Below are 227973 nucleotides of genomic sequence, written 5' to 3' on the forward strand. Positions count from 1 at the left end.
TTCGGCAAAGCTTTCCTCGAGCAGGGTTACCAGAACCGATTCCCGTAGCAAACCTTCGGCCCGGATCTCCTCGTCCGTCAGGGCTTCCGGATCGTGCTCCTGATCAAGATATTCGATAAAGGCCAGCGCGCCGTAATCATCGGCCATCGCCCGCACGAGACCGGTAATCGCCGCGCCCCAGCCCAGAACCGGACTGTGCACACGCAGCCGGTAGACACCGGATTGCTCGAGAGAGCAGGTGATCTCGGGCATCTCCAGATCGGGGAGCGCCATCTGGGCGCGCCCCTGCAACTCGCTGAGAGAGGACAGGAATTCCCGGTAGTTCGGGCCACTGAACCGCAGAAGTCTGCGCACAGGCTCGATCATGGCGACATAAGCACCGAGATCCTCGAGAAAAACGAGGGGCGGCTTGTTCAGCCGTGCGGAGGCTGCGGCCAGAAGCGCATCGGTATGCGCATTGTCATAGGTCAACATCGCCTCGTAACCCTCGGGGGAAATCCCCAGATCGGAGGCAACATCAAGCCAGACCGACGGACCATAATTTCCCGTCAGAAACGTCTGGATAGAGGTGTTTATAAGACCATGCATGATAATCGGACCCGTATTGAACGTAATCTCCGTCCAGCATTAGGCTCCGACTGTTAAAATACCCTCAACCCGTCACAGGACACAGATCACAATCCTGCCGTGCAAGCCATTGCGGCAGCTCGCCAATGTCACCGAGCACCGCGCGGGCATGGGGCGCAAGATCCTCCGCACTTGCAGGGCCTGTCAGGACCCCGACCGGCACCATCCCCGCCGCCTTCGCCGCCTGCAGGTCATGCAGGCTGTCACCCAGCATCACGCAATGCGCAGGCGCCACCCCGAGCCTGTGCGCTAGCGCCAGAAGCGGAGCCGGATCGGGCTTGGCCCCGTGCCCGCTATCCGCCCCGAAGACACAGTCAAAATAGTCGAGCGCCGCCTCGCGGGTCAGGTGCACCTTGGCCGAGGCCTCGGAATCATTGGTCATGACCCCCAGCTTCAGCCCCATCCCGCGCAATTGCGGCAAGAGCACATCCAGCGGGGCTGCGGCCACCTGCGGCGCCTCCTGCGCCATCAGATGCATCTCCCGCGCCAGATCGGAGGCCGTGCGTTTCGGCAGATGGGCCAGCATCGCCTCTACGATCTCGTCCATCGTTCCGGCAATGGCCACGGAGGTAGGGCGGAAGCGCGATGCCGCCAGATCATAATCGATCGCCCCTGCCAGATCGGCCCTGAGGACCGTATCCCCCGCCGAAAGATGGTCCAGAAGCCGCGCGGCCCAGACCCCCCATGTGGCGTGGAAGTCGAACAGCGTGCCGTCCTTGTCAAATAGCAGGGCCTTGATATCCATACTGTCTCCCTCAGGTCCAGTGCATCTGGTCGCCGCCGCCCAATACGGCCCGCGCCATCACCAGCTCCTCCGGACGGTGCCCCATATCCTGCGCGCAGCCAAGAACCCATTCATCCTGCGTCAGGATAAAATCGAGGATCGCGGTCTGGAAACCTGCATCCTGCGCGATGGTGCGGATCTGGCTGGCATCAGCGCCGCTGACATTGAGAAAGGCCTCAAGCAGACTTTCCTGCCCCGCAAGCCACCCCAAAGCGCCGAGCGCGATTTCTTCGGCATATTCTTGCCGCATTCCGGCCCCCTTTCCGACAAGTCGAAACATTTTATTAACCTAATCCCAAGCAATATGCACAAGAGAATTAACGCCGAGGGAGAACAAGGCGTCATGGCAGGCAAGATCCTCATTGCAGACCAGATCGCGACCCATCGCATCATGCTCAAGGCAAAGCTTTCGGGTGCACGCTACGATGTCGCACTGGCCAGTGACGGGCGGGGCGCGCTGGAATGCGCGATCCGTGAGCGGCCCGAACTGATCCTCATCGATCAGGCGCTGCCCGATATGACCGGCGTCGATCTGTGTCGCCGGATAAAGACCGACCCTCTTCTGAGCGAAATACCGGTGATCTTCCTGCATCAGGCGCAGGACATCGCCCAACGTCTGGCGGCGCTGCGGGCGGGCGCGGATGTGTGCCTGTCCAAACCCTATGACGAGATCCTGCTTCTGGCGCGGCTGCGCAGCCTGCTGCGGGCGCGCTCGACCGATGCCGAGATGCGCCTGCGCGAGAGCACCTTCCGCGATTTGGGCTTTGCCGAGGGGCCGACCACCTTTGCCGCCCCCTCGCGGATCGGGCTGATCGCGCCCACCCGTGCACAGGCATCGGTGTGGAAACAGGCGCTGGGACGGCATCTTCCGGCGAATTACCTCACAGTGCTGGACCGCTCGGAGGCATTGAGCCTTGCGACCGAGGCGCAATCGCCTTTCGATGCGCTGATCATCTCGGCCGACCTGTCGCGCCGCGACGAGGGGCTGCGGCTGATGGCGGAGCTGCGCGCCCGGGCGGGCTCGAAAGCGGCCGTGATCTGCATCGCCGCCGAGGATGCCGCGCGCGAGACGGCCGTAATGGCGCTGGATCTGGGGGCGGATGACGTGCTGCCTGCAGACATGAGTGCACGCGAGACCACCGAGGACATCACCCTGCGCCTGCGCCGCCATCTGGCGCGCAAACGCCGCCTCGACCAGAGCCGCAAGAACCTGACCGAGGGGCTCCGTCTGGCGACGATCGATCCGCTGACCGGCCTCTATAACCGTCGCTATGCCATGCCCCAGCTCGAACGCATCGCCGAGCATGCCCGCCGCAGCTCCAAGGAATTTGCGGTGATGTTGCTGGATCTCGACCGGTTCAAGAAGATCAACGACACCTATGGCCATGCGGTGGGCGATATGGTGCTGACCGAGGTCGCACGCCGCCTGAGCACCGTGCTGGGCGGCAATGACCTCCTGGCGCGTATCGGCGGCGAGGAGTTTCTGATAGCCCTCCCCGACTGTCCTGCCCGCGAGGCGCGTCTGGCCGCGGATCTGCTGTGCCGCGTCATCAACGAACGCCCGTTCCAGCGCGCCGATGGCAGCGCGTTGCATGTGACCATTTCCATCGGTCTGGTGCTGGGGGACAACCGTCTGCACTCGATCGACCATCTGGTCGAGGCGGCCGATCAGGCGATGATGATGTCCAAACATAACGGCCGCAATCAGGTCCAGGTCTATCACTGCCCCTCGGCCGCCTGATCCTCGCGAAAGGATATCGACAGAAAAACCGCCTGCCGTGACACACGGACAGGCGGTTTATCGTTCTGACGTCGTATGATGACACGCGTCCCGCGGTTATTGCGGCGGCGGGGGCGGCGGGCCGTCATTCTCGCGCACACGTTTGACAAAGGCATCGCGTGCCTCGGGCGTCAGCGTGCCCAGCCATTCCACCATCAGATCCTCACCCAGCTGAATCCGCGAGACGATCTGCATACGATGCGCGCTCAGCGCCGCCCGCACCGCATTCTCATCGAACGGTTCCGCGGCCACTTGGGTCAGGATCTCGTCGAGCCAGCGCTCCATATCCTGCGGCATGGCGGCCAGACCTACGCCCTCTTTCTCGGCCATGGAGGTCAGCGTCTTGCGATCCGCCTCCGTCAGACCACGGTCGAAGGGACCGAGCCCCACCTGCGGCGGCGGGGGCGGCGGCATGTGGCGCGGCGCGAAGAACCCTCCGATAAAGACCCCTGCCACCAATAGATTGAGCGTCAGCGAGGCAACAAGCCCCCAACGGGTCTTGCGACCGCTTCCGCTACGCGCCTGCGTCATTCAGTTCACTCCCGAAAGGCTTATGCCATAGCCGGAGACCGAGAACAGATCCCCCGTCGGCAGGAGTTCGATGGTAGTGGCCTGCGCGCTCGACACGGCGCCATTGCCCCAAAACGCGAGCGGGTTGCCGCTACTGAAGCCGATTGCCACACCGGTGCAGGCCGCAGCCACCATGCCGCCCATGGGTAGCCAGTTGCGTGCGAGATCCTGCATGAACCCGCCCAGACGCGTCATCACGCCCGCCTTGCGCGGGACGCCGAAGCCCTGCTGGACCTCCAGCGCATCGCCCATGATCCGCGCCAGAAAATCGGGCGAGGCCTCGGGCGCATGATCGCGCGCTGCCTGCCAGAACGGCTCGAGTTTTTGTTCGTCCACCATGGTCACACCCTCCATAACGGCCCGCTTCCTGCCCTGCACCCTACACCAGAACAGACGGGTTTGCTAATCCTTGCCATAGCCGAGGCTGTCCTTGCGCTGGCCCAGCAAAGTGGCCAGAGCGCGTTTGCCGCGTGCTGTCAGGCTTTCTACGGCCTCCACGCCGGTTTCCATCGCTTCCGCGATCTCCGGATTCGACAATCCTTCGATATGGCGCAAAATAACAGCCTGTTTCTGGCGTTCGGGCAGCTGGTCGAGCGCCCATTCGAGCGCCTGCGCCCGCTGCGCCTCAAGCATCTGCTCGTCGACGGAAGGCCGGCCATCCTCGGGTTCGCCCGCCTCGTCGAGCGACGCCGTGCGTCGTTTGCGCAGACGGTCGGTCGCTAGATTGGAGGTCACGCGATAAAGCCATGTCGAAACTTTGGCCTCGCCTTCGCGCCATTCGGGTGCCACTTTCCACAGCCGGAGCATGGCTTCCTGTGCCACATCCTCGGCTTCGGTCTCGTCGCGCAACATCCGGCAGGCAAGGCGGAAGCTCAATGGCGCAAGGCGCACTGTCAGCGCTTGCGCTGCAGCACGGTCACCCCGGCCATAAGCCAGAAGCAAAGCCTCGTCGGACTTGTCTGCTTCCATATCGAATGCCATTCCTTTCACCCTTCCCCTAGCAGATACGGCATCTTACGCAAGGCGGGTCGGCAAAAGACCGGCCCGCATGAGCGCGCCGGTCAATCCTGTCTCGCAGGGCCTTAGTTGGCCTCGGTCTCGGGTGCATCGCCTGCGGGCGGCATCGGCGGACGGCCATCCATATCGCCTTTCGGGCCACGGTCACCTTTGGGCCCGTGATCTTTAAACCCCTGATCGCCGCCTTTGCCCATACGCGGGCCATGATCGCCACCCGGACCGCGCTTGCCGTCATGCTGTCCGCGCATCTCGGCGCGACGCTCCTGCATCATCTTCTGTGCTGCTTCCAGCTCGGAAGCCTCGAGCTTGCCGTCACCATTGGTATCGGCCTTCTCGAAGAAGCGCAGACCCGGCTCGGGCTTCTGGGCCAGTTCTGCCGCGCTCAGCTTGCCGTCGCCATCGGCATCCATCATCTCGAAGCGCTCTTTCACATGCTTCTCGATGCGGGCCTGCGCATCAGCCATCTCGGCGGCGACCATCTCTTCCTCGGAGATGAAGCCATCGCCATTGGCGTCAAGCTTCTTGGCCTTATCGACGCGGGGGGCCTGCATCTCTTCCAGCGTGATGACGCCATCCTTATTGGTGTCAAAGCGCGAGAAATCCATTACCGGACCGCCTTTGGGACCTTTGCCCATCGGACCTTCCGCACGGACCTGCTGGCTCTGGGCGGGTTTGGTCTGCGCGGATTGGGTCTGGGCGTCCTGCGCGATGGCGGCACCCGCCACGGCAAGACCGCTGGTTGCCAGAAGAACTGCACCGATGGATTTCTTGAACGTCGTTTTCATCTCGAACTCCTCACCGATCCTGTTACGGACCTATCTCGTTCTACGGGCGCAAGCTGCCTTTCCGTTGCAGATCCGGCGCCGTATGATTGCGTTTCCAACTCTTCCGAAGGTCCTTCATGTCCTTCGACAAGACCTGTTCTGACGCCCGATCCTGAAGTGAGCCTGAAGCCAGCTTAAGCTTCGATCACATTGCCATCACGAGAAGCGGAGATCCGCATGCAGACGCCCCCCATCCATGATGCCTGTTCGATTATCCTGTGGAAGAAAACCGCGCGCGGGAGTGCCGTGCTGATGGGCCAGCGAGGCGCGGGGGCGAGCTTCATGCCCCATAAATTCGTCTTTCCCGGCGGGAGGTTGGATGACACGGATCATGACGCCCCCTTCCAGTCACTCGATGCGCAATGCCAGCGCAGGCTCGGGCCGCAGGCAGGGGCGCTGATCCGCTGCGGGCTGCGCGAGCTGACCGAGGAAACGGGGCTGGAGCTGGATCGCGCGCAGGATCTGCGATTCGTCTTCCGTGCGATCACCCCGCCCCGACGCTCCAGACGCTTCGATGCGCGGTTCCTGATGGGACCGGCCTCGGCGTTGAGGCAGACAGCTCAGCCCCTGCCGCCCGATGGGGAGCTGTCGCATCTGACATGGGTGCCGCTGGCCGAGGCGCGCCGCCTTGACCTGCCGTTTGTCACCGAGTTGGTTCTGGCCGAGGTCGCAGCCCTTCTCACAGGCACGCCGCAGGACGGCGTGCCGTTTTTCGAGACGCGCGGGCCGCGGGCGCGGTTCGAGCGGATCCTCTAGGCGGCCATCACCACCGCCAGCACCGAGACCAGCACAAGGGCGATGCCCACCATCTCGCGCCGGTGCAGGCGTTCGTGGAAGATCAGGATCGAGGCGCCCAGCGTGAAGACCATCTCCACCTGCCCCAGCGCCCGCACATAGGCGGCATTCTGGAGGGCAAAGGCCATGAACCAGCCCGCAGAGCCCGCAGCCCCGAGAATACCGACCCAGATCGTGCGCGACCATGCGCCCATCACACGGGTCAGCTCGCCCTTCTCGCGCAGGCGCAGGTAAAGCCCCATGCCAAGCGTCTGCGCCGTGGTCACACAGGCCAGCGTCGCCAAGGCGCGGTCAAAGAAGGCGAAGGGCATGAGTTCCAGCGTGGCGCCGCGATAGGCGATGGCCGACAGGCCGAAGAGCCCGCCCGCGATGATGCCGTAGAATGCGGGCTTTCCTGCCGCGCCCCCTTGCGGCGGGCGAGAGAGGCACAGCACCCCTACAAGCCCCAGCACGATCCCCGCCCAGCCCAGCGGCGCCACATGATCGCCCAGAAACACCAGCGACATCAGCGCGACCTGCACCACCTCGGTCTTGGTGAAGGCCACCCCCACCGCGAAATTGCGCAGCTGGAACAGCCGCACCAGCAGCAGCGTGGCGGATGCCTGCGCCGCCCCGCCGATGATGACATAGGCCCAGAACACCCCGCCCATCTTGGAAAACAGATCCAGCGGGGCCGCCATCTGCGGCACAAGCGCCAGCGTGCCCGCGATCGCCAGAGGCGCGCCGAAGACAAAGCGGGAAAATGTGGCGCCACCTGCCGATAGCCCCGAACCCGCCAGCTTTTTCTGGAGCACGAACCGGCCCGTTTGCAGGGCTGCGGCCAGAAGGGTCAGGAGGATCCACATATGCGTAACTTTCCGATTTGCATAAAGAAAAATAGCCCGCGCAGGGACCCCGCGCAGGCTGGTGGTTACGATCCCGCGAAAACGGGATCAGTTGGTGATAAGGTTGAGGTGGTAGCCGTTGAACGCCATGACTTCACGCGCCGCCGTCATCAGGTCCGAACGCGGCCCGACCGAGGGGCGCACCATGATCTGGCCCCAGCGCCCCGAGGGCGTGCCCAGCGCGACGATCCGGTAATCCTGATCGACCCACAGCACCCAGACCGGCTCGCGGCCATAGCTGTCGGTGGTGGTGATCCGCCCGCCCGGACCGGTGACAAAGGCATTGCCGTGCAGAACGCGCGGCGCTTTGCCATCGGTGCAATCGGTGCCCGACAGACGGTAGCTATCCTTGCCGAACGGGGCCCAGACCTGTTTCGCACCCGCGCAATTGGGCGTGTTCGAGGCCATGACCAGCCATTCCCCGCCAAAACGTTTGGGGTCAAACAGCGAGGCCGAGGAGATGCCCGATTTCGGGTCGCGCACCAGAGGCTCGGGCGCGTGACCGCATCCGGCCAGCGCCAGAGCGGCGAGACCGCCCGCAAGAACCAGTTTCCGGCCTATCCCAGACATTGAGTGACACTCATCCCGTTTTCGGTGCGGATGTCGTTGCAGCCCATCAGGGGCTTCAACGGCGCACAGGTGTTCGACCGGGCGAGACATTCGCCCTCGCAATCGGACGCCTTGGAACAGGACTTACCCGCATCTTTCGGCGTCGTCACGCAAATTGCGCCATCGGAACGCTGTTTCCACACACCGCCACGCTTTGTGCAGGCTTCCTGCAACAGGGTGGCGCGGGCCTTGCCAACGGCGGGGAGCGGCTCTGCCGCAGACCTGCCCGGTTTCGGCAGGTCGAACTGGCAGGAGGCGGCACCCAGGAGCGCCACCCCCAGAAGGAGCACCTTAATAGGGCATCGGGTAATCATGATGCACCTTGGCAATCGCCGCCTTCACCTCATCCGAAAGCACCATTCCCGCCGCGTCGATCGATTTTTCGATTTGCGCAACCGAGCGTCCACCGATGATCGGCAGGCAGGGGAAGGGACGGTCGAGCGTGAAAGCAATCGCCATGGTGATCGGGTCAAGCCCGTGATCGCGGGCGATCTTCACATACATGTCGGCGATATCGAAAGCGCGCGGATTGGCACGCCCGCCCAGATCGCCATTGACCGACATGCGCGAGCCCGCAGGCACAGCGCCTTTGGAATACTGGCCGGAAAGAGCCCCTGCCGCGAGCGGCGAATAGGCCAGAAGGGTCACATCCTCATGCACGCCCAGTTCGGCCAGATCGAGGTCGTAATAGCGGCACATGAGCGAATATTCGTTCTGGATCGAGGCGACACGCGGACCGTGACCCGCCTCGGCCAGCTCGAGGAACTGCGCGGTGCCCCATGCGCTCTCGTTGGACAGGCCGAAGGCGCGCAGCTTGCCTTCCTTCACCAGCGCATCAAGGGTCTCGAGGCATTCGACCATATTGGCGCGGATCGCGTCTTTGGAAGGCTGCTTGTCGGGAGCGAAACTCCATGTCTTGCGGAAGTGGTAGCTGCCGCGATTGGGCCAGTGGAACTGGTAGAGGTCGATATAGTCGGTCTGCAGGCGGCGCAGGCTGTCCTCGACGCAGCCACGGATGGACTTGGCGTTGATCTCCTCGCCATCACGCACCGCACCGCCCTCGCCCGCGATCTTGGTGGCCAGCACCAGATCATCGCGCTTGCCACGTTTGGCCAGCCAGTTCCCGATGATCTCCTCGGTGCGGCCTGCGGTTTCCTTTTTCACGGGATTGACCGGATACATCTCGGCGGTGTCGATGAAATCCACGCCGCGATCGAGGGCGTAATCCAGCTGGGCGTGGCCATTCTCCTCGCTGTCTTGCGAGCCCCAAGTCATGGAGCCGAGGCAGATTTCGGTGACCTCGATATCGGTCCGGCCGAGTTTCACTTTCCGCATGGTGGTTTGTCCTTGTTCTTGGCTGTTTTACACAGCTTCGGGGAGGTTCGGGCGCGACCCTGCCATAGGGTCCGGCCAGACAAAAGGCCCCGTAACAGGGCCTTTTGTGCAGTCATTCACAGGCTTGCCTGCATGTCACTCGACACGGTCGATCAGATCGCCATAGCCTTCGGCTTCCATCTCCTCCACCGGCACAAAGCGGAGCGAGGCGGAGTTGATGCAATAGCGCAGCCCCCCCTGATCGCGCGGACCGTCAGGGAAGACATGGCCCAGATGGCTGTCGCCATGGGTCGAGCGCACCTCGGTGCGGACCATCCCGTGGGAGGTGTCGTTGATCTCGACGATATGCTCGTCCAGAAGCGGTCGGGTGAAGCTCGGCCAGCCGCAGCCGCTTTCATATTTGGCCGAAGAGGCAAAGAGCGGCTCGCCCGAGACGATGTCCACATAGATCCCCTTGCGCTTTTCATTGAGATATTCGCCCGTCCCAGGACGCTCGGTCCCCGATTGCTGGGTCACGCGGAACTGCTCGGGGCTCAGACGCTCGATGGCTTCGGCGGTCTTGGCATAGGTCTTTTCGATGCTCATGGATATCTCCTTTGCTTGCCCTCAAACATATGTAGCCCGCGCGAAAAGCAAAGGGGCAAACGGCAGCAGGCTGCGGGAATTGGGGCACGGGGCCTGTCCCGCGGCGGTGTCCCGCCATGCCAAATCGGGCGCTGACCCTTGAATTACCGCCCGTTCATGGCAACATATCACTGTGGCGCCGCGCTCTTACGCGCCCGGTTTGCAAGACCTGTTCCCCCATATGCCTATCCCCCAGCCCTGCCCCTATGATGGAGCCGCCCTTGGCCGATACGCCTCTCTCCCCCGCCCCACATTCCGATAGCGAGGCCCATCGCTATGCGCATGAGCTGTCGCGCCATCTGCGCTGGCTCGACAGTTTCACCGGTGCCGCGCTGGGGGTGCTGGCGGCGGCCTCGGGGATCTATACCTATCTCGGTGTGCGCTCGCTGCTCGATGATAGCGGCGCATGGACCACCTTCGCGGCGCTGAGCTATTCGCTGGCCGTCTCGGTCGGGATCTTTGTCTTCTGGTCCTACATGATGCGGCTGCTGCCCGCGATGCGCACGGCGGCCTCGCGTCTGGGCCTGCTTATGAGCATGGCGCTCGGGTCGCTTGCCATCATCGCGATGTCGAGCTGGCTCAATGCGGCAGCCCTTGCAGGCGCGGCCGCCGTCGAGCAGCATCTGGCCCATACCGTGCAGGAATACCAGACAGCCCTCGAACGCACCCATGCCAATACCATCGCCGGTCAGGCGCTCCAGCGTGATGTGGCGCGTGTGCGTGACACATTCGACGGGCTCTCCGAGCAGGAGGCCACGGGCGATCTGTCGGGCCTTGCGGGGCGTGGCGCGGTGTTCCGTGTCCTCACCCAGAAATCCAACGAGTTGCAGGGGCTCGAGGCGCAGATTGCCGCCCAAGACAAAGCGGTGGAGGAAGCCTTTGCCAATGGCAATGCCATCCTGTCGCGGATGCGGGCGCTCTCGGTCGAGCCCGGAGCGGTCGAGGGCCGTTCGGTGCGTTTTTCCGAAGAGGCCGTGCGGCTTTCGGCCATTATCGCGGGACTGCGCCAGCTGAACGTGGCGCCGCTGGTGATGCGGGCCGCCGCCGATCTGCGGGATTCGGTGGTGCTGCCCGATCTTGATGCCAGCACCGATGCAGGGCGTAATTCGCAGCAGAGCACGATTGCCTCGGTGCTGACGCTTCTGGGGGATCGTGCCAGCACACTGGAGAGCGCGGCCCAAGAGGTGCAGGCTTTGCCCGAACCCGCCGAGATCGAATATACCGCGCTCTCGGCTGCGGATGCCGTCATCCGCTATGCGGGCAATTTCGTGCCCTCATGGGCAGGGGCGATTGCCATCGACCTGCTGCCTGCGGTACTGGTCTTCATCCTGATGGTGGTGCAATCGGCCATCCGTCAGGCGCAGGGTGCGCATGCGCCAGAGGAGCATATGACGGTGGCCGAGCTGCGCGCCGCGCTGGCGGCGGCCCGCGACCTGAATATCGGACCGGATCCGGTGCCGAGCAGGCCCGCGATGCCCGTCTCGGCCACCGATCCCCCCGCGCCTGTCCATGCCGCGTCCATTCGGCCCGTGGAGCGCGCGCATGAGTGAGGTGGCCCACCCGAGCAACCCGTCGCCAGAGCCCCCCCGCAACCGCATCCGCAGCGTGATCGTGGCACTGGTGGGGGCGCAGGTGGCGATAGGCGCGGCATTGATGGCCATTGATCTGAGCCAGAACTGGGGCGCGCGCGATCCGCTGACATCGCCGCTGCCCGCAGGCCCTGCAACCCGCCCCTATTCGCCCGACCGCCGTCCGGGCACCGCCCCCGGCGTGCCTGCGCCGCAAGGCCCGATGCCCGAGCGGCTCGAACTGGGGGGCGAAGGGGCCGATCTGACCCTGACCGGGCAGATTGCCGTGGGCGATGCCGCGCGCATTACCGAAGAATTGCGCCGCCGCGCCGCAACCGGCCAGAGCATCGAGACGGTCGCGCTCGATTCCACCGGCGGCTCGGTCTCGGATGCGCTGGAGATCGGGCAGGTGCTGCGCGATAGCGGCATCGCCACCCGCGTGGGTGACGGGGCCATCTGCCTTTCGGCCTGTCCCTATCTCTTTGCGGGCGGCACCGCGCGCGAGGTGAGTGCCAATGGCAAATTGGGGGTGCACCAGCACAGTTTCGGCACGAGCGCCATTCTGCCCGCCTTCATGGCAGTCGAAAGCGTGCAGCGCGGACAGGCGCAGGTGATGGCCTATCTGATCGCGATGGGCATCGATCCGGCGGTGATGGAACCTGCCATGCGCACCCCGCCGGACCAGATCTATCTACTGTCGCAAGACGAGCTGAAGAGCTTCGGGTTCGTCCAGGAATAAGTCGGGCCGATCCGGCGGATACCGGTCAGGCCGGAACCGGTGCCCCCTGACGGATGAGCTGGCGCACCCAGTCGAGTTTCTCCGAGACTTTCGGGGTGAGCACGAACGGGTAGAAACTCGGATGGCCCAGACTGTCATTGAGCGCATTGAGCGCCAAGGACAGTGCAACCCATGTCGAGACCAGATCCGCCATCGGGATCTCCAGAAGCCATGGCAGGACCTGACGCTGATCGGACGGGGCATCAAGCCGGTGATCCTCGGGCATCAGACCATGGCCCAGGGCCGTTTCCAGCCCGTCGAGAATATGCAGCAGATTGGCCCAGCTTTCGGCAAAGTCCTCATAGGCATGCGCTGTGGCATATTCGGAGACGAACTCCTGCTCCCAGCCCTCTGGTGCGGGATTGGCGTAATGGCGCTCGAGGGCTGCGCCATAATCCTCGCGATCATCGCCGAACAGCGCACGGCACGAAGCCAGCCGGTCCTCGTATGGGCGCACCATCACCTCCCAGAAGGCATGGCCGCTCTCGTGGCGCAGATGGCCGATCAGGGTGCGGTAGGGCTCGCCCATCTCCGCGCGGGTGGCCGCGCGCAGATCGTCATCGGCTTCCGAGAGGTTGAGGGTGATATCGCCATCGGCATGGCCCATGATCACCTTCTCGCCCGCATCGGGCGACTTGAACAGGAAGCGCGGGCGTGGTGTCTGGCCGTCGGTATCGGTCAGCGGCAGGCCCAGCAGCACCGCCATCCGCATCAGGTTGCGCTTGGCGGCCTCGAACTCGGCCCAACGGGTGACATCCTCCTCGGTCGACAGATCGGGGATCACCGTCGTATGGCGGCACGAGAGACACAGCCCTCCCTCTTCCTCGGCCGCCCAGTTGCACCCGATAATCGCGCGGTTGGCACAGGCAGGCAAGGCCGCCGATCCCATCGCCCCGAACCCCTGACCGGGCACGAATTCGAGCGCCGTATTACAGGACAGACAGGTCTGGTTGTTGAAATACACTTCCGCCCCGCAGGACGGACACCGGTAGCGCATCATGATCAGGGCTCCTCTGGCCTGCAGTGCGCAGGCGGTCCAATGATGCCACACAGATGGCGCGGCGGAGACTGCGGACAATATCGGCTGCACAATAAGTTTATTTGCCAAGCGACGGAACTTTTCGCGCGGCGGCCCGTTCATGACCATGGCCGATCAGGACCAAGCAGCAACGCTGGGGAAAAATGCGAGATGAGGGAGAAAAAGAGGTGCCAGATATGTCTTTTGACATAGCATAAAGCCAGCCCCCATGCCATCTGTTGATGAAACTTCCCAGAGGCCAAGCCGACAGCCGGCCGTCACCTCTTCGGCCCGTGCCATGCCATTCCCTATTTCTTGTCAAATAAAGGCCAGACCAGACTTGCTACACTCTCCCGCCGCGCCACGCGAGGCATCCAATCTGCGAGATGCCCTGCGCCTGCGGCTTGCTCCGGCGCATGCCTCCATCGACACCGCCTTCTCAACCCTCGATCTGACAGAGGACGGGGATTACCGGATTTTCCTGCGCGCCCATCATGACGCCCTGATGCAAATGGCACGGGCCATGCAGGGTCAGCCGCCCAGCGCAGGCACAGCGCTGCTTGCAGATCTTCTGGCCGCGATCGGAACCGATCTGCGGGAACTGGACGGCCCGCCGGCTTCGCCGACTGCGCCTCCACCAACCGCTCCCCTGCATCCTTTGGCCTTCGATTACATCCTCTTCGGCTCACGGCTCGGCAATCAGGTGCTGGCCAAACGCCGCGTCAAGGCATTGGCTGCCAAGGGCCGCACCGAGAGCGCCAATCGCTATCTGTGCCATCCGTTCGATCCTCGGCTCTGGCAGAGTTTTCTTCACCAAGCCACCAATATTCCAGTAGAAAATCGCCAGACTGATTGTATTATCGCGGATGCCGAGCGGTGCTTTGGATGGTTTTCCATGGCGCTTTCGCAACATGTTACGCCCCCCACTGACCCGCAGCACCACCTGCGGGCACAGAAAGCGCCGTTATGACACAGAACCAGAGCATGACCGTCGAGACGGATCTGACCAATTGTGATCGCGAGCCGATCCACCAGCTGGGCCGCGTGCAAAGCTGGGCCTGCCTGATCGCGCTCAGCCATGACTGGATCGTGCAGCACCATTCGGAAAATACCAGCCGGATGCTGGGGCTCAAACAGGACGACCTGCTGGGGCTGCCGATCTCGGACCTGCTGCCGGTGCAGACCCAGCAGTTGATCCGCGCCCATATCACGCGGCTGAGCCTCGACCAGACGAGTGTACGTCTCTTCGGGCTCGAGATCGGACGTCGCGGGGTGCATTTCGATGTGGCGGCCCATGCCTACAAGCACGGGTTCATTCTCGAATTCGAGGTGAAAAGATCCGTCAACCATATCAGCGATCTGGCCGTAGTGCAGCCACTGGTGCAGAAACTTGCCACGATGCGCGACATTACCCGCATGTCGGCCTCGGCTGCCGAGAGCGTGCGCCGGCTGACGGGGTTTGCACGGGTGATGGTCTATCAGTTCGGCGCGGATGGCTCGGGCAAGGTGATCGCCGAGGCGCTGGCCCCCGGAATGGAGGGCTATCTGGGCCTGCGCTTTCCGGGATCGGACATCCCCAAACAGGCGCGCGCGCTCTATATGCGCTCGCTCCTGCGGTTGATCGGTGATGTGGATGATGCGGGCTCTGCTATCGTCCCCGCCCAGAACCCGTTGGGCGAGCCGCTGGACCTGTCGCTTTCAGTGGCCCGTTCGGTCTCGCCGATCCATCTGGAATATCTGCGCAATATGGGTGTGCAGGCCTCAATGTCGGTATCGATCCTCAATCGCGGCGAGCTTTGGGGGCTGATCGCCTGCCACCATCCCGAACCGCTGATCATGGATTACGAGAAGCGCACGGCCATCGAGCTGTTCGGCCAGCTGTTCTCCTACGAGCTGGCCCGCGCCGAAACGCAGGCGGAAAACGAATCCGCCCTACGCGCGCAGGATACCCACAACCGGATCATGGCGCTGGTGTCCAACACCAGCGAATGGGCCGAGAATTTCAACGACATTACCCGCCAGATCGAGGATCTTATCCAGTTTGACGGTGTCGCACTCTATAGTGACGGCAAGCTGATAACCCGTGGCACGGTGCCGAGCGAAGACCAGTTCTACCGGCTCGCGCGCTATCTCAATACGGCCTCGGGGGCGCATGTCTTCTCCACCGACAACCTGTCGAAGAACTTCCCTGCCGCCTCCGAGTATCAGAGCAGCTGCGCGGGTCTCTTGGCCCTGCCGATATCGCGCCGCCCGCGGGACTATCTGGTGCTCTTCCGCCGCGAGATCGCGCAATCGGTCACATGGGCGGGCAATCCCGAGAAGCCTGTGGAGCACGGGCCCTATGGCGACCGCCTGACACCCCGCAAAAGCTTCGAGGCATGGCGCGAGGTGGTGCATGGTCACTCCGCCCCTTGGGCCACGAGCGAGTTGCGCGCCGCCGAGGCGCTGCGTGGCACGCTTCTGGAGGTGGTGCTCAAACTCACCGATCAGGCCGAAAAAGAGCGCAAGCAGGCGCAGGAGCGGCAGGCGCTCCTGATTTCCGAGCTGAACCACCGCGTGCGCAATATTCTCAATCTGATCCGCTCGATCATGAAACAATCGAGCAACGGGGCCGAGACGCTGGGGCAGTTCACCGAGGCTCTGGACGGGCGGATCAGTGCGCTCTCGCGCGCCCATGACCAGCTGACCCGCGACCAGTTCTCGCCGATCCCGCTGGCCGAGCTGATCGAGGTGGAGGCCAATGCCTTCGGCTCGGGCAATACCAGCCGTCTGGAGTTCAAGGGTCAGGATATCATCATCAGCCCCGATGCCTTCACCCCGATGGCGCTGGTTTTCCATGAACTGGTGACCAATTCGGTCAAATACGGCGCGCTGCACGCCCCCAATGGCCGCGTTCAGATCACCATGAGCGAGGAGCGTGATGGCACATGGACCATCGCCTGGGTCGAGCGCGGCGGGCCCGTGGTGCGCGCGCCCACGCGGCGCGGCTTCGGTTCGACCGTGATCGAGAAAACCATTCCGCATGAGCTGAAAGGCGCCGCCGAGGTGCGTTACAACTCCGCGGGTGTCGAAGCCACCTTCTCATTGCCCGCCACTACCGTTATCGATCATCGCCCGTTTGAAGGTAATCCGGATATCACAATGCAAGATCAAAATTCCCCTGCAAGTGGCGAGCCCTGGGTCGGTGGACCGGCGCTGGTGTTGGAAGATACGATGATCGTGGCGCTGGATCTGGCAGGCATGCTGGAAGATATGGGCGCAGATACGGTGCGCACTTCCGCCTCCGTGGCCGAAGCGCTGGCGATCCTGAATGAGGGGTTCCGTCCGAAGATTGCCGTGCTCGATGTCAATTTGGGCGAGGAAACCTCGCTGCCAGTGGCCGAGCATCTGGCGCGGATGGGCATCCCGATCGTGCTGGCCTCGGGCTATGACGCCAATGAGGCGGGGATCGAGGATTACCCGGCAGCCGAGCTGATGCGCAAACCCTATACCACCGGCGATCTGTCGGAAGTGCTGGGGCGTATGGGCTTCGTGCGCAACTGATCAAATCACGTCGAAACGCCTGCGCTGGATCCCTTGCGCAGGCGTTTTTCTGTCCTATCTCGGGGGCATGATGCCCTCGCTCCCCCCCGCTTTGCAAAACTGGTTCTTGGCCCAAGGCTGGACCCCGCATCCGCATCAGCTGGAGGTGCTCTGCCATCAGGGCGATGCGCTCCTGATCGCGCCGACGGGCGGGGGCAAGACACTGGCGGGGTTCCTGCCGAGCCTCGCCGATCTGCTGCATGGGCCGCAAGGCGGGATGCACACGCTCTATGTCTCGCCGCTCAAGGCGCTGAGTGCGGATATCGCGCGGTCCCTGAACGCCCCGATTGACGGGCTGGGCCTCGATATCCGCGTGGAGGATCGCACGGGCGACACAAGCGCCACGACCCGTAGGCGCCAGCGGGTGGACCCGCCCGATATCCTGCTGACGACGCCCGAATCGCTGGCGCTGCTGCTGTCCTATCCCGAAGCGCCGAAGATCTTTGCGGGGCTGAAACGGGTGGTGCTCGACGAGATCCACGCGCTGGCCGAAAGCCGCCGCGGAGACCAGCTGATGCTGGGCCTTGCGCGGTTGCGCAGCCTTGCGCCCGATCTTACCGTCACCGGCCTTTCGGCGACCGTCGAGGACCCGCAGGGGCTTGCAGCGTTCATGGGCGGCGCACGCATTATTCAGGCCGACCCCGGCCCCGCCCCCGATATCGCGATGCTGGCCACCACTGACCCGCCGCCATGGTCGGGCGGTGGCGGGCGCTATGCCGTGCGCGATGTGATGGCAGCGATCCGCGAGGCGAAATTGACACTGGTATTCCTGAATACCCGTGCGCAGGCCGAGCTGTTCTTCCAGGCGCTCTGGGAAGTCAATGACACGAACGAACCTATCGGCCTCCATCACGGCTCGCTTGCCCGCGAGGCCCGACAGAAGGTCGAGGCGGCGATGGTGGCGGGCAGCCTGCGGGCGGTGGTCTGCACCGGCTCGCTGGATCTGGGGCTCGACTGGGGCGATGTCGATCTGGTCATTCAGGTGGGCGCGCCGAAAAACGTCAAGCGCCTCGTGCAGCGGATCGGGCGGGCCAACCACCGCTATGACACGCCCTCGAAGGCGCGGATCGTGGCGGCCAACCGGTTCGAGGAGATCGAATGTGCCGCCGCCCTGCAAGCCGTGCGGGAGAATGACCTGGATGGCGATCCGCGCGGGGACGGACCTCTGGATGTGCTCTGCCAGCATATCCTGCTGACGGCCTGCGCAGCCCCCTTCAATGCCGATACGCTCTACACCGAGGTGTGCCGCGCGGGCCCCTATGCCGCGCTCACGCGGGCCGTGTTTGACGATTGTCTGGAGTATTGCGCGACGGGTGGCTACGCGCTCAGGGCCTATGACCGCTGGCAGCGGCTGATGCAGCGCCATGGGCTCTGGCAGCTGCGCGATCCGCGGAGTGCACGCGATCTGCGGATGAATATCGGCACGATCGTGGATAGCGAGACACTGAAGGTCCGCCTGAAATCGCGGCGCGGCGGGGGGCCTCTGGGCGAAATCGAGGAAGCCTTTGCCGCCACTCTGGCGCCGGGGGATACGTTCCTGATCGGCGGTCAGGTGGTGCGCTACGAGGGATTGCGGGATCTGGTGGTCGAGGTGACCCCCGCCCGCGGCCGCGAGCCCAAGATCGCCGTCTATTCCGGCACCAAACTTGCCACCTCGACCCAGCTCTCGCGGCGGGTGGAGGCGCTGATTGCCGACCGGAGCGCATGGCGCGCCCTGCCGCCCCATTGCCGCGACTGGCTGGAGCTGCAGGCAGAGGTATCGGCCCTGCCCCAACCCGATCACCTGCTGGTGGAAAGCTTCCCGCGCAAAGACCGCCACTATACCTGCCTCTACGGCTTTGCGGGGCGCAACGCCCATCAGACGCTGGGACTTCTGGTGACAAAGCGGATGGAGGATCTGGGCCTCGGGCCTCTGGGCTTTACCGCCACCGATTATGCGCTCCTCATATGGTCGGTCGATCCGGTCACCGACCCGCAGCCGCTTCTGGAGGCGCAGGACCTGCGCGAGGGGTTCGCGCACTGGCTGGGCCGGAATACGGTGATGAAGCGCGCCTTCCGCACCGTGGCCACCATCGCGGGGCTGATCCAGCGCAATCTGCCGGGCGGGCGGCGCTCTGGCAAACAGGCGACGTTTTCCTCGGACATCCTCTATGACACGCTGCGCCGCTATGACCCCGACCACCTGATGCTGCGCATGACGCAGGCCGAGGCGCAGCGCGGGCTGGTGGATTTCGGGCGTATCGAAGAGATGTTGCGCAGACACCGGTCCGTCACGCATACTACCGCCACTCGCGTGACACCGCTTGCCGCCCCACTCCTTCTTGAAGCGGGACGGGTTGCGATCCGTGGTGGAACGGGCGAAATGCGTCTGATGGAACAAGAAGCGGAACGGCTGATGGCCGAGGCAGGACTGACATGACAGATGGGGTATCGAGCATTCTGCCCGATTTCGACGAGAAGCTGGTCACTGCCCCCGTGCGCTTTGCGGGTCATAGTTTCATGGTGCTATCCACCGGCGCGCTCTACTGGCCCGAGCGGCGCACGCTGATTTTGGGCGATCTGCATTTCGGCAAGGCCGAGCGGGTGGCGCGGCGCGGCGGCGCCCTTCTGCCACCTTTTGGCGATCTCGATACTCTGGCCCGCCTTGATGCGACGCTGTTTTTCACCAAGCCTGCCTGTGTCATCTCGCTGGGTGACGCCTTTGATGACGACGAGGCGGGGCGGTCACTGGCGCGCTCGGTCAAAGCGCGGCTGGCGGCGATCGCCAAGGTGACCGACTGGATCTGGATCACCGGAAACCATGACCCGGGCAAGCACGACCTGCCTGGCGATATCATGCCCGAACTCCGCTTCGGCAATCTGGCCTTCCGCCATCAGGCGGGCGGCCCATCGGGACGTGGCCCCGATATCTCGGCCCATTTCCACCCCAAGACCCGTATCGCGGGGCGCACGGCGCGGGCGCTGCTGGTGGGCGAGGAGCACATGATCCTGCCCGCATTCGGCACCTTTACCGGCGGGCTCGAGATGGACCATCCCGAGCTTGCGCGGCTGACGGGCGGCGGTATCGCCTATGCGATGGGCCGCAAGATCCTGCGGGTGCCGATCCCGGCCCTGCCCGAAGCTGTGGCCGACTCCGAGACCGAACCGGACACCGAAGCCACCACGGAAGATGTAGCGGACGCGCCAATGGCGGCGCCCGAGAGCAAGGCCCAACCGTAACGCCCGCGTCTTACTCCTCCATCATCGCCAGATCGGTGATACCGGAATTGACGCCCGCCATCGACAGCATCGCATGGATCTGTCCACGATGGTGGGTCTGGTGGTTGAAGATATGGCCGATCACCTGCGCGCGGGGCTTGACCATATCGCGCCCGACCGCGCCCGAATACCATGCCAGCTCGCCCGCGAACCAACCCTCGTCCAGCCCCTCGACCCAATCGTAAAGCTGCTGGTCCAGCGCCTTGCGATCGGTCTGGAAGCGGTCCCAATCGGTGATCAGCCCCGTGCTTTCGGGGATCCCCAGCTTGATCGGCTCCACCACGCCAAAGCGCGAGAGCCAGATCTGGTCGGCCCAGAAGATATGCGAGAAGGTTGCCTCGATGGATTTGAAGAACGTGCCGAAATCGCGCTGACGTTCGGGCGCGGGCAGCTGGTTGGCCGCCCCGATCATCGCGTTATTCTGCCAGCTGTTATAGCGCGCCATGCGCAGGGCGTTGGATTTCTCGGACATAGTCGCCTCCCTTGGTTGGCCAGAACGCTACCCTTCGGGCGGCAATTGATCCAGCAAAGAGTTCAGCTGGTCGGCCTCCTCGGCGGGCTTGTCCCAGCGGATACGGCTGATGCGCGGAAAGCGCATCGCCACGCCCGATTTGTGACGCGAGGACCGGTTGAGCCCCTCGAAGGCCACCTCCACGACCAGCTTCGGCTGGAGCGAGCGCACCGGCCCGAAGCGTTCGCGCGTATGGCTGCGCACAAAGCGGTCGAGGCGGCGCAGTTCCTCATCGGTGAAGCCCGAATAGGCCTTGCCCACCGGCACCAGAGGCGCCTCGGGCGCCGCACCATCCCACAGGGCAAAGGTGAAATCAGAATAAAAGCCGGAGCGTTTGCCATGACCGCGCTGCGCATAGAGAAGCACCGCATCCACCAGCCGCGCCTCGCGCTTCCATTTGAACCACGGGCCACGCGGACGCCCTGCCTGATAGGCACTGTCATGGCGTTTGAGCATGACGCCCTCGATCACCACCTCGGGCGGATCCGCACGCAGGGCGGCCAGCGCCTCCCAATCGGCAAAGGGCAACAGCGGCGAGGCATCGATCCGCGGATCAAGCCCCGCCACCGCCCTCTCGAGCCGCGCGCGGCGCGCATCGAAGGCAAGACCGCGCAGATCCTCCCCCTCCCATGTGAGGATATCATAGGCCCGCAGCGCGGCGGGCGCCTCGGCCATCAACTTTGCGCCCGGCTTCTTGCGGCCAAGGCGCTTTTGCAGATCGGCAAAAGGCGCCACCTGATCGCCGCGTCTGATCAGCAACTCGCCATCGAGCGCGCCCTCGAATTCCATCGCCTCCACCAGATCTGGGAAACTGCCCGAGATGTCATCGCCCGTGCGCGAATAGATCCTGCGCGTGCCGCTCTCGGAGACGGCCTGTACGCGGATCCCGTCCCATTTCCATTCCGCCACATAATCGGCGGGGGTGAGTTTCGGCAGATCAGCATCAGTCACCGGCGTCGAGAGCATCACGGGGCGGAAGGGCGCAAAGGCTGCTTGGGCGGGACGCGCGCCGCCCTCGATCCATGCGAAAAGTTCGGTATAGGGCGGGGCCAACCCGTGCCAGAGCTCTTCGATCTCCTCGACCGTAGGCCCACCCATCTGGGCCCCCATCTGGGCGAGCGCAACCCGTGCCAGCCGCGCCGAGACACCCACCCGCAGCCCACCCGTGGCGAGTTTCAGGAGCGCCAGCCGCTCCGGCGCGGACAACTGGTCGAGCCAATGGGCGATCTGGCGGGCGGCTTGGGGCTTTGACATCGGCAGGAGCGTCTCGACCACCCGCCCGAGTGGCAGATCGATCGTTGCGGCAGGTTCGGGCCAGATCAGCGCGATCGTCTCGGCCAGATCGCCCACGAAATCATAGGACAGCGTGAAAAGCTCGGCATCCACCCTCTGGGCCACCATGGCCCGCAAGAGCGCGGGCTGCACACGGCCCAAGGACAGATCGCCGGTGAGGGCCGCCAGCGCATAACCGCGATCGGGGTCCGGGCTGGCGGCAAAATACTCGGCCAGATAGGCGAGTTTCGCATTGCGCCCGCCAGTATAGGCCAGATGTTCCAGAAGTCCTGCAAAGGCGCGCATCATTCGGGCTCCTCTTCATAGCCCATCAGATGCAAGGGCTGCGCACGGCGCTGGGTGAGCGCCGCCCAACGCATCAGCGCCTCCTCGCGGCCATGGGTGATCCAGAATTCCTCTGGATCGATTTCCTCGATGGTGCGGGTAACATCGGGCCAGTCTACATGATCGGAGATCACGAGCGGCAGTTCGACCCCGCGCCTGCGGGCATGGGCGCGGATCTGCATCCAGCCGCTGGCAAAGGAGATCACCGGATCGGCAAAGCGCTGCACCCATGCCGCGCCAAAGGCCGAGGGCGGCGCGATCAGCACCGCCTCGCGCAACTCCCTCGCCTGCGCCTTGTCCATCGTGGCGGGCCGCAGATCCCCCAAGGGGATACCCTGCGCGATGTGGTAGTCGCACAACGCCTGCAGCGCACCGTGTATGTAGATCGGTGCATCATATCCTGCCTGCCGCAGGAGCATGATCACCCGCTGCGCCTTACCAAGCGCATAGGCGCCGATGATGTGCGGGCGCTCGGGAAAACGGCGCACCGAGGCCAGAAAACGGTTAATCTCGTTAACCGGATCAGGGTGGCGAAACACCGGCAAAGCAAAGGTCGCCTCGGTCACGAAGAGGTCACAGGGCACCGGCTCGAAGGGCGCACAGGCCGGATTGGCCACCCGCGAGTAATCGCCCGAAATTACATCACGCCGCCCGCCCTTCTCGATAACCACCTGCGCGGAGCCCAGCACATGACCCGCTGGCCGCAGGCTGACATTGACATCACCGACCCGAATCGCGCCCTTGATAGCCTGGGTCGCGCCAGCAAAATTCTCACCATAGCGAATCTTCATGATATCAAGGGTTTCCCGCGTAGCGAGAACAGCACCATGCCCCGCTCGCGCATGATCTGCATGGCCATGGGTGACCACTGCACGGGCAACGGGGCGATGGGGGTCGATATAGAAATCCCCTGCCTCGCAGTATATTCCCAAATCTGCCTTATAAATGAGCGGTTTAGTCATTTCCCCAAGGTAAACCTGCAAGATTCTTGCATGTTACGATCACATATCCTGTCTATATTTTCCATGTATATCAATCACATGCTCATGGTTGTTGCGTAGTTCATTAATCAATTCACCTTAGTTTAAGTTCCGTAACGATTACGGAGCATCTCCCTGTGTTTACTCTGAAGAAAAAACGGCTTGGGCCGAACGATACCGTGTTGCCCGTCGCATGGGCGGTCGATCAATCACAGGCCGTGATCTGTTTCGACCCTGACGGAACGATCCGTCAGGTCAATGCGAATTTCTGCACCCTGACCGGCTATGCGGCGGAAGAGCTGGTGGGCAAACCCCATAGCCTGTTCATGCCCGACGGACAGGCAGAGCAGACCGAATATCGTCTCTTCTGGGAGGCACTGCGCAATGGCAAAGCCCAGACCGCGATTTTCGAACGCCGCACCCGCAGCGGCGCGAGCCTTTATCTCAGCGCCAGCTACACGCCGTGGAAAACCGCGGAAGGCCGCATCGGCGGCATCATCAAAACCGCGAGCGATGTGACCAAGCAGGAAACGGCGCGACGGGCGATGATGGCCAAGCTGGAGGCGCTCGACCGCTCGAACGCGGTGATCGACTTCGATCCGCAGGGAAACATCCTCTTCGCCAACCCCGTCTTCTGCAAGGCGATGGGCTATACGCTGGCCGATCTGCAAGGCACCCATCATGCTCGGTTCATGCCCGAAGGCGAGGCGCATACGCCTGCCTATTCGCAGTTCTGGGCCGAGCTGCGTGCAGGCAAGTTCCAGTCGGGCGAGTTCAAGCGCCGGACCAAAGCGGGCCGCGACATCTGGCTGAATGCAAGCTATAACCCGGTCACCGACAGCCGCGGCACGGTGATCGGCGTGACCAATATCGCCAATGACATCACGGAGGACAAGCAGAAGACGATGGATGCCGAAGGGCAGATCGCCGCGCTTGGCCGCTCGCAGGCGGTGATCGAATTCACCCCCGAGGGCAAGATCCTGACCGCCAACGCCCTCTTCCTCGAGGCGCTCGGCTATTCCCTGCCCGAGATCAAGGGCCAGCATCACCGTATTTTTGTGGCCGAGGCCGAACGCGCCAGCAGCGCCTACACGCTCTTTTGGCAGAAGCTGGCCGAGGGCACCTTCCAGCAGGCCGAATACCGGCGCATCCGCAAGGATGGCCGCGATATCTGGATCCAGGCCAGCTATAACCCGATCCTCGACGAGGCGGGCCATGTGGTGAAAGTGGTGAAATTCGCCACCGACATCACCCTGCGCAAAGCCGCCATCGCGGATTTCCAGCAGGTGGTGACGGCGTTGAACCAGGGGGATCTGACCCGGCGTATCACGGTGGAGGTGCCGCGCGACCTCGAAGGGCTGCGCGACGATATGAACAGCTCGCTCGACCAGATCGCGACGCTGATCGGCGGCATCGTGGACAGCGCGAACTCCCTGCGCGCCGAGACCGGAAATCTGGCGGAGGCAGGCACCAAGCTGGGCCAGCGCACCGAGGCACAGGCGGCCTCGCTCGAGGAATCGGCGGCTGCCATCAACCAGCTGGCAGCCTCGGTCAAAAGCTCGGCCGACGGGGCGAAAGCGGCCGAACAATCGGTCGGCGGGGCGCGGGTGCGTGCCGAGAACGGGCGCCAGATCGTGGAAGACACAATCGTTGCGATGAATGCCATCGCCCAGAGCTCGCAGGCGATCTCGCGCATCACCTCGGTGATCGAGGATATCGCTTTCCAGACCAATCTTCTGGCGCTCAATGCCGGTGTGGAGGCCGCGCGGGCGGGCGAGACAGGACGCGGATTTGCCGTGGTGGCCTCGGAAGTGCGGGCATTGGCGCAGCGCTCCTCGGATGCGGCACAGGAAATCGCCGATCTGATCTCGACCTCCGAGCGCCATGTGAATTCCGGTGTGTCACTGGTCAACCAGTCGGGGCAGTCGCTGCAGGAGATCCAGGATGTCGTGATCTCCCTCGATCAGGTGGTGCGCGACATCGCAAACTCTGCCGTCGAGCAATCGACCGGCCTGCACGAGATCCAGACGGCGGTGAACCAGCTCGATCAGGTGACCCAGCAGAACGCGGCCATGTTCGAGGAAGCTTCGGCCACCACGGCCGCGCTGCAGACGCTGGCCGAGACGCTCGCAAGCGAGAGCGCCAAATTCACGCTCGAGGCAGAGCACGCCGCCTGCGCGATGCCGCAGCGTCTGGCGGGCTGACCCCCGCCTCCGTCGTCCGAATACAGACAGGGGAAAATGCCCGAAAACGGGGGCGCGGACCATAGCGGGTCCGCGCCCTCACGTTTTTCTGAGGCATCGCCAGCAATCTGCCGCCAATCGCATGTGCCGAGGTGCTTTCCTTGAACGGAATTGACCGTTACACTCACGTCAAACGATCCGTCCGAAAGAGACGGGCAACCGAGGCATAATAATCACGACCCCGCAGGGCGTGCATGTTTGGGCAGACGGGATCTCCTTGTCTTGCCTTGCGAATGGGAAGGGCAGAATGCACAGACGACTATCTCCGGTGATCCTCATGTTCGGCGCGGGTCTCTCGCTTGCGGCCTGCCAGACCACGGGTCTGCCCTTCGGCAAGAAGGACCCCGATGAGGGCGCGGTCACCGAGCAGACCTCGGCCCGTCTGGTCGAGCGCGATGTCGAAGCGCCCCAGGTCTTTTCCGTTACCGAAGACGGCCTCTGGGATGGCCGCCCCTCGCTGGGCGGTGTCTGGGTCGCGCATCCGAGCGTGAAAGATCCCGAGCGGGTCATCATCCGTAACACCGCCAACGGAAAATTCGTGATCGGCGCGCTCTTCCGCCGCGAACGCGAGAATCCGGGCCCCAAGCTTCAGGTCTCCTCGGATGCGGCCGATGCGCTGGGAATGCTGGCAGGCGCCCCTGCCAAACTCTCGGTCGTGGCCCTGCGCCGTCAGGAAGCGGCACCCGAGGGCGCCGAACCCGCCCCCGAGGCCGAGGTCGTGGCCGCCTCCGACGCGATGGCGCCCGAGAAGATCGCCACCGGTGCCCTGCCTGCAGCGGCGCCCGCGGCAAAGGCACCCGCGCAGGCATCTGCGGCCGCAACAGCGGAACCCAAGAAACCCGCAGCGAAACCCGCTCCCAAGGCTCCGGCCCCTGCCCTGCAGCCCTCTGCGGCCAAACCCACCGGCCTGTTGGTCCAGATCGGGATCTTCTCGGTAAAAGCCAATGCCGAGCAGGTCACCCAGACCCTGTCCAAATCCGGTGTGGTTGCGCAGACCATCGAGGAAAACTGGCAAGGCAAGAAATTCTGGCGAGTGGTGGCGGGCCCTGCTGCCTCGCAATCCGACCGCAACACGTTGCTGACGAAAATCAAGGGGCTGGGCTTCAAAGACGCCTTTGCCGTCTCGAAATAAGGAAGAAAGATGAAACGTCTCGCCCACCGGATCGCGGCCCTGTGCCTGACCATCGCTGCGGCTGTGCCGTTTGCGGCCCACAAGGCCCATGCGTTTGACACCTCAGCCTCGGCGGCTTGGGTCTATGATGTCACCACCAAGACGGTGCTGATGTCGAAAAATGCGGATATCCCTCTGCCGCCCGCCTCCATGTCGAAGCTGATGACGCTGGATCTGCTGTTCGAGGCGCTGCGCGACGGGCGGGTGACGATGGATACCACCTTCAGCGTCTCGGCCCATGCGCAATCGATGGGCGGCTCGACGATGTTCCTCAACACGATGGACCGCCCGACCGTGGGCGAGCTGATCCACGGGATTATCATCAACTCGGGCAATGATGCCTGCGTGGTGGTGGCCGAGGGGCTCGCCGGATCCGAACGCGCCTTTGCCGAGCAGATGACCGAGCGTGCCCATCAGCTGGGTATGAAGAACTCGATGTTTGCCAATGCCTCGGGCTGGCCCGATCCGGGACAGCGCATGTCCACCCATGATCTGGGCATTCTGGCGACGCGCATCATCACCGAATTCCCCGAATATTATAAGTTCTTCGGCATGACGAACTTCAACTACAAGGACCGCGCTCCGGCCAATGCCGAGAACCGCAACCCGCTTCTGGATATCAAGGCCGCCGACTGGACGGCGGATGGCATGAAGACCGGCCATACGCAGGAAGCGGGCTACGGGCTGGTGGGCTCGGCCCATATGGGCGACCGCCGGATCGTCTTCGTGCTGGCGGGCATGGATTCCGAAGCCGCCCGCCGTCAGGAGGCGGAGGCGGTTGCCAACTGGGCCTTTCGCCAATTCGTTATGAAAAAGGTCGTCACCAGCGGCACGCAGATTGCATCGGCCCCCGTCTGGCTGGGCTCGAAATCGCAGGTGTCCATGGTGCCCGCCGAGGATCTCGATCTGCTGGTCCCCGCCACCTCGCAAGACACCATTACCGCCGTGGCCAATTACACCGGTCCGCTCGAGGCACCGATTGCCAAGGGTGACAAGCTGGGTGATCTGGTCATCACCATCCCCGGTATCGACAAGCCCAAGACCGTCGATCTGGTCGCGGGCGAAGATATTGCCGAGGGGGGTTTCATGATCCGCGTAAAAACGGCATTGTCGCGGCTGACCGCAAAGGCCCTAGAGGCCGCAAACAGCTAAGGGATTCTGATGTTCATCAGTTTCGAGGGTATCGACGGGTCGGGCAAATCGACCCAGGCCCGACTTCTGGCAGAGGCTCTTCGCAAGGAGGGCCTCGATGTCGTTCTGACGCGCGAGCCGGGCGGCTCGACGGGGGCAGAAGAGATCCGCGCCCTCGTGCTGCAGGGCGAGCCTGACCGCTGGTCGGCCCACACCGAGTTGCTGCTGTTTACGGCGGCGCGCCGCGACCATATGGAGCGCGTCATCACCCCGGCCCTCGAGGCGGGGAAAGTGGTGATCTGCGACCGGTTCGCCGATAGCACGCGCATGTATCAGGGTCTCTCGCGCGGCGATATCCGTGGCCTCGTGGACCGTCTGCATGACATGATGATCGGGCGCGAACCCGACCTGACCTTCCTCATCGATATCGACCCCGCCGTCGGGCTGGCGCGCGCCAAGGGACGGCAGGGCATCGAGGAACGCTTCGAGGATTTCGGGCTCGATCTGCAAAAGAAAATGCGCGCGGGGTTCATCGACCTCTCGCATGACTATCCCGACCGGTTCCGCACGATCAATGGCGGGCGCGACCCCGAGCTGGTGGCCGCCGACGTGCTACGTTACACCCGCGAGATGGCCGCCGAGCTGCAGAAAGGCGCCTGATGGCTCCGCGTTCCGCCAAGACCGAACCGGGCCTGCCCGATCCCTCCTGCATCGACGGGGCGCCCCATCCACGCGTGGCCGAGAGCGTGTTCGGGCAATCCCGCGCCGAGGCCGAGTTTCTGGAAGCCTTCCGCGCAGGGCGTCTGCATCACGGCTGGCTGCTGACCGGCCCCCGCGGCATCGGCAAGGCGTCTTTCGCATGGCGGATCGCCAAATTCCTGATGTCGCAGCCCGCGCCCGGCGGTATGTTCGCCCCCGAGCCGCCGCAAACGCTGGACACCGATCCCGACCATCCCGTGGTGCGGCGGATCATGGCGGGCTCGGAACCCGGTGTATTCGAGCTAAAGCGTGGCCCCAATGCCACCGGCTCGGCGCTCAGCCAGGATATCCGCGTGGACCGTGTGCGCGAGATGCGCAGTTTCCTGCATCTGTCTGCCAGCGATGGCGGACCGCGCGTGGTGATCGTCGATTGCGCCGACGAGATGAACACGCAGGCCGCCAATGCGCTTCTGAAACTTCTGGAAGAGCCGCCCGAGCGGGTGACCTTCCTCATGGTCTCCCACCAGCCTGCGGGGCTTTTGCCCACTATCCGCTCGCGCTGCCGCGAGCTGCGGCTCCATGCGCTGGACCCCGAGGCCATGGCGCAGGCGCTGGGTCAGGCAGAGGCGATGGATCCCGATGTGGATATGATGGCACTGTCGGCGCTATCGGCAGGCTCCGTGGGTGAGGCGATCCGGTTGATAAACCTGGGCGGCCTCGAGACCTATGCCCAGATCGTGGATCTCATGGCCACCCTGCCCCGCCTCGACCGGCCCAAGGCGCTGGCACTGGCCGAGAGCTTTGCGGGCAAACAGAATGCCGAGCGGTTCGAGCTGGCGCTGGGGCTTGTGGATCTGTTCATGGCACGGCTGGCCCGCGCCGGTGTTATGGGGCCCCCTCATCCCGAAGGGGCGGCGGGCGAGGCCAAGCTGATGGCGCGACTATCGCCCGATCCGCTGGCAGCGATGAAATGGGCAGCACTGCACCAAGAACTTGGCACCCGTGCACGCCATGGGCGGGCGGTGAACCTTGACCCTGCCGCGCTGGTGGTCGATATGGTTCTTAAATTGACAGCGGCGGCCGCCTAAGCCGTCCGGAAAGAGAGGCAAAGTGGCCCGCGAGACCGATATTCCGCAAATTACCGACAGCCACTGCCATCTGGATTTCGACAGTTTCGACGAGGATCGCGATCAGGTCATTGCCCGCGCGATCGAGGCAGGCGTCAGCCGGATGGTCACCATCTGCACAAGGCTGAAAAACGAACCCCAAGTCCGCGCGATTGCCGAGACCTATGATCAGGTGTTCTACGCCGCAGGCACCCATCCGATGAGCGCCGCCGAAGAGCCGATGGCCTCGGTCGAGGAGCTGGTGGCACTGGCCCGGCACCCGAAATTCGTCGGGCTTGGCGAGAGCGGGCTCGATTACCATTATTCGGCCGATAGCGCCGAGGTGCAGAAGACCAGCCTGCGGATCCATATCGAGGCCGCACAGGAGACCCAGCTGCCGCTCATCATCCATGCCCGCAATGCCGATGAGGATATGGCGAAGATCCTTGGCGAGGGCATGGCGCAGAAAACCTATCCTTGCGTGCTGCATTGTTTCTCCTCGGGATCGGATCTGGCCAAGGCCGCGCTGGAGATGGGGATCTATCTGTCGATGTCGGGGATCGCGACCTTCCCCAAATCGCAAGAGATCCGCGATATTTTCGCCTCGGCCCCCGTGGACCGCATTCTGGTGGAAACCGACAGCCCCTATCTTGCGCCCAAGCCCCATCGCGGCAAGCGCAACGAACCCGCCTATACCGCCCATACCGCGCGTGTGGGCGCCGAGGTCTTCGGCATGGATTATGCCGATTTCGCGGCCCAGACACAGACAAACTTCGACACGCTCTTTGCCAAGGCCGCGGCTTGGGGGCAGAAATGACCCTGCGCTTCACCATCCTTGGCTGTGGATCTTCAGGCGGCGTGCCGCGGCTGGGCGGACATTGGGGCGAGTGCGACCCCGCAAACCCCAAGAACACCCGTCGCCGCTGTTCCATGCTGGTCGAGCGCGTGGGCGAAAACGGCACGACCCGTGTGCTGATCGATACCGGCCCCGATATGCGCGCACAGCTTCTGGATGCGGGCGTGGGCGAGCTGGATGCGGTGATATATACCCATTCGCATGCCGATCATATCCACGGGCTCGATGACCTGCGCCAGATCGTGTTCAATATGGGCCAGCGCCTGCCGGTCTGGGCCGATGCCGAGACCGCGGGGCGGCTGGTGAAGGCATTCGATTATGCTTTTGTCCAGCCCGAAGACAGCAATTACAAACCGATCTGCGAGCTGAACGAGATCACCGGCCCCTTCATTATCGAGGGTGCGGGCGGGCAGATCCCGCTGACGCCCTTCGAGGTAGATCACGGCAATATCAAGGCCTTGGGCTTCCGCATTGGCGGGCCGCAAGGCGGGCTTGCCTATCTCCCCGATGTCTCGGAGATTCCGCCTGTGGCATGGCCCTTCCTGCAGGATCTCGATATCTGGGTGCTGGACGGGCTGCGCCGCAAACCGCATCCGACCCATGCGCATCTGGCGCTGGCGCTTGAATGGATGGAACGTGCAGGCAACCGTCACGGGGTGATCACCAATATGCATATCGACCTCGATTACGACGCGGTCATGGCCGAAACCCCTGACCATGTCGTGCCTGCCTATGACGGCATGGTTCTGGAGATCCCTAGCTGATGAGCGCATTGATCGATGTCATCCTGCCCGTCTTCCTGATCGTGGGCCTTGGCTATCTGGCCGCCTGGAAAAAGCTGTTCTCGGACAGCGCCGTCGACGGGCTGATGCGGTTCGCGCAGAATTTCGCGGTGCCGGTGCTTCTGGCGCGGTCCATCGCCAAGCTGGATCTGGGCGCAAGCTTCGACTGGCGGCTGATGGTCAGTTTCTATGTGGGCGCGCTTCTCTCCTTCGGGCTGGGCATCCTCGGTTCGCGGATGATGGGACGCCGTCCCGACGAAGCGATTGCCATCGGCTTCTGCTGCCTTTTTTCCAACTCGCTGCTGCTCGGCATCCCGATCACCGAACGCGCCTATGGCGCCGATGCGCTGGCGGGCAATTTCGCGATCATCTCGATCCATTCCCCCTTCCTCTATACGGTGGGCATTCTGGCGATGGAGGCCACGCGCTCGGCGGGCACCGGCACCAGCCTTGCCCGGGTGGGGATCAATGCCCTCAAAGGTGTGATCCGCACGCCTCTGGTCATCGGCATCCTGTGCGGCCTGCTGATCAAGCTCGGCCAGTATGTCACCGGTCATGCACTGCCGCATCCGATCTGGGAAGCCATGAATATGATGGCGGGCGCGGCTATTCCGGCGGCACTGTTCGGGCTGGGCGGCGTTCTGGTGCGCTACAAGCCCGAAGGAGACAGCCGCGCCATCGCGATGGTCTGTATTCTGTCGCTGATCGTGCATCCCGGCATCGCCTATCTGCTGGCGCGTTTCGGCTTCGGCCTGAATGTGGACCAGCTACGCTCGGTCGCGATGACGGCGGCCATGGCGCCGGGGGTCAATGCCTATCTCTTCGCCAATATCTATGGCGTGGGCAAACGGGTCTCGGCCTCGGCGGTGCTGGTGGGCACGGCACTCTCGACGCTGACCATCTGGTCATGGATCTCCTTCCTGCCATGATCTGCGGGCCCGTCGGCCAGACAGTCAGGCGGGCCGGCCACTGGACCCGTCGGGCACCGTGACGATGATCACGCCCTTCTCGGTCGCCACCACGGTATGCTCGTATTGCACGGTGGGGGCCGAGGGCTCGGCATAGAGCGTCCAGCCATCCTCGCCCGCATCGGCCCATTCTCCCCCCATCGACAGGAAGGGCTCGACCGTCAGCACCAGCCCTTTCTCGATAATCCGCTTCTCGCGTTTTTCGGTCCAGGTCGGGATTTCCTCGGGATATTCATGCAGCGAGGCGCCGACCCCGTGGCTTGCCAGATTGCGGATCAGCGTATAGCCGCGCGGTTTGGCAAAGCGCTCGATCGCCATGCCGATCCCGCCCAAAGGCTTACCGGCGGCCACCTCCCTCACCCCGATCTGCATCGCCTTCTTCCCGTCGCGGCAGAGCTGCTCGAGCATGGGGCGCATCTGCCCCACGCCAAAACTCGCGCCGTTATCGGCAAAGAATCCGTCTTTCGAGGCCGAGACATCGATATTGAGCAGATCGCCTTCGCGGATGATCCGATTACCCGGAATACCATGGGCCACTTCCTCGTTGACCGAAATACAGGTGGCACCCGGAAACTGGTAGACCGTCTCGGGGGCGGATTGCGCCCCCGCCGCCTCCAGCATCGCGCGCCCGATCTCGTCAAGCTCCAGCGTGGTCATCCCCGGCTCGACGGCGCGTGCCATGCCCTGCAGCACATTGGCACAGATCCGGCCGATCTCTTTCAGCCCCTGCAGATCGGACTCGCTGGTAACAATCATCTCGGGCTCCGTTTTGTCGCGCCCTGCCTTAACAAAAGAGACCGCCGCAAACAATGCGACGGCCCTTGATTGTGCAAGACGGGTTTGCCGCGCTCAGCGCGGGGTGACGCCCCGCAGCCGCTCGTTGCGGCGGCGCAGAAGCTCGACCGCCGTCAGAAGCGCGATGGAAAAGACCACGAGGATCGTGGCCACCGCCAGAATGGTGGGCGAGATCTGCTCGCGCAGCCCGATGAACATCTGCCATGGCAGCGTCTTCTGCGAGGCCGAGCCCACGAAAAGCACCACAACCACCTCGTCGAAGGAGGTGATGAAGGCAAAGAGCGCCCCCGAGATCACACCCGGCAGGATGAGCGGCATCTGCACCTTGAAGAAGGTCCGCACCGGACCTGCTCCCATATTTGCCGCCGCGCGGGTCAGCGAGCGGTCGAAGCCCACCAGCGTTGCCGTAACGGTGATGATGACGAAGGGAATGCCGAGGGCCGCATGTGCCAGAACCACCCCGATATAGGTGCCCTGAAGCCCGACACGCGAATAGAAGAAATACATCCCCGCCGCCGAGATGATCAGCGGCACGATCATCGGCGAGATCAGGATCGCCATGATCGCGCGTTTGAACGGCACATGGGACTGGCTGAGGCCGATAGCCGCAAGCGTGCCCAGCGAGACCGAGATGATGGTCGCCACCGGCGCGATGGTGACCGAGTTCTTCAGGGCCTGCTGCCAGTCGGGATTGGTGAAGAAATCCACATAATGCTTGAGCGAATAGGCATCAGGGTCCAGCTCCAGCATGCCCGGCGTGAAGGTGAAGAAATTCTCGGCGTTGAACGAGAGCGGGATGATCGTGATGATCGGCGCGATCAGGAAGAAGAAGATCAGCCCGCACAGCGTCCGGTAGCTATAATGCCAGATCTTCTGACCCGTCGAGGCATAGGGGGGAAGTGCGCTCATATCTCTTATCCCAGTTTCACGTTATCGATGCCGACGATCTTGTCATAAGCCCAGTAGAGCAACATGACGGCGGCCAGAAGGATGGTGCCAAGTGCCGCACCCAGACCCCAGTTCAGCGAGCTGGAGATGTGATAGGCGATGCGGTTGGAGATAAAGGTCCCCGTCGTGCCGCCCACTAGTTCCGGCGTGATGTAATAGCCGATGGCGAGGATGAACACGAGGATCGAGCCTGCCCCGATCCCGGGCACTGATTGCGGGAAATAGACCCGCCAGAAGGCCGTCCAGTCGGTCGCGCCCAGGCTTTTGGCCGCACGCATATAGGCCGGAGGAATGGTCTGCATGACCGAATACATGGGCAGGATCATGAAGGGCAGCAGGATATGCGTCATCGCGATGATCGTGCCGGTCTGGTTATTGATCAGCGCCAGACGGCCATCTTCACTGATGATATGCGCCCAGACGAGGATATCGTTGATCACACCCTGATTTTGCAAAAGCACCTTCCAGGCCGAGGTCCGCACCAGAAGCGAGGTCCAGAACGGCAGCAGCACGAGGATCATCAGCAGGTTCGAGGTGCGCATCGGCAGATTGGCTAGCAGATAGGCCACCGGATAGCCCAGAAGGATACAGCTCACCGTGATCGTCAGCGACATCACCAGCGTGCGCCAGAACAGCTTGAGATAGATCGCCTGATCATCGGGCTGGGGCACGATACCTGCGGGGCTGAGTTTGTAATCGACCGCCGTCAGGAAGTAGCCCGGCGTGACGGTGGGAGCATAGGCCTTGATCGTGCCCCAGACTTCCGGATCGAGCCAGCCCTTGTCGATATCCGTGAACTGGTCGCGGATGGAGACGCTCTTGAAGCTGCCCACGGCGGATTTGGCTTGTGCGAACATCGGCGCCAGATCGCCCTCGGGACCATTGGCACCAGCCGCCAGATCGCGATAGAGCGCGGTAAAGAGAATATCGGCGGGTTTGGTCTCGGCCAGCGTGTCGCCATCGGCCTCGACCATACGTTCGAACCCGGCCAGCGCACCTGCGGTCTCGGGCAGTGCCTCGGGGTCGTCATCCAGCGCCTCGGAGAGCGCGACCCAGGTCGCGGGCTTGACCCAGGCCGGATCGAGCGCCTTGAACTGGTCGGCATAAATATCGGTATCGAACCGCTCCACACGGCGGCCCGATTTGCGGAAGAGCGAGGAGATACCCGTTGTCTCGTAATTCAGGCGCGAGCCCAGACGGGTATGTTCCTTCAGCTCGGAGGCCACGAACATATCGTAATAGAAGGCGGCAAAGACGGTCTCGGAGGGGGCCTCGCCGCTCGCATAGCTCCAGTCATCCAGCGCATCCACCGTCAGCGGCAATGTTTCGGAGACGATCTCGTTCTCGACCGAGCGGAACAGCATATCCGCGATCGGGGCGATGAAAGTCACGAGAATGAAAAGAAGGAGCGGCGCAATCATGGCCAGAGCCCGCATCTTCTGGGCCCGCAGAGCCCGCGCGAGGCTGCGCTTGAGTTCGCGGCTGCCTTCGGCGGAAACCTGTTCGGCGCTTTCGACGGTATCGCTCATGGTAATGGTCCCTGTCGGTTCAACCGCCTGCCTCTTGGTCCGGGCCGGTCGGTTTGGGAGTGCGGGGGCCTCAAACGGCCCCCGCGATGATCAGATCGTCAGACGATTACTGGGCAAGCCATGCCTGGAATTTCGCATCCAGATCGTCGCGGTAATCCGCCCACCATTCGTAGTTATACAGAAGGGTGTTTTTCGAGTTGGCCGGATCGGTCGGCATATGCGGTGCCATCTCGATGCCCAGTTCGGCATGTTTGCCGACCATCGGTGCCGAGGAGGCGCGCGCCGGACCGTAGGAGATGTATTTCGCCTGCTCGGCCAGAGCCTTAGTCGTGGTTTCCTTCATGATGAAGTCTTTCACACGCGCCAGATGGTCGGGGGCAAGACCGGTCGGGATGATCCAGCCGTCGATATCGAAGACCTGCATATCCCAGAGCATGGCCACCGGCTGGTGCTGCTCCTCGATCACCGAGAACAGACGGCCGTTATAGGTCGAGCCCATGAAGACCTCGCCATCGGCGAGAAGCTGCGGCGTATCGGCACCGGCCGACCACCAGACGACATCCTTTTTGATGGTGTCGAGCTTCTTGAAGGCGCGGTCCTGACCTTCTTCGGTCTCGAGGACGTCGTAGATATCGTCCTTCGCAACGCCGTCACAATAGAGCGCCCATTCCATATTGTTGATCGGACGCTTCTCGAGCGCGCGCTTGCCCGGATAGGTTTCCAGATCGAACAGCGAGCAGATATCGGTCGGCGGCTCGGTGCCTTCGGGAACCATATCGGTGCGGTAGCCGACGGTGGTCGAGTAGACGATCTGCGGGATGAAGCAATCCGATACCATCAGATCGCCGAAATCGTCCGAGGCGCTCGAGCCGTCATCGCCCTTGGCCAGATCGGTCTCGGGGTCGATCTCCATCGCGAGACCCTCATCGCACAGACGGATGGCATCGGAGGCCACGACATCGACCAGATCCCAGGTCACGTTGCCGGCTTCGTTCATCGCACGCAGCTTGGCGACGGCTTCGTTGGAGGATTCATCCCAGGTGGCGGTCACACCAGGATTGGCTGCGACATAGGGTTCAACATAGGCTTTGTTCTGGCTGTTCTGATAGGCCCCGCCCCAAGACACGATGGTCATGGAATTGGCCATTTCCTCAGCCGAGAGCGGCGCGGCGAACAGGGCCACGGCAGAACTCGCCAGAAGGGCTTTCTTGAAAGTCATGTAGTCTCTCCCGTTGAAAAAGGTCGTTTTTCTTTGCCGTCTTCCCAGAACGGCACCCGCGCAGAGTGGGCTGCGCGAGGTTAAGGTTCGATCACAGAGGATCGAGTGCCCTTGCGTCATCTGGATGCCAGCCGATCTTGATCTTCTGGCCTTTCGGAAGCATCGAGGCGCCCAGTGTGTTGCGGGTCTTCATCACGAAATCTTCCGTCCCGGCGACGCGCAGGACAGTGCGGTAGATATCGCCCATATAGACGACATCGATGACTTCGGCCTCGATCAGGTGCCAGTCCGGCGCCATACGAGCGGGGTCGAATTCAACACGTTCGGGACGGATCGACACCAGCGTGTCCTGCCCCTCATGACGGATATTGACCGCGGTGGCCGCGATCCTCTCGCCATTCTGCAAACGGATGGTGCAATGGCCTGCCTCCTTGTCGAGGGCCTCGACCTTGCCCGGCAAGCGGTTGTTCTCGCCGATGAACTGCGCCACGAAACTGTTCTTGGGGCGTTCGTAGAGGTCATCGGGCGGCGCCAACTGCTGGATGCGACCATCGTTGAACACGGCCACACGGTCGGACATGGTCAGCGCCTCGCCCTGATCGTGGGTCACATAAACCACTGTGATGCCCAGACGTTCGTGCAAAGCCTTGATCTCGAATTGCATATGCTCGCGCAGCTGTTTGTCGAGCGCGCCGAGAGGCTCGTCCATCAGCACCAGCTCGGGATCGAAGACCAGCGCGCGGGCCAGCGCGATCCGCTGCTGCTGGCCACCCGACATCTGGCCCGGGCGACGGTTGGCGAAGGCCCCCATCTGCACCATGTCCAGAGCCCGTTTGATCTTTGCCTCGCGCTCGGATTTGCCCATCTTGCGCACCTCGAGCGGGAAAGCCAGATTCTCGCCCACGGTCATATGCGGAAAGAGAGCGTAATTCTGGAAAACCATGCCGATTCCGCGCTTGTGCGGCGGCACGTTATTGATATTAGTTCCGTCGAGACGAATCTCGCCATTGGTTGCGGTTTCAAACCCCGCCAGCATCATGAGGCAGGTCGTCTTGCCGGAGCCGGACGGCCCGAGCATGGTCAGAAACTCGCCTTTTCCGATGGACAGGTTGAGGTCTTTTACGACCAGATTCTCGCCGTCGTAGCTTTTTTGCACGCGGTCGAAAACGACGAATCCGTCGTTATCACTGTTTTTAGCCAAATCGGGCCCCCGTCGGATTTCTCTCGGTTTATTGTTCTTACATTCCCGTGAGCACAGCTAAACAAGCCTCTGCCTCTAATTCAACCCTCTGCCACGAAATAAGGCAAAATAGCTGATTTCCCTGACCATATCGAAAACCGGCTGGCCAGAATGCGGCAACTTTAGCGAAGCAAACGACCAATTCGGTGATTTTACCCCGCCCATTCAAAAAGCAGTTTTAAAAGTTCCAATATATTGAGCATGAAAAACGGGGCAGTTTCCTGCCCCGTTTGCGCCCGATCCGCGCGGATCGATCCGGTTTTCAGGCGGGCTTCCCCATAGATTCGGCACCCGTCCTGCACACTCCGGGCGATCAGCTCTCCACGACGAACTGTCCCGACACGATCAGCCAGCCATTTCCGGCCCGCGCCATGACCGAGATGAAGACCGCACCCACGCGCCCCGCATCGGAGCCATCGGCATTGACGATGCCCGACAGCACGAAGCGCTGCTGCACGATCACCACATCGCGCCCGACGGCACGGAACCGCACCTTTCCGGTGACCAGACGCGCGCGGGCAAAGGCCCCCGCCATCTCGCCTGCCAGAAGCTCGGCAATCTGCTGGCGGCCGTCGACGGCCTCCCCCGTCAACCCCAGAAAATCGGCATCCTCGGTGAAGAAGGAGGCCAGCAAGCGGGCATCCTTCGAGCTCCACGCGCGGGTGAAGGCACGCGGCAGATCTTCGGGGCTCGAAAACGGAACCTCGATGGTCGATATCATTCAGCGGCCTCCCTGACGGCATTCGACTGATCCGGCACAATCTTGCCGGGATTGAGAATATTCAACGGATCGAGCGCCTTTTTGATTGCGCCCATCACGCCCCATGCGGCCCCGTGCTCGGCTTCCATATAGCCCAGCTTGCCGATACCGATACCATGTTCGCCCGTCACCGTGCCGCCCATCGCCAGCGCCCGTTCGGACATCCTGGCGGCAACCGCCTTGGCGCGTTTGAACTCGTCCTTGTCATTTCGATCCAGAAGAAGGACGGAATGGAAGTTGCCATCGCCCACATGCCCCAGAATAGGCCCGACAAGGCCCGCTGCGTCAATATCCTTGCGGGTATCTTCCACCGCCTCGGCCAGACGGGAGATCGGCACCACGATATCGGTGACCAGCCCCATACAGCCCGGACGATAGGCGATACAGGCCGGATAGGCCCCATGGCGCATGCGCCACAGACGTGTGCGGTCCTCGGTGGTGGTGGCCCAGTCGAAATTGGCCCCGCCCATCTCGCTCACGACCTCACCGAAGCGTTCGGACTGCTCGGCCACCATCGCCTCGGAGCCGTGGAACTCGATCATCAGATGTGGCTTCTCGGGGAGGTCGGTGCCGTTCATTTTGTTGAAGATCTGCGCCGTCATCGCATCGACGAACTCGATCCGTGCCATGCGGATGCCCATCTGGATCACCATCTGCACGGTTTCCACCGCCGCATGCAGGCTATCAAAGGCACAGACCGCCGAAGACACCGCCTCGGGCTGGCCATGCAGCTTCAGGGTCAACTCGGTGATGATCCCGAGCGTCCCTTCCGAGCCCAGCATCAGCGCCGTCAGATCGTAACCGGCCGAGGATTTGCGCGCCCGCGAGCCGGTGCGGATAACGGTGCCATCGGCCAGAACGACCTCGAGCGCCATCACATTATCCTTCATCGTGCCATAGCCCACGGTCGTGGTGCCCGAGGCCCGCGTCGAGGCCATGCCCCCAAGAGAGGCATTCGCACCCGGATCAACGGGGAAAAACAGCCCCGTGGCGCGCAACTCGGTATTGAGCACCTCGCGCGTCATGCCCGGCTGGACACGCACCTGCATATCGTCCTGATAGAGTTCCACCAGCTTGTCCATCCGGCTCATGTCGAGGCACAGCCCGCCATGGATCGCCAGCGCATGCCCCTCAAGCGATGTGCCCGTGCCCCATGCCACGACCGGCATCTTATGGGCGGTGCAGATCTTCATGATTTGGGACACCTCGGCGGTATTGGCCGGGTATGCCACCGCATCGGGAGGTGTCGGCGCGAACCATGTCTCGCTCTGGCCATGCAGATCGCGATCCGCCTGCGTGAGGTTAAGCCTGTCCCCCAGAAGGGTTTTCAATGCCTCAAGGGCTGCGTCATGTGCCATTATAGAACTCCGGTCTTTAGCCGTAGTTCTAGGCTTCTGCACGAGCGGAGAAAAGCCCTACGGGCCATATTCTGCGCGCGCCGAGGGTGTGCGGATGCGCGCTTAGGCGGGGATCAGCCGCCCAGAAGCTCGGCAGCGGCCGCGCGGGCAGCCTCGGTCACCTCGGCCCCCGCAATCATCCGCGCGATCTCGTCACGGCGCTCTGTCTCGTCGAGGGGCACCACCTCCGAAAGGGTCATGCCGTTTTCCACACGTTTCTGCACGCGGAAATGCTGCGCCCCACGCGCGGCCACCTGCGGCGAGTGCGTGACCACCAGAACCTGTGCCTCTTCGGCGACCCGTGCCAGACGGCGCCCCACCGCATCGGCTGTCGCCCCACCCACACCACGGTCGATCTCGTCGAAGATCAGCACCAGCGCATCCGCCCCTTTCGAGAGCACCACCTTCAGCGCCAGAAGGAACCGCGACAGCTCGCCCCCCGAGGCGATCTTGTTCAGCGGGCCCGCAGGTGCGCCCGGATTGGTGGCAACCGTAAAGGCCACATTATCCGACCCTTCGGCAGAGGGATCACCGGCGGAGACGCGGGTCTCGAACACCGCGCGCTCCATCTTCAGCGGCGCCAGTTCGGCGGCCATCGCCTGATCGAGCCGCGTCGCGGCCTTGCGCCGCGCAAGTCCCAAACGGTCGGCCACCTCGCGATAGGCCAGATCGGCCTTGGTCACCGCCGATTCCAGATCGCGGATCCGGCCTTCGCCGGCATCCAGCGCCTCGAGACGGGCGCGCAGGGACACCGCGAAATCGCCCAGATCATCGGGCTGCACGCCATGTTTGCGCGCCAAAGCACGGATCGCGAAGAGCCGCTCCTCGGTGGCCTCCAGCGCGTAAGGGTCGAAGCTCAGCGCATCGAGCGCCTCTTCCACGCCCTGCGTCGCCTCCCCCAGCTCGATCAGCGCGCGCTCGAGCACCGACATCGGCTGGTCGAGCCGACCCTCGGCGCGGTCGGCGGCGCCCTGCAGCCAGCGGTCCGCCTCGCGCATCAGCCCCTCGGCCCCCTCGGGGCCAAGCGCCTGCAAGGCACGCGCCACATCCGAGCGGATCTTCTCGGCCTGCTGCATCACGCGGCGCTCGGTATCGAGGGTGGCTTCCTCGCCCTGTTCGGGGTTCAGCTTGTCGAGTTCGGCCACCGAATGGCGCAGGAATTCCTCCTCAGCCTGCACCTCGGCCAGTGCCGCCTGTGCCGCCGCCAGCGCCTTGCGTGCCGACGCACGGGATTTCCACGCCGCATTCACCTCGGCCAGAAGCGCGCCGTTCTCGGCAAAGGCATCGAGCATCGCACGATGGCCCTTCTCATTGAGAAGGCCGCCATCATCCTGCTGGCCGTGGAGTTCCACCAGCGAGGCCGACAGGCGCCGCAGCACATCGCCGGTCACGCGGCGGTCATTGACATAGGCGGTCTTGCGGCCATCGGCGCGGTTCACGCGGCGCAGGATCAGGCTCTCATCCACCGGCAGATCCGCCTCGCGCAGGATATCGCGCACCGGATGGCCCTCGGGCAGCCCGAATTCGGCGGTCACCTCGCCCTGCTCGGCGCCTTTGCGCACCAGCTCGGCCCGGCCCCGCCAGCCGAGCACGAAACCCAGACAGTCGAGCAGGATGGATTTCCCCGCCCCCGTCTCGCCGGTCAAAACATTGAGCCCCGCACTGAAGTCAAGCTCGGTGCGTTCCACGATCAGAATGTCGCGAATCTCAAGGCTGCGCAGCATGGGCGGTCCTGCAATAGGGCCAGGGTCGGGAAGCGGTTACATCCACTTCCCTTGGATCACCTGGCGATAGATTGTCGATAGCCAGTTATCACCCTTGCTCTCCGGTTCAAGCCCCTTGGCACGCAGGAGCTTGTAGGCATCGTCATAGAAGGGCGACGACTGGAAGTTATGGCCGAGAATCGCGGCTGCGGTCTGTGCCTCGTCAGTCAGGCCGAGCGCCAGATAGGCTTCGACCAGACGCTCCAGCGCCTCGGGCGTATGGGTCGTGGTCTGGAACTGCTCGACCACCACACGGAAGCGGTTGATCGCGGCGGTATAATTGCCGTGCTTCAGATAATAGCGCCCGATCTCCATCTCCTTGGCGGCGAGGTGATCAAAGGCGAGGTCGAATTTCAGCATGGCCGAGCGCGCGTAATCGCTGTCGGGATATTGCTCGATGACCTCGCGCAGCGCCTGCAGCGCCTGATAGGTCAGGCCCTGATCGCGACCGACCTCGTCGATCTGGTCGTAATAGCTGAGGGCCAGAAGATATTTGGCATAGGGCGCATCCTCGGAACCCGGATAAGTATCGAGGTAACGCTGCGCGGTGGAGCGCGCCTCCTCATAATTCTTCGCACGGTGCTGGGCATAGGCCTGCATGATCACCGAACGCTGCGCCCATTCGGAATAGGGATAGAGGCGTTCGACCTCCTGGAAATAATGGAGCGCATCGGTGGGGCGGCGCGGATTGCCAACCTCCAGCTGGTATTCGCCGCGCTCATAGATCTGTTGCGCGGTGAAATTGTCGAGAGGCATGTCCTTGGGATCATCGGATTTACCCGAACAGGCGGCGAGCGTCGCCACCAGCAAAAGACATCCGACCCGTGTAGCCGCTGATTTGCCGTGCATCATGCCCTGCCCTTTGTTCTTGCCCGCGCCCCGATGGGCGGGATCTCTTACAGTCCTGCCCGAGGCAGTTACGTCCAACACCGCTTAACACAGATAAATCGGCTGCGCAAAACGCCTTTCGTCTCCTCTTCCTATCGTCAACATCTTGAGAAGCCAAGTATCCCTGTGACAAATGGGAAAGCCCCCGCGCGGGGGACCGCGCAGGGGCTTCACAATCTCTGGAGCAGTTCGCCTGGCGCTTATTGCGCCGCGAAAAGTTGAGGCACACAGACACCCGCCCCGGGGGTCGTATGGGCCGCATCGGAATCAAGCACGACCCACTCATAGGCGGCAGGATTGGCAAAGACCGCGCGCAGCAGACTGTTGGTCATTGCATGGCCGGAGCGGTTGCCAACATAGCGGCCAAGGATCGGACCACCCGCCAGAAGCAGATCGCCGAGCGCGTCCAGCATCTTGTGCCGCACGGCCTCGTCCTTATGGCGCAGACCGCCGGGGCTGAGCACTTTGTCGCCATCGATCACAACGGCGTTTTCATAGGTGCCGCCAAGGGCCAGACCGTTCTTCTGCATCATCTCCACATCGGCGCGGCGGCAGAAGGTGCGGCTGTCCATCAGTTCGCGTACGAAAGCGCCATTGGACATGCCGAGGCGCTTGCGCTGCTGACCAATCGCACGGTCGGTGAAATCGATCGAGAAATCGATCTCGAGCGCGGGATTGGGCTCGAGGCGCGCCCATGCCGCACCGTCGCGCACCTCGACGGGGCGCAGGATACGGAGCGCGCGCAGCTGACCACCGACCTCGACAAGACCCGCGGCGAGGATCTTTTCGACAAAAGGTGCCGAGGAGCCATCGAGGATCGGGACTTCCGGCCCGTCGATCTCGATAAGCGCGTTATGCACACCACAACCGGCAAGAGCGGCCATGATATGTTCGATCGTCGAGACGGTGATCCCGTCTTCATTTTCGATCAGGGTGCAGAGACGGGCATTGGTCACCTTATTCCATAGCGCGGGGATCAGGCCATTGCCCGCCACATCCACACGGTTGAACACGAGGCCATGATCGGCAGGCGCAGGCAGAAGACGCATGCGCACAGGCTGGCCTTTGTGAAGGCCGACACCGTCGAAGCTCACGGGTTTTGCAAGGCTTGTCTGCACGATCAATTCCTTTCTCTTCTTGGCGACGAACGGTTGAAAGCTGTCCCTCGTTCCGCCGCATCTTCAGTTAAGAAAAACCCGTGACTTTCTCAACTCACTCTTTGCAACAGAATGAAACATTAACCACACGCTGCGGCGGAACCCTGCCAGCGACAGAGCAAGCTGATGATTACAAAAGAAAAAAGGGTCAGGCGAACCTGACCCTTTTTAGATATTTTGTGATCGGAATTTTTCAGTATTTCAGGCGCAACAGGCCATTCTTACCGAAATCTTTCAAACCGATCAGTTTGCCTGACGGCGAAGGAAGGCGGGAATCTCGATGCGGTCCTGTTCGTTGGACTGCTCGTCATCATAGTCTTCGGTGCGGGCCTGCGGCTGTTGCTGGGGTGCCGGAGCGGCAGCGCGGGGCTGCTGCTGGCGGACCGGCTGCTGTGCGGGCTGTTGCTGGGGCGCCTCATGGCCGTGACCGGTCATGCGGTTTATCAGCGAGTTGATCCCGAAACGCGGCTTCTCGGCCTGCGGCTGGGGCGCGCGCTCTGCGGCCATGTTCGGGCGACCCTGCGGTGCGGCTCCCTGACCCGGCTGGCGATTGACCGCGGCCTGCAGGCGGGCAAGGGCCTCGGGCGAGGGCTGACCGGCCTGACGCGGACGCGGTGCAACATATTCAGCAGCCTCTTCGGCGGCTTCGTTGAACTGCGGCTGCGCCTGACGGGGCTGCTGGTAATGCGGCTGCTGCGCTTGCGGCTGGTCCTCGGCATATTGCACGCGGGGCTGCTGGGCGCGGTATTGCGGCTGCTGGGGCGCCTCGTATTGCGGCTGTGCGGGAGCCGCCTGACGGGGCTGCTCGTAGCGCGGCTGCTCATGGCGCGGCGCCTCATACTGGCGCTCGGGCTGCTGCGGAGCCGACTGGCGCATCTCGGCCTGTGCCGGGCGGTGATCGGCGGCGCGATGCTGCGGTGCCTGATAGCCACGCGACTGGTGGACCGGCTGGGCCGAGGTCACCGAAACCTGCGGCTGGCGCGGGGCCGGCGCGGGATCCTGCATATGCGGCGCAGCGGCGCGCGCCTCCTCTGCCGCTTCCTGCGGGTTGCGCAGCGGCTCTGCCAGAGTGCGGCGCGGCACCGGAACTTCTGCCGGAGCGGCCAGCGCGTCGATACCGGTTGCGACGACCGACACACGCATCATGCCATCCATATCGGGATCGAGGGTCGAACCGACGATGATATTCGCATCCGGATCGACTTCCTCGCGGATACGGTTTGCCGCTTCGTCGAGTTCGAACAGCGTCAGGTCGTAGCCGCCGGTGATGTTGATCAGCACACCCTTCGCGCCCTTGAGCGAGATCTCGTCGAGGAGCGGGTTGGCGATGGCCTTCTCGGCGGCCTGGATCGCACGATCCTCGCCCGAGGCTTCGCCGGTGCCCATCATTGCCTTGCCCATCTCGTCCATCACGGCGCGAACATCGGCGAAGTCGAGGTTGATCAGGCCCGGACGGACCATAAGATCGGTCACACCCTTCACGCCCTGATAGAGCACATCATCGGCCATTTCGAAGGCTTCGGTGAAGGTGGTCTTCTCGTTGGCCAGGCGGAACAGATTCTGGTTGGGGATGATAATCAGCGTATCGACCACCTTCTGCAACGCTTCCAGACCTTCCTCGGCCTGACGCATGCGCTTCGTGCCCTCGAACTGGAAGGGCTTGGTCACCACACCCACGGTCAGCACACCCAGCTCGCGCGCGGCTTGCGCGATGATCGGCGCCGCGCCGGTGCCGGTGCCGCCGCCCATACCAGCGGTGATGAAGCACATATGCGCACCTGCAAGATGGTCGACAATCTCCTCGATCGTCTCCTCTGCTGCAGCCGCACCGACAGACGGACGCGCACCCGCACCCAGACCCTCGGTCGCCTTGATCCCCATCTGGATCCGCGCCTGGCTCTTGGACTGCTGGAGCGCCTGCGCGTCGGTGTTCGCGACCACGAACTCAACACCCTCGAGCTGCTGCTCGATCATGTTGTTGACGGCATTGCCCCCAGCGCCACCAACGCCGAAGACGGTAATCCGCGGCTTCAGATCCTGTTGATCGGTCATCATGAGGTTCAAGGTCATAGAGGTCCGCCTGTTTTTGTGATGAATGGCCCTGTCCCGGCCGTTTGAATAATTACCACTAATTTACCAGAAATCGGCGCGCCGTCACGCGAAAAACATAGTTAAAACACAAAATATAGCTAGGTTAATGCCAGACTCAGCGGTATTTCGCGCAGTTCTCAGCATATTGTGAGCGCGGCAAAATCACCCCCGAAAAGCGTGATTTCCGGCGCATTGACCGTTACGTTAACTTTAACTTCGCATCCCAAGTCGCTGGCGCTTACCAGTTATCCTTGAACCAGCGGAACGCGCGGCGCAGGCTGCGCCCGCCCATCCGGTCGACGGGGATCTCGAAATCCCACCACTCGTCCTGCGGATTGGTCGCATGCAGCGCGAGGCCGACAATTGCGCTGAAACCCGCCGACGTGGCCTGCTGTGGCAGGCCCTGCACACGCAGGGGCCGCCCCAGACGCACGCTATGACCGAGGATTCGCGAGGCCATGCCATCGATGCCGGGCAGCTGGCTGGTGCCGCCTGTCAGCACGATCTGCTGGCTGGGCATATGCGAGAAGCCCGCCACATCCAGCCGCGCCTTGATCTCCTCGAAGATCTCCTCGACACGCGGCCGGATGATCCCGATCAGCTCCGCACGCGTCGCGGTGCGGCTGTCCTTCTCCCAGTCGCCCGAATTGGCCGCCAGCTCGATCATCTCGCGGTCATCCATCGAGGTCGCGTGGACCCCGCCATGCACCGTCTTGAGGCGCTCTGCCAGCTGCCCCGAGACCTGCAGCCCCGCCGCGATATCGGAGGTGATGTGGTCGCCCCCCATACGCACCGCATCGGCATAGATCATATGTTTCTTCATGAAGATCGACAGGCCCGACGCGCCGCCGCCGAGATCGATACAGGCCGCTCCCAGCTCCTGCTCGTCCTCCACCAGCGAGGCAACGCCCGACACATAGGCCGAGCTGGCCACCCCCGCCAGCTCCAGATCGCAGCGCCGGATCGCATTCACGAGGTTCTGGAGCACGAAACCGTCCACCGTCAGCAGATGCATGTCGGTCGCGAGCTTGCGCCCCGCATGGCCGCGCGGATCCGACAGGCCGGAGCGGTGGTCGAGCGCGAAATTCACCGGCTGCGCATGCAGCACCTCGCGTCCCGCCCCGAAATCGGGCACATCGCAGGCGGCCAGCACACGGCCCACATCCTGCCCCGTCACCTGATCGCCGGCTATCTCGACCTGCCCCGTGAGCCCGTAGCTGCGCGGCTCCCCGCCCGCGAAACAGGCGATCACATGATCCACGCGGATCGCGGCCTTTTTCTGCGCTGCCTGCACCACGGTGCGGATCGCACGCTCGGTCTGGGCCATTGTGTCGATCTCGCCAAAGCGCACCCCGCGCGAGCGGGTCGTGGCCGCGCCGATCACCTTGAAGGAGGACTGCCCCGCCAGCGGCGCCGCCCCCTCGACCTGCTCCAGCCCGTTCGTTCCCTCGACCTTCAGCACCAGACAGACGATCTTCGACGTGCCGATATCCAATAGCGCCACGACACCGCGCTGCATCGCGGCCTTGCGCATACTGCGCATCGCTCTCTGGGCTTGGTAGAATTCGGGCATACGTCGGGTCTCGGTCTTAGGGGCTCAGTAGTTATGAGCGATAGCGCGATAGCTTTCCATCGCATGGGGCGTCAGTCGGATCGTCGGACGACCCTTGTCACGGAGGTCGATCACCGTAAAGTCACGCGCAAGCACATCTTCGGCGGTATTCATCGCCAGAAGGCGCTCGACGGCGGCCACGGGCTGCTCCTGCGGCAGCATCACGCGCCGGTCATTCTCGAGCGCGATGTCCCAGCGACGCTGCCCCACACGGATCAGCCCGCGCGCCTTGGGCAACAGCGGGCCCATCGCCTTCAGGATTGAAAGCGCCTCGGGGACCGCCTTGTTGGCCCCGCGGCCGGCGATCAGCGGCAGATCGGAGCGCGCGGAACGGTCCAGAAGCGTCGCCACCCGATGGCCGGTCGCATCGAGCATCTCCAGCCCGCTCGCCGTCCGCCACAGCATGACCGGATTGCGCTCGGTCACGACCACATCCAGCACACCGCCGGATTTGATGCTGATCGAGGCATCAGCCACCGCGTCGAGCCGCATGATCGTGTCGCGATACTGGCCCAGATCGATCTTGAAGGACGAGACCGGAAGCCCCGTGGGCAGCATCGTATAAACCGCTTGCTCGACCTCGGGGCTCGCGCCCTCGACCTTCAGCGAATTGACCATGAATTGCGGACGGTTCTGGATCGAGGTCTTGATGTCATCGAAGGCCTGCAGCATATCCGCCCGCCGCCCCGCATCGCCGAAATAGATCCCGAGCCCCAGCACCACGATAAAGGTGGGCACCCCGATCCGCGTCAGCGACCGCACGATGGGCGTCAGCCACAGCCGGTGCAGCCGGAAAGCGAGCCGCGAGGGCGCGGGGTCCTTGCGGCGCGAGGACCGGCGGACATAGAGCTGGCCCTGCTGGGCGCGCGCCACACCTCCAACAGCATGGGTGCCAGCCCATTTCCCCTCCTCGGGAAGGCGCGATGCCTTCATCTTCCGCATGAGGCATCCTCCACGATCCAGCGGCAGAGCGCAGGGAAATCGATCCCCGCCTCCAGCGCCTGCTCGGGCACGAGCGAGGTCGGCGTCATACCGGGCTGGTTATTGGTCTCCAGCAGGAACAGTCCCGCAAGCCCACGGCTGTCATCCCAGCGGAAATCGGTGCGCGAGATGCCCCGGCAGCCAAGCGCCACATGCGCACGCAGCGCATAGTCTTGACAGGCTCTCGCGATCTCCTCGGGGATCTCGGCGGGGCAGATATGGCGCGATCCGCCGGTCGAATATTTCGCGTGATAGTCATACCAGCCGGTGGTGACGATCTCGGTCACGCAGAAGGCGCGATCCTCCATCACGGCACAGGTCAGCTCGCGCCCGGGCACATAGGTCTCGACCATCACGCTCTCGGGCATATCATCCGACAGCTGCGGCGGGCTGTTGGCCGCCTCGTTGACGATATAGACGCCGACCGAGGAGCCCTCGTTATTGGGTTTGACCACATAGGGGGGCGGCAGGAAATGGCGGCTGCGCACCTCGTCGCGCGGCGCGATCACGCTCTCGACTACCGGCAGACCTGCCTGACGGTAGGCAGTCTTGGACCGGTCCTTGTCCATCGACATGGCCGAAGCCAGCACGCCCGAATGGGTATAGGGGATACGCAGCCATTCCAGCATGCCCTGCACACAGCCATCCTCGCCCCAACGGCCATGCAGCGCGTTGAAGACGACATCCGGCTTGATTTCGGTGAGACGCTGCGCCAGATCGGGGCCCGCATCGACCTCGATCACCTCATATCCCGCAGCCCGCAAGGCGATAGCGCATTCACGCCCGGACGAAAGCGACACATCGCGTTCCGCCGATGCCCCTCCCATCAATACCGCCACAAGCTGGGTCGTCCTGCTCGACTTACCCGCCATCATTTGCCTCGTCGGGGTTTTCCCCGTTTATGTATTTTGGTTAAGCCCGCCGGTCACTGCCAGAAGACGGTCCTTTGGCGGACCTTATCTCTCTCCGACGCGCATGATTTCCCATTGTAGCTCAATTCCGCTATTGAGCAAAACTTTTTTGCGGACTTCCTCTCCCAGCCCCTCCAGATCGGAGGCCGTTGCCCCTCCCGCATTGATCAGGAAGTTGGAATGCATCTCCGACATCTGCGCCCCGCCCAGACGCGCGCCGCGCATTCCGGCATCGTCGATCACCTTCCATGCCTTAAGGTCATGCACGTCATCGGCGCGCCCGGTCGAGCTGAAACCGGCCGGATTGCGGAAGGTCGAGCCCGCGCTACGCTCTTTTGTTGGCTGGGAGGCATCGCGTTTGGCCAGCTGGTCCGCCATCCGCGCCTCCAGTTCCACCGGATCGCCCGACGCGGCCTCGAACACGGCATGGGTGATGACCCAGCCTTCGGGCAGATCGCTCTGGCGATATGCCAGACCGAGATCTGTCGCCTTGATCGTGCGGACCGCGCCCGTCCGCGTCACCACGCCGATTTCCACGAGGTGATCGGCCACATAGGTGCCATAGCAGCCCGCATTCATCCGCACGGCACCACCAACCGAACCCGGGATCGTGCGCAGGAAGGTCAGATCCAGCCCCTCGGCTGCCGCCTTGCGCGCCACATGCGCATCGAGCGCCGCAGCCCCTGCCGTCACCCTGTTGCCCTCGAATGTAATGGCGTTGAAACCCCGCCCCAGCCGGATGACCACCGCGCGCAAGCCGCCATCACGCACGATGAGGTTGGAGCCCACCCCCATCGGGAAAACGGCGATATTCTCGGGAAGCCCCGCGAGAAACGCCGCCAGATCCTGTGCATCGGCGGGCTGGAAGAACCAGTCCGCGGGGCCGCCCACACGCAGCCATGTCAGATCGGACAAAGCACGCCCTGCGCCAAGTGCGCCGCGCGGCTGATAGGTGGAAGGAGAAAGCATATCGGTCATAGAGGCTTCCTAGCGAAGCCACCCGAGCACAGCAAGGGCCAAGACAGGTTGCAGCAGGCGCACAAGGGCGATCAGGCGTCCTGACGCTCGTCGCGCAGGCGTCCATCGGCATGAAGACGCTGGATCAGCCGCCGCAACGGCCAGCGCAGCACCGACATCCCCGCCGCCAGCACAACCAGCCCCCAGATCGGCCCCTGCTGATAGGTAACCCCGCCCAGAATGGGAACGCCGGTCGCAATCAGCGCCCATGCCGCCATCCAGTGCCAGCGCTGCGGCCCCATCGCCGCGACAGAGGCCAGGACCACCCAAAGGCAGGCAAGACTAAGGGAAAGCGACATGCGCATGGCTCCTCTGCCCATCACACGGGCGGTTCGAAAGAAATGGCCGGCCCGCGAGGGGACCGGCCCAGTCCGATGCCGCTCCGGCGGACAGACCGGCATCGTCCGGAGACAGAGAACGTCTCTGCCATCCAACGGACAAGCCACACAAATCCGGCGGCTTGCCCTCTACTCGTTACCAGCCCACCCCCTTCACGAGGTTGGCATGACATGCGGGCGCACCGTCTGAACGAGCGCCCCGATCTTCTCAGGCGCCCAGCTTGGCGGGGAGCCCGTTGGCCCATGTCGAGATCGTGCCCGCGCCCAGACAGACCACGATATCGCCCGGACGGGCCTGTTCACGCACGAGCCGCGCCAGATCGTCCTCCGACAGGATGGCGCGGGCATGGCGGTGGCCGTGCTGGATCAGACCGGCCACCAGATCCTCGCGGGTCGCGCCCTCGATCGGGTCCTCACCTGCCGAATAGACCTCGGCGATGGCGACCACGTCGGCCTCGTTGAAACAGGTGCAGAAATCATCGAAGAGCGAATGCAGGCGCGAATAGCGGTGCGGCTGGTGCACGGCGATCACCCGCGCCCCGGGCGAACCCGAGACCGCCTGACGCGCGGCCTTCAGAACGGCTGCGATTTCAACAGGATGGTGACCGTAATCGTCGATGATCGCGACCCCGCCAAGGACCTCGCCCACTTTGGTGAAGCGGCGGTTCACACCCTTGAAATTCGCCAATGCGTCACGGATCTCGTCACGCTTCATCCCCAGATGGCGGGCGACTGCCACAGCGGCCAGCGCGTTCGAGACGTTATGGTCACCGGGCATCGGGAGGGTGCAGCCCTCGATCAGCTTCGGGCGGCCATCCTCGTCATGCTCTTCACCCTGAAGGGCGATGTCGAACTGCGCGATCCCCCGCTCGTAGCGCAGGTTCAGCGCGCGAACATCGGCCTGCGCGTTGAAGCCGAAGGTCGTCACGCGACGGTCGGTCAGCTTGCCGACCAGCGTCTGCACCTCGGGATGGTCGGTGCAGCACACGGCCAGACCGTAGAAGGGGATGTTCGACACGAAATCATAGAAGCCCTTGCGCAGCGCATCAAAGCTGCCCCAATGCTCCATATGCTCGGGATCGATATTGGTGACGATGGCAATCGTTGCCGGCAGGCGGTTGAACGAGCCGTCGGATTCGTCGGCCTCGACCACCATCCACTCGCCCTCGCCCGCCCGCGCATTGGAGCCATAGGCATGGATCACGCCGCCATTGATAACGGTCGGGTCGAAATTCCCCCGATCCAGCAGGGTCGCCACCATGGTCGTGGTGGTCGTCTTCCCATGTGTGCCCCCGATGGCGATATTGGAACGCAGGCGCATCAGTTCGGCCAGCATCTCGGCGCGGCGCACCACCGGTAGGCCGCGCTTGCGCGCCTCTTCCAGCTCGGGATTGCCCGGCTTGATGGCCGAGGACATCACCACAACACCCGCATTCCCGATATTCTCGGCGCGCTGGCCCTCGAAGAAGGTCGCCCCCAGCTCTTCCAGACGGTCGGTGATCTTGGAGGCTTTCGCATCCGAGCCCTGCACCGTGAACCCTTGGGTCAAGAGCACCTCGGCAATGCCGGACATCCCGATCCCGCCCATGCCGATAAAATGGATCGGCCCGAGTTCGCCGGGCAGCTTCGTCGCGTTCATCGCGCGCCTCCTGTTAGTTGTTCGACCATCTCCACAAGCCGGTCGGTGGCATCGGTAATGCCGTAGCTCTGGCTTGCGCGCGCCATCTGCAGGGCACCGTCGGGATTTGCAAGCACCAGACCCACCTGCTCGGCCAGCGCCTCGGGGGTCAGGCGGCTCTCGGGGATCACGATCGCGCCACCGGTCGCGGCGAGGCCCTTGGCATTGGCGCTCTGGTGGTCCCCGGCTGCGGCCGCAAAGGGCACCAGAATCGCCGGACGCCCGACCACCGCGATATCGGCGACCGAGGAGGCCCCCGAGCGCGAGATCACCAGCTGCGCCTCGGTCAAGCGGCGCGGCACATCGTTGAAGAAGGATTGCACCTCGGCCACGATCCCCGCCTCGCTATAGGCCGCAACCACACGGTCGAGATCCTCGGGACGGGCCTGATGGGCCACACGCAGATTGCGCCGCATCTCGGGCGACAGAAGCGCCAGCGCCGCAGGCACCACATCCGACAGGATGCGCGCGCCTTGGCTGCCGCCCATCACCAGGAGCGACATCGGGTAATCGCCCGGCACGATATAGGGTGCCCCCGCACGTTCCAGAACGGCCCCGCGCACCGGATTGCCGGTATGGACGCCGCGCACCCCTGCGGGCAGGTCGGTTGGCCATGTGCCACAGGCCACCGCCCCGACCTTGGGCGCGAATTTGCGGTTCACCTTGCCCATGACGCCATTCTGCTCGTGGATCGCGCGCGGCAGGCCCAGAAGATAGGCCGAGGCCAGCGCGGGCACCGTCGGATAGCCGCCAAAGCCCACAACGGCTGCGGGCTTGTCACGCATGTTCCGCCCGACAGCGGAGGCAATGCCGCTCAGGATACGCAACGGCACCATCAGCCGCGCAAGCAGGCCGCCGCGGGCGAAGGTCGCCGAATTCACCTGTTCGATCTGCACCACATGCGGAAAGCCCCCCGCATAGCGCGCACCCCGCGCATCGGTGGACAGTTTCACCCGCCAGCCTTTGCGCACCATTTCCTCGGCAAGCGCTTGGGCGGGAAACATATGCCCGCCCGTCCCGCCTGCCGCGATCAGAAGAAGAGGGGCTGCCTCTTGTGTCATGCCATCCCCTCTCAGCCGCGATTATGGCGCGCCAGAATATCCGAAATCTGCCCCTGCGGGCGCGAACGGGTCAGCGCGAGCAACATGCCCACCGCAATCCCCGAGGCGATCATCGACGAACCACCATAGCTCACGAAAGGCAGCGTCATCCCCTTGGAGGGCAGAAGCCGCACGGCCACCGCCATGTTGATGAAGGCCTGCACGCCGAAGGCAGCCGCCAAACCGCAGCCGGCAAGCCGCGTGAAAGGATCACGCTCGCGCATCAGGCGCAGCATCGAGCGCATGACCACGGTCGCATAGAGCGCGATGATGATCAGCACGAGGATCAGCCCGTATTCCTCTGCCGCGACCGCGATGATGAAATCGGTATGCGCATCGGGGAGCGACCATTTCACCGTGCCCTCGCCCACGCCCACACCGAAGAAGCCGCCCTCCTGGATGGCGTTGGTGGCATAGCCGATCTGCGTGCGCGGATCGATCTCGGGCGACAGGAAGCCGTTGATCCGGCGGGCGAAGTGATCCGAGAAGTTATAGGCCGTGACACCGCCGACAGCCGTCAGACCGCCCACCACAGCCAGAAGCGTGATCGGCGCACCAGCCACGAAATACATCACCATCCACGAGAAGAGCACGAGCGAGGCCTGACCGAAATCGGGCTGCAGTGCCAGAAGCACAACAATGATCGCCATCAGGATGAAGGAATAGAGCCGTCCCGGAGGGCCTGCGACCTCATGGGCCGCCGCCATGAACCAGCCGGCAATGATGATGAAAGCGGGTTTGAGGAATTCCGAGGGCTGGACCGAGGCAAAGCCGAAAGAAAACCAGCGGATCGCGCCTTTGCCGAAATCGGTGCCGACAAACGGAAGCGCCAGAATGGCCGCAAAACAGACAAAGAACGCCAGAACGCCCATACGGCGCACCTGACGCGGGCTCATCATCGAGCAGAGCAGCATCGTGATGATGCCCGACCCGCCGAAGAACGCCTGCCGTTTCACATAGTAAAACGGCTCGAGCCCGTTCTTTTCAGCCAGCGGCACGGATGCCGCGAGCCCCAAAAGCATTCCGATCCCGAACAGGATCAGCACGCAGGACAACGCCCATTTGTCAATGGTGCGCCACCAGCGTGGAAGTACAGGTTCACCGACGCGCGAAGGCGCGGTGCCGAAAACCATATCTGTCATGGGCTGTTACTGCCGTACTGCCTCGAAAAAATGCCCGTTTTCCGGGTCTGTCTCCGATGCTAACGCAATTCATACTGTATGGCTAGTTAAACTATGGCCGATTTACGGCGCATTTCGCGGGATTTCGCGGCGTCGCCAGGCGGTTCTGTGCTCTGGTGTGGCGCGCATACGCCACAACCCGCAGGTGAAGGGACAATTCTGCACCTATCGCAAAACCTTCACCTTTCGCGATAGGTGAAGGCGAATCCTATTCGGGCAACTGCCCCACCAGCGCGACGAAATGCTCGCCACGTTTCTCGAAGCTGCCATACTGGTCGAAGCTCGCCGCCGCCGGCGCCAGAAGCACTGTATCTCCAGCCTCGGCATCGCGGGCACAAGCCGCCACGGCCGCCTCCATCGTCTCGCAGATCTCGTGCTCGAGACCGGTCAGTTGCAGTGCGAAGTCCCGCGCCGAATGGCCGATGAAATAGGCTTTCCTTACATGGTCCAGATCACCGGCTAGCGAGGACACGCCGCCCTCCTTGCCAAGCCCGCCCGCAATCCAGCGGATATTCTTGAACGCCTGCAGGGCCTTCGAGGCACTATCGACATTGGTCGCCTTGGAATCATTGACCCATGCCACGCCCTTCTTCTCGGCCACGCGCTGGCTGCGATGGGGCAGCCCCGCAAATGTATGGAAGGCCGCCTCGATCTCGCGCGGCGCCAGTCCGATGGCGCGCAGCGCCGCAAAGGCTGCACAGGCATTCTGGTGGTTATGCGCCCCCGGCAACCCCTTGATCTCGCGCAGATCGATGGACGCCACCTGCCGCCCCTTGCGCCATTCGCTCAGAAAGCCCTTACGCGCAAAGACCGACCAGCCCCAATCGCCCAGCTTGCGCGAGACGGCAATGCGGATCAGCCGGTCATCCTCGCGATTGGTAGCGATCTGGTTGGCCAGATAGACCCCTTCCGGCTCATCGACGCCAATCACCGCACGATCCGGCCCGCCCTCGGCGAAGAGGCGGCGCTTGGCGGCAAAATACCCCCCCATCCCCGCATGGCGGTCGAGGTGGTCGGGCGAGAGATTGGTGAACACCGCCACATCGGGGGTCAGCGCACGCGCCAGATCGGTCTGGTAGCTTGACAACTCCAGCACCACCACATCGCCATCCTCGGCAGGCTCCAGATCCAGTACGCCACGTCCGATATTGCCGCCCATCTGCGCCCGCCGCCCGCAATGGGTCAGCACATGATGGATCAGCGCGGTGGTGGTGGACTTCCCGTTCGAGCCAGTAACGCAGATCGTTTTCGGCATGGTATCGAAACTGTCCCACTCCTCGCTCGCCCAGGAGCGGTAGAACAGACCGATATCGTTATCCACCGGCACACCCGCTTCCATCGCCGCGGCAATCACCGGATTGGGATGCGGATAAAGATGCGGAATGCCCGGTGAGACGACCAGAAGCGCCACATCCTCGAACGCGCCCGCCTTTGTCAGGTCACGGCAGGCATATCCCGCCTCCTCGGCCCGCGCACGTCCCTCGGGGCTGTCATCCCATGCCAGCACCTCCGCACCGCCCGCCTTCAGCGCCACGGCTGTGGCCAGCCCCGACCGCCCGAGCCCCAGAACCGCGATTTTCTGCCCTTCGACACCACGCACTGCAATCATGACAAAGCCCCTTCCGAAAAGCCGATCCCCGGCTCAGGTCTAGCGAATGCAAAAAAGGGCGACAACGCCCTTTTCCATTGTCGTCAAATATCCTCGGGGGTGAATTGGGCCGCCAGGCCCAAGAGGGGGCAGACAGCCCCCTTCCCCTCAGCGCAGCTTGAGCGTCGCCAGACCGATCAGCGCGAGGATCAGCGAGATGATCCAGAACCGGATCACGATCTGGCTCTCGGCCCAGCCCTTCTTCTCGAAATGGTGGTGAATCGGCGCCATCAGGAACACCCGCTTGCCGGTGCGCTTGAAATAGAGCACCTGAATGATCACCGACATGGCTTCCACCACGAAGAGCCCGCCCACGATCGCCAGAACGATCTCGTGCTTGGTGCAGACCGCGATCGCCCCGATCGCGCCGCCAAGCGCCAGCGAACCGGTATCGCCCATAAACACCGCCGCAGGCGGGGCGTTATACCACAGGAACCCGAGCCCCGCCCCGATCAGTGCCGCGGTGAACACAAGGATCTCGCCCGTGCCCGGCACATAATGCACATCCAGATAGGAGGTGAAATCCGCGCGCCCGACGATATAGGCAATGACACCGAGCGTGCCCGCCGCAATCATCGCAGGCATGATCGCCAGCCCGTCCAGACCGTCGGTCAGGTTCACCGCATTGGCTGCCCCCACGATCACCAGCATCGCGAAAGGCACGAATAGCACGCCCAGATTGATCAGCACATTCTTGAAGACCGGCACGGCCAGCTGCCCCGACAGATCCGCCGGATGCAACCAGGCCGCCCAGATACCGGCAATCGCCGCCAGCAACAGGCCCAACCCCATGCGCACCCGCCCGCTGACACCCGCGGTGGTCTGTTTGGAGACCTTGGCATAGTCATCGGCAAAGCCGATCAGCGCATAGCCGAAAGTCACCATCAGCACGAGCCAGACATAACCGTTATCCAGCCGCGCCCAGAGAAGCGTGGAAAACAGGATCGAGGCAAGGATCAAGAGACCGCCCATCGTGGGCGTGCCCGCCTTGGCCAGATGGCCTTCGGGGCCGTCGGAGCGGATCGGCTGGCCCTTGCCCTGCGTGCGGCGCAGGAAATCGATCAGCGTCGGCCCGAAGAGGAAGCCGAACACCAGCGCCGTAAAGAACGCAGCCCCCGCGCGGAACGTCAGGTAGCGGAAGAGGTTGAAGAAGTCGCCCCCGTCCGAAAGATGTGTCAACCAATAGAGCATTCCGTCTTTTCCTTTATACCTCGGTCGAAACCGGCTGACCAAGTTTGCGCAGCGCCTCGACGACACGACTGACTTTCGAGCCCTTGGAGCCTTTCACAAGCACGACATCGCCCGCATCGACCAGATGGCGCGCCCGCGCCACCATTTCATCCGCGCTTTCATACCATTCGCCACGCTTGGCGCGCGGCAGCGCATCGCGCAGCGCCGCCATACGGTTGCCCACCATATGTACGACATCCACATCCGCCATCGCGGGCAGGCGCGCAAGCCCCGCATGCATCGACAGCTCGTCCGCGCCCAGCTCCAGCATCTCGCCCAGAATCGCCACGCGACGGCCATGTTTCACACGGCCCACACCGTCCTGCGGCTCTTGGGCGGCCAGCATCTCGAGGGCCACGCCCATCGAGGTTGGATTGGCGTTGAACGCGTCATCGAACAGATCGATCCCCATCTCGGGGTTGAAGGCATCAAACAGCACCCGTTCACGCGCACCGCGCCCCGCAGGCGGCAACCAGCGGCCCAGATCCATCGCGATCAGCGCCTGCTCGCAACCAAGCGCGCCACAGGCCGCGATCACTCCAAGCGCGTTGGACGCAAAATGCCGTCCCGGGCTCTGGACCTTGAACAGAAGGCTCTCGCCCCGCGCCCGCGCCTCGACCACGGTGGTGTCCCCAAGGATGGACACTTTGTCCAGATGATAATCGGCCTGCGCATCCGCGCCGAAAGTAATCACCTCACCGGCCACCCTGGCCGCCTCCAGCAGGATATCCGAGACCTCGAGCCCGAGCGGCACGATACACGCCCCCCCTGTCTCCAGCCCCTCGAAGATCGTTGCTTTCTCGCGGGCGATGCCGGAGATATCGTCAAAGGCCTCCAGATGCGCCGCGGCCACCGTGGTGATCATCGCCACATGCGGGCGCGCCATCTTTGCAAGCGGCGCGATCTCGCCGGGATGGTTCATCCCGATCTCGATCACCGCGAAATCGGCATCGGCCGGCAAGCGGGCCAGCGTGATCGGCACCCCCCAATGGTTGTTGAAGGATGCCTCGGCGGCATGGGTCTTGCCCTGCCCCTTGAGCACCTCGCGCAACATCTCCTTGGTGGAGGTCTTGCCCACCGATCCGGTGACGGCGATGACCTTGGCCTTGGCACGCGCCCGCCCCGCACGACCCAGATTCTGCAGGCCTTCCAGCACATCGTCCACGATCACCAGCGGATCGGCTTCGCTACACCCGTCGGGAATGCGCGAGACAAGAGCCGCACCTGCGCCTTGATCGAGGGCCTGACGCACGAAATCATGCCCGTCACGCGCGGCCGTCAACGCCACAAACAGATCGCCCTTGGCGATCGAGCGGGTGTCGATGGAGATGCCGTCAACTTGGGCCTCGCATGTGGCACGGCCACCCGTCGCGCGGGCAATCTCGGAAGCGGTCCAGAGTGTCATCAGATTTTCCCATCCAGTGCGGCAACGGCCACAGAGGCCTGTTCGGCATCGTCAAAGGGGTAGATATCGGTGCCGATCACCTGCCCCGTCTCGTGGCCCTTGCCCGCGATCAGCAGCGCATCGCCCGGCTCGAGCCTGTTCACCGCCAAAAGGATCGCCTCGGCGCGGTCGCCCACCTCGATGGCGGTGGGGCCTGCGCCCTCCATCACGGCGGCGCGGATTTCGGCAGGGTCCTCGGTGCGCGGGTTGTCATCGGTGACAAAGACCAGATCGGCATGCTCGGTCGCGGCCTTGCCCATCAGCGGGCGCTTGGTGCGGTCGCGGTCGCCGCCTGCGCCCACGATGACCACGATCTTGCCCAGCACATGCGGGCGCAGCGCCTTGAGCGCCGTGGCCACCGCATCGGGAGTATGGGCGTAATCCACAAACACGGTCGCGCCATTATCGCGCACCGCCACCTGCTGCATCCGGCCCCGCACCGTGCTCAGATGCGGCAACGCCTGCACCACCGACAGGGGATCAGCCCCGCAGCCGATGACCATCGCCGCCGCCGTCAGCACATTCATCGCCTGGAACTCCCCGATCAGCGGCAGGCGCGCCATCTGCGGCTTGCCCTCCCACGAGAAGCGGATGTCCTGACCCGACGCATCAGGGCGCTTGCCCAGAAGCCGCATCTCGCAGTCCTCGCCATGGCCCAGACGGATCACCCGCTGGCCACGACCGTTGGCGATCGCGGCCATATCGGCCCCGCGCGGGTCATCCATATTGATCACCGCCACGCCGTCATCGGGCAGCACACGCGCAAAGAGCCCCGCCTTGGCCGCGAAATATTCCTCGAATGTCGCGTGGTAATCGAGATGGTCCTGCGTGAAATTGGTGAAGGCCGCAGCTTTCAGCACCACCCCGTCGAGCCGTTTCTGCGCCAGCCCGTGCGAGGAGGCCTCCATCGCGGCATGGGTGATCCCCGCGTGCGCCATATCGCCCAGAAGCCGATGCAGGGTGATGGGTTCGGGCGTGGTGTGGTTGGAGGGCGCGCTATAGGCCCCCTCGACGCCGGTTGTGCCGATATTGGCCGCCTCATAGCCCAGAACCTGCCAAATCTGGCGGGTGAAGGTGGCCACACTCGTTTTGCCATTGGTGCCGGTGACCGCGATCATCGTTGCGGGCTGTGCCCCGAAGAACAGCGCCGCCGCATAGGCCAGCGCCTGTCGGGGGTCTTCGGCCACAACCAGCGCGGCCCCGGCCTGTGCCACGGCATCGTGGATCTGCGTGGCGCCTGCACGGTCGGTCAGGATGGCCACAGCGCCCTTGGCAAGCGCCGTGGGCACAAATTCGGCCCCATGCACCTTGGTGCCCGGAAGCGCTGCAAAAAGATGGCCCGCCTTCACCTGACGGCTATCCACCGAAAGCCCCGTGATCTGGCGGTCCGCACCGGAACTGGGGGTCAGACCCAATGCATTCAGGCTCGATTGCGGCAGATCTGTCGGCATGATTATGGCTTTCTTTTTTAAATCCGGCCGTCTGCAAAACGGCCATGATACAGCATCAGAGACGCAGCCCCGAACCTCCCCCCCATTTATCGCGGGCAGGCCGAAAAGGTCAACGCATCAACCCCGCCGCAAAGGGCCAGATCGGCAAAATCCGACCACTTGTCTCACAGCAGAGCGATTGCGGGATTATTCGTCCGCGACCGTCTTGTTATTGGGATCTTTCGCGACATTGATGCCCGCAATCTCGTCGGCTGCGGCATGCGGGCGCAGGCCCAGAAGCGGCGCCACACGGCGGATCACTTCGGCAGCGACAGGCACGGCGGTCCAACCGGCGGTGCGGCGCGGGATCGAGCCGGAATTGTCCGAAGGTTCGTCCAGCGTCAGCACCAGCACATATTGCGGATCGGAAATCGGGAAGACACCGGCGAAGGTCGCGATGACCTTGTCATCATAATAGCCGCCCGTGGGTTTCACCTTATCGGCGGTGCCGGTCTTGCCGCCCACCTCATAGCCTTTGACATTGCCGTAAGAGGCCGTGCCGCGCGTCACCACGATGCGCATCAAGGCAAGCGCTTCCTTGGCGACCTGATCGCTCATCACGCGCTCGCCATGGCCCTTGTTCACCCCTGCCAGAAGCGTGGGCTCGACGCGGATACCGTGATTGGCGATGGTGGCATAGGCCGCCGCCAGATGCAGCGGGCTTGCCGCCAGACCGTGGCCATAGCCGATGGTCATGGCCGAGACATCGGTCCATTTCGGCGGCAGCTGCGGCTGGCCGGTCTCGGCCTCGATCAGCTCGACCGAGGTGGGCTTGAGGAAGCCCAGCTTGCCAAGGAACTCTTTCTGCTTTTCGGGGCCGAACATCTCGACGATATGGGCGGTGCCCACGTTCGAGCTGTGCTTGATGACGTCGATCACCGACAGATGCGCGCCGTAATTGTGGAAATCACGGATCTTGAAGCGGCCGATGCGCATGGGCGACTGGCTGTCGACGATGGTGTTGGGCGTGACCAGCCCCATCTGCAGCGCCTGCGCCACGGCAAAGATCTTGAAGGTCGAGCCAAGCTCGTAAAGCCCCTGCACCGCGCGGTTGAAGAGCGGGCTGTCGGAAGCATCGCCCGTGGTCAGCGGACGCGGGCGTTTGTTCGGGTCGAAATCGGGCAGGCTCGCCATGGCGACGATCTGGCCGGTATGGGCCTGCATCAGGATCGCGGTCGCACCCTTGGCATTCATCAGCTTCATGCCGCCATCGAGGATCTCCTCGAGCGCCGACTGGATCGTGAGATCGATCGACAGTTTCAGCGGCGCGCCATTATTGGCCGGATCACGCAGCCAGCCGTCGAATTCCTTCTCGACGCCGGCGGTGCCCACGATCTCGGCCGAATTCACGCCCTCGGCGCCAAAGCGCGAGCCGCCAAGGATATGGGCTGCCACAGCCCCGTTGGGATAAAGACGCATCTCGCGCGGACCGAACAGCAGACCCGGCTCGCCGATATCATGCACGGCCTGCATCTGCTCGGGCGAGATCTTCTTTTTGATCCAGACGAATTTACGGCTGCCGGTGAAATCCTTCATCAACCGGTCATGGTCGAGATCGGGGAAGATCTTCACCAGCTTGTCGACCGTGCCCACCGGATCCACCATCATCGGCGGCTGGGCGTAAAGTGCATGGGTCACAAGATTGGTGGCCAAGACACGGCCCTCGCGGTCCACGATATCGGCGCGCTGTGCGTGGATACCGTTATTGATCGCGGCGCGCGGCTCCTTGGGCTCGGAGGCAGCCAGCGTGCCCATCCGAACGCCTACAACGGTAAATACGGCCACAAAGGCCAGCCCCATGACCAGAAGGCGGCCCTCGGCCCGTTTGCGCGCGCGGTCACGGGTGGCCTCGGAGCGGATGCGGGTATTCTCGCGTTCGATCGCGTCGGGGTTCTCGCCACGGGTACGGGCCGGAAGGATCTTTGCCAGAGGACGAAGCGGAATACGGATCATCTTAGAGCCCTTCTTTTTGTGCCTGCCCGTTCAAAGCAAAGATATCCGGCTGTTTCTGTGCGTCCGGATCGGCCATCTCGACCGGATTGGGATAGGGAATTTCCGACACGCTCGCAAACTGGTCGGCCTGTAGCGGCAGCAGCTGGAGATCGGTGAAGTTCAGGTTCACCAGCTCGCGTAGGCGGTCAGGACGGTTGAGATAGGCCCATTCGGCCTTCAGCACGCCCAGACCCTCGTTGAGCGAGGCGATCTCGCGGTCGAGCGCACGCAACTCGTCGCGCTTGTCCTGCGTGTCGTAATTCACCCGATACGCCCAGAAAGCCAGCCCCATGACACAAAGCGCGGTTACGAGATAGATCAGCGATCTCATCGGGCTCTCCGTTTATGCGAGGCGGGCTTGGCCGCGGGGTCCAGAACGGGGGCCGGAAGGCCCAATATGGTGCGGTCAGCCGGGGTTGCGGGCGTGTCAAGACGGCGCGCGACGCGCAGTTTGGCAGACCGTGCCCGCGGGTTCTCTACCAGCTCTTCGTCATCGGGGGGAATAGCTTTCGAGGGTTTGTCGAAGCCCGGTGTCGCGGATTTGACCACCGGTGCATGGCGCGAGCCCTGCCCGCCGCCGCCCGAACGCGCCTGCAGGAAGCGCTTGATCACGCGGTCCTCGAGCGAGTGGAAACTGACCACTGCCAGTAGCCCGCCGGGTTTCAGCGCGCGCTCGGCCGCCTCCAGCCCTTCGATCAGCTGGCCGAATTCGTCATTCACCGCGATGCGCAGCGCTTGGAAGCTGCGGGTCGCGGGATGGGACTGGTTGGGCTTGGGGCGCGGCAGGGAGCGCTCGATCACCGCGACCAGCTGCTTGGTCGTCGTGAACGGCTCGATCTCGCGGGCCTTGAGGATATTGCGGGCGATCCGGCGCGAGGCGCGCTCCTCGCCATAATGATAGAGGATATCGGCCAGCTCTTCCTCACCCAGCGTATTCACCAGATCGGCCGCCGACGGGCCGTCCTGCGACATGCGCATATCGAGAGGGCCGTCCTGCATGAAGGAAAAGCCCCGCTCGGCCTGATCGATCTGCATTGAGCTGATCCCGAGATCGAGCACCACGCCATCGACCTTCCCCTCGGGGGCGATCTCGGCGGCATAGTCATCCATCTCAGAGAAAGTGCCATGCACGAGCGAGAGACGCTCGCCATACTCGCCGCGCCAGCTTTCGGCCATCTCGAACACCAGCGGGTCACGGTCCACGCCGATCACCTGCGCCGCACCTTCCGCCAGAAGCCCGCGCGAATAGCCACCCGCGCCAAAGGTGCCGTCAATCCAGATGCCCTCGACAGGGGCCACGACCTTCAGCAAAGGACGCAGGAGAACCGGAATATGCGGACGGCCCGGCGCGCTCATGGCTTAGCCTCCCAGAAGCGAGAGCGGGTCGAAATCATCGCCCATCTCGTCGATCCATTGATCCACATTCGCCTGATCGGCAGCCTCGAAGGTTTCGGGTTTCCAGATCTCGAAGGTCTCGCCCACACCGGCGAAATAGGCCTCGGTGCCGAGGTCGATCTTCTCGCGCAGAAAAGCCGGAAGGACCATGCGGCCATCCGGATCGATTTCCAGCGGTTGCGATTTGGAAAGCACCATGCGCTGCAGGATGGTGCGCTGCTTGGAGCCACGCGGGAGCGCCGCGATATCGGCAGCAAGCGCCTCGAAGGCGCTTTGCGTGTAGACCTGAAGCATTTTCTGATTGTCGGCCCCATAGACGATGACCATCCGGGGGCGATCCTGATTGGGTCGGTTAGGGTCGCCATCGGCCAGCTCTTGGCGATATGCAGCCGGGATCGACATGCGACCCTTGCTGTCCACCTTGAAGGTGTATTCGCCGATGAACATGCCCGCCAATTGCGAACCCTCTCCTGCCACGCTGGTCCGCCCTGTTCACATCGAGCCGACCGGTTTCTTGCCTGCGGTCCCTGCCTCAGGACCTTTGAATGAAAACGGCGGATTGAGCTGCTGCCACTGCCCAATCCGCCGCCCTCGTTCCCATTTGACTGGGCTGTCCGACTGCACGCGCCACCTGGGGGATGTCTGCTCGCTCGCGCGCCGGATCTCTTGCTTTCGCGTCAGGGGGTGCCTGTATGAAACTGCTCTTTTCGCCGTGAGGTCTTTTTGCCTCTATGTTCCCGCCTTTGCGATGAGTTAGGGATGCCATGGGAATTCACGGGAGGCAACCGGTTTTTAGCTAACAGTTGGTTAACGAGCATGGGTAACTCTGTGGATAAGTTAACACTCTAGGAACATTGAGAGAACGCTATAGTAAGAAATCGCGGTTTCTATAAAATCACCCACTAAATGTAGTAGGTAAAAAAATTCGACGGAATCCCATGCTCTCCCAGGATGACCTTACGGATGTCACCGGAAAGCCACGAGTCTAGCGCAAATTAACCATTAATTAACCAAGCTCACAGGAACGCGAGTCGCCGTGAACCTGCTTCTTTTCGGCAGCTTTCAAGACGCGAAAAATCAGCAAAGCATAGGCAAAATACGTCAATTTTTACGATGCTATGCCGATTCCTTAAAGATTGAGGCGGTTCTTACCCGATCCATTCCAAAGCTTAAAGACCACCCAATACTCGAATCAAAAACAGGCCTCTTATGACCCTGCCTAGAATCAGAATCGGCCGAGCAGTTACCTGCCCGGCCTCTCCCGTCTTTTCCCGTCCCGTGAATTCCCATAGGACGATCCCGTGATTTCCCGTAGTCCGCCGGAACCGGCCATTTGCGACGGGATCCGGTGCGCTCAGCCTTTCAGTCGCGCCACCTCCACAAGCTGCGCCGCAAGCTCCGCATAAGGCGCCGCCACCGCGCTCTCGCCCACGGCGACCGGAATGCCGCCATCTGCGGCCAGACGCACCTCCAGATTCAGGGGCAGGCTACCCAGAAGCGGCACCCCCATCCGCGTGGCCTCGTCCTTGACGCCACCGTGACCGAAGAGATGCTCCTCATGGCCACATTGGGGGCAGATATAGGTGGACATGTTCTCGACCATCCCGAGAACCGGCGTCTCCAGACGTTTGAACATATCGAGCGCCTTGCGCGCATCGATAAGCGCGATGTCCTGCGGTGTGGACACAATCACCGCCCCGTCGAGCTTCGTCTTCTGGCATAGCGACAACTGAATATCGCCCGTGCCCGGCGGCAGATCGATGATCAGCACATCGAGCGGGCCGTAATGGTCCCATTTCACCTGACCCAGCATCTGTTGCAGCGCGCCCATCAGCATCGGTCCGCGCCAGATCACCGCCTCATCCTCCTTCAGCATGAATCCGATCGACATCAGCGTAACCCCATGCGCCTCGAGCGGCAGGATGGTCTGGCCGTCAGGCGAGGCGGGGCGTTTGTTGACGCCCATCATGCGGGGCTGCGAGGGGCCATAGATATCGGCATCCAGCAGACCGACCTTTACCCCCTGTTTGGCCAGCGCCACGGCCAGATTGGCGGAAACAGTCGACTTGCCCACGCCGCCCTTGCCCGAGCCCACCGCAATCACATGGCGCACCCCCTCGACGGGAAGCGGGCCGGATTGCTTTTTGGGATGACCGCCGATCTGCGGTCCCTTCCCGCCAGACGGAATCACGATCGACAGACTTTCGACCCCCTCGAGCGCCTTCAACCGCGCCTCGAGCACGCCGCGGATCTGTTCGAGCGCGGGCTCGGGCGCGCCTTCCAGCACGAAGCGGACCACACCGCCCTCGACCGCCAGCGCGTGAATCAGTTTACGGTCGATAACACTGTCACCCTGAGGCAGTTTCACCTCCTCCAGCGCAGCAAGGACCGTTTCTTTGGTAAGTGACATAGGGAGCTCCCGAACTCGAATTTGGGCGACTGTGGCCATTTGGCCGCGTGGTTCAAGCCCTACACCCGTCATGATGACAGATTTTCGCCCCCCATCCCGCCCATGCGCAATGAAATATCCGCAAGAGGGCCGAAAAAGGTCAGAATGTGTTATGCACTTTTCGCATGACGGGCTTGTGAACCCTGCCATTGTGCATGAGCAGCATTTTCTCCATGTTAGCGACAACAAGAGGCGTAATCGCCACAAAGCACGAACTCATAAAGGAAGACGCACATGGCAATCGCACATGACATCCAAACCCGCCGCGGCCTAGGTCTGATCGAAGCACTCAAAGACGCTCTCGCCCGCCGCAAAGTCTATAACGAGACGCTCGCAGAACTGCGCTCGCTCTCGGTCCGCGAGCTCGACGATCTGGGCATGAGCCGCGCCACCCTGACCCGCGTCGCAGCCGAAGCTGCTTACGGTCGCTAAGACATTCGAACGTCCATAGGCTCACTCCTCCTCCCTTGAGCCTTAGGAATGGGCGGCTCTCTCTCCTCCTCCCTGAGAGCCGCCACCACTAAAGGCCCTGTCTGCCGGTTGCCGTATCCCTTTCCTCCTCCCGAGGGATACGGAACATCCAAAGCGGACGGGGCACTTGAAACACGGGAAGCCTCTTCCCAACTAGACACGGACAGCCCACTCCTCCTCCCTAGGGCTGATCGTTAGCGGTGACCTCTCTCCTCCTCCCTGAGGGCACCGCATCCCATACCGCGTCTCACTCCTCCTCCCGAGGCGCGTGTTAGGATTGGCTCTCCTCCTCCTCCCTGAGGGCCGATCCGTTTCCAAGGGTGCCCACTCCTCCTCCCGGGTGCCCTGGTCAACATGAACGGCGATGCCCATCTCCTCCCGGGCATCGCCGTTTTTGTTTTTTCACCCCTCCCCTTGCGCGTATCGCCCGATCGCGGCATCACCGACTCCAACCCGAAGCTCTCAGGGAGCCAGCCATGCTGTCCTATCAACACGCCTTCCATGCCGGAAATCTGGCCGATCTGCACAAACATGCGCTGCTTTCGGTGATGCTGGATTATCTGACCCGCAAGGACAAACCGCTGAGCTATCTGGAAACCCATGGCGGGCGCGGGCTCTATGACCTGTCGGATGCGCAGGCCCTGAAGACGGGCGAGGCCGCGCAGGGCATCCAGCGCCCCGAAGTGGCAGGCTGGTTCAAACCCGACCATCCTTATGCCCGCGCGATTGCCAAAACCCGCGAACTGCACGGGCCCGACGCCTATCCCGGATCGCCGATGATCGCCGCGACCCTCCTGCGCGAGATCGACAGCCTGCAGGTCTGCGAGCTGCATCCGCAGGAATATCAGGCGCTGTTTCCGGTGATGAAGCGCCATGCACGGCTGCACAACAAGGACGGGCTGGAGATGGCCGTGGCCATGACCCCGCCCACCCCGCGCCGCGGGATGATCATGATCGACCCGTCATGGGAGGTGAAGACCGACTATACCGCGATCCCCAAGCTGATCGACAAGCTGGTAACGCGCTGGAATGTCGGCATTATCGCGCTGTGGTATCCGGTGCTGGAAAACCGCGCGCAGGCCGGAATGGTGGCACGCCTTGTGGGACAATATCCGGAGGCGCTTTCGCACGAGGTCCGGTTTCCGCCCGCCCGTGAGGGGCATGGCATGATCGGGTCGGGGATGTTCATCCTCAACCCGCCCTTCGGGCTGGATGGCGAGGCCAAACGCCTCACCACCCTGTTCAAATCGCTCTAGAACGGCACATCATCCGCAGTATCGGCCGGCACAACGAAAGAGGCGATCAGCTTCTTGGTGCCGGCCTTGTCGAATTCGACAACCAGCTTGTCGGCCTCGGTGCCCATGACCTCGCCATAGCCGAATTTCTTGTGGAAGACACGGTCGCCCACATCGAACTCGTTCTCCACCGTTACGGCGCGCGGGCGCGAGGGCGTCTGGCTCTGCACGCCGCGGGTCTGCAACCGCTTCCAGCCCGGCGAATTATAGACATCGGCGCTTGCGGCGCGGGCATCGATCTGGCTACCCAGCGTCGATTGCCCGTAGCCGCTCCCGTAGCCACCCCCATTCAGGCCCGGCGGCGTCATCACATCCACATGTTCGGGGGGCAATTCGTCGATGAAACGCGAGGGCATCTGTGACTGCCACTGGCCGTAGACGCGACGGTTCCCCGCAAACGAAACATAGCAGACCTCCTCGGCCCGCGTGATCCCCACATAGCCAAGGCGGCGCTCTTCCTCGAGCCCCTTCATCCCCGATTCGTCCATGCTGCGCTGGCTCGGGAAGAGCCCGTCCTCCCAGCCCGGCAGGAAGACCACCGGAAACTCCAGACCCTTCGCCCCATGCAGCGTCATCAGCGTGACCTTGGCCTCGCTGTCCTTCGATTCGTTATCCATGATCAGCGCGACATGTTCGAGGAACCCCTGCAGGTTCTCGAACTGCTCCAGCGCCTTGATCAGTTCCTTGAGGTTCTCGAGCCGCCCCGGCGCCTCGGGCGTCTTGTCGTTCTGCCACATGGCGACATAGCCCGACTCCTCCAAGATCTCCTCGGCCAGACGCAGATGCGAATGGTCATTTGCGGGCGGTACCGCATCGTCGAGCACCTCGAAGAGCTCGTCATCATCCTCCGCAGGGCTGCGCGCAGTGGCAGGCGAGGCCGCCCGCACGACCGCGTTCCAGCGGTCGACATTGGCCACAAAGGCCCGCAGCTGCCCTGCCCCCTTGCCGCTGATCCCACCCTGCGCCAGCAACAATCGCGCCCCTTCCACGAGGCTCACGCCATTCTCGCGGGCCTCGATCTGGATCTTCTGCTGCGCCTTGTCCCCCAGCCCGCGCTTGGGCGTATTGATCACCCGCTCGAAAGCGAGATCATCCTCGGGGCTGATCGCGAGGCGGAAATAGGCCATCGCATCGCGAATCTCCATGCGCTCGTAAAACCGCGGCCCGCCGATCACGCGATAAGGCATGCCGATGGTCAGGAAACGGTCCTCGAAGGCGCGCATCTGATGCGAGGCCCGCACCAGAATCGCTTGGCTCTCCAGCCCGTAGGGCGCCATTCCCCGCGTGCCCCGCGACAGAGCCTCGACCTCCTCGCCAATCCAGCGCGCCTCTTCCTCACCATCCCAATGGCCGATGAGGCGCAGCTTCTCGCCCCCCTGTGCCTCGGTCCAGAGCGTCTTGCCCAGTCGCCCCTCATTGCCCGAGATCAGTTTCGACGCCGCTGCAAGGATATGCTCGGTCGAGCGGTAATTCTGTTCGAGCCGGATCACCTTGGCCCCCGCGAAATCGCGCTCGAACCGCAGGATATTGCCCACTTCGGCCCCGCGCCAGCCATAGATCGACTGGTCGTCATCGCCCACACAACAGATATTCTTGTGCCCCTGCGCCAGAAGCCGCAGCCAGAGATATTGCGCGACGTTGGTATCCTGATACTCGTCGACGAGGATATATTTGAACCAGCGTTGATAACGCTCGAGCACATCGGGATATTTCTGGAAGATTGTGACCATATGCAGAAGAAGGTCGCCAAAATCCACGGCATTGAGCGTGCGCAGCCGCTCCTGATACTGGGCATAAAGCTCGGAGCCACGGTGATCAAATGCCGCCGTCTCGCCACCCGTTACGCGATCAGGCGTCAGGGCCTTATTCTTCCAGCCGTCAATCAGCCCCGCAAGCATCCTCGCAGGCCAGCGCTTCTCGTCCATATTGGCGGCCAGGATCAATTGCTTGAGAAGCCGGATCTGGTCATCGGTATCGAGAATCGTGAAACTGGTCTTGAGCCCGACCAGTTCGGCATGACGGCGCAAGAGCTTGACACAAACCGAGTGAAACGTGCCGAGCCACGGCATCCCCTCGATCGAACCACCCAAGAGCGCGCCGATCCGGTCCTTCATCTCGCGTGCGGCCTTATTGGTAAAGGTCACGGCCAGAACTTCGTTGGGCTGGGCGCGTCCCGTGGTCATCAGATGCGCGATCCGGCAGGTGAGCGCCTTGGTCTTGCCCGTGCCCGCGCCCGCCAGCATCAGGACAGGCCCGTCCATCGTTTCAACCGCTTCGCGCTGTGCAGGGTTCAACCCGTCAAGATAGGGCTCTGGGCGCATGCCCGCCCCCGTCCGTGCCATTGCACGGGCCGAGAGGCTGACCGCGCCTTCGAATGCGTCATCTTCGTCAAATCGCGCCATATTCCGGCCCCAACCGTTCTACCATTGTTCCTGTCATAGCAAAGATGCCGGTCAACAAAAAGGGGGCTCTGCCCCCGTCGCTCGTTCCGAGCGCCTCCCCCGGGATATTTCAGGGACGCTGGAAAAGCCGTTCCCTTTCCAGCGTCTCTAAATATCCCGGAGTGAATTGAGCCGCAGGCTCAAGAGAGGCAGAGCCTCTCATCCACCGTGGATAAGTGTCGAGAACAGCTTCGGATCAAGGCTCTCGGACGCAAAGACCGGACCTTCTGTAAGGACTGCAACCGCATCATGACTATGCAGGCTTTCCTGATGGCTGGCCACAACGCGGAAATCACCGATGCGCGGATCTGCCTTGAGGCCCTCTGCCAGCACCCGCACCGCATCTTCCACGAAAATCGGATGGGCGGCGTTAAGCTCGGCGAAAGCCTGTTCGTCCTCGCGCTTGACCATTACCTGCGTTTCGGTGGGGATCTGGGCACGGGCAATATCAATCAGGTCCTCGAACCATAGCCGGTCTCCCGGGAGGGTTTCTACGGAGATCCGAGCGACCGAGCGTTGAGAATGCGGCGTGGCCAGCTGGCCGCGTTGCGAGCGGGCATGTTCGGACAGTTCCAGCGAGCAGGGGCAGGTCGAGCTATAGACGTAATCGAGATGCAGGATCTTGCGGCGCTGTCCGCTATGCTCGATAAGTTCCAAAGCAATATCGTAATATTGCCAGCCCGAGAGCCCAGAGCGCAGACTGTCGCGGCGCATCGGATAGGAGAACGCCATGGCCAGCCGCGCGTCGAAGCTCTCGAGATCGGCTTTGTAGTCATCGAGCACGCCCGCCATCACATCGAGCGAGAAATCGGTTTCGGCATGGGCATAGAAAGAGCGCATGATACGGCTCATATTGATGCCCTTTTTCTCGGCCTCGAGGCTCACCGTGCCGGTGACCGAGGTCTCGAGTTCGCGCTCGCCGCCGTCGCGGCGGCGGTAGCGGATAGGCAGGCGGAAGTTGGAAATTCCGACATGGCCGATCCGAGCCCTGGCCCCCACGATCAGCGAGGACGGGCCATTCTGCAGATCGGGCATCGTGGATTTGTAATCCTCGTCGACCGTGAAATCCTCGGGATAGCTCCGCGACAGATCGGGATAGTTCGACACTTCCCGCCCCGGCAGCAGACGTGCAATGGCCGGATCGAGTGCCGCCACCTCTTCGGGGGTCACGGAGCCTGCCCAGTCCCGTAGCTCGTTCAGGGCTGCGCGGGCGCGCTCAAGTCTGGCATCGATGCGGCGATCAACGTTCATCGGGGTGATCCTTTCCGTAGACCGCACAGATAGGGCGGCATGAACCTTCATGCCACCCTCCTAGCGACAAATGCTTATCAAACTGCGTCAAGTGCCCTGACGATATCCTTCACGAGATCGTTTCCATCCTCGATCCCGATCGAGATCCGCACCATGCCGGGGGTGATCTTGATCTCGGCGCGTTCTTCCTCGGTCAGATTCTTGTGCGTGGTGGTCGCCGGATGCGTCGCAATGGATTTCGCATCGCCCAGATTATTGGAGATCTTGACCACTTCCAGCGCGTTGAGGAACCGGAACGCGGCCTCCTTGCCGCCTTTCAGATCCAGCGCCACCATCGTGCCGCCCGATCCCATCTGCGCCATCGCCAGATCATGCTGCGGGTGGCTCGGCAGGCCCGGATAGATCGCGCGGATCAGGGCCGGATGGCCCTCGGTTGCCGCCGCGATCTTGGCTGCGCTCTCGGCCTGGGCGCGCACACGCAGATCCAGCGTCTGCATACCCGAAAGATGCAGCCATGCGTGATAGGGGCTCATCGCGGCGCCGGTATGTTTGGCATAGGTCTCGAGCGGGCCACGGATGAATTCGCGGTCGCCACAGACCACGCCGCCAAGCGCACGCCCGCCACCATCGATATGTTTGGTTGTGGAATAGACGATGTAATCAGCCCCCAGCTCGACCGCTTTCGAGAAGACGGGCGAGGCGAAGACGTTATCGACGACCAGCTTCGCACCATGGGCATGGGCGATATCCGCCACGCCCTTCACATCGATCACTTCCAGACCGGGGTTCGAGACCGACTCGAAGAAACAGATCTTGGTGTTGGGCTGCATCGCGGCCTCCCATTGGGCCAGCTGGACACCATCCACCAGCGTTACCTCCACCCCGAACCCCTGTAGGAGTTTGAGAACATAGAGGCACGACCCGAACATCTGGCGGGCGGCCACGATATGATCGCCCGATTTCACCTGACAGGAGAGCGCCGCATTCACTGCCGCCATACCGGAGGCACAGGCAAAGGCGTCCTCGGTGCCCTCGATCGCCGCGATGCGGTCCTCGAACATGCGGGTGGTCGGGTTGCCGTAGCGGGCATAGATGAACTCGTCGGGGCCCGAATGCAGGAAGCGTTCCTCGGCCACTTCCGCCGACGGATAGACAAAGCCTTGGGTCAGGAACAGAGCCTCGGCCATCTCGCCATACTGGCTGCGACGAATACCCTCGTGAACCAGTTTCGTGCGGGTGTTCCAATCCTTGGTCATCTTGTCCTCATCCTTGACGAAAAGCCGCCCTACGGCCCGATTGGCCGATGCGATACGCCTATCGCCTCACTCGGTCAAGGATTGGCTGGGATGCAGCCGGTGCAGGCGGACAAAGCAGGCGGGGCTCAGCCCTCGTCTGTCTCGTCTTCCTCGAGCGCATAGCGTTTGAGAAGCCCGCCCTGCGCCATCAGGAAGGCGAACATCAGGATCATCAGCCCGAAGGTCTTGAAATTGACCCATAGCTCCTCGGATTGCGTGCGCCAGATCACCTCGTTGAGCACGGCAAGGCCAAGGAAGAACAGCGCCAGCCGCTTGGTCAGGATTGTCCAGCCCTCGGGCTTCATCGGCAGATTGTCCGACAGCACCAGCTGCAGCCACGGCTTGCCAAGCATCAGCCCCAGCCCCAGAATACCCGCAAACAGCAGATAGATCAGCGTCACCTTCATCTTGAAAAAGCGCGGATCATTGAGCCAGACCGACAGCCCGCCAAACACGATCACCAGCACCAGCGTGGCAATCTGCATCGGGGCCAGGCGGCCCGTGAGTTTCCACAGGATCAGCGTGCAAACCGTCAGGAGCGGGATGAACAGCGCGGTCGCCAGAATGAAGCCGTGATATTCGGTGCCATGGAACATCACCGTGGCATCCTTGAACTTCATATAGACCACGAAGAACACGAGCACGGGGCCCCATTCCAAAACGGCTTTCACCACGGGGCTGATCTTGCGTTCCGACATTGTCCGTCCTGTTTCGTCTGAGGGGGCCGTGTAAGGGTATGGCGCGAATGGCGCGGGGGCGCCACTCACACTCGTGTCAGTTACTTGGGCTCGATGCCCACCAGCGCCTGCGCGAAGTCCTGCGGGTCGAAGGGGGCCAGATCATCGATCTGCTCGCCCACGCCGATTGCATGGATCGGCAGGCCGAACCGGTCGGCCAGCGCGACCAGCACACCACCTTTGGCCGTGCCGTCGAGCTTGGTCATCACCAGCCCCGACACATCGGCCAGCTTGCGGAAGGTTTCCACCTGATTGAGCGCGTTCTGCCCCGTTGTCGCATCCAGCACCAGAAGCGTGTTATGCGGCGCCGAGGGGTCCTTCTTGCGGATCACGCGGACGATCTTGGCCAGCTCCTCCATCAGATCGGCGCGGTTTTGCAAACGCCCCGCCGTATCGATCATCAGAAGATCGGCACCCTCGGCCTCGGCGCGGGTCATCGCGTCAAAGGCAAGGCTTGCGGGATCCGAGCCCTCGGGCGCGGTCAGCACCGGCACATCGGCGCGCTCGCCCCAGACCTTCAGCTGCTCGACGGCTGCGGCACGGAACGTATCGCCCGCCGCGATCACCACCGATTTGCCTGCCGCCTTGAACTGGCTCGCGAGCTTACCGATGGTCGTGGTCTTGCCCGAGCCGTTCACACCCACCACCAGCACAACCTGCGGGCGCTTGGGGAAGATCGGCATGGGCTTGGCCACGGGCTCCATGATGCGGGAGACCTCCTCGGCCAGCAGTTCCTTGATCTGGTTGACCGACAGCTTGCGCCCCATCCGCCCCTCGGCGAGATTTGCAGTCACCCGCAACGAGGTCTCGACGCCCATATCGGAGGCGATCAACAGCTCCTCGAGGCTCTCGAGGAACTCGTCATCGAGCACCCGGCGCGGGCTGTCGTCGCGAGCCCCGCCCAGCAGACGTCCGAAGAAGCCCGATTTACCCGCCTGTTGCGGGGCAGCTTGCGCCGGATCGACGGCTGCAGGCATCTGGTCGGCCAGAGGTGCGGCGGCGGATTTCGGCGTCTCGTCGGGCAGTTCCTGCGGCGCGGGAGCCGGCGCCTCCGGGGGCTGTGGGGGCAGCTCGTCAGGGACCTGCCCGAGCGGGATCTCGGAAGGCGGGAGCCCGGCGGGAGGTTTCCCGGCGGGAGGCGCGGCAACAGGGGCAGCGGAGGGGCTTTCGGAAGACGGCATCCCGGAAGCCGAGCGACCGGCCACCGCCTCGTCGATCCCGTCTTCCGGTCCCGGCAGCGCGGGCTTTTCGGCCACCAGATCCTCGATCCCTTCCTCCAGACGGGAGGAAGAACGCGTCAGACGGGATTTCAGCTTTTTGAAAAACGACATGGCTCGCCCCTATTGGCCCATACTGGCCCCTGTTAGATTACGTTCCACCTAATCAATCCCGCCCACCGATGGAAGGGCTTGGGCAGGCCAAACCGCCCCCGCCGCCCTAAAACACCGCGATTTCCGTCGATTTTGCCGCTCGGGCGGCGTATGAAGATGCCACCCTGACGAGAGACGCCGCTGATGCGCCAGACCCTGCCCTTCGTTTTCGCCACGCTTGTGCCCATGGGGCTGGTGATCGTGGCGGCCTGTCTGGGCGGCTGGTGGTGCCTGCTGGCGCTCCTAGCAACCTCGACCTTTCTCCAGCTCCTCGATCTCGCGCATCCCGCACCCCGCTCCGATGCGCCCGAGGGCACGGAATTCCCCGCAGGCAACGGGCTTCTCGTGATGATTTCCCTCGGGTATCTGGCGGCGGTCGGGCTCGCCATCGACGCGTTGCTAACCGGCTGGGGAATGCGCGCATTTCCACAGGCACTTGCCAAACTCGCGCTATTTACCGCCTGCGGTTTCACGCTGGGCCAGCTCTGTGTGCCCGCCGCCCACGAGCTGATCCACCGCCCCCGCAAAGGGCTCGTGCGGCTCGGGCAGATGATCTACATCACCCTCCTCTTCGGCCACCACGCCTCAGCCCACAGGCTCGTGCACCATATCCATGTCGCCACCCCGCTCGACCCCAATTCCGCCCCGCGCGGCTTGGGCTTCTGGCGGTTCCTGCCGCGCGCATGGATTGGCTCCTGGCAAGCGGGCTGGCAGGCCGAGAACCGCCTGCGCCAGCGCCGCGCCCTCCCCCTCTGGCGCACGCCCTATACCGCCTATCTGGCGGGGGCAGCCCTGTCGCTCGGCCTTGTGGGGGTGCTGTTCGGCCCGTGGGGGATCGCGATCTATCTGGCGCTCTGCGCCCATGCCCAGATCCAGCTTCTTCTGGCCGATTACATCCAGCATTACGGGCTGCGCCGTGTCAAGAGAGAGGGACGCTACGAGCCCGTAGGCCCGCACCATAGCTGGGATGCCTGCCCGCCGGCCTCGGCCTTCTGGATGCTCAATGCGCCACGCCACAGCGACCATCATGCCCATCCCTCCCGCCCCTATGCAGGACTTCGCATGGGAACGCTCACCGCCCAGCGCCCGATCCTGCCCCGCTCGCTGCCCAGCATGGCGGTAATCGCCCTCTTCCCAACGCTCTGGCGCAAAATCATGGACCCGCGCCTCGATGCGCTGGACAGTCGGCGGCGGGCACAGGGATAGCTTCCTCACGGCTCTGTGGGTTTCCCTTGCGCCATTGCTTTGCAAAGATAGCCCTGATTGCCCAAGCCGGAGCCAGACCAATGCGCCCCCATGCCACGCTCACCCTCGCCCTGATGGTGGCCCTCACCGGCCATATGACCCTCGCGCAGGATGCCGAGACACCACTTGATGCCGCAGGGTTCGAAGCGCGCACCACCGGCAAGACGATCACCTATTCCGCAGGTGGTCTGCCTTACGGGATCGAACAATATCTGCCAGGCCGTAAAGTGCTCTGGGCGTTCACACAAAGCGAATGCAAGACGGGCACATGGGCGCAGGAAGGCGACGAGATCTGCTTCGATTACCAGGACGAGAATGGCAAGCAATGCTGGCATTTCTTCGACACGAAGGACGGGCTGAAAGCCCAGTTCATGGGCGATGGCGGCGCGTCGGAGCCGCTGATCTCGCTACAGGAAAGTGAGACGCCACTCAATTGCCCGGGCCCCGATATCGGCGTGTGAGCCCCTCCGGCACGGGCGCCCCGATGCGGAACGCATCGCGCGGACCGGAGGGGTTCGATGCCCCGACGGGACGCGCCCCCCCCGAGAGGGGTCGCCCTAGAACAGGCTGCCCTGCTCGGGCGGATCGTCTTTCTTCACGCTTTTCTTCGGGGCCTTCCTCTCTGCGGGCTTCTCGATGGGCGTGGGTGCATCAACACCCTCCACAGCCACCGGCAGAACCCCGTCGGCAAACTCGATCTGCAACATTGCCTGATCCGCCGCCGCGGCCGCCGTTGTCACAACGCGCTCGCCCGCCCGCACAACGGCATAGCCGCGCTTGAGCGTCTCGGTATAGCCCAGCGTCTGGCGCATCCGGTCGAGCCGCTCAAGCCGCTCGCCCAGCTGCTGGGTCCGGCGCAGCTGTGCCTGTGTCATCCGCAGGCTCAGGCTGTCGAGCCGCTCGCGCGATTGCGCATTGCGCATCCGCGCCAGATCCAGATTGCGCGCCCGCGCCGCCAGCAGCCGTGCCGACAGCCCCTCCAGACGGCGCCCCTGCTCGGCCAGCCCGCGCGTCAGAAGGCCGGGCGAGAGCCGCGCCTCGATCCGGCCGAACTCGGAGCGTTTGCGCAAGGTCACCCCGCGCAGCGCCGGATCGAGCCTGTCCGCCCACCAGTCATACCGCTGGCGCACAGGGTCAAGCACTGCCTCTGGCCGCCCGAGTGAACGGGACAGGTCGCTATGGCGCTGGCGCTGGATCTCCACCCGCGCCCGCACCGCGCGGCCCATCCGCGCACCGGCATCTTGCAGCCACACGGCCAGCTCGCCGCGTACCGGCACCGCCATTTCGGCAGCGGCGGTCGGTGTCGGTGCCCGCTTGTCGGAGGCATGATCGATCAGCGTGGTATCGGTCTCGTGGCCCACTGCCGAGATCAGCGGGATACGGCTCTCATAAGCCGCGCGCACCACGATCTCCTCGTTGAACCCCCATAGATCCTCGATCGAGCCACCACCGCGCGCCACGATCAGCAGATCGGGCTGCGGGATCGGGCCATCGGGCGCCATCGCATTGAAGCCGCGGATCGCCCGCGCCACCTCGGACGCACAATTCTGCCCCTGCACGGCCACCGGCCAGATCAGCACATGGCGCGGGAAACGGTCGCGCAGCCGATGCAGGATATCGCGGATCACCGCGCCCGAGGGCGAGGTCACGACCCCGATCACCTTGGGGAGCCATGGCAGCGGCTGTTTGTGCCGCGCGTCAAACAGACCCTCGGCCGCCAGCGCCTTCTTGCGCGCCTCGAGCATCGCCATCAGCGCGCCCGCGCCGGCAGGCTCGACGGTATCGACAATCAACTGGTATTTCGACTGGCCCGGGAAGGTGGTCAGCTTACCGGTGGCAATCACCTCCATCCCCTCCTCGGGGACGACCGGCATCCGGTCCACCTGCCCCTTCCAGCTGACGGCGGCAATCACCGAGCGGTCATCCTTCAGGTCGAAATACATATGCCCCGAGCGCGGACGCGACACGCGCCCGACCTCGCCGCGCACCCGCACGCGACCGAACTCGCCCTCGATCACACGTTTGACCGCCCCCGAAATCTCGGACACGGTGTAATCATGGGCATTGCCGCCATTGGGTCCGCCGCCGGGACCCGATTCATCTTCAAAAAGATCCATACCCCTGTTTCGCCCATCCTCCCTGCCGCTTCAAGGCGTCAATGACACTTGCCCGACGCCGCCCGACCCCGTAAACGGAGCGCGATCACGAGATTGCGGCAAAGGGACGACATATGAACATTCTGGTTCTGGGAAGCGGCGGGCGCGAACATGCGCTGGCATGGGCCATCAAGCAAAACCCCAAATGCGACCGTCTGATCGTCGCACCGGGCAATGCGGGCATTGCCGCGATTGCCGAATGCGCCGCGATCGATCCGTGCAGCTCGCAGGCCGTGCTGGAGCTGTGTCAGGAACAGGCGATCGATTTCGTCGTCATCGGCCCCGAGGCCCCTCTGGCCGCCGGTGTGGCCGACGCGCTGCGCGCGGCGGGCTATCTGACCTTCGGCCCCTCGGCCGAGGCCGCCAAACTCGAGGCCTCCAAAGCCTTCACGAAGGCCGTCTGCGATGCCTGTAATGCCCCCACCGCCGCCTATGCGCGCTTTGACAATGCCGATGCCGCTCGCGCCTATGTCACCGAACAGGGCGCGCCCATCGTCATCAAGGCCGATGGTCTGGCCGCAGGCAAAGGCGTGATCGTGGCGATGACGCTCGACGAGGCGCTCGACGGCATCACCGAGATCTTCGGCGGCGCCTTTGGCGAGGCCGGCGCAGAGGTCGTGATCGAGGAATTCATGGAAGGCGAGGAAGCCTCGCTCTTCATCCTGTCGGATGGCGAGAATATCGCCGTGGTCGGCGGCGCACAGGACCACAAGCGCGTGGGCGATGGCGATACCGGCCCCAATACCGGCGGCATGGGCGCCTATTCCCCTGCCCCCGTCCTCTCGAAGGCCATCGAGGATCTGGCCATCGCACAGATCGTGAAGCCCACCGTGGCCGAGATGGCGCGCCGCGGCACCCCGTTCCAGGGCGTGCTCTATGCGGGCCTCATGATCAAGGACGGCCAGCCGCGCCTCGTGGAATATAACGTCCGCTTCGGCGATCCCGAATGTCAGGTGCTGATGATGCGTCTGGGCGCACAGGCGCTCGATCTCCTTCTGGCCTGCGCCGAAGGCCGCCTCGATCAGGTCCAGCCGCAATGGGCCGATGACCACGCGCTGACCGTGGTGCTGGCGGCAAACGGCTATCCGGGCAGCTATGTCAAAGGCACCGAAATCCGAGGCCTCGACGCTCTGCCCTCCACCTCGAGCGAGACCGTCTTCCACGCGGGCACCACCGCCAAGGATGGCGCGATTCTCGCCAGTGGCGGGCGCGTCCTCAATGTGACCGCCCGTGGCGCGACCCTGCAGGAAGCCCGCGACCGCGCCTATGCCCTGGTAGACCAGATCGACTGGCCCGAAGGCTTCTGCCGCAAGGATATCGGCTGGCGCGCCCTCTGATCCGCGCGCCCGGGGGCGCTTTGCGGCCCCGGGGCCACGCCTGAGCGGGAGGGGTCACCCTCCCCGAAGGCGGGGCCATCCCGCCTCAGCAGTTAGGCACGTTCACCGCCAAGCCGCCAAGGCTCGTCTCCTTGTAATGCTCGTGCATATCGCGCCCCGTCTGGCGCATGGTCTCGATCGCCGCATCGAGCGGCACGAAATGCGTCCCGTCCCCGCGCAACGATAGGGACGCCGCCGAGACCGCCTTGATCGCACCCAACCCGTTACGCTCGATACAAGGCACCTGCACGAGCCCGCGCACCGGATCGCAGGTCATGCCCAGATGGTGCTCGAGCGCGATCTCGGCCGCATTCTCGATCTGTTCGGGCGTGCCCCCCATTACCGCGCAAAGCCCTGCCGCCGCCATCGCCGCAGCCGAGCCGACCTCTGCCTGACAGCCGCATTCCGCCCCCGAGATCGAGGCATTGGTCTTGATCAGCCCGCCGATTGCCGCCGCCGTCAGCAAGAACTCCCCCACCCGTGTGCGGCTTGCCCCCGGCACATGATCGAGCCAGTAGCGGATCACCGCAGGCAGAACCCCCGCCGCCCCATTGGTGGGCGAGGTCACAACCTGCCCTCCGGCCGCATTCTCCTCGTTGACGGCCATCGCATAGGTCGAGATCCAGTCATTGACCACATGCGGCGCCTGCATGTTCTGGCCGCGTTCGGCCTGTAGCGCATCATGGATCGCCTTGGCGCGGCGCTTGACCTTCAGCCCCCCGGGCAGGATGCCATCGGTCTCGAGCCCGCGCTGCAGACAACCGTTCATAACCTCCCAGATCCGCGCAAGCCCTGCCTCGATCTCGGGTTTCGTGCGGAACCGCGCCTCGTTCTGCATCTTCATCTGCGCGATCCCGAGCCCCGAAGCATGGGCCATCGCCAGCATATCGCTTGCGCTGCGGAAAGCGAAAGGCACCGGAGACGGCGCATCGAGCGCGGCCTCGTCCACGGCGTCCATCGCGCGCGCGCTCATCACGAAACCGCCACCGATCGAGTAATAGGTCTCCTGCGCCAGCACATCGCCCTGACGGTCGAGCGCCTCGATCACCATCCCGTTGGCATGGCCCTTCAACGCCGGGCCGTAATCGAAGACCAGATCGGTCTCGGGATCGAAGACCAGCGGCTCCAGCCCTTCGGGGCGCAGCAAATGATCGGCGCGGTTTTGCGCCAGAACAGCCTCGGCCTGTTCGTGGTCATAGCTTTCGGGCAGGAACCCCGCGAGCCCCAGAATGGTCGCGCGGTCCGTGGCATGGCCCTTGCCGGTAAAGGCCAGCGACCCATGCAGCCTTGCGCGCAGCCCATGCGCCCTGAAATGCGAGCCCTTCAGCATGTCAAGGAACATGCCCCCCGCCACCATCGGCCCCATTGTATGCGACGAGGACGGCCCGACGCCGATCTTGAAGATATCGAACACACTCAAAAACATTCCGCGCTCCTCGAAGGTGGTGGCAGACCGGCTGCACCTGCTTGCCCCGACCATGTCACAAGCCCTCCGGCAGGTCTGTGCGAAAGCGACATTCGACGCCTCAAACGCGCGGCACCACACCGCATAAACAAGAACATTAGTCGAACATTTACCGTTATCCGGTCAAATAATCAGATAGTTCGTTTCTTGACATGATGGTGACATGCCGACTTTTGGCGCCTGGCAACTTTCCGACCTCGCGATTACGGGGCCAGATCCGTTTGCATCCAATGCAACTGCGGAAAGCGACGCCGTGGGAGCCACAAGCTTTACCATCTCGCCCTCGGCAGCAGTGCAACAGGTCCAACTCAACGATAATGACGCCAGTTTCGAAGATGCCGACAGCGGCCAGCAACTGGCCAGTGGCGCGGTCTTCGACGGGGTTTCATGGGCTGCGGGCGACAGCGTAGAGACCGAATACAGCTATATCATCCGGCCCTCCGGCTCGACCGATCCCGCCGATAACATCACCATCTATGTGCTCGAATATGAAGGCCAGGTGCATGGTATCGCCTCCTCCGAGCGGCTCTTTGCAGGCCAGAGCTACGACATCGTCGCCATCGACAGCAATGATCCGGTGGTGGCCTATTCGTCGATGGCGATCTGCTTTGCTGCCGGAAGCCTGATCGCCACCAAACAGGGGCCCATGCCGGTGGACCGGCTGCGCGAAGGCATGCGGGTGCAGACCATGGATAACGGCTACCAGCCGCTGCGCTGGTCCGGGCGCTGGCTGGTCAACGGGCGCGGCGCCAATGCGCCGGTGCGCTTTGCCACCGGTGTTCTGGGCAATAGCCGCCCGCTCCTCCTCTCGGGTCAGCATCGCGTGCTGGTCCGCCCCGAGCGCGGGCCGCTGAAGGGCGAGGAGATCCCGGTGGCCGCCCGCGCTCTTGTGGGCCAGCCCGGCATTAGCCGCGCGCCCTGTGACCGTATCCACTGGGTGCATCTTCTCTTCGAAAGCCACGAAGTGCTGTTTGCCGAGGATGCCCGCGCCGAGAGCCTGCTGCCCGGCCCTTCGGCGCTCGGCGCGGTCGGCCCCGACACCGCACGCTTCCTGCGCGAAATCCGGGACGCCGACCCCATGTCCACGCTGCCCGCCCGCCCGATCGTCCCGACAGGCAAGGCCGCGCGGATCCTGCGGCTAAAACAGACGGTCTGACCGGCGCGATCCGCGCCGATTTTATCCAAAACGCGGATGAATTGGACGTGCACGGGCGCGCAGGTCTGCTATAAGCCGCGCGAACGGATCTTTGAGGAGCAAAACCATGCCCGCCGAGCTTTCCCCTATGGATAAGGCCAAATTCGCCTCCGCCCGCCGCGCGGTGGATTTCATCGAGGACGGGATGCGTGTCGGTCTCGGCACCGGCTCGACCGCCGCATGGATGGTGCGGTGCCTGGGCGAGCGCGTGCGTGAGGAAGGGCTGAACATTATCGGCGTGCCCACCTCGACCCGCACCGCGGAACTGGCGCGTGAAGTGGGCATCAAGGTCGTCTCGCTCGAAGAGGCGAAATGGCTCGACCTCACCATCGACGGCGCCGATGAATTCGACCCCGAGCTGAACCTCATCAAGGGCGGCGGTGCGGCGCTTTTGCAGGAAAAGATCGTGGCGACCGCCTCCGACCGTATGATCGTGATCTCGGACGCCTCCAAGGAAGTCGCGCATCTGGGGGCCTTCCCGCTGCCCGTCGAGGTGACCCCCTTCGGCTGGCCGGTGACCCGCACCCTGATCGAGGAAGTGCTGAGCTCGATGGATGTGCTGGGCCGCGAGACGACCGTGCGTATGGATGGCGACACGCCGCTGATCACCGATGAAGGCAACCACATCATCGACTGCCATCTGAACAAGATCGGCAATCCGCGCCAGCTGGCGCTTGCGCTGAACCAGATTGCGGGCGTCGTGGAAAGCGGGCTCTTCATCGATATCTGCGACATGGTCATCATTGGCGATACCGAGGGCCGCGTCGAAGTGCGCGACATCAATGCGGGCACAGTGGCCCATGAGAAGATCGATTTTGCAGATGCCGAGAACATCTTCGGCGATCTGAAATAACCTGCCAGACCGCGTGAGACTTGAAGGGGGCGACAGCCCCCTTTTTCATTCCATCCCCCCTGCGCGGCCCTGCACTGGCCAAAGCGGCCAAGCTATGGTCTATATCTGCTCCAACAGACAGGACATGCGGCCGTCACGGCGGCCCAAAAGCCGCGCCGGCGCGGCCAAGTAAAGGATATCCCATGAGCGATTTCGATTTTGATCTCTTTGTCATCGGTGGCGGCTCGGGCGGCGTGCGTGCGGCGCGCATCGCGGCAGGCTATGGTGCCAAGGTCGGGCTAGCCGAGGAATACCGCATGGGCGGCACTTGCGTGATCCGCGGCTGTGTGCCGAAAAAACTGATGGTCTATGCGTCGGGCTATCCGGAGGCGGTGAAAGAGGCGCAGGCCTATGGCTGGGACGCCAAGATCGGCGCGTTTGACTGGGGCATCTTCCACGGCAAGCTAGAGGCTGAGCTGGACCGGCTCGAAGGGCTCTACCGCAAAGGGCAGGAGGGCGCGGGCGTGAGCATCCATGATTGCCGCGCAACCGTTGCCGGCCCGCATGAGGTGGCGCTGGCCGATGGGCGCTCCATCACCGCCAAGCACATCCTGATCGCCGTGGGCGGCAAGCCCTTCGTGCCCGAATTCGAGGGCCGCGAACATGTGCTGACCTCGAACGATATGTTCAAATTCAAGACCCTACCCAAGAAAATGCTGATCGTGGGCGGCGGTTATATCGCCTGCGAATTCGCGGGCATCATGAACGGGCTGGGCACCGAGGTCAGCGTGCTCAACCGCTCGCCCTTCCTGCGCGGGTTCGACGCGGAATCGCGCGATGTGATCATCGGCCAGATGGAGCGCGCGGGCATTACCATGCGCACCGGCCATGTGATCGACCGCGTGACCAAAACCGGCGAGAGCGTCACCGTGCATATCGCGGGCGAAGCCGAGGAAACCTATGATGCGGTGCTATATGCGACAGGCCGTGTGCCGCTGACCGAAGGGCTGGGCCTTGAGGCGGCTGGCGTAAAACTGGGCCAGCGTGGCGAGGTGCTGGTGGACGAGTGGTCGCAGACCAATGTGCCCTCGATCTTTGCCGTGGGCGATGTGACCGATCGCATCCAGCTGACCCCTGTGGCGATCCGCGAGGGCCATGCCTTCGCCGATACCGTTTTTGGCGCCACCCCGCGCAAGATGGACCATGATCTGGTGGCCTCGGCAGTATTTACCCAGCCCGAGTTCGGCACCTGTGGCGTGACCGAGGAAGAGGCCAAGGGCACCGGTGCCGATATCTACACCTCCAGCTTCCGGCCGATGAAGAGCCTCTTTGCCGGCAATGACGAGAAGGTCTTCCTGAAACTGATCGTCGACCAGAAGACCCAGGTCGTCACCGGTTGCCATATCGTCGGCCCCGATGCGGGCGAAATGATCCAGATGGTAGCGATCGCCATGAAAATGGGCGCGACCAAGGCGCAATTCGACGCGACCTGCGCCGTGCATCCGACTATGGCCGAAGAGCTGGTGACCATGCGCAACCCGACCCGCAGCGTTTGAGCGGCGGGTTCCGCGAAAAAACGCATGCGGGCGCCAAACTCGCATGCAGTTTTGCTGGGCTAAGGGTTGAAACAATTGGGTTCCCTTCCCAAGTCACAGCAGAGATCAAGAAAAGGTGAGGAGTCTCATGAGCAATTCAGGTCCCTGGGGAACGGGCGGCGGAGACAATGGCGACAAGCCGAACGGGTCCGACAAACGCCCCGGACAGCGCGGTCCGAACAAGGATCAAAATGTCCCCGAGATCGAGGAGTTCATGAAGAAGGGCTCTGAACATCTGCGCGTGCTGATGGGCGGACGCGGCGGCAATGGCCGTGGCACTGGCGGCCCGCGCGGCCCGAACCCCGGCCCCAGTTTCAAGGCTATCGGCGGCATCGTCGTCGCAGGAGCGGTTCTGCTGTGGGGCTGGTCCTCGCTCTATACCGTCCAGCAGGGCGAGGAAGCGGTCGAGATGACGCTGGGCAAATACTCGGCCACCAAGACCGCCGGTCTGAATTTCGCACCATGGCCGATCGTCACCCACGAAATCCTGCCCGTCGATCTGGAACAGACCGTCGATATCGGGATGGGGCGTGCAGGCTCCAACGATACCGGCCTGATGCTGACCGGCGACCAGAATATCGTCGACATCCAGTTTCAGGTCGTCTGGAACATCAATGATCCGGCGAAATACCTGTTCAACCTTGCCGATGCGCAGGAATCGATCCGCGCGGTCGCCGAATCGGCCATGCGCGACATCATCGCGCGCTCGGAACTGGCGCCCGTGCTCAACCGTGACCGTGGCGCGATCCGCTCGACGTTGGAAGGCGCGATCCAAGGCACACTCGACAGCTATAACTCGGGTATCCACATCATCCGTGTGAACTTCAACAAGGCCGACCCGCCGCAGGAGGTCATCGACAGCTTCCGGCAGGTTCAAGCCGCGCAACAGGAGCGTGACCGTCTGACCAACGAGGCCGATGCCTACGCCAACCGCGTGACCGCACAGGCGCGTGGTCAGGCCGCCCAGCTGAAGGAAGAGGCCGAGGCCTACCGTGCGCGCACGGTGAACGAGGCTGAAGGTCAGGCCGCACGCTTTACCTCGGTCTATAACGAATATGTCAATTCGCCCGACGTGACCAAACGCCGGATGTTCCTGCAGACGATGGAAGGTGTGCTGGGCGGCGTCGACAAGGTCATCATCGACGAGCCGGATGGCGGTCAGGGCGTTGTGCCCTATCTGCCCCTGCCCGACATGAAACGCGCAGCCACTTCCGATACCAGCTCCACTACGTCCAACGGGGGGTCGAACTGATGCAGAAACTCGCTCTCGCAATCCCCGCCGTCGTGATCGTCGGCGCGCTCGGGCTCAGCTCGCTCTTCGTCGTGGACGAACGCGAACAGGCACTGGTGCTGCAATTCGGTCAGGTAAAAGAGATCAAGACGACGCCGGGCCTCGGCTTCAAGATCCCCTTCGTGCAGACCGTGCGCACCTATGAGGACCGTATCCTGTCACTGACCACCCGCCCGCTGGAGGTCACACCGCTCGATGACCGCCGCCTCGTGGTGGATGCTTTTGCCCGCTGGCGCATTACCGATGTAGTGAAATTCCACACCGCTACCCGTGGCCGTGGCGAGCCTTGGGCACAGCAGCAGCTCGATAACATCATCACCGCGCAGATCCGCGAAGTGCTGGGCGGCGTGCCCTCCACCGCCGTTCTGTCCGATGACCGGATCGGGCTGATGGTGAAGATCCGCGATCAGGCCCGCGAGGAAGCCAAGGATCTCGGTGTCGAGGTGATCGACGTGCGTCTGACCCGCACCGACCTGCCCGACCAGAACCTCGAGGCGACCTATGCCCGTATGCGCGCCGAGCGTGAGCGGGAAGCGGCGGACGAGATCGCGCGTGGTAACGAGGCCGCTCAGCGGATCCGTGCCAGCGCCGACCGGACCCGCACCGAGCTGACCTCGGATGCGCAGCGTCAGGCCGAGATCGTGCGCGGTGAGGCACAGGCACAGGCCAACAAGATCTATGCCGATGCCTATTCCAAGGACCCGTCCTTCTTCGCCTTCACGCGCCAGCTTGATTTCTATGCCAAGGCGCTGAAATCCGACAGCTCGCGGATCGTGGTCAAGCCGGATAGTCTCTATTTCGACTATGACCGCTTCCTGAAATCGCTCGGGACAAGCGCGGCAACCGACGCTGGCACGACAGCCTCTGCGGGGAGCCCCCCTGCGACGGGCAGCACGCAGGCCCCGTAACACGCAGTCCCATTAGCGTTTTGGCCCAATCGCATTTTGGCCAAGTGAAAACCGGAAAGGCAGGCGATCCGCCTGCCTTTTTCCTTATCCTCTCCGAGGTCGCACCGGCCCGAGCGCGGACAGATCTGCCACATGTCGGTGGGCATGTGATGGTAGCCTGCCCCGTTCGCAGACCGATCCGCGCGCCGACGAAACTATCCGCCAGCGGTTTGGTCCTGCGGACGTGATCGGCTCTGGCAAGAAGGACAAGCCTGACCGTCGGCTGATGTTGCCCGCTCCTGACCTGCAAGCGCAACCGGCGTATTATCGACCCGTTGCAGCGCGGCCGTGTCGCGGCAGCCTCTTGGGGTCCCCGTGCCTCCGGGCAATTCGGGGACGCATGAGATATGTCTACCGTTCCTTGACATCTCGCGATATAGACCAATGACCATGAACGGGAGACCACCCGGAATAGGTTAAGCTTGGGTAACAAACGCCTCACGAACCCCCTTGTGCCAAATCACATCTCTGGCAGATTAGTGGTCACCGGCGTTTCACAGCCAATTGTCCCGTCGCGACGGGGCTTTCATTTGTGATTTCCGTTGTGGCGTTCTTAAATCGTGTCACCGAGGTCGGAAGCCGAAAGGTGCCGGCCACCCGCATCTTCGGAGCAAGAGAGAGCATGACAATCCAGACACCCGCCTTCCTGTCCGCCAAACGCAGCAGCCGTAGCCTTCGTGGCGCCGTCGGTGCCGCAGCCATCGCCGCAGCGCTCGCAATGGGCCCGATCCACGCGACCCCCGTCTTTGCGGAAGCCGCCCCCGCAAGCTTTGCCGATCTGGCTCAGAAAGTCTCGCCTTCGGTCGTGATGATCACCACCTCGATGACCGTCTCGACCCCTACCCAGAACAACCCGATGTTCCCCGAAGGCAGCCCCTTCGATGATCTGTTCCGCGATTTCGGCTTCCCCGATCAGGGCCAGCAAAGCCCGTCGAAGCCACATCACTCCAAGGCCCTCGGCTCGGGCTTCGTGATCTCGGAAGACGGCTATATCGTCACCAATAACCACGTCATCGAGAATGCCGACGATATCTCGGTTGCCTTCTTCGATGGCACGACCAAGACCGCCAAACTGGTCGGCACCGACCCGAAGACCGATATTGCACTCCTCAAGGTCGAGACCGACAAGCCCCTGCCCCATGTGCCCTTCGGCGATAGCGACAAGATGCGGGTCGGCGATTGGGTGATGGCGATGGGCAACCCGCTCGGCCAGAACTTCTCGGCCTCGGCAGGGATCGTCTCGGCGCGCAACCGCGAGCTGTCGGGCACCTATGACGATTACATCCAGACCGACGCCGCTATCAACCGCGGCAACTCCGGCGGCCCGCTCTTCGACATGAACGGCGAGGTGATCGGCGTCAATACCGCGATCCTGTCGCCCAATGGCGGCTCGATCGGGATCGGCTTCTCGATGGCCTCGAATGTCGTCCAGAATGTCGTCTCCCAGCTAAAGGAATATGGCGAGACCCGCCGCGGCTGGCTCGGCGTCCAGATCCAGGATGTCTCCTCGGATATGAGCGAGGCGCTCAACCTGTCCTCGACCAAGGGCGCGCTGGTCTCGGATGTGCCAGATGGTCCGGCCAAGGATGCCGGCATGAAATCGGGTGACGTGATCGTCAAATTCGATGGTGGCGAAGTGGCCGATACCCGCGATCTGGTCCGCCGCGTGGCGCGGGCGCCGATCGGCCAGAAGGTGCAGGTTGTCGTGCTGCGCGATGGCAAGGAACAGACCCTGATGGTGACGCTGGGCCGCCGCGAGACGTCAGAGGCGCAGCCGATCCCCGCAGCCGCGCAGGCACCTGACGAAACCTCGGACACCGTGCTCGGGATGACCATCCAGCCGCTCGATGACGATCTGCGCGGCCAGCTGGACCTGTCCTCGGATGCCAAAGGTCTGGTGATCGGCGATATCGATGAGGAATCGGACGCCTTCGACAAGGGGCTGCGTCCGGGCGATGTGATCGCGCAGGCGGGTCAGGAGGATGTGACCACGGTTGCCGAGCTTCAGGACCGTATCAAGAAAGCCACCGACGAGGGGCGCAAGTCGATCCTTCTACTGATCCGTCGTGAGGGGGCGCCGCGCTTCGTGGCTCTTCCGGTGAAGTAACACCGCCTCTGCCAAGAACCGGAGGGCGCCCCACGGGGCGCCCTTTCTCGTTGGGCTCAGGTCAATTCGGTCCCATCTGCCCCGGATAGGGCGATGCCACGCCTGGCGTGGCCGAGGATGTCGGCGCTGTCTGGTCGGACCAGATGGTCAGGCCAAGCTCCTGTGCTGCCCGTGTGGAAAGCGTTGCGCTGTAGAGCCCACGCGCCTTCTGATAGGCATGGATCGCCTGCCCCGTGGGCGTATCGAGCACCCCCGACAACCCGCCATGATAATAGCCCCGCGCCGCCAGCGCGCGCTGCAGCATCACTACGAAATCCTGCGTGAAGACCGGCGGACAGGGCGCGGCAAACCAGCGTGTGCCACGGGCGGTGACGATCTCGTGGCGGGTTTCGGTATGATATGTGGCGGCCTGCGTGATCTGGCCGGTCTTCGGGTCGCGGATCTCGGGGCTCACCAGCCGCTGCTCGGTGACGGTTTCCACCACCGCAGGGCTTGTCTGACGGGCATAGCAGCCCGCAGCCTTCGGGTCGGGCGGCGTCTCGCGCCACTCATTGGCAAGCGTCAGTGGAATCTCTGCATCGTCGCGCGGGGCAATCTGGCGCTCGCCATCCATGCAGCCCCCCAAGAGCGCAAGCGTGCACAGCCCCGCCAGAAATCTTCCCATCAACGCCATCCGGTATCCATCCGATCTTGTGCACCAAAGCGCGCCCGCATGCACTGGTCAAGCCCGCCCTCTTGCCCTACACCAGAAGCACCAGACACACCAAAGCAAACTTCGGGGCGCGCGCGGAAACAGCCATGGCAAAAATTACCTATATCGAACATAACGGCACGAAACACGAAATCGATGTCAAACCCGGCCTGACCGTGATGGAAGGCGCACGCGACAATGGCGTGCCCGGCATCGATGCCGATTGCGGCGGCGCCTGCGCCTGCTCGACCTGCCATGTCTATGTGGCCAAGGAATGGGTCGAGAAGCTGACGCCCAAGGACAGCATGGAAGAGGACATGCTCGATTTCGCTTATCAGCCCGACCCCGAAACCTCGCGCCTGACCTGCCAGATCACGGTCACCGAGGCGCTTGATGGCCTCGTGGTCCAACTGCCGGAAAAGCAGATCTGACCGGAAAACAGACCTGACAGATCCCGCCCGAAGCCCGCGCTTCGGGCGTTTCTTTTGGAGAATGTCTCCAGCCTGCGTCGCCTTTTCCCGTCAGCCTGTCGCAAACCACCGCGAAGGGAATGGCGGTTCGGATGAAGGTCATGGCAACAGCCATGCGAGAGGATCTCCGATGACCGCCCCCGAAAAAACCGCCGAACCGAGCGCCGAACAGACCTATGTGCTGACCGTCCAATGCCCGACAGCCCGCGGCATTGTCGCCGCAGTCACCACCTATCTGGCTGAAAAATCGTGTAATATCATCGACGCTCAGCAATATGACGATGCGCTCACCGGGCAGTTCTTCATGCGCGTAACCTTCCGCAGCGAGGGTGGGATGGCGCTTGAGGATATCTCGGCGAGCTTCGATCCGGTGGCCGCTCCCTTCGCCATGGCCTGGAAATTCCACGACCCCTCCGAGCGTGTGAAGGTGATGCTGATGGTGTCGCGTTTCGGCCATTGCCTCAATGACATCCTCTACCGCTGGCGCATCGGCGCGCTGCCCGTGGATATCGTCGGAGTGGTCTCGAACCATTTCGATTACCAGAAGGTCGTGGTCAATTACGACATCCCCTTCCACCACATCAAGGTCACCAAGGAGAACAAGCCACAAGCCGAGGCCCGCTTGCTGGCGCTGGTCGAGGAGACCGGCACCGACCTCATCGTGCTCGCGCGCTACATGCAGGTCCTCTCGGATGATCTCTGCCAGAAGATGTCAGGCCGGATCATCAATATCCACCACTCCTTCCTGCCGTCGTTCAAGGGCGCGAACCCCTATAAACAGGCCTATGAGCGGGGCGTGAAACTGATCGGGGCAACGGCCCATTATGTGACGGCCGATCTCGATGAAGGCCCGATCATCGAGCAGGATACGGTGCGCATCACCCATGCGCAATCGGCGGCGGATTATGTGTCGCTGGGACGCGATGTCGAAGCGCAGGTGCTCTCGCGCGCGATCCATGCCCATATCCACCACCGCGCCTTCATCAATGGCAATAAAACCGTGGTCTTCCCCGCTTCTCCGGGCTCTTATGCCTCGGAACGGATGGGCTAAGACAAAAGGGGCGCACCGCGCCCCTTTTCGATTTGTGGCGGGGCTCGATGCCCCGATGCAAATCGGCCCCCGCCCTAGCCGCAAACGAGCGCCGCAAACGAGCGCCGCAGCGGCCTAGCGCATTTCCTCGACGATCAGGCGCAGCCCGAGAAGCGCCAGCACGGTTCCCGCCGCCCTGTCGAACCAGCGCTTGCTCCGCAGATAGGTCTGCTGCGGTCCCGGCGCCGAAAAGACAAGCGCGACCAGCCCATACCATCCCGCCTCAACAAAAAACACCGCGACCGGAAGCGCGAAAATGAGCATCCGTTCAGGGTTCTCCGGCAACATCGCCGCAAAGATACTGGCATAGACGATAGCAGTCTTGGGATTGGCCATTTGCGTCACAAAGCCCAGACCGAAACTCCCAAAATCCTGTCTGTTTGCCTTAGCGGCTCCCGGCATCTGCAAGCTATCCGTTCCCGCCATATCCATAACGCCTCGCGAATGCCTCCAGATTTTCAGGCCAAGGAAGACCAGATAGGTTCCGCCACAGACTTTCAGTCCCCAGTAAAGCCATTCAACCTGCTGCAGAAGTGCGATCAACCCGACCAGAGCGAGAACGGAAAACACGGCCCCTCCCGCCCCCATACCGATCGCAGCGGCCATACCGCTTCGTCGGGAATTCGCGAGGGACAGGCGGGAAATCAGGACAAAACTCGGCCCCGGGCTCATTGCGCCCAGAAGGACCGCACCAAGAATAGCCAGAAAAACCGTAATGGTCGTCATGTCAGCCTCCGGTTCGGGTGTCAGATAGCATGCCCGATCACTCATATGCCCGATCCGGGCACCCGACCAGAAATCCGCCCAGAAATCCGTTACGCTAGATCATGGTTTCGCCTGATGCACCCGAAAGACGCGGAAGAAATATGCAAATGGCCGCACAGAAGCGTTTGTAGACCGCCAAATGAAAAGGGGCCCGAGGGCCCCTTTTCTTATACCAACCGGCTTTGCTCTTTCGCGGCTTTCACAAAGCCAGAGAAGAGCGGGTGCGGCGCGAAGGGTTTCGACTTCAGCTCGGGATGGAACTGGACACCGATGAACCACGGGTGGTCCTTATGCTCGACGATCTCGGGCAGGCGGTTGTCGGGCGACATGCCCGAGAACACCAGACCGCATTCCTCAAGCTTCTCGCGGTAGCGGCCATCGACCTCATAGCGGTGACGGTGACGCTCTTCGATTTCGGTGGTGCCATAGACAGCGGCCACATTCGAATCGGCCTTCAGCACAGCGGAATAGGCGCCCAGACGCATGGTGCCGCCCTTGTCATCGCTGACCTTGCGCTCGACGCGGTGGTTGCCCTGGATCCATTCCTTGAGGTGATAGACCACCGGCTCGAACCGGCGCTTGCCCGCCTCGTGATCGAACTCTTCCGAGCCCGCATCCTCGATCCCCGCAAGGTTACGCGCAGCCTCGATCACCGCCATCTGCATACCAAGGCAGATCCCCAGATAGGGGATCTTCTTCTCGCGGGCGAATTGCGCCGCACGGATCTTACCCTCGGTGCCACGCTCGCCAAAGCCACCCGGCACGAGGATCGCGTTATACTCGCCAAGGAAGGTCGCGGGATCTTCCTTCTCGAACTGCTCGGCATCGATCCACTCGGCCTTGACCTTCACGCGATTGGCCATGCCGCCATGGGTCAGCGCCTCGGCGATGGACTTGTAGGCATCTTCCAGCTGGACATATTTACCGACGATGGCCACCTTGACCTCGCCTTCGGCATTATCCATCCGGTCCATCACGTCTTCCCAACGCGACAGATCGGGCTTGGGCGCGGGCGAGATGCCGAACGCGTCCAGAACCGCCTGATCCAGACCCACGCGGTGATAGGCCAGCGGCGCCTCGTAGATCGTCTTCAGGTCATAGGCCGGAATGACCGCATCGGGGCGGACATTACAGAACAGCGCGATCTTCGCGCGCTCTTTCTCGGGGATTGGCTGCTCGGAGCGGCAGACGAGCACATCCGGCTGCAGCCCGATGGAGCGCAGCTCCTTGACCGAGTGCTGGGTAGGCTTGGTTTTCAGCTCGCCCGATGCTGCCAGATAGGGCAGCAGGGTCAGGTGCATGAAGATACACTGCCCGCGCGGACGTTCCTGCGCGAACTGACGGATCGCTTCGAAGAAGGGCAGCCCCTCGATATCGCCGACCGTGCCGCCGATCTCGCAGAGCATGAAATCGACCTCGTCATCGCCGACGGCGAGGAAATCCTTGATACCGTTGGTCACATGCGGGACGACCTGAATGGTCTTGCCCAGATATTCACCACGGCGTTCCTTCTCGAGCACGTCCGAATAGATACGGCCCGAAGAGACCGAATCCGTCTTGCGCGCCGGAACACCGGTGAAACGCTCGTAGTGACCGAGGTCCAGATCGGTTTCCGCACCATCATCGGTGACAAAAACCTCGCCATGTTCGAACGGGCTCATCGTGCCCGGATCGACATTCAGATAGGGGTCGAGTTTGCGCAGTCGCACCGAAAAGCCGCGAGCTTGCAGCAAAGCCCCCAGCGCCGCCGATGCCAGCCCCTTCCCCAGAGAAGACACCACACCGCCGGTGATGAAGACATAACGTGCCATGAAAGCCCCCGTGAGTTTGCTTGGGTCTGCCGGTCCAGCAACGGACCTGACAAAAATTATAAACATTCCCGAGGCCAATGGCTTCGGGATCACGGGATTTGATGCTTACATGATTCGCGGTCAGCCCGCAATCGGACCGCAAGCAGTTGACTAATTTATCCGTAGATACGCAAGAACTAGTGCGCCCGAGGGGGCGCACTGAAGGTCACGTTTACTGGGCCGCAGGCGGCGTTACCGGCGAGTCCGTGGCCGGCGGCGGGGTCAGATCCACATCGGGGATCGCGCTGCCGGTCGTGTTGGTGTCATCCGCGGCCGGTGCGGTCGCATTGCCCACACCGATCCGGTCAAGAACCGAGGATTCGCCCGCCTCGTTTGCGGCCAGAACGGTCAGCGCCACCGAGGTGATGAGGAAGCCCGCTGCCAGAACCCAGGTCGCCTTCGACAGCGCGTTGGCCGCCTGACGACCGGTCATCACACCACCGCCCGCGCCACCACCGGAACTGCCCATGCCCAGACCACCGCCCTCGGAGCGCTGCAACAGAACGACGCCGATCATCAACAGCGCGAGGATCAGGTGAACGGTAAGGATGATGTTCTGCATATGGAGAGGGACCTTCTTGCAAAGCTTGCGCCTACTTATTCATATGCCGCCCTTCGTGCAACCCCTTATCCCGCGCATCTTCACGCCGCGAAACAGGGTGCAGATACCCTATATATAGGGGCCTGTGGGAGCGCGGGTGATTTTTCATCGTATTCCCGCCGGTTTTGCCAAGAAATCGGTTCCCCCCGAGGCATCGCTTCTGTATACCGCCCAAGGTTTTTCGAAGCGCCAAGGAGAGTCTCATGGCCAATGTCGTCGTCGTCGGTGCCCAGTGGGGTGACGAGGGGAAAGGCAAGATTGTAGATTGGCTGTCGGAACGGGCCGACGTCATCGCACGTTTTCAGGGCGGGCATAATGCCGGCCACACGCTTGTCATCGACGGCAAGGTTTACAAGCTGAACGCGCTGCCTTCGGGCGTCGTGCGCGGCGGTAAGCTGTCGATCATCGGCAATGGTGTCGTGCTTGATCCGTGGCATCTTCTGGGCGAGATCGAGAAGATCCGCGAACAGGGTGTGGATATCTCGCCCGAGACCCTGATGATCGCCGAGAACACGCCGCTCATCCTGCCGTTCCATGGCGAGCTGGACCGTGCCCGCGAGGCGCAAACATCGGTTGCCAAGATCGGCACCACCGGTCGCGGCATCGGTCCCGCCTATGAGGACAAGGTTGGCCGTCGCGTGATCCGCGTGGCGGATCTCGCAGATCCCGCAACGCTGGAACTGCGCGTGGACCGTGCCCTCGTGCACCATAACGCGCTGCGCGCCGGTCTGGGCCTCGAGGCCATCGACAAGGATGCGCTGATCGCGAAGCTCAATGAAGTCGCCCCCGAGATCCTGAAATATGCAGCCCCCGTCTGGAAGGTGCTGGCCGAGAAGCGCAAGGCCGGCAAGCGTATCCTCTTCGAGGGCGCGCAGGGTTCACTCTTGGATATCGATTTCGGCACCTATCCCTTCGTCACCTCGTCCAACGTGATCGCAGGTCAGGCGGCAACCGGCGTCGGCATCGGTCCGGGCTCGATCGATTTCGTGCTGGGGATCGTGAAAGCCTATACCACCCGCGTCGGCGAAGGCCCCTTCCCGACCGAGCTGAAAGACGATGATGGCGAGCGTCTCGGGACCCGCGGTCATGAGTTCGGCGTCGTCACCGGCCGCAAGCGCCGCTGTGGCTGGTTCGATGCGACCCTCGTGCGCCAGACCTGCTCGGTCTCTGGCGTGAACGGTATCGCACTGACCAAGCTCGACGTGCTCGACGGGTTCGAGACGATCAAGATCTGCACGGGCTACGAGCTTGATGGCGAGCGTCTGGACTATCTGCCGACCGCCTCCGACAAGCAGGCGCGCTGCACGCCCATCTATGAAGAGATCGAAGGCTGGAGCGAGTCGACCGAAGGTGCGCGTAGCTGGGCCGAACTTCCTGCTGCGGCGATCAAATATGTCCGCCGCATCGAAGAGCTGATCGACTGCCCGGTGGCACTCCTGTCGACTTCGCCCGAGCGCGACGACACGATCCTCGTCACCGACCCCTTCGCGGATTGATGGTAATGGCAGGGCGTGGCCTCAGCTGGAAGACGCGGCGCAGGCTGGCGATTCTGGTGCTGGTTCTCGGCCTGCCGGTCTATATCGTGGTCGCGGTGACCTTGGCCAACTGGCTCGAAGCCCGCGTCGGGCGCCTGCCCCTCTCGGCCGAACTCGCGCTCTATATCGCGCTCGGTGTGGCATGGATCTGGCCTTGCAGGCCGGTCTTCATGGGGGTTGGCCGGAGCGATCCCGACCAAAGCAAGTAAAAACAGCCGCCAGAGATCTGGCGGCTGTTTTCATTTCGGCTAGAGACATTTGCGCTCCGCTCAGGCACTTTTCTCTTCGAAGAAGCGCGATTGCTCGGACACCACATATTGCCCGCGATTGATCTTGTTGATCTTGCCCTGACGCAGCAGCTTGCCAAAGCTGCGCATCCGGTCCTCGCGCGAATAGCCCGCCCCCTCTTCCAGCGCCGTCACCTTGCGCATGATCTGCGGCGCGGTGAAATGCGGCTGCTGTTCGATCTGCGCGGTATAGGCGGCGGCGGCCTCCAGAAGATCGGCCAGCCCACGCGTGCCCGCCTGCTCGGCGAATTCGGCAAAGCTGGTCGCGGCCGCGGTATGCATCTCCTCGATCTCCTCGGCGGCCTCGTCGATCTGCTGCGCAATCTCCGAGGTGGTGACCCTGCGCGGACGCACAGCCTCCTCGATGATCGCCGCCGAAATGTCCTTATCCACCCGTTGCTCGGACACCAGCACCAGCGGCGCGTCGCGGCTTGCATCCTCTTTGGGTTGCGCGGGGCTGGTCAGTTCGGGACGGCTGTCCCGCTCTTCCCCCGCCACCGGACGGCGCGGACGCACGGCACGATCCAGATCCTCGCGATAGGCCTTGGTCTCGTCGGGCTCGGCTTTCTCGCCTTTCAGACGGCGCTCGGCCACGGTCGCGGCAACCGCAGCCTTCAGATGCGCAATAGCCGAGAGCCGGCGGCGATTATCCCGTCCTGCCAGCTGGTTATCCGCCTCTTTCATCAGACGCGAGACATCGGCTTCGCTGGTGGCCTTCTTCGCGGGCTCTGGCGGTGTGACCTCCGCTTGCGCGGGCTCCGCAGCGGACGCGGCGTCTTTTGCAGGTGCATCGGTCCGCACGGGCTCTTCGGTGCGGCGACGGCGCAGGATGTCGGTCAGGCTCGGACCCCGGCGCGGCGCGACCGGCGCGGCGGGGTCCGCCGCAGACGGCTTCATCGTCCCGACTTCGGGTGCCGGCTCCGCCTTGGGCGATTCGACCGCCTCCTCTGCATCGGGTTCCGCCGCCTCACGAGCAGGTTCCTCGGCGATGGGCTCTTGCGTCTCGGGCTCGTCCGCCGCCAGAAGATCGGCGATCGCCGCATCACTCTCATCGGCGTCTCTCTCGGGGGCGATCTCTACTTGCGCCTCCGCTTGCCCAACAGACGCGGGCTCGTCGATATCCAGCTCCGCCAGCGCCTTCAGCAGATCCTCTTCATCCTCGGGCGACAGGTCAGCGCCGGGCAGATCGTTGGTCGGCACAACAGGACGCTCTGCCACCGGAGCCTCAACCGTTGGCTGGACACGCCGGACCTTGATCACACGGGCCCGCAGCGCCGGACGCACCGGACGCGGGACCGCCTCGGACGCTTCCTCGGGGCTCTCGGCTTGCGCGATCTCGGAGGAGTGCTCCGCATCTTCCGCAGTCTCCTCCAGCGCCGCCAGCTCGGCAGAAAGCGCCTCGTTCTCGGCCGCCTGCTCCGCCTCTTGCTTGGCCTTACGCTCAGCCTCTTCCTCGGCGGCACGCTCTGCCTGACGTGCAGCGTCCTCTGCGGCGGCTTTGGCCTCTGCCTCGGCGCGCTCCGCCTCTTGCTTGGCCTTATGCTCGGCCTCTTCCTCGGCGGCACGCTCTGCCTGACGCGCGGCTTCCTCGGCTGCGGCCTTGGCTTCCGCTTGAGCGCGTTCAGCCTCCTTCTTGGCCTTGCGCTCGGCTTCTTCCTTAGCTGCAAGCTCTGCCTGACGCGCAGCGTCCTCTGCGGCGGCTTTGGCCTCTGCCTCGGCGCGCTCCGCCTCTTCCTTGGCCTTACGCTCGGCCTCTTCCTCGGCGGCAAGTTCTGCCTGACGCGCAGCGTCCTCAGCGGCGGCTTTGACTTCTGCCTCGGCCGCGAGCACGTCAGGCGAGACCTCGTCGCTTTCAGCCATAGCCTTCAGCTCGTCATCCGAGACAGGACCGGAAATATCCAGCGCCTCGCCAAACCCGCCATTCCCGCCGAAATTCTGGGCTTCGGGTGCACCGGACAGATCCTCCAGGAATTCCGGCGTCGGCGCGGGCTTGGTCGCTTCGGCTTTGGAACGCGCCACAACCTCGCGGATGCGCGCCAGTTTGGCCGCGACACTGTCATCCGTCGGTGCAGGTGCCGCAGACTGCGGACGCGCATCCTTGGCAGGCTCGGAGACCGGCTCCGCGACAGAAGCCGCGACAGGGGCCGCGATCTTGGAGGTCAGATCGAGCTTGGGCGTCTCATCTGAGGCGCGCAGGATCACGCCGTTTTTCTGGATTTTTGCTTCCACACGGCGTTGGATTTCGCGCTCGGCAATCCGGTGCAGCATCTCCGCATCAGGCTGGGGAGGTTCGGCGCCGAAATAGCGGTCCTCGGCCGCGAGATCGCGGAAATATTCCGCAATCGCCTGCATCGTCTGGAACGGTTCGTCGAAGCCCTCCAGCGTGCAGGAGAACGTTCCGTAAGATACCGTCAGAATCTTATTTGCACCGACCATTATGCTCGCCTCTTTGGACTTCCGTTCGGCTAACCATGTTTCGAAATTGGTGCCATTCAGTGAACGAATAATGGCAATTACAAGGAATTTTACCTATTCAGGGCCCAATCGGGACCATCACACAGGGCTATTTGATGACAGAAACATCGGTATTATCAAGAAAAACCGGTATTACGCTCATGGGTGGCGGCGAAATCGACACTCAAGACGTTTACCAAGCTCTGGAATTTGCGCCACATTTGGTGGCCGCGGATGGTGGCGCAAATAAGGCGATGGCGCTGGATCTGATGCCCGAAGCGGTAATCGGCGATCTCGATAGCCTGTCCGCGCAGGCCCGCAACAGAATCGCTCCCGACAGCATCCACCATGTCGCCGAACAAGATAGCGTCGATTTTGAGAAAGCGCTGCGGTTGACCTGTGCGCCCTTCTATCTGGGGCTTGGCTTCACCGGCCGGCGGGTCGATCACACGCTTGCGGCTCTTTCGGTTCTGGTCCGGTTTCCCGAACGGCCCATCCTGCTGCTCGATGCGAGCGACATCATTTTCAGTGCCCCGCCCGAGATGCGGCTTGATCTGCCCGTTGGTATGCGGCTCTCGCTCTATCCTCTGGGGCCCTGCGACGGCTCTTCGACCGGATTGCAATACCCTCTCGATGGGGTGCGGCTCGATCCAGTGGGGATGATCGGCACTTCGAATAAGGTAACAGGGCCCGTCACCTTAAAGATGACGGGCCCCTGTCTGGTGATCCTGCCCAAGGCCGCGCTGCGCATCGTGCTGCACGGATTGGGGCTGCGATGATCAGAGCTTGGAGAGCTTCGATTGCAGCTCTGCAAGCTGTTTCTTGATCTTCTCCAGCTCCTCGCGATCCTCGGAGGCGGCAGGCGCCTCGCGCTCGGGACCCGATGACGCTTTGGGCCAACCGCCCATCATCGTCTGCAAGAAGGCCTGCTGCTGTTTCTGGAGCGCGTCGAACCCGGGCACGGAGGCAATCGGCATCCGGCCCATATTCTCCATCATCTGGGACTGGCCCTGACGCAGCATATCGAAACTTGCAGCCAGAAACTGTGGCACAACGCTCTGCGCCGAAGTGGCATAGGAGCGCACAAGATCGGTCAGCACATCCACCGGCAGAACATTCTCGCCACGGCTTTCATGCTCGGCGATGATCTGCAGCAGATATTGGCGGGTCAGATCGTCGCCCGATTTCAGATCCACGATCTGCACTTCGCGGCCATCGCGAATGAAGCGGGCGATATCTTCAAGCGTCACATAATCGCTCGTCTCGGTATTGTAGAGACGCCGACTTGCGTAGCGTTTGATTAAAAGAGGCTTTTCCGCATCGGCCATGATGATCCTCCCCAGGATATCGAGTGAGTGGCCATCATGAGGCGCAAATGTCACGAAATCAATAAGAAAGGGGCGAGCCGAAGCCCGCCCCAGATCCGTTCCCTGACTGGGAGGATGCTGTCAGAGATCCGGGAGGAAGAGATTACTTCGTCGCGGCTGCGGTGGTTTTCTTCGCGGCAGCTGCGGTCGAGGAGGTTGCCGACTTCATGGCGGCGGTCGCATCCTCCGAGAAATCCTTGCCTGCGGCCAGCATCAGCTCGACGGTTTCCATCTGAACTTTCTTTGCAACTTCTGCGAAAGCCGAGATATTTTCCGAAGCGATCTCGGCCGAAGCGGAAGCGAAATCGCTCATCGCTTTTGCGTAATCAGCCGGCTCGGATTTGGTGGCCGTCATGTCGCCCATCTTGGCAAGCGTCTCTTTGGTCCATTTGGCAGAGATCTCGGTCGATTTCTCTGCGGCGTCGAGAGCAACTTTGGACATTTTCTCGGAGAAGGCCGCCTGCGCTTTGAAGCCCTCTTGGAACTTCGACATGTCCATCGGCATCGAGGACATCATATCTTGCATGATCTTGGTGAAGTCTTGGGTAGTTGCGGCCATCGTAGATGCTCCATTCTTGATAGAAGGGCCAGTGGTTCGGTCTGCGCGGCCCTATTCGCTATAATCAACGATATATGCTGCACTGCAGCAAATCAAGTGTTTTGTGCCGCGTTGCAGAAAATTTACATTGCGTAAGGCACAAACGGAACCGGCCCCGCATCGGGGGCCGGATCACTCATAGCACGATGGTTTCGCGCACATAGCTGCCGGGCGCCTCGCCCAGAATCTGATGCCCGCCCTCGCCCGGAATGCGTGCGGCAACCTCACGACCCGATTGCGCGGCCAGCCATTCGGCCCATCGCGGCCACCATGTGCCCTCGTGGAACTCTGCCGCCGCCAGCCACTCATCGGCATCCTCGATCGGCGCGGACGAGGTATAATGGCCGTATTTCTGCTTGCTGGGCGGATTCACGATCCCCGCGATATGGCCCGATTGCGCCATGATGAACTCTTTATCCTTCGAGCCCATTTGCGAAATTCCTTTGAAGGACGCCTTCCACGGCGCGATGTGATCGGTCTCGCAGGCAATCGCCATCAGCGGCACCGTCACATCCGACAGTTTCAGCTCCTCGCCCATCAGGGTGAAGCAGTCCTCGGCAAAGAGGTTCTGCTGGCACAGGCCGCGCAGATATTCCATCGCCATCTTGCCCGGAAGATTGGTGGCGTCCCCGTTCCAGTAAAGCAGATCGAAGGCAGGCGGCGCCTCGCCCATCATGTAGCTGCGGATCGCGGGACGCCAGATCAGGTCGTTCGAGCGCAGGAAGGAGAAGGTGCGCGACATGAAGTAGCTCGAAAGCACCCCGTCCACGCGGCATTGCACCTCCAGCCCGTCCACGAAATCATCCTGCAGGAAGGACACGAACTCGCCCTGATCCGAGAAATCGGTGAGCGTGGTGAAGAAGGTCGCACAATTGATGGAATGGTCGCGCCGCTTTTTCATCAGCGCCAGTGTCAGGCTGAGCGTGGTGCCCGCGATGCAATAACCGATGGCATTGATCTTGGCCACGCCGGTCTCGGATTTCACCTGTTCGATGGCATCCAGATAGCTCTCGATATAGGTTTCGAAGCCCACATCGGCATAGCTCGCATCGGGGTTTTTCCAGCTGACCACAAAAACCGTGAAGCCCTGCTCGACTGCAAACCGGATAAAGCTGTTCTGCTCCTTCATATCGAGGATGTAGAACTTGTTGATCCAAGGCGGGAAGATCAGCAGCGGCGTGCGATAGACCTTTTCGGTTTTGGGCGTGTACTGGATCAGCTCGAACATCCGGCAGCGATAGACCACTTTGCCCTCGGTCGTGGCCAGATTGCGCCCGACCTCGAAGGCCGTGCGGTCGGCCAGTGTCACCAGAAGATCGCCCTGATTCTGTTCGACATCGCGCACGAGGTTTTCGAGCCCCTGCACGAGGCTCTCGCCCTCGGTCTCGATCGCGCGTTCGAGCGCATCGGGATTGGTGGCGAAGAAATTCGTGGGCGCCATCATGTCCACCAGTTGCTTGGTGAAATATTTCAGTCGCTTACGGTCCTTTTCGGCCAGTCCGGGGAGCGCATCCGTAGCCTCGTCTATGGCGCGCGAGGCGATCATATATTGCTGTTTGACGAAGTTGAAATAGGGATGGGTGGCCCAGAGCGGGTTGGAGAAACGCTTGTCCTCGGGGCCGGTATCCTCGGGCGGGCGGAACCCCTGAGTCGCCAGCGCATGGGTCGCCTGAATATAGTGGCTCATTGCATCGCCCCAGTATTTCACTTGGGCTTCAAGGATTTGCGCCGGTTTATCGGATAGCTCCTTCATGACGGCGGCAGTGGTCGACATATAAAGATCGACGCCCGGCCCCTCCAAAGAAGGGTTCGGCATACGTCTGCGGCCCAAAGCTTCGACCAGACGTTGCGAAAGCTGTTCTATTCTTGCCAGATTCTCCTGCATTTTCTGCGATGCAGCAGAAACCTGTGTCTCCCCTGTTGTCATGACCTCGCGCTCCTCCTATCTTTTTCTCAACCATAGACTTCTCTTCTCTACGGTAAAGCGGGCATTCAGCAGATTTTCACCTCAAGCGTGTGAAATGTCCGGACTGGTCGGCCAAAGGAGCGACGCGATGAAAGGCATCTATAGCTACGATCTGATGGAGAGCATCAGGAACACCAATGAATGGATCGGCGCCTCTGCGCGCGCGATGGCGTCCTACCCTGTCTTCGGCCTGTCCCCGAACCCCGCTTACCGCATGCTCGAATCATGGGGGGCGGTGACCGAGCGCAGCTTCTCGCGCATGGTGATGAAACCAGATTGGGGCATCCGCGCCATCGCCGCCGCCGACGGGCGGGACCATATGGTCGAAGTCGATACTATCATGGACAAGGCCTTCGGCTCGCTGATCCATTTCAACGTGCAGGGCCGTGACAAGATGCCCCGCCGTATCCTGCTCGTGGCCCCGATGTCGGGCCATTATGCGACGCTGATGCGCTCGACAGTGATCTCGCTTCTCCCCGATGCCGAGGTCTATGTGACCGACTGGAAGAATGCCCGCGACATTCCGGTGAGCGAGGGCAAGTTCGACGTCGAGGACTATACGCTCTATCTCGTCGATTTTATGCGCGAACTGGGCCCCGATATCAACGTGATCGCGGTCTGTCAGCCGGCACCGCTGGCGCTGGCCGCCACCGCCTATCTGGCGGAAGAGGACCCCAAGGCCCAGCCGCGCACGCTGACCCTGATCGGCGGCCCGATTGACCCCGATGCCGCCGCCACCGAAGTGACCGATTTCGGGCGCCGCATCACGATGGGCCAGCTTGAGCAGATGGTGATCCAGCGTGTGGGCTACCGCTACAAGGGTGTGGGCCGCATGGTCTATCCGGGCCTGATGCAGCTGGCCTCTTTCATCTCGATGAATGCCGAGACCCATGCCAAAGCCTTCCTCGACAAGATCATGAACGATGCCAAGGACGGCCCCGCCGAGCGCGACCGCCACAACCGCTTCTATGACGAGTATCTCTCGGTCATGGACATGACCGCCGAATTCTATCTCTCGACGGTGGAGCGTATCTTCAAGGGTCTGGAGATCGCGCAGAACAATTTCACCATCAAGGGCAAGAAGATCGATATCGGCAAGATCACCACGGTCGCGGTGAAAACCGTCGAAGGTGAGAAGGACGATATCTCCGCCCCCGGCCAGTGTGTGGCAGCCCTCGATCTGTGCACTGGTCTGCCCGACAGCATGAAGCAGCAGCATCTGGAACCCAAAGCGGGCCATTACGGCATCTTTGCCGGTGGGGCATGGCGCAACAATATCCGCCCGCTGGTGCTGGAATTCATTGACGATCACGCCTCCGACGAGGAGCTTTCGCGCGAGGTGAAGGTCAATAGCGGCGTGACACCGATGGGCGCGCGCAAGGCCCGCGCCCGCAAACCGGCGGCAGCCGCCGCAACTGCGGCCGTGACCAAATCGGAAGAGCCGAAAAAGGCCGCGGCCCCTGCCCGCAAACCGCGCGCAACCAAGCCCAAATCGGCCACCAAAGCCGCATCGGCCCCTATAGCAACGTCTGCCGCCCCCGCCCCGTCGCCCGCAGCACCTAAAGCCGTGGAAAGCAAACCGGCAGAGCCCAAGCCCGACCTCGCGAAGACGGGGCCCGCAAAGGCCGAGCCCGCAAAGGCCGAGGCTCCCAAGCCGGCAGCGGCTTCCCCGCAGACCGAAACGGCAGCAAAACCTGCCGCGCAAGCCGAGGCCGCAAAGGACGACGCCAAGAACTAGGGACGGGCCTCGGCCTCTCCGCAATGAAAAAGGGCGCGACCTCGTCGCGCCCTTTTTCATTGGTGTTGCCCCGACAGGCAAAGGCCTGCTAACTTCAGCCCCCGATCTCGCGCGCCTTTTGCGCTGCCGCATCGAGCCCGACAAAGATGCCCTCGCGGATCCCGCTCTCGCGCATGACCCGCAATCCGGCGGCTGTCGTGCCATCATAATCGATCATGCCCTGCACATGCTGCGCGGCCCGCGGTGCCTCGGAAGACAGCAGTTGCCCCGCCCCCAGAAACAGCTGGCGCGTGGCCCGATCTGCGGTCTCCGGCGCAATACCGTGCTCTTCCAGATAGTCCTGCATATATTCCGCAAACAGCGCCACAAAACCCGGCACGGGGCCTGTCATCGCCGTGAAAAGCGCAAGATCCTCCTCGCGCTCCAACCTGTCGCACTGGCCGAGCGCGCCGAACATCGTTTCGATCTGCACGACCATATCGGAGGTAGGCTCCTCTTGCGCGACCCATGGCGAATAGGCCAGCCCACCGGAGGCGGCGGGGCTCGACATGGCCCGCGCCAGCTGCGCGCCCGGTGCGATGCGGCCAAGCCGGGAAAAATCCACCCCCGCCATCACCGAAACCACCAGCCGCCCCTCGAACCGGATCCGCAGCGCTCCTGCCTCGGCCGGGGGCAGCACCAGCACGGCTATATCGCATAGATCGCTGATCTCCCCGAGTTCCTGCGACAGCCCGACCCCCTCGAATACCGCAGGGAGCGGCCTGTCGCTGCGGCTGAAGATTGTCAGATTTGCGGCGGGCATGCCTGCCTTCAGGAGCCCCAATACCATAGCATGGCCAAGCATTCCGCGCCCGCCGACAAATCCGATCCTCATCCGTTCCAGCATATCTCTCTCCTCGCGATCCTGTTCTCCCCCACTAGGCCCGATCGCACGGCGCGGAACAAGAGCGGATCAGACCATGGCTCCGGCGCAACGGGTCGGGACGCGGCGGCAGCCGATCCCGATCAACGGATAGCCCGCCCGCCCCGGCAGCGGAGGGGACGATATGGAAACGGCGGCCCGAGGGCCGCCGTTTCCTTGACTGTGTCGCTCAGTTCAGTCCGCCAAGCCCTGCGGGTGCGGGAATGCCCAGACTGGCATCTCCGCCCTGCGGCGGCTGGGCCGGTTGGCCGGTGGGCGCACCGGGCATGCCCAATGGCGGCAGACCCAGCGGGTTCGACCCCGCGCCACCCGAGGGGGCGCCGCCCAGCGGTGCAAGACCCCCGCCGATCCCGCCCAGACCCGGCATATCGGGCAGCTTCATCTCGATGCTCGCCGGATCGATGGTCGGGCCCTTGTAGTGCATGACCATCTGCGGGAAGGCGATCACCAGCCCGATCATCGCGATCTGGATGAAGAGGAAAGGCACTGCCCCCCAATAGATCTGCGAGGTCTTCACGGGCGCGATCGTCTTGCCGGTGATACGGTCCAGATAGGGCACTTTGGGTGCCACCGAGCGCAGGAAGAACAGCGCGAAACCGAAGGGCGGGTGCATGAAGGAGGTCTGCATGTTGACGCCCAGGATCACCCCGAACCAGATCAGGTCGATCCCCATGGCTTCCGCCGCCGGTGCCAGGAGCGGCACGATGATGAAGGCCAGCTCGAAGAAATCGAGGAAGAAGGCGAGGAAGAAGACCAGAACCGAGACCACCAGCAGGAAGCCGATCTGTCCCCCCGGCAGCGAGGTCAGCAGATGTTCGACCCACAGATGCCCGTTCACCCCGTAGAAGGTCAGCGAAAAAACTCGCGCGCCCAGCAGGATGAACATAACGAAGGCCGAGAGACGTGTGGTGGCGGTCAGCGCGTCGCGCACCACATCGAATTTCAGCCGCCCCTTCATCGCCGCAAGGATCAGCGCGCCAACCGCGCCCATCGCCCCGCCCTCGGTGGGCGTCGCCACCCCGAGGAAGATCGTGCCGAGCACGAGGAAGATCAGCGCCAGCGGCGGGATCAACACGATCACCACCTGTTGGGCCAGACGGCTCATCAGATTGGTCTTCAACCCGCGATCGGCCAGCGCGATGACATAGGCCACGATTACGGCAGCGAAGACCGCGAGAATACCTGCGTCATTGGCCGGATGGTTCGCCGCCAGATAGAGGTCGGCGCCATAGAAAACCGCGACCGCAATCGCCAGCACCACGATCAGCGAAGTCACGCCCGAGCCCAATGTGCGCGCCTCTTTCGGCAGTGCGGGCATGGCGTTCGGGCGGATGATCGATACGACGAAGACATAGCCCAGATAGAGCCCCATCAGGATCATACCGGGGATCAGTGCGCCCTTATACATATCGCCCACGGACCGGCCCAGCTGGTCGGCGAGGATGATCAGCACCAGCGAGGGCGGGATGATCTGCGCCAGAGTGCCGGAAGCCGTGATCACGCCAGAGGCGATCTTGCGGTCATAGCCATAGCGCAGCATGATTGGCAGCGAGATCAGCCCCATCGCGATCACCGAGGCCGCAACCACGCCGGTGGTCGCCGCCAGCAGCGCGCCCACGATGACCACGGCATAGGCCAGACCACCGCGCACGGGGCCGAAGAGCTGGCCGATCGTATCCAGAAGATCCTCGGCCATACCGGATTTCTCCAGCATCAGCCCCATGAAAGTGAAGAAAGGAATGGCGAGCAGGGTCTCGTTTGACAGGACCCCCCACATCCGCTCCGGCATCGCGTTGAGCAAGGGCCAGCTGAGATGGATCGAGCCACCCGACATCGGTGCCAGAAACACCCCGATGACAAAGAACAAAAGACCATTGGCCGCCAGCGAGAAGGCCACCGGATAGCCCAAAAGCAGGAAGATCACCAGCGAGGCGAACATGATGGGCGCAAGGTTCTGCGCGATCAGCTCCATCAACATCACAGAGCCTCCTCTTTCACGACGGGTTCATCGGACATATCGCCATGCGCCGGCTGGCCCGCATGCGGATCCTCGATCAGCCCGCGCAGGATGGCGATCTTCTTGATGATCTCGGAGATGTTCTGCGCGAAAAGCAGGATGAACCCCACCAGCAGCAGCATCTTCGCAGGCCACAGGATCAGGCCGCCCGCATTGGTCGAGACCTCGCCCGAGCGCAGCGAGAGCATGACATAGGGATAGAGGAAATAGAGCATGAGCAAGGTGAAGGGCAGCAGGAAGACCACATGCCCGAACAGATCGATCCAGTTCTGCGTGCGCCGTTTCAGCGCGCCGTAGAGGATGTCGATACGAATATGCTCGTTCTTCTGCAGCGTATAGGCTGCGGCCAGCAGGAAGGCCGCCCCGAAGAGATACCATTGCAGCTCGAGCCACGCGTTGGACGAGATGCTGAAGACCTTGCGCACCACGGCATTGACCGCGCTGACGAGGATCGCCAGCAGGATAAGCCATGAGACGGATTTTCCGATGAACTCATTCACGCGGTCAATGACCCGCGCAAACGCCAGTAAGGCGCCCATAATTTCCCTCCCTCACATCAGGTCCCGATGGGCAGGACCACATGATGACATATTTCTTCGTCCAAACGGCGCCGCTTGGTCAAGACAATTGCCTCAATCTGGTGAGATTAATTGACCACTTTGCAGATTTACCGCAGTCTGGAACTCAAAAACCATGAAGATTTACCGATCCGGCCTCGCTTACCATGTCTCGCGCGGATGTGAACCCATTTAAGCCTGCCCCGCCGGTAAATTTCCGAATCCGGCGGATGAACACTGCAAAACCTCTCACGGTTTTGCGATTATTCCAGCTTTATAGGATTTCAGCGCAATAAAAAGTTATAATTTGGCCGATTGAAATCATATTATTTCGGATTTTGCGATTGACGGGCCGGACGGTGCGACATAATGTGCCGCCAACCACAGTGAAAGGATTAGCGATGAACTCGCTCCTCGTCGTCATTAGAAGGAAGCGCATGGGCCGGTGACGGTTAGACCATGATGGTTCCCATGCGCCCCCGCCACAGGTCGGGGGCTTTTTCATATCGACACACTGGGTTGGATTGGAACGGGCCCGATCACGGGCAATGGATGGAGTATGCGATGTCACGGCAGATGACTGGCGCGAAAATGGTGGTTCAGGCGCTTAAGGATCAGGGTGTCGAAGTAATCTTCGGCTATCCGGGTGGCGCTGTCCTGCCGATCTATGACGAGATTTTCCAGCAAAACGACATTCGCCATATCCTTGTCCGCCATGAGCAGGCCGCTGTTCATATGGCCGAAGGCTATGCGCGCTCGACCGGCAAACCGGGCGTTGTACTGGTCACCTCAGGCCCCGGGGCCACGAATGCGGTCACCGGCCTGACCGATGCGCTGCTCGATTCCATTCCGCTGGTCGTGCTGTCGGGTCAGGTGCCGACCTTCCTGATCGGCACCGACGGGTTCCAGGAAGCCGACACCGTGGGCATTACCCGTCCCTGCACCAAACATAACTGGCTGGTGAAAGAGACCGAGGAGCTGGCCGCCACCCTGCACGAGGCCTTCCACGTGGCGACCTCGGGCCGTCCGGGGCCGGTGCTGGTGGATCTGCCGAAAGACGTGCAGTTCGCTCTCGGCACCTATTCCGAGCCGAAACAGGTGGATGTGAGCCATTATACACCCAAGGTGAAAGGCGATATCGAGGCGATCACCAAGCTCGTCGAGCTGATCGAAAACGCCAAGAAGCCCGTCTTCTATACCGGCGGCGGTGTAATCAATTCGGGCTCGGCCGCGTCGCAATTGCTGCGCGAGCTGGTCGATGGCACCGATTTCCCGATCACCTCCACGCTGATGGGCCTCGGTGCCTATCCCGCCTCGGGCAAGAACTGGCTCGGGATGCTGGGGATGCATGGCCTCTACGAGGCCAATCTGGCGATGCATGATTGCGACCTGATGATCAATGTGGGCGCGCGCTTCGATGACCGGATCACTGGTCGCGTGGCCGATTTCTCGCCGGGGTCGACCAAGGTCCATATCGATATCGACCCCTCCTCGATCAACAAGATCATCCCCGTGCATCTGCCGATCGTGGGCGATGTGGGCCATATTCTGGAAGACGTCCTCAAGGTCTGGAAAGCGCGTGGCCGCAAGACCAACAAAGAGGCCATTGCCGAATGGCACAAACAGGTCAACGAGTGGCGCGCCGTGCGCTGCCTCGCCTATACGAACTCGGAAAAGACCATCAAGCCGCAATACGCGCTCGAGCGTCTGCAGGCCCTGACCGCCGGTCGTGACCGCTACATCACCACCGAGGTGGGCCAGCACCAGATGTGGGCCGCGCAATATCTGCATTTCGACGAACCCCATCGCTGGATGACCTCCGGTGGTCTGGGGACGATGGGCTACGGCTTCCCCGCCTCGATCGGCGTGCAGATCGCGCACCCCGAGGCACTGGTGATCAACGTGGCGGGCGAAGCCTCGTGGCTGATGAATATGCAGGAGATGGGCACCGCGACCCAGTTCCGCGCACCGGTGAAGCAGTTCATCCTCAACAATGAACGGCTCGGCATGGTCCGCCAGTGGCAGGAATTGCTGCATGGCGAGCGCTATTCCTCGAGCTGGTCCGAAAGCCTGCCCGATTTCGTGAAGCTGGCCGAGGCCTTTGGCTGGAAGGGCATCCAGTGCCATGATCCGGCCGATCTCGATGACGCGATCATGGAAATGCTGAACCATGACGGTCCGGTCCTGTTCGACTGCCTTGTCGAGAAGCACGAGAACTGCTTCCCGATGATTCCCTCGGGCAAGCCGCATAACGAGATGCTTCTGGCCGCCGATGCGCAGGCCTTCAAAGAGGGCGCCGCTCTCGTGTAAGCCTGATCGGGCGGGTGCGCCCCGCCCGAGCGCTGAAACGCATGGATTGAAAGGAGACCGGCCATGGCCGCTCTGAACATCAAACAAGGCTCCACGAGCCATTCGGCCTATGACCTGCGGGATTTCCATTCCGATGTGGTCCAGAGCCATACGCTGGCGCTGATCGTGGAGAACGAGGCGGGCGTTCTGGCCCGTGTGATCGGGCTTTTCGCGGGGCGCGGTTATAACATCGACAGCCTCACCGTGGCCGAGACCGACCACAAGGGCCACCGCTCGCGCATCACCATCGTGACCCGCGGCACCGTTGCCGTGATCGAGCAGATCAAGGCACAACTTGGCCGGATCGTGCCGGTCCATGAGGTGATCGACCTGACGCTCGAGGGTCAGGCGGTCGAGCGCGAGCTGGCACTGATCAAGGTGGTAGGCTCTGGCGACAAGCGGATCGAGGCACTGCGGCTTGCAGAGATCTTCCGCGCCAATGTGGTCGATTCCACGCTCGAGAGCTTTGTCTTCGAGATGACCGGCGCGCCGGAAAAGATCGACGCCTTTGCAGAGCTGATGCGCCCCTTGGGCCTGAGTGATGTGGCCCGCACAGGTGTCGCGGCGCTCTCGCGCGGCGTCTGAAACAGCAAAAACAAAAACGCGGCCCCAGAGGCCGCGTTTTTTGTTCGCAGGGTTACGTTCAGGGATGGTCCTGCCGTGGTAGCCCGCCATTCAGCGCGCCTTCGATCATCCGCATCAGCTCGTCCACGCGCCGGGCCTCTGCCATATGCCGGTCGAGCACGGCATCCGCCCCGTTCGTACCAGCGGCCGCCCGCGATGACGGTTTCGAGAAAGCGGGACAGCAGAGCACATCATTTGCAGGCTGGCTCCCCTTCTCGCGTCCAACCCCGAAAAATCTGCATTTGACCAAATCACGCCCGCTATCGGTCGCCGTGACGCGGATTGCGCCACCCGACATCTGGCGATGATCATAGACGAGACCGCTCGTTCTGAAAGTGCAGCTCACGATATGGATCATCTGGCCCTCCTCGCCATTGATCGCCTTCGTGTAAGGCAATGAAAAAACAGAACACACTATTCACCGTAAATAAGAGAATAGAGGCGCAAAAGTTCTTTCTGCCTCTCCTCGACAACACTGTCGGAGAAACATTAACAAATAACAAATTTTAAATCGATTATTTGAATGATACAGGGGCGTTGAGCCATTCACGCAGCGCGGATGTCACCGCTTCGGGCTGTTCGAGAGGGGTAAGATGCCCTGCCTGCGCGATCTCGGTATAGGTTCCATGCGGGATCAGCTCGGCCAGGAACTGGTGTCTGCGCGGCGGGCAGATCGTGTCATGCACGCCGCAAAGAAGTAGCGCCCGCACAGGCGAGTTGCGCAGAAGCCGCTGCTGGTCAGGACGGCGCATCAGCGCGCGGGACTGCGCGGCAAAACGGTCGGGACCGAGCGTCTGTGCCATATCCAGCATCATCGCTTGCACATTGATCCGGCTCTCGCCCTCGGCCAGAGCACTCGCGGGCACCTCCTCGAGCATCGCATCATCAAGACGCCCCGTCTTGGCTTTCAGAATGCGCTGTTCGCGCAGCCCGGCCATCGTGGGGGTTTCGGGTAGCGGCGAGACATTGATCATCGCGATCCGCGTCACACGCTCGGGCGCCTGCCGCAGAACCTCCATGGCCACCAGCGCCCCCAGCCAGTGCCCCGCCAGCGCAAAACGCGGCGGTGCCTCGGCCAGAACGCTGCGCGCCATATCCTCGATGCTGTCGCCGCGCAAAGGACAGACCATCACGGCGCGCTCGGCCGAAAGCTCGGCCAACTGATGCCAATAGAGCCGCGCGTCACTCATGAAGCCCGGCAGCAGAACCAGCGGTTCAGCGGTCATTGCTCGAATTCCCTTCTCCACCCTCGGCGGCTTGCCCGCTCTTACGCGTAATGTGACCGATGGAGCCAGAGGATTGAAGCGCAAACGTCATGTCCCCGTCATGTTTTCGCCGCGCCTGCGGCACCGGGGAGGACTGCCGGTCGTGCCGTCAGGGAATACGCGCCAGCACATCCGCCACGGCGCGTTCGATCATCTTCAGGCAATCCTCGTCCGAGAAACGGTGATCGGCCCCCCTGACCAGTGTCAGGGTCAGATCGGGGCAATCCGCGTGGTTCAGCAGCCGGATCGCCCAGTCATAGGGCACGGCCTCGTCATCGGTGCCCTGCAACAGCCGCGTCGGGAAGGGGAGCGACAGCGGATCGCGCAGCACCAGCCGGTTGCGGCCATCCTCGATCAGGCGGCGGGTGATGATCATCGGCGCCCCGTATTCTGACGGTATGGCGATATGGCCCTCGCGTTCGAGTTTCTCGCGCGTGGCCTCGTTAAAGCTTGCCCAGTATCCGTCCTCGGTAAAATCGGGAGCAGCCGCGATCGTCACAAGCCCCGCCACACGGTCGGGGATGGTGCGCGCCACCAGAAGCGAAACCCAGCCCCCCATCGACGAGCCGACCAACACCTGCGGGCCGGAGGTCAACGTGGTGATTGCGGCCATCGCATCCTCGAACCAATCACCGATCGCGCCCTCCTCGAATGTGCCCGATGACACGCCATGACCGGAATAATCGAAGCGCAAAAAGGCCTTGCCCTGCGCCTTGGCCCATTGCTCGAGTGCCAGCGCCTTGGTCCCCTCCATATCCGAGCGCAAGCCACCCAGAAACACGATCCCCGGCTCGCTACCCTCGATACGGTTATAGCCGATCTTGCGGCCTTCGGCTGTGGTCAGGAAATCGGTCATGTCTGAACCTCGGTCAGTTTCGTTGCAATCCAAGCGCCCGCCACAGACATCACAAGAAAGACCCCGATGACAAGGGGCACCGAGACACTTCCCAATGCGGCGGCCCCTGCCCCCGCGATCAGCAGGAAGAGCCCTACTACTGTATTGGAGACGGCGGTGTAATCGGCCCGCTCCCCGGGGCCTGACATATCCACAAGATGCGTCGAGCGCCCCTGACGCACCCCATGATAGGCCAGCATCAGGCAGAAGAGCACCAAGGGCATCGCCCAGACGGTCTGTGCGAGGCCCGAGGCGTTGAGCCCCAGCGCCAGCGCCAACGCCACGGCGGCTGCAAGCCCCGCATAGATCAGCACACGGCGCGAGGAGCGGTCCGAGAGCCGCCCCCAGATATAGGCCGACAGGACCGCCGCCACAGATGATGCCAGCACAAGCCCGCCAAGCTCGGCGAAATCCTGGCTTCCCTTGGCCGCCAGCAACACCAGATAGGGCGGCGCCAGAGCCGTTCCCACCAATAACGAACGCGCGATGACAAAGAGCCGCAGCTGGCGGTCCTCGCGCATCAGGGTCCATGGGTTGGGCAACCCGCTCTCGCCGGTGCCGCCGTCATCCTCCTCGACCATCAGCGCCATCATCACCGCCCCGAGAATCCAGCCGATGGCCGCCAAACCAATCGCCACCTCGACCAGCGCGTAGCGATCCACGGGGATGAAGAGCAGCACCAGCGCAAAGATGACCACTGCCGCCGAGCCAATGGTCGAGGCCGTGCCCGTGACCGTGCCGCGGCGACTCTGGCCGATGGTCTTGCCCAGAACGTCCTTATAGGCCACCGAACAGGCCGAGCGCGCCACCGCCAGCACTGCCAGCAGCGCCACGATGACCATCCCCGCGACCGCACCCTCGAGCCGTAACCCCGCCAGCGCGATCCCGCCCGCTGCCAGCCCCTGCACCGCCGCGCCCAGAGCCCAGACCCATTTGCGCCGACCGCGCCCGTGGATCAGCGCGGCCGTGAAGATCTGTGGCAAAAGCGCCCCTGCCTCGCGCACGGGCACCAGAAGGCCGGCATAGAAGGCCCCGGCGCCCAGATGGTTCAGGAGCCAGCTGAGCACCAGTTTGGGGTCGATCAGCCCGTCTGCCGATTTCGTGGCTCCCAAGCCCACGATGTGGCGCAGGAAATTGGCCGGTTCGGCCTTCAATGGTGCAGCCTCCAACCCGCCATCGCGGTCAGGATCATCGACAAGACGGTTGAACAGGGACCGGCTGAACTGGCTGGGCATGAGGACCTCGCTTTGGCTTCCACGGATAACGGCGCCGTGAGCACGCGGTTCCGTCTAATCCCCCGATTCTGCGGGGCAATCCATTTCTGAGACTTGACACCACAGGCCGCCGGTCGCACAAGGCCCGCACGAACATAACTTGCAACCGGGCGTTCCGTGGGCGCCAAACCGACGAGGAGGACGACAGATGTCCCAGATTACCCTCACCTTCCCCGATGGAAACCAGAAGCAGGTCGATGCCGGCATTACGGCTCTGGAAGTCGCCGAAGGCATTTCCAAATCCCTGTCGAAAAAAGCGATTTCCGCGCAGGTGAATGGCCAGCATTGGGATCTGCAATGGCCGATCCGCCAGGATGCGCAGATCGCCATCAACACCATGTCCGATGACGCGCCCGCGCTGGAACTGATCCGCCACGATCTGGCCCATATCATGGCCCGCGCCGTGCAGGAGATCTGGCCGGATGTGAAAGTGACCATTGGTCCGGTCCGCGACAATGGCTGGTTCTACGATTTCGACCGCGCCGAGCCCTTCACCCCCGAAGACCTCGCGGTGATCGAGAAGAAGATGCGTGACATCATCAATGCCCGCGAGCCGGTGAAGACCGAGCTGTGGTCGCGTGAGGATGCGATCAAATATTACGAGGACAGGGGCGAGCCCTTCAAGGTCGAGCTGGTCAACCGCATCCCCGAGGGCGAGGATCTGCGGATGTACTGGCATGGCGACTGGCAGGATCTCTGCCGTGGTCCGCACCTTGTCCATACCGGCCAGGTGCCTGCCGATGCGTTCAAACTGACCCATGTGGCGGGCGCCTACTGGCTGGGCGATTCGACCCGCCCGATGCTGCAGCGCATCTATGGCGTGGCCTTCAAGTCCAAGAAAGACCTGAGCGCCTGGACCACGATGATGGAAGAGGCCGCCAAGCGCGACCACCGCCGTCTGGGCCGCGAGATGGATCTCTACCACATGCAGGAAGAGGCCCCCGGTCAGGTCTTCTGGCACCCCAATGGCTGGACCATCTACACGACGCTTCAGGACTATATGCGCCGCAAGCAGCGCGCTGACGGCTATGTCGAGGTGAATACGCCGCAGGTAGTGAACCGCAAGCTGTGGGAAGCCTCGGGCCACTGGGAAAACTATCAGGAGAACATGTTTATCGTCGAAGTGGACGAGGATCATGCCCGCGAGAAAACCGTTAATGCGCTTAAACCCATGAACTGCCCCTGCCACGTTCAGGTGTTCAATGTGGGGCTGAAATCCTATCGCGACCTGCCCCTGCGCATGGCCGAGTTCGGCTCGTGCAACCGCTATGAACCCTCGGGCGCGCTGCACGGGATCATGCGTGTGCGCGGCTTCACGCAGGATGACGCGCATATCTTCTGCACGGAAGACCAGATCGAGACGGAAACCGCGAAATTCATCAGCTTCCTCGCCGGTATCTATTCGGATCTGGGCTTCGACAACTGGACGATCAAGCTCTCGACCCGTCCCGAGAAGCGCATCGGCTCCGAAGAAAGCTGGGACCGCGTCGAGGCCGCCCTCGGCAATGCGTGCAACCACGCGGGCTATGAATACGAGATCCAGGAAGGCGAAGGTGCCTTCTATGGCCCCAAACTCGAATTCACCCTGACCGATGCGATCGGGCGTGAATGGCAATGCGGCACGCTGCAGGTGGACCCTAACCTCCCCGAGCGTCTGGATGCGAGCTATATCGGTCAGGATGGCGAGCGTCACCGCCCTGTCATGCTGCACCGCGCGGTTCTGGGCTCGTTCGAGCGGTTCATCGGCATGCTGATCGAGAACTTCGCAGGCAAGCTGCCCCTGTGGCTCGCGCCGCGTCAGGTTGTTGTGGCCTCGATCGTCTCGGATGCCGATGACTATGTGCGCGAAGTGACCGAAGCCCTGAAAGCCCGCGGCATCCGTGCGGAGGCCGATACCCGCAACGAGAAGATCAACTACAAGGTGCGCGAGCATAGTCTCGGGAAAGTGCCCTATATCTTCGCGATCGGGATGAAAGAAGTCGAGGACCGCACCGTTTCGGTGCGCAAGCTGGGCGAGAACCGGACCGAGATCGTTGCGCTCGATGACGTTCTCGCAACGCTCGCATCGGAAGCTATGGCCCCTGATCTGCGCTGATTTTTAGGGCAAATCCGGCCATGCCGCAGTGCAACATCACAGAAAGGTGAGGGAGTTCGCTTCCTCGCCATTTCGTCATTGCATTTTCATGCACATGCTTCATCTTCGTAGATGCGTGTAACGCTGACTTTCTACCCCGTGCCCTTAGGCTGCCGGGCGACTTGGAAGACCAGGCAGCGCGGCCCGGTTGCAATATCGCCGCCGGGAAGACCTGAAGGAGATACGGGAATGGCCACTGGCACCGTAAAATGGTTCAACACCACCAAAGGCTACGGCTTCATCGCGCCCGATGAAGGCGGCAAGGATGTGTTCGTGCATATTTCTGCAGTCGAGCGCGCAGGGCTGACCGGCCTCGCCGACAACCAGAAAATCGAGTACGAACTGATCAGCGGCCGTGACGGTCGTGCCTCTGCTGGTGACCTCAAAGTTCTCTGAGCTTTGACTATAGACGCATCTGAACGGCCCGAATTTCGGGCCGTTTTTTCGTGTCCGGCCACGAGATACGCATGGGGCTGCGCGGTTTTGCCGGTGCGGTGCCGCAAAAGAAAAACGCGCCACACGGGCGCGTTGTCTATCATGCCTGTTCAGGCGTTCATTCGCTGAGATCTGTCTCGGGCACCCCGAGCACCTCCGAGGCCCGGCGGCGGATATCGGCCCCGAGTGTCTCCTGACGGCCCTCGATCCGGGCAAGACGCGCGGGGGATATCCCGATTGCCTCTGCCAGACTTGCGGTCGGCAGATTGGCCGCATGACGCCATGCACAAAGCGGCGTCGCTCCTGCCGTGATCCACGCGAGATGTGTCCAGTAATCAGGGCGCACTGAGGCAACCGGGCGGACTGGCGCAGACATAATCTGGGCAGGGCTGCTAAGCTGAACCATACGGAATCCTTCCGTTACTTCCTAATCTTCACCACTATGAACGACGACGGTTAAAAATTCCGACGCATCCGGCGGCATATTTGGCTAGAAAACGTGAGCTGGCAGAGAAAGTTCCCGCCAGCCCCTTAAAACCAGTGGTTTTGAGCGTCTTTGGTCCAGCCGAGTGTCATCGCGCCATTGGCCACGATGACAGGCCGCTTCATCAGGGTCGGGTGCTTCGCCAGCAGGTCCAGAACGGGTCCGGACCGCGCATCCTCGTCGAGCCCGCGCCATGTGGTCGAGGATTTGTTGAGAAGCTTGTCGCCGAAGGCCGCATAAAAAGCCTCCAGTTGATCCTGCGACAGCGGCGTCTCGCGGATATCGTGAAACGCCACCTCTTTGCCCGCCTGTTCCAGCGCCTTGCGGGCCTTGCGGCAGGTATCACAGGTCTTGATACCGTATAGGTCCATCTTATTCCCTCAGAACTCCCTCCTCGAGCCGGAGAACCCGATCCATCCGCTTCGCAAGATCCAGATTATGGGTCGCGATCAGAGCGGAGAGATTCGTCTCCCGCACAAGGTCCATAAGGGCAGCAAATACCGTGTCCGAGGTCTGGGGATCAAGATTGCCCGTGGGCTCATCGGCAAGAAGAAGCCGAGGCTTGTTGGCCAGTGCACGGCAGAAGGCCACGCGTTGCTGCTCGCCCCCCGATAGCGCCGAGGGACGGTGGCTGGCGCGATCCTTGAGCCCCACCCGTTCCAGAAGCGAGCGCGCATGGGCCGTGGCCTCGCTACGCGCAATCCCGTTGGCGAGCTGTGGCAGGATGATGTTCTCCTCGGCGGTGAATTCGGGCAGCAGGTGGTGGAACTGATAGACAAAGCCCAGCGAGTTGCGCCGTGCCTGTGTGCGCTGCTTGTCGGAAGCGCGGCCCAGATCCTCGCCATCGATCATCACTCCGCCGGTGTCGGGCGTGTCCAGAAGGCCCGCGATATGCAGGAGCGTCGATTTGCCGGTGCCCGAGGGCGCAACCAGCGCCACGACCTGCCCCGGTGCGATGGACAGATCGAGACCGCGCAGCACGGCGATCTCTTTCGGCGTGCCGCGGTTATAGATCTTCTCGATCCCCGAGAGTTGCAGGACATCATTCATAGCGCAGGGCCTCCACAGGGTTCAGGCGCGCCGCGCGGCGGGCAGGGAAAATGGTCACGATGAAGCTCAGGCCCAGCGAGAGCCCCACGGATTTGACGATATCCATCACCTGCAGCTTGGCGGGCAATTCGTAGATGCCGCGCACCGAGGCATCCCAGACATCGCCGCCATTGAGCGCGTTCAGCCCGTCGATGATATGCTGGACATTAAGCGAGAAGACGACCCCGAGGATCAGCCCTGCGAAGGTGCCGATGATACCCGTAAACGCCCCGCACAGGAAGAACACGCGCAGGATGGAGCCTTCGGTCAGCCCCATCGTCCGCAGGATCCCGATATCGCGGCCCTTGTTCTTGACCAGCATGATGAGACCGGAGGTGATATTCATCGAGGCGATCAGCACCAGCACCGAGAGGATAATGAACATCACGTTGTCTTCCATAGTCAGCGCCTTGAGGAAGCTCCCCGAGCTGTCGCGCCACGACCAGAGCATGGTGCCCTCGCCGCCCGCCTCCATCAGCTGGGGCGTCCAGTCATCCACATTCTCGGGATCGGTCACGCTGACATCGATCTCGTCGGCCCCGCCCTCGCGGTTGAAATAGCTCTGCGCTTCCTTGAAGGGCATATAGATGCGGGTCTGGTCGATATCGTAGCGCCCCGCCGAGAAGATATAGGTGACCGTATAGGCCGAGACCCGCGGGCTGGTGCCAAAGGCGGTCTTGGCCCCTTCGGGCGACAGAAGCCGCAGCTTGTCGCCCAGACCGATCCCCAGATCCCGCGCCATACCCGCGCCGATGGCGATACCCTGATCGAAATTCTCCAGCGACCCGATCGCCTCGTCGGAATGCGCCACGCCGGGGATCTTTTCCAGATCCTGAAGGCGGATACCGAAGACCTGCCCCACATTGTTGCGGTCATCGAAGGTGGCCATGACCTGCCCCTTCACGATGGGAGCGGCATCGGTCACACCCGGAATGGCGGCGATGCGTTTGGCGCGCTCGTCATAGTCGCGGATGATCCGGCTATAGACGCCCGAGCCCTCGACCACCTCGGTCGGGGCCGAATAAACGGTCACATGCGGATTGGCGCCCAGAATGGTATCGACGAACTCCGCACGGAAGCCCGCACGCACGGCCAGCGTGATGATGAGGGCCGCGACCCCGAGCGTGATGCCGATCAGGCTGATCCAGGTCATCACCGAGACCCCGCCCTCGACCCGACGTGCCCGCAAATAGCGCCAGGCAATCATAAACTCAAACGCCGAGAAGGGCCTGCTTTGGCCAGCCATATGGTCTCTCCGATAAACGTAACCGCGCGGCACAGTTGCGGCGTGCGGAGCAAAGGTCAAGCGCTGGCGAGGGCCACCCGCATCAAACTGCCGACATCATTCTTCCAGAAAATGCTCGTAACGCGCATCGGTCAGGGTCCTGAGGAAGGCCACCAGCGCATCGATCCGCTGATCATCGAGCGCAGGCCCCATCTCCAGTTTGTCGAGCGAGATATTCTGCGCGATCTCGGGCGGCGCAAAGGGCGCGCCGGTCTCGGGGTTGATATGCCGCTCGGGGCGCTTGGTATTATAGATATTGTAGAACAGAATCACCGTGCGCAGGTCCGAGAACACCCCGTTATGCATATAAGGGCCGGTCACGGCCACGTTGCGCAGGGTCGGCACCTTGAACTTTCCGGCCTGCGCCGGATCGGTAATCGCGGGATTGTCCAGAAGCCCCCGATCGAAAAAGGCCTCTCCCTTGCCGTTGAGCCCGCGCACCGCCGCATTCACCGGCACACCGATATTGTGGTATTCGTAATTCGAGAAGGTCTCGCCCGCCTCGCCGGGTGTGGCGCGCAGCTGGTGGCACTGGTTACAATTGGTGAATTGCTGCGAGAAGAACAGGATGCGCCCCAGTTCTTCCTCGTCGGTCAGTTCGATCTCGCCGCGCAGGAACCGGTCATAGCGGCTATCAAAAGGCGCGAAATCCTCGGTGCTTTGAAATTCGGCCAATGCCTTGGTCGCGGCGGCAAGCGTGGCCTCGGGATCGGTCTCGAGGTCCGCGATCCCCGCCACCTCGCGCGCCATCCGCGCCTGATCGGGGTTCTGCGCCAGACGCTGCGCGAAGATCTCGGGGGATGGCAGCGCCATCTCGACGGGGTTGAACAGCGGCCCGCGCGCCTGCTCGGCCAGATCCCTGGCGCGTCCGTCATGAAACTGACCGCCGCGATAGATCCCCGAAGCGTCCATCGCGAAATCGGGCGAGAAGGAGGTATAGCCCAGCGTCGGCGCGTTCCGGTCGCCAAGGCTCTCGAAATCATCGCCCAGCGAGACCGCCTTTCCCGCCTCTGATTCACGTGGATCGGTGAAGGCGAAGGACGGATCATGGCAGGTCGCGCAGGATTGCGAGCCGTTCTGTGAAAGCTCCGTATCATGGAACAGCGTCTCGCCCCAATCAGCCCAGAGGTTTACCGGCCCTTCCTGGGCGGATGCCTGCAGAGGCCAGAGCGCGATAACCGCAAGAACGAGAGAACGGGACATCATGGGCACATTCCTTGAGACGGCCCGTTCATGCCCTATTTTCCTGATCTTTTCAATCAGGAACGTCAGGCACGCAAAGCAAAACGCCCCGGACAAGCCGGGGCGTTCCAGAAACGCTAGAGGCGCGGATCAGCGGTGCTTGGCGTAGATCTCGATGATCTTGGCCACGGCGGCCTCGGCCGACATTTCCTCGCTCTCGCCGGTGCGGCGCGAGGTCAGTTCGACCTTGTTGGCGGCAACGCCACGCGGGCCGATGGTCACGCGCCACGGCAGACCGATCAGGTCCATCGTCGCGAATTTGGCACCCGCGCGCTCGTTACGGTCGTCATAGAGCGGGTCCAGACCGGCTTTGGTCAGCGCGGCATAGAGCGCGTCGCAGGCACTGTCACAGGCCGCATCGCCCTGTTTGAGGTTCACGATGCCCACATGGAAGGGTGTCACGCCCTCGGGCCAGATGATGCCCTTCTCGTCGTGGTTCGCCTCGATCAGCGCGCCGACCAGACGCGAGACGCCGATCCCGTGCGAGCCCATCTCGACCGGAACCTTGGAGCCATCGGGCATCTGCACATTGGCGCCCATCGATTCCGAGTATTTGGTGCCGAAATAGAAGATCTGGCCAACCTCGATCCCGCGGGCCGATTTGCGACGCTCTTCGGGGACCTCGTTGAAGATTGCCTCGTCATGGGTCTCGTCGGTACGGGCGTAAAGGGTGGTGAACTCCTTGCAGATCGCTTCGACCTCGTCGCGATTGTCGTAATCCACCTCGCGATCGCCCAGTGTCAGGTCGGTCACGTTGGAATCGTAGAACACCTCCGACTCGCCCGTAGGTGCCAGCACGAGGAACTCGTGGGTATTGTCGCCACCGATCGGGCCGGAATCGGCACGCATCGGGATCGCGGTCAGGCCCATGCGCTCATAGGTGCGCAGGTAGGAGACCATATGGCGGTTATAGGCATGAAGCGCATCTTCCTTGGTCAGATCGAAGCTGTAGCCGTCTTTCATGAAGAACTCGCGGCCACGCATCACGCCGAACCGCGGGCGGACCTCGTCGCGGAATTTCCACTGGATCTGGTAGAGCGTCATCGGCAGCGATTTGTAGCTCTCGACATGGGCGCGGAAGATGTCGGTGATCATCTCCTCGTTGGTGGGCCCGTAAAGCATGTCACGGCCGTGGCGGTCCTTGATGCGCAGCATCTCGGGGCCATAGGCATCATAGCGGCCCGATTCCTGCCAGAGTTCGGCCGATTGCATCGTGGGCATCAGCACCGGAATATGGCCCGCGCGGACCTGTTCCTCATGCACGATCTGTTCCAGACGGCGCAGGACCTTATAGCCCATCGGCAACCACGAATAGATCCCTGCCTGCTGCTGCTTGATCATACCAGCACGCAGCATCAGCCGGTGCGAGGCAATCTGCGCCTCGGACGGGTTTTCCTTCAGAACGGGAAGAAAGTAGCGGGAAAGGCGCATGACGGACGGTCCCTGTCGGTTATGTTAAACTGCGCTCGGGGCTAGCCGATATAGCGCCCTTGGGCAAGAGCAACCGCGCCGTGCCGCGTTCAGAGATCCGTGGAGGCGCTATCCGGCCCGTCGGAAACCGGCTCGAACATCGCACAGGCCAGCTGCACACCGTCCTGCCGCAGGCTGATCGCGCGGGTCTTGCGCGCAAGAAAGGCGCTGCGCACATCGGTATCGGCCAGAATGAACTCGGCCTTCTGGCGCCCGAGCGCGGGCATGGGAAGCGCGGGGTGTTCCCCTTGTGCCACAAGATCGGCCTGCGGGATCAGGAGCGTGCCCTGCGCGGATCCGCAACTGCTGGTGGAGGCCAGCTCCACCCCAGCTCCGAATTGGTCGCCCCTGCTCAGCTCGATCGTGGCCAGCATCAGCCGCACCGAGCCATCCTCGGGGGCAAGATCGGCCACCGTCACCGAGGCCAGCGCCTGACCTTGGGCATCCACCAGATCGGCGCGCGCGGTCTCTGCCTGTGCCGTGACGGCCACGGAAAGGGACGCGATCACCATAGCGATAAGGGTCTTCATCTGCTGCTCCTGCTTAGGCGCCTTGCATGACATGCCGACCATAGGCAAAGGATGCAAGCCCTGCATCCCGCGCCTCCGATCACCTTTTCTCAAGCGCCACGTTAGACTGTCGTCCTTGTTGCCGGACGTGTCGGTTCTTGCCGTGTTCTCGATCCGCCCTAAAATGGCATCATCGAGCGGTTGCGTTTGCCTCATATAATGCCATTCTGCCCGAGTATATTTTCTGGAGCAATCATGTCTTTCACAATGCGCAACCAAGCGCTCATCTGGTCCATTGCCATCGTGGTCTTCCTTCTGGCGCTGTGGCTGATGGGAGATGTGATTCTGCCCTTCATCGTGGGCGGCGCCATCGCCTATTTCCTCGACCCGCTGGCCGACCGGCTCGAGAAATACATGTCGCGGGCGCTGGCCACCACGGTGATCGCGGTCACCGCCACATTGATCTTCGTGGTGCTGGGCATCGCGATCATCCCGCTCCTTGTCGACCAGCTGACACAGCTGATCGCCACCGCGCCGCAGATCTTTACCCGTCTCAAGGATTTCCTGACCACCAATTTCCCGCAGCTTGTGGAGAACGGCTCGCCGGTCAATGATGCGCTCGTCTCTATCGGCCAGACCATCCAGAGCCGTGGTGGCGAGCTGGCCACAACGGTGCTCAGTTCGGCTATGGGTGTGGTGAATTTCGTGGTCTTCATCGTAGTGGTGCCGGTCGTGGCCTTCTACATGCTGCTCGACTGGGATCCGATCGTGGCCAAGGTCGACCGCATGCTGCCGCGTCAGAGCGCCGAGACCATCCGCGGCATTGCCCGCGATATCGACCGTGTTCTATCGGGGTTCGTGCGCGGGCAGGTCACGGTCTGCCTGATCCTGGGCACGTTCTACGCTGTTGGACTGATGCTGGCGGGGCTGAATTTCGGGCTGATCGCAGGCGCGATCGCGGGCTCGCTGACCTTCATTCCCTATGTCGGCGCGATCATCGGCGGCGGGTTGGCCATCGGGCTGGCGCTGTTCCAGTTCTGGGGCGAATGGTGGCATATCGCGATCGTCGCGGGGATCTTCGCCATCGGCCAGTTCCTCGAGGGTAATATCATCACGCCCAAACTCGTGGGCAATTCCATCGGCTTGCATCCTTTGTGGCTGATCTTCGCGCTCTCGGCCTTCGGCACGCTCTTCGGATTTGTGGGGATGCTGGTGGCGGTTCCGGTTGCGGCGATGCTCGGCGTGCTTGCACGTTTCGGCATCCAGCAGTACATGCAGGGACCGCTTTACAAAGGGGTCGGCGCCAAGGATCTTCCGCCGGAAGATTTCACCAAATAGGCGGGCGGCCCGGCCAGACCGGGGGAGGCAGGATAATGGGCAGACAGCTGATATTCGACCTGCCGCTGCGCCAGTCGCAGGGGCGCGAGGATTACTATGTCGCACAGGCCAATGCGCTGGCGCTGGCGATGCTGGACACACCCGAAAGCTGGACCTCGGGACGGATGATCCTCACGGGCGATGCGGGCGCGGGCAAGACCCATCTCGCGCAGATCTGGGCCGATGCCAACCGTGCCCCCCTGATCCCTGCCCGCGAGCTGGCCGATTACGACGCGCCATGGCTGGCGACCGCCGGTGCCATCGTTGTGGATGACGCCAACCAGATTGCGGGCACGCGCGAGCGCGAATCGCTGCTGTTCCATCTGTGCAATCTCTGTCAGGCCGAAAACGTGAAGCTCCTGCTGACCGCGCGCACGCCGCCGCGCGACTGGGGCCTCGTGGTGCCCGATCTGCGCTCACGGATGGAGGCGACCACTTCCGCCAAGATCATGCCGCCCGATGACGCGCTTCTGGCCGCCGTGCTGGTGAAGATGTTCGCCGATCGCCAGATCCATGTGCCGGTCACGCTGATCCCGTGGCTCGTCAGCCGGATGGACCGGTCGCTGGCCACGGCACGGGCGCTGGTGGGCGCGCTTGACGCAAGGTCACTTACGGAAAAACGGGCGATTACCCGCTCGCTGGCCTCCGATGTTCTGGACAGTCTCGGGCTTCACGAAGAAGATTAATCAAACCGTCATCTTTCCGTTACAACTCAGGGCAATAACCGCGGCATGACACAGGCTGATTTTCTCAAAACCCCGTTTCCTGCGCCCGTCGAGCTTCCCGAAGAGGTTATCTCCGGCCCCGGACGTTTCTTCAACCGCGAGCTGTCATGGCTCGCGTTCAACTGGCGGGTTCTGGAAGAGGCGACCAATCCGCGCGTGCCGCTGCTGGAGCGGCTGCGCTTCGTCTCGATTTCGGCCACGAACCTTGATGAATTCTACACGGTCCGCGTGGCGGGGCTGCGCGAGCTGGTGCGCGAGGGCAACAACCTGCCCTCCCATGACGGCCTGACCCCGCGCGAGCAGCTCCAGCTGATCAATGAGGACGCCCGCCAGTTGATGGATATGCAGCAATCGAGCTGGAACAAGATCCGCGCCGAGCTGGATGAGGCGGGCATCCATGTGGTGACCCGCGCGACCCTGACCGAGGATGACCTCGTCTTCCTGCGCAACCACTTCCTGCAGAAGGTGTTTCCGGTGCTCTCGCCCTTGGCGATCGATCCCGCACATCCCTTCCCCTTCATCCCCAATCTGGGCTTCTGTCTGGCGCTCGAGCTGGAACGCCCGGGCGACAAACGCCGGATGCAGGCGCTTTTGCCGATCCCGCAGCAGATCGACCGCTTTGTGCGCCTGCCCGGCGAGGCGCGGTTCCTGCCGCTCGAGGATGTGCTCCTCCTGCATCTCAACTCGCTCTTCCCCGGCTTCCGCGAGCGCGGCCATTGCGCCTTCCGCGTGCTGCGGGACAGCGACCTCGAGGTCGAGGACGAGGCCGAGGATCTGGTGCGCGAGTTCGAGACGGCCCTCAAACGCCGCCGCCGTGGTCAGGTGATCCGCCTGAAGATCACCGCAGGCGCGCCCGAAAGCCTGCATCAGGTCATCATGGACGAGCTGCATGTGACGCAAGACGAGGTGGTCGAGGTGCGCGGCCTTCTCGGCGTGGCCGATCTGAAAGAGCTGATCATCGACGACCGGCCCGATCTCCTGTGGCCCTCCTTCACGCCGCGCGTCCCCGAGCGCGTGCAGGACCACGAAGGCGATATGTTCGCGGCGATCCGCCAGAAGGATATGCTGCTCCATCACCCTTACGAGACCTTCGACATGGTGGTGCGCTTTCTGACGCAGGCGGCCAATGACCCCAATGTGCTGGCCATCAAGCAGACGCTTTACCGGACCTCCAAGAACTCGCCCATCGTCTCGGCGCTCTGCGAGGCCGCCGAGAACGGCAAATCGGTCACCGCACTGGTAGAGCTGAAGGCGCGCTTCGACGAGGCCGCCAATATCCGCCAGTCGCGCATGCTCGAGCGTGCGGGAGCGCATGTGGTCTACGGGTTCACCAATTACAAGACCCATGCAAAGATCAGCACCGTGGTGCGCCGCGAGGGCGACAGCCTCGTGACCTATACCCATTACGGCACCGGCAACTATCACCCGATCACGGCCAAGATCTATACCGACCTGAGCTTCTTCACCTGTGATGATGCGCTGGGACGCGATGCGACCAAGGTTTTCAACTATCTCTCGGGCTATGTGCAGCCCGAAAATCTCGAGAACCTCGCGATCTCGCCCCATACGTTGAAGCCGCGCCTTCTGGAGATGATCGCCCGCGAGGCGGAATTTGCCAAGGCCGGCAAACCTGCCGAGATCTGGGGCAAGATGAACTCCATCATCGACCCCGAGGTGATCGACGCGCTCTATGCCGCCAGTCAGGCGGGCGTGAAGATCAGCCTCGTGATCCGCGGTATTTGCGGCATCCGCCCCGGCATCAAGGGGCTGTCCGAGAATATCCGCGTGAAATCCATCGTAGGCCGCTATCTGGAACATTCGCGCATCGTCTGTTTCGGCAATGGCCATGGGTTGCCCTCCAAGAAGGCGCGGGTCTTCTTCAGCTCTGCCGACTGGATGGGCCGCAACCTCAACCGCCGTGTCGAGACGCTGGTCGAGGCCACCAACCCCACCGTGAAAGCGCAGATCACCGAGCAGATCATGGCGGCCAACATGGCCGACGAGGCCCAGAGCTGGATCCTGCAACCCGATGGCAAGTTCATCCGCCATCTTCCGGAAGATAACCAGACGCTTTTCAACTGCCACCGCTTCTTCATGGAGAACCCCTCGCTTTCCGGTCGGGGCTCTGCGGGCGCAAGTGACGTTCCAAAGCTTGCCCATAGCTTCGACTAAGCCTAATGTTTGGGCGAAGTTTGTTTAGTCCGGAAGGCTCAGATGGCAGATATAGTGGCCGTCGGTAACAGCACTGACAACGACGAGTGGGATCCCTTTGGCAAACCGCTCTTCGACGACCCCTCGATTCGCGCACTCAGCCGTGTGGGGGTCGTCGATATCGGCTCCAACTCCATCCGGATGGTGGTGTTTGACGGCGCGGCCCGCTCGCCCGCCTATTTCTTCAACGAGAAAGTCATGGCGGGTCTGGGACAGGGGCTCGCCGAAACCGGTCGGTTGAACCCCGAAGGCCGTACACGGGCGCTCACCGCGATGCGCCGTTTTGCTGCGCTCGCCAAGGGCATGAAGGTCAATTCGCTGACCTGCGTGGCCACCGCAGCCATGCGCGATGCCGAGGACGGGCCGGAATTCCACCGCCTGATCGAGAACGAGACCGGCCTGACCATCCATGTGGTCGACGGCCCCGAGGAAGCGCGGCTCTCGGCGCAGGGCGTCCTGTTGGGCTGGCCCGATGCCAATGGTCTCATCTGCGATATCGGCGGCAACTCGATGGAGCTGGCCGAGGTGCGCGACGGCAAGGTCTGGCGGCGGGTCTCCTCGCAGCTGGGCCCCTTCCGTCTGCAGCTGGTGGGTGACCGCGAGGCGCAGATCGCCCATATCAAGGACACCATGCAGCGGCTCGCCGCAGAGGTCGGCACCGGCTACGAACGCATCTATCTGGTGGGCGGCTCGTGGCGCGCAATTGCCCGCATCGATATGGAGCGCGAGAAATACCCCCTCCTGGTGCTTCATGAATACCGTATGACGCCGGAGGCGGTCGGCAAGACCATCGATATGATCGAAAGCGCGGCTCTGTCGGATCTGCGGGCAAGCACGGGGATCGGCTCGGCGCGGATGGATCTGGTGCCCTATGCAGCGCTGGTGCTGCGCGAGCTGGTGGCGGTCTTCCAGCCTGCCGAGATCGATGTCTCGTCCTACGGAATCCGCGAGGGGCTTCTTTACGAACAGATGCCCGACAGGCTACGCAAGCGCGATCCCCTGATCGAGGCCTGTCGCCATGCCGAGCGCCGCGCCGCCCGCATGCCCGGTTTCGGCAAGAAGATGCACAGCTTCATCCAGCCGATCTGGGGCGAGGTGCCGCCCGAAACCTATCGGGTGATCCGCGCCGCCTGCCTTCTGCATGACACGACGTGGCGCACCCATCCCGATTACCGCGCCGATGCCTGTTTCGAGAATGTGACCCGTGCCAATATGGCCGCGCTTTCGCATCCCGAACGGGTGCTGATCGGCCTTGCCCTGCTGCACCGCTACAAGAACAACCGCTCGAACTCGGCCCATCAGGACCTGTTCAAGCTGCTGTCCAAGGACCAGATCCGCGAGGCCGAGATCCTCGGAAAGGCGATGCGCTTCGCGGCGATGTTCTCGATCGATGATCCCGGCGATGCCGGACGTCTGGTCCGCCATCGTGAGGACAAGATCCTCGAGCTGAAACTGACCTCGAAAGGCGCGGAACTCTTTGGCGAGGTAACCGAATCGCGGTTTTCATCGCTGTGCAGCTCGCTCGGTGTCAAAGCGGTGATTACCCAGCCCTGACCCTATGCCCCGCTTTCGGGCGGGGCATGCACCACCAGATCCAGCGAAACCGGATAATGGTCCGATGCCGCCAGCAGCGCGTCGCGCAGTTCCGGATCCCTATAGCAGGCCGGATCATCGAACGGATGCCAGATCCGCCATGCCGGACGGTTGGCGCACAGATCGCCCGACACCATGATGTAATCCACGATCGCCCCGAAATACTGCTGCTCGGCCACCGACCAGAACCGCGCCGAGGCCGGCTGCGCAAGTGTCGGCGCGGTCCCGATCCGCGCATGTGGATCATGCAGAAGATAGTGCCCGGGGCCCAGCTGCCCGGCAATCACCTCGAGCGCCGACTGGCCCAGGATCTCCTCGTATTCATCCAGCCCCGGCCCGTCATTCAGATCTCCCAGCAGGATCACCGATTTACGTTCCTCTAAAAGCTGCTCGACCCGCTCGCGCAGCCAGAGCGATTGCGCCAGCTGCTTGCGACGGTTGCGCAACGCCAGACGGTGCATATTGCTCGCTGTCTCGCCATGGGTGATCTTCGATTTGATATGCACCCCGATCAGATGGAAATCCTGTGCCCCCGCCTGCACCACCGCCTCGAGCGGGGGCTTGTCGAACACATGATCGCCCGAACTCAGTCCGTGGACTTTCGGGACAGGATGCCGTCCGGGCTCGGGCGCGAGCCCCACCCGGACCCGGTCGGGATCATAGAGCAGCGCGATCTCCTGCGCCGTGGTGCTTGCCATGCCATGCAGACAGGCGCGGGTGCGCAGGCCAAAGGCTGCGGCAAACATCTCGAGGCTTACCCGCGTATATCGCCCCACCGCGTCATCGGGCGCCTCGACCACCAGAATGAGATCGGCATCCACCGTCGCCATCACCCGTGCGATGGCCTCCGCCTGCTCCCGTGCGCTCACCTGCCCGTGCCGCATGGGTCGGTCGTCAAAAGCGGGCCTGCCATCCCGATCGAACAGATTGGTGAACCATTCCACATTGTAGGTGGCAATCCGCAGGTTCATATCGCGGGTCATGATGCCCTCAGGCCAGCTCCGGTCGCGCGCGGATCTCTTCCCATGCGCGGTTCAGCGCCACGACACGGTCCTCGGCCAGACGCACAGCCTCCTCGGGCATACCACGTGCAATCGCCCGGTCGGGATGGGCCTCGCGGATCGCCGCCTTCCACGCCCGGCGCACCTCCTCGAGGCTCGCTCCGGGCTCCACCTCCAGCACGGTCCACGGATCAGGATCGGACCCCGCCACATAACTCGCCCGCAGCGCCCGGTAGCAGCACTCCTTCAACCCGAAGATCCGTGCCACTTCCTGCAGGAAAACTTCTTCGTTCTCGTGGAAATCCCCATCGGCCACCGCAATCGCGAACAGCCCCTCGAGCACGTCTTTCAGGACCTGATTGCCCTCACCGAACATCGCCGCGATCTTGCGCGCATAGGCGTCGAACCCCGCCACATCGGTGCGCGCCATGTTGAACACCCGCGCGGCATTGATCTCTTCGTCCTCTGGAATGGAAAAAATCCGCCGGAACGCTTCCACCTCGTTACGGGTCACTTGCCCGTCCGCCTTGGCCATCTTCGCTCCGAGCGCGATGACAGCAATGGTGAAAGCCACCGACCGTTCGGGCGGCGCGCGCAACTGGTCGAACACATCCGACAGCGCCTCCCCCCGTGCGAGGGAAGCGATCGCCGCCGCGATCCGAGACCAGAGTGAAAGAGGCTTGTCCATAAACCCTAGTGTAGCCCGAATTCCGAAAGTTTCACACCGGCAAATTCACACAGCCGGTCACATATCCCTGCGCAAAACAGGCCCTTCCAGCGTCCCTAAATATCCCGGGGTGAATTGGCGGCCCTGCCGCCAAGAGGGGCAGCGCCCCTCCGCCACGGCCTCAACGGCGATCAGGCCTGTTTTGCCAGACGGCTCTCGAGCACATCGAAGGGCACACCCGGCTCGTCCTTTGCGCAACGGATCACCAGCGAGGTCTTTACACTCGCCACGTTTTCTGCCGCGGTCAGATGGCTCATCAGGAAGCTCTGGAACGTCGAGAGATCGGGCGCCACGCATTTCAGGATGAAATCGATCTCGCCATTGAGCATGTGGCACTCGCGCACCAGCGGCCAAGCATTGCAGAGCGCCTCGAACTGGGCCAGATCGGCCTCCGATTGCGAATGCAACCGCACAGAGGCAAAGACCTGCACCTCGAAATTCAGCTCGCGCGGGTTCACATCCGCGTGGTAGCCGCGGATATAACCGGCCTCCTCGAGCGTGCGCACACGGCGCAGGCAAGGCGGTGCCGAGATCCCGACGCGTTTCGCCAGTTCGACATTCGTCATACGACCGTCGGCCTGTAACTCGGCCAGAATCTTCCGGTCGATTTCGTCAAGCTTTGAACTGGCCATGAATACACCTCCGCCTTGCGCCGAAAACTATCGAATATTTCACAGTCGCGCAATAATATTTCACACATTTGACTGCAAGCGCAATCGCGCGACATGCCGCAATGTTTTTCATCACGAAGACGGGTGACAGATCCGCTTCATTCTGCCGCTCTGCCCCGCTCGGGGGTTTTCGTTGCAGGTGGAGGTGTCTATATCCGCAACAAACCCGCTGCAAGACAGGAATCTCAGGAGATCCGCATGTCCGAGACGACCAAGAAAACCAAACTTCTCATCATCGGCTCCGGCCCTGCTGGCTATACCGCAGGCGTCTATGCCTCGCGGGCAATGCTCCAGCCGGTTCTGGTGCAGGGCCTGCAACCGGGCGGCCAGCTGACCATCACGACCGAAGTCGAGAACTGGCCCGGCCACACGGAGGTCCAAGGCCCCGATCTGATGGTTCAGATGGAAGAGCATGCCCGCGCGATGGGCACCGAGATCATCGGTGACTATATCACCTCGCTCGATCTGGGGCAGCGCCCGTTCAAGGCGCATGGCGACTCGGGCACCACCTACGAGGCCGATGCCGTGGTTCTGGCCACCGGCGCACAGGCCAAATGGCTGGGTCTGCCCTCGGAAGACAAGTTCCAGGGCTTCGGCGTCTCGGCCTGCGCCACCTGCGACGGGTTCTTCTATCGCGGCAAGGAAGTTGTGGTCATCGGCGGCGGCAATACCGCGGTGGAAGAGGCGCTGTTCCTCACCAATTTCGCCTCCAAGGTTACGGTGATCCACCGCCGCGACTTCTTCCGTGCCGAGAAGATCCTGCAGGAACGCCTGTTCAAGAACCCCAAGATCGAGGTTGTCTGGAACCACACCGTTGAGGAGGTCCTCGGCACCGAGGCCCCGCTGGGCGTGACCGGCGTGCGCGTCAAATCCACCGCAGACGGTGCCGAGCGCGAGATCCCCTGTGACGGCTTCTTCGTGGCCATCGGCCATGCGCCCGCATCGGAACTGGTGAAAGACCAGCTGAAACTGCAAGATGGCGGCTATGTCTGGGTTGAACCGGGCTCCACCCGCACATCGATCGAAGGCGTGTTCGCGGCAGGCGATCTGACCGATCACACCTATCGTCAGGCCGTTACCTCCGCCGGCATGGGCTGCATGGCGGCGCTTGATGCAGAGCGCTGGCTGGCCGAGCAGGGTCTGGCCGAGTAACACGACTTTGTAAGCGGACAGCGAAAGCCCCCGACCCCAGCGTCGGGGGCTTTTTCGCGCCCAACAATTCAGCATGTTGAAAACACTAGAATTTTACAAAATATACATCTGATATTTAGGTTAGTATGATCACATAAATTAAAGAATTGGCAGGGGCGTAACAGGTAAGCAATCGTGTCCTTTATTACAGTAACGATTTGCTATGTCCGATATAAATTCCTGGGGCTGGTATGCCTCGAGCTTATGGCCCGGTGCCTCCCTCACCGAGCAGAATAACCTCGACACATCCGGTAACGGTCTGTCGGTCGATCCCGACAGCTATGTCGAAGTTACCCTGCATGACGCCGATAACGACGGTTATATCTGGGATGACGACAGCGATGATGTCCACCGGGCCGATGACAACGACACAATCGTCATCGAGGAATTGACGCTCTTTGCGCATGAAATCGCACGCTATTCGAATTCATCCATCACAGTAAACGGAGTCACCTATACCGGCCTTGATATGGAGGTCACGCTTTATACCAACGGCACATGGAGCGCGCGCTTGCTGGATAGCTCGCTACCCAACGGGGTGAACTACCAGAATGTCGACTCGGTCACCCTCGGAACATGGGATGGCGTTGAATATGACGGGGTCACGATCTCGCATATCGATGATCCTTTCGTCTGTTTTGCCGAAAACAGCATGGTGATGACCACCGAAGGGCCGCGACCGGTCGAGACGATCACGACAGATGACAGGCTGATAACGCATGGCGGGCAAGCCGCCGCTGTCGTCTGGGTCGGCTGCCGCACGGTCGTGGCAACCGGCAAGGCCGCACCGATCCGTTTCGGCAAGGGCAGCATCGGCAATCATCGTCCGCTCTACCTCTCCCCCCATCACCGCGTGCTGGTCGGACATCCGGCGCTCGAGGAACTGACAGGCTACTGCCACGGTTTCGTGGCCGCGCGGCATCTATGCGGATTGCACCCCGATATCCGCCCTGCACCGCGCGCGCATATTAACTACTGGCACATCCTGACCGAGTATCACGAGGCGATCATGGCCGAAGGCGCCTGGCTCGAAACTCTCTATCCCGGATCCCAGGCGTGGAACATGCTGGGACCCGCCTGCCATCGCCATATCCATGAGGCGCTACCGCATCCGCAGGATCTGCCGGGAAGCTATGGCCCGCTGGCCTATCCCGACCTACCGGGAAAGATCCGCCGCCAGCTCGGCGCGGATCTGTTATCCGCCGGCAAACGGCAAAGGGCGGCCTGAGGCCGCCCTGTCAACTCAGTGCACCGTAACGGGCGCAAGATCGTTCTGGCGCGCCAGAATGAAAGCCATCTCACGGTCCTTCACCAGCGCCAGCCGCTCGCCATCGGAGGCGTGAAGCGCGTAAAGCTGCTTCACCTCCCCCAGCTGCGCTTTGATATCCTCGGGCAGCTCGCCCGCATCCACGGCACGGATATAGGCGAGACGCTCTGTCTGGTCTTCGGGGGCGAAGTTGAATTTGGTATTCATCACAAGTCCTCCTGCCTGCTTATTTTTTCGAAATCGGAATGGTCTGCACGACCGGATCGGGGATCACGCGGCGCAGATCCACATGCAAGAGCCCGTTCTCCATCGACGCGCCCGCCACCTCGACACCATCGGCCAGCACAAAGCTGCGCTGGAAGGCGCGCGCAGCGATCCCGCGATAGAGATAGATCCGCTCGGAGAGATCATCGCCCTGACGGCCACGGATCACAAGCGCACGGTCTTCCATGGTGATCGACAGGTCATCCTCTCCAAACCCCGCCACCGCCAGCGAGATCCGGTAGCTATCGGGTCCGGACTGTTCGATATTATAGGGCGGATAGGCATCCGATCCGGATTTGGCGGTGCGTTCCACCAGCTGTTCCAGCTGATCAAAGCCCAGCAGATAGGGATGAGATCCAAAGCTCAGTTTCGTCATCAGGCAAGCCCTTTTCAAAGCGACATGCGGTTATCGGGCCCCGCGATCCGGCAACCCCTTCATCTCAATATGGTCAGGCAAAGCGGACACTGCAAGACCCTGCCATGAAAGGATTAACGTCGATTTCCTTCCTGAAATCCGAAAAATCGTGTATTAATAAACGTGAACACCCGCCGAGTCACCCGCATCCGCGGCGCCCCGAGCGGGGTTATAGATATGTTTAGGACGCCATCATGAATGCGCATGTCGAAATGGAACATGAGGAAGTGCTACGGGTAAAGCTCGCGGTGCTGCGTCAGGAACACCGCGATCTGGACGAGGCGATTGCCGCACTTCAGGCGGTGGCGCATTGCGACCAGCTGCGCCTGTCGCGGATGAAACGCCAGAAGCTCCAGCTGAAGGATGAAATCGCGCGGATCGAGGACAAGCTGATCCCCGACATTCTCGCATAATCCAGCCCACATTGCGAAAACACGGGGCTTTCGCCGCCCAAGCCCTTGCCCAGAACGGTGGCGCGCTTATAGTGCGCGCTCAAAGTTTCAGGAGGTACCATTGGGCGTACAAGTCGGAATCATCATGGGGAGCCAGTCGGATTGGCCGACCATGAAGGGCGCAGCACAGATCCTTGATGATCTCGGGGTCAGCTACGAGACGAAAATCGTCTCGGCACATAGAACCCCCGATCGCCTTTGGACCTATGGCAAGACAGCCGTCGAGCGCGGTCTGCAGGTCATCATTGCAGGTGCGGGCGGCGCGGCCCACCTGCCCGGCATGATGGCTTCCAAAACCCGCGTGCCGGTGATCGGCGTGCCGGTGCAGACCAAGGCGCTTTCGGGCGTGGACAGTCTCTATTCCATCCTGCAGATGCCCAAGGGCTACCCCGTGGCAACCATGCCGATCGGTTCGGCCGGGGCGCCCAATGCGGCCCTGATGGCAGCAGGTATTCTGGCGCTTCAGGACCCCGAATTGGCGCAGCGTCTGGACGCTTGGCGCGAGGCGCTTTCGGCCTCAATTCCCGACGAGCCGCAGGACGAACATCTATGACCACCTCGCTTCAACCCGGCGCCACGATCGGTATCCTGGGCGGTGGCCAACTGGGCCGGATGCTCTCGGTCGCGGCCTCGCGTCTGGGCTTCAAGACCCACATCTTCGAACCGGGCAGCAACCCGCCCGCAGGCCATGTGGCCGAGACGGTCACCACCGCTTCCTACGAGGATGTCGATGCGCTGCGCGCCTTCGCGCAATCTGTCGATGTGATCACCTACGAGTTCGAGAATATCCCGACCTCGGCGCTGGATATCCTCGAAGCGATCCGTCCGCTGCATCCCAACCGCCGCGCATTGGCCACCTCGCAGGACCGGATCATCGAGAAGAGCTTCCTGAACGAGATCGGCCTGAAGACCGCGCCTTGGGCAAAGGTCACCGATGCCGCAAGTCTTGAGGTCGCGATCGCGGACGTGGGCACGCCCTCGATCCTGAAGACCACCCGTCTGGGCTATGACGGCAAGGGTCAGGCACGGATCATGGCGCCCGAGGAGGCCTCCGAGGCGCTTGCCGCGATGGCAGGGGCCGAGGCTGTGCTCGAAGGGTTCATCGATTTCTCGATGGAAATCTCGGTGATTGCCGCGCGTGGCACCACCGGCGAGGTCGCCTGTTTCGATCCCGGCCAGAACGTGCACAAAAACGGCATCCTGCACACGACCACGGTGCCGGCGCAGATCCCCGAAAGCCTGCGGATGGATGCCGTGCTGATGGCCGCCAAGATCCTCAATACGCTCGATTATGTCGGCGTCATGGGGGTCGAGCTGTTTGTCACCAAGGGCGGGCTGATCGTGAACGAGATCGCGCCGCGCGTGCATAACTCGGGCCACTGGACGCAGGCGGGCTGCACCGTCGACCAGTTCGAGCAGCATATCCGCGCCGTAGCCGGTTGGCCGCTGGGCGATGGCACGCGTTACGCCGATGTCGAGATGCTCAACCTGATCGGCGATGATGTGCTGCGCGTGCCGGAATTCGCCAAAACGCCGCGTGTGCAGGTGCATCTCTACGGCAAGGCCGAAGCCAAACCGGGCCGCAAGATGGGCCATATCAACAAGGTTCTCTAACCGGAAACGCCGCGCATCAGCGCGGCGTTAGTCTTAGGAGCGGTCGAGATTGACCCCGATCAGATCGGCCAGGCTCTCGGGATGGGTCAGCGGCAGCATATGCCCCGCGCCGGGCACGGTCGCCGTGCCCACATCCTGCATCCGCACCGCCAGCTCGGCACAGACGAGCGGCACCGAGGGATGTGTCTCCTGCCCATGGACCAGAAGCACCGGCGCATCGATTTCCTCGATCCCGTCCGGGCGAAGGATATTGCCCGGATCGGAGAAATTGGCAGCCGCGGCGTTCCCCAGAATGGGCATCTGCGCGACAAACCGGATGCGCTGGTGCTCGGGGAGCGCCTCCCACGGCACACCTGCCCCCCATTGCGCCATGAAGGCTTTCGCCGCCGCCTCATGCTGGCCCGCCGCCAGAAGTGCGCTCAGCGCCGCCTGATCCGCGGCCACCGCATCATATTCGGGTGCGCCCTCGATGGCAGCAAAGAGGATCGGCTCGATCAGCGTCAGGCTGCGGATCGCATGCGGGGCGGCCACTGCCAGCCGCAGGGCTACCGAAGAGCCGAAACTATGCCCGATCAGATCGACGGGCCGGTCGATGAAGCTGGCGGTGATCTGCGTAGCCAGCCGCTCGAACGCCCCCGGCGTTTCGTCATAGGCCCAGTCGCCCGACCGCCCGTGTCCCGGCAGATCGAAGACACGCGCCGAGAGGCGGTCTTCCAAGAGCGCGAAGGACGGCTCCCAAGCGCGGGCATTGCCCAGCATGCAATGGACCGCCAGAGCGGGACGGTCGCCCTGCCCCAGCTGTTCGGAAGAGATGACGACGCCCTGACGTTCGTCGATCATGAAAGCGTCCCCAGATGCGCGTCCAGAAACTCAAGCCGGTCCTGCCCGAAGAAGCGCGCATCCGTATCGGTCACGATATAGAAGGGCGAGCCGAACACACCGGCGGCGACCGCATCCTCGAGATTCTTCTCGTAGGCGATGGCGCCGTCGAACAGCCCTGTCGTCACCAGATTGCCGTCAAAGCCGTTTTCCACCAGCGCCGCGCGGATCAGATCTTCCTCGCCGATATCGCGCCCCTCGGCCCAGCGGGCGCGCGCAATGGCATGGACAAGCCCGCCCAGATCACCACCACCGGCTTTCTGGGCCGCGATGATCGCATAGGAGGCGGGTGCCGCATTGGGCAACGGCACCGAGATATCGGGCATCGGCATGCCAAGCTTCTCGGCCCAGCGGGTGACCTCCTGATTACGGTATTCCATCCGCGAGGGGTGGCGCGCCGCAGGACGGGTGCCTCCGGTGCGGTCGAAAAGCGCCATCAGATCGAGGGGACGATATGTCACACCGGCCCCGTGGCGGCGGGCGATTTCCTCCAGACGCAGCCCCGCGAGATAGGTATAAGGCGAAAAGATCGAGAAGTAGTAATCAATATGTGACATTCGCATGTCTCCCTTGCACCCTTGGATTTGCCCCGAGGCTACCTCGGTGCTAAGGCAGGCGCAATGTAAGCGAATCTCTGCCGTGACCCTTCCCTCGCGGCGCTGCCCGGAGCCAAAGCCCATGTCCGCCATGACTGAACCCAAACTGATCGCCGGTAATGCCAACCGACCGCTGGCCGAAGCCATTGCCCGCCGCATGTCGATGCATCGCGGAATGTCCGTAGGCCTCGTCGATGCCCGCGTCGAGCGTTTCAACGATCAGGAGATCTTCGTGGAGGTCTACGAGAACGTCCGCGGCGAGGACATGTATGTCATCCAGCCAACCTCCAATCCGGCCAATGACAACCTGATGGAACTGCTGATCATGGCCGATGCGCTCAAGCGCTCCTCGGCAGACCGCATCACCGCCGTCATCCCCTATTTCGGCTATGCCCGTCAGGACCGCCGCACCAAGGCCCGCACGCCGATCTCGGCCAAGCTGATCGCCAACCTGCTGACCGAAGCCGGGGTCAACCGCATCCTGACGCTCGATCTGCACGCGACCCAGATCCAGGGCTTCTTCGATATCCCGGTGGACAACCTCTATGCCTCGCCGGTCTTCGCGCTCGATATCATGCACCACTTCAAGGGCAATATGGATGATGTCATGGTCATCTCCCCCGATGTCGGCGGCGTGGCCCGTGCCCGCGAGATCGCCAAGCGCATCGGCGCACCGCTGGCCATCGTCGACAAGCGCCGCGAAAAAGCGGGTGAAGTCGCAGGCATGACCGTAATCGGCGACGTGACCGGCAAGAAATGTATCATCGTGGATGACATCTGCGACACCGCAGGTACCCTGTGCAAGGCCGCGGAAGTGCTGATGGAAGCGGGCGCGACCGAGGTGCATTCCTACATCACCCACGGCGTGCTTTCCGGCCCCGCCGTCGAGCGCGTGTCGAAATCGGTCATGAAATCTCTGGTGATCACCGACTCGATCCAGGCGACCGACGCGGTGAAGAACTGCCCCAATATCCGCATCGTGCCGACCGCACCGATGTTCGCGCAAGCGATCCTGAACACCTGGTCCGGCACCTCGGTTTCCTCGCTCTTCGAAACCGAAACGATCAAGCCGATCTACGAGGGCATGTATAGCCAGTCGTAAGACCGGCCCCTGCCCCCCCTATCGGAAAAGCCCGAAGCGGATGCTTCGGGCTTTTTGCGTTTCAGGCTTCAGAAAATGCCGCCTGGCTGGCGCTCTGGCCGCCCAGATGATCGAGGAAGGCGCCCACCTCCTGCGCGGTCGTGGACCATGAACAGACAAGCCGCGCCGAAATCAGCTCCTCGGGGTCACCGGTTTCCAGATCCTGATCGAAGGGCCAGAGATAGTAATAGGCGCCCTCTCCCATCAGCTTGCGGTGCAGATGGCGCGGCAGCGCCACAAAGACACCGTTTGATTGCACCGGATGCAAAAGGCGGACCGACGGCAATGCCGCAAGCCCCTGCGAGAGCTTATCGGCCATCGCATTGGCATGACGCGCCAGCTCCAGCCAGTAACCCTCTTCGAGATAGGCCAGCATCTGGGCCGCCAGATAGCGGTGCTTGGACATCAGCTGCCCCGCGCGTTTGCGACGGAGTTCGAATTCCTGCGCGCGGGCGGGATCGAAGATCACCACCGCCTCGACCCCCATACACCCGTTCTTGGTGCCGCCGAAGGAGAGCACATCGACGCCTGCCTTCCATGTCATCTCCGCAGGGCTCCCACCCAGCCGCACCAGCGCATTGGCAAAGCGCGCTCCATCCATATGCACAGGCAGATCATGGGCCTTGGCCACATCGCAAAGCGCACGGACCTCTTGCGCGTTATAGACCGTGCCGAATTCGGTGGAATTGGTGATCGAGACCATACCGCGCTGGATATTATGGATCGCCGCCCCCGTATGGCCGATCTTTTGCGCCAGCGTCTCGGGCGTCATCTTGGCATCCTCGCCCTCGACCAGCACGAGCTTGGCCCCATCCGAGAAGAACTCCGGCGCGCCGCATTCGTCTTCCTCGATATGGGCATTGCGATGGCAGAAGATCGCCTCCCACGGATTGGTCAGCAGCGCACAGGAGAGCGCATTGGCCGCAGTGCCGGAGGTCACCAGAAAGACCCGCGCCTCAGGCGCCTCGAACACCTCGCGGATACGGGCCTCGACGGCTTTGGTCAGATCATCGGCGCCATAGGAGCGTGCATGGCCCGCATTGGCAGCCACAAGACCTTCCATGATGCGCGGCGCCACGCCCGATGTATTGTCCGACCCGAAATTCATGACAGATCCTCGATGACGTAATCTTCCCAGTCTTCTTCCGGGACTTCATATTCCGGCACGGTCCAGCCGCGCACGGATTGACCGGCCTCATGCACGGTCTCCTTCGATCCAGATAGAAGGTAGTGCCAGCTTTCCAAGGGCTTGTCCTCGAAGCGCAGCCGATAGGCGCAGGTGCGCGGCATCCAGTAGGCGATCTCGGAGATCGACTCGGGCGTCAGGCGCACACATTCGGGCACGAAATGGTGCCGGATCTCGTATTGCGAGCAGCGGCAGGTCTGGCCATCCAGCAGGCGGCAGGCGACGCGGGTGAACTCCACCTCGTTCGTATCCACAAATTCCAGCTTGTTGAGGCAGCATTTGCCACAACCGTCACAGAGCGCCTCCCATTCGGTCGGGTTCAGATCGCCCAGCGGCAGTTCCCAGAATTTCTTGCGTTTCTTATCAGCCATGGGGCGAGACTCATCCTTTAGGGTAGGAATTGCAATGCGTCGCTTGGCTCAGGCGGTCAAGATCTCGCGTGTTCGGATCACATCCTGATCCATCTGTCTGATCAGATCGGGAATACCGGTGAAGGCCACTTCGGGGCGCAGATATTCGACCAATGCGATCGACAGATGCTGGCCGTAGAGATCGCCTTTGAAATCCAGCAGATTGGTTTCGAGGTTCGGTGTATTGACCCCGAACATCGGCCGCACACCAAGGCTCGCGGCGCCCATATAGCTGCCCTTCTGCGGGCCGGTCATCACATCGACCTTCACCGCATAAACCCCGAGTTTCGGAAGATGCAGCCCGTCAACCGACATATTGGCGGTGGGATAGCCCAGCTCGCGCCCGCGTTTCTCGCCATGGATCACCGCGCCCTCGATCCGGTGTAAATGGCCCAGCATCGCGGCGGCGAGTTCGGGCTGGCCCTCGCTCAGCGCATTGCGGATCGCGGTCGAGGAGACATGCACGCCCTCCACCTCGAGCAGCGGCGCGACGGTCACATCGAAGCCGAATGTCTGCCCGCAGGCTTTCAGCTCCTCGATACCGCCCGCCCGCTTGCGGCCAAAGCGGAAATCGCGTCCCACTGTGACATTGGTCACCCCGAGCGCCTCGGAGAGCACCTCGCGCGCGAAGGTTTCCGGCTCCATCGAGGCCAGCGCCGCATCGAAGGGCAGCGCATAGAGGAAATCGACCCCCAGCTTCTCCAGCCGGTTCCGCCGTGCCTCGGCATTCATCAGGCGGAAGGGCGGATCATCGGGCCGGAAAAATTCGCGCGGATGCGGCTCGAAGGTCAGCACACCCAGCGGCGCACCATCGCGGCGCGCCAGATCGATCACCGACTGGTGCCCCAGATGGACGCCGTCAAAATTGCCCATGGCGATGGAGGCCCCGCGTGCCTCTTCAGGGATCTGCCAGTGGTCGTAAACTCGCATAAGCCGTCCGTTCCCGCATTCCGGCGAGAACCAGAGCCTCAGCCGCGCAGGGTTTCCCGCGACGGCGCCAGCACAAGGGCCTCACCCTTCAGAACAACCGTATCGCCCACCGTGCACTGGGTTGCAAGTGTGACCCGCCGCTTATCCCGATCAATCGCCGCCACGCGGACAGTTGCACAAACTTCATCCCCCGGCCGCACCGGTGCCATGAAAGTCAGCGACTGTTTGAGATAGATCGCCCCATGTCCGGGCAGCTGCTCGCCGATCACCGCCGAAATCAGCCCCGCCGAGAGAATCCCGTGCGCGATCCGGCCCTTGAACAGGGTGGTGCGGGCATAGTCCTCATCCATATGCACCGGATTTCGGTCAGTCGAGACTTCGGCAAACAACTCGATATCGCGGTCGGTGACAGTTTTCACCAACTGGCGGGACATCCCCATCTGCAGATCCTCGATGAAGATCGTAGACCCTTCGATTTCCTTCATCATCGTCATCACGACTCCCTTTCCCCTACCCCGCTACGCGGCCATGTTGCACCGCAGCATAGCGCGGAATGGCTCAAGAAACAATTACACTCGAAACAATATATCGCAGTATACTAGCTTGGCATCATATTATTGCGAGCAAGATTGTTTCGATTCCGAGACAGTATGGCAAAACGCCCCCGGAACAGCATGCTCCAAGGGGCGCCAGATCATCGGAATACGGGAGGACTGGTTAGCGCAGGCGACCGATCGCATAGAGCGGCGATTGCCCCTGCCCGTCGAGCCAGTCTTCGAGCTTCCCGGCATCGGGATTCTCGACATCAGGACCAAAAGCTTCCGCAGCCAGCCCACCGGTCACGAACAGGCAGTCAAGCCCCTCACCCGCAGCACCCGCCACATCGGTCAGGATACCGTCGCCCACGGTCAGGATGCGGCTGTCATCGGGCAGGCCGAAGGCCGCCGAGAGCTTGCGCCGCGCCAGATCGTAGATCGGCGGGTGCGGCTTGCCGCAATAGATCGCGTCGGCCCCCATTTCCTCATACAGTTCGGCCAGCGCACCGGCGCAATAGATCCGCTTGTCGCCCATATCCACGACCAGATCGGGATTGGCGCAAAGCATCTTCAGCCCGCGCGTCTTGGCGGCCAGAAACTGCGCGCGATAGTCCTCGGGGGTCTCGGTGTCCTCATGGAACGGACCGGTGCAGACAATGCCCTCGGCCTCCTCGAACGACACACGCTCGATATTGGCGCGACCTTCCCATTCGGCGGGAATATGGGTGAAGAAGCCATCATCCTTTTCCGGCCCCAGATGCCAGACCTTACGGCCCACGGCACCGGCAAACATCGCATCCTGCGCCGCATCGCCGGAGCTGACGATCATATCCCACGCATCATCGGGGATATTCATCTTGGCAAAGCGCTCCTTGACGAAATCCGCCGGTCGCGGCGCATTGGTCAGCAGGACCACACGCCCCCCCTTGGCACGGAACGTCTGAAGCGCGGCCACCGCCGCCGGATAGGCGGTCACGCCATTATGCAGGCAGCCCCAAAGATCGCAGAACAGCGCATCATAGGGTTCGGAGATTTCAGCAAGCGATTGAACGATGCGGGTCATGGCAACCTTTCGGGCAGTAAGTCTGTGGCGCGTCACGCGCAGGGCTCTCTTAGGGATGCTCTATGACATGTCTGTAACAGTTGGGAAAGCAAGCCCTAAGCGCCAATCAGCGCCATCCCGCCCTTGATGAGCAGAATAACGGACAGGATAAACAGCATCCCCTGGATGACACGGACGTAATGGGTATCCGAGAGTTTGACCGTCAGCCAGCGCCCGATAAAGGTGCCGATGATGCCGGTGGCCGCGAGCGCCACGATCAGCCCCCAGTTCAACCCGTCGAGCTGACCGATGGCGAAATAGGCGGGCAGTTTGGCCAGATTGCCGATGGCAAAGGAGATGGCGATGGTGCCCGCGAATTTCAGCTTGGGCAGGCGCTGGGGCAGCAGATAGGCCTGAGCGGGCGGTGCGCCCGAATGGGTAATGAAGCTCGCCACACCCGTCAGTGTGCCCCAGAACAGGGCAGGCACCAGCGCGGGTTTGGTCACATGGTCCGATCCCCGTCCGAACCATGCGCGGAGACAGAACCACAGACCGATCGCACCGGTGAAGACCAGCAGCACCGGCTCGGGCGTATAGGGGGTGATCACCGTGGCCAGCACCACGCCGAACAGAAGCGCAGGCGTGAACATCAACAGGTTCTTGGCCGAGAAATCCTTGCGGAAAAGCCAGACCCCGATCCAGTCGGTCACCACATAGACCGGCAGGAGCGTCGCCGCCGCCGTCACGGGGTTCATGAACAGCGCCAGCATCGGCACAGCGATGGCGGCCGCCGAAGCCAGTCCGCCTTTCGACATACCCACGATCAGGGCGGCGATGAGATAGAGAATGGTCTGGTCCATAGGCCCTCCGAAGGCAGGTCCGGTCTCTTCCCATGATCCGCGGCCCAAGACCAGTGCAGGGGCGCACGGACGGCCCGCGCGCCCCGATATGTCACAGGCTGTTGATCACCCCGCCCTCGACGCGCAGCGAGGCCCCTGTCGTGCCAGAGGACAGGGGCGAGCAGGCATAGACGATCATATTGGCTACCTCTTCGGTGGAGGTGGCGCGCTGCAGGATCGAAGCGGGGCGATTGGCGGCCACGAAATCGGCTGCCGCGTCCTCATAGCTCTTGCCGGTGCTCTCGACCGTGTCTTTCAAGCCCGCTTTCATCCCGTCAGACAGCGTCGGCCCCGGCAGAACGGAATTCACTGTCACCCCCGTGCCCGCCATCCGTTTGGCAAGCCCGCGCGCCAATGCCACATCGGCGGCTTTGGTGACGCCGTAATGCACCATGTCCTCGGGAATGTTGAACGAGGATTCCGAACCCAGAAAAACCACACGCCCCCAGCCCTTCTTCTCCATCGCAGGCAGATAGGCTCGGGCCAGCCGCATCCCCGACATCACATTGACCTGCCAATATTTGTCCCAGACAGCATCCTCGGTCTCGAAGAAATCCACCGGCCCGAAGATCCCCGCATTATTGACGAGAATATCGCAGTCGGGCAGCGCCTTCACCACAGTCTCGCAGCCCTCGGCAGTGCCCAGATCGGCCGCGACGCCGGACAGTTCGGCGTCGGGCAGGCTCTTGCGGATCTCGGCAATGGCGGCGTCCACATCTTCCGTCTTGCGCCCCGTCAGGGTCACGCGCGCGCCACAGGCTGCCAGACCTTTGGCACTGGCAAAGCCGATCCCCTTGGTCGAGCCAGTGACAAGGGCAGATTTTCCGCTCAGATCGATTTTCATATTATGCTCCGTTTCAAAACTTCTTGGCTCCCAACGCATTACCCCTTTGCATGGGTCCGGGCGTTTGACCGTACGGCAGCGCCATTGGCGCGTTGTCATTGCTGCTGGCTACGCTATTATTCGCCCCTACCCCGACAAGGGCCGTGTTTTGAAAGAGTGCATTACGCAAAGGCGGCATAATGGATCGCATCGACCTCCTAGAGATCTTCACCGCCATTGCCGATCTGGGTTCGATGGCGGCGGTGGCGCGGGCGCGCGGGCAGACGCCCTCGCGAATCACCGCAAGCCTCAAACGGCTCGAGGATATCGCGGGTGTCCAGCTGGTGCAGCGCTCCACCCGCAAGTTGAGCCTCACCCCCGAGGGCGATCTGTTTCTGGCCGATTGCCGCCGCATCCTGCAACAGATCGACAGCGCTTTTGACCGTGCTGCCCCCCATGGCTCATTGCGCGGACGCATCCGTATCACCACCACCAATGATCTGGGACGCACCCGTCTGCCGCCGATCATCGACAGTTTTCTGGCAAGCAATCCCGATATCCGCATTGATCTGATGCTGAATGACGGGGTGACCGATATCGTGGGCTCAGGGATCGATCTGGCGATCCGCACGGGACCACTGAAGGATTCGAGCCTGAAATCGCGGCTGTTGCTGCGCGGCACGCGGCAGGTCTGCGCGGCACCCGGCTACTGGGACAGGCACGGGCGCCCGTCCCATCCGCGCGATCTGGCCAAACATAACTGCCTGATCATCAACCGCGACGGGGCGCCACAATCCACTTGGCATTTCAACGACGGCGACGAGCATATCTCGGTGCCGGTCTCGGGGGACCGCAGCGCAAATGACGGGGGCGCGGTGCGCGAATGGGCGATTGCCGGCGGCGGTGTGGCGCTCAAATCCTCCAACGACATCCAGCCCGACATCCAGGCGGGCCGGCTGGAAGCCGTGCTGGAGGAATATTCGCGCGGCGAGGTGAATATCTATGCCGTCACCCCGGGTGACGCGCGCCCTGCCCGTCGTGTCGAGGCCTTCATAGAGCATCTGGCCGCGGCCCTCACCCACTGACCCCACCGCATGAAAAAACCCGCAGCTGTGGCGGCTGCGGGTTCTGTCATGCGGTGGGATGCCAGCTCAGAGCTGGGCGGCCACGTCCTCGGGCACGTCGAAATTGGCGGTGACGGTCTGGACGTCATCGTCGTCTTCCAGCGTGTCGATCAGGCGCATCAGCTTCTGCGCGGTTTCGAGATCGACCTCGGTGCGGTTCTGCGGCTTCCAGATCAGCTTGGCCTCTTTCGCCTCGCCGAGTTCCTTCTCGAGCGCATCGGTCACAGCCGAAAGATCTTCCATCGGGCAGTAGATCCAGTGACCTTCCTCATCCGATTCCACGTCCTCGGCACCTGCCTCGATTGCCGCCATCATGACGGTATCGGCATCGCCCACAGACGCATCATAGATGATCTCGCCAAGACGGTCGAACATGAAGCTCACCGAGCCGCTGGTGCCCAGATTACCGCCGCATTTGGTGAAGGTAGAACGGACATTCGAGGCGGTGCGGTTGAGGTTGTCGGTCAGCGCCTCGACGATCACCGCGATCCCCTCGGGCCCATAACCCTCGTAACGGATTTCCGTATATTCGTCGCCATCGCCCACCTGCGATTTCTTGATCGCGCGGTCGATCACGTCTTTCGGCATGGATTGCGACTTGGCCGCTTTTACCGCCAGACGCAGACGCGGGTTCTTCTCGGGGTCGGCGTCGCCCATCTTGGCGGCAACAGTGATCTCTTTCGAGAGCTTCGAGAACATTTTCGAGCGGATGGCATCCTGCTTGCCTTTACGGTGCTGGATGTTTGCCCATTTTGAGTGGCCTGCCATGAGCCGTCTTCTCCGTCAGATTGTCATATAATTTGGGGACGATATAGGGCATTCGGGGCCCCTGCCGCAAGGTGCTGCGCAAAAAGCCTTAGTGGAGCGCCACCGGCGGCTCGATCTTATTGCCTGCCGCGTCGCGGAGTTCCGGCGTATGGAAGGTCCATGTCCGGCCCTGACCGTTGGACAGCACCACCGTGGATTTGGTTTCCAGCACGGCAGAGGCACCGGGCAGGATCGGATCGCTTTCGACATCCACCTTGTAATGCAGCGGATTGGAACAGCCGGGCAACTGACCTGAATGCGCGCCGCCCATATTCACCCGACAGACCTCGCCGTCGAAGAAGGTAACAGCCAGCTGTTCGCCATGCAGCGTCACGCCCTGCGGGTTTGCCTTCCAGCCGGTTGTCGCGGCGCAGGCCCCAAGGCCAAGCAGAAGGCCAAGACCGATCAGGTATTTCATGGGAACTCTCCCGAAATCAGTTAAAGCGGCCAGACCAAGGGAATGATCAGGCAGGCGGTCAGGCCCGTAACGATATCGAGCGGTATCCCGAAACGCAGGAAGTCGTTGAAGCGGTATCCGCCCGGACCATAGACCATCATATGGGTCTGATAGCCGATCGGGGTCGCGAATGCCACCGATGCCGAAAACATTACCGCGATCGCGAAGGGGCGCGGGTCGAGCCCCAGCGATTGCGCAAGGCTGATCGCGATCGGCGCATAGATCACCGCGACCGCGTTATTGGACAGGAATTCTGTCAAGATGAGCCCGATGAAATAGACCGCCATCAATGTGGCGAAAGGCGGCAGATGCGTCAGCCATGGCGAGATATAGCTGACCAGAAGCGCGACAGAGCCCGACGCCTCGAGCGCATCCCCCACGATCAGCATCGAGAAGATCATGGCCAGAAGACGCCCGTCGATAAAGGTGAAAGCTTCCTCGGCATCGATACATTTGCTGACCAGAATGATCGCAACCGCTACGCCCGCAAGAACCAGAATGGGCGCCACATCGAAGGCTGCAAAGCCCACCACACCCAGAAGCGCGCCGATGGCCAGCGGCATATGGCTCCGGCGATAGGCTTTGGCGGTCGGTTTGGACACGTCAACGAGATCCATATCCGAGGCCAGACGCGCGATATCCTCGGGCGCGCCCTCCAGCAGGAGCGTATCACCCACGACCACCACCAGATCGTCGAGCTGGCGCCCGATATTCTGGTTCCGGCGGTGGGCGGCCAGCGTGTAGACCCCATAGCGGCGGCGCAGGCGCAGCTCGCCCAAGGATCGGCCGATCATCCGGCAACCGGGCGAGATCAGCACCTCGACCGTCTCCGTCTGCACCGAACTGAGCTTGTCGATCATCCGCAGATCGGGGTTCTTCTGCATGCCCAGCAACTCGGTCATCTCGGTGCGCAGAACGATCCGGTCACCCTGTTCGAGGATGGCATTGGGCAGATCGCGGCGCAGCGAGGCATCACCGCGCAGCACATCGACCACCCGCACGCCCTCGCGTTTGAACGCATCGACCTCGAGCACCGGAGTGCCCAGCAGCGAGCTATCCTCGGGGATCGCCACTTCGGTGAAATATTTCATCTTCGGACGCTGGCCGAGAAGCGAGGCCATGGACTGGCGTTCGGGCAGCAGGAATTTGGACGTCAGTGCCATGAACAGCGAGCCCGCGAGCAGCACCGCCACGCCCACCGGCAGGATCTCGAGCACACCGAAGGGCTCGAGCCCGCTGCGCCGAGCCACACCATCGACCAAGATATTGGTCGAGGTGCCCAGAAGCGTCAGCATGCCTCCCATCACCGTAAAATAGCTCAACGGCATCAGGAACTTCGAGGGCGACTTACCCAGTTTTCGTGCAACCTGTATAAACACGGGGATCATCACCGCCACGACGGGTGTGTTGTTCATCACCCCCGAGGCGACCGCCGTGATGGCAAACATCAACGCCACCGTAAAGACGGGGTGTTTCGAGATATGGGTCTCGGCATAACGCGTCATCGCATCCAGCGCGCCCGTGCGCACCAGCGCCCCCATGATCAGGAACATGAAGGCGATCGTCCATGGTGCGGAATTCGAGAGGCTCTCCGTGGCCTGTTTGACCGGCTCGAAGCCGAAGACCACCATAAGCGCAGCCCCCGCAATCGCGATCACTTCGGGAGGACGCGTTTCGCGGATGAACATGACGAACATCCAGACCACGATCAAAAGCGGCAAAACGGCGCGCCACGTGTCGGATATCGGTAGATCGATCATCATGACCCCAAGATTTTTTCAAGCGTCTTCGGGCGGATACTAATCAGCGCGGCAAAAGGCACAAGCAGAGTTTGAAATTCGGGAGCCTTTCCGCCGCAACGGGTAGGCGGGCGGACCGTTTATGCCGAAATCGGCGTCTGTTCGGGAAGACGTCCGCCGACCCGCACCGCCATGCAGCGTTTGGCAAGCCCCGTGCGGTCATCGGTTTCCACATAGAACCCCGCGAGCGAGGCCTCGCCTTTGGCCGGCGTGAAGCGGTCCTTGGGCATACCGGTGATGAAACGGCGCAGGGGCTCGGCCTTCTCCATCCCGATGACCGAATTGTAATCGCCACACATCCCCGCATCGGTCAGATAGGCGGTGCCACCGGGCAGCACCATCGCATCGGCGGTGGGCACATGGGTATGGGTCCCCACGACCATCGAGGCTTTCCCATCGCAGAAATGGCCCATCGCCATTTTCTCCGAGGTCGCCTCGCAATGCACATCCAGCAAGATCGCCTGCGCCTGCCCGCCCAGCGGATAGGCCTTGAGCGTCTTTTCTACGGCGGCGAAGGGATCATCGAAGGGACGCTTCATGAAGACCTGCCCCAGCACCTGCGCGACCAGAATCTTGCGGCCACGGCGATCCTCGAACAGCCGCGCTCCTGCACCCGGCGCGTCCTTGGCGAAATTCAACGGGCGGATCACCCGTTTCTCCTGCGCGATGAACTGCATCATGTCCTTCTGGTCGAAGGCATGATCGCCCAGCGTCACCACATCCGCGCCCGCATCCAGCAAAAGCTTCGCATGCTCGGCCGAAAGCCCCATCCCGTTGGAGGAGTTCTCGCCATTGACCACCACGAAATCAAGCTTCCACGCCTCGCGCAGACCCGCGAGACGTTCGCTGATTGCCGTGCGGCCTGCGCGGCCCATTACATCGCCAAGAAACAATATTTTCATGGGCATCTGCCTTAGGGGCTCCGGCGCGAAAGGGCAACTGGTTTTGCGGGCTGCGCCTCAGGCAAACGGGCCGAGCACGCCCTGCTCTGTCACCATCAGATCCAGCAACTCATCTGTGGACTCGATCGGCACCTGCGGCAACTCCTGTGCCGCAAAGGCAAAACCGATCGCGGTTACGGGACCTTGCGCGCGCAGAAGTTCGAGCGTGCGGTCATAGAAACCGCCGCCATAGCCCAGCCGGTAACCGCGGGCATCAAAGGCCACCAGCGGCAGGATCACCACCTGCGGGATCACCGCAGTGGTCTCGGCGGGAATCGCCGCGCCAAAAGCGCCGGGGATCATTTCGGCGGCAGCCGACCACGGGCGGAAGCCCAAAGGCCGCGCCTCGCCCTCCACCACCGGCAGGCACAAAGGCCCGTCATGGCGCAGCATGGCCGGACGTGGGTCAACCTCGGTGCGGATCGGCATATAGCCCGCAACCGTCAGCCCCCTGAACCCCTGCAACACCTCCGCCAGCCGGTCGGCGGCCCTGTCTGCCAGACCCTCGACGCCGAACGCCGTTTTGCGTGCCGCAAAAGCGGCCTTTCGGGCGGCCTGTTTGTCCTCTGACAGGCTCACAGCAACATCGCTCCGGCCAGACCGAGGAAGACGAAGAAGCCCACGACATCGGTCACCGTGGTCACGAATGTGCCCGAAGCCAGCGCAGGATCCGCACCCAGTTTCTCGAGCGTCAAGGGCACCAGTATCCCCGCCAGTGCCGCGACCACCAGGTTGATGACCATCGCAATCGCAATGACCGCGCCCAGCGTCGCGCCGTCGAACCAGAACCATGCCACGGCCCCCATCACCACGGCAAAAGCGAAGCCGTTGAGAAGCCCCACCACGGTTTCCCGCCGCACGACCCGCCAGACGTTGCTTTCGGTCAGGCTTTTGGTGGCCAATGCCCGCACCGCCACGGTCAGGGTCTGGGTGCCCGCATTGCCCCCCATCGACGCCACGATCGGCATCAGAACCGCCAGCGCCACCAGCTGCTGGATCGTGCCCTCGAACATCGAGATCACCAAGGAGGCCAGGATCGCCGTCAACAGGTTGACCATCAACCAAGGCAGGCGCTGGCGCACGGTTTCCAGAACGGTATCGGACAGCGAGGACTCATCGCCCACACCGGCCAGACGCAGGATGTCTTCCTCATGCTCTTCATCAAGCACCGACATGGCGTCATCAATAGTGATCGCGCCAACAAGACGGTCATTCTCGTCGACCACCGGACAGGAGATCAGGTGATACTGGTTGAAGGCATAGGCCACATCGCCTTCTTCCTGATAGACAGAGATCGTACGGAACTCTTCCTCCGCGATATCCTTCAGGCCCGAACCCCGCGGCGCCGACAGGATGCGCCCGAGTGTGACATTGGCCAAGGGCCGATGCGCGGGATCGACCAGAATGACATGGTAGAACTGGTCCGGCAGCCATTCGGACGAGCGCAGATAGTCGATGGTCTCGCCCACGGTCCAGTGCTCGGGCGCGGTCACCACCTCGCGCTGCATCATCCGGCCTGCCGAATATTCGGGATAGGTTAGCGATTTCTCGACCGCAATCCGGTCGCGATCATCGAGGATTTCCAGAATGGCTTCCTGCTGCGGCTCCTCGAGCGCCTCGATGAGGTCGACCACGTCATCGGAATCAAGCTCGCGCACGGCCTCGGCCAGAACATCGGGCGCAAGGCTCGCGATCACTTCCTCGCGGATCGATTCGTCGATCTCGGTGAGGATCTCACCATCGATCTCGCGACCCCAGAGCCGCAGGATCTCGCGCCGTTCCGGACCGGAAATCTGTTCGAGAAGGTCAGCGATATCAGCCGCGTGCAACGGTTCGAGCAGCGTTTTCAGCTGATCGGCATCCTCCGCCTCGACCGCGTGCAGAATCTTCTCCACGCGCTCGCCATCAAGACCGTATTCCTGCTCTTCGCGCTCTTGTTCGTCGATCAGATAGTCCGCCATCCGGCCCCCTCGTTTTTATTGGCCCGCAACTTGGTCTTCAAACTAGCCTATCTGCTGGGCGGGCAGAAGAGGCTGGTATCCGCTTTTGCCTCGTGCGTAAGATGGAGTGATTTGCGCGAGAGAAAAGGAATGGTGATGGTCGATCTTCTGCTGGGACAGGTGATCCGTTTTCGTGACATGCCCATGACAGACAGCGCCAACGGGATGGAGCATCTGACCCATGGCGCGATTGTTGTAAAGGACGGGCATATCGCAGCCGTCGGCCCTGCCGAAGATGTGAAGCGCGACTGGCCGCAAGCGGTGGTCCATGACTATGGCAACAAACTGATCTCGGCGGGGTTTGTCGATGCGCATGTGCATTTCCCGCAGACCGCCATTATTGCCAGCTGGGGAAAGCGGCTGATCGACTGGCTCAACAGCTACACCTTCCCCGAAGAGATCCGTCTGGCCGACCCCGCCTATGCCGAGGCCATTGCCGAGAGCTATATGGATCTGGCGCTGGCGCATGGCACGACCACGATGTGCAGCTTCTGCACCATCCATCCGGCCAGCGTGGATGCCTTCTTTACGGCGGCGCAAAAGCGCGGGCTACGCGCGATGGGGGGCAAGACCTGTATGGACCGCAACGCGCCCGACGGGCTGCGCGACACGGTGCAATCGGCCTATGATGACAGCCGCGCGCTCCTGCGGAAATGGCACGGGCAGGACCGGCTGTCCTATGTGATCACTCCACGTTTCTCGCCCACCTCGACGCCCGAGCAGCTGCGTGTGCTGGGGGATCTGTGGTCCGAGCATCCCGATTGCCTGATGCAGACGCATCTGTCCGAACAGACCGACGAAATCGACTGGGTGAAATCGCTGTTTCCGCAGGCCCGCGATTATCTGGACACCTACGAGGCCTTCGGGCTTCTGGGCGAGAACGGCATCTATGGCCATGCCATCCATCTCGAGCCGCGCGAGATCGACCGCCTGTCGGAGCTGAATGCGGGCATCGCCCATTGTCCGACCTCGAATACCTTCATCGGCTCGGGTCTGTTCGACATGGCGGGTATGGCCGGGCGCACCCGCGTGGGGCTCGCCACCGATACGGGCGGCGGATCGAGCTTCTCGATGCTGCGCACGATGGCCGCCGCCTATGAGGTAGGCCAGCTGCGCGGCACCCCCCTGCATCCGGCCTTCCTGTGGTGGCTCGCGACCCAGGGCTCGGCCCGCACCCTGAAGATCGACGACCGCGTGGGCAATATCAGCCCTGGTATGGAAGCGGATCTGGTGGTCATCGACCTCCACTCCACCCCCGCGATCCGCCAGCGTATGGCGCGTGCCGAAAGTTTCGACGAGGCGCTTTTTGCCACCATCATGATGGGCGATGACCGCGCCATCAGTGATCTATGGATCAGCGGCAAACAGCGCCGCTAGGGCGCTCAGGCCGCCTCTCTTGTGTCGAGCTCGAGCTGCATCGTCGCCATGCCATTGCGGCGTGAAAGCTCCTCATAGCCTGCCGAACGATAGGCCCGCACTGCCGGCACATTGTCGAGCTCGACCTTCAGCGTCAGGACCGCAGCCCCCAGATCGCGCGCGGCCTCCTCGACGCGGCCCGTCACATCGGAAGCGGCTCCGCCCCGTGCGTCCTCGACCAGATAGACATAGGTCAGATGGCGCACCTCCGGACCGACCCCCACGCGCAGGGCGAAAAACCCTACATCCTGTTCCGCCTCATCACGCAGATAGAAGGAGACATCATCCCGATCTCCCAGCCATTTGCGGTGCCATTCGCGCTCGTCAAAAGGCACTTTGGCATTGGGATTGATCAGGGGAACGTCCTCGTCGGGGAGCATTTCGGCCAGCGGGGCGAGATCATGATCGTGGTTCCGGCGCAGGGTAAGAGCCATAGGTCCTTCCTTCGGTTGGGCAGCTGTGGAAATTTTCGGGGCTGCGGCTCCCATATCCGGCCGGCCCCGTCAACCGGGTCACAGCCCCGCATCACGCCCAGCCCATAGCCGCCATGTTCCCTGCGGGTAGCGGCACATCCAAAGCGAAACGGACCTGACAGAAAAAAGGCGGCCCCGAGGGCCGCCTGCTATCATCCTGCCGCGACAGTCACGGCATCGACCACCGCATCCACACATTCGGCCAGCAAACCGTCATCCTCGCATTCCGCCATCACACGGATCAGGGGTTCGGTGCCGGATTTACGGATCAGGAGCCGCCCCTGGCCCTGTAGCCGCGCCTCGGTCTGGGCGATCACCTTCTGGACCTGCGCATTGTTCAGGGGCTCCTGACCTGCCTGATAGCGCACATTCTTGAGAAGCTGCGGCACGGTCTCGAACTGGCTTACCAGTTCCGACGCACGCTGCCCCGTCTCGGCCATGGCCAGAAGGAATTGCAGCCCCGCCATCAGACCGTCTCCGGTGGTGGCGTAATCGGTCATCACGATATGGCCCGACTGCTCACCGCCCAGATTGAAGCCACCCGCGCGCATCCGCTCGACCACATAGCGGTCGCCGACCTTGGTGCGCTCGAGCCCGATCCCGTGGCCCTGCAGGAAGCGCTCGAGCCCCAGATTGGACATTACGGTGGCGACCAGCGATCCGCCCTGCAGGATACCCTTCCCGGCCCAGCGGCGGGCAAAGAGCGCCATGATCTGGTCGCCATCGGCCACACGGCCCGTCTCGTCGATGATCATCACGCGGTCCGCATCACCATCGAGCGAGATGCCCAGATCCGCGCCATGCGTCCGGACCGCCTCGGCGCAGGCCTCGGGGTGGGTCGATCCGACGCCTTTGTTGATATTGTAGCCATTGGGCGCAACCCCCACGGGGATCACCTCGCAGCCCAGTTCCCACAGCACCTGTGGTGCGGCCTTATAGGCAGCCCCGTTGGCGCAATCGACGACCACCTTCAGCCCCGACATCCGGTCGCGGGCGGGGAAGGTCGTCTTGGCATATTCGACATAGCGCCCCAGCCCGTCATCGATGCGCTTGGCACGGCCGATATTGTCGGGGATCGCCAGACGGATCTCACCCTCCAGCATCGCCTCGATCTCCATCTCGGCCTCGTCGGACAGCTTGAACCCGTCCGGTCCGAAGAACTTGATGCCGTTATCCTTGGCCGGATTGTGGCTCGCCGAGATCATGATCCCCAGATCGGCGCGCATCGAGCGCGTGAGATAGCCCACCGCAGGCGTCGGCACCGGCCCCAGAAGGAGCACATTCATCCCCGTCGAGGTCAGACCGGCGGTCAGCGCGTTCTCGAACATATAGCCCGAAAGGCGCGTATCCTTGCCGATCACCACGCGGTGGCCATTGGTGCCCGCACGGCGGAAATAGCGCCCAGCCGCCGCCCCCAGACGCAGCGCCATCTCGGCGGTCATATGGCCCTGATTGGCCTCGCCACGCACCCCATCGGTGCCGAAAAGTTTCCTGCTCATTTCTCTTCCTCCCAGCCCAACGTCAGGGCCGCCCAGAGGTTCACCCCCTGTTTGATTTCCGCCACATCATGCACACGGTGGATCTGCACGCCCTGCGCGATCCCTGCGATGGTCACCGCCAGCGTGCCGGGCATCCGGTCCTTTGCGGTCTCGACCCCCGCAATGGTGCCGATGAAGCGTTTGCGCGAAACACCCAGCAGGATCGGGCAGCCAAGGCTGTGGAACAGCGAGAGCCCGCGCAGCAGGGTGAGATTATGCTCGACCGTCTTGCCAAAGCCGATCCCCACATCCGAGATGATCGCCGCGCGGTCGATCCCCTCGGCCTCGGCCAGCGCGATGCGCTCCTCGAGATGGTCATAAACATCCAGAAGCACGTCATCATATTCGGGCTTGTCCTGCATGTTCTCGGGGTCGCCCTGCGCATGCATCAGACAGATCGGCAGGCCCGAAACCATCGCCAGCTCCGCCATCCCCGGATCATATTCCATCGCCGAGACGTCATTGATCATATCGGCGCCCGCCTCGACCGCGGCATCGGCCACCAGCGCCTTGCGGGTGTCGATCGAGATCGGCAGATCGAACATGTCGCGCAGCTCTTGAATGAGCGGCACGGTGCGTTCGATTTCTTCGTCCTCGGGCACGGTCTCGGCACCCGGACGGGTGCTCTCGCCACCGATGTCAAAAATATCGACGCCTTCCTCGACCATCGCCTCGGCACGTTCCATCGCCGCATGCATATCGAAATAATCGCCGCCATCGGAGAAGCTGTCGGGCGTGGCATTCAGGATGCCCATCACCCGCGGCACCTCAAGGTGCATCGACCCGATCATCCGGCGCTTGGCGGTGAGCCGTTCCAGCACCTCTTCGGGGCAATGCTGCGCAGGGATCACCTCGGGCGGCAATCCGCGGCGCAGAACCTCGACTTCATCAAACCAGCACCAGCCTCCGGCCAAGCGGAAGGCGGTGTCGGGGCGGGCAAGATCCGTGCGCGGGATCGGGCGATAATAGAGCTTTTCCATGGCCTCCATTCACCGCATGTGCCGTGATTTGGCAAGCCATCTTTGGCCGCGCTCAGCGCTGCGCGAGCACCTTCACGCGGGAACCTGCCGGAGCTGCAATATTTCCGTGAAGTTCCAGCCGGTCGGCGGCCAGCTGCTCGGCCAGCCATACCGCCAGCGCCACCGCATCGCGCGGGCTGCCTTTGGGGCCATCCACCGCATCAAGCACAATCTTCGAAGGCGCCCAGACAACCGTCTTGCCGTGTTTCATCGCCCAGTCGAGCTCGGTGCGCGAGGATACCACCACACAGCGCGGATCACGCCCCGCCAGAACCCAGGCGTTCTGCTCGATCGCCAGCAGATCGATCCGGCGCTGGGTCGGCCCCTGGGCCGATTGCGGGGGCGTGCCCTCGGGCATGCCCACCACCAGAACCACCGCCGCAGCCCCCGCTTCGAGCGCATCGAGGCGCGCCGACAGATCGGGGGCGGCAATGGTCTCGTTCGAGAGATAGGCCAGCACCGGATGCACCGCCTCGCCTGCCGCCTGAACCGGCACCGAGGCCCGCGAGCGCACGATCTCGACGCCAAGCGCCCCCGGACCGCGGTCGAGCTTCTCGATCCGCACGAAGACACGCATCGCCTGAGGCGCCGCCAGAATGCGCTCGGCCACCCGCTCGGCCAGCGTCTCCAGAAGGTTCAGGCGCTCGGCCGCAAGTTCTGCCGCCACAGCTTCGGTGATCCGGTCATAGGACAGGATGCGGTCCACATCATCCTCGAGCGGTGCGGCCACCGGGCGCACCTCGACCACTATGTTGAATTGCAGCCGCTGGCCATGCCCGCGCTCCTGCTGGAACGCGCCGATATCGGCGGTGACGATATGATCGCGCAGGCTGATGCGGTCACGCGGATCCGCCGGAGCCGAGGCAATCGAACGCTCTTCGGGATGCGCAAAGGCTTGAACGATATCGCTGGACATGGGGATCTCTCTGGCTTGGCCGGCAGGGCTTTTCTTTGGGCGGAAAATAGAAAAAGGGCGGGCAAATGCCCACCCCGAAACGTCGGATAGCAGCGAGAAACGACACGAGCGTGTTAGTTGGAAGCGGTCCGCACCGGTTTGCGGTAGAAAATATGCGAGCCCACGCGGGTGGTTTTCACGAAACGCTTCGACCATGCGGGGCGCACGGCGGGCGTATGGAAGAAGGTCGCGCCATCGGTCAGGCTGCGCGGGGCACCATCCATCATGGCACGGGCGACCTTGGCCACACGGGCATAGCTGGCACGGTTGGCAATGGCATCGGATTTGCCATCACAGGTCCAGCTGAACTGGCAAGCGCGTTTGGTGCCCTGATGGACCACACCGCAAACGGTATTGGGGAAGGCCGGATCATCAACGCGGTTGAGCACCACCTCGGCCACGGCCTGCTGGCCCTTGAGGCTCTCGCCGCGCGCTTCGTGATAGATCACCTGCGCCAGACAGTCGAACTGGGCACCGCCCTGTGCGGCAGGCTGGGCTGCCAGCCACGAGGCCGTCAGCGAGGGCGGTGTGGAACCTTCCGGCGGGGTCATGAGTTTGGATACCTGAGCGGCGGAGAACTTGCCCAGCGTGTCACGCTCCCCCGAGAGCATGGATACCAGAGGCGTATCGATATCGATTGTAGGGTCGTTGGACCCGCTTACTGTCACTTCGGCTTGGGCTGCACCTAGCTGCGCACAGAGCGCAAAGGCGAAAATCGCTACAATCTTACCGATAAACTTCGTCATGTGTCCGTCTCGCAGTGGTTTCGCGCCCTGCCGACCGCTGGCCAACAAGACTTGGGGGACCTACCGCGGAAATCGTTAAAAATCTACAAGCAGATGTTTTTGCCACAGTTTCTTCGGCGAAAGGCGGCGAGAATCCGCCTACCCTAACGTCACCTTAACGTTATTTTTTAGCGCCATATCCAGAAAACCAACTGAATTATCTAAACTTTTAGGATCACGGATTTGCGAGCGGCCCTCACTGCTGCTTCGGAGCCAGAAGGGCAAAATGGGCCGCAGCAAGGCGCGCAACCGGAACACGAAATGGTGAGCAGGACACATAATCGAAGCCCGCAGCGCGGCAGAATGCAATCGATTCGGGGTTGCCACCATGCTCGCCGCAGACCGAGATCGTGATATCGCGCCGTGTCGCGCGGCCGCGCCCTGCCCCGATCAGCAACAACTCGCCCACCCCTTCGATATCCAGAATATGGAACGGATCTTCGGAGAAGACGCGCTGGTTTACATAGGTCGACATGAACCGCCCCGCATCGTCGCGCGACAGACCATAGGTCATCTGGGTCAGGTCGTTCGTTCCAAAGGACATGAACTCTGCATGTTCGGCGATCTCGCCCGCGCGCAGCGCCGCGCGCGGCGTTTCCATCATCACACCCAGTTTATAGGAAAACTGCGCCTTCTGCTGGTTACGCACGGCGGCTGCGACCGCATCGATGCGGGTCTTCACCAGCTCCACCTCGCGCGAGGCGGAAACCAGCGGGATCATGATCTCGGGCACGATGACCGAGCCCCGACGCCCCGCCTCGACCACCGCCTCGAAGATGGCGCGGGCCTGCATATCGTAGATCTCGGGCAAGGTTACGCCAAGACGCACGCCACGCATCCCCAGCATCGGGTTGAACTCCGTCATCGCCTCGCAGCGCCGCGTCACTTCCGACAAAGGCCGCCCCAAAGCCTCGGCGAGTTCGCGCATCCCCTCCCGGCTATGCGGCAAAAACTCGTGCAGCGGCGGATCGAACAGCCGGATACAGACCGGCGCCCCTGCCATAATATCGAAAAGCGCGATAAAATCGTTGCGCTGCATCGGCAACAGACGTTCGAGCACGGCGGCACGGTCCTCGGGGCTGTCCACGAAGATCATCTCGCGCATCACCGTAAGCCTGTCCTCGTCGAAGAACATATGCTCGGTCCGGCACAGCCCGATCCCGTCCGCCTCGAAATTGCGCGCGGTGCGGGCATCATCGGGGGTGTCCGCATTGGCACGGATGCCGATATCGCGCACATTATCGGCCCAATGCAGCAATGTGCGGAACCCGTCATCGAGCGAGGGCTCCAGCATCTCGGCCTCGCCCAGAAGCACCTCGCCACTTGTGCCATCGACGGTAATGATATCGCCCTCGCGGAACACTCTCCCTTTGGGTCCGGTAAAGCTGTGATCACGCGCATTGAGCGTAATATTGGTGCAACCCACGATGCAAGGCAGCCCCAGACCACGGGCAATCACCGCTGCATGGCTGGTCATGCCACCGCGTTCGGTCAGCACGGCATTGGCCGCGTGCATGCCACGGATATCCTCGGGCTGGGTCTCGCGGCGCACCAGAATACAGGGCTCGTCGCGCGAGGCCGCAGCCTGCGCCGCCGCGGCCGAGAACACGATCTTGCCGGTCGCCGCACCGGGTGAGGCCCCGATCCCGCGGGCGATCACATCGCGCGGGGCGCGCGGGTCCACCTGATAGTGCAGGAGTTCGGTCAGGGCCCGCGGTTCGATCCGCAACAGCGCCTCGTCGCGCGGGATCACCCCGTCCTCGGCCAGAGCCACCGCGATCCGCACAGCCGCCCGTGCCGAGCGTTGCACCCGCACCGCATCGATCACGGCAATGCGGCCACTCTCGATGGTGAACTCGATCTGCATCTCCTCGCGCAGCCGCTTGCGGCAGACGGGGCTGAAGGCAACCAGCTGGGCAAAGACCTCGGGCGCCATCTCCTCGAGCGAGGCACCGCGTTCGTCGCGCGTCAGATAATGGGTCTCGACCGAATTCGCCCGTCCTTGGGACTGGCCACGGAAACGCCCCGTGATCTGCGGTTGGCCGGTCACGCTTTCCACGAACTGGATCGTGCCCGACCCCGAAAGCCCCGGCCCGATCCCCAGCGCCATCTCCTGCAGCACCAGCCCCAGCGTCGCCTCGGCAGGCGCGCCCTTGGCCTGACGCAGAAGACGCGCGGTGGTGCCTTCCCATGCCCGCGCCATCGACCTGAGCACCTCGCGCAGCTGGGTCAGCGGATCCTGCGGGAAATCCTCTTCCATTTCCTCGGCAAATGCGTCCAATGCCTCCTGCAGCGCCCCCTCACCCGCCTCGGCCGAAAACATATCGGGGTCGAGGCGGGCGACATGGATCGCATAGCCCTGCACGAAATTCAGATAGAGTGCATCCGCCGCCTCCCGCCCGTGGGTTTCGGACAGGCGCTGATGCATCGCATTGTTCATTCCGACATTCAGGACCGTCCCCGGACCGCCCCATTCGGGGTTCTCGGGGCTCGAGCGCACGGAAATCAGGAAATCCTGCCCGAAGACATTGGTCAGCGGCGCAAGATCGGGCATCTGGCCCGTCGCAATGGATTTTACCGTCTCGACGGGCAGGGCCACGGTCGGCGGCACCGGCAGATCCAGCCGAATCAACCGTTGTAGACATTTCGCGCGCCAACCGTGCCGAGATTTTTCAACCTTGGCGGTGGGGGTTAGCTCGACGAACTCGGGAAAATCATAAAATTTCTGCATTGCAGCGAGCCCCATTGTGCAGGTGCAGCATACATGAAAACCGGTGGCACGCAAAGCGCGTCCCGCCGGTTTCGCATGATGAACGTGTTATCTTGCTTGCGCGCCTCACTCGTGGCGCGAAAACAAGGCGTTAGCCCTCGATCCGGTTCAGATCGGCGACCGACAGGCAGATCTGGCGGATACGGGAGAGCAGGTTCAGGCGGTTCCGGCGCACGATCTGATTATCGGAATTGATCTGCACGGCGGTGAAGAACGCATCAATCGGCGCGCGCAGCTGGGCCATAGCCCCCATCGCGCTGGCGAATTCCTGCGACTTCATGGCCGGTGTGATTTCCGCCTCGGCCTTATCGAGCGCGGCAAACAGCGCCTTCTCCTCGGGGCCTTCGGCGAATTTCGCATCGGCACCGAAGCTGTATTCCACGCCATCTTTCTCCTCTGCCTGCGTGAGGATGTTATTGGCGCGCTTATAGCCCTGAATGAGGTTCTCGCCGTCATCGGTTTTCAGGAAGCCCGAAAGCGCCTCGGCACGGTTGACCAGCAGTGTCAGATCATCATTTCCGGGCATCGCCAGAACTGCGTCGATCACATCATGGCGGATGCCCTGATCCTTCAGATAGACCTTCAGACGATCATGGAAGAAGGACAAGAGATCGGCGGCATCCGCACCCTCATAGCCCTTGGCGAAGACCTCGGTGAGGTTCAGGCGCAGGTCATTGGTCAGGATCAGACGGATCACCCCCAGCGCTGCACGGCGCAGCGCGAAGGGGTCTTTGGAGCCGGTGGGCTTTTCATCGATCGCCCAGAAGCCGGTCAGCGTGTCGATCTTGTCAGCCAGCGCCACGGCGACCGTCACCGGTGCGGTAGGCACATCATCGGACGGGCCGAGCGGCGAGTAATGGTCGCGGCAGGCATCGGCCACGGCCTCGGGCAGGCCCGCGCGTTGGGCATAATAGCGCCCCATGATCCCCTGCAATTCGGGGAACTCATAGACCATTTCCGAGCGCAGATCGGCCTTGGCGACCTCGGCGGCCTCGCGGGCCAGATCGGGCGAAGCGCCGACCTTTTGCGCGATCTCCGTGGCAAGTGTCGCGATCCGCGCGATACGGTCGGCCTGTGAGCCGAGCGCATTGTGGAAGGTCACATCCGCAAGCCCCGCGCCCATGCCCGAGAGCCCCTCGGCCTTGACCAGACGGTTATCGTTTTCCCAGAAGAATTTGGCATCCGACAGACGCGCCGACAGCACCTTCTGGTTGCCCTTGAGGATCGTCGCGCCGTTGTCGGCGGTCTCGCGGTTGGCCACGGTGACAAAGCCCTCGATCCGGCCGGTTTTGGGGTTTTTCACCGAGAAGAATTTCTGGTGCTCTTTCATCGAGGTCTGCAGCACTTCGGGCGGCAGCTCGAGGAACTCGTCATCAATCTGGCCCATCAGCGCCACAGGGCATTCGACGAGCCCTGCCACCTCGGTCAGCAGGCCGCGGTCAGCCACCAGTTCGAGCCCGCGGGCAAAAGCCATCTGCTCGGCATCGTGCCAGATGGTCTGCTCGCGCTCGGCGCTGTCCAGCACGACTTTGGCCGCCGCCAGTTTGGCGCAGTAATCCTCGAAACCGGTGACAGAAAAACGGCCCGGCGCCATGAAGCGGTGGCCTTCGGTGGTATTGCCGGATGTGATCCCGTCGATATCCAGATCGACCACCTCGGCCCCGCCCTCATCGGACAGCAGGCACAGGATCGAATGCAGCGGGCGCACCCAGCGCAAACTCCCCGCGCCCCAGCGCATCGATTTGGGCCAGGGGAAATTGCGGATGGTCTTTTCCAGCACCTCGGCGATGATCGCAGGCGCCTCGCGGCCCTCTTTCTCGACAACCGCAAAATAGACCTGACCCTTTTTCTCGTCGCGGATCTCCAGCTGGTCCATCGTCAGACCGGTCGAGCGCAGGAACCCCTCGATCGCTTTCTCTGGCGCGCCGAACTTGGGGCCTTTGCGCTCCTCACGCAGCGTCGGGCTCTCTTTCGACAGTCCCTCCAGCGTCAGCACAAGGCGGCGCGGGGTCGAGAAGGCGCCGGCAGAGGCGTAGGTCAGGCCCGCCTCGACCAGCCCGTCGGTCACGAGCTTCTTGAGGTCCTCGCGCGCGCGGCCCTGCATCCGCGCGGGGATTTCCTCGGAAAAGAGTTCGATTAGAAGATCGGGCATGTCAATTCTCCGCGGCGTGTCGCTGATGCCAGGCATAGGCCCGGCCATCGGAATAAATGGCCACCACCCGGTCGATGCCGGGGGTGATGTCGGGTTCGGACAGGAAGGCAATCGCCTCGCCTGTGCGCAGATCCTCGGTCAGGCGCGCCGGATCATAGCAGGAAAACCCCTGCTGTTCCGGCTCGGGCGCGGCCTTGGGATCTACGGTGAAGGTTTCGGTCAGCATACCGAGGCTCAGCGGCGTGTGGAAACAGCCCCGGAACTCGGTATTCTGCGTCGTTTTCAGATCTTCGGTCAGAATAGGCTCGGGCTGCCCCGAAGAGATCGACACAAGACGGATCTCGCCCGCAGGCGGTGTGGCCGCCGAGGCAAGCGGCGCAAGCGCCCCTATGGCCAGCGCGGCCAGTATCCTGTACCGATATGCCATCTCAGACGGCGCCGCCTGCAGGCGTGCGCACGAAGGCATCGGCGCATTTCTTGGCCAGCGCCCGCACCCGCCCGATATAGGCCTGACGTTCGGTGACCGAGATCACGCCGCGCGCATCCAGCAGGTTGAAGAGATGGCTGGCCTTGATACACTGGTCATAGGCCGGATGGGCCATAATGATCCGGCGCTCGGCCCCATCCTCATCGGCCTGGGCCAGAATACGCTCGCATTCCGCCTCGGCATCCTTGAAATGCTGCAAGAGCATATCGGTGTCGGCCACATCGAAGTTCCAGCGGGAATATTCCTGCTCGGTCTGCTTGAAGACATCGCCATATTTCAGCGCGATCGGCGCGTCGGGGTCGTTATAGGGCATGTCCATCACATGATCGATGCCCAGCACATACATCGCCAGACGCTCCAGACCATAGGTCAGCTCTCCCGAAACGGGGTGGCAATCATGGCCGCCGACCTGCTGGAAATAGGTGAACTGCGACACTTCCATACCGTCGCACCAGACTTCCCAGCCAAGGCCCCAGGCGCCCAGCGTCGGGCTTTCCCAGTCGTCTTCCACAAAACGGATGTCATGCAGGTCGATATCGATCCCGATCGCGCGCAGCGAGCCCAGATAGAGCTCCTGCAGATCCGGCGGGCTCGGTTTGATCAGCACCTGATACTGGTAGTAATGCTGCAGGCGGTTGGGGTTCTCGCCATAGCGGCCATCGGTCGGACGGCGCGAGGGCTGCACATAGGCGGCGGCCCAAGGTTTGGACCCCAGCGAGCGCAGCGTGGTCGCGGGGTGGAAGGTGCCCGCCCCTACTTCCATGTCATAGGGCTGCATGATCGCGCAGCCCTTACCCGCCCAATAGGCTTGCAGTCGCAGGATAATCTCCTGGAACGACCGCGGCGCGGCGGGTTTGGTGGCGGTGGCATCTGACATGCGAACTCTCCCAGACGGATCTGTCATCGAAACTTGCCTATGCCTGATAGGCAAGGCCGCAAGCGGGGTCAACGTGCAACAACGTCACGACGTCATACTGTGACATGGGCTTTGGGGGATGACGCGGGACAAAAGCCTGCTAATTTGCGACAACTTTGCAATTTTGAACAGGGCAGGTTTTATAATGAGGGTTATGCGCAAAGCTGTGTCAGCGCTGGTGGGCGCGGGTCTCACGGGCATGGTCTGGGCCGGTGCCGGATGGGCCGCTCCCGTCTGGCTGCAGATCGAAGCGCAACCCTCTCTGGCACAGGCCGAACAATCGGCGCGCGGCTGGTCCAGCCTACCCGATCTGTCCGGTTTCTCGATGTCGACCGGCTGGTATGCGATCTCGATCGGCCCGTTCGAAACCCGTGACGCGGCCAATGACCGCCGCCGCGCGCTCCAGCGCGAGGGGCTGATCCCTTCGGATGCTTATGTGACGGAAGGCACGAATTATGGCGCGCAGTTCTGGCCCGTGGGCGCACGTTTCCTGCAGGCCCCCGCGGCCCAGCCGTCTCCCGCCCAGCCTTCTGCCGGCGAACCCTCTCCGGATGCGCCCATCACCTCCGGCGTGACCACTGGCACCGTCGACACGACCGCCCTGCCCGATGACACCGTGCCGGAGACCGGAATCGATACCGTCACCGGCCCGAGCGAAGCTGCAGCCGCACCAGCGCCCACGCCCGAACAAGCCCTCGAAACGGCGGCACCTCCCGCGCCGCAAGGGGAAACACTGGCCGAATCGCGGCGCCTCGAACAGCTCCTGTCGCGCGCGGATAAGATGGCCATTCAGGATGCGCTGACATGGCAGGGCTATTACAAGGGCGCGCTCGATGCCTCGTTCGGGCCGGGCACGCGGAGCTCCATCGCCGAATGGCAGCGCGCGCAGGGCGATGAACCAACGGGGGTACTATCCTCGACCCAGCAGGCCGCCCTTCTGGACGAGGTCGAGACCGAACGTGCGGCCCTCGGGCTGGCGGTAGTGGAAAACAGCGATGCCGGCATCCGTATCGCCCTGCCCGAGGCGCTTGTCGCGTTCAAAGGATATGACGCGCCCTTCGTGCAATATGGTCCGAAAGACGGCTCCGGTGTCACGGCGCTGCTGATCTCGCGCAAGGGCGATGCCGATGCGCTGGCCGCCCTTTACAAGGTGATGCAGACGCTCGATGCCGTGCCCGCCGATGGGCCTCGCGCCCTCGAAGCCACGGGATTCCATATCGAGGGACGCAACGACAAAGTCATCTCCTACACGCAAGCCACGCTTTCGGACGGCCTGATCAAGGGCTTCACCCTGATCTGGCCAGCGGATGGCGATATGGCACAGCGCAGGCGCGTTCTGGCCGCAATGGAACAGAATTTTGCTCCCATCGGCAATCAGGCACTGGACCCGACCTTGGGCAAACCGATGACCGTCAGCCATGAAGACCTGACACGCGGGACCGACATCCGCAAACCCGTCTTCTCACGTTCGGGCTTCTATGTGGATGATCGCGGCACCGTGGCCACCGCTGCTGCCGGTATCGACAGCTGCAAGAGGATCACCATCCAGGATGGCACGGCCACGCTGAAGGCGCAGGACAAGGCGCTGGGGCTGGCGCTGCTGAGCCCCGACAAGCCACTCGCGCCGAAAACGGTCGCGCGCTTCCAGACGGGGGGCGCGGCTGTGGGCTCCGATATCGCGGCGGCGGGCTTCTCCTATCCGGAGGCGATGTCAGCGCCGGTGCTGAGCTTCGGCACGCTGGCGGCCCTCAAGGGGCTGGAAAATACCAATCCGTCGCTCGCCCGCCTGACCCTGCGCACCTTGCCCGGCGATGTGGGCGGACCTGTGCTGGACAGTTCCGGCGCGGTGATCGGGATAGTGCTGCCCAAAGCTACAGGCGACAAGGTGCTGCCCAAGGATCTCTCGCTGGCCCTACAGGCGCAACCGATGGCCGATGCGATGGCAAGCATGGGCACCCCGCCCGAAGCCGCGGAGCCCCATGGCGCGCTTGCCACCGAAGACCTGACACGCGAGGTGCAGGGCATGGTGGTGCATGTAAGCTGCTGGAAATAAAGATATCCCCCCTGCATGTCGGACATGCAGGGGGGATTGGCTCAGCCGTTCAGCACAGCCAGAGCTGCGGCATGGATCTCGGGATTGGCGGCGGCAATCACCTGCCCCCCCAGATGCGCCGCCCCCCCCTGCCAGTTGGTGACGATCCCGCCTGCGGCCTCGACCACAGCCATCGGGCCTTGGATGTCATAAGGGTGCAGCTGTGCCTCGACCACCAGATCGATCTGCCCCGCCGCAAGAAGCGCATAGGCATAGCAATCCATTCCATAACGCGTCAGCTTGGCCTGCGCGGACAGGCGCTTGAAGGCCGCGCCCTCCTCGGGGGTGCCGACCTCTGGGAATGTCGTAAAGAGCACGGCGTCGGCGAGCGCATCGGTGGCCGCGCTACGCGTTTTGAGATCCTGTTCGCCATGCGGTCCGATCAGCCTGGCGATCCCCGGACCGCCGATGAACCGCTCGCCGATATAGGGCTGGTCCACGATCCCGAGAAACGGCGCGCCGAGCGCGCCATCAACCACCCGCGCGAGCCCGATCAGCACTCCCCAGGTGGGCGTGCCGGACATGAAGCCCCGTGTGCCGTCGATCGGATCGAGTACCCAGACATAGCCGCTCGTGCCTAGCGACTGCCCCTGTTCCTCGCCATAGATCCCGTCTTCGGGACGTTCACGGCCAAGGATCTCGCGCATCGCCGCTTCGGCTGCGCGATCGGCCTCGGTCACCGGATCGAAGCCCGCAGCCTCTTTGTTGGCGGCGGCTATACCGCCTGCGGGCCGGAAACGGGCCAGCGTCTCGCGTCGGGCCGCATCTGCCAACCGCCCTGCGAGCTCCGTCAGCGCGGTGATGTCATTGGAGGAAAGATCGTGTGACGCGCTCATGCTATTCTCCCGCTGTTTTGCAAGCGGTAGCCAGCACGTTTCACAAGGTCAAGGCAGGAGCCGCGAATTGCCGTCCGGCCGTGGAAGGCCGGACAGCCGATATGGGTGAATCAGGCTGCAGAAGAAGCCGAGAGCACTTTTGCCAGATCGAAAAGGCGACGGCGCTGTTCTTCGGGAATTGCGTAGTAGGAGCGGACGAGCGCCAGAGCTTCCTTGTCGGCAAGGATGTCGCCTTCCACTTCCTTCTTGTCGACCTGACCGTCCAGACCTTCGAAGAAAAAGGAGATCGGAACATCGAGAGCTTCGGAGATGTCCCAAAGACGCGATGCCGAAACGCGGTTCATGCCGGTTTCGTATTTCTGAATCTGTTGAAACTTGATTCCAACCTTGTCCGCGAGCTGCTGCTGCGTGACGCCGATCATCCAGCGACGATGGCGAATACGTTTACCTACATGGGCATCAACTGGGTGTTTCATTCAATCGTCCTTACAACACTACAAATAGGAACCTATCACGTCGACACACGCATAGGGCGGCATTTCCTCACAAAAGGTCGTCAAAATTAGTATAAAAAGACTAAACGAAGTTAATCTTCAGGCCAATTTCTTAAAATTTTTTGTTCCAATGCTTAAAGCGAGCCTTGCGAAACTGTATCATCCTCAGGATGTTTCGCAATTTGCATCGCAAAATGCGAAATTGAAAAGGTTCTTGTTATGGAAATATTCTTTCGCGAATCACCTGACGACTTGTCGTAACGCGCGGAGCCGCTAGTCTGGCCCCCGTTACAGGAGAGATCCGATGCCCCAGATGACCGCCTTCCAAGTCGTCGATTTCGCGCGCCCGCCCGAGCACCGCCCCTGCGCAAGGCCCGAGCCCGAAGCGGGAGAGCTGCTGATCCGTATCCATGCCTGCGGGCTGAATTTCGCCGATCTGCTGATGATGCAGGGCCGGTATCAGGACACCCCTGCCCCGCCCTTCACCTTGGGGCTGGAATGTGCGGGCGAGGTCGTGGGGCGCGGGGTCGGCTGCACCATTCCGCTCGGCACAAGGGTCGCCGTCTATGCAGGACAGGGCGGGCTGGCCGAATATGGCAGCTTTCCGGAAGCCGCCTGCATCCCGCTCCCGCCAGACACCCCCTATGACGAGGCTGCCGGGCTCCTCATCACCTACGGCACATCCCATCTCGCACTGACCCACACGGCGGGCCTGCGCGCCGGAGAAACGCTTGCGGTAATCGGTGCGGCAGGTGGCGTCGGGCTGACCGCCGTGGAGATCGGGGCGCAACTGGGGGCACGGGTGATCGCCGTGGCGCGCGGTGCGGAGAAATGCGCCATCGCCCGAACGGCAGGTGCGGCCGAGACCATCGACAGCGATACGGCCGGAGAACAAGGCGGGCTCAAGGCAGGGTTGAAGGCTCTGGGCGGGGTTGATGTGGTTTATGATGCCGTGGGCGGCACACTTGGCGAGGCGGCCTTCCGCGCGCTGAACCGTGGCGGCCGCTTTCTGCTGATCGGCTTTGCGGGGGGCACCCCACCGGCGCTCCCGCTCAATCACGCGCTAGTCAAGAATATCTCGATCCACGGGCTGTATTGGGGCGGATACCGCGAAATCGCCCCCCAAGCCTTCCGTCGCTCGCTCGATGAGGTGCTGCGCGATCACGCGGCGGGCCGTCTGCGCCCGCATGTCTCCCACCGGCTCCCCTTCACCCGTTTGGGCGAGGCGCTGGAGCTGCTACGCAACCGACAGTCGACCGGCAAGATCGTGATCGCCATCGATGGCAGCAGTTTTTAAACCGTCATCAAAAATTACCACGTTTATTTGGTCGTTTTCCGCATAAAGCCGCCAAGCGCTATCTTGAAATGGAAGCATGGTCTGCCAATATCGGCAGGGATAAGAGCGCCATTGAGGGCGCATGCCACTTCATGGAGGGATTTGATGGCTGGTTTTAACACGATGCGCACCGCGACCGGCGCGCGTCAGGCGCAGATTGACGCAGGTCTGCGCGCACACATGAACAAGGTCTACGGGCTGATGTCGGCAGCGATGCTCATCACCGGGGCAGTGGCATGGGCGCTTGCCGGCCTTGCAATGACCAATGATCCGGCCGCCGCGGTCGGCACCATGCGCAATGGCACCATGCTGACGCAGTTCGGCGCATTGCTCTATACCTCGCCGCTGAAATGGGTGGTGATGCTGGCGCCTCTGGCCGTCGTTTTCCTGTTCTCGGCCACGATCAACCGCATGTCGGTCGGTGCGGCACAGCTGGTCTTCTGGGTCTATGCGGCGCTTGTGGGCGCATCGATCTCCTCGATCTTCCTCGTCTTCACCGGCGTATCGATTGCCCAGACCTTCCTCGTGACCGCGATCGCCTTCGCTTCGCTCTCGCTTTATGGCTACACCACCAAACGCGACCTGTCGCCGATGGGCTCGTTCCTGATGATGGGTCTGATCGGCCTGATCGTGGCGTCGATCGTCAATATCTTCATCGCGAGCTCGGCTCTGGCCTTCGCCGTGTCCGTTCTTGGTGTGCTGATCTTCGCGGGTCTGACCGCCTATGACACGCAGAAGATCAAGACTACCTATCTCGAGATGGCACATTCGGGCGAGGACTTCCTTGGCAAGGCTGCCATCATGGGCGCGCTGAGCCTCTATCTGGACTTCCTCAACCTGTTCATGCTGCTCCTGAACTTTATGGGGAACCGCGAGTAATCGCCTCTCTCCGATACTACGCAAACAGCCGCCGGTTTCCGGCGGCTGTTTCATGTCAGCCCCTTCCCTTTCCTCTCCGAGCCGCTAGTTTCCGATCATGGATATCGTCATTATTGTCGCGATTATCGCGTCACTCTTTTTCGTGATCGGCGTGGCCGAGCCTCTCGCCGCCCGCCTGCGGCTACCCTATTCGGTGATCATCGCCGCGTTGGGCATGTTGATCGGCTCGGCGGCGATCTTCTTTTTACAGACCACGCTGACCGATGCGCTCAATCCCGTGGCCGAGGCGATCCTCGGCCTGCCGATCCGTGCCAATGTCTTCCTCTATATCTTCCTGCCACTCCTGCTGTTCCAGGTAACATTGGGCATGAACCTGCGCCGGATGATGGATGATTGGGTGCCGATCCTCGTGATGGCGGTTGTGGCCGTCGTGGTGGCCACTCTTTCGGTGGGATACGCGCTTTCCTATATCTCCTCGCTGCCGCTCGCTGCCTGTCTACTGGTCGGCGCGATTGTCTCCACGACCGATCCTTCGGCCGTGGTCAGCATCTTCCGCTCGCTCTCGGCCCCGCAGCGGCTGGCGCGGATCATCGAGGGCGAGAGCCTTCTGAACGACGCCGCCGCCATCGCGCTCTTCGGCCTCTTCATCGGTTATGTGATGCTGGGCGTGCCGGACCCCAAATTGGGCGAGGCCTTGGGCCGCTTCCCGATGCTGATCGCGGGCGGCGCCGCCACCGGCTGGGTGCTGTCGCAGATCGGCCTGCGCATCATGGGGCTCTTTCCCCGTTACGAGCTGGCGCAGATGTCGGTTTCGGTCGCCCTCCCCTATCTGTCCTATATTATCGCCGAACAGCTGATCGGGGCCTCCGGTGTGATCGCCGTGGTGGCCGCAGGTCTGACGCTCAACCTCGCGGGGCCCGGCCGGATCGAGCCGCAGACATGGACCAACATGCGCGAGACCTGGGATCTGGTGGCCCATTGGGCTGGCGCATTGATCTTTATTCTGGCCGCGCTCCTGATCCCGCGGCTTCTCGAAGGCACTACTGTCACCGACTTCCTGTTGATCGGTGTGGTCGTCATGGCGGCCATCGCCGCGCGCGCGGTGATCCTCTGGGGACTGCTGCCGGTGCTAACGCTTCTGCGCCTCTCGCCGCCGGTCGAGCGGCCCTATCGCGTGGCCATTCTCTGGGGCGGGTTGCGCGGCGCGGTAACGCTGGCGCTCGCACTGGCCGTGACCGAGAACGCTCTGGTGCCCGTCGAGATCAAGCGCGTTGTCGGCATCCTTGCCACGGGCTTCACCCTGTTCACCCTGATCGTCCAAGGGACGACCCTGCGCAGCGTGATCGGCAAGCTGGGGCTCGACAAGCTCTCGCCGCTCGATCAGGCGCTGGCCAATCAGGTCATCGCCGTCTCGCTACAGACCGTGCGCGAGGATGTCGCCAAATCCAGCGAGAACTACAACCTCAACCACGAGATCATCCGCGCCGAGGCGAAGCGCTTCGGCGAGAGGCTGGATTCTGTCGTGCGGGCCGCCGAAGCCGGTGCCAATATTCTGGATCGCGACCGGATCACATTGGGTCTGATCGCGCTGGCAGGGTTCGAGCGCGAACAGGTGCTAAGCCGCCTGCGCGACCGCTCGATCTCGTCGCGTATCGGCGAGGCCGCACTCAGCCAGACCGACCATCTGATCGAAGGCGCACGCGCTCAAGGCCGGACCGGTTACCAGCGCGCGGCCCGCAGCGCCATTGATTACGGGCGCGCCTTCCGGATCGCCAATTTCCTGCACAACCGCTTGCGCTTCTCGATGCCGCTTGCCCTGCTGACCGCCGACCGGTTCGAAAGGCTCCTGTCACAGCGCATGATCCTGCGCGATCTGGATGCGTTCATCGATGCCCGCATCCGCCGCATCCATGGCCGCCGCGTGGCCGACCTGCTCCACGAGCTGCTCGCGCGCCGTGTGGAGGCGCTGGAAACCGCGCTCTACGGTCTGCGCCTGCAATATCCGGGCTATGCCGAAGAGCTCGAGCGCCGCCTGATCCGCCGCACTGCCCTGCGGATGGAAGAGCGCGAATACAACACGATGCACGAGGACGGACTGATCTCCGAGGAGGTCTTCACCTCGCTCATGCAGGATATCTCTGCACGCCGCCTGAAGGCCGAGGAACGCCCGATGCTGGACCTGCAGGTGCAGCGGGCCGACATCCTGCGCCGGATGCGGCTGTTCGAAGATTTGGACGAACGTATCCGCAAACCTCTGGGCCGCAGCCTGCGCACGCGCTATTTCGATCCGGGTGACAAGATCATGCGCAAGGAAAGCCATGCCCGCTCGGTCTTTTTCATCGCCTCGGGAGCGGTCGAGCTGGAAACGGCGGGGCAGATCTCGCGCCTCGGACGGGGCGATATGTTCGGCGAACTGGCCTTGCTGACCGGCAAGCCGCGGCGCACCGATGTGCGTGCCATCGCGCCCTCGACGATTCTGGAGCTGGATGACAAACGGTTCCGCAAGCTCTTGCGCCGTAGCCCCGCCATCCGCGAGGCCGCCCGCGAGGCCGCCGAAAAGCGTGGTATCTCGATCGACGATCTGCTGGAGGAGACCGCGCCGGAGACTGCGAAATAATGGAAGTGGCGGCCCCTGAAGGATTCGAACCCTCGGCCGTCCGCTTAGAAGGCGGATGCTCTATCCAGCTGAGCTAAGGGGCCATTGACGCCTTGATAGCGTGACAATCGCGAAGCTGCAATCCGCTCCGTGCATCTTGCCCCGCCAATTTCGAGGTGCGGCAAGCGGTTAGGTTTTCACCGCGACCGGCAGGCTCAGCGCCATATAGACGCTCATCGGATCAAGGGTATAGTCGGCGAAAGGTGCACATCGCGTGAAGCCTTCCGTCTCGTAGAGGCTGCGCGCAACCTGGAAGCTGGCCTGCGCACCGGTTTCCAGCCGCACCTCGCGGATCCCTGCCTCCGCCACATCGGCCAGAAGGTGGCGCAGCATCATCCGCGCCAGCCCGCGGCCGCGCTCCTCATAAAGCACATGCATGGATTTCAGCTCGGCCAGATCGGGTCCATGGCGGTTCCACGCCCCCATGCCGATGGCACGGCCTTCCTCGCGCATCACGAAAAACCGGATCTGCGGCGCGGCCAGCGCATCGGGCGGCAGCATATGGATGGAGCCGGGCGGCGTGTCGGCATGCATCGCATCGAAATGGCGCTTGTGCAGAAGCGCCAGATTTTCCTGAACAGGATGTTCGCGCAGAATGGTAATCATGAAAGACCTCCCCTGATGCCGACAGCTTAGCCCAAAGCCCAAAACGCGAAAAGGCGCACCCTCGGGCACGCCTCTTGATTTGAAAACCGGTGAACTTAACGGCGCAGTTGGCGCTGGAGCTTCGTCGGTGCATCGGCACGGACGCGCACCGGTTGCAACTGCAGATCCTGCGCGCGCATCCCGTGACCGGACCGGCCATCATGCCGGAATAACCCAGTCAGGCCCGAAACGAGCTCTGTTGCAGAAGAAACGAGGGTGTTGAGCAGAACAAGCATGGGCGCGTCCTCTAGTTGTTACATTCAATGTAACGCATCGTTTCCAAAAACCAAGAGGCGATTCTCAAATTGCTTATTATTCGGACAACACTTCCCGCATGCAGGCATGAAAAAAGGGGCCGCAGCCCCTTCTTGCAGCCCGTCCTGCAACGGCTCAGGCCATATCGTCGCGCAGCTGGCGGGCCATATTGTCGATGACGGCATTCACGAATTTCGGTTCGCGGCCATCGGGGAAGAAGGCGCGAGCCACTTCCACGAATTCGTTGATCACTACTTTCGGCGGAGTCGCCGGATTGACCAGCTCGGCCCCTGCCGCACGGAAGAGCGCACGCAAAACCGAATCAATCCGGTTCAGCGGCCAGCTCTCCAGCAGCGCCTTATCGGTGGCCTTGTCGATCTTGCCCTGCCACATTACCGCGTCATCCAAGATCCGGCGGAACAGATCCACATTTCCTTCCGACATCTCGACATCGTCGATCACCGCCCCAAAGCGGAAATTCTCGAACTCTGCCCGCACCTTATCCGCAGACTGACCGCCTGCTTCCATCTGGAACAGGGCCTGCACGGCATAGAGCCGTGCTGCGGATTTCATCCGGCGCTTTTCCTCGAGCGAGGGTTTGCGCGGTTTTTCGGCGGGCATATCTTCGGTCATGCGGTCTTGGTTCCTTCGGCTTCACCGGCAATGCGGACCGACTCGCCCTGCGGGCGGAAGCCAATCCCTTTTGTCCGGTTCGCCCATTTGCGCGATAGAGCGAGCAAATGCAAGGCCGCAGCAGCAGCTCCGCCACCTTTGTTCGCCTTGGCGGTATTGGCGCGCACCTCGGCCTGATCGTAATTCTCGACCGTCAGGATGCCGTTGCCGATCAAGATACCCTCGAGCCCCATCAGCTGGATCGCGCGCGAGCTGTCATTGCAGACCGTGTCATAATGCGTGGTCTCGCCGCGGATCACGCAACCCAGAGCGGTGAAACAGTCGTAATCGGCCATACGCGCGGCCAGTTTGATCGCGGTCGGGATCTCCAGCGCACCGGGCACCTCGACGATATCGACCACCGCGCCACAGCTTTCCGCCATCTCGCGCGCACCCTTCACCATGTGATCCGCGATCTCCTTGTAATAGGGCGCCACCACGATCAGCATCCGCACGGGCTTGTCGAAGCTCGGCGCCGGAAGGGTGTAATGGGTCTCAGATTCGGCCATCGTCTTGTCCTATCAGTATTTACGCGTCGCGCAGATTTCGAGCCCGTAGCCATCGATCCCGACGACTTTGGGAAGGGGGGAATTGGTCAGCAGCTCGACCTTCGACAGGCCCAGTGCCGCGAGGATCTGCGCGCCCAGGCCGTATTGGCGCAGCGTGTTGGGGCTGCCCTCATCAACCAGCGGCAGCTTCATGCCCGGATCGCGCAGCGCCACGAACACGCCACGGCCCTCAGCGGCAATCGCATCGAGCGCACGCCCGATATCGCCCTCGCGGCCCGGAACGAGACCCAGCGCATCGCCCAGCGGATCGAGCGCATGCATACGCACGAGAACCGGCGCCTCACCCGTCAGATCGCCCTTCGACAGCACGATATGTTCGGCGCCTTCCAGATCGTCGGTGAAGACACGCATTGCCCAATCGCCGCCATGGACCGAGGTCACGGGCTTCTGGGCGGTTTCGGTCACGAGGTTGTCGTAGCGGCGGCGATAGGCGATCAGATCGGAGATCGTGCCGATCTTGATACCGTATTTCTGGCCGAAGGCGATAAGGTCGGGGAGACGCGCCATGGTGCCGTCTTCCTTCATGACCTCGCAGATCACACCGGCAGGGTTCATGCCCGCCAGACGCGAGACATCGACGACGGCTTCGGTATGGCCGGCCCGCACCAGCACACCGCCATCGCGGGCACGCAGCGGGAACACATGGCCCGGCGAGGCGAGATCCTCGCCCGTCTTCATCGGGTCGATGGCCACCGATACGGTGCGCGCGCGGTCATGTGCAGAGATACCGGTCGAAATCCCCTCACGGGCCTCGATCGAGACGGTAAACGCGGTTTCCTGACGCGAACTGTTGGAGGCCGCCATGGACGGCAGCCCCAGCGCATCCACGCGGTCCGAGGTCAGCGCAAGGCAGACAAGCCCGCGCCCATGGGTCGCCATGAAATTGATCGCATCGGGGGTCGCCATCTGGGCGGGGATACACAGATCGCCCTCGTTCTCGCGGTCCTCGTGGTCGACAAGGATATACATGCGCCCGTTACGGGCATCCTCGATGATCTCCTCGATGGAGGAGATCGCATCGCGATAGCTTTCCTCGACGGGGCCCGGAACATCATGGGTGCCGGATTTGTCCACGGGTTTGATCTCGCTCATGCGTTCCACTCCTGCAGGCGCGCGACGTAACGCGCCATCGTATCGATCTCAATATTGATCGGGTCGCCGGCTTTGGCCGTGCCCCATGTTGTCACTTCTTTGGTATGCGGAATGATATTCACACCGAATTCCGCCCCCGACACTTCGTTCACGGTAAGCGACGTGCCATTAAGCGTCACCGAGCCTTTGGGCGCGATGAACTTGGCCAGATCATCGGGTGCGCGGAAGGTGAAGCGCGAGCTGTCGCCCTCGTCACGGATCGACACGATCTCGGCCACGCCATCGACATGGCCCGCCACGATATGGCCGCCCAGCTCGTCGCCCACCTTGAGCGCGCGCTCGAGGTTCAGGCGGCGGCCCACATGCCATGAATTCCGTCCGATATTGGTCTTGGCGACGCTTTCCGCCGAGATCTGCACATCGAACCAGTCCTGCGGGTCCTTACCCTTGGAAATCACGGTCAGGCAGACCCCGTCGCAGGCGATGGAGGCCCCGATATCCACCGTATCCACATCGTAAGAGGTGCCGATCCGCGCCCAGAGGTCACCCTGCTGTTCCAGCGCAAGAACTTCGCCCATATCGGTAATGATCCCGGTGAACATCCGTCTCTCCTTTTCAGTCCCCCTTCCCCTAGCCCGAGGGGCAGAGCGGTGCAAGAACTGGGGTCGCTACATATACGCACATATTCTCAGCATCCCCGTGGCCCTATATGATTTGTCTAAATATTGATCTATTCTTGGCCAGAATTGTGACACAAATTCACCTTACCCAAGGGAATTCGTGCGATTCCTCGTCGCACCACTTCGTCATCAGTCCCGGATCACTCCGCCTATGCCCCTGTTCGACAATCGCCATTTCCTGCTGCTGCAAGGCCCTCATGGGCCCTTCTTCCGTCAGCTGGCCCAGATGCTGGGCCGTGCGGGGGCCAAGGTGTGGCGTGTGGGGTTCAATGGCGGGGATGCGGCCTTCTGGCATGACCCCGAGACCTTTATCCCATGGCAGGGCACTCCCGAGGCATGGCCCGAGGCCGTGACCGATCTCTTCCTCGAGAAACAGATCACCGATATCGTGCTCTATGGCGACACCCGCGCGATCCATGCACAAGCCATCATCGCCGCGCGGGCCGCAGGTATCCGCGTGCATGTCTTCGAGGAGGGCTATCTGCGCCCCTACTGGATCACCTATGAACGCGGCGGCTCCAACGGGCATTCGCGGCTGATGGAGATGAGCGTGGAGCAGATGCGCGCGGCGCTCGACCAATCCGATATCGACTTCCCCGATGCGCCGCCGCGCTGGGGCGATATGCGCCATCATGTCTTCTACGGCGCGCTCTACCATTTCCGCGTCATGCGCGGGGCCAGTCGCTGGCCCAATTTCCGCTCGCATCGCGGGGTCACGGTGATGGAGGAGTTCCGCTTCTATCTGCGCCGCATGCTACGGATGCCCCTGCATATGCTCCAACGCTGGCTCGCGACCTCGCGCGTGAAATATGGCGGTTTTCCCTATCATCTTGTGCTGATGCAGCTTGAACATGACAGTAGCTTCGTCATGCACTCCCCCTTTGCCAGCCAGACCGACTTCCTCGATCTGGTGATGAAGGGCTTTGCCGCAGGCGCGCCCAGCCATCACCATCTGGTGCTGAAAGCCCATCCGCTTGAAGATGGCCGTGCGCCCATTGAAGCGGCGATCCGCAACGGTGTGGCCCGCTACGGGCTCAAGGGGCGGGTCCATTTCGTGCGCGGCGGCAAACTGGCCGGTCTGCTGGCACAGGCCCGCTCCGCCGTTACGGTCAACTCCACCGCCGCCCAACAGGTGCTCTGGCGCGGGCTACCAATCAAGGCTTTCGGCGCGGCGGTCTATGACAAGCCCGAATTCGTCTCGCAGCAGTCGCTGCCCGATTTCTTCACTGCGCCTGCGCGCCCGGACACCCGCGCCTATCGCGATTACCGCCATTATCTGCTGGAAACCAGCCAAGTCCCTGGCGGTTTCTACTCGGCCAAGGGTCGGCGGACGCTTCTGCGGCAGGTCGTCGACATGATGCTCTCGACCGAAGATCCCTATGATGCGCTGACCTCCGGAACAGCGGCACCTCGGCAACAGTTGCGCGTAATAAAGTGACGTAACTGGATTTTACTTAGGCTTTCTGCGACGCTGCCCCACAAAATGCATATTGCATATCTATTGAGAAGCATCCCGAAAGAGGAGCTCGAGCAGTGAATACGACTATCTCCAGAGCCACGCGCGTGCTGGTCCTTTCGACGCTGGTCTTCAGCGTGGCCGCCTGCGCGCTCCCGCGCTCCGGCCCCAACAAGCGCGAGATCTTCGCAGGCTCCGTCATGCGTCAGGGCGATGCCTTTGTCGTCTCGGTCAATGACCATGTGGCCCGCGCCACCGCCGTGCAGCCCGCATTCGGCTTCTCGTCAAGCTTCCGCAATGCCGGAGTGCTCGGGTCCGATACCATCAATCCCGGCGATACGCTGGCGCTGACCGTGTGGGAAAACGTCGATGACGGTCTCCTCGTGCAGCAGGGTACCAGCGCGACCCAGCTCACCGATGTGCAGGTGGACGGACAGGGCTATATCTTCGTGCCCTATGCAGGCCGCATCAAGGCTGCGGGCAATACCCCCGAAGGGCTGCGCCGCCTGATCACCGACAAGCTCGACGCCCAGACGCCCGATCCGCAGGTCGCCGTCTCGCGCGTGGCGGGCGACGGCTCCACCGTCTCGCTGACCGGCACGATCGGCGGTCAGGGCGTCTACGCGATCGAACGTCCGACCCGCACCCTCTCGGCGATGATCGCCCGTGCAGGCGGCGTCTCCATCGATCCCGCGATTGCACGGGTCACGGTGACCCGCAAGACCGGCCAGACTGGCACCGTCTGGCTCTCGGATCTCTATTCCAATCCGCAGATGGATATCGCCCTGCGCAATGGCGACAAGATCCTGATCGAGAAAGATACCCGCGCCTTCACCGCCCTCGGCGCGACCGGCACGCAGGCGCGTGTGCCCTTCGAGACGAAGACCCTCTCGGCCCTCGAGGCCATCGCCACCGTGGGCGGCTTGCAGACCAGCACCGCCGATCCGACCGGCGTCTTCGTCTTCCGCAACGAGCCGCAGGAGATCGCCCGCGCCGTCCTTGGCCGCGACGATCTCGTGGGCGACCAGCGCATGGTCTATGTCCTCAACCTGACCGAGCCCAACGGGATGTTCATGGCCCGCGACTTCGCCATCCGCGATGGTGATACGGTTTATGTGACCGAAGCACCCTATGTCCAATGGTCGAAGACGCTCTCGGCGCTGACCGGCTCGCTGGGCACGGTCAATACGCTGAACAATCTGGCCAATTAATGCCTCTGGCCGAAGATGACGATATGGCCGCCGGGGTTCCCCGGCGGCTTTTCTTCTATAATGGCGGTTTTTTGCGCCAGCCCCGTTTGCGCCGGATCCTCAAGGCCGCAGGCCATAGCCTGCATCTGGGCCTCCCGTCCACGGGGGATGGCGTGGTCGTCTGGGGCCGCTCGCCCTATGCAAAGCGCGGTGAGGCCATCGCGGCCCGCACAGGTGCGACGCTGGTCCGGCTGGAGGATGCCTTTCTCAGATCGGTGCGGACAGGGCGCGAGGGGGACCCGCCGCTGGGGCTGATGATTGACCCGCTGGGGGTGCATTTCGATGGCACCCGCCCCTCGCGGATCGAGATGCTGCTGGCAAAGGCCCCGTTGGATGATGCGGCCCTCCTAACCCGCGCACGCCAAGGGATCGACCGCCTCAAGGCGCTTGATCTTTCCAAATACAACGCCTTCGATCCCTCCCTGCAGCCCCCCGCTCCAGGTTATGTGCTGGTGATCGACCAGACCCAGGGCGATGCCTCTATCACCTATGGCGCGGCGTCCGCGCGGACCTTCCGCGAGATGCTGGCCGTGGCGCGGATCGAGAACCCTAAGGCGCGCATCCTTATCAAGACCCATCCCGAGACCCGTGCGGGGTTGCGCGCAGGCCATTACGGCCCCGAGAATTGCGCTGCGCTGACCGAGCTGGTCAGCGCGCCCCATTCGCCATGGGCGCTTCTGGAGGGAGCGATCGCTGTCTATACCGTCTCCTCGCTGATGGGCTACGAGGCAATCCTTGCGGGACACAAACCACGGGTCTTCGGCCAGCCTTTCTATGCCGGATGGGGGTTAAGCCTTGACGAAAACGCCCCCCCGCGCCGCGCGCGCCGCCTGACCCGCGCACAGATCTTCGCCGTCTCGCACCTCATGGCACCGACTTGGTTCGACCCGTGCCACAACCGGATCTGCAGCTTCGAGGAGGCCACCAACCAGCTCGCCGCCCAGACCCGCGCCTACCGCGAGGACCAGCACGGCTATAGAATGACCGGCATGAGCCGCTGGAAGCACAAACATCTGCGGCAGGTCTATGGCGACTACGGGAAGGTCGGCTTCGGGCAAGCCACGGGGGCGGGCCAGCCCGTCCATTGGGCGTCCAAACCCGGCAGGCCCGAGGGCGCGTGGCGGATGGAGGACGGCTTCCTGCGCTCCCGTGGCCTCGGCGCAAAACTGACGCCGCCCCTGTCGCTGGTGACCGACCGGCAGGGGATCTATTACGACCCGTCCGCCCCCTCGGATTTGGAAGAGCTGATCGCCCGTCCGATTTCGGAGCCCGAGCGTCGGCGCATCGAGGCGCTGCTGGACCGGATCGTGAAGGCGGGTCTGTCGAAATACAACCTCACCGGCGCACGGCCTACCTTGCCCGAGGGCCATCGGATCCTCGTGCCCGGACAGGTGGAGGATGACGCCTCGATCCTGAAGGGTAGCCCGAGCACGCAGAGCAATCTGGCGCTTCTCGAGCGGGTGCGCAGCGAGAACCCGCAAGCGGTGGTGATCTACAAGCCCCATCCCGATGTCGAGGCAGGGCTGCGTAAAGGCGCGGTCGCGCCACAGGATCTGGCGCGTCTGGCCAATCAGGTCTGCGCGGATGCCGACGGGGTCGCGCTGATCGAGGCCTGTGACGAGGTCTGGACGATGACTTCGCTCATGGGGTTCGAGGCGCTGATCCGCGGCAAGCCGGTGACGTGCCTCGGCACACCTTTCTATGCCGGCTGGGGGCTGACGCGCGATCTGCAGCCCGCGCCCGCCCGCCGATTGGCGCGGCCCGATCTGTGGCAGCTGGCCCATGCCACGCTGATCGCCTATCCGCGCTATCGCGATCCGGTCAGCGGGCTGCCCTGCCCGCCCGAAGTGGCCGTGGACAGGCTGGCGGCATCGCTCCCCGCGCCTATCGGGCTTCGGATCTTATCGAAACTTCAGGATCTACTGAAACCGCCCAGAGGTTAGGTCCGCCGCCAGCGGTGGAACACATCGCCACCGATCTCGCGCTGGCTGACAAGCTGGTAGTGCGGGGCCTGATCCAGCGCCTCCAGCCCCATCGGGCCAAGGGCCGCGCGGCCATCTCCGCCCAGAACCTTGCCTGCGGTAAAGCCGATCAGCTCATCGACCAGCCCCGCCTGCATCAGGGCCGCCGCAAACCGCCCGCCGCCCTCGCAGAAGACCCGCGTGAGCCCAGCCGCCCCAAGCGCCGCCATCAGCGCCTTTGGGTCGAGCCCGCCCGCGCCAAGTGGCACCTGCGTAAGATCCGCCCCCTGCCCGTGCCAATAGGCCCGCGCCTCCGCCGGCGCATCGGGGCCATGGACCAGCCAGAGCGGCGCATCGGAAACAGAGCCCGCCAAGCGGGCGCGCGGCAGATCGAGCCGTGAGGCCGCCACCACCCGCACCGGCTGCCGGATCGGGGTAAAATTACGCACTGTCAGCAGAGGATCATCGGCGCGCGCCGTCTCCCCGCCCACCATGACCGCATCGAACTCGGCGCGCAGTGCATGCACATGCGCGCGGGCTTGCGCGGAGGTGATCCATTGACTCTGGCCGTTGGACAGGGCGATCCGGCCATCGAAAGAAGTGGCGAGTTTCAGCGCCAGCCAGGGACGTCCATGTTCGATCCGTGACAGAAAACCGGCCTGAAGCGCGCGTGCCTCGGCCTCGAGCGTGCCTTCCGTGACAGAGATCCCCGCCTCGCGCAGCATGGCATGACCGCGCCCGGCCACCCGCGGATCGGGGTCGGTCTGCGCCGAGACCACCCGCGCGACCCCGGCCTCGATCAGCCCCAGCGAACAGGGCGGCGTATGACCATAATGCGAACAGGGTTCGAGCGTGACATAGGCCGTAGCACCGTGCGCGGCCTCGCCCGCCTGCGCCAGCGCATGGCGTTCGGCATGGGGACGCCCGCCCGGCTGGGTCCAGCCGCGCCCCACGATCACGCCATCCTTCACCAGCACGCAGCCCACCGCAGGGTTGGGCCATGTATTGCCAAGACCCCGCCGCGCAAGCGACAGGGCCAACCGCATGAACCGTTCGTCCGCCTGCATCAGTCAGGCGTGCCCGGACGCAGCTCGGAGACGAATTTGTCGAAATCGTCCGCTTCTTGGAAGTTTTTGTAAACGCTGGCAAAGCGCACATACCCGACCGTATCGATACGGGCCAGCGCCTCCATGACGATCTCGCCGATCGTCTTCGAGGGGATATCCGTGTCGCCCATGCTTTCCAGCCGCCGCACGATGCCGGAGATCATCTGGTCGATGCGCTCGGGGTCTACGGGACGCTTCTGCATGGCGATCCGGATAGACCGCTCCAGCTTGGTGCGCTCGAAATCCTCACGCTTGCCATTGGTTTTCACCACGACAAGATCGCGCAACTGGACCCGCTCATAGGTCGTGAACCGTCCACCACAGGCGGGGCAAAAACGCCTGCGCCGGATCGCGACATGATCTTCGGCCGGACGCGAGTCCTTTACCTGCGTATCAACATTTCCGCAAAACGGGCAGCGCATCGCGTCCCCCTTTTCCTGTAAAAACCGCCTCTATGGGGTCTAATGCCCCACTTATCCACAAGACTATAGGGGAGACGCGAATCATTGGGTAGCCATAAAGTGACGCTACCAAATCATGTAGATACGGACCTGTGGCCGATCAGACTCAGCGCAGCATTGCGGTGATATGACGGCTATGGGGATTATCGCGATGCTCGAAGAGATAGACCCCCTGCCATGTGCCCAGAGCCATGCGCCCGTCGAGAACCGGGATCTGCAGCGAGACCGGCAGAAGTGCCGCCTTCACATGGGCGGGCATATCGTCGGGGCCCTCATAGGTATGCACCATCCACGACTGGCTCGGGTCCGTCGTGGGTGGCACAAGCCGGTGGAAAAAACCCTTCAGATCCGTCTGCACATCGGGGTCGGCATTTTCCTGAATGAGGAGACTGGCCGAGGTATGGCGGATAAACAGCGTCAGCAGTGCCTCGGAAGGGGCCACCTCCGCCACCCATGCGGCCAGCTCGCGTGTGACCTCGTAAAGCCCTTGCCCGCGGGTCTGCACCCGAAAGTCCCGATGCGCCATGGAGGTTACTCCGAAACGGGGCGCGGATCGCTACGGTCGCTGGCGAGGATCGCCAAGCATTCGGGATTAACATCCATGATACGCCGTTCCTTGGCCCATGCCGCGTCAAGCGCCGCCGCATCCAGATCGCGTTTGCGCGTGGCCCAGGGGCGCATCGTGCCGTTACCGATCCCGCTTACAAGATTATAAGTGCCGTCCTTCGGGTCTTCGACATAGAGGAAGCAGGTCCCCGGCTGATCCATCGACGGACCGCTATTATGCATCATGAAGGCCGGACGGCCATTGGCATCCAGCGTGCAGCCCGCCAGAAGCGGCAGGCACAACAGGGACAGGAATCTACGCGTCATTTTCACCTCTGGGCTGCAACTTGTTAAGGCATAGCAAGCAAGAGGCAAGTTGAAAAGATTAGCTGGCAAATGCCGTTCGGGCATCTGCGATCTGTGGCCCATTCGCCTTGGCCCAGTCGATGAGCCCGATCAGCGGCGGCAGAAGCGAATGCCCCATCGCGGTCAGGCTGTATTCGACGCTGGGGGGCTTGGTGGCAAAGACCGCGCGCGAGATCAGCCCGTCGCGCTCCAGATCACGCAGGCTCTGGGTCAGCATCCGCTTGGAAATATCGGGCAGCGCTTTCGAGAGTTGCGAGAACCGGCGCGGCCCTTCGGCCAGCTCCAGCACGATCAGCGTCGTCCATTTGGCGGCCAAATGGTCGAGCACATGGCGCACCGGACAATCGGCCAGATCGCGCCCTTTGGCATCCAGCAATATCTCTGCCTGCGTCATGATGGTTCCCTCTGTGTTACCTTGTTCACGAAACCTGCCTCCTTCCCACGGGGGCCTTTGGTCTCTAAACGAGACCTATACTAGATTCGTAACCGAAGGAACAGACAATGCGTTACATGGTCACCGGAGCATCCGGCCAGCTCGGCTCTACCGTTCTCGAACAGCTTTCCACCCGCGTCGCGAAATCCGACATCACCGCACTCGTGCGCCGTGAAGCGGCCGCAACTGCTCTGGCCGCCCAGAGCTATGGCACGGCTGTAGCCTCCTATGACGATGTCGAGGCGCTGACTGCCGCCTTCAAAGGCGTCGACCGCCTTCTGTTGATCTCGGGCTCCGAGGTCGGCCAGCGCGCGCGCCAGCATGGCAATGTGGTGGCTGCGGCCAAGGCGGCGGGCGTGGGCTTTATCGCCTATACCTCGCTCCTGCAGGCAACCGTGTCCCCGATGATCCTTGCGGTCGAGCATAAAGCCACCGAAGAGGCGCTGGCCGCCTCGGGCATCCCCTATGCGCTGCTGCGCAATGGCTGGTATTCGGAAAACATGCTGGGAGGGCTCGATTATGCCGTGGAGCATGGCGCGATGATCGGTGCTTCGGGCGAGGGCCGTTATGCCTCGGCCCCGCGTGCAGATTATGCCGAAGCCGCAGCGATCGTACTGGCGGGGGGCGATCACGCGGGCAAGGTCTACGAACTGGCGGGCGATGCGGGCTATACGGGCGCCGAACTGGCGGCAATGGTCGCCAAAGCCTCGGGCAAGCCGGTGGCCTATGCCGATCTGCCGCCTGCCGAGTACAAGGCCGCGCTCGTTGGCGCAGGCATCCCCGACGGTTTTGCCGATGTGCTGGTCGACAGCTCGGTGCGCGCGGGAGAAGGCTGGCTGGATGACAGCTCGAAGACCCTCTCGGGCCTTCTGGGCCGCCCGACCGAGCCGATGGCCGAGACGGTCGCAAAGGCCCTCTGACGCGATAGGCGGGGGCCGGATCTTCCGGCCCCCGCTTTCGGATTGCGCGCAAAGATACATCTCAATCACACGTTGTCTTCGTAATTCTCCTCCCCGATAGTCGGATCACGCGCTTGATGATCTGTCATTTCGCACCGCCTCGTTGCGGGAATGGAGGAGCTGTCGTGAAACCTGCCCTGACTGCCGAGAAAGCCGCAGCCCTCGTTCCCGAGGGGGCCACCGTGATGATCGGTGGGTTCATGGGCGTAGGCTCGCCCCACCGCCTGATCGACGCGCTTGTGGCCGCGGGTGTGAGAGACCTCACCGTTATCGCCAATGACACCTGCCGCCCGAATGAGGGGATCGGCAAGCTGATCGCCGCGCGGGCCATCCGCCATGTCATTGCCTCGCATATCGGACTGAACCCCGAGACACAGGCCCAGATGATTGCGGGCGAGATCGAGGTCGAGCTGGTTGCGCAGGGCACGCTGGCCGAGCGGATCCGCGCCGCCGGCATGGGCCTTGGCGGTGTGCTGACGCCCACCGGCGTGGGCACACGGATCGCCGAGGGCAAGGAGGTGCTGACGATTGATGGCAAGGCGTTCCTGCTTGAAAAGCCGCTCCGCGCCGATTTCGCCCTGATTGCCGCGCATGAGGCCGATTATGTTGGCAATCTCACCTATTCGATGACCGCCCATAACTTCAATCCGGTGATGGCGCTGGCCGCAACCACTGTCATCGCCGAACCCGGCCTGATCGTGCCGGTGGGGGCGATCCCGCCGGACGGCGTAAAGACCCCCGGTGTGCTGGTCGATCACCTGCTGGAAAGGGCACATTGATGGAGCCGAAAGAACTCATCGCTCGACGTGTTGCGCAAGAGATCCAGCCGGCAACGCTGGTCAATCTGGGGATCGGCCTGCCCTCGCTGGTGGCGGCCTATGTCCCGCCCGAGAGGAATGTCTTCTTTCAGGCCGAAAACGGCGTGATCGGGCTGGGCACGCGCCCGCCGGACGGGATGGAAGACCCCGATCTGACCGATGCGGGCGGCACGTTTGTGACTGCCGTGCCGGGAGCGGCGTCCATTGATAGCGCGATGAGCTTCGGGCTGATCCGTGGCGGGCATCTGGATGTGACGGTGCTGGGCGGGTTGCAGGTGGATGCGCGCGGCTATCTTGCCAACTGGATGGTGCCCGGCAAGCGCATCCCCGGAATGGGCGGCGCGATGGATCTGGTGGCGGGGGCCAAACGGGTTATCGTGGCGATGCAGCATGCTGCCAATGGCGCGCCGAAGATCGTCACGCGATGCACCCTGCCGCTCACGGCCGAGCGCCGCGTGAGCCTGATCGTCACTGATCTGGCCGTGATCGAGCCGCGCGAGAACGGGCTGCATCTGATCGAGCGGGCGCCGGAAGTGAGCGTGGCCGAGATCGAGGCACTAACCGAAGCCCCTCTGATCCATGCAGGAGATGTGCCCGAAATGCGGTTCGGCTAGCCCCTATCCGGTGATGTTGAAACCGCCGTCGATGTAATGCAGTCCGCCGGTGATATTGGCAGCCTCGGCGCTCGCCAGAAAGGCCGCATAGGCCCCGCAATCCTCGATCGTGGCAAGCTGATGGGTGGGCGCACGGGCGCTGGCGGCATCCATCATCTCGTCGAAATGCGCAATTCCGCTGGCGGCACGCGTCTTGAGCGGACCGGGCGAGAGCGCGTGTACGCGGATACCTTTGGGCCCGAGTTCCGCCGCCATATAGCGCGAGACCGATTCCAGCGCGGCCTTGACCGGCCCCATGATATTGTAATCCTTCACGACCTTCTCGGCGCCGTAGAAGCTGACAGTCATACAGGTGCCACCCTGCCCCATCAGCGGCTCGGCGCGGCGGACCAGTTCGATAAAACTCCCGACCGAGATATCCATCGCCTGCGTGAACCCCGTGCGCGAGCAATCGGTTACGCGGCCATGCAGATCCTCCTTCGGGCAAAAGGCGATGGAATGCAAAAGCGTATCGAGCCGCCCCCATTTGGCGGTGATCTGCACAAAGAGATCCGTCAGCTGGTCTGGGTCGGACACATCGAGCGGAGCAAAGATCTCTGCCCCCAGCTCCTCTGCCAGCGGGCGCACATATTTCTCGGCCTTTTCATTGAGATAGGTGATCGCCAGATCCGCCCCTTGGGCCTTCAGCGCCTTGGCGCAGCCATAGGCGATGGAGCTCTCGTTGGCGATCCCAACGATCAGGGCTTTCTGACCGGCAAGCGAGAACATGGGCTGGCTCCTTCGATGTCCGCAGAGGGTGAAGGCCGGAAAACCTGGCCGAAACGCATACATGGAACACGGCCCATCATGCCGAGCCTGCGCCGGATTTCCAGCTTTTTCCGCACCGCAGCGTCAGGCGAAGGCCGGACGCATTTCCTCGACCATTGCCGAACGGATCAGGTCCAGCACTGGCGGGTCCACATCATAGCGACGCAGGTGGATGCGGTAGGGGCGCGGGGTATACCACCAGCTGAGTTTCAGCGCGGGGGTGGCGGCGGTGACCGACATCACATGCTGGCGCAGCGCGCCGCGCAGATTACGGCTGCAGGCCCCCACATGCAGCACCTGTGACCCGCTGCCGGTGGGCTGCAAGATCTTCAGCCGGTGGCGGTTCTGCGGTGTCAGGTTCTGGCGATAGAGCGTAAAAGCCTCCGCCGTCTCCGCCGGATCGCCCAGATCCTCGATCAGATAGATCGCGCCACATTCCCACGGGAAGCGGGCGTCCAGATCCTCGCCCCAATGGGCATTCTCGAGCGTTACCGCCTCGCTGAAATGCGCAGCGCGCGCGGTTTCCACCACGCGCGCGATACGATCCAGCGGGCCTTCAATCGTTTCTGGCCACATAGGTTATTGGTCGAGGAACGACCGCAGCTTGCGCGAGCGCGAGGGGTGCTTCAGCTTGCGCAGCGCCTTCGCCTCGATCTGACGGATCCGCTCGCGCGTCACCGAGAACTGCTGACCCACTTCTTCGAGCGTATGGTCGGTATTCATGCCGATGCCGAAACGCATCCGCAGAACCCGTTCCTCGCGCGGGGTGAGCGAGGCCAGAACCCGCGTGGTGGTTTCCTTGAGGTTTTCCTGAATCGCGCTGTCGAGCGGCAGCACGGCATTCTTGTCCTCGATGAAATCGCCCAGCTGGCTGTCTTCCTCGTCCCCGATCGGGGTTTCGAGCGAGATCGGCTCCTTGGCGATCTTCATCACCTTGCGGACCTTCTCGAGCGGCATCTGCAGCTTTTCGGCCAGTTCTTCCGGCGTCGGCTCGCGGCCGATCTCGTGCAGCATCTGACGACCGGTGCGGACCAGCTTGTTGATCGTTTCGATCATGTGCACCGGAATACGGATGGTGCGCGCCTGATCGGCGATCGAGCGGGTGATCGCCTGACGGATCCACCAGGTCGCATAGGTCGAGAACTTGTAGCCGCGGCGATATTCGAACTTATCCACAGCCTTCATCAGGCCGATATTCCCTTCCTGGATAAGATCGAGGAATTGCAGACCGCGGTTGGTGTATTTCTTGGCGATCGAGATCACCAGACGGAGGTTGGCCTCGACCATCTCCTTCTTGGCGGCGCGCGCCTCTTTCTCGCCCTTCTGGACCTGATTCACGATGCGGCGGAACTCGGTGATATCCACACCGATATAGGTCCCGATCTGGGCCATATCGCCACGCAGCTCTTCCACCTTGTCGCGATATTTCTCCATCAGGACCTGCCAGCCACGGCCGGGTTTGGCAGCCATTGCATCGACCCAGGTCGGGTCCAGCTCGTAGCCACGATAGGATTCCACGAATTCGCGGCGGTTGATACGGGCCTGATCAGCCAGTTTCACCATCGCCGAATCGGTCGACATGATACGGCGGTTAATCCCGTAAAGCTGATCGATCAGCGCCTCGATCCGGTTGTTATGCAGATGAAGCGAGTTCACCAACTCGACGATCTCGGAGCGCTTCTTCTGATAGGCCGCCTCATCGGAGACCGAGAAGGTGCCATCCTCGTTCAGGGTGGCCGACATCCGCATATCCTGCATTTCGGCCAGATCGTCATAAAGCAGCGCGATGGATTCGAGCGTCTCGAGAACACGCGGCTTCAGCGCGGCTTCCATCGCAGCGAGCGACATGTTGGGCGCGTCGTCCTCATCCTCGTCATCCGAATCGATCGGATTGCCGTCGGCGTCGAATTCCTGCGTCTTTTCGGCAGGGCGCACCTGCGCATCACCACCGCCGACGCCACCAACGACATGCTCGTCATCCTCGCCCTCTTCATCGAGCGAGCGGCCGAAGGTCGCATCGAGGTCGATCACGTCGCGCAGCAGAATGTCTTCTTCCAGAAGTTCGTCACGCCAGATCGTGATCGCCTGGAAGGTCAGCGGGCTTTCGCACAGCCCGGCGATCATGGTGTTCCGGCCCGCCTCGATCCGCTTGGCGATGGCGATCTCGCCCTCGCGCGACAGCAGTTCCACCGAGCCCATCTCGCGCAGATACATCCGAACGGGGTCATCGGTGCGGTCCAACGTCTCGCCGGAGCCTGACGAAAGCGCGACCTCGCGCGAACCCCCGCCAACAGTGGCCAGCGCACCGCCGGAAGAGGAGCCGTCATTCTCGGACGCATCCTCGTCTGCTTCCTCGTCCTCGATCACATTGATGCCCATCTCTGAGAGCATCGACATGACGTCCTCGATCTGGTCGCCCGACACCTGATCGGGCGGCATGACCGCGTTCAGCTGGTCATAGGTGATGTAACCTTTTTCCTTGGCCTCGGCGATCATGCGTTTGACCGCCGTCTTCGACATGTCGAAGGACGTACCATCGTCATTGGCGGTATTAGGCTTGTTATCGTCGATGTCTTTGGCGGCCATGGGCGCTCCTTGATCGGCTTGGGCTGTAGCACGGCTAGGGCGGGTACGAATCATATCCCGCTGTATTATCGAATCATTCGACCGAATCACAGGGGGGTGAATCGATCATATTCAGGGCGTTGCATCACCGCGTCATTTTTTCTTCCGCCATATCTCTTGATCGATGACCGATTGCAAATACGCCGAAAGCGCGGCCCGGTCTTCCCCCATATCACTCGTATCATCCAGTTTTGAACGCGACGCCTTCTGTTTTTGTCGCGTTGCTTGGCTCAGGCGCCATGTCAGCCCTTCATCGGCGACGCCTTCCAAGTCTTCCATCGCATCTTCCACTTCGGCCCGCACGGCCCGTTCGGCGTCGAGTTTTGCCAGTTCTTCGGCCAGACACATACGCGCAAGCGCCGTATCCGTAACCTTCACCACGGGCGGCGCGCTACGGAGATGGGGCAAACTCATCATATTTTCAAGATAGTCCCCCATCTGATTTTGCAAGAGCCGCGTCAATTCTTCCGGCTCAAGCCCCAGATTCCGGAGCATCAGATTGCGTAACCGGTCGTGATCGGGATTGGCAAAGGGTGCATTTTCCAGCTGTGCCTCGAACTCGGCCACCAGCCGTGGATGCGAAACAAAGATCGCCAGCACCATCGCCGCGCGCAGATTTTCGGCCACCGCCGCATCCTGCGCCACGGCCAGCATGGAGTTGCGGGTCTGCTCGAGCGGCAGCGCGGGCAGCTTGCCCCAACCGCCCCGCCCGCCATTGCGGCCCTGTGGATAATTACGGCGGAAATTACCACCGCCTTGTTGATAATCCTGTTGATAGCTCTGTGAGTAAGCCCCACGGCCCGAGAAATCCCGCTCGGGCTCGCGGCCCAGCCCGAACAGTTCGCGGCGCTTCTGGCGGATTTCCTCACCATAATGCGCGCGAATCGAGGGATCCTTGATCTGCGAGATTGCCGCGCGCAGTTCCTTGTCGAGCGCGGCTTTGCGCTCGGGGCTGTCGAACACACGCCCCTCGATGGCACGGCTCCACATCAGCTCGATCATCGGACGCGCGGTCTTCAGCACCTCGGCCATCGCCTCGCGCCCCTTGGCCTTGATCAGATCGTCGGGGTCCTGTCCTTCGGGCATGATCGCGATGCGCAGCCCCTTGCCCGCCTCCATCAGCGGCAGTGCAAGATCGATCACCCGATGGGCAGCGCGGATACCGGCCGTATCACCATCAAGCGCGATGACCGGCTCGTCATGGATACGCCACAAAAGCTGTAACTGGGTCTCGGTGACAGCGGTGCCCAGAGGCGCTACCGCGCCACCAAACCCCGCCTCCACGAGCGCGATCACATCCATATAGCCTTCACAGACCACAAGCTGCGCCCCCTTGCCGCACGCCTCGCGGGCGGGCCCGTGATTATAGAGCGAGCGGCCCTTGTCAAAGAGTTCGGTCTCGGGCGAATTCAGATACTTGGCGTTATCATTGGGGTCCATCGCCCGCCCGCCAAAGCCGATACACCGCCCGCGGGGGTCCCGGATCGGATAGATGATGCGGTTGCGGAAGACATCATAGGGCTGCTTTCCCTTGGTCGAGGCCTTGGCGAGCCCCGCACCGATGATCAGGTCTTCGGCGATTCCCTTGGCGCGCAGCGTATCCCACAGGCCCTGCCAGCCATCGGGGGCAAAACCTATCTCGAAACGCGCCTGCGCCTCGGGGCCCAACTTGCGCCGTGCGAGATAGTCGCGCGCACCCTGCCCCGCCTGCGTGTTGAGCATCAGACGGTAGAATTTCAGCGCCTCTTCCATGACCTTGGCAAGCTCGGTCCGGCGGTCGGATTTCTCCTGCGCCCGCGGATCGCGGGCGGGCATCTGCATCCCCGCCTCGGTGGCGAGGATCTCGACCGCTTCCATGAACCCGACATTCTCGGTCTCGCGCACGAAGGTCAGCGCGTCACCTTTGGCATGGCAGCCAAAACAGTAATAGTAGCCTTTGCGATCATCCACATGGAAAGACGCGGATTTTTCCTGATGGAACGGGCACGGTGCCCACATATCGCCCTTGGCCTGATTGGACTTGCGATTATCCCACATGACTTTCCGCCCGATCACCTGCGAGATCGAGAGGCGGTTGCGTAGTTCGTCGAGGAATCCTGGCGGCAAGCTCATAGGGAGTATATCGGCGCAGTTCGCGCCCCTGTCCAGAGGGTGCGGGATCAAGTTGACGCAAAATTCTCCGGCCTGCCGCCGGATCCGATCCGACATGTTTTGGCCGCAAAGCATCAAAAAAGTGCCGAGATAGCTAAAATACGCGCTAGATTCAGGCCGCTTTGCCTACCGTGATTGATCCAATCTGAACAGTTCGCTGCAATCCTCCCTGAATGCTCAACACAAACACCATTCCTGCCCGAGAATTGCCCCAATTCTGCCCCATGCAAAAGATTAAGAAGACATGAAGAAGTAGCCTCGTTACACGTCCCCCTCTGCCCGCCCGGAGTTCGTCCAATGGTCCATAGCCGCACCCGCCTGCCCGATATGGCCTGCCGGAGCCTACGGCCTGCCATGCGGATGCGCGACGAGGAAACCGGCGCGATCCTTCCGCTGACGATCATCCTGCTGACGGTGCTGCTGGTCCTCTCGGGCGTGGCGCTCGACTTCATGCATTTCGAAGCCCGCCGGACCCAGATCCTTGCGGTCCTTGACCGTGCCTCCCTTGCAGCCGCCTCGCTAAGCCAGGAACTCGATCCCGAGCTTGTGGTGGATGACTATCTCAAGAAAGCGGGGCTCGAGGATGTCGACCGGACCGTGACCGTCACCGAAGGTAGCTACGGGGAATGGCGCAGGGTCCGCATCGAGGCGACCGATACCATGACGACGAGCTTCATGGGACAACTCGCGCAGATCGGCATCAAGACGCTCTCCACCAAGATCGTCAGCGAGGCCTATGAGGCCATCGGCAATGTCGAGGTCTCGTTGGTGCTCGACGTGTCGGGCTCGATGGCGACCGATGTCGGTGACGGCGTGACCCGCCTCGCGGCCCTGCAGGAGGGCGCGGATACATTCGTGGACCAGATGTTTACCAAGGTGCAGCCCGAAAACGCCCCCGATGGACGGCTGTCGATCTCGGTCATCCCCTATAACCAGCAGGTCGTTCTGGGCGATGATCTGGCGGCACAGTTCAACCTGTCCACCGAACAGACGGACACGACCTGTGGTGATGTCTTCCTGCTGCCGACCGATACCATCGCCATCAGCCCGACCACTGCGATCCAGCGCACGATGTCGGGCGACAGCCTCGATTACTATGTGCGCTTCGGCTATAATGCCGACAACTATAACGGATGGCAGTTCCCCTATCACACCTGGGTGTCGAACTGTGACGAGCAAAGCTACTCCCCGGTCCTGCCCTTCAGCAATTCACAGACCGACATCGAGAAAAAGATCGGCAGCCTGAAGGCCAGTGGCGATACGGCCATCGATATCGGTGCGCGCTGGGGTCTGGCACTGCTTGATCCTGCGGCCCAGCCGGTCGTCGACAATCTGATCAGCGAAGGGGACGTGGACTCCTCCCTCGACGCCCGCCCCTATGAGTACGACCTTGATGGCACGGCAGATATCGACGACCGTTCGATCAAGGTAATGGTCCTGATGACGGATGGCGAGAATACCGGGTCGTTCAGCATCAAACAGAAATATCAAAGCGGACCCTCCGAACTCTACTCGACCAAAAGCGCGGATTCGCTGAACCCTGCCGATTCCGGCTCCACCAACAGCTCCACGACCAGCGAATGGGACTCGCTCTACTGGCACGACGATAGCTACAGCACCACCAAATGGTATCGTCTGACCAACAAGAAGTGGTATTACCGCGACAGCAATGGCTTCTACACGACCTCCACATCCCGTTATGGCGGCACACAGAAGAATTATGTCTCCGACACGGGCAAGCTCTACCAAATCGACTGGTCGACGGTCTGGGGCAAACTCAATTTCCGGCACGAATACGTTGCCTACACCTATTTCGATGCAGTCTATAAGACCATCAAACGCAGCACATCTTTCCCGGGCACCTACGCCGTTTTTTCCGATGGCAACACCTTCACCAAAAAGGACACGGCGCTTAAGGCGATCTGCACCACCGCGAAAGCCAATGACATCCTGATCTATACGCTCGCGGTCGATGCCCCCGATAACGGTGCCGCTATATTGAAATCCTGTTCGTCGGGCGATGGCTATTACTATGACATCACCTCAGACGAACTGACCGATGCCTTCGCCGAGATCGCTGCCTCGATCAACTCGCTACGCCTGACGAATTGAGGGAAGACGATGCGACGAAGCCTACTCGGACGTTTCCACCACGACCAATCCGGCGCCAGCACGGTGGCCGCGGCCATCGTGCTGCCCTTCTTCCTGATGTTCGTCTTTGCGGGTGTGCAGATCTTTGTGCTGCAGAGCAAACAGACCATGCTCGACCGCGGTCTCGAGATTACCGCGCGCAACCTGCGACTGCAGACCTATGGCAGCACTTTCCCCTCCCAGGAAAAGATCAAGAGCAATATGTGCCGCAATATCGGCCTAATCAAGAACTGCACAGACCAGCTGACCATCGAGCTTGTCGCCGTCGACCGGAGCACATGGACCGCTCCCGACTGGAGCACGACGGCCATCTGTCATGATTATAGCGACGGCAAGGCACTAGATGCGAAACCCGTCCTCCAGCAGGGCACCGAGAACCAGATCATGCTGATGCGGGCCTGTCTCAAAGTGCCTTCCCTGCTGACAGACACGCTGATGAATATCTCTGCCGCGAGCATTCTGAAATGGGCGATGCTTGCCAAGGATGATGACGGAGAGATGAACCTCGTATCGATCACTGTCTTTGCCAACGAACCGATCCAGCAATGATACGCCTCCGCCTCTCCCGCTTGCGCCACAATGAAGACGGCTCGATCCCGATCGAGGCGGTCTTCGGCTATCTGATCCTGACCGTCTGGGTCTTTCTGGCCTTCCAGTTCTACGATGCGTTCCGCACCAAAGGCGAGGTCGCCCGCGCGTCCTATGATGTGGCCGATATCCTCTCGCGCGAGCGTTCGGCCATCGGCCCCGCCTATATCGCGGGGATGAAGAAGGTCTTCGACTTTGCGTCGCGGTCCAGCTTCGACGGGCAGACCTCACTGCGGGTCACCCTCATCACATGCGGCGCGAAGAACAATACCAATGTCTGCGACGGGGTGGACAAGTTTGTCGGTGTGGACGAATCCTATTCGCCTGACGGGCTGACACCGCAAACGAAGAAATCCCTGAAAACACAGGCGGACCGTATTCCGATCCTCGGTGCGGGCGATACAGCGGTCATTGTCGAGACGATCTATCGCTACCGCCCGCCCTTCAATCTCAGCAATCTCGTGCTTCTCCTGCCGGGCAGTGGCGGCACCCAGAGCACGTTCAATGTCGGCATGGAACAGAGCGCCGACGGGATCCCTATCGGGAACTTCATCGTGACCCGTCGGCGTGGCACCGCCATCACTTGGGATGACGCATTCTGATCGTGTCAATGGACCCCGATCGGGCTGGTCAAGACCTGCGGCCCTGCCTATGGTCGGTCCTGCCCCGTCGGAAGGAGAATCGATGCGACATCTGCCCTGCCTCGCCCTGATCCCGCTGCTCTGCGCCGCGCTTTCGGCCTGTGGCGGAGGGCCGATGATGGACGGCGGCTATCCCGAGCTTCTTCCCCTCGACCAGATTCTCACCCCCACGCCCGAGCCCGATTACACCGCAAGCCGGGCGCTCGAAGCACGGGCCGACGCGCTCAGGGCCGAGGCCGAGGCGCTGCGCAATGCCCCGACCGGCGAGAACTGAGCTTCACCTCGCTGTCGCCACCTGATGGATCTCTGCCGTGCCTTGCCGACGATGCGCGTTGCACGGACAGGGTTTTCCGGCTAACAGACCCCAACTCTGACCAATTCCGATGAGGTATCTCATGTCCACACAGCCCGCGACCGGCCCCGCTCTTCGTCTCGGCATTGCCGGCCTTGGCACAGTGGGGATCGGCGTCGTCAAGATTGTCCAGCGCCATGCCGAGCTGCTGGCCGCCCGCACGGGCCGTCGCGTGGAAATCACCGCCGTTTGCGCCCGTGACCGGACCAAGAACCGCGATGCCGATCTGTCGGGCTACGCCTGGGAAACCGACGCGGTCAGCCTTGCCAAGCGCGACGACATTGATGTTTTCGTCGAGCTGATGGGCGGCCATGAAGGTGCCGCAAAGGACGCGACCGAAGCCGCCCTGAAAACCGGCAAGGATGTGGTCACCGCCAATAAGGCGCTGCTGGCCCATCACGGGCAGGCGCTGGCAGAACTGGCCGAGAGCCTTGGCCGCGTGATCCGTTTCGAGGCGGCGGTTGCCGGTGGCATCCCCGTGATCAAGACCTTGACCGAAGGCATGGCCGGCAACCAGATCCGCCGCGTCATGGGCGTGATGAACGGCACCTGCAACTACATCCTGACGCGGATGGAGGATGCGGGCCTGCCCTATGCGACCGTATTCGAGGAAGCCCGCCAGCTGGGCTATCTGGAAGCCGACCCCAATCTCGATGTGGGCGGCATCGATGCCGGTCACAAGCTCTCGCTTCTGGCCTCCATCGCCTTCGGCACCAAGGTGGCCTTCGATGATGTGGTCCTCGAAGGTATCGGGCGCATCTCGATCGACGATATCCGTCGTGCGGGCGATATGGGCTACAAGATCAAGCTGCTGGGCGTGGCGCAGATGACGGGCCGTGGCCTCGAGCAGCGTATGACCCCCTGCCTCGTGCCTGCCACCTCGGCCTTGGGCCAGCTTTCGGGCGGCACGAATATGGTGGTCATCGAAGGCGATAGCGTGGGCCAGATCGTGCTGAGGGGCGCAGGCGCGGGCGAGGGCCCGACCGCCAGCGCCGTGATGGGCGATGTCTCCGATATCGCGCGCGGTTTGCGCCTGCCGACCTTCGGCATTCCGGCCGCCCAGCTGAGCGATGCGACCCATGCCTCGGCCACGGCCCCCGCGCCCTATTACCTGCGCATCAATCTGGCCGACAAACCGGGGGCGCTGGCCAAGGTGGCACAGGCGCTCGGTAATGCGGGCATCTCGATCTCGCGGATGCGTCAATATGGCCATGCCGATAGCGCCGCCCCCGTGCTGATCGTCACCCATAAGACGACCACTGATGCAATCGACCACGCAATCGCCAGCTTCCCGCAGACCGGCGTGGTGCAAGGCGACCCCGTCGCCCTGCGTATCGAGGAAGTGTAAGGAGAAGGCGGGGCCAGTCCCCGCCTTCTTCATGACGCGTCCCCCGCTCTGTGCCTGCGGGACAGCCCACCGCAGCATGCCTTCCCCTGCCCCGCTCCGCGCGCAGAAATCCGCCCGCCAAAAGCACTAACTTCAGGCTGTTAGCGGTCACGGGGGTTGCCCTGCCCTGGCAAACGGGTTTTCTTGGCGTTGGCCCATTTGCACTGCGCGCAAGCGCATTAAACAGGACAAGACATGAACACTCCCGTAGATTTCAATGACCGCATGCTCTCGCTGGGCCTGGCCCGCGTATCGGAGGCCGCAGCCCATGCCAGCGCCGATCTGATCGGGCGCGGTGACGAGAAAGCCGCGGATCAGGCGGCCGTGAACGCCATGCGCGAGCAGTTGAACATGCTCGACATTCAGGGCGTGGTCGTGATCGGCGAGGGCGAGCGCGACGAAGCCCCCATGCTCTATATCGGCGAGGAAGTCGGCACCGGCACCGGCCCTGCCGTGGATATCGCGCTCGACCCGCTCGAAGGCACCACGCTGACCGCGCTCGACATGCCCAATGCGCTGACCGTGATCGCCATGGCACCGCGCGGCACGCTGCTGCATGCGCCCGATGTCTATATGGAAAAGCTCGCCATCGGTCCGGGCTACGAGAAAGACGTCGTCAGCCTCGATATGTCGCCCGCCGAACGCGTGAACGCGCTCGCCAAGGCCCAAGGCGTGGCACCGCGTGACATCACCGTGTGCATCCTCGACCGCGAGCGCCATCAGGACATGATCAAGGAAGTCCGCTCGACCGGCGCCGCGATCCGCCTGATCACCGATGGCGATGTCGCCGGCATCATCCATTGCGCCGAGGCAGAGGCCACCGGCATCGATATGTATATGGGTTCGGGCGGCGCGCCCGAGGGCGTTCTGGCGGCCTCCGCTCTCAAATGCATGGGCGGCCAGATGTGGGGCAAGCTGCTGTTCCGCAACGATGACGAGAAGGGCCGCGCGGCAAAGGCAGGCATTACCGATCTCGACAAGATCTATGCGCGCGACGAGCTGGTGACCTCGGATGTGATCGTGGCGATGACGGGCGTGACCAATGGCTCGATCATGAAGGGCGTGAAGCGCACCCCCGATTACATCGAGACCGAGACGGTGCTGATGCGCTCGAAAACCGGCTCGGTGCGCCGGATGCTCTATCGCAACCCCACCACCCGCAAGTAAGCGGCTTTTCCCAGCGCGCTCTGTCGGCTAGGACAGGGCCTATGGCCACCGGATACAGGTCCGGTGGCCTTTCCTTTTGCCGCAATCCGAGGATGCGCCCTATGGCCAGCAAACCCCTGCTCCACCCCCGCAACCAGCATCGGGACGGCTATGATTTTGCGCGCCTTCTGGCGGACAGCCCCGATCTGGCCGGTTTCACCACGCTCAACCCCTCGGGCGGCACCACCATCGATTTCAAGGATGCCAAAGCGGTCCGCGCCCTCAACCGCGCATTACTGAAGACGCATTACGGCATCGACGACTGGGACATCCCCGAAACCTATCTCTGCCCGCCCATTCCGGGTCGTGTCGATTACATCCATTATCTGGCCGATCTTCTGGCAGAGGCCGATCGGGGCCGCATCCCGCGCGGGCCGGGTATCCGTGCGCTCGATATCGGGACGGGCGCGAGCCTCGTCTATCCGCTGACAGGGCTGCGCGAATATGGCTGGAGCTTCACGGGCGCCGATATCGACCCCGTCTCCATCGCCTCGGCGCAGGCAATCTGCGAGCGGAACGCGCTGCCGATCGAGCTGAGACAGCAGCCCGACCCCGAAAATATCTTCAAGGGCCTCCTCACTGCCGATGATCTTTTCCACGTCACACTCTGCAACCCCCCCTTCCATGCCTCGATGGAGGAGGCGCAAAAGGGCACCGAGCGCAAATGGCGCAATCTCGGCCACGGAAAGTCGAAGGCGCTGAATTTCGGCGGGCAGAATGCCGAGCTATGGTGCGAGGGCGGCGAGATCGGGTTTCTCTCGACAATGATCACCCAAAGCCGGATCTATGCCGAGCAATGCCTGTGGTTCACCTCGCTCGTCTCCAAGAAGGACAATCTGCGCGTGCTCGAGCGGCTGCTGCGTGACGCGAGGGTGGACGAGATGCGCATGGTCGAAATGGCGCAGGGCCAAAAGACCAGCCGCTTCATCGCATGGACCTATTATCCCCGACGCCAGCGCAGCCTGTAACCCGCGCTGCTTTTCCCCAGTTGCCTCTGGCGGCACCGCCCTCTTTTGGGCTAGGACTGCGCCATGAGTGCCTTTCTGAATGTCGAACAATCGCTGACCAATCGCCATTGGGTGGGCCCCGGCCCCGAATCCGATCGGTTGACCGAAGCCATGGTGCAGGAAACCCGCCTGCCCCATCCCCTCGCCCGCATCCTCGTGGCGCGCGGCGTGCCGCCGATGGAGGCGGCAAGCTTCCTCGAGCCGACCTTACGCGACCTGCTGCCCGATCCGCGCGAGATGCTGGATATGGAGAAAGCCTCGACCCGGTTTCTGACCGCGGTCAAACGCCGCGAACGGATCGCGATCTTTGCCGATTACGATGTTGATGGCGGGTCTTCTGCCGCGCTCCTGATGGTCTGGCTCAAGCAGATGGGGGTAACCCCCACGCTCTACATCCCCGACCGGATCGACGAGGGCTATGGCCCCAATGTCCCCGCGATGGAGGCCCTTGCACGGGATCACGACCTGATCGTCTGCGTCGATTGCGGCACGCTCTCGCACGAGCCGGTGGCGGCGGCCAGGGGCGCGGATGTAATTATCCTCGATCACCATCTGGGCGGCGAGACCCTGCCCGATTGCGTCGCCTGCGTAAACCCCAACCGGCAGGACGAGACAAAGGACCTCGCGCATCTCTGCGCCGCCTCCGTGGTCTTCCTGATGCTGGTCGATGTGAACCGCCTGATGCGGAGCGAGAGCCTCAAGGGCCCGGACCTCATCGCCATGCTGGATCTGGTGGCGCTGGCCACGGTGGCCGATGTGGCTCCGCTCGTTGGTTGCAATCGCGCGCTGGTGCGCCAAGGCCTGAAGGTCATGGGGCGGCGCGACCGCGTGGGGCTGCGCGCGCTGGCCGATGTGGCACGGATGGATCAGGCCCCCAATGCCTATCATCTGGGCTTCCTTCTGGGGCCGCGGATCAATGCGGGCGGACGGATCGGCGCCGCCGATCTGGGCGCGCGGCTTCTATCAACCGATGATACCGCCGAGGCGGAGGCGCTGGCCGCCCGCCTTGACCAGCTTAATACCGACCGCCGCGATATCGAGAACCGCGTGCGCGAAGCCGCCCTGAAACAGGCCGAGGAACGCGGCCTCGATGCGCCTCTGGTCTGGGCTGCGGGCGAAGGCTGGCATCCGGGTGTGGTGGGGATCGTCGCCGCCCGCCTCAAGGAGGCCACCAACCGCCCCGCCGTGGTGATCGGGCTCGATCAGGGGATCGGCAAGGGCTCGGCGCGCTCGGTCAATGGTGTGGATCTGGGGGCTTCGATCCAACGTGTGGCCGCCGAGGGGCTTTTGCTGAAAGGGGGTGGCCACAAGATGGCTGCCGGCCTGACGGTCGAGGAAGGCAAGCTGGAGGCCGCGATGGAGCGTCTGGCGGAATTGCTGGCCAAACAGGGCGCAGGCACCGGTGGTCCGCGCGATCTGCGCATCGACACGCTCCTGATGCCGGGCGCGGCCACCACCGATCTGATCGAGCAGATCGAACAGGCCGGCCCCTTTGGTCAGGGCGCGCCCGCGCCACGCTTCGCCTTCCCCGCAATGGAGATCACGGGCGCGCGTCAGGTGGGCGAGTCGCATCTGCGATTCTCCTTTGGTGACGGGCTCGGCCAGAAACGCGATGCCATCGCCTTCGGGGCCTTCGACAGCGCCATCGGTCCGGCCCTCGCCAAACCGGGGGCCACGCGATTCCACTTGGCAGGACGGTTGGAAATCAACTCGTGGGGCGGCCGCAACAAGGTCCAATTGCGGCTCGAGGATGCGTCTCCGGCTGTCGAAACCCTTTGAAACGCCTTATTTTCATAGCTCTTTCCACCATGCATTACGACAGGTGAGAATATCGTGAAAAAACCTCTTGCGCGGCGGATAAACCTCGACTATCTACCGCCCCACGCCGCAAGCATGGCCCGTTCGTCTATCGGTTAGGACGCCAGGTTTTCAACCTGGAAAGAGGGGTTCGATTCCCCTACGGGCTGCCACTTGCAACGCAGGCGTGTCAGAAATGGCCCGTTCGTCTATCGGTTAGGACGCCAGGTTTTCAACCTGGAAAGAGGGGTTCGATTCCCCTACGGGCTGCCACTGACACCGCCGAACACGCCAGAGTGGCCCGTTCGTCTATCGGTTAGGACGCCAGGTTTTCAACCTGGAAAGAGGGGTTCGATTCCCCTACGGGCTGCCAGCGCATCCATCTACACTCTCACATATCTACCTGATTAGGCTCGGTTTTCGCCTATTTTCTACGTTGTGAAGCGGTATGGCGGATGGGGTCGTCCCTCACGAAAAAGGGGCGGCGCAAGCCACCCCTTCCGGATCGGTCCTGATTTTCGGGACGCGCTCAGGCGTTGAACAGGAAGTGCAGGACGTCGCCGTCTTTGACCTCGTAGGTCTTGCCTTCCACGCGGAACTTGCCCGCTTCCTTGGCACCGGCCTCGCCGTTGCCCGCGACATAGTCGTTATAGGCGACGGTCTCGGCACGGATGAAACCACGCTCGAAATCACCATGGATGACACCTGCGGCCTGCGGGGCCAGAGTGCCCTGCGGGATGGTCCACGCACGCGCCTCTTTGGGGCCCACTGTGAAATAGGTCTGCAGACCCAAAAGCTCGTAGCCCGCACGGATCAGACGGTCGAGACCGGCCTCCTCGAGCCCCATCTCGCCAAGGAACATTTCGGCTTCCTCGGCGTCGAGCTGGCTGATCTCTTCCTCGATTTTGGCCGAGATCACCACCGTGCCCGCGCCCTGTGCCGCGGCCATCTCGGCCACTTTGGCCGAGAGCGAATTGCCGGTCGAGGCCGAGCTTTCCTCGACATTGCAGACATAGAGGATCGGCTTCGAGGTCAGCAGTTGCAGCATGCGCCATGCTTTCTGGTCCTCGTCCGAGATCTGCACGGTGCGGGCCGGACGGCCCGCCTCGAGCGCCTCTTTCGCGGCCAGTAGCAGCCTCTCCTGCTCTTTGGCGTCCTTGTCACCACCACGGATCTTGCGCACGAGATTGGCCAGACGCTTCTCGACCGATTCCAGATCGGCGATCATCAGCTCGGTCTCGATGGTCTCGGCATCGGCCACCGGATCGATACGGCCGTCGACATGGGTGACGTCATCATCCTCGAAGCAGCGCAGCACCTGCGCGATGGCATCGGTCTCGCGGATATTGGCGAGGAACTGGTTGCCCAGACCTTCACCCTTGGACGCGCCCTTCACCAGACCGGCAATATCGACGAAGGTCATGCGGGTCGGGATGATCTCCTTGGACCCTGCGATGCTGGCCAGTTTTTCCAGACGCGGGTCGGGCACGGCCACATCCCCCACATTCGGTTCGATCGTGCAAAACGGGAAGTTTGCAGCCTGCGCCGCTGCCGTTTTGGTCAGCGCGTTGAACAGGGTCGACTTGCCGACATTCGGCAGACCCACGATACCCATCTTAAAGCCCATCACGCTCTCCTTGGCAAAACGGTCCTGAATTTCTGGCCCGTTCCTAAAGCGCCCGGGCATTTCATGCAAGATTGCGCGGCGTGGCGAGAGCTTGTGATGCAGGCTTTGCTAGACAATAGCGGCGGCTTACGCGAAAAGAGGCGCAAAGATCAGGGAGCATGTCATGGAAACCACCCGCATCGACGCGAAATTCGCAGCGCTCAAGGCCGAAGGTAAAAAGGCCTTTGTCGCCTATATCATGGGTGGCGATCCCGATGTGGAACGCTCGCTCGATGTGATGAAGGCGCTGCCGGGTGCGGGCGTGGATATCATCGAACTGGGCATGCCCTTCACCGATCCGATGGCCGATGGCTCGACCATCCAGCTTGCAGGACAGCGCGCGCTCGATGGCGGCATGACACTGCAGAAGACGCTGGATATGGCCGCCGAGTTCCGCAAGACCGACACTGTGACCCCGATCGTGATGATGGGCTATTACAACCCGATCTATTCGCGCGGTGTGGACAGGTTCCTGGCGGATGCGAAAGCTGCCGGGATCGACGGGCTGATCGTGGTGGATCTGCCGCCCGAGGAAGATAGCGAGCTGTGCCTTCCGGCGCAGGCGGCCGGGATCAACTTTATCCGGCTGGCAACCCCCACCACCGATGCGAAACGCCTGCCCAAGGTGCTGCAGAACACCTCCGGTTTCGTCTATTATGTCTCGGTGACGGGCATCACCGGAGGCGCTGCCGCGCAGGCTGCGGATGTGGCGCCCGAAGTGGCGCGGATCAAGGCCTCGACCGATCTGCCGGTGATCGTTGGCTTCGGGATCAACACTCCGGAGGCCGCGCGCGAGATCGCCGCGATTGCCGATGGCTGTGTCGTGGGCTCGGCCATCGTGAAACAGGTCGCCGAGGGCAAGTCCGCAGCCGAGGTTGCGGAATTTGTGGCCACTCTGGCAGGCGGCGCGCATTCGGCCTGATCTATGGCGCGTGGCGCACGGGTGCGGGGGCTCTGCCCCCGGCGCCTGAGCGGCGCCTCCCCCGGGATATTTGAGGACGCTGGAAAACCAGAGGCACCCGGGCATATCGACCGTCATCTGCTGTCCCCGACGGAGCAGTCCCGGATGCCTCTTCTTCCATCGTCACGGTCATCGGCGTCCCCGCCTGTGCCGCCCGATCAGATTGGGACATTCGCCTTAAAATTGCATTACTGTTTCTATGACGGAAACGAAATCCGGGGCCGAATACGCCTGATCGCACGACAGCCATGCAGAAATGGCCGATTGCCCTGCACGAGCTGCATTGCTAAGCCTCCTACAAACTTATCGGGAGTGCATTTTCATGGCCGTTATCACCTGCATCGACGATCTCAAGCGCCTTCATAAGCGCCGCACGCCGAAGATGTTCTATGATTATGCCGAGAGTGGCTCCTATACGGAACAGACCTTCCGCGAGAATACCAGCGATTTCGAGAAGATCCGTCTGCGCCAGAAAGTGGCCGTGGATATGGAGGGGCGCTCGAGCGCGACCAAGATGATCGGGCGCGATGTGACCATGCCGGTGGCGCTGGCGCCCGTGGGCCTGACAGGGATGCAGCGCGCCGATGGCGAGATCAAGGCGGCGCGGGCGGCCGAGAAGGCCGGTGTGCCCTTCACGCTCTCGACCATGTCGATCTGTTCGATCGAGGATGTGGCCGCCCATACGACCGACCCGTTCTGGTTCCAGCTCTATGTGATGAAGGACGAGGAGTTCGTCGATGCCACGCTGGAACGTGCGAAGAAGGCGGGATGCTCGGCACTGGTGCTGACGCTCGATCTGCAAATCCTCGGCCAGCGGCATAAGGATCTCAAGAACGGGCTGACCGCCCCGCCCAAGCTAACCCTGCCGGTGTTGATGGATATGGCGACCAAATGGCAATGGGGGATGGAGATGCTGCAGACCAAGCGGCGCTTCTTCGGCAATATCGTGGGTCACGCGAAGGGCGTGGGCGATGCTTCGAGCCTGAGCAGCTGGACCGCCGAGCAATTCGACCCCAAGCTCGACTGGTCGAAGATCGCCCGTATCCGCGACCAATGGGGCGGCAAGCTGATCCTGAAGGGGATACTCGACGAGGATGATGCGCGTCTGGCCCGTGACTTCGGTGCCGATGCGATGATCGTGTCGAACCATGGCGGACGACAGCTTGACGGGGCGCTGAGCGCCATCCGCATGCTGCCGCGCATCCGCGAGGCAGTGGGACCCGGAATGGAGATTTTCATGGATAGCGGGATCCGCTCGGGGCAGGATGTGCTCAAGGCCCTGGCACTCGGGGCGGATGCGACCTTTATCGGGCGCGCTTTCATCCATGGCCTGGGGGCTCTGGGCGAGGAAGGCGTGACCAAAGCACTCGACATCATCCACAAGGAGCTGGATATCACCATGGCGCTCTGCGGCGAGAAAGACGTGCACGATCTGGGCCGTCACAATCTTCTGCTGCCCCGCGGGTTCATGGAAGAATACATCTGAGCGGGTGTTTTGGGCTTGCCATAAAGGGGATTCTCGCCTAATGGCAGGCGCTCATGGGTCGCACCCTTGGAGGCGGCCCTTTTACATTCCATATCGGAGATAGCAAAATGGCAAAAGAGATCGAAACGATCGAAGCCGTCGTGCGTTCGGGGACGGGCAAGGGGGCCGCTCGCGCAGCACGTCGTGAGGGCAAAGTACCTGCAATCGTTTATGGCGACGGCAAAGAACCGCTGGCACTGAACCTCGAGTTTAACCCGCTTCTGACCCGTCTGCGCAAAGGCCGCTTCCTGTCGACCCTGTTCAACCTGAAGGTCGAAGGTCAGGAAGACGTCCGCGTGATCTGCCGCGGCGTTCAAAAAGACGTCGTCAAGGACCTGCCGACCCACGTCGACTTCATGCGTACCCACCGCAACTCGCGCATCGCACTCTTCGTGCATGTCGAGTTCGAGAACCACGAAGCCGCACCGGGCCTCAAGCGCGGTGGCGTTCTGACCGTCGTGCGTCAGGAAGTCGAGCTGGAAGTTCTGGCGGGTGATATTCCGGAGCAGATCGTTGTCGACCTGACCGGTCGCAAGATCGGCGACGTGATCCACATCTCCGACGTGACGCTGCCCAATGGCGCGAAACCGACCATCGAGCGTGACTTCGTCATCGCGAACATCGCAGCGCCCAAGGGCCTTGCCGGTGGCGACGACGAGGAAGCCGAAGGCGAAGCAGCAGCCGAATAAGCTGCTGGAAGACATCTGTCTTACGGAACGCGGGGCCAATGCCCCGCGTTTTGCATTGGGTATTAGGGGTATCAGGCCAGAGCCGCCTCGCCCGCGAAGGCGAACCCCTCATACTCCCAGCCCATCAGCCCGCCCAGCATGATCTTCACCGGCCGACGGAGCCGTGCGAAGGCGAGCGCCGCCTGCTCGGCCGCGTTGCAATGGGGGCCGGAGCAATAGACCACGAAGAGCGTGTCCTGCGGATAGGAGGCCAGAGCCTCGGCCGAGATGGTCCGGTGCGGCATGAACACGGCATCAGGGATATGGCGGCGCGCATAGGTGGCGGGCGTGCCCATCGCATGGATCAGCACAAACCCCGCATCCCCGCCGGACATGGCGGCATGGACATCCGAACAATCGGTATGCAGGGCGCATTGGCGCTCGAGAAGGGTCACGATATCGGCGGAAGCGACGGGCGGGCGGGACAGGACTGCATTCATTTCAAATCTCCTTGCAATGATGATGCCAGATTGCCAGACGGATCGGGTTGCCGTAAGCTGGCAAAATGACAACGCCAGATAATATCCTGCCATTTATTTCCCTCCGCCCGATCCCCAACAATCTGGTGGTTGCCCTGATCTATGACGGACTCTGCACGTTCGAATTCGGCGTCACGGCCGAGATCTTCGGCCTGCCGCGCCCCGAGATGGGGCCGGACTGGTACCGGTTCCGCACGGCTGCAGTCGAGCCGGGCCCATTACGCGCCCATGGCGGATTGATGGTCAGCACGGATGGCGGGCTGGAGCTGTTAGACGATGCAGGGCTCATCGTCATTCCCGGCTGGAAAGGGGTCAACACCCCTGCCTCACCCGAGCTGGTCGCGGCGCTCATCGCCGCCCATGCGCGGGGGGCGCGGATTGCCACGATCTGCTCGGGCGCCTATATTCTGGCCCAGACAGGGTTGCTCGATGGCCATAGCGCCACCACCCATTGGCGCTATGCCGAGGATTTCGCAGCGCGTTTTCCGCAAGTGACCATGCGGGCCGACAATCTCTATACCGATGATGCGCCGCTCTATACCTCGGCGGGGTCGGCTGCAGGGCTGGATCTGGGCCTGCACATCGTGCGGCAGGATTTCGGGCCGGAGGCGGCCAATTCGGTCGCCCGCCGTCTGGTGATCGCCTCGCATCGCGACGGCGGGCAGAACCAGTTCCTGCCCCGCCCCGTGCCACGCGCCACCGAGGCCGACAAGATCGCGCCACTCCTCGACCGCTTGCGCCAGAACCTGCGCCACACCCCCACGATCTCCGCGCTTGCCAAAAGCTGCGCGATGAGCCAGCGCACCTTCCTGCGCCGGTTCGAGGAAGCCACGGGCACCACCCCGATCCGCTTCCTGATCGAGGAGCGGCTGCAACTGGCCGCTCACCTTCTTGAGCGCCCCGAGGCCGGCATGGAAGAGATCGCCGCGCAATGCGGCTTTGCCTCTAGCGCGCTCCTGCGCCACCATTTCCGCAAACGTTACGGCCTGCCCCCCGCGGCATGGCGGCAGCGTTTCGGGCAGGCACAGGGCAGTTAGGGGTTTTCTCCGCAGGCGCGCTGGCCTATCTCGAGGGGCAACAGGACCGAAGGAAGACGACATGCAACTCTGGGTGGGCCTCGGCAATCCGGGCGCGAAATATGCGGCAACGCGGCACAATATCGGCTTTATGGCGCTGGACCGGATTGCCGATGATCACGGTTTCGGCCCGTGGAAATCGAAGTTCCAGGGCCAGATCAGCGAAGGGCGGCTGGGCTCGGAACGCATCGTGCTCCTCAAGCCAGAGACCTTCATGAACAATTCCGGCCAATCGGTGCGGGCGGCGGCGGATTTCTACAAATTCACCGTGGCGGATCTGACCGTCTTCCATGACGAGCTGGATCTGGCGCCGGGCAAGTGCCGCCTGAAGCAGGGCGGCGGCCATGCGGGCCATAACGGGCTGCGCTCGATCCATGCGCATCTGGCGCCCGAGTATCAGCGTGTGCGGCTCGGCATCGGCCATCCGGGTCATAAGGACCGCGTGGCGGGCTATGTGCTGGCCGATTTTGCCAAGGCCGAGCAGGAGATGCTGGATGATCTGATGCGCGGCCTCTCGGACGGGGCGGCGGCACTGGCGGCGGGCGACGGGCAGAAATTCCTCAATGCCGTCAGCCTGCGCACGGCCCCGCCGCGCAGCTCGACCGGAAATCACCCCGAAAAGGCCCAGACCGCAAAGACCCAGACCGAACGTCCTGCCAAACCAGCGCCGGATCCGGAAGACTCCCGCTCGCCGCTGGAGAAGCTGAAAGACAAGTTCGGGAAATGAGATCGGGCGCCCCTTTCGCGTAGAGAGAGCGCCCGTTTCGATGAGGCGTGAGTTGCTTACCAGTGGCCGGTATTTTCCATGCTGGCCCAAGGCTCGGCCGGCGCCAGCGCATCCCCCATCTGCAACAGCTCGATCGACACATTGTCAGGAGAGCGGACAAAGGCCATATGGCCGTCGCGCGGGGGACGGTTGATCGTGATGCCCGCCTCCTGCAGCTTGGCGCACATGTCGTAGATATTCTCGACCTTATAGGCCAGATGCCCGAAATGGCGGCTATCGGAGGGCAGCCCCGTATCGCCATCCCAATTCCATGTCAGCTCCACATCGGCACGGCCATCAGCCTGATCGGGCGGGCACATGAACACCAGCGTGAAACGGCCCTTCTCGTTTTCCACGCGGCGCCGCTCGACCAGACCCAGCAGCTCGAAAAATGCCTTGGTCTTCTCCAGATCCAGAACGCGGACCATCGTGTGTAGATATTCGACCTTCATGAGGGCCTCCTTTCGTTGAGAGGCAAGGTAATCCACAGGTTTGAAAGAGCAAGCAGTTGCCCCGCGTTGCATTTACCGCGATACAAAGGACCTAACGAATCCGAGCCAGACATCACGGAGACCGCCATGACGCTTACCCCCGAACAGCATGCCGAAATCGAGGAACAGCGTTCGCTGTCACAGCCGACCCGCCGTGCTGTCTCCCCCGGCATGGAAGAGCGTCTCTATACCGCGCATCCGGTGCTCGATCACGGACTGGTCCGCGTCATCGACTACATGGGCGACGACAGTGCCATCACGCAGGCCGCGCGTGTCAGCTATGGCCGCGGCACCAAGAAGGTCTCCGATGACCGCGGGTTGATCCGCTATCTGATGCGCCACTGGCACTCCACGCCGTTCGAGATGTGCGAAGTGAAGTTCCATGTGAAACTTCCGGTCTTCGTTGCGCGCCAATGGATCCGCCACCGCACCGCGAACGTCAATGAATACTCGGCGCGCTATTCGATTCTGGACCGCGAGTTCTACATTCCCGAACCCGACAAACTGGCGGCGCAATCCACGGTGAACCATCAGGGGCGTGGCGCGGTCCTGCAGGGCGAGGAAGCCGCCCGCGTGCTCGATATCCTGCGCGAGGACGCGATGCGCTCCTATGACCATTACGAGGACATGCTGACGCCCGATGCGGAGGCTGGCAAACAGGGTCTGGCCCGTGAGCTGGCACGGATGAACCTGCCAATGAACACCTATACCCAATGGTACTGGAAGGTCGATCTGCACAACCTCTTCCATTTCCTGCGCCTGCGCGCCGATGCCCATGCGCAATACGAGATCCGCGCCTATGCCGATACGATGTGCGAGATCGTCAAGGACTGGGTGCCCGCGGCCTATGAGGCGTTCGAGGATTACCGTCTGGGCGGGGTCAACCTGTCGGGCCGCGCGGTCGAGGTGCTCAAACGCCGCCTGGCGGGCGAGACGGTAACCGCCGAGACCTCGGGCATGTCCAAGGGCGAATGGCGCGAATTCGAAGCCGTCTGGGGCTGATGCCGGGCCTTGCTCGATTTCTGAAAGAACAGGAGCGCGACTATCCGGTCGCGCTCTCCGAATTGCGGGCGGGCCGCAAACGCGGCCATTGGATGTGGTGGATCTTCCCGCAGCTCGCCGCCCTCGGCGTCTCGCCAAGATCGAAGGATTTCGGGCTTGAGGATATGGCCGAAGCCACCGCCTATCTCGACAACATGACTTTGCAAACCCGGTTAACAGAAGCCTGCGAGGCGGTTCTGTCTCATCGGGATCAGGAGATAGAACAGATCCTGGGCACAATCGATGCACGCAAATTGCGCTCGTCGATGACCCTTTTCGAAGCCGCGGAAACACTCTCCAGCTCGGACAGCAGCGCCATTTTTACTCGTGTGCTTGTCACCTTTTACAATGGCAGCCGCTGCCCTCGCACGCTCGAGCGGCTTTAACATCCGAAGCCGGAACCAGAGCTTCGGGGCACTCATAACAAGAAACAGACCAGCTTACTGATTACGCACAAACCACAGAACTTGTTAAGTGCGACGGGGGAATGACTGGTGAACAAGAGACGCGATACACCCCCGCCGCAACCTCGCGCGTTTCAGCTGAGGCAAGGACTTTCTAGCAGACCGATAGACATTTTGTAAAATTGAAATTAAATATGTGCTTAATTTTCAGTTACTTAGCTTAATCACCATGAGCCAGCTTGCCAACCCATGTTGATAATGCCTGCAAGGCTTCGGGTTCGTCCAGGAACGGAATATGCGCCCGATCCGGCACATCGGCAAAGATCATAGCGGGTTTGAGCTGCTGCATTCTGGCCGCGGTATCGGCGCTCAACAGGCGGGAATTTGACCCGCGAATCAATAAAAGCGGAAGCTCTCCAAAGGCTTCGAAGAAGGGCCACGCTTCAGGCAGGTCTCCCTTGAAGTCTTTCAGGAAGGGGTCGCGCAATGCGGGGTCATAGCGCAGCTGCAGCCCGCTGCCGGTTTCGATATACTGGTTGCGGACCTCCTGTGCCCAGCGCCGCGCTGGCACATTTGCAAAGCCTGTCATCAGCTCGGGCAGACGGGCGGCCAGCGCATCATAGGTCTTGGGTGCGGGATTGCGCCCGAGATAGTCGAAGATCGCGTTCAGCCCCTCCATCTCCAGCTTGGGGCCGACATCATTGAGCGCCGCGCCCAGAAGCCTGTCAGGCGCCACAGCAGCCAGATACATCGCAATCAGCCCGCCGCGCGACGTGCCCAGCACTGCTGCTTTCGCGATCCCGAGATGTGCCAGAAGCCCCAGAGCATCCGCGCCTTCCTGTGGCACGGTATAAGTTTCGGCACCGCTGAAGTCCGACTGCCCCCGCCCGCGATAGTCCATGCGGATCAGACGCACGCCCATCGCCAGAAGATGCGGGGCGACATAGTCGAAATCGGCCATATTGCGGGTCAGGCCGGTGAGCGCCAGTATCGGCACCCCCTGCCCCTCATCGCGATAGGCGAGCCTCGCGCCATCAGATGCCGTGAAGAAATGCGTCGTCATGAAACCCTCCGTGTTGGCTGTGCACAGGATAGGCCGCCGCCGGCAAAGCGCCACGAAAAAGGGGCGGTCTCCCGCCCCCCTCGCTTCACGACCCGGTCAACCGCTCAATCGCCCCGCGGGAAGCGCTTGTTGGATTCCAGCACATTGAGGTCCATGTGATTGCGCATATAGGCCTCCGACGCATCCTTCAGCGGCTGGTAATCCCACGGGTAATAGCCGCCCTGACGCAGCGCGTCGTAAACCACCCAGCGCCGCGCCTGGGACGCGCGCACATCGCCATCATAGCGCTCCAGATCCCACCGCGCCGCGGCCTCGGCCTTCATCGCCTCATAGGCCTCAGCATGGGCAGGATCGCCCGCGAGGTTGACCAGCTCGTGCGGGTCGGCCCCCAGATGGAAGAACTGGTCGGGATCGAGCTTGCACAGGTTCAGCTTGTAATCACCCTTACGCAGGGAAACGAGCGGCGCATAGGAGCCTTCGGCGGCATATTCCATCTTCACCGCCGATTCGCGCGTGCCGCCATTGGCCAGAGTCACGAGAGATTCGCCATCGAGCCACGGCGCGATCTCCTCCAGATCGATCCCCGCCAGATCACAGAGCGTCGGCGTCACGTCGATGGTCGAGACGGGCGTCTCGACGAGCTTCGGCTCCACCCCGCTGGCCGCCATCATCAAAGGCACCCGCGCCGAGCCCTCGTAGAAGTTCATCTTGAACCACAGCCCGCGCTCGCCCAGCATATCGCCATGATCCGACACGAAGAGGATGATCGCCTCTTGGCCGGTGCTCTCCAGCGCCTCCATGATCTCGCCGATCTTGTCGTCGCAATAGGAGATATTGGCGAAATAGGCGCGGCGGGATTCGCGGATATTGTCTTCCGTAATATTGAAGTTGCGCCAGTCATTGGCATCAAAGATACGCTTGGAATGGTTGTCCTGATTGTCGTAGCCCATATCCGGCACGGTGGGCAGCAGATGCTCGCAATCCTCGTAGAGATCCCAATATTTCTTGCGGGCCACATAGGGATCATGCGGGTGGGTCATGCTGACGGTCAGCATCCACGGACGTGCGTCCAGACCACGCGCCAGATCATAGACCTTCATCTTGGCTTCATGGGCAACATTATCGTCATATTCCAGCTGGTTGGAAATCTCCCCTACGCCTGCGCCTGTGACCGATCCCATGTTGTGATACCACCAGTCGATCCGCTCGCCAGGCTTGCGGTAATCCGGCGTCCAGCCGAAATCGGCAGGGTAGATGTCGGTGGTCAGACGTTGTTCGAACCCGTGCAGCTGGTCGGGACCTACAAAGTGCATCTTTCCCGAAAGGCAGGTCTGATAGCCCGCGCGGCGCAGATGGTGTGCAAAGGTCGGGATATCCGATCGGAACTCGGCCGCGTTGTCATAGACACCCGTCGAGCTGGGCAATTGCCCCGACATAAATGCCGCACGCCCCGGTGCGCAGAGCGGCGAGCCGGTATAGGCATTGGCAAAGCGCACCGACCGCGCCGCGAGCTTTTTGAGATTCGGCGCGTGCAGCCACTCTGCCGGACCATCGGGGAACAGGGTACCGTTGAGCTGATCCACCATGAAGATCAGGATATTCGGTTGCGACATTTAAAAGGGCTCTCTTTGTTAGAGTGAAAGATCGGCGCCTGCCCAGAAAGCGGGCGCAAAGCGGTCCTGTGAGGTCAATCTGGAAACTCTCCACCGGAACCATGACAAAAACTGATTGCCATGCTAACGTAGGAATGCACTAATTGACTCGTCAATCAAAAAAACACGAAGACAACGGGAGTACAAATGAAAGCCAAGTTTCTGGGCGGCCTCACCGCCTCCGTCATCGCCCTTAACGCCGCTGCCGCTTTTGCCGATTGCGGCACCGTGCGTTTCTCGGATGTCGGCTGGACGGATATTACCGCCACCACCGAGACCGCCAATGAAATCCTGACCGCGCTCGGCTATGACGTGGAAGTCAATGTGCTCGGCGTGCCGGTCACCTTCTCGTCGCTGGCCTCGAACGATATCGATGTCTTCCTCGGCAACTGGATGCCCGCACAGCAGGCCGCCATCGGCCCCTATCTCGACAAGGGCGAAATCGATGTGGTCGCGACCAACCTGACCGGCACCAACTATACGCTGGCCGTGCCGACCTATCTCTATGACAAGGGCCTGCATACTTATGCCGACATCCAGAAATTCGGCGACGAGCTGGATCACAAGATCTATGGCATCGAGCCGGGTAACGAAGGCAATGGCTATCTGATGGACCTGACCGAAAAGGGCGGTGTCCTCGAGGGCTTCCAGATCGTCGAAAGCTCCGAGCAGGGTATGCTCGCGCAGGTTGGCCGCCTCTACCCCAAGAAGGAAGCCGTGGTCTTCCTTGGCTGGGCGCCCCACCCGATGAACTCTACCTATGACCTCAAGTATCTGACCGGCGGCGAAGATTTCTTCGGCGGCGAAGGCACCGTGCAGACTGTCACCCGCAAGGGCTATGTGGAAGAATGCCCCAATGTCGGCAAGCTTCTGCAGAACATGAAGTTCACCCTGCCGATGGAAAACGAGATCATGGGCGCGATCCTCAATGACGGTCAGGACCCCGACGAAGCGGTTCCGGCATGGCTCAAGGCGCATCCCGATGTCGTCACCCCGTGGCTCGAAGGTGTCACCACCAAGGATGGCAAAGAGGGTCTTCCGGTCGTGAAAGAGGCGCTGGGTCTCTGATCCCCGTCTGAGTCGTATTTGAACAAGCACGCCGCGCAAGTCCGCCTTGCGCGGCGTCTCCATTCGGGATCCCTGACCGCTAAAAATATATTAGAAACACAGATTTCCTCCAATTCTGCAGCCATGGCCCGGCGCCGAATTTTTTACGACAAGTTTACGCCTATGTCGCAAATCCCCGCGGGAGGAGTCGCAAACGCGCCGTCGTTTCCTGCCATTCCTGAGTAGTCTCATCTTATTGAAACCCACAGCCGCGCAGCACTAGCGTGCCATGGAGACAAGGCCATGCAACCCTCCGCTTCCCTCACCGAGCTTCTCGCCCGCCGTAAACCCGGCCATGCGCTCGAACAGGCCTTCTACACCTCCCCGGAGATCTACCAGACCGATCTCGAAGAGATCTGGTACAAGAACTGGCTCTTTACCGCCTCCCGCGCCGAACTGCCGAAAAAAGGCGCCTATGTCACCCATAAGGTCGGCGCCTATACGGTGATGATCGTGCGCGGCCAGGATGATGTCATCCGCGCCTTCCACAATACCTGCCGTCACCGTGGTTCGGTCATCTGTCAGCATAAGAAAGGCACAGCTGCCAAGCTGGTCTGCCCCTATCACCAATGGACCTACGAGCTGGATGGGCGCCTTCTGTGGGCGCGCGACATGGGGCCGGATTTCGACGCCTCCAAACACGGGCTCAAGCCCGTTAACTGCCGTGAAGTGGCAGGGCTCATCTATATCTGCCTCGCAGAGACCGCCCCCGATTTCGACGCCTTTGCCGAGACCGTGACGCCCTATCTGGAGGTCCACGACCTCTCCAACGCCAAGGTCGCTTTCCAGTCCACGATCATCGAGAACGGCAACTGGAAACTCGTCTGGGAAAACAACCGCGAGTGCTACCACTGCGCGGGCAACCACCCCGATCTGTGCCGCACCTATCCCGAGGATCCGACCATTACCGGCGTCAGCGCCGATGGCACCTTCCCCGAAAAGGTCGAGAACCACTTCAACCGTCTCGAGGGTATGGGCGCACCCTCGCGCTTCAAGATGGCCGATAACGGCGAATACCGCGTGGCGCGTATGCCGCTGCTGGACGGGGCCGAAAGCTACACGATGAACGGCAAGATCGCCGTGCAGAAACGTCTGGGCCGCGTGCCGGTTCTGGATGCGGGCACACTCTTGCTGTTCAACTACCCCACTACCTGGAACCACTTCCTGTCGGATCACTCGATCACCTTCCGCGTGACCCCGATCAGCCCGACCGAAACCGAGGTCACCACCACCTGGCTCGTGCACAAGGATGCGGTCGAGGGCGTGGATTACGATCTCAAGAACCTCACGACGGTCTGGGAACATACCAATGACGAGGACCGTCAGGTCGTCGAGGACAACCAGCAGGGGATCAACTCGCCCGCCTACGAGCCCGGCCCCTATTCGGCCACCCATGAGGACGGGGTGATCCAGTTCGTTAACTGGTATTGTGACACCATGACTTCGCGGCTGGATCCCGTGAAGCTGGCAGCGGAGTAAATTGATGACCCTCATTCCCGGCGAAACCGCGATCAAGATCTGGAACGATTCGGAAGAGCTTGAATGCGTCTCGGTGCTTTCCGAGGTGCCCAATGTCATGACCTTCTGTTTTCAGGCACCTTCACGGGCAATCTTCGACTATATGCCCGGCCAGTTCCTGACCTTGGAAATTCCGGTGCCGGGCGGGCCTTTGTATCGCACCTATACGATCTCGTCCTCGCCCTCGCGGCCGATGTCGATCACGGTGACGGTCAAGGCCCAGAAGGAGTCGATCGGCACCCGCTGGATGTTCGACAATCTCAAACCGGGGATGAGGATCCGCGCTATCGGCCCTGCCGGTAGCTTCACCAATGCCAATTACCCTGCCGAGAAATATCTCTTTATCTCGGCAGGCTCCGGCATCACGCCGATGATGTCGATGACGACGCAGATGTATGACCTTGGCCGCGAATGCGACATCGTCTTCGTCAATTGCGCCCGTCGTCCCTCGGAGATCATCTTCCGCGAACGGCTCGAGCATATGGCCTCGCGCGTCAGCGGCATCGATCTGAAATGGGTCGTGGAAGGCTCGGACAAATATGACCCATGGACCGGCTATCAGGGCTATTTCAACCAGTTGATGCTGGGTCTGATGGCCCCCGACTATCTGGAACGCGAAGTGTTCTGCTGTGGCCCCGAGCCGTTCATGACCGCCGTGCGCGAGGCACTGGCGGGCCTCGGCTTCGATATGGACCACTACCATCAGGAAAGCTTCGGTGCGCCCATCGAAGAGGTCCGCATCATTCCCGAGGACGAGCTGCCCGAGGAAGGCGCCGTGGCGGAGGTGGAATTCGCCGACTCCGGCGTCACCCAGAAATGCGCCGAGACCGATACCGTTCTGGCCGTGGCCCGTCAGGCAGGGCTCAACATTCCCTCGGGCTGCACGTTCGGGGTCTGCGGCACCTGCAAGATCAAGAAGGTCTCGGGCGAGGTGCATATGGTCCATAATGGCGGCATCACCGATGACGATATCGAAGAGGGTTATATCCTCGCCTGCTGCTCGAACCCGCGCGGCCACCTCGTCGTGGAAGCCTGACAGACCCGCCTCTACCGGATTGCGGGCCGCGCAGGTATCCTGCGCGGCCTTTTTTTATGGCGCAGCGCCGCTGTTCCGCTGCCCCTGCCTGAAACATCATCGTTTCTGATCACATTTCACATATCCGACCGGCAATAACTTGCCAGTGCCCCTGCGCATTTGTTACTTTTGTCCCATACCAAAAGAAAACAGACGGGCCCTCGGCCCTGCCGGAACCATGGCTGCCCAGACGGGGTGGACGGGGTCAACCGCTACGCCGACAAACCCGCCATCAGGCACGACGTAACCAGCGAGGCGTTCTATGAACAGACGGGCGCTACAGCGGGGCACCCTCCCCGCGATCATGACGGTTTTTCTTTGCGCATCCCTGTCGATGCCTCAGGCCGCCGCGAGCGAGGCCGATTTCCCGACCGCACGCGAAACCTCCGTTGCGCTTGCCGGATTGCAGAAAATGCGTCAGGACCGCCTGCTGGCCCGCCAGCCCAACGTGCTGGATTTCATGTTCGAGAACAGCAAGGAGCGTGTTTTTGACGCGCATCTGACCGACGAGCTGGGCGACCTGAGCTTCAACACCGCGAAAGGCCGCCAGAGCTGGGCGGTGGTGGAATCGAACTGGACCCGCAGCGAGAGCAGCTCGCTGCAATACAGTTTCGCGTCGCTGGGCGCACATAAGAAACTGAACAACCGTTTCTATATCGGTGCAATGGCGGAGCTGGACGCCGCAGACCGCAAGGTGGATGCTGATGCCTCGGGCGATGGCGTAGGTTTCCTGGTCGGCCCTTATCTGGCGGGCAGGCTGCCCAAAACCGAACTCGACTGGTCGATGCGCCTTCTGCACGGACGCACCAATAACCAGTTCGCCCCCGATGGCTCGATCCGCCGTGATGCCGAATCCCAACGCACCTTGTTTCAGGCGCGGATGGAGGGGAGGTTCGAGATGGGCACGACCGAGCTGACCCCCAATATCATCGCCAGCCATGTCAACGAGCTGACCGATCATTTCCGCATTGCTGATGGCACAAGGATTGATGGCGAAGAGCTGTCGCTATCGCAATTCTCGGCAGGGGTCGAATTCGCGCATCCGCTGGAAAGCAGCTGGGCGAAGATGGGGCTGACGGGGCAATTCGCGCTTGTGGCGCAACATAGCATGGGCACAGGCCTGCTGGACGAGGCCTATCCCGCGACCGACTGGTTCACCTCGCGCGTCGAGGTCGGTGTGGACATGGACCGCAAGGGGCTGGGCACGCTCAGCACCCGTTTCGGGGTCGATGGGGTCGAGGGGGATCTGACCGATCAGATCCATCTCTCGTTGATGTTCGAGCGCAAGCTCTGATCAGACCCCGATCGGGATCAGGTGGTTATCCCATGCCACGTCCGAGCGTTTGAACGGTGTGATACCGTCTCGGGTGATCTGCGAGACAAGCCCCGCACCATCGGTGGCAGTGAAGCCACCCTGCGCACAGACACCCAGACCACAGACATCGGCACGGCGCACCGACCAGAGCGCCTCGCCTTCGGCAGAATAGGCCTGCACCATGCCACCACGCGGGCTGGTGATGGCCACCTCGCGGCCCGCGCGGCCAAAGGCCACCGATCCGGCATAGCCCTTCATGGCGAATTCCTCACCGGGCAGCGGCTCGGCCAGCACCGCCTTCCGCCCGCGGTCATGCAGGCCCAGGAGCGGCACGGGCTCCATCAGATCGCCCTGCCATTGCATGCAGAACGCCACCCGCCCGTCACTGCGCACCGACAGGTGACGGATCGAGTTCTTCCACAGATCGGGCTCCAGCTCGACCACCTCCAGCACTTCGCCCTCGGGCGAGAGGTAGCTCAGGTTCGGGCGCATGGTCTCGATGTTCAGCGGCGTGCGATCCGTCGGATCGGTCTGGATCCCGCCATTGGCCACCACCAGAACCTCTTGCCCCGGCAGGCGCAGGATCTCGTGCGGGCCGATCCCGTTCGAGGCAAACTCGCCCACCCGCTGATAGCCGCGCGCCACATCCCAGATCCCGATCCGGCCCTCGGAGCCTTCGGCCACCACTTCGGAGGTATAAAGCCGTGTGCCATCGCCCGAAAACGCACCATGACCGTTGAACTGCCGCCCCTCCGGCGGGGTCAGCCGCGCGACCAGCCCGCCGGTTACACAGTCAATCACCAACGCAAACACACCGGGACGGCGAGCAAAGGCCACCGCCTCGGGGCGCTCGGGATGGGCGGTCGCGGCATGGCCACGTCCGGGGAGTGGCTGCGAAAAGATCTGCGTCCCATCCGCCGCAAGTCCCCAGATCGCATAGCTCCCGTCGGGCGCTTTGGCCGCCGCCAGAAAAGCGGGGCTGCCTGCATCAGCCCAGCTAAGCCGTGGGACTGTCGCCGCAGCGGCAAGGCTGGCAAGGAAATGGCGTCGTTTCATATCAATCTCCATCCGCGGCGTTAAAGCCCACGCTGACACCCAGCAAAGGCCCCAGCTCGGCCTGCATGGCCTCGACCGTCAGCCCGATCTGCTGCTGCACGATCTCCACCTTCAACCGGCCCATCGGATCGGCCACACCGGCAAAGACCGGATCATCGAGATCGTGTGCCAGCTCGATCGCGCGGTCAAACGCGGCGTCGGTCTTGGGGATCTCGCCCATGCCCTGCGCCAGCCTGTCGGCAAACCCCCGCAGCGCAACCAGCGACAGCGTCACGTTGCGGGCGGAGCGGCCCGCGTCCAGCATCTCGGCCCGTTCGGGGCGCGGGCGCTCAAACGTGCCCAGAGGGCGGCCCAACCGCGTGTCCTTGTTGAATTCGAGCCCCGTGACCAACTGCGTATAAAGCGCCTGCCGCGCCTCGGATTCGGTCAGATAAAGGGTATGACCTTCGGTGCCGGGGCTCAGGAGTTCATCGGCAAAACCGTTCTGCCAGCCGACCTCGACATCGATGGCCATCTGCGCCAGATCACCGGCCATCGCCACGCGCAGCTTGCAGGTATAGTCGTCATCCGTGGCCAGCTCGCCATAGAGAAGATGCTCCAGACCGAAAAAGCCGCGCACTCCGATAGAGGCTTTCGCCAACTCTGCCGGGTCGGTGAATTGCGGGTTTTGTTGCTCGATCAGCCCCGAGAGCTGGCGCCGCCCCGTGGCCTTGGCATCGGGCCAGAAGGCAAAGGCCAGCGCCCTCCCCTGCTCCTCGACCGGTCCGAGCCGCAAAAACGCCACGCCCAACCACGCATCGACCGCGTCATTCCACAAGGGCTGCATCGTCGCGATGGAACAGTCCGCCTCGGCCCCCTTCTGCAACGCGATCGTGGCATTGGTCAGCGCGGTATATCCGGGCAGGATGTCTTGCGTGACGGCGGCGCGTGTATCGGCCAGAGCTGGCACAGAGATCGCCATCAGAGGCAGCGAGAACAGCAGATTACGCATCACAAGGTCTCCAGAAAGCGAATAAGATCGGCGCGCGTCTTGGCGGGCAGTGCCAGATATCTATCACGGGCGGGCCCCGCTTCGCCACCATGCCAGCGGATCGCCTCGTCCAATGTGGCCGCGCGGCCATCATGCAGATAGCGCGGCGCATGGCCCGAATTTTCGCCGGTCAACCCGATCCCCCAGAGCGGCGCCGTGCGCCATTCCGCCGCCGTAGCCACGCCTTCGGGACGGTGATCGGCCAGCCCCTCGCCCATGTCATGCAGCAAAAGGTCGGTATAGGGCCAGACCAGCTGGCGCGAGGTGACCGGATTATCGCTGGTTGCGGTAATGAATTTCGGCACATGGCAGGCAATACATTGCGCCTCATAGAAAGCCTGCTTGCCGGCCAGCACATCCGGCGCCCCCACATCACGGCGCTTTGGCACGCCCAGCCCCGTCACATAGGCGGTGACCGCCTCCAGCGCCTCGGTCGAGACCTCGGCATTGTCGCGCAGCCCCTCGTCAATCCCGTCAGGAACCGAAAGACAATCCGTCTGCGCCAAGGTGCAATCGCCCGCGCCTGCGGGGAACAGCACACTCGAGAGCCCCATATCCTGACTGAAAGCCTGCGCCGTCATATCGACGAGCCGCCCCATGCCCGCCTTATGGCCGAACCGGCCCAGCCGGACCACACCATCGGGGCCGATCGCATATTGCGCCCGCCCCGAGATCCCGTCGCCATCGGCATCCCCGGGGTCCGCATGTGCCAGAATATCGGCCTCGGGGATCGCCTCCAGAAGCCCCAGCCCGATGATCTGCGGCGCGACCCGCAGCGAGACCAGTGTCTCGGGCGCAAAGCCGTGACGGGCCTCGGGATGGCGCAGATCGCCCTCCTCAATCCAGTCCAGCACCAGCTGTCCCTCCGGTTCCAGCGACGGCAGCGCCCGATCCTGCAACTGCCAGCCGAACGCGGGATCGGCGATCATACCATGCCAGCCGTCGATGCCCTCTGCGCCATCGCCGGGCGGAAAGCGCCGCGAGAGCTTCAGCACCATCCCCGAGATGCCCTGGCCATCCTCGGGCCGCCCCCGCGCATTTCCGGGATGGCAATTGGCGCAGGCCCGCGCATTGAACAAGGGCCCCAGCCCGTCCGAGGCCCGCGTGCTCGAGGGCGCAGGCACCCAGAGTTTGTCGAACAACGCCTCGCCCAAGGTGAACCCCATCCGCAGGGATGGGGGCAGATTGGCCGCAGGCGCGCGGAACCCCGTGCCCGTCACCGTGGCCGCCACCGTGGCCGCCCCTGCCGGATTGGCCTCGTAGCGTTCGGGTTGCACGAACTCGGTGGCCGGCGCTGTCACCTCGGCGGCCTGCACCGCCACTGGCACAGCAAGGCAGAAAGCAAGAAGAGCGCGCATCACATCACCATGCAAAACCCCGCGGCATCGCTGCCACGGGGAAGTGTCGGGCATAAGCCCCTATTTTGAATAGTCTTACTGGAAGACTGCATCAGGGTTGTCGAGGCTGTCGGACCCCTCGATCTCGACCTCGGAGCCCAGAAGCGTGACCGCGCGCTCGATCGAACGGGTCTGGGTGACCAGCGCATCGACCAGACCGTTGACGAGCTTTGCCCCCTCGTCATTGCCAAGCGCCAGCATCTGGTCATAGGCCATACCGCCTTCGGCCTTCTGGTAGATCGCATCGGCTGCAGCGACCGATGCGTCCAGATCCTTGGTCAGCTGCGCATCCACATCGGCATCCTTGGCCGCCACCAGTTGCGACAGCGAGGCGCCTTCCACGACCGAGCCGTCCACACGGGTGTATTTGCCGGTATAGACGTTCTGGATCCCCAACGCGTCATAATAATGCGAGACATGGGTCATATCGGAGAAGCAATCATGCTCTTCTTCCGGATCATGCAGCATGAGGCCCAGCTTCGTGCGCTCGCCCGCCAGCTCGCCATAGGACAGCGACCCCATACCGGTGAGGATCGTGGTGATGCCCGCATCGGCATCATCGGTCAGCGCGGTGCGTGCAGCACCTTCCTCGTCCCAATTGCCGACCATTTCCTGCAGATCCGCAACCAGCAGCTTGGAGGCTGCCTGCAGATATTCGGCACGGCGGTCACAATTGCCACCGGTGCAGCCCTCGCCCTGAATGTAATCGGTATAGGGGCGCGCACCCGCGCCCGCCCCGGTGCCGTTCAGATCCTGCCCCCAGAGCAGGAATTCGATGGCGTGATAGCCGGTTGCCACATTGGCCTCGATGCCTTCGGCCTCCTGCAGGGTCTCTGCGAGGAATTCCGGCGAGATCGTGCTGGCATCCACCTTTTCGCCACCGATGGTGAGCGATTTATTGGCGATGACATTGGCCAGAGCCAGATCATTCTCTTCGTTATTGGCCGCCGAATCCTCATCGACATAGTCGATCAGACCCTCATCGAGCGGCCAGGCGTTCACACGGCCTTCCCAGTCATCCACCAGCGCATTGCCAAAGCGGAAAGCTTCGGTCTGCTGGTAGGGCTTGCGGGCCGCAACCCACGCATCCTTGGCCGCCTGCAGCGTCTCGGCAGAGGGTTCTTTCACCAGCGCGTCAACCGCCGCCTCCAGCGCCTGCGCGGTGGTCAGGCTGTCCTCGAACCCTGCCTGCGCGATATCGGCATAGGTTTCGATCACGGCTTCGGGCTGCGGCGCCTCGGCAAAGGCTGCCAGCGGCGCAGCAAACAGGGCAGTGCTGGCAAGCAGCGCGGAAAGGGGACGGGTCATGCGGTGCCTCGGATCAGTGTAACTGGAGTTCACGGATAAGTGACACATTTACTCGGGAATGTAAATCCCGATTGTTTTACTCGGTCAATTTTTCCAAGACCGTTTCAAACCGTGCCGCAGGCCAGCCACGCGCCCCATACGATGTAGCACCTCCCAAACCCGCAACACTAATGCACCGCCCAAAGTCGCTCCATATCCCGGCCCGTCCCGGCGCAGCGCGTGATGATATTCCTGCAGCACCACCCGAAGCGCCCCATCAGCCAGTTCGGGCGCGACAACATGTTTGGGATTGAAGTTGCGTAGACTCGCGCCCGCCATCAGATCAAAACCGCAACAGAGGAAATGGTCAGGCAGCCATTCCACCACCTTACCCACCACATCAAGCCATAAAACCGGCCAAAGAGGCGCAAGACCCGCCTCCGCATCGGCCACAACCTGCCGCAGGGGTGCAATTGCAGGCACATAGCGTCCGTGCGCATTCAGAAAATGCAGATGCATCGCCACAGCCTAGCTCCGGCAACCGGACCACATAATCTCGCAGCCGGAATCAGTCATCAGAACAGCAAAAAACCGCCCAAGGGCGGCTTTCGCTTCGTCAAAGACGGTCAGATCTTACTTGATCTTGCCTTCTTTGTATTCGACGTGCTTACGCACAACCGGGTCGTATTTCTTCACGACCATTTTCTCGGTCATGGTGCGGGCATTCTTCTTGGTCACATAGAAGTGCCCGGTGCCCGCCGTCGAGTTCAGACGGATCTTTTGCGTCGTCGGCTTCGCCATGTTTCATCTCCTGAGTCAGGCAGCCAACATCCGCGTCACTGCCATCGAAATCCTTGAAGCCCGCCTTTTAGCCAGACTCACCCCAGAGTCAACAGCCAATCGCACCCTTCTCGGGAAATTCCACTATCAGCCGAAGAAATTTTGCGCAGGGGGCCTGTAAGCCGGATTCTGTTCAGGGGTTGCCCCCCTCGATGACCATTCCTCTAGGCCTGCAGTTGCCTGCAGGCTCCAGCTGCCAACCCGGATCACTCGGGGCGAAGCTCCCCTACCGTCAGACAGATGCCCGCGGCACGCGATCCCTATTCGGCGTTGCTCCCGGTGGGGCTTGCCATGCCGGTCCTGTTACCAGTCCCGCGGTGGGCTCTTACCCCACCGTTTCACCCTTACCCGTGCATGATGCAGGGCGGTCTGTTCTCTGTGGCGCTATCCCTGGGGTTACCCCCGCCGGGCGTTACCCGGCACCGTCACTTCATGGAGTCCGGACTTTCCTCGGCGATCCGGCTGTCTACAAAAGCAGAGCTACGAACCGCCGCGGCCATCCGGCCCCCTGCGCAAGCCGAGCCTTAGGCCGGAACCCGCAAACAGGTCAAGCGCGAAACCACCGCCTTTTCCAGCGTCCTCAAATATCCTGGGGTGAATTCGACGCAGTCGAAGAGGGGCAAAGCCCCTGCTCCCGCTACCCGTCCCGCCGCGCCGCAAAGAACCCCTTCAGAAGCGCCTCGGCCTCGGCGGCGGCCAAACCGTCATAGATCTCGGGCGCATGATGGCATTGCGGATGCGAGAATACCCGCGCGCCCTGCGCCACACCGCCCGATTTGACATCTGCGGCGCCATAATAGAGCCGCCGGATCCGCGCGGCAGAGATCGTGCCCGCGCAGATCGGGCATGGCTCCAGCGTGACGTAGAGATCATGCCCCACCAGCCGCTCCGATCCCGCCTTCCGGCAGGCCTCGCGGATGGCCAGCACCTCGGCATGGGCGGTCGGATCGCATAGCTCGCGGGTGCGGTTTCCGGCGCGTGCCACCACCTGCCCCGATGGCGCAACGATCACCGCCCCGACCGGCACCTCGCCGCGCAAAGCGGCCGCCCGCGCCTCCTCCAGCGCCTGATCCATGAAACTTCTGAACATATCTTCTCTTGGCCGTTTCGCTTCTCTCGTGCAAGGCTCTTCCCACAGGAGATAAGACACTATAGAGAGGCGCCTTCAAGACCGCCTCGGGAGCCGCCTGCCATGACCAATGATTCCAACAACACGCCGAAACCGGATACGACGCCCTCTTCCGGCGAACGTATCGCCAAGGTTATCGCGCGCTCGGGCGTGGCCTCGCGCCGCGATGCGGAAAAGCTGATCCTCGCAGGCCGCGTGGCGGTCAATGGCAAACAGGCGGCCTCACCCGCTCTTGATGTCACGCCAAAGGACAAGGTTACCATCGATGGCAAACCGATCGACGCGCCGCAGGAAACCCGTGTCTGGCTCTATTACAAACCGCTGGGTCTGGTCACCACCGAGAAAGACGAGCAGGGCCGCCGCACGATCTTCGACGAGATGCCCGAAGGTATGCCGCGTGTGCTCAATGTCGGCCGTCTCGATCTCAATTCCGAGGGTCTTCTGCTTCTGACCAATGATGGCGGCCTCAAGCGCCGCCTCGAGCTGCCCGAAACCGGCTGGCTGCGCAAATACCGCGTGCGCGTGAATGGCCGCCCGACACCCGAGACCTTCAACCCGCTGCGGGCCGGGATCACCATCGATGGCGAGGATTTCCAGCCGATGGAGATCACTCTCGACCGCCAGCAGGGCGCGAATGCCTGGCTGACCGTGGGCCTGCGCGAAGGCAAGAACCGCGAGATCCGCCGCGCCATGACCGAGATCGGCATGACCGTGAACCGCCTGATCCGCGTAAGCTATGGCCCGTTCCGCCTCAACGAGATGCAACCGGGTGATGTGGTGGAAATCAAGCGCCGCGTGCTCCATGACCAGCTGGGAAGCCTTCTGGAAGACACGCCCAACGCCCAACCCGCCGACCGCAGCAAATCTGCGGGTCGTCGCGATGATGGCGAGCGGCCGCGCGGCAGGTTCGGTGATCGGGGGGATCGCGGCGACCGCGGGGGCCGCAGCTTCGGTGACAAGAAATTTGGCGACAAGAAATTCGGGGATCGTGGCCCGAAACGCTTCGACCGCGAGGATGGCGAGGGCCGTGGCAATTCCGAGCGCAGCTTTGGCCGCCAGAAGGATTTCGCAGGCCGTGGCGACCGTCCCGAGCGCGCACCGCGCACCGAGGGAGAGGACCGTCCGCGCAAGGAACGCTGGTCGCCCGAAAAGCGCAGCGCACCGCGCGAAGATCGCAGCGACACCCGTTCCTTCGGTGACAAGAAGTTCGGCGACCGTCCGCGTCGCGAAGGCGGCGAGGGCCGTTCCTTCGGCGACAAGAAGTTCGGCGACCGCCCGCGCCGTGAAGGCGGCGAAGGCCGCTCCTTCGGTGACAAGAAGTTCGGCGACCGTCCGCGTCGCGAAGGCGGCGAGGGCCGTTCCTTCGGTGACAAGAAGTTCGGCGACCGTCCGCGTCGCGAAGGCGGCGAAGGCCGTTCCTTCGGTGACAAGAAGTTCGGCGACCGCCCGCGTCGCGAAGGCGGCGAAGGCCGCTCCTTCGGTGACAAGAAGTTCGGCGACCGCCCGCGTCGTGAAGGCGGCGAAGGCCGCTCCTTCGGCGACAAGAAGTTCGGCGACCGTCCGCGTCGCGAAGGCGGCGAAGGCCGTTCCTTCGGTGACAAGAAGTTCGGCGACCGTCCGCGTCGTGAAGGCGGCGAAGGCCGTTCCTTCGGTGACAAGAAATTCGGCGACCGTCCGCGTCGTGAGGGTGGCGAAGGCCGTTCTTTTGGGGACAAGAAATTCGGTGACCGTCCGCGTCGTGAAGGCGGCGAAGGCCGTTCCTTCGGTGACAAGAAATTTGGTGGCAAACCGGGCGGCGGCTTCAAAGGCGGCCCCCGTGGGGATGCCCCCCGTAGCAACGGACCGCGCGGCTCTGGCCCCAAAGGTCCGCGCAAGCCCCGCAGCGAATAAGTAAACATCGAACGGCGCCAGAGAGATCTGGCGCCGTTTGTCGTTCCGGCCCCATAGCTCATACAGATGTCATGACAGAGCGCCTGCGTATGGGCGCTTTTCTGCCATCCCCCTCTGGCACAGACGTGCCGAAATACCTATTCTCCGCTTAAGATGAGCACCACCATGACCATTCGGGCAAGTTTAGGGGGACCCATGTCGCAAAAAGCCATCCAGCGCATCGCCTTCCTGCTGATGCTGGCGCTGGTGCTGAAGATCGCGGCAACAGGCAGCGTCTGAGCCATGGCCCGCCGTTTCTCTGGCAGATACAGCCCCGATGCCCCGCCCCGCAGCGCCGGACAGGAAGACATCCCTACCGAGCGGCTGCCCCGCCCCGAGCACCCCTATGAGGGCCGCCCCTTCTGGCTGGCGGTCTGTGCCCTGCCCTTCCTTTTTGGCGCTTTCGGCGACGGGCCGGTGGGACTGGCACGCGGTATTCTGGGCTTTGGGTTTTGTGCGGGTGCGGCGCTTTTGCTGCGCGAGGGGCTGAAAGCGCAAGCCGCCTATGAGGCGCGTGGCAAGGCCCGCCGCCCCGCCCTTCCCCGCAAGATACTGGGCA

209 protein-coding genes, 4 tRNA genes, 1 other RNA gene and 2 pseudogenes (2 of these 216 cut by a window edge) are annotated in these 227973 nt (G+C 62.6%); 83 read left to right on the forward strand and 133 right to left on the reverse strand.

The window, feature by feature from the left end; genetic code table 11:
- The 3 genes from ABEB22_RS01080 to ABEB22_RS01090 form a co-directional block, all read right to left on the reverse strand.
- A protein-coding gene (locus ABEB22_RS01080) for a heme NO-binding domain-containing protein (RefSeq protein ID WP_339112155.1) crosses the window boundary here: on the reverse strand, positions 1-588 show its 5' portion. It extends 36 nt beyond the left edge of the window; only the first 588 of its 624 coding nucleotides appear in the window; it begins with the start codon at positions 586-588; its stop codon lies off the left edge, out of view.
- Positions 589-652: 64 nt separating this feature from the next.
- Positions 653-1372 carry an HAD family hydrolase gene (locus tag ABEB22_RS01085; RefSeq protein WP_406870654.1) on the reverse strand — a complete coding sequence of 240 codons (720 nt, stop codon included), beginning with the start codon at positions 1370-1372 and terminating at the stop codon, positions 653-655.
- A gap of 10 nt (positions 1373-1382) precedes the next feature.
- A complete protein-coding gene (locus tag ABEB22_RS01090; RefSeq protein ID WP_339112153.1) occupies positions 1383-1661 on the reverse strand; it encodes a DUF3572 domain-containing protein in 279 nt (92 codons plus the stop codon).
- A 93-nt stretch (positions 1662-1754) separates the two neighbouring features.
- Here ABEB22_RS01090 and ABEB22_RS01095 point away from each other — a divergent pair, with 93 nt between their 5' ends.
- Positions 1755-3152, forward strand: a complete 1398-nt coding sequence (locus tag ABEB22_RS01095) for a diguanylate cyclase domain-containing protein (protein WP_339112152.1) — start codon at positions 1755-1757, stop codon at positions 3150-3152.
- Between the two features lie 96 nt (positions 3153-3248).
- Here ABEB22_RS01095 and ABEB22_RS01100 read toward each other — a convergent pair whose 3' ends face one another.
- From ABEB22_RS01100 to ABEB22_RS01115, 4 genes are all read right to left on the reverse strand, one after another.
- Positions 3249-3722: a periplasmic heavy metal sensor gene (locus ABEB22_RS01100; protein ID WP_339112151.1), complete on the reverse strand. Its 474-nt coding sequence runs from the start codon at positions 3720-3722 to the stop codon at positions 3249-3251.
- The gene (locus ABEB22_RS01105; RefSeq protein ID WP_339112150.1) at positions 3723-4100 is read right to left on the reverse strand and encodes a hypothetical protein; all 378 of its coding nucleotides are present in this window, start codon (positions 4098-4100) and stop codon (positions 3723-3725) included.
- Between the two features lie 63 nt (positions 4101-4163).
- Positions 4164-4742 carry an RNA polymerase sigma factor gene (locus ABEB22_RS01110; RefSeq protein ID WP_339112149.1) on the reverse strand — a complete coding sequence of 193 codons (579 nt, stop codon included), beginning with the start codon at positions 4740-4742 and terminating at the stop codon, positions 4164-4166.
- 101 nt (positions 4743-4843) lie between these two features.
- Positions 4844-5563, reverse strand: a complete 720-nt coding sequence (locus ABEB22_RS01115; RefSeq protein WP_339112148.1) for an EF-hand domain-containing protein — start codon at positions 5561-5563, stop codon at positions 4844-4846.
- A gap of 216 nt (positions 5564-5779) precedes the next feature.
- On the opposite strand from ABEB22_RS01115, the gene ABEB22_RS01120 reads away from it, so the two are divergent.
- A complete protein-coding gene (locus ABEB22_RS01120; RefSeq protein WP_406870655.1) occupies positions 5780-6358 on the forward strand; it encodes an NUDIX hydrolase in 579 nt (192 codons plus the stop codon).
- Here ABEB22_RS01120 and ABEB22_RS01125 read toward each other — a convergent pair.
- The 5 genes from ABEB22_RS01125 to msrB form a co-directional block, all read right to left on the reverse strand.
- Positions 6355-7242 (reverse strand): EamA/RhaT family transporter, encoded by an 888-nt coding sequence (locus ABEB22_RS01125; protein ID WP_339112146.1) that lies wholly within the window; start codon positions 7240-7242, stop codon positions 6355-6357. The genes ABEB22_RS01120 and ABEB22_RS01125 overlap by 4 nt on opposite strands.
- A gap of 87 nt (positions 7243-7329) precedes the next feature.
- Positions 7330-7851 carry a lipocalin gene (locus ABEB22_RS01130; protein WP_350934459.1) on the reverse strand — a complete coding sequence of 174 codons (522 nt, stop codon included), beginning with the start codon at positions 7849-7851 and terminating at the stop codon, positions 7330-7332.
- Complete coding sequence (locus tag ABEB22_RS01135; RefSeq protein ID WP_339112144.1) at positions 7839-8204, reverse strand: hypothetical protein; 366 nt, start codon at positions 8202-8204, stop codon at positions 7839-7841. The genes ABEB22_RS01130 and ABEB22_RS01135 overlap by 13 nt, the downstream gene beginning before the upstream one ends.
- Positions 8182-9225, reverse strand: coding sequence for an aldo/keto reductase (locus tag ABEB22_RS01140; protein ID WP_339112143.1), 1044 nt, complete (start codon positions 9223-9225; stop codon positions 8182-8184). Before ABEB22_RS01140 ends, ABEB22_RS01135 begins: the two co-directional genes overlap by 23 nt.
- Before the next feature lie 135 nt (positions 9226-9360).
- Positions 9361-9810, reverse strand: coding sequence for a peptide-methionine (R)-S-oxide reductase MsrB (msrB, locus tag ABEB22_RS01145; protein WP_406870656.1), 450 nt, complete (start codon positions 9808-9810; stop codon positions 9361-9363).
- 260 nt (positions 9811-10070) lie between these two features.
- On the opposite strand from msrB, the gene ABEB22_RS01150 reads away from it, so the two are divergent.
- Together ABEB22_RS01150 and ABEB22_RS01155 are read left to right on the forward strand one after the other, a co-directional pair.
- Positions 10071-11399 (forward strand): hypothetical protein, encoded by a 1329-nt coding sequence (locus ABEB22_RS01150; protein WP_350934465.1) that lies wholly within the window; start codon positions 10071-10073, stop codon positions 11397-11399.
- Positions 11392-12156 (forward strand): hypothetical protein, encoded by a 765-nt coding sequence (locus ABEB22_RS01155; RefSeq protein ID WP_406870657.1) that lies wholly within the window; start codon positions 11392-11394, stop codon positions 12154-12156. Before ABEB22_RS01150 ends, ABEB22_RS01155 begins: the two co-directional genes overlap by 8 nt.
- Before the next feature lie 25 nt (positions 12157-12181).
- Here the strand turns inward: ABEB22_RS01155 and ABEB22_RS01160 are convergent, their stop codons facing one another.
- Entirely contained in the window at positions 12182-13195 is a 1014-nt protein-coding gene (locus ABEB22_RS01160; RefSeq protein WP_339112139.1) for a putative zinc-binding metallopeptidase, read from the reverse strand.
- Between the two features lie 316 nt (positions 13196-13511).
- Between ABEB22_RS01160 and ABEB22_RS01165 the strand changes: the two genes are divergently transcribed.
- From ABEB22_RS01165 to pdeM, 4 genes are all read left to right on the forward strand, one after another.
- Positions 13512-14183 (forward strand): hypothetical protein, encoded by a 672-nt coding sequence (locus ABEB22_RS01165; RefSeq protein WP_406870658.1) that lies wholly within the window; start codon positions 13512-13514, stop codon positions 14181-14183.
- On the forward strand, positions 14180-16756 hold the full coding sequence (locus ABEB22_RS01170; RefSeq protein WP_350934472.1) for an HWE histidine kinase domain-containing protein: 2577 nt from the start codon (positions 14180-14182) through the stop codon (positions 16754-16756). The genes ABEB22_RS01165 and ABEB22_RS01170 overlap by 4 nt, the downstream gene beginning before the upstream one ends.
- Positions 16757-16826: 70 nt before the next feature.
- Positions 16827-19214 carry a ligase-associated DNA damage response DEXH box helicase gene (locus ABEB22_RS01175; protein WP_406871160.1) on the forward strand — a complete coding sequence of 796 codons (2388 nt, stop codon included), beginning with the start codon at positions 16827-16829 and terminating at the stop codon, positions 19212-19214.
- The gene (gene pdeM / locus ABEB22_RS01180; protein WP_406870659.1) at positions 19211-20014 is read left to right on the forward strand and encodes a ligase-associated DNA damage response endonuclease PdeM; all 804 of its coding nucleotides are present in this window, start codon (positions 19211-19213) and stop codon (positions 20012-20014) included. The genes ABEB22_RS01175 and pdeM overlap by 4 nt, the downstream gene beginning before the upstream one ends.
- A gap of 10 nt (positions 20015-20024) precedes the next feature.
- Here pdeM and ABEB22_RS01185 read toward each other — a convergent pair whose 3' ends face one another.
- Genes ABEB22_RS01185 through ABEB22_RS01195 form a run of 3 tightly spaced genes read right to left on the reverse strand, consistent with a single transcriptional unit; the run spans position 20025 to position 23143 of the window.
- On the reverse strand, positions 20025-20525 hold the full coding sequence (locus tag ABEB22_RS01185) for a DinB family protein (RefSeq protein WP_406870660.1): 501 nt from the start codon (positions 20523-20525) through the stop codon (positions 20025-20027).
- Positions 20526-20552: 27 nt separating this feature from the next.
- Positions 20553-22142 (reverse strand): cisplatin damage response ATP-dependent DNA ligase, encoded by a 1590-nt coding sequence (locus ABEB22_RS01190; protein ID WP_406871161.1) that lies wholly within the window; start codon positions 22140-22142, stop codon positions 20553-20555.
- Positions 22142-23143 (reverse strand): ligase-associated DNA damage response exonuclease, encoded by a 1002-nt coding sequence (locus ABEB22_RS01195; protein WP_339112134.1) that lies wholly within the window; start codon positions 23141-23143, stop codon positions 22142-22144. Before ABEB22_RS01195 ends, ABEB22_RS01190 begins: the two co-directional genes overlap by 1 nt.
- Before the next feature lie 155 nt (positions 23144-23298).
- Here ABEB22_RS01195 and ABEB22_RS01200 point away from each other — a divergent pair, with 155 nt between their 5' ends.
- The 8 genes from ABEB22_RS01200 (at position 23299) to ABEB22_RS01235 (ending at position 32078) form a co-directional block, all read left to right on the forward strand.
- Positions 23299-25365, forward strand: coding sequence for a PAS domain S-box protein (locus ABEB22_RS01200; protein WP_406870661.1), 2067 nt, complete (start codon positions 23299-23301; stop codon positions 25363-25365).
- A 286-nt stretch (positions 25366-25651) separates the two neighbouring features.
- A complete protein-coding gene (locus ABEB22_RS01205) occupies positions 25652-26536 on the forward strand; it encodes an SPOR domain-containing protein (protein ID WP_350934482.1) in 885 nt (294 codons plus the stop codon).
- Between the two features lie 9 nt (positions 26537-26545).
- Positions 26546-27727, forward strand: coding sequence for a D-alanyl-D-alanine carboxypeptidase family protein (locus tag ABEB22_RS01210; RefSeq protein ID WP_350934484.1), 1182 nt, complete (start codon positions 26546-26548; stop codon positions 27725-27727).
- Between the two features lie 9 nt (positions 27728-27736).
- Positions 27737-28366: a dTMP kinase gene (gene tmk, locus ABEB22_RS01215; protein ID WP_339112130.1), complete on the forward strand. Its 630-nt coding sequence runs from the start codon at positions 27737-27739 to the stop codon at positions 28364-28366.
- Positions 28366-29493 carry a DNA polymerase III subunit delta' gene (locus tag ABEB22_RS01220; protein ID WP_406870662.1) on the forward strand — a complete coding sequence of 376 codons (1128 nt, stop codon included), beginning with the start codon at positions 28366-28368 and terminating at the stop codon, positions 29491-29493. The genes tmk and ABEB22_RS01220 overlap by 1 nt, the downstream gene beginning before the upstream one ends.
- A gap of 22 nt (positions 29494-29515) precedes the next feature.
- Complete coding sequence (locus ABEB22_RS01225; RefSeq protein WP_406870663.1) at positions 29516-30328, forward strand: TatD family hydrolase; 813 nt, start codon at positions 29516-29518, stop codon at positions 30326-30328.
- Positions 30325-31131 carry an MBL fold metallo-hydrolase gene (locus ABEB22_RS01230; protein WP_406870664.1) on the forward strand — a complete coding sequence of 269 codons (807 nt, stop codon included), beginning with the start codon at positions 30325-30327 and terminating at the stop codon, positions 31129-31131. Before ABEB22_RS01225 ends, ABEB22_RS01230 begins: the two co-directional genes overlap by 4 nt.
- Positions 31131-32078, forward strand: coding sequence for an AEC family transporter (locus ABEB22_RS01235; RefSeq protein WP_339112126.1), 948 nt, complete (start codon positions 31131-31133; stop codon positions 32076-32078). Before ABEB22_RS01230 ends, ABEB22_RS01235 begins: the two co-directional genes overlap by 1 nt.
- Before the next feature lie 24 nt (positions 32079-32102).
- Here the strand turns inward: ABEB22_RS01235 and map are convergent, their stop codons facing one another.
- From map to ABEB22_RS01375, 28 genes and pseudogenes are all read right to left on the reverse strand, one after another.
- Positions 32103-32873 carry a type I methionyl aminopeptidase gene (gene map / locus ABEB22_RS01240; protein WP_339112125.1) on the reverse strand — a complete coding sequence of 257 codons (771 nt, stop codon included), beginning with the start codon at positions 32871-32873 and terminating at the stop codon, positions 32103-32105.
- Between the two features lie 93 nt (positions 32874-32966).
- A pseudogene (locus ABEB22_RS01245) lies at positions 32967-33812 on the reverse strand (ABC transporter permease); the annotation flags it as partial.
- Positions 33813-33826: 14 nt separating this feature from the next.
- On the reverse strand, positions 33827-35389 hold the full coding sequence (locus ABEB22_RS01250) for an ABC transporter permease (RefSeq protein WP_339112124.1): 1563 nt from the start codon (positions 35387-35389) through the stop codon (positions 33827-33829).
- A 106-nt stretch (positions 35390-35495) separates the two neighbouring features.
- Complete coding sequence (locus tag ABEB22_RS01255; RefSeq protein WP_406870665.1) at positions 35496-36608, reverse strand: extracellular solute-binding protein; 1113 nt, start codon at positions 36606-36608, stop codon at positions 35496-35498.
- Between the two features lie 91 nt (positions 36609-36699).
- Positions 36700-37809 (reverse strand): ABC transporter ATP-binding protein, encoded by a 1110-nt coding sequence (locus ABEB22_RS01260; RefSeq protein ID WP_339112122.1) that lies wholly within the window; start codon positions 37807-37809, stop codon positions 36700-36702.
- Positions 37810-38161: 352 nt separating this feature from the next.
- Positions 38162-38569 (reverse strand): SgcJ/EcaC family oxidoreductase, encoded by a 408-nt coding sequence (locus ABEB22_RS01265; protein ID WP_339112121.1) that lies wholly within the window; start codon positions 38567-38569, stop codon positions 38162-38164.
- Positions 38566-39966 (reverse strand): FAD-linked oxidase C-terminal domain-containing protein, encoded by a 1401-nt coding sequence (locus tag ABEB22_RS01270; protein WP_339112120.1) that lies wholly within the window; start codon positions 39964-39966, stop codon positions 38566-38568. The genes ABEB22_RS01265 and ABEB22_RS01270 overlap by 4 nt, the downstream gene beginning before the upstream one ends.
- A gap of 113 nt (positions 39967-40079) precedes the next feature.
- A complete protein-coding gene (recN, locus tag ABEB22_RS01275) occupies positions 40080-41729 on the reverse strand; it encodes a DNA repair protein RecN (RefSeq protein ID WP_339112119.1) in 1650 nt (549 codons plus the stop codon).
- Between the two features lie 36 nt (positions 41730-41765).
- The gene (locus ABEB22_RS01280; RefSeq protein WP_406870666.1) at positions 41766-42620 is read right to left on the reverse strand and encodes an outer membrane protein assembly factor BamD; all 855 of its coding nucleotides are present in this window, start codon (positions 42618-42620) and stop codon (positions 41766-41768) included.
- A gap of 236 nt (positions 42621-42856) precedes the next feature.
- Positions 42857-43774, reverse strand: a complete 918-nt coding sequence (gene lpxC, locus ABEB22_RS01285) for a UDP-3-O-acyl-N-acetylglucosamine deacetylase (protein WP_406871162.1) — start codon at positions 43772-43774, stop codon at positions 42857-42859.
- 282 nt (positions 43775-44056) lie between these two features.
- Positions 44057-45883, reverse strand: coding sequence for a cell division protein FtsZ (gene ftsZ, locus ABEB22_RS01290; RefSeq protein WP_350934501.1), 1827 nt, complete (start codon positions 45881-45883; stop codon positions 44057-44059).
- Between the two features lie 259 nt (positions 45884-46142).
- Positions 46143-47477: a cell division protein FtsA gene (gene ftsA / locus ABEB22_RS01295; RefSeq protein ID WP_406870667.1), complete on the reverse strand. Its 1335-nt coding sequence runs from the start codon at positions 47475-47477 to the stop codon at positions 46143-46145.
- Between the two features lie 24 nt (positions 47478-47501).
- On the reverse strand, positions 47502-48458 hold the full coding sequence (locus ABEB22_RS01300) for a cell division protein FtsQ/DivIB (protein WP_339112115.1): 957 nt from the start codon (positions 48456-48458) through the stop codon (positions 47502-47504).
- On the reverse strand, positions 48446-49369 hold the full coding sequence (locus ABEB22_RS01305) for a D-alanine--D-alanine ligase (protein WP_339114482.1): 924 nt from the start codon (positions 49367-49369) through the stop codon (positions 48446-48448). The genes ABEB22_RS01300 and ABEB22_RS01305 overlap by 13 nt, the downstream gene beginning before the upstream one ends.
- 84 nt (positions 49370-49453) lie before the next feature.
- Positions 49454-50377 (reverse strand): UDP-N-acetylmuramate dehydrogenase, encoded by a 924-nt coding sequence (murB, locus tag ABEB22_RS01310; RefSeq protein ID WP_406871163.1) that lies wholly within the window; start codon positions 50375-50377, stop codon positions 49454-49456.
- An 80-nt stretch (positions 50378-50457) separates the two neighbouring features.
- Complete coding sequence (locus tag ABEB22_RS01315; protein WP_339112113.1) at positions 50458-50724, reverse strand: DUF2484 family protein; 267 nt, start codon at positions 50722-50724, stop codon at positions 50458-50460.
- A gap of 247 nt (positions 50725-50971) precedes the next feature.
- The gene (murC, locus tag ABEB22_RS01320; protein ID WP_350934507.1) at positions 50972-52402 is read right to left on the reverse strand and encodes a UDP-N-acetylmuramate--L-alanine ligase; all 1431 of its coding nucleotides are present in this window, start codon (positions 52400-52402) and stop codon (positions 50972-50974) included.
- On the reverse strand, positions 52399-53502 hold the full coding sequence (locus tag ABEB22_RS01325) for a UDP-N-acetylglucosamine--N-acetylmuramyl-(pentapeptide) pyrophosphoryl-undecaprenol N-acetylglucosamine transferase (RefSeq protein ID WP_339112111.1): 1104 nt from the start codon (positions 53500-53502) through the stop codon (positions 52399-52401). The genes murC and ABEB22_RS01325 overlap by 4 nt, the downstream gene beginning before the upstream one ends.
- A gap of 11 nt (positions 53503-53513) precedes the next feature.
- Positions 53514-54683, reverse strand: coding sequence for a putative lipid II flippase FtsW (gene ftsW, locus ABEB22_RS01330; RefSeq protein ID WP_339112110.1), 1170 nt, complete (start codon positions 54681-54683; stop codon positions 53514-53516).
- 247 nt (positions 54684-54930) lie between these two features.
- The gene (gene murD, locus ABEB22_RS01335) at positions 54931-56331 is read right to left on the reverse strand and encodes a UDP-N-acetylmuramoyl-L-alanine--D-glutamate ligase (RefSeq protein ID WP_350934513.1); all 1401 of its coding nucleotides are present in this window, start codon (positions 56329-56331) and stop codon (positions 54931-54933) included.
- A gap of 147 nt (positions 56332-56478) precedes the next feature.
- A complete protein-coding gene (gene mraY / locus ABEB22_RS01340) occupies positions 56479-57561 on the reverse strand; it encodes a phospho-N-acetylmuramoyl-pentapeptide-transferase (RefSeq protein WP_339112108.1) in 1083 nt (360 codons plus the stop codon).
- 13 nt (positions 57562-57574) lie between these two features.
- Positions 57575-59005, reverse strand: coding sequence for a UDP-N-acetylmuramoyl-tripeptide--D-alanyl-D-alanine ligase (gene murF / locus ABEB22_RS01345; RefSeq protein ID WP_406870668.1), 1431 nt, complete (start codon positions 59003-59005; stop codon positions 57575-57577).
- Positions 59005-60495, reverse strand: a complete 1491-nt coding sequence (locus ABEB22_RS01350) for a UDP-N-acetylmuramoyl-L-alanyl-D-glutamate--2,6-diaminopimelate ligase (protein ID WP_339112107.1) — start codon at positions 60493-60495, stop codon at positions 59005-59007. The genes murF and ABEB22_RS01350 overlap by 1 nt, the downstream gene beginning before the upstream one ends.
- A 186-nt stretch (positions 60496-60681) precedes the next feature.
- Complete coding sequence (locus tag ABEB22_RS01355) at positions 60682-62487, reverse strand: peptidoglycan D,D-transpeptidase FtsI family protein (RefSeq protein WP_406870669.1); 1806 nt, start codon at positions 62485-62487, stop codon at positions 60682-60684.
- 1 nt (position 62488) lies between these two features.
- The gene (locus ABEB22_RS01360; protein ID WP_339112105.1) at positions 62489-62857 is read right to left on the reverse strand and encodes a cell division protein FtsL; all 369 of its coding nucleotides are present in this window, start codon (positions 62855-62857) and stop codon (positions 62489-62491) included.
- On the reverse strand, positions 62854-63882 hold the full coding sequence (gene rsmH, locus ABEB22_RS01365) for a 16S rRNA (cytosine(1402)-N(4))-methyltransferase RsmH (protein ID WP_406870670.1): 1029 nt from the start codon (positions 63880-63882) through the stop codon (positions 62854-62856). Before rsmH ends, ABEB22_RS01360 begins: the two co-directional genes overlap by 4 nt.
- 3 nt (positions 63883-63885) lie before the next feature.
- Complete coding sequence (gene mraZ / locus ABEB22_RS01370) at positions 63886-64398, reverse strand: division/cell wall cluster transcriptional repressor MraZ (protein ID WP_339112103.1); 513 nt, start codon at positions 64396-64398, stop codon at positions 63886-63888.
- Between the two features lie 877 nt (positions 64399-65275).
- Positions 65276-66331 carry an Mrp/NBP35 family ATP-binding protein gene (locus ABEB22_RS01375; RefSeq protein ID WP_339112102.1) on the reverse strand — a complete coding sequence of 352 codons (1056 nt, stop codon included), beginning with the start codon at positions 66329-66331 and terminating at the stop codon, positions 65276-65278.
- 273 nt (positions 66332-66604) lie between these two features.
- Between ABEB22_RS01375 and ABEB22_RS01380 the strand changes: the two genes are divergently transcribed.
- A complete protein-coding gene (locus ABEB22_RS01380) occupies positions 66605-66802 on the forward strand; it encodes a DUF1127 domain-containing protein (protein WP_339112101.1) in 198 nt (65 codons plus the stop codon).
- A 515-nt stretch (positions 66803-67317) separates the two neighbouring features.
- Positions 67318-68097, forward strand: coding sequence for a 23S rRNA (adenine(2030)-N(6))-methyltransferase RlmJ (gene rlmJ, locus ABEB22_RS01385; RefSeq protein ID WP_339112100.1), 780 nt, complete (start codon positions 67318-67320; stop codon positions 68095-68097).
- Here the strand turns inward: rlmJ and ABEB22_RS01390 are convergent.
- From ABEB22_RS01390 to ftsY, 5 genes are all read right to left on the reverse strand, one after another.
- On the reverse strand, positions 68094-70538 hold the full coding sequence (locus ABEB22_RS01390) for an ATP-dependent helicase (RefSeq protein WP_406870671.1): 2445 nt from the start codon (positions 70536-70538) through the stop codon (positions 68094-68096). The genes rlmJ and ABEB22_RS01390 overlap by 4 nt on opposite strands.
- Positions 70539-70736: 198 nt before the next feature.
- A complete protein-coding gene (gene folE2 / locus ABEB22_RS01395) occupies positions 70737-71828 on the reverse strand; it encodes a GTP cyclohydrolase FolE2 (RefSeq protein ID WP_339112098.1) in 1092 nt (363 codons plus the stop codon).
- 77 nt (positions 71829-71905) lie between these two features.
- Complete coding sequence (metZ, locus tag ABEB22_RS01400) at positions 71906-73084, reverse strand: O-succinylhomoserine sulfhydrylase (protein ID WP_406870672.1); 1179 nt, start codon at positions 73082-73084, stop codon at positions 71906-71908.
- Positions 73085-73209: 125 nt separating this feature from the next.
- Positions 73210-73821 (reverse strand): inner membrane-spanning protein YciB, encoded by a 612-nt coding sequence (locus ABEB22_RS01405; protein ID WP_339112096.1) that lies wholly within the window; start codon positions 73819-73821, stop codon positions 73210-73212.
- Positions 73822-73901: 80 nt separating this feature from the next.
- The gene (gene ftsY / locus ABEB22_RS01410) at positions 73902-75191 is read right to left on the reverse strand and encodes a signal recognition particle-docking protein FtsY (protein ID WP_406870673.1); all 1290 of its coding nucleotides are present in this window, start codon (positions 75189-75191) and stop codon (positions 73902-73904) included.
- Between the two features lie 183 nt (positions 75192-75374).
- Here ftsY and ABEB22_RS01415 point away from each other — a divergent pair, with 183 nt between their 5' ends.
- On the forward strand, positions 75375-76436 hold the full coding sequence (locus ABEB22_RS01415) for an alkane 1-monooxygenase (protein ID WP_406870674.1): 1062 nt from the start codon (positions 75375-75377) through the stop codon (positions 76434-76436).
- A gap of 80 nt (positions 76437-76516) precedes the next feature.
- Complete coding sequence (locus ABEB22_RS01420; protein ID WP_339112093.1) at positions 76517-76936, forward strand: hypothetical protein; 420 nt, start codon at positions 76517-76519, stop codon at positions 76934-76936.
- A gap of 96 nt (positions 76937-77032) precedes the next feature.
- On the opposite strand, the gene xseA is transcribed toward ABEB22_RS01420, so the two are convergent.
- Positions 77033-78592 (reverse strand): exodeoxyribonuclease VII large subunit, encoded by a 1560-nt coding sequence (gene xseA, locus ABEB22_RS01425; RefSeq protein WP_406870675.1) that lies wholly within the window; start codon positions 78590-78592, stop codon positions 77033-77035.
- Between the two features lie 113 nt (positions 78593-78705).
- Between xseA and purD the strand changes: the two genes are divergently transcribed.
- Positions 78706-79968, forward strand: coding sequence for a phosphoribosylamine--glycine ligase (gene purD / locus ABEB22_RS01430; protein ID WP_406870676.1), 1263 nt, complete (start codon positions 78706-78708; stop codon positions 79966-79968).
- A gap of 85 nt (positions 79969-80053) precedes the next feature.
- Here purD and ABEB22_RS01435 read toward each other — a convergent pair whose 3' ends face one another.
- Complete coding sequence (locus tag ABEB22_RS01435; RefSeq protein ID WP_406870677.1) at positions 80054-81433, reverse strand: L-serine ammonia-lyase; 1380 nt, start codon at positions 81431-81433, stop codon at positions 80054-80056.
- A gap of 202 nt (positions 81434-81635) precedes the next feature.
- On the opposite strand from ABEB22_RS01435, the gene ABEB22_RS01440 reads away from it, so the two are divergent.
- The 6 genes from ABEB22_RS01440 (at position 81636) to ABEB22_RS01465 (ending at position 89439) form a co-directional block, all read left to right on the forward strand.
- Positions 81636-82628, forward strand: coding sequence for a Hint domain-containing protein (locus ABEB22_RS01440; protein ID WP_406870678.1), 993 nt, complete (start codon positions 81636-81638; stop codon positions 82626-82628).
- A gap of 106 nt (positions 82629-82734) precedes the next feature.
- On the forward strand, positions 82735-83520 hold the full coding sequence (rpiA, locus tag ABEB22_RS01445; protein ID WP_339112088.1) for a ribose-5-phosphate isomerase RpiA: 786 nt from the start codon (positions 82735-82737) through the stop codon (positions 83518-83520).
- Between the two features lie 182 nt (positions 83521-83702).
- Positions 83703-85055, forward strand: coding sequence for a glutathione-disulfide reductase (gorA, locus tag ABEB22_RS01450; RefSeq protein WP_406870679.1), 1353 nt, complete (start codon positions 83703-83705; stop codon positions 85053-85055).
- Between the two features lie 127 nt (positions 85056-85182).
- Positions 85183-86346 (forward strand): FtsH protease activity modulator HflK, encoded by a 1164-nt coding sequence (gene hflK, locus ABEB22_RS01455; protein ID WP_339112086.1) that lies wholly within the window; start codon positions 85183-85185, stop codon positions 86344-86346.
- Entirely contained in the window at positions 86346-87293 is a 948-nt protein-coding gene (locus ABEB22_RS01460; protein WP_339112085.1) for a protease modulator HflC, read from the forward strand. The genes hflK and ABEB22_RS01460 overlap by 1 nt, the downstream gene beginning before the upstream one ends.
- A 661-nt stretch (positions 87294-87954) precedes the next feature.
- On the forward strand, positions 87955-89439 hold the full coding sequence (locus ABEB22_RS01465; protein ID WP_406870680.1) for a DegQ family serine endoprotease: 1485 nt from the start codon (positions 87955-87957) through the stop codon (positions 89437-89439).
- Positions 89440-89500: 61 nt separating this feature from the next.
- On the opposite strand, the gene ABEB22_RS01470 is transcribed toward ABEB22_RS01465, so the two are convergent.
- A complete protein-coding gene (locus ABEB22_RS01470) occupies positions 89501-90103 on the reverse strand; it encodes a peptidoglycan-binding protein (protein ID WP_339112084.1) in 603 nt (200 codons plus the stop codon).
- Positions 90104-90237: 134 nt separating this feature from the next.
- Between ABEB22_RS01470 and ABEB22_RS01475 the strand changes: the two genes are divergently transcribed.
- Together ABEB22_RS01475 and purU are read left to right on the forward strand one after the other, a co-directional pair.
- A complete protein-coding gene (locus ABEB22_RS01475; protein ID WP_339112083.1) occupies positions 90238-90561 on the forward strand; it encodes a 2Fe-2S iron-sulfur cluster-binding protein in 324 nt (107 codons plus the stop codon).
- 169 nt (positions 90562-90730) lie between these two features.
- Positions 90731-91651 carry a formyltetrahydrofolate deformylase gene (gene purU, locus ABEB22_RS01480; RefSeq protein ID WP_339112082.1) on the forward strand — a complete coding sequence of 307 codons (921 nt, stop codon included), beginning with the start codon at positions 90731-90733 and terminating at the stop codon, positions 91649-91651.
- 114 nt (positions 91652-91765) lie between these two features.
- Here the strand turns inward: purU and ABEB22_RS01485 are convergent, their stop codons facing one another.
- The 3 genes from ABEB22_RS01485 to secG form a co-directional block, all read right to left on the reverse strand.
- Entirely contained in the window at positions 91766-92416 is a 651-nt protein-coding gene (locus ABEB22_RS01485) for a LysE family translocator (RefSeq protein ID WP_406870681.1), read from the reverse strand.
- A 206-nt stretch (positions 92417-92622) separates the two neighbouring features.
- Positions 92623-94266, reverse strand: a complete 1644-nt coding sequence (locus ABEB22_RS01490) for a CTP synthase (protein WP_339112080.1) — start codon at positions 94264-94266, stop codon at positions 92623-92625.
- A gap of 211 nt (positions 94267-94477) precedes the next feature.
- A complete protein-coding gene (secG, locus tag ABEB22_RS01495; RefSeq protein WP_406870682.1) occupies positions 94478-94867 on the reverse strand; it encodes a preprotein translocase subunit SecG in 390 nt (129 codons plus the stop codon).
- A 242-nt stretch (positions 94868-95109) separates the two neighbouring features.
- Between secG and ABEB22_RS01500 the strand changes: the two genes are divergently transcribed.
- Both ABEB22_RS01500 and ABEB22_RS01505 read left to right on the forward strand, forming a co-directional pair.
- Positions 95110-96402 (forward strand): adenylosuccinate synthase, encoded by a 1293-nt coding sequence (locus ABEB22_RS01500; RefSeq protein WP_339112078.1) that lies wholly within the window; start codon positions 95110-95112, stop codon positions 96400-96402.
- A 5-nt stretch (positions 96403-96407) separates the two neighbouring features.
- Positions 96408-96650, forward strand: a complete 243-nt coding sequence (locus tag ABEB22_RS01505; RefSeq protein WP_350934547.1) for a DUF2842 domain-containing protein — start codon at positions 96408-96410, stop codon at positions 96648-96650.
- A 60-nt stretch (positions 96651-96710) separates the two neighbouring features.
- Here the strand turns inward: ABEB22_RS01505 and ABEB22_RS01510 are convergent, their stop codons facing one another.
- Positions 96711-99164 carry a hypothetical protein gene (locus ABEB22_RS01510; protein WP_406870683.1) on the reverse strand — a complete coding sequence of 818 codons (2454 nt, stop codon included), beginning with the start codon at positions 99162-99164 and terminating at the stop codon, positions 96711-96713.
- Between the two features lie 134 nt (positions 99165-99298).
- Between ABEB22_RS01510 and ABEB22_RS01515 the strand changes: the two genes are divergently transcribed.
- A complete protein-coding gene (locus ABEB22_RS01515) occupies positions 99299-99961 on the forward strand; it encodes a thiamine diphosphokinase (protein WP_406870684.1) in 663 nt (220 codons plus the stop codon).
- Here ABEB22_RS01515 and phaR read toward each other — a convergent pair whose 3' ends face one another.
- The 3 genes from phaR to phaC form a co-directional block, all read right to left on the reverse strand.
- Positions 99962-100510 (reverse strand): polyhydroxyalkanoate synthesis repressor PhaR, encoded by a 549-nt coding sequence (gene phaR / locus ABEB22_RS01520; protein ID WP_339112074.1) that lies wholly within the window; start codon positions 100508-100510, stop codon positions 99962-99964.
- 142 nt (positions 100511-100652) lie between these two features.
- Complete coding sequence (locus ABEB22_RS01525) at positions 100653-101108, reverse strand: Phasin (RefSeq protein WP_339112073.1); 456 nt, start codon at positions 101106-101108, stop codon at positions 100653-100655.
- A gap of 175 nt (positions 101109-101283) precedes the next feature.
- The gene (phaC, locus tag ABEB22_RS01530; RefSeq protein WP_339112072.1) at positions 101284-103074 is read right to left on the reverse strand and encodes a class I poly(R)-hydroxyalkanoic acid synthase; all 1791 of its coding nucleotides are present in this window, start codon (positions 103072-103074) and stop codon (positions 101284-101286) included.
- A 127-nt stretch (positions 103075-103201) separates the two neighbouring features.
- Here phaC and phaZ point away from each other — a divergent pair.
- Positions 103202-104428 (forward strand): annotated as a pseudogene (gene phaZ / locus ABEB22_RS01535) (polyhydroxyalkanoate depolymerase); the annotation flags it as partial.
- A gap of 517 nt (positions 104429-104945) precedes the next feature.
- Here phaZ and ABEB22_RS01540 read toward each other — a convergent pair.
- The 3 genes from ABEB22_RS01540 to ABEB22_RS01550 form a co-directional block, all read right to left on the reverse strand.
- Positions 104946-105737, reverse strand: coding sequence for a pyrroline-5-carboxylate reductase family protein (locus ABEB22_RS01540; protein ID WP_406870685.1), 792 nt, complete (start codon positions 105735-105737; stop codon positions 104946-104948).
- Between the two features lie 205 nt (positions 105738-105942).
- Positions 105943-107748 (reverse strand): TRAP transporter large permease subunit, encoded by a 1806-nt coding sequence (locus tag ABEB22_RS01545; protein ID WP_339114479.1) that lies wholly within the window; start codon positions 107746-107748, stop codon positions 105943-105945.
- Between the two features lie 2 nt (positions 107749-107750).
- Positions 107751-108329 (reverse strand): TRAP transporter small permease subunit, encoded by a 579-nt coding sequence (locus tag ABEB22_RS01550; protein WP_339112070.1) that lies wholly within the window; start codon positions 108327-108329, stop codon positions 107751-107753.
- 582 nt (positions 108330-108911) lie between these two features.
- Here ABEB22_RS01550 and ABEB22_RS01555 point away from each other — a divergent pair.
- Positions 108912-110657, forward strand: a complete 1746-nt coding sequence (locus ABEB22_RS01555) for an acetolactate synthase 3 large subunit (protein ID WP_406870686.1) — start codon at positions 108912-108914, stop codon at positions 110655-110657.
- Positions 110658-110720: 63 nt separating this feature from the next.
- Positions 110721-111281: an acetolactate synthase small subunit gene (gene ilvN, locus ABEB22_RS01560; protein WP_339112068.1), complete on the forward strand. Its 561-nt coding sequence runs from the start codon at positions 110721-110723 to the stop codon at positions 111279-111281.
- A gap of 58 nt (positions 111282-111339) precedes the next feature.
- Here the strand turns inward: ilvN and ABEB22_RS01565 are convergent, their stop codons facing one another.
- From ABEB22_RS01565 to ABEB22_RS01580, 4 genes are all read right to left on the reverse strand, one after another.
- The gene (locus ABEB22_RS01565; RefSeq protein ID WP_350934563.1) at positions 111340-111678 is read right to left on the reverse strand and encodes a hypothetical protein; all 339 of its coding nucleotides are present in this window, start codon (positions 111676-111678) and stop codon (positions 111340-111342) included.
- Positions 111679-111835: 157 nt separating this feature from the next.
- Positions 111836-112546: an alpha/beta fold hydrolase gene (locus tag ABEB22_RS01570; RefSeq protein WP_339112066.1), complete on the reverse strand. Its 711-nt coding sequence runs from the start codon at positions 112544-112546 to the stop codon at positions 111836-111838.
- A gap of 148 nt (positions 112547-112694) precedes the next feature.
- Positions 112695-113441, reverse strand: coding sequence for an alpha/beta hydrolase (locus ABEB22_RS01575; protein WP_339112065.1), 747 nt, complete (start codon positions 113439-113441; stop codon positions 112695-112697).
- Positions 113438-114715, reverse strand: coding sequence for an MFS transporter (locus ABEB22_RS01580; RefSeq protein WP_406870687.1), 1278 nt, complete (start codon positions 114713-114715; stop codon positions 113438-113440). The genes ABEB22_RS01575 and ABEB22_RS01580 overlap by 4 nt, the downstream gene beginning before the upstream one ends.
- Positions 114716-114902: 187 nt before the next feature.
- On the opposite strand from ABEB22_RS01580, the gene thrS reads away from it, so the two are divergent.
- Both thrS and ABEB22_RS01590 read left to right on the forward strand, forming a co-directional pair.
- Entirely contained in the window at positions 114903-116849 is a 1947-nt protein-coding gene (gene thrS / locus ABEB22_RS01585; RefSeq protein ID WP_350934569.1) for a threonine--tRNA ligase, read from the forward strand.
- A gap of 228 nt (positions 116850-117077) precedes the next feature.
- Positions 117078-117284, forward strand: coding sequence for a cold-shock protein (locus ABEB22_RS01590; protein ID WP_339112062.1), 207 nt, complete (start codon positions 117078-117080; stop codon positions 117282-117284).
- A gap of 157 nt (positions 117285-117441) precedes the next feature.
- Here the strand turns inward: ABEB22_RS01590 and ABEB22_RS01595 are convergent, their stop codons facing one another.
- From ABEB22_RS01595 to ABEB22_RS01625, 7 genes are all read right to left on the reverse strand, one after another.
- Positions 117442-117699 carry a helix-turn-helix domain-containing protein gene (locus ABEB22_RS01595; RefSeq protein ID WP_406870688.1) on the reverse strand — a complete coding sequence of 86 codons (258 nt, stop codon included), beginning with the start codon at positions 117697-117699 and terminating at the stop codon, positions 117442-117444.
- A 155-nt stretch (positions 117700-117854) separates the two neighbouring features.
- Positions 117855-118178 carry an arsenate reductase family protein gene (locus ABEB22_RS01600; RefSeq protein WP_406870689.1) on the reverse strand — a complete coding sequence of 108 codons (324 nt, stop codon included), beginning with the start codon at positions 118176-118178 and terminating at the stop codon, positions 117855-117857.
- Between the two features lies 1 nt (position 118179).
- Positions 118180-118857: an ABC transporter ATP-binding protein gene (locus tag ABEB22_RS01605; RefSeq protein ID WP_339112059.1), complete on the reverse strand. Its 678-nt coding sequence runs from the start codon at positions 118855-118857 to the stop codon at positions 118180-118182.
- A complete protein-coding gene (locus ABEB22_RS01610) occupies positions 118850-120142 on the reverse strand; it encodes a lipoprotein-releasing ABC transporter permease subunit (RefSeq protein WP_406870690.1) in 1293 nt (430 codons plus the stop codon). Before ABEB22_RS01610 ends, ABEB22_RS01605 begins: the two co-directional genes overlap by 8 nt.
- A gap of 96 nt (positions 120143-120238) precedes the next feature.
- Positions 120239-121387, reverse strand: a complete 1149-nt coding sequence (locus tag ABEB22_RS01615; protein ID WP_406870691.1) for a cytochrome-c peroxidase — start codon at positions 121385-121387, stop codon at positions 120239-120241.
- A gap of 126 nt (positions 121388-121513) precedes the next feature.
- The gene (gene proS, locus ABEB22_RS01620) at positions 121514-122854 is read right to left on the reverse strand and encodes a proline--tRNA ligase (protein WP_339112056.1); all 1341 of its coding nucleotides are present in this window, start codon (positions 122852-122854) and stop codon (positions 121514-121516) included.
- Positions 122855-122943: 89 nt separating this feature from the next.
- Positions 122944-123423: a hypothetical protein gene (locus ABEB22_RS01625; protein WP_350934580.1), complete on the reverse strand. Its 480-nt coding sequence runs from the start codon at positions 123421-123423 to the stop codon at positions 122944-122946.
- Between the two features lie 234 nt (positions 123424-123657).
- Here ABEB22_RS01625 and ABEB22_RS01630 point away from each other — a divergent pair, with 234 nt between their 5' ends.
- The 4 genes from ABEB22_RS01630 to ABEB22_RS01645 are packed head-to-tail and all read left to right on the forward strand — an operon-like array spanning position 123658 to position 129269.
- Positions 123658-124740, forward strand: coding sequence for an AI-2E family transporter (locus ABEB22_RS01630; protein ID WP_339112054.1), 1083 nt, complete (start codon positions 123658-123660; stop codon positions 124738-124740).
- Between the two features lie 35 nt (positions 124741-124775).
- Complete coding sequence (locus ABEB22_RS01635; protein ID WP_339112053.1) at positions 124776-125465, forward strand: DnaA ATPase domain-containing protein; 690 nt, start codon at positions 124776-124778, stop codon at positions 125463-125465.
- 45 nt (positions 125466-125510) lie between these two features.
- On the forward strand, positions 125511-127676 hold the full coding sequence (locus ABEB22_RS01640) for an RNA degradosome polyphosphate kinase (protein WP_339112052.1): 2166 nt from the start codon (positions 125511-125513) through the stop codon (positions 127674-127676).
- A gap of 42 nt (positions 127677-127718) precedes the next feature.
- Positions 127719-129269: a Ppx/GppA family phosphatase gene (locus ABEB22_RS01645; RefSeq protein ID WP_350934586.1), complete on the forward strand. Its 1551-nt coding sequence runs from the start codon at positions 127719-127721 to the stop codon at positions 129267-129269.
- Between the two features lie 2 nt (positions 129270-129271).
- Here the strand turns inward: ABEB22_RS01645 and ABEB22_RS01650 are convergent, their stop codons facing one another.
- The 3 genes from ABEB22_RS01650 to ABEB22_RS01660 all read right to left on the reverse strand — a co-directional run bounded on the left by ABEB22_RS01650 (position 129272) and on the right by ABEB22_RS01660 (position 131668).
- Positions 129272-130291: an endonuclease/exonuclease/phosphatase family protein gene (locus ABEB22_RS01650; protein WP_406870692.1), complete on the reverse strand. Its 1020-nt coding sequence runs from the start codon at positions 130289-130291 to the stop codon at positions 129272-129274.
- Between the two features lie 7 nt (positions 130292-130298).
- Positions 130299-130997, reverse strand: a complete 699-nt coding sequence (locus ABEB22_RS01655; RefSeq protein ID WP_339112049.1) for a TerB family tellurite resistance protein — start codon at positions 130995-130997, stop codon at positions 130299-130301.
- Positions 130998-131167: 170 nt separating this feature from the next.
- Positions 131168-131668, reverse strand: a complete 501-nt coding sequence (locus ABEB22_RS01660; protein ID WP_339112048.1) for an Lrp/AsnC family transcriptional regulator — start codon at positions 131666-131668, stop codon at positions 131168-131170.
- 237 nt (positions 131669-131905) lie between these two features.
- Between ABEB22_RS01660 and trxB the strand changes: the two genes are divergently transcribed.
- Together trxB and ABEB22_RS01670 are read left to right on the forward strand one after the other, a co-directional pair.
- Positions 131906-132859, forward strand: a complete 954-nt coding sequence (gene trxB, locus ABEB22_RS01665) for a thioredoxin-disulfide reductase (protein WP_406870693.1) — start codon at positions 131906-131908, stop codon at positions 132857-132859.
- Positions 132860-133061: 202 nt separating this feature from the next.
- Complete coding sequence (locus ABEB22_RS01670) at positions 133062-134126, forward strand: Hint domain-containing protein (RefSeq protein ID WP_406870694.1); 1065 nt, start codon at positions 133062-133064, stop codon at positions 134124-134126.
- 15 nt (positions 134127-134141) lie between these two features.
- Here the strand turns inward: ABEB22_RS01670 and ABEB22_RS01675 are convergent, their stop codons facing one another.
- The gene (locus tag ABEB22_RS01675; protein WP_339112045.1) at positions 134142-134372 is read right to left on the reverse strand and encodes a DUF1150 family protein; all 231 of its coding nucleotides are present in this window, start codon (positions 134370-134372) and stop codon (positions 134142-134144) included.
- A gap of 19 nt (positions 134373-134391) precedes the next feature.
- Entirely contained in the window at positions 134392-134805 is a 414-nt protein-coding gene (locus ABEB22_RS01680; protein WP_339112044.1) for an Hsp20 family protein, read from the reverse strand.
- 233 nt (positions 134806-135038) lie between these two features.
- On the opposite strand from ABEB22_RS01680, the gene ABEB22_RS01685 reads away from it, so the two are divergent.
- The 3 genes from ABEB22_RS01685 to ABEB22_RS01695 all read left to right on the forward strand — a co-directional run bounded on the left by ABEB22_RS01685 (position 135039) and on the right by ABEB22_RS01695 (position 136910).
- Positions 135039-135257 (forward strand): DUF465 domain-containing protein, encoded by a 219-nt coding sequence (locus ABEB22_RS01685; RefSeq protein WP_339107863.1) that lies wholly within the window; start codon positions 135039-135041, stop codon positions 135255-135257.
- 100 nt (positions 135258-135357) lie between these two features.
- The gene (gene purE / locus ABEB22_RS01690; RefSeq protein WP_350934594.1) at positions 135358-135849 is read left to right on the forward strand and encodes a 5-(carboxyamino)imidazole ribonucleotide mutase; all 492 of its coding nucleotides are present in this window, start codon (positions 135358-135360) and stop codon (positions 135847-135849) included.
- Positions 135846-136910, forward strand: coding sequence for a 5-(carboxyamino)imidazole ribonucleotide synthase (locus ABEB22_RS01695; RefSeq protein ID WP_350934597.1), 1065 nt, complete (start codon positions 135846-135848; stop codon positions 136908-136910). The genes purE and ABEB22_RS01695 overlap by 4 nt, the downstream gene beginning before the upstream one ends.
- Before the next feature lie 33 nt (positions 136911-136943).
- Here the strand turns inward: ABEB22_RS01695 and ABEB22_RS01700 are convergent, their stop codons facing one another.
- Together ABEB22_RS01700 and ABEB22_RS01705 are read right to left on the reverse strand one after the other, a co-directional pair.
- Positions 136944-137750: an alpha/beta hydrolase gene (locus ABEB22_RS01700; protein WP_350934599.1), complete on the reverse strand. Its 807-nt coding sequence runs from the start codon at positions 137748-137750 to the stop codon at positions 136944-136946.
- Positions 137747-138346, reverse strand: a complete 600-nt coding sequence (locus ABEB22_RS01705) for a 2-hydroxychromene-2-carboxylate isomerase (protein WP_339112041.1) — start codon at positions 138344-138346, stop codon at positions 137747-137749. Before ABEB22_RS01705 ends, ABEB22_RS01700 begins: the two co-directional genes overlap by 4 nt.
- Positions 138347-138467: 121 nt before the next feature.
- Between ABEB22_RS01705 and ABEB22_RS01710 the strand changes: the two genes are divergently transcribed.
- Positions 138468-139487: a ribose-phosphate pyrophosphokinase gene (locus ABEB22_RS01710; RefSeq protein WP_339112040.1), complete on the forward strand. Its 1020-nt coding sequence runs from the start codon at positions 138468-138470 to the stop codon at positions 139485-139487.
- 61 nt (positions 139488-139548) lie between these two features.
- Here ABEB22_RS01710 and ABEB22_RS01715 read toward each other — a convergent pair whose 3' ends face one another.
- From ABEB22_RS01715 to ABEB22_RS01745, 7 genes are all read right to left on the reverse strand, one after another.
- Entirely contained in the window at positions 139549-140634 is a 1086-nt protein-coding gene (locus ABEB22_RS01715) for a threonine aldolase family protein (protein ID WP_406870695.1), read from the reverse strand.
- Positions 140631-141083 (reverse strand): YcgN family cysteine cluster protein, encoded by a 453-nt coding sequence (locus tag ABEB22_RS01720; RefSeq protein WP_406870696.1) that lies wholly within the window; start codon positions 141081-141083, stop codon positions 140631-140633. The genes ABEB22_RS01715 and ABEB22_RS01720 overlap by 4 nt, the downstream gene beginning before the upstream one ends.
- Before the next feature lie 48 nt (positions 141084-141131).
- Positions 141132-142052 (reverse strand): bifunctional riboflavin kinase/FAD synthetase, encoded by a 921-nt coding sequence (locus ABEB22_RS01725; protein WP_406870697.1) that lies wholly within the window; start codon positions 142050-142052, stop codon positions 141132-141134.
- 38 nt (positions 142053-142090) lie between these two features.
- A complete protein-coding gene (locus tag ABEB22_RS01730; RefSeq protein WP_350934660.1) occupies positions 142091-142540 on the reverse strand; it encodes a MaoC family dehydratase in 450 nt (149 codons plus the stop codon).
- Between the two features lie 229 nt (positions 142541-142769).
- Entirely contained in the window at positions 142770-143651 is an 882-nt protein-coding gene (locus tag ABEB22_RS01735; RefSeq protein ID WP_350934607.1) for a TIGR01459 family HAD-type hydrolase, read from the reverse strand.
- 95 nt (positions 143652-143746) lie between these two features.
- Positions 143747-144490 carry a sulfite exporter TauE/SafE family protein gene (locus ABEB22_RS01740; protein WP_339112035.1) on the reverse strand — a complete coding sequence of 248 codons (744 nt, stop codon included), beginning with the start codon at positions 144488-144490 and terminating at the stop codon, positions 143747-143749.
- A gap of 91 nt (positions 144491-144581) precedes the next feature.
- On the reverse strand, positions 144582-145373 hold the full coding sequence (locus tag ABEB22_RS01745; RefSeq protein WP_406870698.1) for an SDR family NAD(P)-dependent oxidoreductase: 792 nt from the start codon (positions 145371-145373) through the stop codon (positions 144582-144584).
- A 179-nt stretch (positions 145374-145552) separates the two neighbouring features.
- Between ABEB22_RS01745 and ABEB22_RS01750 the strand changes: the two genes are divergently transcribed.
- Complete coding sequence (locus ABEB22_RS01750; protein ID WP_339112033.1) at positions 145553-146437, forward strand: LysR family transcriptional regulator; 885 nt, start codon at positions 145553-145555, stop codon at positions 146435-146437.
- Between the two features lie 66 nt (positions 146438-146503).
- On the opposite strand, the gene ABEB22_RS01755 is transcribed toward ABEB22_RS01750, so the two are convergent.
- The 6 genes from ABEB22_RS01755 to mgtE form a co-directional block, all read right to left on the reverse strand.
- Positions 146504-147244, reverse strand: a complete 741-nt coding sequence (locus tag ABEB22_RS01755) for a YebC/PmpR family DNA-binding transcriptional regulator (RefSeq protein ID WP_339112032.1) — start codon at positions 147242-147244, stop codon at positions 146504-146506.
- Positions 147245-147332: 88 nt separating this feature from the next.
- Positions 147333-147701 carry a hypothetical protein gene (locus tag ABEB22_RS01760; RefSeq protein WP_350934616.1) on the reverse strand — a complete coding sequence of 123 codons (369 nt, stop codon included), beginning with the start codon at positions 147699-147701 and terminating at the stop codon, positions 147333-147335.
- Positions 147702-147721: 20 nt separating this feature from the next.
- Positions 147722-149500 carry an SLC13 family permease gene (locus ABEB22_RS01765; protein WP_339114476.1) on the reverse strand — a complete coding sequence of 593 codons (1779 nt, stop codon included), beginning with the start codon at positions 149498-149500 and terminating at the stop codon, positions 147722-147724.
- A 119-nt stretch (positions 149501-149619) separates the two neighbouring features.
- Entirely contained in the window at positions 149620-150441 is an 822-nt protein-coding gene (locus ABEB22_RS01770; protein WP_406870699.1) for a TIGR00282 family metallophosphoesterase, read from the reverse strand.
- Between the two features lie 57 nt (positions 150442-150498).
- A complete protein-coding gene (locus tag ABEB22_RS01775) occupies positions 150499-151059 on the reverse strand; it encodes a 5-formyltetrahydrofolate cyclo-ligase (protein ID WP_406870700.1) in 561 nt (186 codons plus the stop codon).
- Entirely contained in the window at positions 151056-152441 is a 1386-nt protein-coding gene (gene mgtE / locus ABEB22_RS01780) for a magnesium transporter (RefSeq protein ID WP_339112028.1), read from the reverse strand. The genes ABEB22_RS01775 and mgtE overlap by 4 nt, the downstream gene beginning before the upstream one ends.
- A gap of 135 nt (positions 152442-152576) precedes the next feature.
- Here mgtE and guaD point away from each other — a divergent pair, with 135 nt between their 5' ends.
- Entirely contained in the window at positions 152577-153857 is a 1281-nt protein-coding gene (gene guaD, locus ABEB22_RS01785) for a guanine deaminase (protein WP_406870701.1), read from the forward strand.
- 5 nt (positions 153858-153862) lie between these two features.
- Here the strand turns inward: guaD and ABEB22_RS01790 are convergent, their stop codons facing one another.
- The 9 genes from ABEB22_RS01790 to ABEB22_RS01830 form a co-directional block, all read right to left on the reverse strand.
- Positions 153863-154330 (reverse strand): GNAT family N-acetyltransferase, encoded by a 468-nt coding sequence (locus ABEB22_RS01790; RefSeq protein ID WP_339112026.1) that lies wholly within the window; start codon positions 154328-154330, stop codon positions 153863-153865.
- Positions 154331-154521: 191 nt separating this feature from the next.
- Positions 154522-155868 carry a phosphoglucosamine mutase gene (gene glmM, locus ABEB22_RS01795; protein ID WP_406870702.1) on the reverse strand — a complete coding sequence of 449 codons (1347 nt, stop codon included), beginning with the start codon at positions 155866-155868 and terminating at the stop codon, positions 154522-154524.
- Positions 155865-156887 carry a dihydropteroate synthase gene (folP, locus tag ABEB22_RS01800; protein ID WP_406870703.1) on the reverse strand — a complete coding sequence of 341 codons (1023 nt, stop codon included), beginning with the start codon at positions 156885-156887 and terminating at the stop codon, positions 155865-155867. The genes glmM and folP overlap by 4 nt, the downstream gene beginning before the upstream one ends.
- A 52-nt stretch (positions 156888-156939) precedes the next feature.
- Positions 156940-157842: a dihydroneopterin aldolase gene (locus ABEB22_RS01805; protein WP_339112023.1), complete on the reverse strand. Its 903-nt coding sequence runs from the start codon at positions 157840-157842 to the stop codon at positions 156940-156942.
- 113 nt (positions 157843-157955) lie between these two features.
- Positions 157956-158627, reverse strand: coding sequence for a cell wall hydrolase (locus ABEB22_RS01810; protein ID WP_406870704.1), 672 nt, complete (start codon positions 158625-158627; stop codon positions 157956-157958).
- Positions 158628-158862: 235 nt separating this feature from the next.
- A complete protein-coding gene (locus ABEB22_RS01815) occupies positions 158863-161397 on the reverse strand; it encodes a putative PEP-binding protein (protein WP_339112021.1) in 2535 nt (844 codons plus the stop codon).
- A 130-nt stretch (positions 161398-161527) separates the two neighbouring features.
- Positions 161528-163588 (reverse strand): glycine--tRNA ligase subunit beta, encoded by a 2061-nt coding sequence (gene glyS, locus ABEB22_RS01820; RefSeq protein ID WP_406870705.1) that lies wholly within the window; start codon positions 163586-163588, stop codon positions 161528-161530.
- Position 163589: 1 nt separating this feature from the next.
- Positions 163590-164015 carry a DUF6446 family protein gene (locus ABEB22_RS01825; RefSeq protein ID WP_406870706.1) on the reverse strand — a complete coding sequence of 142 codons (426 nt, stop codon included), beginning with the start codon at positions 164013-164015 and terminating at the stop codon, positions 163590-163592.
- Position 164016: 1 nt separating this feature from the next.
- A complete protein-coding gene (locus ABEB22_RS01830) occupies positions 164017-164952 on the reverse strand; it encodes a glycine--tRNA ligase subunit alpha (RefSeq protein WP_339112018.1) in 936 nt (311 codons plus the stop codon).
- Between the two features lie 193 nt (positions 164953-165145).
- On the opposite strand from ABEB22_RS01830, the gene ABEB22_RS01835 reads away from it, so the two are divergent.
- Positions 165146-167044 carry a trypsin-like peptidase domain-containing protein gene (locus ABEB22_RS01835; protein ID WP_406870707.1) on the forward strand — a complete coding sequence of 633 codons (1899 nt, stop codon included), beginning with the start codon at positions 165146-165148 and terminating at the stop codon, positions 167042-167044.
- 41 nt (positions 167045-167085) lie between these two features.
- On the opposite strand, the gene ABEB22_RS01840 is transcribed toward ABEB22_RS01835, so the two are convergent.
- Together ABEB22_RS01840 and ABEB22_RS01845 are read right to left on the reverse strand one after the other, a co-directional pair.
- Positions 167086-167919, reverse strand: a complete 834-nt coding sequence (locus tag ABEB22_RS01840; RefSeq protein WP_350937826.1) for an inositol monophosphatase family protein — start codon at positions 167917-167919, stop codon at positions 167086-167088.
- Between the two features lie 110 nt (positions 167920-168029).
- Positions 168030-168395: a helix-turn-helix transcriptional regulator gene (locus ABEB22_RS01845; protein WP_339112015.1), complete on the reverse strand. Its 366-nt coding sequence runs from the start codon at positions 168393-168395 to the stop codon at positions 168030-168032.
- Between the two features lie 331 nt (positions 168396-168726).
- On the opposite strand from ABEB22_RS01845, the gene ABEB22_RS01850 reads away from it, so the two are divergent.
- The 3 genes from ABEB22_RS01850 to ABEB22_RS01860 all read left to right on the forward strand — a co-directional run bounded on the left by ABEB22_RS01850 (position 168727) and on the right by ABEB22_RS01860 (position 173245).
- A complete protein-coding gene (locus ABEB22_RS01850; protein WP_406871164.1) occupies positions 168727-169710 on the forward strand; it encodes an NADPH:quinone oxidoreductase family protein in 984 nt (327 codons plus the stop codon).
- A gap of 144 nt (positions 169711-169854) precedes the next feature.
- Positions 169855-170628: a Bax inhibitor-1/YccA family protein gene (locus tag ABEB22_RS01855; RefSeq protein ID WP_339112013.1), complete on the forward strand. Its 774-nt coding sequence runs from the start codon at positions 169855-169857 to the stop codon at positions 170626-170628.
- Positions 170629-170725: 97 nt separating this feature from the next.
- Positions 170726-173245 carry a cation:proton antiporter gene (locus tag ABEB22_RS01860; protein WP_406870708.1) on the forward strand — a complete coding sequence of 840 codons (2520 nt, stop codon included), beginning with the start codon at positions 170726-170728 and terminating at the stop codon, positions 173243-173245.
- Positions 173246-173251: 6 nt separating this feature from the next.
- Here ABEB22_RS01860 and ABEB22_RS01865 read toward each other — a convergent pair.
- From ABEB22_RS01865 to ABEB22_RS01895, 7 genes are all read right to left on the reverse strand, one after another.
- Positions 173252-173328 (reverse strand) — tRNA-Arg (locus tag ABEB22_RS01865).
- Between the two features lie 85 nt (positions 173329-173413).
- A complete protein-coding gene (locus ABEB22_RS01870; protein WP_339112011.1) occupies positions 173414-173890 on the reverse strand; it encodes a GNAT family N-acetyltransferase in 477 nt (158 codons plus the stop codon).
- Positions 173891-173985: 95 nt separating this feature from the next.
- Positions 173986-174165 (reverse strand): hypothetical protein, encoded by a 180-nt coding sequence (locus ABEB22_RS01875; protein WP_339112010.1) that lies wholly within the window; start codon positions 174163-174165, stop codon positions 173986-173988.
- A 154-nt stretch (positions 174166-174319) separates the two neighbouring features.
- Complete coding sequence (gene nusB, locus ABEB22_RS01880) at positions 174320-174817, reverse strand: transcription antitermination factor NusB (RefSeq protein WP_339112009.1); 498 nt, start codon at positions 174815-174817, stop codon at positions 174320-174322.
- Positions 174814-175365 carry a 6,7-dimethyl-8-ribityllumazine synthase gene (locus ABEB22_RS01885; protein ID WP_339112008.1) on the reverse strand — a complete coding sequence of 184 codons (552 nt, stop codon included), beginning with the start codon at positions 175363-175365 and terminating at the stop codon, positions 174814-174816. The genes nusB and ABEB22_RS01885 overlap by 4 nt, the downstream gene beginning before the upstream one ends.
- A gap of 12 nt (positions 175366-175377) precedes the next feature.
- The gene (ribB, locus tag ABEB22_RS01890) at positions 175378-176517 is read right to left on the reverse strand and encodes a 3,4-dihydroxy-2-butanone-4-phosphate synthase (protein ID WP_406870709.1); all 1140 of its coding nucleotides are present in this window, start codon (positions 176515-176517) and stop codon (positions 175378-175380) included.
- Complete coding sequence (locus ABEB22_RS01895; protein ID WP_350937818.1) at positions 176514-177119, reverse strand: riboflavin synthase; 606 nt, start codon at positions 177117-177119, stop codon at positions 176514-176516. The genes ribB and ABEB22_RS01895 overlap by 4 nt, the downstream gene beginning before the upstream one ends.
- Before the next feature lie 229 nt (positions 177120-177348).
- Between ABEB22_RS01895 and ABEB22_RS01900 the strand changes: the two genes are divergently transcribed.
- The 3 genes from ABEB22_RS01900 (at position 177349) to ABEB22_RS01910 (ending at position 181846) form a co-directional block, all read left to right on the forward strand.
- Positions 177349-178635: a capsule biosynthesis protein gene (locus tag ABEB22_RS01900; RefSeq protein WP_406870710.1), complete on the forward strand. Its 1287-nt coding sequence runs from the start codon at positions 177349-177351 to the stop codon at positions 178633-178635.
- 107 nt (positions 178636-178742) lie between these two features.
- Positions 178743-179864, forward strand: a complete 1122-nt coding sequence (locus tag ABEB22_RS01905) for a polysaccharide biosynthesis/export family protein (protein WP_406871165.1) — start codon at positions 178743-178745, stop codon at positions 179862-179864.
- A gap of 23 nt (positions 179865-179887) precedes the next feature.
- Positions 179888-181846: a capsular polysaccharide biosynthesis protein gene (locus ABEB22_RS01910; RefSeq protein WP_406870711.1), complete on the forward strand. Its 1959-nt coding sequence runs from the start codon at positions 179888-179890 to the stop codon at positions 181844-181846.
- On the opposite strand, the gene ribD is transcribed toward ABEB22_RS01910, so the two are convergent.
- From ribD to ABEB22_RS01935, 5 genes are all read right to left on the reverse strand, one after another.
- Positions 181843-182931 (reverse strand): bifunctional diaminohydroxyphosphoribosylaminopyrimidine deaminase/5-amino-6-(5-phosphoribosylamino)uracil reductase RibD, encoded by a 1089-nt coding sequence (gene ribD, locus ABEB22_RS01915; RefSeq protein WP_406870712.1) that lies wholly within the window; start codon positions 182929-182931, stop codon positions 181843-181845. The genes ABEB22_RS01910 and ribD overlap by 4 nt on opposite strands.
- Positions 182931-183392 carry a transcriptional regulator NrdR gene (nrdR, locus tag ABEB22_RS01920; protein ID WP_339112001.1) on the reverse strand — a complete coding sequence of 154 codons (462 nt, stop codon included), beginning with the start codon at positions 183390-183392 and terminating at the stop codon, positions 182931-182933. The genes ribD and nrdR overlap by 1 nt, the downstream gene beginning before the upstream one ends.
- A gap of 145 nt (positions 183393-183537) precedes the next feature.
- On the reverse strand, positions 183538-183957 hold the full coding sequence (locus ABEB22_RS01925; RefSeq protein WP_350937808.1) for a secondary thiamine-phosphate synthase enzyme YjbQ: 420 nt from the start codon (positions 183955-183957) through the stop codon (positions 183538-183540).
- 5 nt (positions 183958-183962) lie between these two features.
- On the reverse strand, positions 183963-184304 hold the full coding sequence (locus tag ABEB22_RS01930) for a hypothetical protein (protein ID WP_339111999.1): 342 nt from the start codon (positions 184302-184304) through the stop codon (positions 183963-183965).
- A 58-nt stretch (positions 184305-184362) separates the two neighbouring features.
- Positions 184363-184737 carry a helix-turn-helix domain-containing protein gene (locus ABEB22_RS01935; RefSeq protein WP_339111998.1) on the reverse strand — a complete coding sequence of 125 codons (375 nt, stop codon included), beginning with the start codon at positions 184735-184737 and terminating at the stop codon, positions 184363-184365.
- A gap of 107 nt (positions 184738-184844) precedes the next feature.
- Between ABEB22_RS01935 and ABEB22_RS01940 the strand changes: the two genes are divergently transcribed.
- From ABEB22_RS01940 to ABEB22_RS01950, 3 genes are all read left to right on the forward strand, one after another.
- Positions 184845-185696, forward strand: coding sequence for an NmrA family NAD(P)-binding protein (locus tag ABEB22_RS01940; RefSeq protein WP_406870713.1), 852 nt, complete (start codon positions 184845-184847; stop codon positions 185694-185696).
- A 164-nt stretch (positions 185697-185860) separates the two neighbouring features.
- Positions 185861-186514, forward strand: coding sequence for a CoA transferase subunit A (locus ABEB22_RS01945; protein WP_406870714.1), 654 nt, complete (start codon positions 185861-185863; stop codon positions 186512-186514).
- Positions 186514-187167 carry a 3-oxoacid CoA-transferase subunit B gene (locus tag ABEB22_RS01950; RefSeq protein WP_406870715.1) on the forward strand — a complete coding sequence of 218 codons (654 nt, stop codon included), beginning with the start codon at positions 186514-186516 and terminating at the stop codon, positions 187165-187167. Before ABEB22_RS01945 ends, ABEB22_RS01950 begins: the two co-directional genes overlap by 1 nt.
- Positions 187168-187170: 3 nt before the next feature.
- Here the strand turns inward: ABEB22_RS01950 and fabI are convergent, their stop codons facing one another.
- From fabI to dnaG, 4 genes are all read right to left on the reverse strand, one after another.
- Positions 187171-187935 (reverse strand): enoyl-ACP reductase FabI, encoded by a 765-nt coding sequence (gene fabI, locus ABEB22_RS01955; protein WP_339111994.1) that lies wholly within the window; start codon positions 187933-187935, stop codon positions 187171-187173.
- A 123-nt stretch (positions 187936-188058) separates the two neighbouring features.
- Positions 188059-188550: a hypothetical protein gene (locus tag ABEB22_RS01960; RefSeq protein WP_339111993.1), complete on the reverse strand. Its 492-nt coding sequence runs from the start codon at positions 188548-188550 to the stop codon at positions 188059-188061.
- 3 nt (positions 188551-188553) lie between these two features.
- Positions 188554-190560, reverse strand: coding sequence for an RNA polymerase sigma factor RpoD (gene rpoD / locus ABEB22_RS01965; protein ID WP_350937793.1), 2007 nt, complete (start codon positions 190558-190560; stop codon positions 188554-188556).
- Between the two features lie 132 nt (positions 190561-190692).
- Entirely contained in the window at positions 190693-192711 is a 2019-nt protein-coding gene (gene dnaG, locus ABEB22_RS01970) for a DNA primase (protein WP_339111991.1), read from the reverse strand.
- Between the two features lie 336 nt (positions 192712-193047).
- Here dnaG and ABEB22_RS01975 point away from each other — a divergent pair, with 336 nt between their 5' ends.
- From ABEB22_RS01975 to ABEB22_RS02025, 11 genes are all read left to right on the forward strand, one after another.
- Entirely contained in the window at positions 193048-194862 is a 1815-nt protein-coding gene (locus ABEB22_RS01975; protein WP_339111990.1) for a pilus assembly protein TadG-related protein, read from the forward strand.
- 9 nt (positions 194863-194871) lie between these two features.
- Positions 194872-195450 carry a TadE/TadG family type IV pilus assembly protein gene (locus tag ABEB22_RS01980; protein WP_406870716.1) on the forward strand — a complete coding sequence of 193 codons (579 nt, stop codon included), beginning with the start codon at positions 194872-194874 and terminating at the stop codon, positions 195448-195450.
- A complete protein-coding gene (locus ABEB22_RS01985; RefSeq protein ID WP_406870717.1) occupies positions 195447-196091 on the forward strand; it encodes a TadE/TadG family type IV pilus assembly protein in 645 nt (214 codons plus the stop codon). The genes ABEB22_RS01980 and ABEB22_RS01985 overlap by 4 nt, the downstream gene beginning before the upstream one ends.
- 82 nt (positions 196092-196173) lie before the next feature.
- Entirely contained in the window at positions 196174-196404 is a 231-nt protein-coding gene (locus ABEB22_RS01990) for a hypothetical protein (RefSeq protein ID WP_339111987.1), read from the forward strand.
- A 121-nt stretch (positions 196405-196525) separates the two neighbouring features.
- The gene (locus ABEB22_RS01995; RefSeq protein ID WP_339111986.1) at positions 196526-197830 is read left to right on the forward strand and encodes a homoserine dehydrogenase; all 1305 of its coding nucleotides are present in this window, start codon (positions 196526-196528) and stop codon (positions 197828-197830) included.
- Between the two features lie 234 nt (positions 197831-198064).
- A complete protein-coding gene (glpX, locus tag ABEB22_RS02000) occupies positions 198065-199036 on the forward strand; it encodes a class II fructose-bisphosphatase (RefSeq protein WP_406870718.1) in 972 nt (323 codons plus the stop codon).
- 101 nt (positions 199037-199137) lie between these two features.
- Entirely contained in the window at positions 199138-200043 is a 906-nt protein-coding gene (rlmF, locus tag ABEB22_RS02005) for a 23S rRNA (adenine(1618)-N(6))-methyltransferase RlmF (RefSeq protein WP_406870719.1), read from the forward strand.
- A 63-nt stretch (positions 200044-200106) separates the two neighbouring features.
- Positions 200107-201861: a single-stranded-DNA-specific exonuclease RecJ gene (gene recJ / locus ABEB22_RS02010; RefSeq protein WP_406870720.1), complete on the forward strand. Its 1755-nt coding sequence runs from the start codon at positions 200107-200109 to the stop codon at positions 201859-201861.
- A gap of 116 nt (positions 201862-201977) precedes the next feature.
- Positions 201978-202052: transfer RNA gene (locus ABEB22_RS02015), tRNA-Glu, on the forward strand.
- A gap of 25 nt (positions 202053-202077) precedes the next feature.
- Positions 202078-202152 (forward strand) — tRNA-Glu (locus tag ABEB22_RS02020).
- A gap of 25 nt (positions 202153-202177) precedes the next feature.
- Positions 202178-202252 (forward strand) — tRNA-Glu (locus tag ABEB22_RS02025).
- Between the two features lie 156 nt (positions 202253-202408).
- On the opposite strand, the gene ychF is transcribed toward ABEB22_RS02025, so the two are convergent.
- Complete coding sequence (ychF, locus tag ABEB22_RS02030; protein ID WP_350937779.1) at positions 202409-203506, reverse strand: redox-regulated ATPase YchF; 1098 nt, start codon at positions 203504-203506, stop codon at positions 202409-202411.
- Positions 203507-203669: 163 nt separating this feature from the next.
- Here ychF and trpA point away from each other — a divergent pair, with 163 nt between their 5' ends.
- The 3 genes from trpA (at position 203670) to ABEB22_RS02045 (ending at position 206720) form a co-directional block, all read left to right on the forward strand.
- A complete protein-coding gene (gene trpA / locus ABEB22_RS02035; protein WP_406870721.1) occupies positions 203670-204467 on the forward strand; it encodes a tryptophan synthase subunit alpha in 798 nt (265 codons plus the stop codon).
- A 361-nt stretch (positions 204468-204828) separates the two neighbouring features.
- Positions 204829-205992 (forward strand): L-lactate dehydrogenase, encoded by a 1164-nt coding sequence (locus tag ABEB22_RS02040; protein ID WP_406870722.1) that lies wholly within the window; start codon positions 204829-204831, stop codon positions 205990-205992.
- A 107-nt stretch (positions 205993-206099) separates the two neighbouring features.
- Positions 206100-206720: a 50S ribosomal protein L25/general stress protein Ctc gene (locus ABEB22_RS02045; protein WP_339111979.1), complete on the forward strand. Its 621-nt coding sequence runs from the start codon at positions 206100-206102 to the stop codon at positions 206718-206720.
- Positions 206721-206791: 71 nt separating this feature from the next.
- Here ABEB22_RS02045 and ABEB22_RS02050 read toward each other — a convergent pair whose 3' ends face one another.
- On the reverse strand, positions 206792-207199 hold the full coding sequence (locus tag ABEB22_RS02050) for a rhodanese-like domain-containing protein (RefSeq protein WP_339111978.1): 408 nt from the start codon (positions 207197-207199) through the stop codon (positions 206792-206794).
- Between the two features lie 65 nt (positions 207200-207264).
- On the opposite strand from ABEB22_RS02050, the gene ftrA reads away from it, so the two are divergent.
- Together ftrA and pth are read left to right on the forward strand one after the other, a co-directional pair.
- Positions 207265-208275, forward strand: a complete 1011-nt coding sequence (gene ftrA, locus ABEB22_RS02055; RefSeq protein ID WP_406870723.1) for a transcriptional regulator FtrA — start codon at positions 207265-207267, stop codon at positions 208273-208275.
- 61 nt (positions 208276-208336) lie between these two features.
- A complete protein-coding gene (gene pth / locus ABEB22_RS02060; protein WP_406870724.1) occupies positions 208337-209041 on the forward strand; it encodes an aminoacyl-tRNA hydrolase in 705 nt (234 codons plus the stop codon).
- A 56-nt stretch (positions 209042-209097) separates the two neighbouring features.
- Here pth and ABEB22_RS02065 read toward each other — a convergent pair whose 3' ends face one another.
- Complete coding sequence (locus tag ABEB22_RS02065; RefSeq protein ID WP_339111975.1) at positions 209098-209532, reverse strand: VOC family protein; 435 nt, start codon at positions 209530-209532, stop codon at positions 209098-209100.
- A gap of 126 nt (positions 209533-209658) precedes the next feature.
- Between ABEB22_RS02065 and thyX the strand changes: the two genes are divergently transcribed.
- Both thyX and ABEB22_RS02075 read left to right on the forward strand, forming a co-directional pair.
- Complete coding sequence (thyX, locus tag ABEB22_RS02070; RefSeq protein WP_339111974.1) at positions 209659-210573, forward strand: FAD-dependent thymidylate synthase; 915 nt, start codon at positions 209659-209661, stop codon at positions 210571-210573.
- Positions 210573-210998 carry a DUF1810 domain-containing protein gene (locus ABEB22_RS02075; RefSeq protein ID WP_339111973.1) on the forward strand — a complete coding sequence of 142 codons (426 nt, stop codon included), beginning with the start codon at positions 210573-210575 and terminating at the stop codon, positions 210996-210998. The genes thyX and ABEB22_RS02075 overlap by 1 nt, the downstream gene beginning before the upstream one ends.
- A gap of 238 nt (positions 210999-211236) precedes the next feature.
- Here ABEB22_RS02075 and ABEB22_RS02080 read toward each other — a convergent pair whose 3' ends face one another.
- Together ABEB22_RS02080 and betC are read right to left on the reverse strand one after the other, a co-directional pair.
- A complete protein-coding gene (locus ABEB22_RS02080) occupies positions 211237-212079 on the reverse strand; it encodes an alpha/beta hydrolase (RefSeq protein WP_339111972.1) in 843 nt (280 codons plus the stop codon).
- A gap of 104 nt (positions 212080-212183) precedes the next feature.
- Positions 212184-213692 carry a choline-sulfatase gene (gene betC / locus ABEB22_RS02085; RefSeq protein ID WP_406870725.1) on the reverse strand — a complete coding sequence of 503 codons (1509 nt, stop codon included), beginning with the start codon at positions 213690-213692 and terminating at the stop codon, positions 212184-212186.
- Between the two features lie 186 nt (positions 213693-213878).
- Here betC and choX point away from each other — a divergent pair, with 186 nt between their 5' ends.
- The 4 genes from choX to ABEB22_RS02105 all read left to right on the forward strand — a co-directional run bounded on the left by choX (position 213879) and on the right by ABEB22_RS02105 (position 218725).
- Positions 213879-214799 carry a choline ABC transporter substrate-binding protein gene (gene choX, locus ABEB22_RS02090; RefSeq protein WP_339111970.1) on the forward strand — a complete coding sequence of 307 codons (921 nt, stop codon included), beginning with the start codon at positions 213879-213881 and terminating at the stop codon, positions 214797-214799.
- A 282-nt stretch (positions 214800-215081) separates the two neighbouring features.
- Complete coding sequence (locus ABEB22_RS02095) at positions 215082-216317, forward strand: aromatic ring-hydroxylating dioxygenase subunit alpha (RefSeq protein WP_406870726.1); 1236 nt, start codon at positions 215082-215084, stop codon at positions 216315-216317.
- A 4-nt stretch (positions 216318-216321) separates the two neighbouring features.
- The gene (locus ABEB22_RS02100) at positions 216322-217392 is read left to right on the forward strand and encodes a hybrid-cluster NAD(P)-dependent oxidoreductase (RefSeq protein ID WP_339111968.1); all 1071 of its coding nucleotides are present in this window, start codon (positions 216322-216324) and stop codon (positions 217390-217392) included.
- 301 nt (positions 217393-217693) lie between these two features.
- Positions 217694-218725, forward strand: a complete 1032-nt coding sequence (locus tag ABEB22_RS02105) for an autotransporter domain-containing protein (protein ID WP_339111967.1) — start codon at positions 217694-217696, stop codon at positions 218723-218725.
- On the opposite strand, the gene ABEB22_RS02110 is transcribed toward ABEB22_RS02105, so the two are convergent.
- The 8 genes from ABEB22_RS02110 to ABEB22_RS02145 all read right to left on the reverse strand — a co-directional run bounded on the left by ABEB22_RS02110 (position 218726) and on the right by ABEB22_RS02145 (position 225446).
- The gene (locus ABEB22_RS02110; protein WP_339111966.1) at positions 218726-219802 is read right to left on the reverse strand and encodes a DUF1513 domain-containing protein; all 1077 of its coding nucleotides are present in this window, start codon (positions 219800-219802) and stop codon (positions 218726-218728) included.
- A gap of 1 nt (position 219803) precedes the next feature.
- Positions 219804-220793 carry an imelysin family protein gene (locus ABEB22_RS02115; protein WP_406870727.1) on the reverse strand — a complete coding sequence of 330 codons (990 nt, stop codon included), beginning with the start codon at positions 220791-220793 and terminating at the stop codon, positions 219804-219806.
- Positions 220793-222190, reverse strand: a complete 1398-nt coding sequence (locus ABEB22_RS02120) for a di-heme oxidoredictase family protein (RefSeq protein ID WP_406870728.1) — start codon at positions 222188-222190, stop codon at positions 220793-220795. Before ABEB22_RS02120 ends, ABEB22_RS02115 begins: the two co-directional genes overlap by 1 nt.
- A gap of 75 nt (positions 222191-222265) precedes the next feature.
- The gene (locus ABEB22_RS02125) at positions 222266-223537 is read right to left on the reverse strand and encodes an imelysin family protein (RefSeq protein WP_339111963.1); all 1272 of its coding nucleotides are present in this window, start codon (positions 223535-223537) and stop codon (positions 222266-222268) included.
- Between the two features lie 84 nt (positions 223538-223621).
- On the reverse strand, positions 223622-224035 hold the full coding sequence (locus ABEB22_RS02130) for a hypothetical protein (RefSeq protein WP_406870729.1): 414 nt from the start codon (positions 224033-224035) through the stop codon (positions 223622-223624).
- A 114-nt stretch (positions 224036-224149) separates the two neighbouring features.
- A complete protein-coding gene (gene rpmG, locus ABEB22_RS02135) occupies positions 224150-224317 on the reverse strand; it encodes a 50S ribosomal protein L33 (protein ID WP_339111961.1) in 168 nt (55 codons plus the stop codon).
- Between the two features lie 141 nt (positions 224318-224458).
- Positions 224459-224868: RNase P RNA component class A (gene rnpB, locus ABEB22_RS02140), an RNA gene on the reverse strand.
- A 125-nt stretch (positions 224869-224993) separates the two neighbouring features.
- Positions 224994-225446: a nucleoside deaminase gene (locus tag ABEB22_RS02145; protein WP_406870730.1), complete on the reverse strand. Its 453-nt coding sequence runs from the start codon at positions 225444-225446 to the stop codon at positions 224994-224996.
- 102 nt (positions 225447-225548) lie between these two features.
- Here ABEB22_RS02145 and ABEB22_RS02150 point away from each other — a divergent pair, with 102 nt between their 5' ends.
- Entirely contained in the window at positions 225549-227375 is a 1827-nt protein-coding gene (locus ABEB22_RS02150; RefSeq protein ID WP_406870731.1) for a pseudouridine synthase, read from the forward strand.
- 282 nt (positions 227376-227657) lie between these two features.
- Positions 227658-227973, forward strand: partial view of a 5-bromo-4-chloroindolyl phosphate hydrolysis family protein gene (locus tag ABEB22_RS02155; protein ID WP_406870732.1) — the 5' end (the start) only. The gene runs 587 nt beyond the window's last position; 316 of the gene's 903 nt are visible here — the first part of the coding sequence; it begins with the start codon at positions 227658-227660; the stop codon falls past the right edge of the window.

This window comes from Thioclava sp. 'Guangxiensis' (assembly GCF_045348365.1).
GTDB lineage: Bacteria > Pseudomonadota > Alphaproteobacteria > Rhodobacterales > Rhodobacteraceae > Thioclava > Thioclava kandeliae.

Excerpts from the sequence above, each read along its gene's own strand:
- ABEB22_RS01085 (WP_406870654.1), bottom strand. The coding sequence starts at position 1,372 with ATGGATATCAAGGCCCTGCTATTTGACAAGGACGGCACGCTGTTCGAC.
- ABEB22_RS01090 (WP_339112153.1), bottom strand. The coding sequence starts at position 1,661 with ATGCGGCAAGAATATGCCGAAGAAATCGCGCTCGGCGCTTTGGGGTGG.
- ABEB22_RS01095 (WP_339112152.1), top strand. The coding sequence starts at position 1,755 with ATGGCAGGCAAGATCCTCATTGCAGACCAGATCGCGACCCATCGCATC.
- ABEB22_RS01100 (WP_339112151.1), bottom strand. The coding sequence starts at position 3,722 with ATGACGCAGGCGCGTAGCGGAAGCGGTCGCAAGACCCGTTGGGGGCTT.
- ABEB22_RS01105 (WP_339112150.1), bottom strand. The coding sequence starts at position 4,100 with ATGGTGGACGAACAAAAACTCGAGCCGTTCTGGCAGGCAGCGCGCGAT.
- ABEB22_RS01110 (WP_339112149.1), bottom strand. The coding sequence starts at position 4,742 with ATGGCATTCGATATGGAAGCAGACAAGTCCGACGAGGCTTTGCTTCTG.
- ABEB22_RS01115 (WP_339112148.1), bottom strand. The coding sequence starts at position 5,563 with ATGAAAACGACGTTCAAGAAATCCATCGGTGCAGTTCTTCTGGCAACC.
- ABEB22_RS01120 (WP_406870655.1), top strand. The coding sequence starts at position 5,780 with ATGCAGACGCCCCCCATCCATGATGCCTGTTCGATTATCCTGTGGAAG.
- ABEB22_RS01125 (WP_339112146.1), bottom strand. The coding sequence starts at position 7,242 with ATGTGGATCCTCCTGACCCTTCTGGCCGCAGCCCTGCAAACGGGCCGG.
- ABEB22_RS01130 (WP_350934459.1), bottom strand. The coding sequence starts at position 7,851 with ATGTCTGGGATAGGCCGGAAACTGGTTCTTGCGGGCGGTCTCGCCGCT.
- ABEB22_RS01135 (WP_339112144.1), bottom strand. The coding sequence starts at position 8,204 with ATGATTACCCGATGCCCTATTAAGGTGCTCCTTCTGGGGGTGGCGCTC.
- ABEB22_RS01140 (WP_339112143.1), bottom strand. The coding sequence starts at position 9,225 with ATGCGGAAAGTGAAACTCGGCCGGACCGATATCGAGGTCACCGAAATC.
- msrB (WP_406870656.1), bottom strand. The coding sequence starts at position 9,810 with ATGAGCATCGAAAAGACCTATGCCAAGACCGCCGAAGCCATCGAGCGT.
- ABEB22_RS01155 (WP_406870657.1), top strand. The coding sequence starts at position 11,392 with ATGAGTGAGGTGGCCCACCCGAGCAACCCGTCGCCAGAGCCCCCCCGC.
- ABEB22_RS01160 (WP_339112139.1), bottom strand. The coding sequence starts at position 13,195 with ATGATGCGCTACCGGTGTCCGTCCTGCGGGGCGGAAGTGTATTTCAAC.
- ABEB22_RS01165 (WP_406870658.1), top strand. The coding sequence starts at position 13,512 with ATGCCATTCCCTATTTCTTGTCAAATAAAGGCCAGACCAGACTTGCTA.
- ABEB22_RS01170 (WP_350934472.1), top strand. The coding sequence starts at position 14,180 with ATGACACAGAACCAGAGCATGACCGTCGAGACGGATCTGACCAATTGT.
- ABEB22_RS01175 (WP_406871160.1), top strand. The coding sequence starts at position 16,827 with ATGCCCTCGCTCCCCCCCGCTTTGCAAAACTGGTTCTTGGCCCAAGGC.
- pdeM (WP_406870659.1), top strand. The coding sequence starts at position 19,211 with ATGACAGATGGGGTATCGAGCATTCTGCCCGATTTCGACGAGAAGCTG.
- ABEB22_RS01185 (WP_406870660.1), bottom strand. The coding sequence starts at position 20,525 with ATGTCCGAGAAATCCAACGCCCTGCGCATGGCGCGCTATAACAGCTGG.
- ABEB22_RS01190 (WP_406871161.1), bottom strand. The coding sequence starts at position 22,142 with ATGCGCGCCTTTGCAGGACTTCTGGAACATCTGGCCTATACTGGCGGG.
- ABEB22_RS01195 (WP_339112134.1), bottom strand. The coding sequence starts at position 23,143 with ATGACTAAACCGCTCATTTATAAGGCAGATTTGGGAATATACTGCGAG.
- ABEB22_RS01205 (WP_350934482.1), top strand. The coding sequence starts at position 25,652 with ATGCACAGACGACTATCTCCGGTGATCCTCATGTTCGGCGCGGGTCTC.
- ABEB22_RS01210 (WP_350934484.1), top strand. The coding sequence starts at position 26,546 with ATGAAACGTCTCGCCCACCGGATCGCGGCCCTGTGCCTGACCATCGCT.
- tmk (WP_339112130.1), top strand. The coding sequence starts at position 27,737 with ATGTTCATCAGTTTCGAGGGTATCGACGGGTCGGGCAAATCGACCCAG.
- ABEB22_RS01220 (WP_406870662.1), top strand. The coding sequence starts at position 28,366 with ATGGCTCCGCGTTCCGCCAAGACCGAACCGGGCCTGCCCGATCCCTCC.
- ABEB22_RS01230 (WP_406870664.1), top strand. The coding sequence starts at position 30,325 with ATGACCCTGCGCTTCACCATCCTTGGCTGTGGATCTTCAGGCGGCGTG.
- ABEB22_RS01235 (WP_339112126.1), top strand. The coding sequence starts at position 31,131 with ATGAGCGCATTGATCGATGTCATCCTGCCCGTCTTCCTGATCGTGGGC.
- map (WP_339112125.1), bottom strand. The coding sequence starts at position 32,873 with ATGATTGTTACCAGCGAGTCCGATCTGCAGGGGCTGAAAGAGATCGGC.
- ABEB22_RS01250 (WP_339112124.1), bottom strand. The coding sequence starts at position 35,389 with ATGAGCGATACCGTCGAAAGCGCCGAACAGGTTTCCGCCGAAGGCAGC.
- ABEB22_RS01255 (WP_406870665.1), bottom strand. The coding sequence starts at position 36,608 with ATGACTTTCAAGAAAGCCCTTCTGGCGAGTTCTGCCGTGGCCCTGTTC.
- ABEB22_RS01265 (WP_339112121.1), bottom strand. The coding sequence starts at position 38,569 with ATGATATCGACCATCGAGGTTCCGTTTTCGAGCCCCGAAGATCTGCCG.
- ABEB22_RS01270 (WP_339112120.1), bottom strand. The coding sequence starts at position 39,966 with ATGGCACATGACGCAGCCCTTGAGGCATTGAAAACCCTTCTGGGGGAC.
- recN (WP_339112119.1), bottom strand. The coding sequence starts at position 41,729 with ATGCTGCGCAGCCTTGAGATTCGCGACATTCTGATCGTGGAACGCACC.
- ABEB22_RS01280 (WP_406870666.1), bottom strand. The coding sequence starts at position 42,620 with ATGATGCACGGCAAATCAGCGGCTACACGGGTCGGATGTCTTTTGCTG.
- ftsZ (WP_350934501.1), bottom strand. The coding sequence starts at position 45,883 with ATGACCTTGAACCTCATGATGACCGATCAACAGGATCTGAAGCCGCGG.
- ftsA (WP_406870667.1), bottom strand. The coding sequence starts at position 47,477 with ATGCCCGAATTCTACCAAGCCCAGAGAGCGATGCGCAGTATGCGCAAG.
- ABEB22_RS01300 (WP_339112115.1), bottom strand. The coding sequence starts at position 48,458 with ATGCGGAAGATGAAGGCATCGCGCCTTCCCGAGGAGGGGAAATGGGCT.
- ABEB22_RS01305 (WP_339114482.1), bottom strand. The coding sequence starts at position 49,369 with ATGGCGGGTAAGTCGAGCAGGACGACCCAGCTTGTGGCGGTATTGATG.
- murB (WP_406871163.1), bottom strand. The coding sequence starts at position 50,377 with ATGCTTTCTCCTTCCACCTATCAGCCGCGCGGCGCACTTGGCGCAGGG.
- ABEB22_RS01315 (WP_339112113.1), bottom strand. The coding sequence starts at position 50,724 with ATGTCGCTTTCCCTTAGTCTTGCCTGCCTTTGGGTGGTCCTGGCCTCT.
- murC (WP_350934507.1), bottom strand. The coding sequence starts at position 52,402 with ATGAACGCGACGAAGCTGCCCGGCGAACTCGGGCCGATCCATTTTATC.
- ABEB22_RS01325 (WP_339112111.1), bottom strand. The coding sequence starts at position 53,502 with ATGACACAAGAGGCAGCCCCTCTTCTTCTGATCGCGGCAGGCGGGACG.
- ftsW (WP_339112110.1), bottom strand. The coding sequence starts at position 54,683 with ATGACAGATATGGTTTTCGGCACCGCGCCTTCGCGCGTCGGTGAACCT.
- murD (WP_350934513.1), bottom strand. The coding sequence starts at position 56,331 with ATGATTGCAGTGCGTGGTGTCGAAGGGCAGAAAATCGCGGTTCTGGGG.
- mraY (WP_339112108.1), bottom strand. The coding sequence starts at position 57,561 with ATGCTCTATTGGTTGACACATCTTTCGGACGGGGGCGACTTCTTCAAC.
- murF (WP_406870668.1), bottom strand. The coding sequence starts at position 59,005 with ATGACACTCTGGACCGCTTCCGAGATTGCCCGCGCGACGGGTGGCCGT.
- ABEB22_RS01350 (WP_339112107.1), bottom strand. The coding sequence starts at position 60,495 with ATGCCGACAGATCTGCCGCAATCGAGCCTGAATGCATTGGGTCTGACC.
- ABEB22_RS01355 (WP_406870669.1), bottom strand. The coding sequence starts at position 62,487 with ATGATCCGTATTCCGCTTCGTCCTCTGGCAAAGATCCTTCCGGCCCGT.
- ABEB22_RS01360 (WP_339112105.1), bottom strand. The coding sequence starts at position 62,857 with ATGAGATCGCTGATCTATCTCGTAACCGCGCTTTGTGTCATGGGGCTG.
- rsmH (WP_406870670.1), bottom strand. The coding sequence starts at position 63,882 with ATGAGCGCGCCGGGCCGTCCGCATATTCCGGTTCTCCTGCGTCCTTTG.
- ABEB22_RS01375 (WP_339112102.1), bottom strand. The coding sequence starts at position 66,331 with ATGTCACTTACCAAAGAAACGGTCCTTGCTGCGCTGGAGGAGGTGAAA.
- ABEB22_RS01380 (WP_339112101.1), top strand. The coding sequence starts at position 66,605 with ATGGCAATCGCACATGACATCCAAACCCGCCGCGGCCTAGGTCTGATC.
- rlmJ (WP_339112100.1), top strand. The coding sequence starts at position 67,318 with ATGCTGTCCTATCAACACGCCTTCCATGCCGGAAATCTGGCCGATCTG.
- ABEB22_RS01390 (WP_406870671.1), bottom strand. The coding sequence starts at position 70,538 with ATGGCGCGATTTGACGAAGATGACGCATTCGAAGGCGCGGTCAGCCTC.
- folE2 (WP_339112098.1), bottom strand. The coding sequence starts at position 71,828 with ATGAACGTTGATCGCCGCATCGATGCCAGACTTGAGCGCGCCCGCGCA.
- metZ (WP_406870672.1), bottom strand. The coding sequence starts at position 73,084 with ATGACCAAGGATTGGAACACCCGCACGAAACTGGTTCACGAGGGTATT.
- ABEB22_RS01405 (WP_339112096.1), bottom strand. The coding sequence starts at position 73,821 with ATGTCGGAACGCAAGATCAGCCCCGTGGTGAAAGCCGTTTTGGAATGG.
- ftsY (WP_406870673.1), bottom strand. The coding sequence starts at position 75,191 with ATGTCGTTTTTCAAAAAGCTGAAATCCCGTCTGACGCGTTCTTCCTCC.
- ABEB22_RS01415 (WP_406870674.1), top strand. The coding sequence starts at position 75,375 with ATGCGCCAGACCCTGCCCTTCGTTTTCGCCACGCTTGTGCCCATGGGG.
- ABEB22_RS01420 (WP_339112093.1), top strand. The coding sequence starts at position 76,517 with ATGCGCCCCCATGCCACGCTCACCCTCGCCCTGATGGTGGCCCTCACC.
- xseA (WP_406870675.1), bottom strand. The coding sequence starts at position 78,592 with ATGGATCTTTTTGAAGATGAATCGGGTCCCGGCGGCGGACCCAATGGC.
- purD (WP_406870676.1), top strand. The coding sequence starts at position 78,706 with ATGAACATTCTGGTTCTGGGAAGCGGCGGGCGCGAACATGCGCTGGCA.
- ABEB22_RS01435 (WP_406870677.1), bottom strand. The coding sequence starts at position 81,433 with ATGTTTTTGAGTGTGTTCGATATCTTCAAGATCGGCGTCGGGCCGTCC.
- ABEB22_RS01440 (WP_406870678.1), top strand. The coding sequence starts at position 81,636 with ATGCCGACTTTTGGCGCCTGGCAACTTTCCGACCTCGCGATTACGGGG.
- rpiA (WP_339112088.1), top strand. The coding sequence starts at position 82,735 with ATGCCCGCCGAGCTTTCCCCTATGGATAAGGCCAAATTCGCCTCCGCC.
- gorA (WP_406870679.1), top strand. The coding sequence starts at position 83,703 with ATGAGCGATTTCGATTTTGATCTCTTTGTCATCGGTGGCGGCTCGGGC.
- hflK (WP_339112086.1), top strand. The coding sequence starts at position 85,183 with ATGAGCAATTCAGGTCCCTGGGGAACGGGCGGCGGAGACAATGGCGAC.
- ABEB22_RS01460 (WP_339112085.1), top strand. The coding sequence starts at position 86,346 with ATGCAGAAACTCGCTCTCGCAATCCCCGCCGTCGTGATCGTCGGCGCG.
- ABEB22_RS01465 (WP_406870680.1), top strand. The coding sequence starts at position 87,955 with ATGACAATCCAGACACCCGCCTTCCTGTCCGCCAAACGCAGCAGCCGT.
- ABEB22_RS01470 (WP_339112084.1), bottom strand. The coding sequence starts at position 90,103 with ATGGGAAGATTTCTGGCGGGGCTGTGCACGCTTGCGCTCTTGGGGGGC.
- ABEB22_RS01475 (WP_339112083.1), top strand. The coding sequence starts at position 90,238 with ATGGCAAAAATTACCTATATCGAACATAACGGCACGAAACACGAAATC.
- purU (WP_339112082.1), top strand. The coding sequence starts at position 90,731 with ATGACCGCCCCCGAAAAAACCGCCGAACCGAGCGCCGAACAGACCTAT.
- ABEB22_RS01485 (WP_406870681.1), bottom strand. The coding sequence starts at position 92,416 with ATGACGACCATTACGGTTTTTCTGGCTATTCTTGGTGCGGTCCTTCTG.
- ABEB22_RS01490 (WP_339112080.1), bottom strand. The coding sequence starts at position 94,266 with ATGGCACGTTATGTCTTCATCACCGGCGGTGTGGTGTCTTCTCTGGGG.
- secG (WP_406870682.1), bottom strand. The coding sequence starts at position 94,867 with ATGCAGAACATCATCCTTACCGTTCACCTGATCCTCGCGCTGTTGATG.
- ABEB22_RS01500 (WP_339112078.1), top strand. The coding sequence starts at position 95,110 with ATGGCCAATGTCGTCGTCGTCGGTGCCCAGTGGGGTGACGAGGGGAAA.
- ABEB22_RS01505 (WP_350934547.1), top strand. The coding sequence starts at position 96,408 with ATGGCAGGGCGTGGCCTCAGCTGGAAGACGCGGCGCAGGCTGGCGATT.
- ABEB22_RS01510 (WP_406870683.1), bottom strand. The coding sequence starts at position 99,164 with ATGGTCGGTGCAAATAAGATTCTGACGGTATCTTACGGAACGTTCTCC.
- ABEB22_RS01515 (WP_406870684.1), top strand. The coding sequence starts at position 99,299 with ATGACAGAAACATCGGTATTATCAAGAAAAACCGGTATTACGCTCATG.
- phaR (WP_339112074.1), bottom strand. The coding sequence starts at position 100,510 with ATGGCCGATGCGGAAAAGCCTCTTTTAATCAAACGCTACGCAAGTCGG.
- ABEB22_RS01525 (WP_339112073.1), bottom strand. The coding sequence starts at position 101,108 with ATGGCCGCAACTACCCAAGACTTCACCAAGATCATGCAAGATATGATG.
- phaC (WP_339112072.1), bottom strand. The coding sequence starts at position 103,074 with ATGACAACAGGGGAGACACAGGTTTCTGCTGCATCGCAGAAAATGCAG.
- ABEB22_RS01540 (WP_406870685.1), bottom strand. The coding sequence starts at position 105,737 with ATGCTGGAACGGATGAGGATCGGATTTGTCGGCGGGCGCGGAATGCTT.
- ABEB22_RS01550 (WP_339112070.1), bottom strand. The coding sequence starts at position 108,329 with ATGGGCGCCTTACTGGCGTTTGCGCGGGTCATTGACCGCGTGAATGAG.
- ABEB22_RS01555 (WP_406870686.1), top strand. The coding sequence starts at position 108,912 with ATGTCACGGCAGATGACTGGCGCGAAAATGGTGGTTCAGGCGCTTAAG.
- ilvN (WP_339112068.1), top strand. The coding sequence starts at position 110,721 with ATGGCCGCTCTGAACATCAAACAAGGCTCCACGAGCCATTCGGCCTAT.
- ABEB22_RS01565 (WP_350934563.1), bottom strand. The coding sequence starts at position 111,678 with ATGATCCATATCGTGAGCTGCACTTTCAGAACGAGCGGTCTCGTCTAT.
- ABEB22_RS01570 (WP_339112066.1), bottom strand. The coding sequence starts at position 112,546 with ATGACCGCTGAACCGCTGGTTCTGCTGCCGGGCTTCATGAGTGACGCG.
- ABEB22_RS01575 (WP_339112065.1), bottom strand. The coding sequence starts at position 113,441 with ATGACCGATTTCCTGACCACAGCCGAAGGCCGCAAGATCGGCTATAAC.
- ABEB22_RS01580 (WP_406870687.1), bottom strand. The coding sequence starts at position 114,715 with ATGCCCAGCCAGTTCAGCCGGTCCCTGTTCAACCGTCTTGTCGATGAT.
- thrS (WP_350934569.1), top strand. The coding sequence starts at position 114,903 with ATGTCCCAGATTACCCTCACCTTCCCCGATGGAAACCAGAAGCAGGTC.
- ABEB22_RS01590 (WP_339112062.1), top strand. The coding sequence starts at position 117,078 with ATGGCCACTGGCACCGTAAAATGGTTCAACACCACCAAAGGCTACGGC.
- ABEB22_RS01595 (WP_406870688.1), bottom strand. The coding sequence starts at position 117,699 with ATGTCTGCGCCAGTCCGCCCGGTTGCCTCAGTGCGCCCTGATTACTGG.
- ABEB22_RS01600 (WP_406870689.1), bottom strand. The coding sequence starts at position 118,178 with ATGGACCTATACGGTATCAAGACCTGTGATACCTGCCGCAAGGCCCGC.
- ABEB22_RS01605 (WP_339112059.1), bottom strand. The coding sequence starts at position 118,857 with ATGAATGATGTCCTGCAACTCTCGGGGATCGAGAAGATCTATAACCGC.
- ABEB22_RS01610 (WP_406870690.1), bottom strand. The coding sequence starts at position 120,142 with ATGGCTGGCCAAAGCAGGCCCTTCTCGGCGTTTGAGTTTATGATTGCC.
- ABEB22_RS01615 (WP_406870691.1), bottom strand. The coding sequence starts at position 121,387 with ATGATGTCCCGTTCTCTCGTTCTTGCGGTTATCGCGCTCTGGCCTCTG.
- proS (WP_339112056.1), bottom strand. The coding sequence starts at position 122,854 with ATGCGCCTTTCCCGCTACTTTCTTCCCGTTCTGAAGGAAAACCCGTCC.
- ABEB22_RS01625 (WP_350934580.1), bottom strand. The coding sequence starts at position 123,423 with ATGAAGACCCTTATCGCTATGGTGATCGCGTCCCTTTCCGTGGCCGTC.
- ABEB22_RS01630 (WP_339112054.1), top strand. The coding sequence starts at position 123,658 with ATGTCTTTCACAATGCGCAACCAAGCGCTCATCTGGTCCATTGCCATC.
- ABEB22_RS01635 (WP_339112053.1), top strand. The coding sequence starts at position 124,776 with ATGGGCAGACAGCTGATATTCGACCTGCCGCTGCGCCAGTCGCAGGGG.
- ABEB22_RS01640 (WP_339112052.1), top strand. The coding sequence starts at position 125,511 with ATGACACAGGCTGATTTTCTCAAAACCCCGTTTCCTGCGCCCGTCGAG.
- ABEB22_RS01645 (WP_350934586.1), top strand. The coding sequence starts at position 127,719 with ATGGCAGATATAGTGGCCGTCGGTAACAGCACTGACAACGACGAGTGG.
- ABEB22_RS01650 (WP_406870692.1), bottom strand. The coding sequence starts at position 130,291 with ATGACCCGCGATATGAACCTGCGGATTGCCACCTACAATGTGGAATGG.
- ABEB22_RS01655 (WP_339112049.1), bottom strand. The coding sequence starts at position 130,997 with ATGGACAAGCCTCTTTCACTCTGGTCTCGGATCGCGGCGGCGATCGCT.
- ABEB22_RS01660 (WP_339112048.1), bottom strand. The coding sequence starts at position 131,668 with ATGGCCAGTTCAAAGCTTGACGAAATCGACCGGAAGATTCTGGCCGAG.
- trxB (WP_406870693.1), top strand. The coding sequence starts at position 131,906 with ATGTCCGAGACGACCAAGAAAACCAAACTTCTCATCATCGGCTCCGGC.
- ABEB22_RS01670 (WP_406870694.1), top strand. The coding sequence starts at position 133,062 with ATGTCCGATATAAATTCCTGGGGCTGGTATGCCTCGAGCTTATGGCCC.
- ABEB22_RS01675 (WP_339112045.1), bottom strand. The coding sequence starts at position 134,372 with ATGAATACCAAATTCAACTTCGCCCCCGAAGACCAGACAGAGCGTCTC.
- ABEB22_RS01680 (WP_339112044.1), bottom strand. The coding sequence starts at position 134,805 with ATGACGAAACTGAGCTTTGGATCTCATCCCTATCTGCTGGGCTTTGAT.
- ABEB22_RS01685 (WP_339107863.1), top strand. The coding sequence starts at position 135,039 with ATGAATGCGCATGTCGAAATGGAACATGAGGAAGTGCTACGGGTAAAG.
- ABEB22_RS01695 (WP_350934597.1), top strand. The coding sequence starts at position 135,846 with ATGACCACCTCGCTTCAACCCGGCGCCACGATCGGTATCCTGGGCGGT.
- ABEB22_RS01700 (WP_350934599.1), bottom strand. The coding sequence starts at position 137,750 with ATGATCGACGAACGTCAGGGCGTCGTCATCTCTTCCGAACAGCTGGGG.
- ABEB22_RS01705 (WP_339112041.1), bottom strand. The coding sequence starts at position 138,346 with ATGTCACATATTGATTACTACTTCTCGATCTTTTCGCCTTATACCTAT.
- ABEB22_RS01710 (WP_339112040.1), top strand. The coding sequence starts at position 138,468 with ATGTCCGCCATGACTGAACCCAAACTGATCGCCGGTAATGCCAACCGA.
- ABEB22_RS01715 (WP_406870695.1), bottom strand. The coding sequence starts at position 140,634 with ATGAATTTCGGGTCGGACAATACATCGGGCGTGGCGCCGCGCATCATG.
- ABEB22_RS01720 (WP_406870696.1), bottom strand. The coding sequence starts at position 141,083 with ATGGCTGATAAGAAACGCAAGAAATTCTGGGAACTGCCGCTGGGCGAT.
- ABEB22_RS01725 (WP_406870697.1), bottom strand. The coding sequence starts at position 142,052 with ATGCGAGTTTACGACCACTGGCAGATCCCTGAAGAGGCACGCGGGGCC.
- ABEB22_RS01730 (WP_350934660.1), bottom strand. The coding sequence starts at position 142,540 with ATGATGAAGGAAATCGAAGGGTCTACGATCTTCATCGAGGATCTGCAG.
- ABEB22_RS01735 (WP_350934607.1), bottom strand. The coding sequence starts at position 143,651 with ATGACCCGCATCGTTCAATCGCTTGCTGAAATCTCCGAACCCTATGAT.
- ABEB22_RS01740 (WP_339112035.1), bottom strand. The coding sequence starts at position 144,490 with ATGGACCAGACCATTCTCTATCTCATCGCCGCCCTGATCGTGGGTATG.
- ABEB22_RS01745 (WP_406870698.1), bottom strand. The coding sequence starts at position 145,373 with ATGAAAATCGATCTGAGCGGAAAATCTGCCCTTGTCACTGGCTCGACC.
- ABEB22_RS01750 (WP_339112033.1), top strand. The coding sequence starts at position 145,553 with ATGGATCGCATCGACCTCCTAGAGATCTTCACCGCCATTGCCGATCTG.
- ABEB22_RS01755 (WP_339112032.1), bottom strand. The coding sequence starts at position 147,244 with ATGGCAGGCCACTCAAAATGGGCAAACATCCAGCACCGTAAAGGCAAG.
- ABEB22_RS01760 (WP_350934616.1), bottom strand. The coding sequence starts at position 147,701 with ATGAAATACCTGATCGGTCTTGGCCTTCTGCTTGGCCTTGGGGCCTGC.
- ABEB22_RS01765 (WP_339114476.1), bottom strand. The coding sequence starts at position 149,500 with ATGATCGATCTACCGATATCCGACACGTGGCGCGCCGTTTTGCCGCTT.
- ABEB22_RS01770 (WP_406870699.1), bottom strand. The coding sequence starts at position 150,441 with ATGAAAATATTGTTTCTTGGCGATGTAATGGGCCGCGCAGGCCGCACG.
- mgtE (WP_339112028.1), bottom strand. The coding sequence starts at position 152,441 with ATGGCGGACTATCTGATCGACGAACAAGAGCGCGAAGAGCAGGAATAC.
- guaD (WP_406870701.1), top strand. The coding sequence starts at position 152,577 with ATGGTCGATCTTCTGCTGGGACAGGTGATCCGTTTTCGTGACATGCCC.
- ABEB22_RS01790 (WP_339112026.1), bottom strand. The coding sequence starts at position 154,330 with ATGGCTCTTACCCTGCGCCGGAACCACGATCATGATCTCGCCCCGCTG.
- glmM (WP_406870702.1), bottom strand. The coding sequence starts at position 155,868 with ATGAGCAGGAAACTTTTCGGCACCGATGGGGTGCGTGGCGAGGCCAAT.
- folP (WP_406870703.1), bottom strand. The coding sequence starts at position 156,887 with ATGGAAAAGCTCTATTATCGCCCGATCCCGCGCACGGATCTTGCCCGC.
- ABEB22_RS01805 (WP_339112023.1), bottom strand. The coding sequence starts at position 157,842 with ATGTCCAGCGATATCGTTCAAGCCTTTGCGCATCCCGAAGAGCGTTCG.
- ABEB22_RS01810 (WP_406870704.1), bottom strand. The coding sequence starts at position 158,627 with ATGACGAAGTTTATCGGTAAGATTGTAGCGATTTTCGCCTTTGCGCTC.
- ABEB22_RS01815 (WP_339112021.1), bottom strand. The coding sequence starts at position 161,397 with ATGCAGAAATTTTATGATTTTCCCGAGTTCGTCGAGCTAACCCCCACC.
- glyS (WP_406870705.1), bottom strand. The coding sequence starts at position 163,588 with ATGCCCGATCTTCTAATCGAACTCTTTTCCGAGGAAATCCCCGCGCGG.
- ABEB22_RS01825 (WP_406870706.1), bottom strand. The coding sequence starts at position 164,015 with ATGGCATATCGGTACAGGATACTGGCCGCGCTGGCCATAGGGGCGCTT.
- ABEB22_RS01830 (WP_339112018.1), bottom strand. The coding sequence starts at position 164,952 with ATGTCAGATGCCACCGCCACCAAACCCGCCGCGCCGCGGTCGTTCCAG.
- ABEB22_RS01835 (WP_406870707.1), top strand. The coding sequence starts at position 165,146 with ATGCGCAAAGCTGTGTCAGCGCTGGTGGGCGCGGGTCTCACGGGCATG.
- ABEB22_RS01840 (WP_350937826.1), bottom strand. The coding sequence starts at position 167,919 with ATGAGCGCGTCACACGATCTTTCCTCCAATGACATCACCGCGCTGACG.
- ABEB22_RS01845 (WP_339112015.1), bottom strand. The coding sequence starts at position 168,395 with ATGAAACACCCAGTTGATGCCCATGTAGGTAAACGTATTCGCCATCGT.
- ABEB22_RS01850 (WP_406871164.1), top strand. The coding sequence starts at position 168,727 with ATGACCGCCTTCCAAGTCGTCGATTTCGCGCGCCCGCCCGAGCACCGC.
- ABEB22_RS01855 (WP_339112013.1), top strand. The coding sequence starts at position 169,855 with ATGGCTGGTTTTAACACGATGCGCACCGCGACCGGCGCGCGTCAGGCG.
- ABEB22_RS01860 (WP_406870708.1), top strand. The coding sequence starts at position 170,726 with ATGGATATCGTCATTATTGTCGCGATTATCGCGTCACTCTTTTTCGTG.
- ABEB22_RS01870 (WP_339112011.1), bottom strand. The coding sequence starts at position 173,890 with ATGATTACCATTCTGCGCGAACATCCTGTTCAGGAAAATCTGGCGCTT.
- ABEB22_RS01875 (WP_339112010.1), bottom strand. The coding sequence starts at position 174,165 with ATGCTTGTTCTGCTCAACACCCTCGTTTCTTCTGCAACAGAGCTCGTT.
- nusB (WP_339112009.1), bottom strand. The coding sequence starts at position 174,817 with ATGACCGAAGATATGCCCGCCGAAAAACCGCGCAAACCCTCGCTCGAG.
- ABEB22_RS01885 (WP_339112008.1), bottom strand. The coding sequence starts at position 175,365 with ATGGCCGAATCTGAGACCCATTACACCCTTCCGGCGCCGAGCTTCGAC.
- ribB (WP_406870709.1), bottom strand. The coding sequence starts at position 176,517 with ATGAGCGAGATCAAACCCGTGGACAAATCCGGCACCCATGATGTTCCG.
- ABEB22_RS01895 (WP_350937818.1), bottom strand. The coding sequence starts at position 177,119 with ATGTTCACCGGGATCATTACCGATATGGGCGAAGTTCTTGCGCTGGAA.
- ABEB22_RS01900 (WP_406870710.1), top strand. The coding sequence starts at position 177,349 with ATGCCCCTGTTCGACAATCGCCATTTCCTGCTGCTGCAAGGCCCTCAT.
- ABEB22_RS01910 (WP_406870711.1), top strand. The coding sequence starts at position 179,888 with ATGGCCGCCGGGGTTCCCCGGCGGCTTTTCTTCTATAATGGCGGTTTT.
- ribD (WP_406870712.1), bottom strand. The coding sequence starts at position 182,931 with ATGCAGGCGGACGAACGGTTCATGCGGTTGGCCCTGTCGCTTGCGCGG.
- nrdR (WP_339112001.1), bottom strand. The coding sequence starts at position 183,392 with ATGCGCTGCCCGTTTTGCGGAAATGTTGATACGCAGGTAAAGGACTCG.
- ABEB22_RS01925 (WP_350937808.1), bottom strand. The coding sequence starts at position 183,957 with ATGGCGCATCGGGACTTTCGGGTGCAGACCCGCGGGCAAGGGCTTTAC.
- ABEB22_RS01930 (WP_339111999.1), bottom strand. The coding sequence starts at position 184,304 with ATGACGCGTAGATTCCTGTCCCTGTTGTGCCTGCCGCTTCTGGCGGGC.
- ABEB22_RS01935 (WP_339111998.1), bottom strand. The coding sequence starts at position 184,737 with ATGACGCAGGCAGAGATATTGCTGGATGCCAAAGGGCGCGATCTGGCC.
- ABEB22_RS01940 (WP_406870713.1), top strand. The coding sequence starts at position 184,845 with ATGCGTTACATGGTCACCGGAGCATCCGGCCAGCTCGGCTCTACCGTT.
- ABEB22_RS01950 (WP_406870715.1), top strand. The coding sequence starts at position 186,514 with ATGGAGCCGAAAGAACTCATCGCTCGACGTGTTGCGCAAGAGATCCAG.
- fabI (WP_339111994.1), bottom strand. The coding sequence starts at position 187,935 with ATGTTCTCGCTTGCCGGTCAGAAAGCCCTGATCGTTGGGATCGCCAAC.
- ABEB22_RS01960 (WP_339111993.1), bottom strand. The coding sequence starts at position 188,550 with ATGTGGCCAGAAACGATTGAAGGCCCGCTGGATCGTATCGCGCGCGTG.
- rpoD (WP_350937793.1), bottom strand. The coding sequence starts at position 190,560 with ATGGCCGCCAAAGACATCGACGATAACAAGCCTAATACCGCCAATGAC.
- dnaG (WP_339111991.1), bottom strand. The coding sequence starts at position 192,711 with ATGAGCTTGCCGCCAGGATTCCTCGACGAACTACGCAACCGCCTCTCG.
- ABEB22_RS01975 (WP_339111990.1), top strand. The coding sequence starts at position 193,048 with ATGGTCCATAGCCGCACCCGCCTGCCCGATATGGCCTGCCGGAGCCTA.
- ABEB22_RS01980 (WP_406870716.1), top strand. The coding sequence starts at position 194,872 with ATGCGACGAAGCCTACTCGGACGTTTCCACCACGACCAATCCGGCGCC.
- ABEB22_RS01985 (WP_406870717.1), top strand. The coding sequence starts at position 195,447 with ATGATACGCCTCCGCCTCTCCCGCTTGCGCCACAATGAAGACGGCTCG.
- ABEB22_RS01990 (WP_339111987.1), top strand. The coding sequence starts at position 196,174 with ATGCGACATCTGCCCTGCCTCGCCCTGATCCCGCTGCTCTGCGCCGCG.
- ABEB22_RS01995 (WP_339111986.1), top strand. The coding sequence starts at position 196,526 with ATGTCCACACAGCCCGCGACCGGCCCCGCTCTTCGTCTCGGCATTGCC.
- glpX (WP_406870718.1), top strand. The coding sequence starts at position 198,065 with ATGAACACTCCCGTAGATTTCAATGACCGCATGCTCTCGCTGGGCCTG.
- rlmF (WP_406870719.1), top strand. The coding sequence starts at position 199,138 with ATGGCCAGCAAACCCCTGCTCCACCCCCGCAACCAGCATCGGGACGGC.
- recJ (WP_406870720.1), top strand. The coding sequence starts at position 200,107 with ATGAGTGCCTTTCTGAATGTCGAACAATCGCTGACCAATCGCCATTGG.
- ychF (WP_350937779.1), bottom strand. The coding sequence starts at position 203,506 with ATGGGCTTTAAGATGGGTATCGTGGGTCTGCCGAATGTCGGCAAGTCG.
- trpA (WP_406870721.1), top strand. The coding sequence starts at position 203,670 with ATGGAAACCACCCGCATCGACGCGAAATTCGCAGCGCTCAAGGCCGAA.
- ABEB22_RS02040 (WP_406870722.1), top strand. The coding sequence starts at position 204,829 with ATGGCCGTTATCACCTGCATCGACGATCTCAAGCGCCTTCATAAGCGC.
- ABEB22_RS02045 (WP_339111979.1), top strand. The coding sequence starts at position 206,100 with ATGGCAAAAGAGATCGAAACGATCGAAGCCGTCGTGCGTTCGGGGACG.
- ABEB22_RS02050 (WP_339111978.1), bottom strand. The coding sequence starts at position 207,199 with ATGAATGCAGTCCTGTCCCGCCCGCCCGTCGCTTCCGCCGATATCGTG.
- ftrA (WP_406870723.1), top strand. The coding sequence starts at position 207,265 with ATGACAACGCCAGATAATATCCTGCCATTTATTTCCCTCCGCCCGATC.
- pth (WP_406870724.1), top strand. The coding sequence starts at position 208,337 with ATGCAACTCTGGGTGGGCCTCGGCAATCCGGGCGCGAAATATGCGGCA.
- ABEB22_RS02065 (WP_339111975.1), bottom strand. The coding sequence starts at position 209,532 with ATGAAGGTCGAATATCTACACACGATGGTCCGCGTTCTGGATCTGGAG.
- thyX (WP_339111974.1), top strand. The coding sequence starts at position 209,659 with ATGACGCTTACCCCCGAACAGCATGCCGAAATCGAGGAACAGCGTTCG.
- ABEB22_RS02075 (WP_339111973.1), top strand. The coding sequence starts at position 210,573 with ATGCCGGGCCTTGCTCGATTTCTGAAAGAACAGGAGCGCGACTATCCG.
- ABEB22_RS02080 (WP_339111972.1), bottom strand. The coding sequence starts at position 212,079 with ATGACGACGCATTTCTTCACGGCATCTGATGGCGCGAGGCTCGCCTAT.
- betC (WP_406870725.1), bottom strand. The coding sequence starts at position 213,692 with ATGTCGCAACCGAATATCCTGATCTTCATGGTGGATCAGCTCAACGGT.
- choX (WP_339111970.1), top strand. The coding sequence starts at position 213,879 with ATGAAAGCCAAGTTTCTGGGCGGCCTCACCGCCTCCGTCATCGCCCTT.
- ABEB22_RS02095 (WP_406870726.1), top strand. The coding sequence starts at position 215,082 with ATGCAACCCTCCGCTTCCCTCACCGAGCTTCTCGCCCGCCGTAAACCC.
- ABEB22_RS02100 (WP_339111968.1), top strand. The coding sequence starts at position 216,322 with ATGACCCTCATTCCCGGCGAAACCGCGATCAAGATCTGGAACGATTCG.
- ABEB22_RS02105 (WP_339111967.1), top strand. The coding sequence starts at position 217,694 with ATGAACAGACGGGCGCTACAGCGGGGCACCCTCCCCGCGATCATGACG.
- ABEB22_RS02110 (WP_339111966.1), bottom strand. The coding sequence starts at position 219,802 with ATGAAACGACGCCATTTCCTTGCCAGCCTTGCCGCTGCGGCGACAGTC.
- ABEB22_RS02115 (WP_406870727.1), bottom strand. The coding sequence starts at position 220,793 with ATGCGTAATCTGCTGTTCTCGCTGCCTCTGATGGCGATCTCTGTGCCA.
- ABEB22_RS02120 (WP_406870728.1), bottom strand. The coding sequence starts at position 222,190 with ATGCGCGCTCTTCTTGCTTTCTGCCTTGCTGTGCCAGTGGCGGTGCAG.
- ABEB22_RS02125 (WP_339111963.1), bottom strand. The coding sequence starts at position 223,537 with ATGACCCGTCCCCTTTCCGCGCTGCTTGCCAGCACTGCCCTGTTTGCT.
- ABEB22_RS02130 (WP_406870729.1), bottom strand. The coding sequence starts at position 224,035 with ATGCATCTGCATTTTCTGAATGCGCACGGACGCTATGTGCCTGCAATT.
- rpmG (WP_339111961.1), bottom strand. The coding sequence starts at position 224,317 with ATGGCGAAGCCGACGACGCAAAAGATCCGTCTGAACTCGACGGCGGGC.
- ABEB22_RS02145 (WP_406870730.1), bottom strand. The coding sequence starts at position 225,446 with ATGTTCAGAAGTTTCATGGATCAGGCGCTGGAGGAGGCGCGGGCGGCC.
- ABEB22_RS02150 (WP_406870731.1), top strand. The coding sequence starts at position 225,549 with ATGACCAATGATTCCAACAACACGCCGAAACCGGATACGACGCCCTCT.